Origin of the sequence: Acinetobacter sp. CIP 101966, assembly GCF_000369725.1 — a bacterium.
In the GTDB taxonomy this organism is placed as follows: domain Bacteria; phylum Pseudomonadota; class Gammaproteobacteria; order Pseudomonadales; family Moraxellaceae; genus Acinetobacter; species Acinetobacter lwoffii_Q.
The window spans coordinates 1,398,553-1,629,238 of record NZ_KB850160.1; the positions used below are offsets into that span (position 1 = coordinate 1,398,553).

The 230,686-nt window shown below is 44.1% G+C and carries 220 protein-coding genes, 11 tRNA genes, 1 rRNA gene, 8 pseudogenes and 1 riboswitch (1 of these 241 cut by a window edge); of the genes and pseudogenes, 94 read left to right on the forward strand and 146 right to left on the reverse strand.

Annotation, left to right across the window (positions count from 1 at the left end):
• From F891_RS12780 to F891_RS12795, 4 genes are all read right to left on the reverse strand, one after another.
• A 16S ribosomal RNA gene (locus F891_RS12780) occupies positions 1–1,445 on the reverse strand.
• A 441-nt stretch (positions 1,446–1,886) separates the two neighbouring features.
• Complete coding sequence (locus F891_RS12785) at positions 1,887–2,963, reverse strand: DUF6670 family protein (protein ID WP_005249954.1); 1,077 nt, start codon at positions 2,961–2,963, stop codon at positions 1,887–1,889.
• Between the two features lie 18 nt (positions 2,964–2,981).
• A complete protein-coding gene (gene pssA / locus F891_RS12790) occupies positions 2,982–3,803 on the reverse strand; it encodes a CDP-diacylglycerol--serine O-phosphatidyltransferase (protein WP_005108642.1) in 822 nt (273 codons plus the stop codon).
• Positions 3,804–3,841: 38 nt separating this feature from the next.
• Entirely contained in the window at positions 3,842–4,699 is an 858-nt protein-coding gene (locus F891_RS12795; protein WP_004281423.1) for a 23S rRNA (adenine(2030)-N(6))-methyltransferase RlmJ, read from the reverse strand.
• 117 nt (positions 4,700–4,816) lie between these two features.
• On the opposite strand from F891_RS12795, the gene F891_RS12800 reads away from it, so the two are divergent.
• On the forward strand, positions 4,817–5,419 hold the full coding sequence (locus tag F891_RS12800) for a 2OG-Fe(II) oxygenase (RefSeq protein WP_005249951.1): 603 nt from the start codon (positions 4,817–4,819) through the stop codon (positions 5,417–5,419).
• Between the two features lie 70 nt (positions 5,420–5,489).
• Complete coding sequence (locus F891_RS12805; protein WP_004281425.1) at positions 5,490–6,017, forward strand: hypothetical protein; 528 nt, start codon at positions 5,490–5,492, stop codon at positions 6,015–6,017.
• A gap of 90 nt (positions 6,018–6,107) precedes the next feature.
• Here the strand turns inward: F891_RS12805 and F891_RS12810 are convergent, their stop codons facing one another.
• The 6 genes from F891_RS12810 to F891_RS12835 all read right to left on the reverse strand — a co-directional run bounded on the left by F891_RS12810 (position 6,108) and on the right by F891_RS12835 (position 10,994).
• Positions 6,108–6,365: a DUF2789 family protein gene (locus F891_RS12810; RefSeq protein ID WP_004645106.1), complete on the reverse strand. Its 258-nt coding sequence runs from the start codon at positions 6,363–6,365 to the stop codon at positions 6,108–6,110.
• A gap of 115 nt (positions 6,366–6,480) precedes the next feature.
• A complete protein-coding gene (locus tag F891_RS12815; protein ID WP_004732206.1) occupies positions 6,481–6,735 on the reverse strand; it encodes a DUF2789 family protein in 255 nt (84 codons plus the stop codon).
• A 51-nt stretch (positions 6,736–6,786) separates the two neighbouring features.
• Positions 6,787–7,065 carry a DUF2789 family protein gene (locus tag F891_RS12820; protein ID WP_004645104.1) on the reverse strand — a complete coding sequence of 93 codons (279 nt, stop codon included), beginning with the start codon at positions 7,063–7,065 and terminating at the stop codon, positions 6,787–6,789.
• A 169-nt stretch (positions 7,066–7,234) separates the two neighbouring features.
• Positions 7,235–8,221: a malate dehydrogenase gene (locus tag F891_RS12825; RefSeq protein WP_004281429.1), complete on the reverse strand. Its 987-nt coding sequence runs from the start codon at positions 8,219–8,221 to the stop codon at positions 7,235–7,237.
• 167 nt (positions 8,222–8,388) lie between these two features.
• Complete coding sequence (locus F891_RS12830; protein WP_005263713.1) at positions 8,389–9,027, reverse strand: ribonuclease T2 family protein; 639 nt, start codon at positions 9,025–9,027, stop codon at positions 8,389–8,391.
• Between the two features lie 32 nt (positions 9,028–9,059).
• Positions 9,060–10,994, reverse strand: a complete 1,935-nt coding sequence (locus F891_RS12835; protein WP_171066358.1) for a lytic transglycosylase domain-containing protein — start codon at positions 10,992–10,994, stop codon at positions 9,060–9,062.
• Between the two features lie 334 nt (positions 10,995–11,328).
• Here F891_RS12835 and miaB point away from each other — a divergent pair, with 334 nt between their 5' ends.
• From miaB to F891_RS12855, 4 genes are all read left to right on the forward strand, one after another.
• Positions 11,329–12,786, forward strand: a complete 1,458-nt coding sequence (gene miaB, locus F891_RS12840) for a tRNA (N6-isopentenyl adenosine(37)-C2)-methylthiotransferase MiaB (protein ID WP_005108632.1) — start codon at positions 11,329–11,331, stop codon at positions 12,784–12,786.
• Between the two features lie 37 nt (positions 12,787–12,823).
• Positions 12,824–13,900, forward strand: a complete 1,077-nt coding sequence (locus F891_RS12845; RefSeq protein ID WP_004281434.1) for a PhoH family protein — start codon at positions 12,824–12,826, stop codon at positions 13,898–13,900.
• A 22-nt stretch (positions 13,901–13,922) separates the two neighbouring features.
• Positions 13,923–14,405 carry an rRNA maturation RNase YbeY gene (gene ybeY / locus F891_RS12850; protein ID WP_005263715.1) on the forward strand — a complete coding sequence of 161 codons (483 nt, stop codon included), beginning with the start codon at positions 13,923–13,925 and terminating at the stop codon, positions 14,403–14,405.
• 194 nt (positions 14,406–14,599) lie between these two features.
• The gene (locus tag F891_RS12855) at positions 14,600–15,832 is read left to right on the forward strand and encodes a transposase (protein WP_004730312.1); all 1,233 of its coding nucleotides are present in this window, start codon (positions 14,600–14,602) and stop codon (positions 15,830–15,832) included.
• 116 nt (positions 15,833–15,948) lie between these two features.
• On the opposite strand, the gene F891_RS12860 is transcribed toward F891_RS12855, so the two are convergent.
• A complete protein-coding gene (locus F891_RS12860; RefSeq protein WP_171066348.1) occupies positions 15,949–16,806 on the reverse strand; it encodes an energy transducer TonB in 858 nt (285 codons plus the stop codon).
• Positions 16,807–17,069: 263 nt separating this feature from the next.
• On the opposite strand from F891_RS12860, the gene F891_RS12865 reads away from it, so the two are divergent.
• The 3 genes from F891_RS12865 (at position 17,070) to F891_RS12875 (ending at position 19,293) form a co-directional block, all read left to right on the forward strand.
• Positions 17,070–17,756, forward strand: coding sequence for a hypothetical protein (locus tag F891_RS12865; RefSeq protein WP_005263717.1), 687 nt, complete (start codon positions 17,070–17,072; stop codon positions 17,754–17,756).
• Positions 17,757–17,915: 159 nt separating this feature from the next.
• Positions 17,916–18,629 (forward strand): DUF3108 domain-containing protein, encoded by a 714-nt coding sequence (locus F891_RS12870; protein WP_005263720.1) that lies wholly within the window; start codon positions 17,916–17,918, stop codon positions 18,627–18,629.
• An 88-nt stretch (positions 18,630–18,717) separates the two neighbouring features.
• Entirely contained in the window at positions 18,718–19,293 is a 576-nt protein-coding gene (locus F891_RS12875) for a xanthine phosphoribosyltransferase (protein WP_004732222.1), read from the forward strand.
• 301 nt (positions 19,294–19,594) lie between these two features.
• Here F891_RS12875 and F891_RS18330 read toward each other — a convergent pair.
• Positions 19,595–19,786, reverse strand: a pseudogene (locus tag F891_RS18330) (hypothetical protein); the annotation flags it as partial.
• A gap of 89 nt (positions 19,787–19,875) precedes the next feature.
• Between F891_RS18330 and istA the strand changes: the two are divergent.
• Positions 19,876–20,895: an IS21-like element ISAba8 family transposase gene (gene istA / locus F891_RS12880; protein ID WP_004733225.1), complete on the forward strand. Its 1,020-nt coding sequence runs from the start codon at positions 19,876–19,878 to the stop codon at positions 20,893–20,895.
• Positions 20,895–21,668: an IS21-like element ISAba8 family helper ATPase IstB gene (gene istB, locus F891_RS12885; protein WP_001053379.1), complete on the forward strand. Its 774-nt coding sequence runs from the start codon at positions 20,895–20,897 to the stop codon at positions 21,666–21,668. The genes istA and istB overlap by 1 nt, the downstream gene beginning before the upstream one ends.
• On the opposite strand, the gene F891_RS12890 is transcribed toward istB, so the two are convergent.
• Together F891_RS12890 and F891_RS12895 are read right to left on the reverse strand one after the other, a co-directional pair.
• A complete protein-coding gene (locus F891_RS12890; RefSeq protein ID WP_005263721.1) occupies positions 21,665–22,228 on the reverse strand; it encodes a hypothetical protein in 564 nt (187 codons plus the stop codon). The genes istB and F891_RS12890 overlap by 4 nt on opposite strands.
• Before the next feature lie 84 nt (positions 22,229–22,312).
• Complete coding sequence (locus tag F891_RS12895; protein ID WP_005263722.1) at positions 22,313–23,518, reverse strand: CsgG/HfaB family protein; 1,206 nt, start codon at positions 23,516–23,518, stop codon at positions 22,313–22,315.
• A 274-nt stretch (positions 23,519–23,792) separates the two neighbouring features.
• Between F891_RS12895 and F891_RS18565 the strand changes: the two genes are divergently transcribed.
• Complete coding sequence (locus tag F891_RS18565; protein ID WP_370940770.1) at positions 23,793–23,873, forward strand: hypothetical protein; 81 nt, start codon at positions 23,793–23,795, stop codon at positions 23,871–23,873.
• 862 nt (positions 23,874–24,735) lie between these two features.
• Entirely contained in the window at positions 24,736–25,134 is a 399-nt protein-coding gene (locus F891_RS12905) for a hypothetical protein (protein WP_171066349.1), read from the forward strand.
• Between the two features lie 47 nt (positions 25,135–25,181).
• Here F891_RS12905 and wrbA read toward each other — a convergent pair whose 3' ends face one another.
• Complete coding sequence (wrbA, locus tag F891_RS12910; protein ID WP_034438516.1) at positions 25,182–25,778, reverse strand: NAD(P)H:quinone oxidoreductase; 597 nt, start codon at positions 25,776–25,778, stop codon at positions 25,182–25,184.
• A gap of 113 nt (positions 25,779–25,891) precedes the next feature.
• Between wrbA and F891_RS12915 the strand changes: the two genes are divergently transcribed.
• Positions 25,892–27,139, forward strand: a complete 1,248-nt coding sequence (locus F891_RS12915) for a YihY family inner membrane protein (RefSeq protein ID WP_004281448.1) — start codon at positions 25,892–25,894, stop codon at positions 27,137–27,139.
• A 29-nt stretch (positions 27,140–27,168) separates the two neighbouring features.
• Here F891_RS12915 and yddG read toward each other — a convergent pair whose 3' ends face one another.
• On the reverse strand, positions 27,169–28,056 hold the full coding sequence (gene yddG, locus F891_RS12920) for an aromatic amino acid DMT transporter YddG (RefSeq protein ID WP_005263725.1): 888 nt from the start codon (positions 28,054–28,056) through the stop codon (positions 27,169–27,171).
• A complete protein-coding gene (locus F891_RS12925) occupies positions 28,053–28,991 on the reverse strand; it encodes a DMT family transporter (protein ID WP_005263732.1) in 939 nt (312 codons plus the stop codon). The genes yddG and F891_RS12925 overlap by 4 nt, the downstream gene beginning before the upstream one ends.
• Positions 28,992–29,095: 104 nt before the next feature.
• On the opposite strand from F891_RS12925, the gene F891_RS12930 reads away from it, so the two are divergent.
• Together F891_RS12930 and F891_RS12935 are read left to right on the forward strand one after the other, a co-directional pair.
• Positions 29,096–29,917, forward strand: a complete 822-nt coding sequence (locus F891_RS12930; RefSeq protein WP_005108619.1) for an AraC family transcriptional regulator — start codon at positions 29,096–29,098, stop codon at positions 29,915–29,917.
• A 128-nt stretch (positions 29,918–30,045) separates the two neighbouring features.
• Positions 30,046–31,179, forward strand: coding sequence for an IS4 family transposase (locus F891_RS12935; RefSeq protein WP_005263733.1), 1,134 nt, complete (start codon positions 30,046–30,048; stop codon positions 31,177–31,179).
• A 68-nt stretch (positions 31,180–31,247) separates the two neighbouring features.
• Here F891_RS12935 and F891_RS12940 read toward each other — a convergent pair whose 3' ends face one another.
• Together F891_RS12940 and F891_RS12945 are read right to left on the reverse strand one after the other, a co-directional pair.
• Positions 31,248–31,889: a fumarylacetoacetate hydrolase family protein gene (locus F891_RS12940; RefSeq protein WP_005263734.1), complete on the reverse strand. Its 642-nt coding sequence runs from the start codon at positions 31,887–31,889 to the stop codon at positions 31,248–31,250.
• A 37-nt stretch (positions 31,890–31,926) separates the two neighbouring features.
• Positions 31,927–32,424: a YcxB family protein gene (locus F891_RS12945; protein ID WP_005263735.1), complete on the reverse strand. Its 498-nt coding sequence runs from the start codon at positions 32,422–32,424 to the stop codon at positions 31,927–31,929.
• Positions 32,425–32,582: 158 nt separating this feature from the next.
• Between F891_RS12945 and F891_RS12950 the strand changes: the two are divergent.
• Positions 32,583–33,881 (forward strand): annotated as a pseudogene (locus F891_RS12950) (SRPBCC family protein).
• A 105-nt stretch (positions 33,882–33,986) separates the two neighbouring features.
• On the opposite strand, the gene F891_RS12955 reads toward F891_RS12950, so the two are convergent.
• From F891_RS12955 to F891_RS12975, 5 genes are all read right to left on the reverse strand, one after another.
• Positions 33,987–34,063: transfer RNA gene (locus F891_RS12955), tRNA-Arg, on the reverse strand.
• A gap of 287 nt (positions 34,064–34,350) precedes the next feature.
• On the reverse strand, positions 34,351–34,956 hold the full coding sequence (locus F891_RS12960) for a dihydrofolate reductase family protein (protein ID WP_005263738.1): 606 nt from the start codon (positions 34,954–34,956) through the stop codon (positions 34,351–34,353).
• Between the two features lie 118 nt (positions 34,957–35,074).
• A tRNA-Arg gene (locus F891_RS12965) sits at positions 35,075–35,151 on the reverse strand.
• A 48-nt stretch (positions 35,152–35,199) separates the two neighbouring features.
• Positions 35,200–35,276: transfer RNA gene (locus tag F891_RS12970), tRNA-Arg, on the reverse strand.
• Positions 35,277–35,292: 16 nt separating this feature from the next.
• A tRNA-Ser gene (locus F891_RS12975) sits at positions 35,293–35,382 on the reverse strand.
• Between the two features lie 263 nt (positions 35,383–35,645).
• Here F891_RS12975 and rnr point away from each other — a divergent pair.
• From rnr to F891_RS13010, 7 genes and pseudogenes are all read left to right on the forward strand, one after another.
• The gene (gene rnr / locus F891_RS12980) at positions 35,646–38,093 is read left to right on the forward strand and encodes a ribonuclease R (RefSeq protein ID WP_004281463.1); all 2,448 of its coding nucleotides are present in this window, start codon (positions 35,646–35,648) and stop codon (positions 38,091–38,093) included.
• Between the two features lie 456 nt (positions 38,094–38,549).
• Positions 38,550–40,604: a M3 family metallopeptidase gene (locus F891_RS12985; RefSeq protein ID WP_171066359.1), complete on the forward strand. Its 2,055-nt coding sequence runs from the start codon at positions 38,550–38,552 to the stop codon at positions 40,602–40,604.
• 40 nt (positions 40,605–40,644) lie between these two features.
• Complete coding sequence (locus tag F891_RS12990) at positions 40,645–40,854, forward strand: YheV family putative zinc ribbon protein (protein WP_171054337.1); 210 nt, start codon at positions 40,645–40,647, stop codon at positions 40,852–40,854.
• Positions 40,855–40,871: 17 nt separating this feature from the next.
• The gene (locus tag F891_RS12995; RefSeq protein ID WP_005101172.1) at positions 40,872–41,306 is read left to right on the forward strand and encodes a restriction endonuclease subunit S domain-containing protein; all 435 of its coding nucleotides are present in this window, start codon (positions 40,872–40,874) and stop codon (positions 41,304–41,306) included.
• A 55-nt stretch (positions 41,307–41,361) separates the two neighbouring features.
• Positions 41,362–41,820: pseudogene (locus F891_RS13000) on the forward strand (DMT family transporter); the annotation flags it as partial.
• Positions 41,821–41,903: 83 nt separating this feature from the next.
• Positions 41,904–42,767, forward strand: a complete 864-nt coding sequence (locus F891_RS13005) for an IS982 family transposase (RefSeq protein WP_004729973.1) — start codon at positions 41,904–41,906, stop codon at positions 42,765–42,767.
• Positions 42,768–42,787: 20 nt separating this feature from the next.
• A pseudogene (locus F891_RS13010) lies at positions 42,788–43,228 on the forward strand (DMT family transporter); the annotation flags it as partial.
• Positions 43,229–43,290: 62 nt separating this feature from the next.
• Here the strand turns inward: F891_RS13010 and F891_RS13015 are convergent.
• From F891_RS13015 to F891_RS13035, 5 genes are all read right to left on the reverse strand, one after another.
• Positions 43,291–45,573, reverse strand: a complete 2,283-nt coding sequence (locus F891_RS13015) for a TRAP transporter large permease subunit (RefSeq protein WP_005263743.1) — start codon at positions 45,571–45,573, stop codon at positions 43,291–43,293.
• 197 nt (positions 45,574–45,770) lie between these two features.
• A complete protein-coding gene (rrtA, locus tag F891_RS13020) occupies positions 45,771–46,343 on the reverse strand; it encodes a rhombosortase (RefSeq protein WP_005263745.1) in 573 nt (190 codons plus the stop codon).
• Between the two features lie 67 nt (positions 46,344–46,410).
• Complete coding sequence (locus tag F891_RS13025; protein WP_004732263.1) at positions 46,411–47,451, reverse strand: hypothetical protein; 1,041 nt, start codon at positions 47,449–47,451, stop codon at positions 46,411–46,413.
• Positions 47,452–47,985: 534 nt separating this feature from the next.
• Positions 47,986–48,372, reverse strand: coding sequence for a hypothetical protein (locus F891_RS13030; RefSeq protein ID WP_005263747.1), 387 nt, complete (start codon positions 48,370–48,372; stop codon positions 47,986–47,988).
• The gene (locus tag F891_RS13035; protein ID WP_005263749.1) at positions 48,365–48,622 is read right to left on the reverse strand and encodes an FAD assembly factor SdhE; all 258 of its coding nucleotides are present in this window, start codon (positions 48,620–48,622) and stop codon (positions 48,365–48,367) included. Before F891_RS13035 ends, F891_RS13030 begins: the two co-directional genes overlap by 8 nt.
• Before the next feature lie 183 nt (positions 48,623–48,805).
• On the opposite strand from F891_RS13035, the gene F891_RS13040 reads away from it, so the two are divergent.
• Positions 48,806–49,978 (forward strand): acyl-CoA dehydrogenase family protein, encoded by a 1,173-nt coding sequence (locus F891_RS13040; protein ID WP_005263751.1) that lies wholly within the window; start codon positions 48,806–48,808, stop codon positions 49,976–49,978.
• Between the two features lie 62 nt (positions 49,979–50,040).
• Here the strand turns inward: F891_RS13040 and F891_RS13045 are convergent, their stop codons facing one another.
• The 30 genes and pseudogenes from F891_RS13045 to F891_RS13185 form a co-directional block, all read right to left on the reverse strand.
• Positions 50,041–51,531 carry a flavin-containing monooxygenase gene (locus tag F891_RS13045; RefSeq protein ID WP_004281487.1) on the reverse strand — a complete coding sequence of 497 codons (1,491 nt, stop codon included), beginning with the start codon at positions 51,529–51,531 and terminating at the stop codon, positions 50,041–50,043.
• A gap of 220 nt (positions 51,532–51,751) precedes the next feature.
• Positions 51,752–52,117: a 50S ribosomal protein L17 gene (rplQ, locus tag F891_RS13050; RefSeq protein WP_004281488.1), complete on the reverse strand. Its 366-nt coding sequence runs from the start codon at positions 52,115–52,117 to the stop codon at positions 51,752–51,754.
• Between the two features lie 18 nt (positions 52,118–52,135).
• Positions 52,136–53,143, reverse strand: a complete 1,008-nt coding sequence (locus F891_RS13055; protein WP_004281489.1) for a DNA-directed RNA polymerase subunit alpha — start codon at positions 53,141–53,143, stop codon at positions 52,136–52,138.
• Between the two features lie 16 nt (positions 53,144–53,159).
• A complete protein-coding gene (gene rpsD, locus F891_RS13060) occupies positions 53,160–53,786 on the reverse strand; it encodes a 30S ribosomal protein S4 (RefSeq protein ID WP_004281490.1) in 627 nt (208 codons plus the stop codon).
• 12 nt (positions 53,787–53,798) lie between these two features.
• On the reverse strand, positions 53,799–54,185 hold the full coding sequence (rpsK, locus tag F891_RS13065; RefSeq protein WP_004281491.1) for a 30S ribosomal protein S11: 387 nt from the start codon (positions 54,183–54,185) through the stop codon (positions 53,799–53,801).
• Positions 54,186–54,204: 19 nt separating this feature from the next.
• The gene (rpsM, locus tag F891_RS13070; protein WP_004281492.1) at positions 54,205–54,561 is read right to left on the reverse strand and encodes a 30S ribosomal protein S13; all 357 of its coding nucleotides are present in this window, start codon (positions 54,559–54,561) and stop codon (positions 54,205–54,207) included.
• A gap of 105 nt (positions 54,562–54,666) precedes the next feature.
• Positions 54,667–54,783: a 50S ribosomal protein L36 gene (gene rpmJ, locus F891_RS17550; protein WP_000867907.1), complete on the reverse strand. Its 117-nt coding sequence runs from the start codon at positions 54,781–54,783 to the stop codon at positions 54,667–54,669.
• 19 nt (positions 54,784–54,802) lie between these two features.
• Positions 54,803–56,122 (reverse strand): preprotein translocase subunit SecY, encoded by a 1,320-nt coding sequence (gene secY / locus F891_RS13075; protein WP_171066361.1) that lies wholly within the window; start codon positions 56,120–56,122, stop codon positions 54,803–54,805.
• A gap of 45 nt (positions 56,123–56,167) precedes the next feature.
• Positions 56,168–56,608: a 50S ribosomal protein L15 gene (gene rplO, locus F891_RS13080; protein ID WP_005248206.1), complete on the reverse strand. Its 441-nt coding sequence runs from the start codon at positions 56,606–56,608 to the stop codon at positions 56,168–56,170.
• 3 nt (positions 56,609–56,611) lie between these two features.
• Positions 56,612–56,788, reverse strand: coding sequence for a 50S ribosomal protein L30 (rpmD, locus tag F891_RS13085; RefSeq protein WP_004281495.1), 177 nt, complete (start codon positions 56,786–56,788; stop codon positions 56,612–56,614).
• A 6-nt stretch (positions 56,789–56,794) separates the two neighbouring features.
• Positions 56,795–57,292: a 30S ribosomal protein S5 gene (gene rpsE / locus F891_RS13090; RefSeq protein WP_004281496.1), complete on the reverse strand. Its 498-nt coding sequence runs from the start codon at positions 57,290–57,292 to the stop codon at positions 56,795–56,797.
• A 2-nt stretch (positions 57,293–57,294) separates the two neighbouring features.
• Positions 57,295–57,645 carry a 50S ribosomal protein L18 gene (gene rplR, locus F891_RS13095; RefSeq protein WP_004281497.1) on the reverse strand — a complete coding sequence of 117 codons (351 nt, stop codon included), beginning with the start codon at positions 57,643–57,645 and terminating at the stop codon, positions 57,295–57,297.
• A gap of 14 nt (positions 57,646–57,659) precedes the next feature.
• Positions 57,660–58,193: a 50S ribosomal protein L6 gene (gene rplF, locus F891_RS13100; RefSeq protein ID WP_005249900.1), complete on the reverse strand. Its 534-nt coding sequence runs from the start codon at positions 58,191–58,193 to the stop codon at positions 57,660–57,662.
• A 13-nt stretch (positions 58,194–58,206) separates the two neighbouring features.
• The gene (gene rpsH, locus F891_RS13105; RefSeq protein ID WP_004281499.1) at positions 58,207–58,602 is read right to left on the reverse strand and encodes a 30S ribosomal protein S8; all 396 of its coding nucleotides are present in this window, start codon (positions 58,600–58,602) and stop codon (positions 58,207–58,209) included.
• Positions 58,603–58,614: 12 nt separating this feature from the next.
• Positions 58,615–58,920 carry a 30S ribosomal protein S14 gene (gene rpsN, locus F891_RS13110; protein ID WP_004732275.1) on the reverse strand — a complete coding sequence of 102 codons (306 nt, stop codon included), beginning with the start codon at positions 58,918–58,920 and terminating at the stop codon, positions 58,615–58,617.
• A gap of 9 nt (positions 58,921–58,929) precedes the next feature.
• Positions 58,930–59,466 carry a 50S ribosomal protein L5 gene (gene rplE / locus F891_RS13115; RefSeq protein ID WP_004645057.1) on the reverse strand — a complete coding sequence of 179 codons (537 nt, stop codon included), beginning with the start codon at positions 59,464–59,466 and terminating at the stop codon, positions 58,930–58,932.
• A 16-nt stretch (positions 59,467–59,482) separates the two neighbouring features.
• Entirely contained in the window at positions 59,483–59,800 is a 318-nt protein-coding gene (gene rplX / locus F891_RS13120) for a 50S ribosomal protein L24 (protein WP_004281502.1), read from the reverse strand.
• A gap of 9 nt (positions 59,801–59,809) precedes the next feature.
• On the reverse strand, positions 59,810–60,178 hold the full coding sequence (gene rplN / locus F891_RS13125; protein ID WP_004281503.1) for a 50S ribosomal protein L14: 369 nt from the start codon (positions 60,176–60,178) through the stop codon (positions 59,810–59,812).
• 91 nt (positions 60,179–60,269) lie between these two features.
• On the reverse strand, positions 60,270–60,527 hold the full coding sequence (rpsQ, locus tag F891_RS13130) for a 30S ribosomal protein S17 (RefSeq protein WP_004281504.1): 258 nt from the start codon (positions 60,525–60,527) through the stop codon (positions 60,270–60,272).
• The gene (rpmC, locus tag F891_RS13135) at positions 60,524–60,721 is read right to left on the reverse strand and encodes a 50S ribosomal protein L29 (protein ID WP_004281505.1); all 198 of its coding nucleotides are present in this window, start codon (positions 60,719–60,721) and stop codon (positions 60,524–60,526) included. The genes rpsQ and rpmC overlap by 4 nt, the downstream gene beginning before the upstream one ends.
• Positions 60,721–61,134 (reverse strand): 50S ribosomal protein L16, encoded by a 414-nt coding sequence (gene rplP, locus F891_RS13140; protein WP_004281506.1) that lies wholly within the window; start codon positions 61,132–61,134, stop codon positions 60,721–60,723. Before rplP ends, rpmC begins: the two co-directional genes overlap by 1 nt.
• A pseudogene (gene rpsC, locus F891_RS13145) lies at positions 61,074–61,890 on the reverse strand (30S ribosomal protein S3). The gene rplP and the pseudogene rpsC overlap by 61 nt, the downstream one beginning before the upstream one ends.
• 1 nt (position 61,891) lies before the next feature.
• Positions 61,892–62,221 carry a 50S ribosomal protein L22 gene (gene rplV, locus F891_RS13150; RefSeq protein WP_001982638.1) on the reverse strand — a complete coding sequence of 110 codons (330 nt, stop codon included), beginning with the start codon at positions 62,219–62,221 and terminating at the stop codon, positions 61,892–61,894.
• 11 nt (positions 62,222–62,232) lie between these two features.
• Complete coding sequence (gene rpsS / locus F891_RS13155) at positions 62,233–62,508, reverse strand: 30S ribosomal protein S19 (protein ID WP_004281508.1); 276 nt, start codon at positions 62,506–62,508, stop codon at positions 62,233–62,235.
• Positions 62,509–62,527: 19 nt separating this feature from the next.
• Positions 62,528–63,352, reverse strand: a complete 825-nt coding sequence (gene rplB / locus F891_RS13160; protein ID WP_004281509.1) for a 50S ribosomal protein L2 — start codon at positions 63,350–63,352, stop codon at positions 62,528–62,530.
• Between the two features lie 11 nt (positions 63,353–63,363).
• On the reverse strand, positions 63,364–63,684 hold the full coding sequence (gene rplW / locus F891_RS13165; RefSeq protein ID WP_004281510.1) for a 50S ribosomal protein L23: 321 nt from the start codon (positions 63,682–63,684) through the stop codon (positions 63,364–63,366).
• A complete protein-coding gene (gene rplD, locus F891_RS13170) occupies positions 63,681–64,283 on the reverse strand; it encodes a 50S ribosomal protein L4 (RefSeq protein WP_004281511.1) in 603 nt (200 codons plus the stop codon). The genes rplW and rplD overlap by 4 nt, the downstream gene beginning before the upstream one ends.
• An 11-nt stretch (positions 64,284–64,294) precedes the next feature.
• Positions 64,295–64,933 (reverse strand): 50S ribosomal protein L3, encoded by a 639-nt coding sequence (rplC, locus tag F891_RS13175; protein WP_004645054.1) that lies wholly within the window; start codon positions 64,931–64,933, stop codon positions 64,295–64,297.
• Between the two features lie 60 nt (positions 64,934–64,993).
• On the reverse strand, positions 64,994–65,305 hold the full coding sequence (rpsJ, locus tag F891_RS13180) for a 30S ribosomal protein S10 (RefSeq protein WP_000070912.1): 312 nt from the start codon (positions 65,303–65,305) through the stop codon (positions 64,994–64,996).
• A gap of 272 nt (positions 65,306–65,577) precedes the next feature.
• Positions 65,578–66,312 carry a type 1 glutamine amidotransferase gene (locus F891_RS13185; protein ID WP_005263759.1) on the reverse strand — a complete coding sequence of 245 codons (735 nt, stop codon included), beginning with the start codon at positions 66,310–66,312 and terminating at the stop codon, positions 65,578–65,580.
• Positions 66,313–66,475: 163 nt separating this feature from the next.
• On the opposite strand from F891_RS13185, the gene F891_RS13190 reads away from it, so the two are divergent.
• The 5 genes and pseudogenes from F891_RS13190 to yihA all read left to right on the forward strand — a co-directional run.
• Positions 66,476–67,678, forward strand: a complete 1,203-nt coding sequence (locus tag F891_RS13190) for a PLP-dependent transferase (RefSeq protein WP_005263765.1) — start codon at positions 66,476–66,478, stop codon at positions 67,676–67,678.
• 18 nt (positions 67,679–67,696) lie between these two features.
• Complete coding sequence (locus F891_RS13195; protein WP_005263766.1) at positions 67,697–69,247, forward strand: helicase HerA-like domain-containing protein; 1,551 nt, start codon at positions 67,697–67,699, stop codon at positions 69,245–69,247.
• Between the two features lie 153 nt (positions 69,248–69,400).
• On the forward strand, positions 69,401–70,162 hold the full coding sequence (locus F891_RS13200) for a globin domain-containing protein (RefSeq protein WP_005263767.1): 762 nt from the start codon (positions 69,401–69,403) through the stop codon (positions 70,160–70,162).
• Positions 70,163–70,259: 97 nt separating this feature from the next.
• On the forward strand, positions 70,260–70,700 hold the full coding sequence (locus F891_RS13205) for an RrF2 family transcriptional regulator (RefSeq protein ID WP_004732285.1): 441 nt from the start codon (positions 70,260–70,262) through the stop codon (positions 70,698–70,700).
• Positions 70,701–70,805: 105 nt separating this feature from the next.
• Positions 70,806–71,582: pseudogene (yihA, locus tag F891_RS13210) on the forward strand (ribosome biogenesis GTP-binding protein YihA/YsxC); the annotation flags it as partial.
• A 277-nt stretch (positions 71,583–71,859) separates the two neighbouring features.
• Here the strand turns inward: yihA and F891_RS13215 are convergent.
• Both F891_RS13215 and F891_RS13220 read right to left on the reverse strand, forming a co-directional pair.
• Positions 71,860–73,107 carry a dicarboxylate/amino acid:cation symporter gene (locus F891_RS13215; RefSeq protein WP_034439512.1) on the reverse strand — a complete coding sequence of 416 codons (1,248 nt, stop codon included), beginning with the start codon at positions 73,105–73,107 and terminating at the stop codon, positions 71,860–71,862.
• Positions 73,108–73,281: 174 nt separating this feature from the next.
• Positions 73,282–74,154 carry an acyl-CoA thioesterase gene (locus F891_RS13220; protein ID WP_004645045.1) on the reverse strand — a complete coding sequence of 291 codons (873 nt, stop codon included), beginning with the start codon at positions 74,152–74,154 and terminating at the stop codon, positions 73,282–73,284.
• Positions 74,155–74,437: 283 nt separating this feature from the next.
• Here F891_RS13220 and plsB point away from each other — a divergent pair, with 283 nt between their 5' ends.
• Positions 74,438–77,005, forward strand: coding sequence for a glycerol-3-phosphate 1-O-acyltransferase PlsB (gene plsB / locus F891_RS13225; RefSeq protein WP_005263769.1), 2,568 nt, complete (start codon positions 74,438–74,440; stop codon positions 77,003–77,005).
• A 107-nt stretch (positions 77,006–77,112) separates the two neighbouring features.
• Here plsB and F891_RS13230 read toward each other — a convergent pair whose 3' ends face one another.
• On the reverse strand, positions 77,113–77,916 hold the full coding sequence (locus F891_RS13230; protein ID WP_005263770.1) for an NAD(P)H-binding protein: 804 nt from the start codon (positions 77,914–77,916) through the stop codon (positions 77,113–77,115).
• Between the two features lie 33 nt (positions 77,917–77,949).
• On the opposite strand from F891_RS13230, the gene recG reads away from it, so the two are divergent.
• Positions 77,950–79,995, forward strand: coding sequence for an ATP-dependent DNA helicase RecG (gene recG, locus F891_RS13235; RefSeq protein WP_005101223.1), 2,046 nt, complete (start codon positions 77,950–77,952; stop codon positions 79,993–79,995).
• Positions 79,982–80,617 carry a ComF family protein gene (locus F891_RS13240; protein ID WP_005263771.1) on the forward strand — a complete coding sequence of 212 codons (636 nt, stop codon included), beginning with the start codon at positions 79,982–79,984 and terminating at the stop codon, positions 80,615–80,617. The genes recG and F891_RS13240 overlap by 14 nt, the downstream gene beginning before the upstream one ends.
• Before the next feature lie 4 nt (positions 80,618–80,621).
• Here the strand turns inward: F891_RS13240 and F891_RS13245 are convergent, their stop codons facing one another.
• Both F891_RS13245 and F891_RS13250 read right to left on the reverse strand, forming a co-directional pair.
• Complete coding sequence (locus F891_RS13245; RefSeq protein ID WP_005263772.1) at positions 80,622–81,023, reverse strand: NUDIX hydrolase; 402 nt, start codon at positions 81,021–81,023, stop codon at positions 80,622–80,624.
• A 30-nt stretch (positions 81,024–81,053) separates the two neighbouring features.
• Positions 81,054–81,644: an LOG family protein gene (locus F891_RS13250; protein WP_004732303.1), complete on the reverse strand. Its 591-nt coding sequence runs from the start codon at positions 81,642–81,644 to the stop codon at positions 81,054–81,056.
• A 152-nt stretch (positions 81,645–81,796) separates the two neighbouring features.
• Here F891_RS13250 and F891_RS13255 point away from each other — a divergent pair, with 152 nt between their 5' ends.
• On the forward strand, positions 81,797–82,810 hold the full coding sequence (locus F891_RS13255) for a CorA family divalent cation transporter (RefSeq protein WP_004732304.1): 1,014 nt from the start codon (positions 81,797–81,799) through the stop codon (positions 82,808–82,810).
• 252 nt (positions 82,811–83,062) lie between these two features.
• Here F891_RS13255 and F891_RS13260 read toward each other — a convergent pair whose 3' ends face one another.
• The 8 genes from F891_RS13260 to dxs all read right to left on the reverse strand — a co-directional run bounded on the left by F891_RS13260 (position 83,063) and on the right by dxs (position 91,888).
• A complete protein-coding gene (locus tag F891_RS13260) occupies positions 83,063–83,353 on the reverse strand; it encodes an STAS domain-containing protein (RefSeq protein WP_004281528.1) in 291 nt (96 codons plus the stop codon).
• A gap of 15 nt (positions 83,354–83,368) precedes the next feature.
• A complete protein-coding gene (locus tag F891_RS13265) occupies positions 83,369–84,007 on the reverse strand; it encodes an MlaC/ttg2D family ABC transporter substrate-binding protein (RefSeq protein WP_004281529.1) in 639 nt (212 codons plus the stop codon).
• Positions 84,008–84,025: 18 nt separating this feature from the next.
• The gene (locus F891_RS13270) at positions 84,026–84,703 is read right to left on the reverse strand and encodes an outer membrane lipid asymmetry maintenance protein MlaD (RefSeq protein ID WP_005263775.1); all 678 of its coding nucleotides are present in this window, start codon (positions 84,701–84,703) and stop codon (positions 84,026–84,028) included.
• On the reverse strand, positions 84,703–85,482 hold the full coding sequence (gene mlaE / locus F891_RS13275) for a lipid asymmetry maintenance ABC transporter permease subunit MlaE (RefSeq protein ID WP_004281531.1): 780 nt from the start codon (positions 85,480–85,482) through the stop codon (positions 84,703–84,705). The genes F891_RS13270 and mlaE overlap by 1 nt, the downstream gene beginning before the upstream one ends.
• Positions 85,479–86,297, reverse strand: a complete 819-nt coding sequence (locus tag F891_RS13280; protein WP_004645032.1) for an ABC transporter ATP-binding protein — start codon at positions 86,295–86,297, stop codon at positions 85,479–85,481. The genes mlaE and F891_RS13280 overlap by 4 nt, the downstream gene beginning before the upstream one ends.
• A 404-nt stretch (positions 86,298–86,701) precedes the next feature.
• Positions 86,702–88,480: a DEAD/DEAH box helicase gene (locus F891_RS13285; protein WP_005263782.1), complete on the reverse strand. Its 1,779-nt coding sequence runs from the start codon at positions 88,478–88,480 to the stop codon at positions 86,702–86,704.
• 552 nt (positions 88,481–89,032) lie between these two features.
• Complete coding sequence (locus F891_RS13290; RefSeq protein ID WP_004281534.1) at positions 89,033–89,863, reverse strand: inositol monophosphatase family protein; 831 nt, start codon at positions 89,861–89,863, stop codon at positions 89,033–89,035.
• Between the two features lie 114 nt (positions 89,864–89,977).
• Positions 89,978–91,888 (reverse strand): 1-deoxy-D-xylulose-5-phosphate synthase, encoded by a 1,911-nt coding sequence (gene dxs, locus F891_RS13295; RefSeq protein ID WP_005263785.1) that lies wholly within the window; start codon positions 91,886–91,888, stop codon positions 89,978–89,980.
• 309 nt (positions 91,889–92,197) lie between these two features.
• Here dxs and ribA point away from each other — a divergent pair, with 309 nt between their 5' ends.
• Positions 92,198–92,800 (forward strand): GTP cyclohydrolase II, encoded by a 603-nt coding sequence (gene ribA, locus F891_RS13300; protein WP_004281536.1) that lies wholly within the window; start codon positions 92,198–92,200, stop codon positions 92,798–92,800.
• Positions 92,801–92,939: 139 nt separating this feature from the next.
• On the opposite strand, the gene hemN is transcribed toward ribA, so the two are convergent.
• Positions 92,940–94,313 (reverse strand): oxygen-independent coproporphyrinogen III oxidase, encoded by a 1,374-nt coding sequence (gene hemN, locus F891_RS13305; RefSeq protein WP_005263789.1) that lies wholly within the window; start codon positions 94,311–94,313, stop codon positions 92,940–92,942.
• A 238-nt stretch (positions 94,314–94,551) separates the two neighbouring features.
• On the opposite strand from hemN, the gene hemF reads away from it, so the two are divergent.
• The 6 genes from hemF (at position 94,552) to F891_RS18120 (ending at position 99,736) form a co-directional block, all read left to right on the forward strand.
• Positions 94,552–95,508, forward strand: a complete 957-nt coding sequence (hemF, locus tag F891_RS13310; RefSeq protein WP_005263791.1) for an oxygen-dependent coproporphyrinogen oxidase — start codon at positions 94,552–94,554, stop codon at positions 95,506–95,508.
• Positions 95,509–95,642: 134 nt separating this feature from the next.
• Complete coding sequence (locus F891_RS13315) at positions 95,643–95,849, forward strand: hypothetical protein (protein WP_004281539.1); 207 nt, start codon at positions 95,643–95,645, stop codon at positions 95,847–95,849.
• A gap of 99 nt (positions 95,850–95,948) precedes the next feature.
• Entirely contained in the window at positions 95,949–96,737 is a 789-nt protein-coding gene (aroE, locus tag F891_RS13320) for a shikimate dehydrogenase (protein WP_005263792.1), read from the forward strand.
• A 398-nt stretch (positions 96,738–97,135) separates the two neighbouring features.
• Positions 97,136–98,959 (forward strand): acyl-CoA dehydrogenase C-terminal domain-containing protein, encoded by a 1,824-nt coding sequence (locus tag F891_RS13325; protein WP_005249863.1) that lies wholly within the window; start codon positions 97,136–97,138, stop codon positions 98,957–98,959.
• A 347-nt stretch (positions 98,960–99,306) separates the two neighbouring features.
• On the forward strand, positions 99,307–99,516 hold the full coding sequence (locus F891_RS13330) for a cold-shock protein (protein WP_004281542.1): 210 nt from the start codon (positions 99,307–99,309) through the stop codon (positions 99,514–99,516).
• Between the two features lie 46 nt (positions 99,517–99,562).
• Positions 99,563–99,736 carry a hypothetical protein gene (locus F891_RS18120; RefSeq protein ID WP_171066350.1) on the forward strand — a complete coding sequence of 58 codons (174 nt, stop codon included), beginning with the start codon at positions 99,563–99,565 and terminating at the stop codon, positions 99,734–99,736.
• Here the strand turns inward: F891_RS18120 and F891_RS13335 are convergent.
• From F891_RS13335 to hemW, 3 genes are all read right to left on the reverse strand, one after another.
• Complete coding sequence (locus F891_RS13335) at positions 99,733–100,434, reverse strand: IS1 family transposase (protein ID WP_005263793.1); 702 nt, start codon at positions 100,432–100,434, stop codon at positions 99,733–99,735. The two genes, F891_RS18120 and F891_RS13335, sit on opposite strands and share 4 nt — an antisense overlap.
• Complete coding sequence (locus tag F891_RS13340) at positions 100,431–101,333, reverse strand: HNH endonuclease (protein ID WP_005263794.1); 903 nt, start codon at positions 101,331–101,333, stop codon at positions 100,431–100,433. Before F891_RS13340 ends, F891_RS13335 begins: the two co-directional genes overlap by 4 nt.
• Before the next feature lie 172 nt (positions 101,334–101,505).
• Entirely contained in the window at positions 101,506–102,660 is a 1,155-nt protein-coding gene (gene hemW / locus F891_RS13345) for a radical SAM family heme chaperone HemW (protein ID WP_005263796.1), read from the reverse strand.
• A 126-nt stretch (positions 102,661–102,786) separates the two neighbouring features.
• Here hemW and F891_RS13350 point away from each other — a divergent pair, with 126 nt between their 5' ends.
• Both F891_RS13350 and F891_RS13355 read left to right on the forward strand, forming a co-directional pair.
• Positions 102,787–103,245: a DMT family transporter gene (locus tag F891_RS13350; protein ID WP_005263797.1), complete on the forward strand. Its 459-nt coding sequence runs from the start codon at positions 102,787–102,789 to the stop codon at positions 103,243–103,245.
• 39 nt (positions 103,246–103,284) lie between these two features.
• Entirely contained in the window at positions 103,285–104,643 is a 1,359-nt protein-coding gene (locus tag F891_RS13355) for an MATE family efflux transporter (protein WP_005263798.1), read from the forward strand.
• Positions 104,644–104,845: 202 nt separating this feature from the next.
• Here F891_RS13355 and F891_RS13360 read toward each other — a convergent pair whose 3' ends face one another.
• Positions 104,846–105,058: a DUF1737 domain-containing protein gene (locus tag F891_RS13360; protein ID WP_005108569.1), complete on the reverse strand. Its 213-nt coding sequence runs from the start codon at positions 105,056–105,058 to the stop codon at positions 104,846–104,848.
• Positions 105,059–105,345: 287 nt separating this feature from the next.
• Here F891_RS13360 and F891_RS13365 point away from each other — a divergent pair, with 287 nt between their 5' ends.
• Positions 105,346–106,644, forward strand: coding sequence for an ABC1 kinase family protein (locus F891_RS13365; RefSeq protein WP_005263799.1), 1,299 nt, complete (start codon positions 105,346–105,348; stop codon positions 106,642–106,644).
• Positions 106,645–106,740: 96 nt separating this feature from the next.
• Positions 106,741–106,992, forward strand: a complete 252-nt coding sequence (locus F891_RS13370; protein ID WP_004732342.1) for a type B 50S ribosomal protein L31 — start codon at positions 106,741–106,743, stop codon at positions 106,990–106,992.
• Positions 106,993–107,081: 89 nt separating this feature from the next.
• Here the strand turns inward: F891_RS13370 and crcB are convergent, their stop codons facing one another.
• Positions 107,082–107,462 (reverse strand): fluoride efflux transporter CrcB, encoded by a 381-nt coding sequence (gene crcB / locus F891_RS13375; RefSeq protein ID WP_005101255.1) that lies wholly within the window; start codon positions 107,460–107,462, stop codon positions 107,082–107,084.
• Between the two features lie 174 nt (positions 107,463–107,636).
• On the opposite strand from crcB, the gene F891_RS13380 reads away from it, so the two are divergent.
• Positions 107,637–107,969 carry a HopJ type III effector protein gene (locus F891_RS13380; RefSeq protein ID WP_005101257.1) on the forward strand — a complete coding sequence of 111 codons (333 nt, stop codon included), beginning with the start codon at positions 107,637–107,639 and terminating at the stop codon, positions 107,967–107,969.
• 74 nt (positions 107,970–108,043) lie between these two features.
• On the opposite strand, the gene F891_RS13385 is transcribed toward F891_RS13380, so the two are convergent.
• Positions 108,044–108,607 carry a hypothetical protein gene (locus F891_RS13385; RefSeq protein WP_005101258.1) on the reverse strand — a complete coding sequence of 188 codons (564 nt, stop codon included), beginning with the start codon at positions 108,605–108,607 and terminating at the stop codon, positions 108,044–108,046.
• Between the two features lie 191 nt (positions 108,608–108,798).
• Here F891_RS13385 and F891_RS13390 point away from each other — a divergent pair, with 191 nt between their 5' ends.
• Positions 108,799–109,428, forward strand: coding sequence for a class I SAM-dependent methyltransferase (locus F891_RS13390; RefSeq protein WP_004732352.1), 630 nt, complete (start codon positions 108,799–108,801; stop codon positions 109,426–109,428).
• Positions 109,429–109,446: 18 nt separating this feature from the next.
• On the opposite strand, the gene F891_RS13395 is transcribed toward F891_RS13390, so the two are convergent.
• Positions 109,447–110,025: a hypothetical protein gene (locus F891_RS13395; RefSeq protein WP_004732353.1), complete on the reverse strand. Its 579-nt coding sequence runs from the start codon at positions 110,023–110,025 to the stop codon at positions 109,447–109,449.
• Between the two features lie 27 nt (positions 110,026–110,052).
• Positions 110,053–110,520 carry a Holliday junction resolvase-like protein gene (locus tag F891_RS13400; RefSeq protein ID WP_004645008.1) on the reverse strand — a complete coding sequence of 156 codons (468 nt, stop codon included), beginning with the start codon at positions 110,518–110,520 and terminating at the stop codon, positions 110,053–110,055.
• A gap of 124 nt (positions 110,521–110,644) precedes the next feature.
• Between F891_RS13400 and F891_RS13405 the strand changes: the two genes are divergently transcribed.
• The 5 genes from F891_RS13405 (at position 110,645) to F891_RS13425 (ending at position 115,944) form a co-directional block, all read left to right on the forward strand.
• Complete coding sequence (locus F891_RS13405) at positions 110,645–111,289, forward strand: ParA family protein (RefSeq protein WP_004281566.1); 645 nt, start codon at positions 110,645–110,647, stop codon at positions 111,287–111,289.
• A gap of 128 nt (positions 111,290–111,417) precedes the next feature.
• Positions 111,418–112,548, forward strand: coding sequence for an AI-2E family transporter (locus F891_RS13410; protein ID WP_392390354.1), 1,131 nt, complete (start codon positions 111,418–111,420; stop codon positions 112,546–112,548).
• A 122-nt stretch (positions 112,549–112,670) separates the two neighbouring features.
• Positions 112,671–113,213: a superoxide dismutase family protein gene (sodC, locus tag F891_RS13415; protein ID WP_004732359.1), complete on the forward strand. Its 543-nt coding sequence runs from the start codon at positions 112,671–112,673 to the stop codon at positions 113,211–113,213.
• Positions 113,214–113,343: 130 nt separating this feature from the next.
• Complete coding sequence (gene yccS, locus F891_RS13420) at positions 113,344–115,527, forward strand: YccS family putative transporter (protein ID WP_005263804.1); 2,184 nt, start codon at positions 113,344–113,346, stop codon at positions 115,525–115,527.
• 120 nt (positions 115,528–115,647) lie between these two features.
• Positions 115,648–115,944 (forward strand): DUF3817 domain-containing protein, encoded by a 297-nt coding sequence (locus tag F891_RS13425; protein ID WP_004645001.1) that lies wholly within the window; start codon positions 115,648–115,650, stop codon positions 115,942–115,944.
• A 135-nt stretch (positions 115,945–116,079) separates the two neighbouring features.
• On the opposite strand, the gene F891_RS13430 is transcribed toward F891_RS13425, so the two are convergent.
• The 4 genes from F891_RS13430 to F891_RS13445 form a co-directional block, all read right to left on the reverse strand.
• Positions 116,080–117,312, reverse strand: coding sequence for a transposase (locus F891_RS13430; RefSeq protein ID WP_004730312.1), 1,233 nt, complete (start codon positions 117,310–117,312; stop codon positions 116,080–116,082).
• A 190-nt stretch (positions 117,313–117,502) separates the two neighbouring features.
• Entirely contained in the window at positions 117,503–118,732 is a 1,230-nt protein-coding gene (locus F891_RS13435; RefSeq protein ID WP_005263805.1) for a chloramphenicol efflux MFS transporter CraA, read from the reverse strand.
• 193 nt (positions 118,733–118,925) lie between these two features.
• Positions 118,926–119,303 carry a hypothetical protein gene (locus F891_RS13440; protein ID WP_034439517.1) on the reverse strand — a complete coding sequence of 126 codons (378 nt, stop codon included), beginning with the start codon at positions 119,301–119,303 and terminating at the stop codon, positions 118,926–118,928.
• Positions 119,304–119,444: 141 nt separating this feature from the next.
• Positions 119,445–120,854, reverse strand: coding sequence for an FAD-binding oxidoreductase (locus F891_RS13445; RefSeq protein ID WP_004732367.1), 1,410 nt, complete (start codon positions 120,852–120,854; stop codon positions 119,445–119,447).
• Positions 120,855–121,208: 354 nt separating this feature from the next.
• Between F891_RS13445 and serA the strand changes: the two genes are divergently transcribed.
• The gene (gene serA, locus F891_RS13450) at positions 121,209–122,441 is read left to right on the forward strand and encodes a phosphoglycerate dehydrogenase (RefSeq protein ID WP_005263808.1); all 1,233 of its coding nucleotides are present in this window, start codon (positions 121,209–121,211) and stop codon (positions 122,439–122,441) included.
• 124 nt (positions 122,442–122,565) lie between these two features.
• On the forward strand, positions 122,566–123,432 hold the full coding sequence (locus tag F891_RS13455; protein ID WP_005108550.1) for an EamA family transporter: 867 nt from the start codon (positions 122,566–122,568) through the stop codon (positions 123,430–123,432).
• Between the two features lie 55 nt (positions 123,433–123,487).
• Here F891_RS13455 and F891_RS13460 read toward each other — a convergent pair whose 3' ends face one another.
• The gene (locus F891_RS13460) at positions 123,488–124,621 is read right to left on the reverse strand and encodes a hypothetical protein (RefSeq protein WP_005263809.1); all 1,134 of its coding nucleotides are present in this window, start codon (positions 124,619–124,621) and stop codon (positions 123,488–123,490) included.
• A 364-nt stretch (positions 124,622–124,985) separates the two neighbouring features.
• Here F891_RS13460 and F891_RS13465 point away from each other — a divergent pair, with 364 nt between their 5' ends.
• Positions 124,986–125,864 (forward strand): EamA family transporter, encoded by an 879-nt coding sequence (locus F891_RS13465; RefSeq protein ID WP_005263810.1) that lies wholly within the window; start codon positions 124,986–124,988, stop codon positions 125,862–125,864.
• Between the two features lie 410 nt (positions 125,865–126,274).
• Here F891_RS13465 and F891_RS13470 read toward each other — a convergent pair whose 3' ends face one another.
• The 3 genes from F891_RS13470 to truB form a co-directional block, all read right to left on the reverse strand.
• The gene (locus F891_RS13470; protein WP_005263811.1) at positions 126,275–126,742 is read right to left on the reverse strand and encodes a hemerythrin domain-containing protein; all 468 of its coding nucleotides are present in this window, start codon (positions 126,740–126,742) and stop codon (positions 126,275–126,277) included.
• 134 nt (positions 126,743–126,876) lie between these two features.
• On the reverse strand, positions 126,877–127,641 hold the full coding sequence (locus F891_RS13475; RefSeq protein ID WP_004281582.1) for a sulfite exporter TauE/SafE family protein: 765 nt from the start codon (positions 127,639–127,641) through the stop codon (positions 126,877–126,879).
• A gap of 12 nt (positions 127,642–127,653) precedes the next feature.
• Positions 127,654–128,559 (reverse strand): tRNA pseudouridine(55) synthase TruB, encoded by a 906-nt coding sequence (truB, locus tag F891_RS13480; RefSeq protein ID WP_005263817.1) that lies wholly within the window; start codon positions 128,557–128,559, stop codon positions 127,654–127,656.
• 186 nt (positions 128,560–128,745) lie between these two features.
• Between truB and F891_RS13485 the strand changes: the two genes are divergently transcribed.
• From F891_RS13485 to F891_RS17875, 5 genes and pseudogenes are all read left to right on the forward strand, one after another.
• Positions 128,746–129,774 (forward strand): lipase secretion chaperone, encoded by a 1,029-nt coding sequence (locus F891_RS13485; RefSeq protein ID WP_005263819.1) that lies wholly within the window; start codon positions 128,746–128,748, stop codon positions 129,772–129,774.
• A 388-nt stretch (positions 129,775–130,162) separates the two neighbouring features.
• Positions 130,163–131,173 (forward strand): esterase/lipase family protein, encoded by a 1,011-nt coding sequence (locus F891_RS13490; protein ID WP_005248304.1) that lies wholly within the window; start codon positions 130,163–130,165, stop codon positions 131,171–131,173.
• A gap of 85 nt (positions 131,174–131,258) precedes the next feature.
• The gene (locus F891_RS13495; RefSeq protein WP_005263820.1) at positions 131,259–132,230 is read left to right on the forward strand and encodes an esterase/lipase family protein; all 972 of its coding nucleotides are present in this window, start codon (positions 131,259–131,261) and stop codon (positions 132,228–132,230) included.
• 134 nt (positions 132,231–132,364) lie between these two features.
• A complete protein-coding gene (locus tag F891_RS13500; protein WP_005263821.1) occupies positions 132,365–133,333 on the forward strand; it encodes an esterase/lipase family protein in 969 nt (322 codons plus the stop codon).
• A gap of 69 nt (positions 133,334–133,402) precedes the next feature.
• A pseudogene (locus tag F891_RS17875) lies at positions 133,403–134,383 on the forward strand (esterase/lipase family protein).
• Positions 134,384–134,454: 71 nt separating this feature from the next.
• Here the strand turns inward: F891_RS17875 and rplS are convergent.
• The 12 genes from rplS to ispH all read right to left on the reverse strand — a co-directional run bounded on the left by rplS (position 134,455) and on the right by ispH (position 145,272).
• Positions 134,455–134,829, reverse strand: coding sequence for a 50S ribosomal protein L19 (rplS, locus tag F891_RS13510; RefSeq protein ID WP_004281205.1), 375 nt, complete (start codon positions 134,827–134,829; stop codon positions 134,455–134,457).
• Between the two features lie 185 nt (positions 134,830–135,014).
• On the reverse strand, positions 135,015–135,749 hold the full coding sequence (gene trmD / locus F891_RS13515; RefSeq protein ID WP_005263829.1) for a tRNA (guanosine(37)-N1)-methyltransferase TrmD: 735 nt from the start codon (positions 135,747–135,749) through the stop codon (positions 135,015–135,017).
• Positions 135,750–135,777: 28 nt separating this feature from the next.
• Positions 135,778–136,326: a ribosome maturation factor RimM gene (gene rimM / locus F891_RS13520; protein ID WP_005263830.1), complete on the reverse strand. Its 549-nt coding sequence runs from the start codon at positions 136,324–136,326 to the stop codon at positions 135,778–135,780.
• Between the two features lie 30 nt (positions 136,327–136,356).
• On the reverse strand, positions 136,357–136,614 hold the full coding sequence (gene rpsP, locus F891_RS13525; RefSeq protein ID WP_004281198.1) for a 30S ribosomal protein S16: 258 nt from the start codon (positions 136,612–136,614) through the stop codon (positions 136,357–136,359).
• 138 nt (positions 136,615–136,752) lie between these two features.
• Positions 136,753–137,190, reverse strand: coding sequence for a type IV pilin protein (locus F891_RS13530; RefSeq protein WP_005263831.1), 438 nt, complete (start codon positions 137,188–137,190; stop codon positions 136,753–136,755).
• Positions 137,184–137,684: a type IV pilin protein gene (locus F891_RS13535; protein WP_005263832.1), complete on the reverse strand. Its 501-nt coding sequence runs from the start codon at positions 137,682–137,684 to the stop codon at positions 137,184–137,186. The genes F891_RS13530 and F891_RS13535 overlap by 7 nt, the downstream gene beginning before the upstream one ends.
• Positions 137,684–141,391 (reverse strand): pilus assembly protein, encoded by a 3,708-nt coding sequence (locus F891_RS13540; protein WP_005263834.1) that lies wholly within the window; start codon positions 141,389–141,391, stop codon positions 137,684–137,686. The genes F891_RS13535 and F891_RS13540 overlap by 1 nt, the downstream gene beginning before the upstream one ends.
• Positions 141,392–141,406: 15 nt before the next feature.
• Complete coding sequence (locus F891_RS13545) at positions 141,407–142,150, reverse strand: hypothetical protein (protein ID WP_005263837.1); 744 nt, start codon at positions 142,148–142,150, stop codon at positions 141,407–141,409.
• Between the two features lie 2 nt (positions 142,151–142,152).
• Positions 142,153–143,094: a PilW family protein gene (locus tag F891_RS13550; RefSeq protein WP_005263838.1), complete on the reverse strand. Its 942-nt coding sequence runs from the start codon at positions 143,092–143,094 to the stop codon at positions 142,153–142,155.
• Positions 143,091–143,609, reverse strand: a complete 519-nt coding sequence (pilV, locus tag F891_RS13555) for a type IV pilus modification protein PilV (protein WP_005263841.1) — start codon at positions 143,607–143,609, stop codon at positions 143,091–143,093. Before pilV ends, F891_RS13550 begins: the two co-directional genes overlap by 4 nt.
• Positions 143,609–144,160, reverse strand: a complete 552-nt coding sequence (locus F891_RS13560; protein ID WP_005263844.1) for a pilus assembly FimT family protein — start codon at positions 144,158–144,160, stop codon at positions 143,609–143,611. The genes pilV and F891_RS13560 overlap by 1 nt, the downstream gene beginning before the upstream one ends.
• A 161-nt stretch (positions 144,161–144,321) precedes the next feature.
• The gene (gene ispH / locus F891_RS13565; RefSeq protein ID WP_005263845.1) at positions 144,322–145,272 is read right to left on the reverse strand and encodes a 4-hydroxy-3-methylbut-2-enyl diphosphate reductase; all 951 of its coding nucleotides are present in this window, start codon (positions 145,270–145,272) and stop codon (positions 144,322–144,324) included.
• Between the two features lie 133 nt (positions 145,273–145,405).
• Between ispH and gmk the strand changes: the two genes are divergently transcribed.
• The 6 genes from gmk to bfr all read left to right on the forward strand — a co-directional run bounded on the left by gmk (position 145,406) and on the right by bfr (position 150,269).
• A complete protein-coding gene (gmk, locus tag F891_RS13570; protein ID WP_005263846.1) occupies positions 145,406–146,029 on the forward strand; it encodes a guanylate kinase in 624 nt (207 codons plus the stop codon).
• Between the two features lie 76 nt (positions 146,030–146,105).
• Complete coding sequence (gene rpoZ / locus F891_RS13575; protein WP_004281186.1) at positions 146,106–146,387, forward strand: DNA-directed RNA polymerase subunit omega; 282 nt, start codon at positions 146,106–146,108, stop codon at positions 146,385–146,387.
• 215 nt (positions 146,388–146,602) lie between these two features.
• Positions 146,603–148,708, forward strand: coding sequence for a RelA/SpoT family protein (locus F891_RS13580; RefSeq protein ID WP_005263847.1), 2,106 nt, complete (start codon positions 146,603–146,605; stop codon positions 148,706–148,708).
• Positions 148,709–148,783: 75 nt separating this feature from the next.
• Positions 148,784–149,167: a RidA family protein gene (locus F891_RS13585; protein ID WP_005263848.1), complete on the forward strand. Its 384-nt coding sequence runs from the start codon at positions 148,784–148,786 to the stop codon at positions 149,165–149,167.
• A gap of 218 nt (positions 149,168–149,385) precedes the next feature.
• Positions 149,386–149,580, forward strand: coding sequence for a bacterioferritin-associated ferredoxin (locus tag F891_RS13590; RefSeq protein WP_004644972.1), 195 nt, complete (start codon positions 149,386–149,388; stop codon positions 149,578–149,580).
• A 224-nt stretch (positions 149,581–149,804) separates the two neighbouring features.
• Positions 149,805–150,269, forward strand: coding sequence for a heteropolymeric bacterioferritin subunit Bfr (bfr, locus tag F891_RS13595; protein ID WP_005263858.1), 465 nt, complete (start codon positions 149,805–149,807; stop codon positions 150,267–150,269).
• Between the two features lie 47 nt (positions 150,270–150,316).
• On the opposite strand, the gene F891_RS13600 is transcribed toward bfr, so the two are convergent.
• From F891_RS13600 to F891_RS13680, 17 genes are all read right to left on the reverse strand, one after another.
• Positions 150,317–151,951 (reverse strand): PglL family O-oligosaccharyltransferase, encoded by a 1,635-nt coding sequence (locus tag F891_RS13600; protein ID WP_005263862.1) that lies wholly within the window; start codon positions 151,949–151,951, stop codon positions 150,317–150,319.
• Between the two features lie 83 nt (positions 151,952–152,034).
• The gene (tfpZ, locus tag F891_RS13605) at positions 152,035–152,763 is read right to left on the reverse strand and encodes a TfpX/TfpZ family type IV pilin accessory protein (protein WP_005263863.1); all 729 of its coding nucleotides are present in this window, start codon (positions 152,761–152,763) and stop codon (positions 152,035–152,037) included.
• Complete coding sequence (locus F891_RS13610; RefSeq protein WP_005263867.1) at positions 152,760–154,436, reverse strand: PglL family O-oligosaccharyltransferase; 1,677 nt, start codon at positions 154,434–154,436, stop codon at positions 152,760–152,762. Before F891_RS13610 ends, tfpZ begins: the two co-directional genes overlap by 4 nt.
• A gap of 63 nt (positions 154,437–154,499) precedes the next feature.
• Complete coding sequence (locus F891_RS13615) at positions 154,500–154,964, reverse strand: pilin (RefSeq protein ID WP_005263868.1); 465 nt, start codon at positions 154,962–154,964, stop codon at positions 154,500–154,502.
• 210 nt (positions 154,965–155,174) lie between these two features.
• The gene (locus tag F891_RS13620; protein WP_005263870.1) at positions 155,175–155,735 is read right to left on the reverse strand and encodes a TPM domain-containing protein; all 561 of its coding nucleotides are present in this window, start codon (positions 155,733–155,735) and stop codon (positions 155,175–155,177) included.
• Entirely contained in the window at positions 155,729–156,769 is a 1,041-nt protein-coding gene (locus tag F891_RS13625) for a TPM domain-containing protein (protein WP_005263874.1), read from the reverse strand. The genes F891_RS13620 and F891_RS13625 overlap by 7 nt, the downstream gene beginning before the upstream one ends.
• Before the next feature lie 30 nt (positions 156,770–156,799).
• Positions 156,800–157,390 (reverse strand): LemA family protein, encoded by a 591-nt coding sequence (locus F891_RS13630; protein WP_005263875.1) that lies wholly within the window; start codon positions 157,388–157,390, stop codon positions 156,800–156,802.
• Between the two features lie 183 nt (positions 157,391–157,573).
• Entirely contained in the window at positions 157,574–158,995 is a 1,422-nt protein-coding gene (locus tag F891_RS13635) for an FAD-dependent oxidoreductase (RefSeq protein WP_005263877.1), read from the reverse strand.
• Between the two features lie 76 nt (positions 158,996–159,071).
• A complete protein-coding gene (gene gltB / locus F891_RS13640) occupies positions 159,072–163,547 on the reverse strand; it encodes a glutamate synthase large subunit (RefSeq protein WP_171066351.1) in 4,476 nt (1,491 codons plus the stop codon).
• A 449-nt stretch (positions 163,548–163,996) separates the two neighbouring features.
• Positions 163,997–164,875: a hypothetical protein gene (locus tag F891_RS13645; protein WP_005263881.1), complete on the reverse strand. Its 879-nt coding sequence runs from the start codon at positions 164,873–164,875 to the stop codon at positions 163,997–163,999.
• 10 nt (positions 164,876–164,885) lie between these two features.
• Positions 164,886–165,965 carry a 3-dehydroquinate synthase gene (gene aroB, locus F891_RS13650; RefSeq protein ID WP_005263883.1) on the reverse strand — a complete coding sequence of 360 codons (1,080 nt, stop codon included), beginning with the start codon at positions 165,963–165,965 and terminating at the stop codon, positions 164,886–164,888.
• 28 nt (positions 165,966–165,993) lie between these two features.
• Complete coding sequence (aroK, locus tag F891_RS13655; protein WP_005263885.1) at positions 165,994–166,530, reverse strand: shikimate kinase AroK; 537 nt, start codon at positions 166,528–166,530, stop codon at positions 165,994–165,996.
• A 36-nt stretch (positions 166,531–166,566) separates the two neighbouring features.
• On the reverse strand, positions 166,567–168,732 hold the full coding sequence (gene pilQ / locus F891_RS13660; RefSeq protein ID WP_005263887.1) for a type IV pilus secretin PilQ: 2,166 nt from the start codon (positions 168,730–168,732) through the stop codon (positions 166,567–166,569).
• Between the two features lie 17 nt (positions 168,733–168,749).
• Entirely contained in the window at positions 168,750–169,277 is a 528-nt protein-coding gene (locus F891_RS13665) for a pilus assembly protein PilP (protein ID WP_004732447.1), read from the reverse strand.
• Entirely contained in the window at positions 169,277–169,999 is a 723-nt protein-coding gene (locus tag F891_RS13670) for a type IV pilus inner membrane component PilO (RefSeq protein WP_005263890.1), read from the reverse strand. Before F891_RS13670 ends, F891_RS13665 begins: the two co-directional genes overlap by 1 nt.
• Positions 169,996–170,634: a PilN domain-containing protein gene (locus F891_RS13675; RefSeq protein ID WP_004281141.1), complete on the reverse strand. Its 639-nt coding sequence runs from the start codon at positions 170,632–170,634 to the stop codon at positions 169,996–169,998. Before F891_RS13675 ends, F891_RS13670 begins: the two co-directional genes overlap by 4 nt.
• Positions 170,634–171,692 (reverse strand): pilus assembly protein PilM, encoded by a 1,059-nt coding sequence (locus tag F891_RS13680; RefSeq protein ID WP_005263891.1) that lies wholly within the window; start codon positions 171,690–171,692, stop codon positions 170,634–170,636. Before F891_RS13680 ends, F891_RS13675 begins: the two co-directional genes overlap by 1 nt.
• Positions 171,693–171,857: 165 nt before the next feature.
• On the opposite strand from F891_RS13680, the gene ponA reads away from it, so the two are divergent.
• Positions 171,858–174,383, forward strand: coding sequence for a penicillin-binding protein PBP1a (gene ponA / locus F891_RS13685; RefSeq protein ID WP_005263892.1), 2,526 nt, complete (start codon positions 171,858–171,860; stop codon positions 174,381–174,383).
• Between the two features lie 50 nt (positions 174,384–174,433).
• Here the strand turns inward: ponA and F891_RS13690 are convergent, their stop codons facing one another.
• The 10 genes from F891_RS13690 to F891_RS13740 form a co-directional block, all read right to left on the reverse strand.
• Entirely contained in the window at positions 174,434–175,237 is an 804-nt protein-coding gene (locus F891_RS13690; RefSeq protein ID WP_005263894.1) for a putative RNA methyltransferase, read from the reverse strand.
• 54 nt (positions 175,238–175,291) lie between these two features.
• On the reverse strand, positions 175,292–176,410 hold the full coding sequence (gene mraY, locus F891_RS13695; RefSeq protein ID WP_004644946.1) for a phospho-N-acetylmuramoyl-pentapeptide-transferase: 1,119 nt from the start codon (positions 176,408–176,410) through the stop codon (positions 175,292–175,294).
• A complete protein-coding gene (locus F891_RS13700) occupies positions 176,411–177,814 on the reverse strand; it encodes a UDP-N-acetylmuramoyl-tripeptide--D-alanyl-D-alanine ligase (RefSeq protein ID WP_005263896.1) in 1,404 nt (467 codons plus the stop codon).
• Positions 177,815–177,823: 9 nt separating this feature from the next.
• Entirely contained in the window at positions 177,824–179,320 is a 1,497-nt protein-coding gene (locus tag F891_RS13705; protein ID WP_005263897.1) for a UDP-N-acetylmuramoyl-L-alanyl-D-glutamate--2,6-diaminopimelate ligase, read from the reverse strand.
• 11 nt (positions 179,321–179,331) lie between these two features.
• The gene (gene ftsI, locus F891_RS13710; protein ID WP_005108506.1) at positions 179,332–181,155 is read right to left on the reverse strand and encodes a penicillin-binding protein PBP3; all 1,824 of its coding nucleotides are present in this window, start codon (positions 181,153–181,155) and stop codon (positions 179,332–179,334) included.
• Between the two features lie 15 nt (positions 181,156–181,170).
• Positions 181,171–181,437 (reverse strand): cell division protein FtsL, encoded by a 267-nt coding sequence (ftsL, locus tag F891_RS13715; RefSeq protein ID WP_370940785.1) that lies wholly within the window; start codon positions 181,435–181,437, stop codon positions 181,171–181,173.
• A gap of 76 nt (positions 181,438–181,513) precedes the next feature.
• Positions 181,514–182,425 (reverse strand): 16S rRNA (cytosine(1402)-N(4))-methyltransferase RsmH, encoded by a 912-nt coding sequence (rsmH, locus tag F891_RS13720; RefSeq protein ID WP_005263906.1) that lies wholly within the window; start codon positions 182,423–182,425, stop codon positions 181,514–181,516.
• A 165-nt stretch (positions 182,426–182,590) separates the two neighbouring features.
• Positions 182,591–183,813, reverse strand: a protein-coding gene (locus F891_RS17565) for an IS3 family transposase (RefSeq protein ID WP_148335412.1) whose coding sequence is annotated in 2 segments (ribosomal slippage) — positions 182,591–183,477 and positions 183,477–183,813 — 1,224 coding nt in all. Because the reading frame shifts where the segments join, the coding sequence is not laid out codon by codon here.
• Between the two features lie 110 nt (positions 183,814–183,923).
• The gene (locus F891_RS13735; protein WP_034439628.1) at positions 183,924–184,943 is read right to left on the reverse strand and encodes a sulfate ABC transporter substrate-binding protein; all 1,020 of its coding nucleotides are present in this window, start codon (positions 184,941–184,943) and stop codon (positions 183,924–183,926) included.
• Positions 184,944–185,188: 245 nt separating this feature from the next.
• A complete protein-coding gene (locus F891_RS13740) occupies positions 185,189–186,190 on the reverse strand; it encodes a sulfate ABC transporter substrate-binding protein (RefSeq protein ID WP_034439630.1) in 1,002 nt (333 codons plus the stop codon).
• 393 nt (positions 186,191–186,583) lie between these two features.
• Here F891_RS13740 and F891_RS13745 point away from each other — a divergent pair, with 393 nt between their 5' ends.
• The 5 genes from F891_RS13745 to F891_RS13765 all read left to right on the forward strand — a co-directional run bounded on the left by F891_RS13745 (position 186,584) and on the right by F891_RS13765 (position 189,268).
• Positions 186,584–186,886: a hypothetical protein gene (locus tag F891_RS13745; protein WP_005263912.1), complete on the forward strand. Its 303-nt coding sequence runs from the start codon at positions 186,584–186,586 to the stop codon at positions 186,884–186,886.
• Positions 186,887–187,013: 127 nt separating this feature from the next.
• Positions 187,014–188,522, forward strand: a complete 1,509-nt coding sequence (gene gltX, locus F891_RS13750) for a glutamate--tRNA ligase (RefSeq protein ID WP_005263913.1) — start codon at positions 187,014–187,016, stop codon at positions 188,520–188,522.
• Between the two features lie 57 nt (positions 188,523–188,579).
• A tRNA-Ala gene (locus tag F891_RS13755) sits at positions 188,580–188,655 on the forward strand.
• A 38-nt stretch (positions 188,656–188,693) separates the two neighbouring features.
• Positions 188,694–188,769, forward strand: a tRNA-Glu gene (locus F891_RS13760).
• Between the two features lie 157 nt (positions 188,770–188,926).
• Positions 188,927–189,268: a hypothetical protein gene (locus F891_RS13765; protein ID WP_005263914.1), complete on the forward strand. Its 342-nt coding sequence runs from the start codon at positions 188,927–188,929 to the stop codon at positions 189,266–189,268.
• A 77-nt stretch (positions 189,269–189,345) separates the two neighbouring features.
• Here the strand turns inward: F891_RS13765 and ettA are convergent, their stop codons facing one another.
• On the reverse strand, positions 189,346–191,007 hold the full coding sequence (gene ettA / locus F891_RS13770) for an energy-dependent translational throttle protein EttA (protein ID WP_005263915.1): 1,662 nt from the start codon (positions 191,005–191,007) through the stop codon (positions 189,346–189,348).
• 308 nt (positions 191,008–191,315) lie between these two features.
• On the opposite strand from ettA, the gene F891_RS13775 reads away from it, so the two are divergent.
• From F891_RS13775 to F891_RS13825, 11 genes and pseudogenes are all read left to right on the forward strand, one after another.
• Positions 191,316–192,593: an O-acetylhomoserine aminocarboxypropyltransferase/cysteine synthase family protein gene (locus tag F891_RS13775; RefSeq protein ID WP_005263916.1), complete on the forward strand. Its 1,278-nt coding sequence runs from the start codon at positions 191,316–191,318 to the stop codon at positions 192,591–192,593.
• Positions 192,594–192,887: 294 nt separating this feature from the next.
• A pseudogene (locus tag F891_RS13780) lies at positions 192,888–193,771 on the forward strand (SDR family NAD(P)-dependent oxidoreductase).
• Between the two features lie 226 nt (positions 193,772–193,997).
• Positions 193,998–194,780 (forward strand): bifunctional phosphoribosyl-AMP cyclohydrolase/phosphoribosyl-ATP diphosphatase HisIE, encoded by a 783-nt coding sequence (gene hisIE, locus F891_RS13785; protein WP_005263919.1) that lies wholly within the window; start codon positions 193,998–194,000, stop codon positions 194,778–194,780.
• A gap of 15 nt (positions 194,781–194,795) precedes the next feature.
• Positions 194,796–196,298 carry a UvrD-helicase domain-containing protein gene (locus tag F891_RS13790; protein WP_005248388.1) on the forward strand — a complete coding sequence of 501 codons (1,503 nt, stop codon included), beginning with the start codon at positions 194,796–194,798 and terminating at the stop codon, positions 196,296–196,298.
• 41 nt (positions 196,299–196,339) lie between these two features.
• Positions 196,340–197,722, forward strand: a complete 1,383-nt coding sequence (locus F891_RS13795) for an ATP-binding protein (RefSeq protein WP_005263922.1) — start codon at positions 196,340–196,342, stop codon at positions 197,720–197,722.
• A 436-nt stretch (positions 197,723–198,158) separates the two neighbouring features.
• On the forward strand, positions 198,159–200,996 hold the full coding sequence (locus F891_RS13800) for a monovalent cation/H+ antiporter subunit A (RefSeq protein WP_005101423.1): 2,838 nt from the start codon (positions 198,159–198,161) through the stop codon (positions 200,994–200,996).
• Between the two features lie 4 nt (positions 200,997–201,000).
• Positions 201,001–201,366, forward strand: coding sequence for a Na+/H+ antiporter subunit C (locus F891_RS13805; protein WP_004281114.1), 366 nt, complete (start codon positions 201,001–201,003; stop codon positions 201,364–201,366).
• Entirely contained in the window at positions 201,366–203,174 is a 1,809-nt protein-coding gene (locus F891_RS13810; RefSeq protein ID WP_004281113.1) for a monovalent cation/H+ antiporter subunit D, read from the forward strand. The genes F891_RS13805 and F891_RS13810 overlap by 1 nt, the downstream gene beginning before the upstream one ends.
• Positions 203,174–203,692, forward strand: coding sequence for a Na+/H+ antiporter subunit E (locus tag F891_RS13815; protein ID WP_004281112.1), 519 nt, complete (start codon positions 203,174–203,176; stop codon positions 203,690–203,692). The genes F891_RS13810 and F891_RS13815 overlap by 1 nt, the downstream gene beginning before the upstream one ends.
• Entirely contained in the window at positions 203,689–203,964 is a 276-nt protein-coding gene (locus F891_RS13820) for a monovalent cation/H+ antiporter subunit F (protein ID WP_004281111.1), read from the forward strand. Before F891_RS13815 ends, F891_RS13820 begins: the two co-directional genes overlap by 4 nt.
• A 10-nt stretch (positions 203,965–203,974) precedes the next feature.
• Positions 203,975–204,376: a Na+/H+ antiporter subunit G gene (locus tag F891_RS13825; RefSeq protein ID WP_004281110.1), complete on the forward strand. Its 402-nt coding sequence runs from the start codon at positions 203,975–203,977 to the stop codon at positions 204,374–204,376.
• A gap of 87 nt (positions 204,377–204,463) precedes the next feature.
• Here the strand turns inward: F891_RS13825 and F891_RS13830 are convergent, their stop codons facing one another.
• The 11 genes from F891_RS13830 to tpiA form a co-directional block, all read right to left on the reverse strand.
• The gene (locus F891_RS13830) at positions 204,464–204,868 is read right to left on the reverse strand and encodes a ribosome-binding factor A (RefSeq protein ID WP_004281108.1); all 405 of its coding nucleotides are present in this window, start codon (positions 204,866–204,868) and stop codon (positions 204,464–204,466) included.
• Positions 204,868–207,576, reverse strand: coding sequence for a translation initiation factor IF-2 (gene infB / locus F891_RS13835; RefSeq protein WP_004281106.1), 2,709 nt, complete (start codon positions 207,574–207,576; stop codon positions 204,868–204,870). The genes F891_RS13830 and infB overlap by 1 nt, the downstream gene beginning before the upstream one ends.
• 10 nt (positions 207,577–207,586) lie before the next feature.
• Entirely contained in the window at positions 207,587–209,071 is a 1,485-nt protein-coding gene (gene nusA / locus F891_RS13840) for a transcription termination factor NusA (protein WP_004281105.1), read from the reverse strand.
• Between the two features lie 34 nt (positions 209,072–209,105).
• Positions 209,106–209,630 (reverse strand): ribosome maturation factor RimP, encoded by a 525-nt coding sequence (gene rimP, locus F891_RS13845; protein ID WP_004281103.1) that lies wholly within the window; start codon positions 209,628–209,630, stop codon positions 209,106–209,108.
• Between the two features lie 223 nt (positions 209,631–209,853).
• Positions 209,854–209,930 (reverse strand) — tRNA-Met (locus F891_RS13850).
• An 88-nt stretch (positions 209,931–210,018) separates the two neighbouring features.
• Positions 210,019–210,095, reverse strand: a tRNA-Met gene (locus F891_RS13855).
• Between the two features lie 67 nt (positions 210,096–210,162).
• Positions 210,163–210,239, reverse strand: a tRNA-Met gene (locus tag F891_RS13860).
• An 80-nt stretch (positions 210,240–210,319) separates the two neighbouring features.
• A tRNA-Met gene (locus F891_RS13865) sits at positions 210,320–210,396 on the reverse strand.
• Between the two features lie 54 nt (positions 210,397–210,450).
• A tRNA-Leu gene (locus F891_RS13870) sits at positions 210,451–210,535 on the reverse strand.
• 53 nt (positions 210,536–210,588) lie between these two features.
• Entirely contained in the window at positions 210,589–210,918 is a 330-nt protein-coding gene (gene secG / locus F891_RS13875; RefSeq protein ID WP_004281101.1) for a preprotein translocase subunit SecG, read from the reverse strand.
• A 13-nt stretch (positions 210,919–210,931) separates the two neighbouring features.
• Entirely contained in the window at positions 210,932–211,723 is a 792-nt protein-coding gene (gene tpiA / locus F891_RS13880) for a triose-phosphate isomerase (protein WP_004281100.1), read from the reverse strand.
• A 277-nt stretch (positions 211,724–212,000) separates the two neighbouring features.
• Here tpiA and pilB point away from each other — a divergent pair, with 277 nt between their 5' ends.
• Genes pilB through coaE form a run of 4 tightly spaced genes read left to right on the forward strand, consistent with a single transcriptional unit; the run spans position 212,001 to position 216,432 of the window.
• The gene (gene pilB / locus F891_RS13885) at positions 212,001–213,710 is read left to right on the forward strand and encodes a type IV-A pilus assembly ATPase PilB (RefSeq protein WP_004281098.1); all 1,710 of its coding nucleotides are present in this window, start codon (positions 212,001–212,003) and stop codon (positions 213,708–213,710) included.
• 31 nt (positions 213,711–213,741) lie between these two features.
• A complete protein-coding gene (locus tag F891_RS13890) occupies positions 213,742–214,971 on the forward strand; it encodes a type II secretion system F family protein (protein WP_004281096.1) in 1,230 nt (409 codons plus the stop codon).
• On the forward strand, positions 214,971–215,831 hold the full coding sequence (locus F891_RS13895; RefSeq protein WP_004281094.1) for a prepilin peptidase: 861 nt from the start codon (positions 214,971–214,973) through the stop codon (positions 215,829–215,831). Before F891_RS13890 ends, F891_RS13895 begins: the two co-directional genes overlap by 1 nt.
• 1 nt (position 215,832) lies before the next feature.
• Positions 215,833–216,432 (forward strand): dephospho-CoA kinase, encoded by a 600-nt coding sequence (coaE, locus tag F891_RS13900; protein WP_004281093.1) that lies wholly within the window; start codon positions 215,833–215,835, stop codon positions 216,430–216,432.
• Positions 216,433–216,453: 21 nt separating this feature from the next.
• Here the strand turns inward: coaE and F891_RS13905 are convergent, their stop codons facing one another.
• The 3 genes from F891_RS13905 to F891_RS13915 all read right to left on the reverse strand — a co-directional run bounded on the left by F891_RS13905 (position 216,454) and on the right by F891_RS13915 (position 218,591).
• On the reverse strand, positions 216,454–217,377 hold the full coding sequence (locus F891_RS13905) for a DMT family transporter (protein WP_004644926.1): 924 nt from the start codon (positions 217,375–217,377) through the stop codon (positions 216,454–216,456).
• A 6-nt stretch (positions 217,378–217,383) separates the two neighbouring features.
• Positions 217,384–218,133 (reverse strand): 23S rRNA (guanosine(2251)-2'-O)-methyltransferase RlmB, encoded by a 750-nt coding sequence (gene rlmB, locus F891_RS13910; protein ID WP_004281091.1) that lies wholly within the window; start codon positions 218,131–218,133, stop codon positions 217,384–217,386.
• 134 nt (positions 218,134–218,267) lie between these two features.
• A complete protein-coding gene (locus F891_RS13915; RefSeq protein WP_004281089.1) occupies positions 218,268–218,591 on the reverse strand; it encodes a pyrimidine/purine nucleoside phosphorylase in 324 nt (107 codons plus the stop codon).
• 442 nt (positions 218,592–219,033) lie between these two features.
• Between F891_RS13915 and recN the strand changes: the two genes are divergently transcribed.
• The 3 genes from recN to ruvX all read left to right on the forward strand — a co-directional run bounded on the left by recN (position 219,034) and on the right by ruvX (position 221,800).
• Positions 219,034–220,695, forward strand: coding sequence for a DNA repair protein RecN (recN, locus tag F891_RS13920; protein WP_004281087.1), 1,662 nt, complete (start codon positions 219,034–219,036; stop codon positions 220,693–220,695).
• 114 nt (positions 220,696–220,809) lie between these two features.
• On the forward strand, positions 220,810–221,364 hold the full coding sequence (locus tag F891_RS13925) for a YqgE/AlgH family protein (RefSeq protein WP_004281085.1): 555 nt from the start codon (positions 220,810–220,812) through the stop codon (positions 221,362–221,364).
• Entirely contained in the window at positions 221,357–221,800 is a 444-nt protein-coding gene (gene ruvX / locus F891_RS13930) for a Holliday junction resolvase RuvX (RefSeq protein ID WP_004281083.1), read from the forward strand. Before F891_RS13925 ends, ruvX begins: the two co-directional genes overlap by 8 nt.
• A gap of 64 nt (positions 221,801–221,864) precedes the next feature.
• Here ruvX and F891_RS13935 read toward each other — a convergent pair whose 3' ends face one another.
• Entirely contained in the window at positions 221,865–222,485 is a 621-nt protein-coding gene (locus F891_RS13935; protein WP_004281082.1) for an alpha-ketoglutarate-dependent dioxygenase AlkB family protein, read from the reverse strand.
• Between the two features lie 151 nt (positions 222,486–222,636).
• On the opposite strand from F891_RS13935, the gene F891_RS13940 reads away from it, so the two are divergent.
• Positions 222,637–224,439: an ABC transporter ATP-binding protein gene (locus tag F891_RS13940; RefSeq protein ID WP_004281080.1), complete on the forward strand. Its 1,803-nt coding sequence runs from the start codon at positions 222,637–222,639 to the stop codon at positions 224,437–224,439.
• 62 nt (positions 224,440–224,501) lie between these two features.
• Here the strand turns inward: F891_RS13940 and phoU are convergent, their stop codons facing one another.
• Together phoU and F891_RS13950 are read right to left on the reverse strand one after the other, a co-directional pair.
• A complete protein-coding gene (gene phoU / locus F891_RS13945) occupies positions 224,502–225,221 on the reverse strand; it encodes a phosphate signaling complex protein PhoU (protein ID WP_004281079.1) in 720 nt (239 codons plus the stop codon).
• Between the two features lie 91 nt (positions 225,222–225,312).
• Complete coding sequence (locus F891_RS13950; RefSeq protein WP_004281078.1) at positions 225,313–226,674, reverse strand: multidrug efflux outer membrane protein AbuO; 1,362 nt, start codon at positions 226,672–226,674, stop codon at positions 225,313–225,315.
• Positions 226,675–226,966: 292 nt separating this feature from the next.
• Between F891_RS13950 and F891_RS13955 the strand changes: the two genes are divergently transcribed.
• From F891_RS13955 to F891_RS13965, 3 genes are all read left to right on the forward strand, one after another.
• Positions 226,967–227,998 carry a hypothetical protein gene (locus tag F891_RS13955; RefSeq protein ID WP_004644924.1) on the forward strand — a complete coding sequence of 344 codons (1,032 nt, stop codon included), beginning with the start codon at positions 226,967–226,969 and terminating at the stop codon, positions 227,996–227,998.
• A 108-nt stretch (positions 227,999–228,106) separates the two neighbouring features.
• Positions 228,107–228,239, forward strand: a riboswitch (TPP riboswitch).
• 87 nt (positions 228,240–228,326) lie between these two features.
• Positions 228,327–230,222: a phosphomethylpyrimidine synthase ThiC gene (gene thiC, locus F891_RS13960; RefSeq protein ID WP_004281076.1), complete on the forward strand. Its 1,896-nt coding sequence runs from the start codon at positions 228,327–228,329 to the stop codon at positions 230,220–230,222.
• A 76-nt stretch (positions 230,223–230,298) separates the two neighbouring features.
• Positions 230,299–230,686 carry the 5' portion of an NUDIX domain-containing protein gene (locus tag F891_RS13965; RefSeq protein WP_004281075.1) on the forward strand. It continues 248 nt past the right edge of the window, so 388 of the gene's 636 nt are visible here — the first part of the coding sequence; the start codon lies at positions 230,299–230,301; the stop codon falls past the right edge of the window.

Genomic DNA, 230,686 nt, shown 5'->3' on the forward strand with positions numbered 1-230,686 from the left:
GGTTAGACTACCTACTTCTGGTGCAACAAACTCCCATGGTGTGACGGGCGGTGTGTACAAGGCCCGGGAACGTATTCACCGCGGCATTCTGATCCGCGATTACTAGCGATTCCGACTTCATGGAGTCGAGTTGCAGACTCCAATCCGGACTACGATCGGCTTTTTGAGATTAGCATCCACTCGCGAGGTAGCAACCCTTTGTACCGACCATTGTAGCACGTGTGTAGCCCTGGTCGTAAGGGCCATGATGACTTGACGTCGTCCCCGCCTTCCTCCAGTTTGTCACTGGCAGTATCCTTAAAGTTCCCGGCTTAACCCGCTGGCAAATAAGGAAAAGGGTTGCGCTCGTTGCGGGACTTAACCCAACATCTCACGACACGAGCTGACGACAGCCATGCAGCACCTGTATGTAAGTTCCCGAAGGCACCAATCCATCTCTGGAAAGTTCTTACTATGTCAAGACCAGGTAAGGTTCTTCGCGTTGCATCGAATTAAACCACATGCTCCACCGCTTGTGCGGGCCCCCGTCAATTCATTTGAGTTTTAGTCTTGCGACCGTACTCCCCAGGCGGTCTACTTATCGCGTTAGCTGCGCCACTAAAGCCTCAAAGGCCCCAACGGCTAGTAGACATCGTTTACGGCATGGACTACCAGGGTATCTAATCCTGTTTGCTCCCCATGCTTTCGCACCTCAGTGTCAGTATTAGGCCAGATGGCTGCCTTCGCCATCGGTATTCCTCCAGATCTCTACGCATTTCACCGCTACACCTGGAATTCTACCATCCTCTCCCATACTCTAGCCAACCAGTATCGAATGCAATTCCCAAGTTAAGCTCGGGGATTTCACATTTGACTTAATTGGCCACCTACGCGCGCTTTACGCCCAGTAAATCCGATTAACGCTTGCACCCTCTGTATTACCGCGGCTGCTGGCACAGAGTTAGCCGGTGCTTATTCTGCGAGTAACGTCCACTATCCAAGAGTATTAATCTCGGTAGCCTCCTCCTCGCTTAAAGTGCTTTACAACCAAAAGGCCTTCTTCACACACGCGGCATGGCTGGATCAGGGTTCCCCCCATTGTCCAATATTCCCCACTGCTGCCTCCCGTAGGAGTCTGGGCCGTGTCTCAGTCCCAGTGTGGCGGATCATCCTCTCAGACCCGCTACAGATCGTCGCCTTGGTAGGCCTTTACCCCACCAACTAGCTAATCCGACTTAGGCTCATCTATTAGCGCAAGGCCCGAAGGTCCCCTGCTTTCTCCCGTAGGACGTATGCGGTATTAGCATCCCTTTCGAGATGTTGTCCCCCACTAATAGGCAGATTCCTAAGCATTACTCACCCGTCCGCCGCTAGGTAAAGTAGCAAGCTACCTTTCCCCGCTCGACTTGCATGTGTTAAGCCTGCCGCCAGCGTTCAATCTGAGCCATGATCAAACTCTTCAGTTTAATACTATGTAGTGCCTTAAAGGGCACCAATCTTGGCTCATCAATTTTCTGACAAATATTTCTCAAATAAACTTCGAGTAATTTCTACCATCAATCAATGAAAATAATTTCGATCGATCAACCAGTAAAAATCCACACAAGTTGTTCTTCATAATCTCTTAATGATCTTCTTGCTAATTCGTCACCAGCAAGCTAGGTCGGCTATATTACTCTCTATCTCTAGAAAGTCAACCAGTAATGAAAACTATTTTTAAACTTGTCAAATAAAACCCAACTCAATCAAACTTAACTAAGTCACTGTTTTATCAGAAGTATTAATCTTCATCACCGCCGATGGATGTGCATTCTACAGTATTCCCAACCCAATACAACCCCTATTTTTAAATAATTCAGCAAAATCATCACGATTGTTTATTTATTCTACAAAAATCGCAATTTTCTTCATTTCTTGAGCATTAAAGGGACTGAATTGGATAAATGACTTAATCTTTTTTCAGTTTTATTCTGTTCCTGAAAGCGTAAAGGCCGGCAATCTATATATTCACAATAACCCCCTTCCCCATTTTCAGTTTCTTCATTTATTTTCACTTGATAACTAAAACTTCCTACATAGCCCGCTGCCAGGCCAAATTTAAAATCTCCACGACTTTGACCTTGTACCCAGATACAAGTACCGTCTGCATTTTCATAACACCATTCAAATTCGCGCGGCAAATACATACTCTGCCCATTAGGTGTCGTGACACGCGGATAAACACGATGAACTTTAAAATAAACTTTGCGATCGAACATTTGGGTCCGCATGTTTTTTAAATCACGGAGATATATCCGCGACTGAACAATACGATTAAAACCATCCCGAATCTGCGCCAACAACAGTTGCCTGTTTTCACTGAGATTAATAATTTGATAAGTCAGGAAGGCCAAAGGTAGATAAGGAAAGTTAAAACTCCGCGCGTATTCAAAGCTTCCAAGACCATCGATCGTATATTGCTGCGCTTTATAGTTCACCGTTCCCTGACAATGACATAGCAAAGACCAGTGATCTGCCAAGGAAAACCGCATTTGGGTAAAATGAGAAATCAGTTGAGTGGTTTGAATATTTAAATCAAAACTGAGTTCCGAGTCAGAACGCTGCAAACGAAAATTTGGAAAACTTCCGCTCAATTGCTCACGATCCAGAAACTGAAACAGACCTGATCTAAAATGACAGTCCTGCTTGACCGAATAGTGATGCAATTGTCCCACCATATGTGGGCTCGAACTGCAAATCACGGTAGCGGTGTCTAAGGCTGTGGTTTCGATTGCACTCGGGTTTGCCAGCATGGGTGCATTGGGTTGCCCGATAATACTCAGAAAGTTTAAATAATAGAGGGGTGCCGGAAGCCCGGGGATCATCAAACCCTGATGAATAATTTTATATTTTGAGGTGGGGCCATGATAGGCGGGATGGCGCGAAACAGTAGGAGTCTGATTCAGCTGTTTCGAACGATCTAAAAAATCTTGAAGAAACCGCATCTCAGACTCCTTATCTTTTTATAATGTACTCGATCTTTTTGCCATAAAGGTGGTTACAAAACCAGACAAGGCATAGAGAATAGAAATGACCAGAATGCCGACAGGAATATTATAAGTCATCGCTGCAAAGACGAATACGGCAATTGGTAGGACAAAAAATGGAACCCGTTTACGTTCTACAGTTTTAAATGAATAGTATTTGATATTGGAAATCATCAACAAGCCTACCGCAATGATGACCACTGCATTAATGACCTGAAGAGAAGGTTCACGAATATCAAAGATTTCTGGAAAATCCAGACCGACCCAGACCAGTGACACAATCATGATGGCAGCCAGAGGACTTGCGACACCAATAAAATAACGTTTGTCGACCACACCAATCTGTACATTGAAGCGTGCCAGACGGAACGCAGCACATGCGGTATAAACAAAACAAGCTGCCAGACCAATACGGCCCAAATCACTCAAGCCCCAGCTATACATCAAAATAGCGGGAGCTACGCCAAAAGCCAGCATGTCAGAAAGCGAGTCAAATTGTTCACCGAACGGACTTTGTGCACCAATAGCACGTGCCACACGTCCATCCAGTCCATCCAGTAATGCCGCAATAAAAATCGCATAAATAGCTTGCTGAAAATCACCATTCATACTGGCAATAATCGAGTAGAAACCTGACAACAACGCTGCCGTTGTAATCAGGTTCGGCCATAGATAGATGCCTCGACGCTTAACTTTTTGCCCTTCCTGGGTATGCTCCTCTTCTTCTACCTCAAAGGTGATGCCATCGAAAGGCACTTCAGTTGAAGAGTCACGTTCCGGTTTGCTTATATTTGTCATTCTTGTCGATCCTAGCTATGACCTGATCTTTGAAAAAATTATTCGCCCACTAACCAACGAACTGCAGCGTGACCACCGTTTTCACTCATGCGAAGATGCGGGAATAACCACTGTAGTGCTTCATCAGCATCTTCAGAGAATTTCCAAGGTGGGTTAATCACCAGCAAACCACAACCGTTCAGGCCTACTGGGGTATCATCCGGCCATACACAGACTTCACACACCAGTTGACGGCGGATACCGGTCTTAAACATTTTCTTCTCAAAACGTTCAATCATGGCACGGTCTTTAATTGGATACCAAACGGCAAATACACCTGTCGGCCATTTCTTATACGCAGCAACCAGCAGTTCGACCAACTGCGGGAAATCTTTACGTTCCAGTTCATATGGCGGATCGATCATCACCAGACCACGTTTTTCTTTTGGCGGAATGACTGCCAACAGACCTTCGTATGCATCACGCTCATGCAAACCGGCACGCTTGTCAAAAATATTATGACGAAGTTGCTGGAATACATCACGCTGCATTTCAAAAATGGTCGCTTTATCAATTTCACGCATGCCTTCTAGCGCAAACCACGGCGAACCCGGATAAGCACCCTTACCAAAGTTTTCACGCATGTTTTCAACAATTTTCAAGTATTGTTGTACGCCTTCAGGTGCATTACGCTTGATCGAATCATCCAGCTTAATAAGACGATGAATACCGTTTAAAAACTCACCTGATTTTTGCGCTTCGGCAGTCGACAAATCATATTTACCTGCACCACCATGTGTATCTACATAGCGATAAGGTTTGTCTTTTGCATTCAGTCGAGTCAACAACTGAAGCAATAAAACGTGCTTCATGACATCGGCAAAGTTGCCTGCGTGGTAAGAGTGACGGTAATTCATGTTTCAATTATTCCTAAGATCAATTGCTATTTTAACATGAAAAACTATTTCGTTCAGAAACGATTATTGCACTAAAATAGCGGACCTTTTTTTACCACACTATCGAGAATTGAAAAAATGGAAGCAGTTATCATCCCAGGGGATTGGAATGTTGATCAAATCTTAGATGATTTAGATCAACATGGCTTTAGTATTGTTGACGATGCTTACTCTAGCGAATATCAACATGCAGTGAGTCAAGAATGCTTAAGCCACTTAAACGAATTTCGTAATGCAGCTATTCAAAATGGTGTCGTTAACAACATCCGTAGTGATCATATTCTTTGGTTACAACCTGAATTTCAAATTTCCCACCGACACATCCAAACACTTCAACAATTTTCCCAAATTTTAAACCGCGCGTTTTATTTAGGCATCAAAGATGTCGAAGCACATTTCGCTTGCTATCACGCGGGTGAGTTCTATACCCTGCACCGCGACAATCCTCAAGATAAAAATGGCCGGATGATTTCCAGTGTGTATTATTTACATGGACAATGGCAGACGGACTGGGGCGGTGAACTACGCCTGCAGGACAAACATGGCCAGTGGCATATTATCCAGCCAAAACCGAACCGAATGGCGCTGTTCCAGAGCGATTTATTACATGAAGTTTTAATCTCTAAACAGCAACGCCTATCCATTACCGCCTGGCTAAGAAGTGATACCTCACTACTCTAAGACACGCTGCCGCTTTAAATTTTAATTTTTAACCTCATATAGCCATTATTGAGAAATGAGGATTGCGTTGATGCGATTAACGACCAAACAGATTATTCAACGTCTGGGTGAAACTGACCAATTGTATTTAAAAGGCAATACGCCGGAATTAACGCTTGAACGTGCTGATCTTCGTTTACAGCTGGTGACTTTAAGTGAACTGCGTCAGGAACAGCGACATTTCCTGCAAGAAGCCGTAGTGTTGCTGGAACAAGGCCGGGTAGAATTTGAAGAAATGCCGCTGCGCATGTATATCAACCTATCTTTGCATCTGGCCAAGGCTTATATGATGTTTTTTGAATTGACCAAAGAGCACCATTTCGCCCTGATTACTCAGCAAATTTTAAAGCCAATGGCCAGTTATGAACATGGGGACATTTATTTCTTTCTGGCCTATGCCAGTGCCAGTAAAAATGAGCCGGCCCTGACCCGCCACTGGTTAGGTAAGTACACCACCACTGCCGAATTTGAGCTGGAATTATTACAGCAGCATCATGCATTTAATGATTATCGTCAGCACGAATGGTTTAACAAAATATTAAAAAGCAAAATGCATTAAGCCAAAGAACAAAAACGCCTCAGATGAGGCGTTTTTTAATGCAAGTTATATCGTCTTATTCTAAATATTAGAAAGGCTCAGGAAAAATGATCAGGCAGGCTGACGTCTATAAGCGTCCATGTGCAGTTGCTGATTCAGTTCATCAACCCAAATTGCCCAGTCATCATCTTGTACCAGATGGCTGATCAATAAAGAGCGCTGAGCTTTATTCCAGAACGGCGCATCGTGCAAGGACAGCCCTGCTGGCAGTTGATGAGTGCGTACATACAATTCAATAGCCGCAGGACTATTGGCGAGACCGAGCTGAGAAAACAAGAGCTCTAAGGATGGTTGGTTCTTTGCGAGCATCGCGCCCTCCTTATATCAGATAAATTGTAATTATTTATAGATCTAACTTATAAGATAAGGCAAAAAAAACCTAGTCATTTGACTAGGTTTGTTGTTTCTTTTTGTATGAATGCATTTAAGAGCTTTGCTTGTCGCTTTCCACATGTAAAAGCTGATTTAACTTGTCAATAATGACAATCCATTCATCATCTTGGTGCCAGTGTTCACGCAAGAAGGCACTTTGCCCCTCACTCCAGAATTCGGCATCTGGCAATGCGACTTCAGATGGTAATTGATGGGTATCGGTAAACTGAGTAATTGAGGCTTCATCAGAAGGCAAACCCAATTGTTCAAATAATAATTCTAAAGTTAACTGTTGTTCCGTAAGCATAAATAGACTCCATCGTAGCGTTAAATTATGAGCGTGTTGAGATTCGAATTCTTAGGTTGATTTATGGCTGGGTATGTCACAGGAGCCTGAACCCTCTGCCTCAATATGTAATTGTTCATTTAACACATCGACAAAAATGGCCCAGTCATCATCTTTCTTCCAGTGACTGATTAGAAAGTCATGCTGTGATTTACTCCAAAAAGGAGCTTTATGCAGTGGCACATCCATACCAATTTGATGCGTACTAATAAACTCGTCAATCGCTTCCGGACTCGAATCCAGACCCAATTGTTCAAAGAAAAGTTCGAAGGTGGCGCGTTGCTCTAACATCTGAACCTCCATCTTTTTATCTATAATCTTGTTTCTACCTTAGATGGCTCATAGCGAAAACTCAGTTGTCTCTCCTTCACAGCTTGTTATTTTTTGTTGATTAAAGTGAGTGATATAAAAAAAGCACCCCAAATGGAGTGCTTTTTCAACTTAATCTGAAAAGATCAAATTATTTAAGCATGTCAGCAATTGCTGCGCGCTCTTCTTCAAGTTCGTTCAACGTAACGTTGATACGTTCACGGCTGAATTCGTCGATTTCCAGACCTTGAACGATTTTGTATTCACCGTTTTCAGTCGTTACAGGGAAACCGAACATTACGCCTTCAGGAATACCATAAGACCCGTCAGAAGGAATACCCATCGTTACCCATTCGCCGTTCGTGCCAAGAGCCCAATCGCGCATATGGTCGATTGCAGCGTTAGCAGCAGAAGCAGCAGAAGACAAACCACGTGCTTCGATGATCGCAGCACCACGTTTACCAACAGTCGGAAGGAATGTATTTGCATTCCATTCTTGGTCGTTGATCATGTCTTTAACGCTTTCGCCGTTAATTGTTGCAAAACGGTAGTCAGCATACATGGTTGGAGAGTGGTTACCCCAAACTGTAAGATTTTTGATGTCTTTAACCGCTTTACCAGTTTTAGCAGCAATTTGAGATGCAGCACGGTTGTGGTCAAGACGTAACATTGCAGTGAAGTTTTTCGCTGGAAGATCTGGAGCAGATTTCATTGCGATGTAAGCATTCGTGTTTGCAGGGTTACCAACAACTAGAACTTTAACGTCACGGCTCGCCACTTCGTTCAATGCTTGACCTTGACCGATGAAGATTTCACCGTTCACTTTAAGCAGGTCAGCACGTTCCATACCTGGACCACGTGGACGTGAACCAACTAGAAGCGCGTAGTCAGCATCTTTGAATGCAACTTTAGGATCATCAGTACCGATCATGTCTTCTAGTAATGGGAATGCACAATCTTGAAGCTCCATCATTACGCCTTTAAGCGCTTGTTGAGCTTTCTCAAAAGGAACTTCGAGCAATTGCAAAATCACTGGTTGATCTTTACCTAGCATTTCGCCGCTTGCGATACGGAATAATAGGCTGTAACCAATTTGACCTGCAGCGCCAGTAACGGCAACACGAACTGCTTGCTTCATCTAATTATCTCCAATTGAGGATATTCAATGCGATTAAATAGTTAGTATTTAATCTAATAATCGTAAACGCGAAAGATTGTACTCCAATCCTTTGCCAGATGCATATAAAAGAGGACGGATTTCACCTAAAGTCTGATAGGAAATATAAATTAAATCGGCAAAAAAGCTCAGTATGTTCCTTTTATTGTGACAGTTTTTGGACATGTATTAATAATGTTGGCAGGACAGGATTTGTAATTGCCATTCGGGCGATAACAGACCTTGATTGAGGTAAGCACGCTGGCCGACTGGGTCTGCTGGCAGTTGAATCGCAAGGCATTGCCCGGTAATTGCGGATTAATTTTCAGGAATTTTGCCCGCAATGTATCGACAGAAATCGTAATATTTTCCTGTTCCGTCAGTTCTGCAGGCACTTTGAGACGATCTGCATAATTGATAATCGTCCGGAAATATTGACTGGCATTCATCGGCACGCAGCCACCGATATTGCGCCATAAAATTGTCCGGGTATTGTCATCCGGCATGATCCTGGCCACTACCTTGGACTGCAGTGGTGACAGTTTCGCGGAGCTATTGGTCGTACAATTTTGTGATGTAGTCTGAGGATATAAGCCGGAGATATTCAGCGAATAACCTTCCAGACATTTTCGCTTCTTGGTATATTCCGGGTACAAGCTACATAAGGCCGGGACCATTTGTACATCCATGACATAGTCTGTTGGTGCAGCAAATGCTGCCTGACTGCTGGTCAATACTACAAGCGCAACCGATCCAGCCCAGACTCGACGATCCTTCATTATTTTCATGAATAAGTCACCATTCCCCAATAATTTTAATTTTATTGTGTATTTCGTAATGGTATCAGTTGCATGCGTTTACCCACTGACTGTGCCCCCTGTCCTAATAAAATACCGTAATGCGTGGCATTGGTCATGACATGTTTCACATAATCTCGGGTTTCAAGTAAAGGAATACTTTCAGTATATTGATCTGCGGCCATTCCCTGAAATTCTGGCTGCCAGCGGCGGGCACGGTTTGGTCCGGCATTATAGCCTGCTGTTGCCAGAACTGGACTATTGCTGAGCTGACGCTGAATGGTAGATAAATAGAATGTTCCGTAGCGAATATTGGTATTCATATCGGTGAGTGCTGCCGGATTATAAGCCTCACCCATTTGACGCGCCACCAACTTGGCCGTATCCGGCATAATCTGCATTAGACCACCCGCCCCGACATGTGAACGTGCGACGGTATTGAAACGACTTTCTTGACGCATCAAACCATAGGCCCAGGCCGGATCTATACCGGCATTTCGACTATGGCTGACCACGTAATTCTGATGTGGCATTGGATAACGATAGTTATAATTATGTTTGTTCGCGGTACGGTCAGCGGCATAAATGGCACGATCATACCAGCCCATATCCATGGCACGTTTTGCCGCGGCCAGCAACAGGTCATCATCCTTCTTTAGATAAGCCTGACGCACTGCCCAGTTCCATTCCCGGTTAATATAGTTCTCCGGGGCGCTGATATTACGTAAGGTGAAAGCACGGCGGAAATGAATATCCTGATTCAAGCGCTGCATAGCCTGATTGGATGGCTGCGCTGGATTTGGTGTACTCGCAGTCACCTGCCCCAGCTTGTCGCGTGCCAGAAGATTGTGATAGTCATCTCCGGTCGCCAGCTTACGATAAATACTTTCTGCTGCCTGTTTGGAAGCACGATCAGTACGTTGTTCGCTGGCACGCGCCAGCCAATATTGCCAACGGTCTTCCTGCTTTTGGTTAACACTCATGCTATCAATGGCACGAATCAGGCTTTCCCAAGCACTAAAACGGATGGCCTGACGTGCATAAATTTCGGCTTCTTCCGGGCTAAATGGCAGGCCATAGCTGGCATCTAGCGCATTTAACACTTCACGGTTGAAGTTGTTTTTCATGACTGTGGTGCCACCGATATAACCGACAGCACGATATAAGGCGCGTTGTACCTGTACTGGTGTACCCTCGGCAGTCCGTTTGACAATAGACAAAGCTGAGTCCAAATCGCTATCGGCCAGACGTCCGAGTGCATAAATCAGATAGGCATGCTCTACCGCAGTACTTTTAGGCGCAGACCACAAATAATTGGTGGGATTGGCTTGAATCGAATTCAGTTGTGCCAGAGACAGATTTAGACCAATGCCTTGCGCTGTCGCAATGGCCTGACCTGACTGTCCGGCACGAAGTTGCCCCCAGAGTCGCTGCTGACGGTCTTCTGAGGTCATGAGTGGACTGGATAGCATCATCCGGCCTAGACCAGTACAAGAATCAGGCTGGCTATTGGTAGTTAACCAGACTTCTTTAAACTCGGCATAGACCAGTTCATCGCCAGCTTTGGCGCGCACTTGTGCCACTGCACAGGCTTCGGCAGGATCAGCATTGGTTACATAAGGCAATACCGGTTGAGCAGTGCTAAAGTCTGCCATTTTTACTTTTTCTTCAACATAGTCCGCTGCCAGCTTTTCAGCCATGGCGGATTGAGGGTAACGCTGGGCAAAGCTGATAATCTGGCTGACAGGCTGCATGGCAAGATTCTGGTTTAAAATCCAGTATTCCGGATAATAGCCCAAGGCATCATTCTGCATAGACAGACGATATTGCTGTAACAGTTCAGTATTACCTGCATTGGCTGCACGCAAGGCATCATTAAATTGTTCTTCTGCTGCCTGTGTACTCGCTGAACAGATACATGCCACACTTAAAGTAATTAATTTATAGTATTTATACATAGTTTTAGTGTGTTTCAACATCCCTTTGCCTTCTATCATCGGTTTTGTGCTTTGCCCGTGTTGCATATCATAAGAGCTAGTTTGAAGATTATAACCAACTCTATTGTTCAGTTATGTAACCTTATGATTAAGCAATATTAATCTACAGACAATTTTTGCCCATAAATCAATATTTTTCCACAGTTAATTTGGGCTATAAGTTTAAGCGACTTTCCTGCTAAAATATGCGCCTTTCCAAGATTTCAGTCCGTGAATTGAATTTTTATTCACCTGTTTGATGCATCAATCAGGCTGTTCGTTCACTCTTTCAACGTATTACCTTGTAGGAGCCTACATGACGGTTCAAACCTTCATTCCGAATGGTGCCCCAGCTGCCTCAGAAAACACTGTTACCCAGCCAGCGCACACCCCTGTTAGCGATGCTTCAGTCAAGAAACTGTACATCGAAACACAAGGGTGTCAGATGAATGAGTACGACAGTCACCGTATGGCAGACCTGTTAGGCGATTCTCATGGCTATGTGCTGACCACCGATCCTAAAGATGCCGATATTCTACTGATGAATACCTGCTCGATCCGTGAAAAAGCCCAAGAGAAAGTATTCTCCGAGCTAGGCCGCTGGCGTAAGCTTAAAGATAAAAATCCTGATCTGATTATTGGTGTTGGTGGTTGTGTGGCGTCTCAGGAAGGCGACAACATCCAGAAACGTGCCAATTATGTCGATATGATTTTTGGTCCACAAACCCTGCACCGTTTGCCGCAAATGCTGGATCAGCATTTTGAGCAGATCGAAAAGCCGAAAAAAGAAAAAATCAAACTGGTGGATATTTCCTTCCCCGATATCGAGAAATTCGACTTTCTTCCAGAACCGCGTGTTGAAGGCTATAAAGCTTTTGTCTCGATCATGGAAGGCTGTTCCAAATACTGTTCTTTCTGCGTGGTGCCGTATACGCGTGGTGAAGAAGTTTCTCGTCCACTAGATGATGTCCTGGCTGAAATTGCAGGTCTGGCAGAAAAAGGCGTGCGTGAAATTTCGCTGTTGGGTCAGAACGTAAATGGCTACCGGGGTGAAACCTTCGAAGGCAATATCTGTACTTTTGCCGATTTGCTGCGTTTGGTTGCAGACATTCCGGGTATTGGCCGTATTCGCTATACCACCTCGCATCCCCTGGAATTTAATGATGACCTGATCCAGTGCTATCGTGACCTGCCACAAATGGTTTCACATCTGCATCTGCCGGTACAAAGCGGTTCCAATGATGTGTTACAAGCGATGAAGCGTAACCACACCATTGATGTCTATATCGAAAAGATTAAAAAGTTACGTGCAGTTCGCCCTGACATGCACCTATCTTCAGATTTTATCATTGGCTTCCCGGGTGAAACAGATGAAAACTTTGAAGAGACTTATCAGTTTATTCAGGATCTGGATTTCGACCATTCTTATAGTTTCATCTATTCAAAACGTCCGGGTACGCCTGCGGCAGAACTGGAAGATACGATCTCTGAAGATATCAAAAAAGAACGTCTGGCCAAAGTTCAGCAATGGATTAAGCGTTCAAGCATTGACAAGACGGATGCCATGCTCGGGACCATCCAGCGTGTACTGATCGAAAAAGTTTCTGATAAAGATCCGAATATTCTGGTCGGTACGGCGGACAATACCCGTTATGTTAACTTTATTGGTGACCCTGCTTGGGTAGGCCGCTTTGCCGAGATTGAAATTACCGAAATTAAAACTTTGAATTTAGTTTACGGTGAGCTCTTGAATCTTGAGCCTGACGTGGCGTAATGTAGAGCATATAACGCACACTTCATAAGGAACACTCTTGACTGCAGCGATTCGACGTACAGTAGCTTTTCCTGGAATTTCGATGGACCGTATACAAGCCATGTTAGGTGCCTATAACGGCCATTTGAAGCAAATTGAACAACGTTTAGACGTCAAAATCTCCCATCGTGGAGAAAGTTTTATTATTGATGGTGGAATCGATGCCGTTGAGAGAGCCGAAATGCTCTTGCAACGTCTTCATGAAGAATCTGAACATAGTCAGCAGATTAGTGCAGATACTTTACATCTGATGATTCAGGGCAGCCAGACTGACCGTGAACTTCAGCAAGATCTGGATGATCAGGAACATACGGGGCTGGACAATGTCTGGCTGCAAACCCGTAAAGGCCGGATCAACCCGCGTGGTGCCAACCAGAAACGCTATGTACAGCGCATTCTGCAAAGTGATATTTCTTTTGGTATTGGCCCTGCCGGTACAGGTAAAACCTATCTTGCCGTTGCAGCTGCAGTGGATATGCTGGAGCGCAATGAAATCCAGCGTATCTTGCTGGTTCGTCCTGCGGTTGAAGCCGGCGAAAAACTCGGTTTCCTGCCGGGAGATTTAACCCAGAAAATCGATCCTTATTTACGTCCCTTGTATGACGCGCTGTATGAAATGCTTGGCTTTGAAAAAGTGGCCAAGCTGATCGAACGTCAGGTGATTGAAGTGGCTCCGCTTGCTTATATGCGTGGCCGTACCTTGAATCATTCTTTCGTGATTCTAGATGAAGCGCAGAACACCACCCCAGAACAGATGAAGATGTTCCTGACCCGTTTAGGTTTTGGCTCACGAGCGGTGATTACCGGTGACGTGACTCAGGTAGATTTACCACGTGGTCAGCAATCCGGTCTGTCACATGCCTTACGTGTGATTGACAAAATTCCTGAAATTCATATCACCCGTTTCCATTCGCGTGATGTGGTACGTCATCAGCTGGTACAGAAAATTGTTGAAGCCTACGAAGGCTGGGACAGTGAACAGCAGCGTTTAAGTGCTGAAGCACGTGCCGAACGAAAAGCACGTCAGGAAGCCTTGATCGCTGAAAATGATGCTGCGGCAGACGCACAGCATTAAGCTTTAAACTTAAGGATTTGTGTTGAAACTTAGTCTTTCTTTACAACAGGACTTTCAGTCGCCTGAACTGGTACTGAAACGTGCCTATATTAAAAAAGTTGTAGAAACCACTTTACGTCATATCGGCACTCAAAGTGATTGCGAAATCGGAATTGCCTGTGTCGACAATGACGAAAGTCATAAACTGAATCTGGAATACCGTGGCAAAGACAAACCGACCAATGTCCTGTCTTTTCCGAGTGAACTTCCAGATGAAATGGCACAGTTTCTGGATGCATTTCCCATTGGTGATCTGGTGATCTGTATTCCGGTGGTATTACGTGAAGCGAGTGAACAGGGCAAAGCGCCTTTGACTCACTTTACCCATATGCTGGTTCATGGCACCTTGCACTTAATGGGCTATGATCATGAAAATTCAGATGAAGATGCAGAAGAAATGGAAGGCATTGAGATCGAGATTCTGGCCAAGCTGGGTTTTGAAAATCCTTATCTGGAACAGAACTAAAATTTCTTCATAAAAAAGCGGGCTAAGGCCTGCTTTTTTATTGTTTACCCTCACCCCAACCCTCTCCCATAAGGCATAGGTATCTACACAATTCCTGAACTTTGCGTTAAATTGAAGAGCATGCTCTTCAATTTAACATCTCTGGCCTGGATCAGCGTCTTGTCAAGCGCTATAACAGCCTTGTAAAGCTCAATATGAACCCTCTTGCTTCACTTGCTCCGGCAATCAAAGACCTGGCTTCTGCCCAAAAGTCGAGTTTCGCAACCACACAAGCGGTCTGGCGATTCCTGAATAATGACAAAATCTCTTTTAGTCAGTTAAACCAGCCAATTGAACATCTTGCATGTGAACAGATCAAGGCATCACCGCATCAATATGCATTGATTGTTCATGACTGGTCTCAGCTACAGTATGTGAAACACCATCATAAAATTCAGCGCCTGCAAAGAACCCATCAATATGATTCAGGCTATGAATTGCAAAGCAGTCTGCTGGTTGATGCAGCCTCGGGACTACCTATTGCGCCACTGGCGCAGACACTATCAGATGCCTCAGGCTGCTATTCCACATTCAGTCAACACTCTGCTGGGCGCAAATCTCATCTAGATTCACTTACCGAACAAATCAAAGTGATTGAACAATATCCCATTGAGAAAACATGTGTTCATATCATTGATCGTGAAGGTGACTCCATTGCCCACCTAAGGGAAATGAGCAGCCAGGGTTTTAAATGGCTGATTCGGGCGAAAGAAGGCCATCGAATTGAGCATCAGGGCAAAACATGCAAAGTTGCAGAAGCCGCAGAACGAGTAGAAACGCAGCAGGTCCAGCCGATTGCCTATAAAGGAAACCGGCATATGTTGCATGTGGGAGAAACTGCTATCCGGATAACACGTGCAGCAAAACCGAAGAGAAATGACGATTCAGGCCAACGGGTTGCTCCCCAGCCAGGGAGTGCGATTGAAGCCAGATTAATTGTTGCCGTAGTGAAAGATGATCAGGATAAGACCGTCGCAAGATGGTCACTAATCAGCAATGTTCCATCAGAGATTACTACGGTAGAGATGACGACCTGGTATTACTGGCGCTGGACAATTGAATGCTATTTCAAGCTGCTCAAGCAGGCAGGTCATGATATTGAAGCATGGCTTCAGACCAGACCTGAAGCCATTTTAAGGCGGTTACTGATTAGCTGTATGGCTTGTGTTTTAACTTGGCGAATCCAGCGTTCTGAAGATGAACACCATCAGAAAATTCGTGTATTTCTCACCCGTCTTTCAGGTCGGCAGCAGAAAAGAGGTAGGTTGGAAAGTGCACCTGCCTTATTGGCAGGGCTTTCGATTTTACTGAACACTCTTCAACTGCTCTCGGAATATTCAATAGATGAACTCAATGAGATAGCCACAATGGCATTAGGTATCTCATAGATGTGTAGATACCTATGCCCATAAGGAGAGGGAGTTTTAATACCTATAGCTCAATGATAGTTCTCTCTCCCGTTGGGAGGGAGTTAAAGGGAGGGTTTACAAATGAATAAAATGGTCTAACGCACCTCAAATTCTGCTTCTGCCGGATCAAATCGCCAAGTACGAATCACCCGCAGTTCGGAAATTTCTTTCATTTTACTGTCGAAAGCACCAAATGGTGCTGCCTTGCGCACGGAAGATTTAGCTGCTTCATCCAGCATGGCATGTCCTGAACTGTCAATCAGCCGAATGGCACGAATCCCGCCATTCTGATTCAGGATCACCATCAGCCGCACTTCCCCTGCCAGATTCTGCTGCTTGGCTGCTTCCGGATAGTAGCGGTTACCATAAAATTCTACTTTTTCACGGAACTTTTCCAGATATGCGGCCGAAACATCCTGCTTGGACTGAATACCATCCACAGTCTTAATTTTTTGCTGACGACTGAAATTTTGCTGACGCTGTAAATATTGCGCTTCCAGACTGGCGACCATGGCCGCTTTGGCCTGAAACTGGCTCTGTAATTGCTCCTGCATTTTTTTACGCTGATTTTCTTCCGCCTGCTTTTGCCAACTCAAGGTGGTCATCAGGACTTTTTCTTCAAAACTGAGTTCCTGTTGCTGTTGCAGCATATCTAGACTTTCTTGCAGTTCTTCACCTGCATGTTGCTCCATTAACGGCGATGGCATATCACTCGACATGCGATGAGCTTCTCTAAACTGGCCGGAACCCTGCTGGTCCGTTTGGGCCAGAAAATCAGCATGCTCAATTTTTTCATCAGTCTGGCGCAAGCTGACCGCGATTTCTTTGGTACTGGTATCCCGATCTTGCGGCATACCAAATTCCAGTGTCAGCACGATCAAATGCAGAATGCCTGCGGCAAGCAACGCACTGCTAAACACTGGATCTTTCCACCAAGTTCTGACCAGAGGCATGAGTATCATCGTTTTTTCACATTCGCCTAAACTCAATAATGAGTTCAGCTCCCCAAAAAAGTATTTGAAAGATTAAAAATAAACGGATTCGTCATTTATCTTTTTAAAATGCCAAATCCATCAAATCTTCAACGTTACATAACTAAAACTATAAAAATGGTGCTATTTATTTTGCTAAACTTCAAGCATGAACGCTTGTATTTTTCATACAATTCGACAAGATACATCCCGAGTCAAAAATAAAGTTGCCAGGACGCTTCAGTATGCAAACGCTAATTTCCAATATCTCCAACCGAATCCGCCAAGTGTATCAGAGGGCGGAAGGATTTATTGAAGATGAGCGTGAATTTCCCCTATCGCAAGTTTTCCTGAATGCAACCTTTCAGCGCTTTGTCACAGACAATGTCGATGCACTAAAAGACTTACATGCAGATTTACATGAAGACTGGCTGCGTCTCTACGCAACACTGGATTATAAAGGCCTGATTGTCACTTTATCGGTTGATTTGAAACTGGTACAGATGGAACTGAATAAAACCACCCAGTTGATCGTGTTCGAGCAAATTAGTGATACTCAGCTGATTGAAGCCAAATATCCAAATATGCTGTATAAACTGGGCGTGCGTTTCGGCTTGTTCTTCTATCAACGTATCTTGAACAAAGATCCTTTGGGAATGATTCTGGAAAAACTGGGCGTGATTAAAGTCATCGATGACTTGCTCTATCTGGATTTAAATCGCTGGTTAGGTAAAAGCCGATCTGTCATTGATACCTTGGGCAAAGTTCATGTGAATCACGCAGTACTTCGTGAAGCCGAACTGGTGGTGATTGGCAACGTCAATCTAGCCGCCCTGTTTAGAAAACTCTCCCAAGATCAGGAAGAGAACTGGGATGAAGACGAGATGGATGACAACCGGGTCACCCCCATTAAACAGAAAGATCCTTCTTAAATTATGCCGAACATAGTCTTTGAACAAAAGTTCCATAAAACTACATGAAATATACATTTTTGGCAGAAATATCCCTTCAACTTCCATATTTTGCCCAAATAATAAAGGGTGCAATAAGTGATATGTTTTGCCAATTGAATCAATATAGGAAAATAACTGATGGCGAAGACTGTATTCAAAATTTTAGTGATGACCACGGGTCTGAGCAGCGCAATACTGTTCACTGGTATTTCTAGCCAGGCTTTTGCCATGACTCCTTTCCAGGCCAGTTATCAATTTAGCTATAATGGCAAGAATATGGGTTCTGCAACACGGACTCTAAGTAAATCCGGCAATAACTGGACTTATGTCTTTGCTGCAAAAGCCGGGGGGATTGCCTCTGCAACCGAAACCAGCCGCTTTACTTTTAATAATGGCAAGATCGGATCAAGCAGTTTCAGTCGCAGCAGTAAAGTACTGGTGCATAACAACACCATGAGTATTAATTTTAATCCTTCCAGCAAAACTATCAGTACCAAGAAAGACGATGAAAAACGTTCTTTTGCCTGGAGAGCAGATGTTCTGGATGAGTTGAATGCAGAATTGCAAATTCGTGAAGACTTAAAAAATTCAGGCCTGAAAACAAATTACTATATCGCTGATGCCAAAGAAATTGAAGGCCGTAAGTTTGTCAAACAGGGTTCAGAGACTATAAGTACCAAATACGGATCTTTTAATACCATTAAAGTGGTGATGAAGCATAACAAGCCAGGCCGTGAGACCATCTTCTGGTTGGCGCCAAAACTTGACTATCTTCCAGTCAAAGTTTCGCATGTCGACAAGAAAACCTCCTATGGTTTGCTATTAACTGACTATAAAGGTGCAAGCAACTAAGTTTTTGGCGAATTTCACTTGATTTTTTCCGGGTGCTTTTTACAATACGCTTTTGCTTGAAAAAGCACCTGCTCTTGAGGATTCTCCCGTGCATGCACTAGAACAGAAAATCTTGGCTGAAGGCATCGTCCTCTCTGAAGAAGTTTTGAAAGTAGACTCTTTCTTAAACCATCAGATTGATCCAGTCATGATGCAACTGATTGGTCAAGAATTTGCGCGTCTGTTTAAGGATGCTGGTATTACCAAAATTATTACGATTGAAGCATCAGGTATTGCACCTGCCGTAATGGCCGGACTAGAGCTTGGCGTACCTGTAATCTTTGCACGTAAATACCAGTCTCTTACCCTGAAAGATGATTTATATCGTTCTAAAGTCTTTTCATTTACCAAACAGACTGAAAGCACAATCGCGATTTCAAATAAACACATCAGCTCAACCGATAAAGTTTTAGTGATCGATGACTTCCTGGCCAATGGTCAAGCCGCTTTAGGTCTTGCAGACCTGATTCACCAGGCAAATGCAGAAGTAGTTGGTATTGGCATTGTGATTGAAAAATCATTCCAGCCAGGTCGTGACCTGCTGCTTGAAAAAGGCTACCGTGTGGAATCACTGGCACGCGTAAAGTCTTTGACAAATGGCACAGTTGAATTTGTTCGCGACTAAGCTCGCCAATGAATTTTAAAAGAGCGCTGATGCGCTCTTTTGTTATTGTGTTTTTCTGATGATATAAATTTAAAATATCCAGAGCTCAGCCTAAGTTCTTATTGATTCTTCCAGATTTGATCCTAGATAAATGGCTTAATCTTAAGCGCCAGGCTATTTAATTTCTGAAATAGAGAGTGTCAAACAAATAAGTACTTTTTTATCCGATGAATAAACAACAATTTATGTGGATGTTATTATAAAATAAAGAGGTCTAACTATCTGCCAATAGTTAGACCTGTGTTCACCTCGAAAAAAGAGTTTATTTAACAGTCACAGTGATACTACCGCTATTCACAGCACCGATAGCGGTAGTTGTGATGCTGTTGTTAATAGCAGTTTGAGTTCCTTCTGAAATAGCACTGACAGATGCATCAATAGCACCCGCATTATAGGCAATATTCGCTACACTATAATTGCTTAAAGTTTCATTGATTTCCTCACTATAGTCAGTATGTTAGCGGCAGTGTAAAAATGACCCCCTAATGGCATTTAAAAACTGACCCCCTTGGTTAATATAGCGGTCATTTTGGACTGCTCAATATGTTAACTTTGGAGCAAGCAGTGACAATCCAAATACTTCATCAACAAGGTAAATCTATTAAAGCCATTACTCGTGAACTGGGGGTGTCCAGAAATACTGTGCGTAAATATTTACGGCAAAACACCACACCTCAGTATCAGCGTATACAGCCTAGAATAAGTATCCTTGACCCATATAAACCCTATTTACTCCAACGTGTAAACGCAGCTCATCCTGAATGGATTCCTGCTGTTGTGCTCTACCAGGAAATTTTAAGGTTGGGATATCCAGGAAAGATCAGGATCTTGAGGGAATATCTTGCAACATTAAAACCAGTTGCTCAACCGGAACCGATCATTCGTTTTGAAACCCAACCTGGCCAACAAATGCAGGTGGATTTCACCACAATTCGACGCAACAACACGACTTTAAAAGCCTTTGTCGCAACATTAGGGTATTCCAGAGCGACTTTCGTGAAATTTTATGATCATGAACGTACGGATGCATGGATCGATGGTCTGGAAAATGCATTTCAGTTCTTTGCAGGAGTACCTCAAGAAATCCTGTTTGATAACGCTAAAACGATCATGATTGAACGGGATGCCTATCAGGAGGGGCAGCATAAATGGAACCCCAAACTGCTCGACTGCGCCAAGAAATACAGCTTTCGTCCTCGCGTATGTAAGCCCTACCGTGCACAGACCAAAGGCAAAGTTGAACGCTTTAATGGATACCTCAAATCAAGCTTTATTGTGCCATTAAAAGCAAGCCTGAAGACTTCGGGTTTACTGTTAGATGTTGATGTCGCCAATGCCCATATTGGCCGGTGGCTGCATGAAACCGCCAATCAGCGGATTCATGCCACCACGCAAGAAAAACCGGCTGTTCGACTGCAACAGGAGCAGCAAAAATTTACGCCATTACCGCAATCAGATACAGGTTCCAGCACTGTACCTGTTGCAGCAGCAGAGCATGTCATGCCCTACGAGAGTTTGCAGCATCCCTTATCGGTATATGACCAGTTGCTGGGAGTTTCCTGATGAATCTGCAATACGACCGTATAGAGCAGCTTTGCCAAAAGCTCAATCTGCCTGCCATCGCATCACAATGGTCACATCATGCACAACAAACATTAGGTCAGGATGGAAGTTATGCCGACTTTGTTGAAGCGATCTTGACGCATGAATATGCTGCCAGGCAACAGCGCAGCCAGCAGGTACTGATGAAACTCTCAGGCCTGCCTCAAGTCAAAACCCTGGAAGACTATGATTTTAATTATGCCCTAGGGGCCCCTAAATCACAGGTGATTGAACTGTTCAATCTGAGCTTTATTGCTAGAGCAGAAAATGTGGTGTTTCTCGGGGCTAGCGGAGTAGGAAAAACGCACTTATCTATGGCATTAGGCTATAAGGCCATCATGAACAACATTAAGATCAAGTTCATTACCGCCGCCGATCTCATGCTGCAACTAAGTACAGCCTACCAGCAAGGTAAACTGAAAACCTATATGCAACGTGCGGTACTGGGACCAAAGTTACTGATTATCGATGAAATTGGTTATTTACCGTTTGGACGTGAAGAAGCGAATCTGTTCTTTAACGTGATTGCCAAGCGTTATGAAAAAGGCAGTACGATATTGACGAGTAACTTACCCTTTAGCCAATGGTCTAAGTCATTTGCGGATGATGTTACGTTGACCGCTGCGATGTTAGATCGGCTATTACATCACTGTCATGTGGTACAGATATCGGGTGAGAGTTATCGTTTGAAGGATAAAAAAAGAATTGGGATTCAGCCGCAGGTTGAAACTTAATACGAGATCAAAGGGGTCAATTTTACTTCGCCATTTTTAAGGTAAAAGGGGTCAATTTTAAAATGCCGTTGACAAGTACTTAGTGTCGAACTCACAACTTCCGAGATATCTGAACTATCCGCAACCTCTGATAGCTCCTCTAGAGTTTCAGAATTATTAGTTGCACTCGTTACTTCACTGTAGTCGTAGTTATCCGTTGCATCTGATATGTCTGATACCACCTTATTGTAGCTACCCTGCTCAATACTGATACTACCTGTATTCGCGGCACCAATCGCAGTAGTTTCAATTGTACCTTCAATTGAACTAATGGCGTCTGGTGCTTCTCTTGTAGCTTCTGCAATTGCTTCTAAATCGACACTTGCATCAACATCACCTGTATTCACTGCAAGATTCAAAGCAGAACCATTTTCAACCTGCTGAGAAATAGAATCCAGGGTAGCTTGTAAGCCTGTATCTACGGTGACATCAGTAGGTGTTTCACCATCTTGGGCGTATGCCATACCTGCGCTAGACAGAAAGGCGACGGATAAAGCGATTGTTTTGATCGTGTTTTTCATCGTTGTTCTTCCTACTTTTGTTTTGAAGTACCTCTCGCTAAGTACTCCTTCTTATAATGGGAGCGAGCCCATTTTTAAATATTTTTAATCACGCTGGGTGCTAGACCAGTAATTTTCGACCACCTCAGGATTGGCCTCCCATAGCGTTGTGGTTTTTTCATCTTCTTGTTCTTTATCAGCCTTTTCTTGAGTATCTTTTTCTTCATTCTTTTCATTTGAAGAAGGTTGACGCTGCTTCTTGCTGATATATTTAATCAAGTCCTGTTTACTCATTTCAGGCTCTGCTTCAGGGTTTTGAATCACCTCGGACTCTTTCTGTTTAGGTGGTTTCGTATCTTTGCTTGGGGAGTTGGTTGACTTATTTTTTTCATTGGATGAGTCTGCCTGGCGTGATGCTGATTCCTGAACAGCGCTACTTGAAGCTGTATTATTTTGTTGCTGGTTTTTCTTGTACTTATGCAGTGCCACAGAACTTCGGGTTAAGTTCAATTGACCGAACTCTGGCGGTATCTGCGCACGACAGCTTTCAAATACGGCGGGCGGGACGACCTGACTCAGCAATTCAAAAGTGGCCAGATTCAACATTTGGCGCAAGGCAAAGTTAGTTGCCTCCCGTTCTCCTTTTCCAATCTGAATGTTCAAGAGTGTACGTCCAGCGAATCTACCTGCACTCAAGCCATAATCCTGTGCAGCAATTTGCTTCTGCAATGAAACATTGCCGACGACTTTACTGCTACGGGTATCGGTCAAAGATAAATCCAGACCGACCATAATCCGGGTTTGACTATAATTCGGACCGACACCAGCGATCTGCATGTCAAAACCACCACCCGGAATAAAATCCAGACTGTTAATACTGCCTGTCACATAATAATCAGAGGCCTGGATTTGTCTGGGATCACGAATGCCCCACTTGGCTTCGCTTTCGATAATCCGGGGATCACGCCGGTTCATTAAGCTTACCCCTGCCTGAAACAAGGCAGATTGCACCATATCTCCCGCACCTTGGGTCACCATTTTTCCGCTGCCACCATTGGTAACTACATCCTTACCGGTTTGATCCAAAATTGCCCCTACGGAGAAACTCACATCACTACGTAATTGTCCTTTTAGGCAGGATAAAGCCATATCAAAAGGGGTAAAAATATCGGTAATTGGGGGGCCTTGTACCAGGCTAACTGGCTTCTTGTTTGAAGGTGCCAAGCCTGTACAGCCCGTTAAAAAAGAGCTGAAAAGGACAGTGGCGCTCATGAAAGATATATGTCTTCTGGTCGAGGAGAAATTCAGCATTGTGATTCTCCTGGTCTGTTACTTAAATTAAGACAGCGCTGAGGATTTTGGTTGGTGTTTGAATTGACTGGTGCTTCATTCAGCAATTCACTCGTAATATCAATATTGTTGTCTGTACCCTCTACATTGATATTGTTGGTCGGGGTATTTACCGTGCCGATGGAAGTGGTCGAGGTGCTATGAACAGTGGTTTTACCTAATCCGGAATAATAGTCTGACTCCTTAAGTTCGATCAGATTGGCTTGAACTAGATTCTCATTGGAACGGGCACTGGATGATTTCCAACGCTGAGTCCACTCATCAGAGGTGGCATAAGCGTTACTCAGAAAACATAAACCTAATAAACCCAGATTGATAACTAATATTCTCATAATCTTAATATCCTCTGAATTAAGATATTTATTTAATTTTTCATTTAAGTAAGATTAAATTTATCTGAAAAATATTAAATCACATAAAATTATAAAATGTAAAACCTATCCCTATTCACTTATTTTTTTGTTTTATTTAAAAATATAAATTATTGTTTTTATTAAATTAATATATATTTGTTTATTATTTGTGATTTGTAAGAAATCATTATATAAATTTTTTTTGAATATAAAATTCATCCAAAAAACTTGACTAAAATAATATATTTTTTATATTATCAATAATCAAAAATTTATCTAATAAAGATTAGAATTATTATACTTTTTATATTTTAAAAGTCGTAAATTTTTATTTTATTAGAACTTCTATTTAATAAGGATAAATGTCACGATTTATTTAAAATATAATTAATCAATTACAATGAAGGTGACTTATAAAGAAACGCCAATATTCAGGTGTATTTTGGCTGAAAACTTGAATAGACCTGATAAGAACTCGTTTACATATTTTTCGACTTCCCTTCCTTTTTCATTTCGAATCCAGAAATGGCCTACCTAAGATCGCAATATTTAGACTGATGAGAGAAGAACATTTCTGATGATCTTGAGATTTGCCATTTCCTCAATGACAGGTTAAGAATTGCGTTAATCAACCAAGAAGGCATATATTTACAGCTGAAATACAATGTTTTAGCGTGAACTCAACTAGAATCAAGTGAGTATGCAATGTTTCTGATTTGCGAATTCAAAACTTATCTAGTGTGTTGTTGTATGTTATGAATAAGTGCTGATCAGGGCACACATCCTATTCCCGACAAACCTAAAACAAGCACATCTCAATCCTTGATGGAACAATCTATGCAATGTCCTAAATGTGGCTCAGCTGATATCGAACAGCGCGATCATGAACAGAATTTAAAGAAAATTGGCGGCATTCTCATGAGTTCAGCGGGTGCAACTGCAGGGACTGTAGGTGGCGCTGCTTCAGGTGCATCGATTGGCGCTGCAATTGGTACAGTAGCCGGACCTTTAGGTGTGATTGTCGGCGGAACCGTAGGCACTTTTGTCGGTGCAATCAGTGTCGGGATTACCGGCGGTGTGGTCGGTAATTTTCTGGGGAAAAAAGCCGGGGTTTCTGTCGACCGTAATCTGTTTCAGGATTATCAATGTCTGAAATGCAAATACAGATTTAGTCAAAAAGATCAAAAAGATCAAAAAGATCAAAAAGATCAAAAAGAAGCCTAATAAAATTCAGGAAATGAAGTTCATTCTTCATTTCCTGTGAGTGCTTGTCAGACTCGATTGAGTTTCAGTACCACTTCACCTAAACGCTTGCCTTGTACTTCACACAGAATTTTTTCATCCTGACTCAGGCCCTGATCATGCCGTGGGCCGCTGACATGACTAGCGCCATAAGGCGTACCACCAGTTTTGGTATTCGAGAGTGCCGGTGTTGAGTTACTAAGCCCCATGATCATCATGCCATGATGGAACAACGGCGGCAGCATGGTCAGCAAAGTACTTTCCTGTCCGCCATGCATGGAACCTGATGCCGTAAACACGCAAGCCGGTTTACCGTGTAGCGCTCCATTCAGCCACAGACTCGTGGTCTGATCCCAAAAATATTTCATTTCAGAGGCCATATTGCCAAAACGGGTCGGTGAACCAAGCGCCAGGCCGGCACATTGCGCCAGATCGTCCAGAGTACAGTAAATATCCCCTTCTGCCGGAATACTCGGTTCAGCGACTTTTACCATGCTGGATATATTTGGAACTGTCCTGATTTTTACTGCCACGCCTGCCGCTTCAATTCCATTGGCAATCAGATGCGCCATTTCTTTGGTTGAGCCATATTTGCTGTAATATAAAACAAGGACATAAGGTTGCATCATGGTTCTTATTCATTACTTAAAAAAATAAAACTATACGATACTTTGCAAGTTTTTTGGTTAAGCTGATGATGAAAATTCATGATGATTAAAAAAATTGAGATTGGATGCAGATGATTGTTAAGTATTTAAAGAAATTACCTTTCTATGAAAAACACTGGTTTCAATTTGTTTTATTTGTACTTCGACGCTTTGAAACAGACCGCTGTCGCGAACAGGCAGGTTCCCTGACCTATACCACCCTGTTCGCCGTAGTGCCGATGCTGACGGTTTTTCTGGTGATTATTTCTTCCATTAAAGCCCTAGAACCTGCGCGGCAGCAATTACAGCAGCTGATTTATAGTAATTTTTTACCCAAAACCACCATTGCCTTTGATAAAGCCCTGAATGCCTTTACCGATAAATCCAGCAATCTCACCATCATTGGTATTCTGTTCTTATTTGTGACCACAGTATTGATGCTCAGCAGTATCGAAACGGTGTTTAACCGCATTTGGCGCGTGACTGAAACACGGGGCGGAATTATGGGCTTTATGCGTTACTGGACCATTATTTCGCTGGGGCCGATTTTACTCGGCAGTGCGTTTGTGATTTCCTCGACCGTGGCATCCATGAGCATTCTCAGCAATAACTTTGCCGGTTATGAGCTGGATGGTGCCTTTGTCCTCTGGGCGATTTCATTTTCTTTGACTGTACTCGGATTTTTCATTTTGAACTGGACCATCCCGAATCGTAGTGTACCGCTTAAATCTGCCTTTATTGCCGGTCTGTTTAGTGCCGTGGTGTTTGAGCTGCTGAAAAATCTGTTTGGCTATATCATGTCAAACTTTACCAGCTATGAGATCGTCTATGGTGCCTTCGCCGCCGTGCCGATTTTCCTGCTCTGGATTTATCTGTCGTGGATTATTGTGTTATTGGGGGTTGAAATCAGCTATGCCCTGACGGCGTTTGAATCTGGGCAGGACAATAAACGCCATCCCATCGTCATGCTGCTGGATCTGTTAGAATTATTTTATAAAAAGCAGAAAACTGGTGAAAGCATCAGTGAAGCCCAAGCACTTGAGGTCTTAGGCCGGGATGAAATTGGACGCTGGCCGAGCTATGTCGCCATGTTTGAAAAGCAGAATTTGATCAAACGTACCGATGAAAATGAATATGTGCTGGTTCGTGATCTGGATCAGGTCAGCTTCTGGAATTTTTATCTGCAATTACCCTATCCACTGCCACGCAAAAACCATCTCACCAATGCCCAGACTGATGACATCTGGATGCAAAATTTCTCACCTAGATTACAGGAAACCGATCAATATCTGGAAGAAAAACTCAATTTTCCATTGTCCGAACTGTTCCGACATAAATAAAAAAATCCTCTCGCTTGAGAGGATTTTTTTTAACTGATAGCGGTAGATTTCCAGCAGACTATAGCGCCTGCAGTCACCAAACCCGTCCCGATCCAAAAACTGAGTTCGGGTCTGACATCCAGAATCAGCATTGACATGACCGAAGAAAGAATCGGCATAAAATAGGTGGCTAAAATCAGCACCTTGATATTGCCGAACTGCATACTCTGATTCCAGTTACTATAGGCGATGCCAATCAGACTACCCACCACTGCAATTCCTAACCATAGCTTGAATGTGGGCATGATAAAAGGTTCGTTTAATCCTAAATGTAAGAACCATAAGCTAATTACAGCGACCAAAAAGAAAATCGGTACACCATTTTGTCCGCGGCCATAGGTCCTAGTTAGAACGCAGTAGCAAGGCCATAACAAAGCGCCGAGAAAGGCAAAGCCATAGGCCCAAGGATTTTCAGCTAAAGCCTGCATAAACTTCGGCAGATTAGTGATTTCTGGATTGACCACCAGCATCAGTCCCATTACGGCGAGCAGAAAGCCGGGAATCACCCAGAGGCGGGCCTGCAACTGCCGGGCAAAAATCGAAAAAACAATCATCAAGGGTGGCCACAGATAATTGATCATGGCAATCAGCATCACTTGTTCACGATTATCCGACCATGCCACGGCAACCAGAAATAGAATCTCATAAGCCACAAATAAAGCGCCACAACCGAACAGATAGCGCTTGGACATTTGCTTGATTTTTGGGAAACCCGTGAATGCCAAAATCGCCAGACTGCTAAAACTATAAATTAAAGCAATCCCCTGCACTGCACTGGTGGATTCAGTAATCAGTTTCACTATAGCGACTAGACTGGCCCAGATCAGAATGGAAGACAGGCCAATCCAGGTCGCTAAATTTACAGACCAGTTTTTCATACTTGCTCTTGAATAGTTTTATTGATATTCGGTTTTTTCAGCCATCCCTGCAAACTCACCAGAATCACGCCCAACATCACCATACAGGTGCCGATAATAAAATTGATTTCGATATGTTCATCCAGAATCAGCACCCCGAACAGCATGCCGAATACAGGGGTCAAAAAGGAAAATACCCCCAACCGTGATGCCAGATAATGTTTCAGCATCCAGAACCAGATCAGATAACTGGCAAAGGAAATCAGTACGGTATGAAAAACCAGACTGGAAATAGACAACACCGTCCATTGAATGGCTGCTTGTCCAGTCAGAACAGCCAGAGGCAATAACAGCATTCCACCTATCAATAATTGATAGAACAAAGTCTGGGTTGCAGGTGCTTCAGCCAGCCGGCTCAGACGTACACTGAATGTGGTGGCTGCCCAGAATACGCCGCCAAGCAAAGCCAGAAAATCTCCCCACAAGGCATCAGTTTGTAAAGTTGATTCTGTCTGTGGACGTAACAGAAAGCTGACTACAATTCCGCTAAAGGCAAGAAATATTCCGCCCCATTGCACAGAAGACAAACGCTCTGCCGGCAATTTCCAGTGTAAACCCAAAGCCACAAAAATCGGCGCGGTATAAAGTAAAACAATCGTATGCGAGGCTGAGGTATAACGCAGTGCCTCACCAATCAGATAGAATTCGGTTGCAAACAACACACCGACCAGCAATCCTGCAGGTAAATAGCGTGCATTCCAGAGTTGACGGCGCACGCTCTGCTGAATCAGGGGATAAACCATCAGCGCAGACAAGGCTGAACGCAAGGCAATTTGCATCAGGGCTGAAATATCATTCGCGGCCCACTTCAGTACCACCTGTTGTAAACCCCACAACATACACAATACAAACATGATGGCAGATGCTTTGGCATCTAATGCCTGACGCTGGCTCACATACGGTCCTGTTGCTCATTTGGAAGGTACACTATAAAAGTGTCAGAAATAAAAGATATACTTCAAAACAGACAAATGATGGTGTTATTCAGGCAATTTCGGTGATGCATAAAAAAATCCAAGCAGATTCAGCTTCGCTCAAGCAACTTCCGACCCATGATCTGATTAAAGCACCTCTGTGGATCAGTTTCAGGGAAGATCCTGCGCAATCTGTTTATCCGCTGCATGGTCATGCCTGGGGAGAATTTGTCTATGCTTTTCATGGCGTGATGGAAGTGAATATTAATCATATAAATTATGTGACGCCTTCACCTCACGGCATCTGGCTCCCACCGAATTTAGAGCATCGTGGTCTGAACCGTACCGCAGTTTCTCATGGCACTCTGTATGTGCATGAATCACTGTGTAGCCAACTGCCCACTCAACCGGGCATCCTGCTCAGCGCCCCCTTGGTCACTGCTTTATTTACCCACCTGAAACAACTACATCAGCAAGATCATCCGGGATTCGAGAATTCAGCTGAATATCAGCGTCTGCTACAGGTGCTGCTTGATCAGCTCCAGCAAGCCCAACTGGTCAGCAGTTATCTACCGCATTCAGAACATGCATTGCTGAAACAGATTTTAGATTATTTACATCAGCATCCGGCAGATCAAAGCTCGCTGCAGCAACTGGCCGAACGCGTCAATTTAACCGAGCGGACGCTAGCCCGATACAGCCAGAAAGAATTGGGAATGTCACTACATGAATGGCGGCAACGCCTGAAAGTGATGCAGGCCATGTCTTTATTAAATGCAGCGCATAGTGTCGAGAGCATTGCCTTTGATCTGGGCTATGCCAATGCCTCGGCATTTATCAGCATGTTTAAACGCTGGATGGGAAGCACCCCAGATCAGTTTCGCAAGCGTTATACTGTTAATGAATAAAATGATGCATATGAAAAAGGAGCCCATTGGCCACTGCTGTCCCATAGTTTGCTTTAAATAAAAAAACCTGAGTCCTAACAGTTAAAATATGAGTGCAAACAAACACTTTAACGACCAGGATTCAGGTTTTGTCACATCAGAATACCGTATTTCATCAGCTAATTAAACCTGTTGTGCGACAGGATTTTGAACAACTTGCTAAAGTACACCATGTTGGACAGAAATTTAGAGCGGCTTCCCGGTGGGATCAGTTTATTGCCATATTGATGTCTCAATTCTCTTGTAGGCAAAGTCTGAGAGATATTCAATCCAATTTGGAGTGCCAACAGGAAAAGCTAAGTCATCTCGGAGCAAAGTCTATTCCCCGAAGCACGCTGGCACGAATCAATGAGCAGCAGCCTGCTGCCTTGTATCAACAGCTATTTTACAAGTTGCTTAAATACTATGAACACTCAAAAGTAGCTCATAAATTTCGCTTTAAGAATCCCTTGTATTCCTTGGATGCCAGTCATATTGACCTGTCGCTTTCCTTATGTGAATGGGCCAAAGTTCACGACTCAAAAGCCAGCATGAAACTCAGCATAGGATTGAATCACAGCAATGATATTCCTGAGTTTGTTGCAGTTGAAAATGGCAAAGAAAATGACATGGTACAAGGCCGCAAATTCCAGTTTCCTGCTGGCAGCATTGTAGTTTTTGATAAAGGCTATGTCGATTACCAATGGTATGCAAATCTGACTGCTCAAAACATTGGATTTGTCACACGTTTTAGGCCTAAATCTGTGTATCAGGTGATCCAGCAACATCCAGTGCTTGAATCCAAAGGTATTCTAAAAGATGAAACCATTCAGCTGAATAGCGCACATGCCCTAAAAAGAAAAGCCCCAGTGTTAAGAAGAATTGAATATAGAGATCAGCAAAGTGGCAAGCACTTTAGCTTTCTCAGCAATAACTTTCATCTAGCTGCCTCTACCATTGCAGCGATTTACAAAGACCGCTGGAAAGTTGAATTGTTCTTTAAAGCGATTAAACAGAACCTGAAATTAAAAGCCTTTTTAGGCCGAAGCAAGAACGCCATTCAGACGCAAATCTGGATTGCGATGATCGCCTATTTACTGGTAAGTTTCGCTCAACATTTAGGGAAAAAAGGCTGGACAGTTCAGCGCTTACTCAGAATAATTCAAGTGAATTTATTTGAAATAAAAACCTTAAAAGCGTTATTTTCACCCGATAAAGTCCCCATCAAACAAGAGGAAGCTTAAATGAGCTTCCTCTTGTAAAAATTGTGGGACAGCAGTGGCCCATTGGCTCCTTTAATTTAAAATCTTGGTTATTTCACAAAAGTCATCCAGACATAATCCTGAACCTGCCCCTTCAGCGTCATTTTCAGTTGATCGCCTGAATGCAATGCCGCAACGCCTGCCGGGGTACCGGTCATCACCACATCGCCTTCTTCCAAAGTAAAGACCTGACTGATGTCAGCCAGCAACGTCGCAATATCAAATATCAATAATGCAGTATCGCCTTTTTGACGCAGCTCATCATTGACTTCGAGTGTGTAATGTACATCTTTCCAGTCCGTGACTACATCGGCGACAGGCACCCAGTCCGACAACAAACAAGAACCATCAAAGGCTTTGGCACGTTCCCAAGACTGGCCTTTTTTCTTGAGATCATCCTGTAAATCACGCAAAGTTAAGTCCAGACCTAAAGTCACCGCACCCACAGCTTCAAGTGATTTCACAGGATCGCTTTCTTTGCTTAAAGTCCGGTCAATGCGCAAGCTGAGTTCACATTCATAATGACAATTGCCCCATTCCGGATTCCATTCAATGCCTGCTTCGAGCGAACTTAAGGCACTCGGTGGCTTGATAAACAATACCGGACGATCAGGGATCGCATTGCCGAGTTCTTTGGCATGATCGGCATAACTGCGACCCACGCAAACGATTTTGGATGGACGTGTGCTCATGATCAAAACTTCCCTTTTCCTTTTATAGATATCTGAATTATTTTTTAAATGTATGCTCGAACATACTCTGTTCAGTGCCGTCCTTAAATGCACGCTTCGGCACAATAACCACGGTACGGTTTTTTAATTCCAGCATATAAGTGAGTTTACCGACAGCAAAATTCTGCACTTCGCTATATGGCACCAACTTACTACGATCATTATTAAAAATTTCCGCATAGTCCTGATACAAATCAATACCCTGTTCGCTTTTACCAAACTGATATTTAACAAACTGACGTTTAAACATCATCGGCAGGAACCAGTAACGCATAATACCTTGCAGGAGCAGAAAGAATGCGCCCAAAGCCACGTAATAACGTCCGATGCCATCAAAACCCATCGAGAAACCCCAGATGATGATCCCGATACTGACCAGAGGCGTCAGAAAACGTGAAATCTGCTTTTTACCAAACGTCGCCAGGGCAAAACCATCCTGAGATTCTTCTAAAGTCAGAAAATAACGGGTCGATAAAGTCGGTGCTGACTCAGTCATAGCATCACATCAAAAATAAAATCTTGCCCAATACTATACCAAAATATCCATAGCGCTTATGGCCTGTCGCATCAATTACATAACTTTGCTTTGGAAATACGTGCATTTGGTTTTAAATAAACAGCAATTAAAACAAAAAATACGCAACAGGATGTTGAATGAAAGAATTAAAGCAATGCATGCTCATCGGTGTTTATTTGGCAGTTTCTGTCCCAGCACTGGCCAAGATTATTCCCTGGAATGCCGAAATACCAAGCAGTCTGAGTGCTTATCAGGGCAATGCCCAGCAACTGGCAGAATTAACCGGCGAGCGGATTCTGATTTATGCGCATCCAACCAGTAAAACTCAGCTTCCCACCTTAAACAGTAATGCAGCCAGCAAGACACAGTTTTATAGTGCGGCTGTAGTATTGCCTGTGGCTGAAGCTCAGGTTGAAAAATTGCTGCAACATTATCCGAATTATGTCGGTCTGTTTCCGACCTTAAAGTCGGCCAAGGTGCTGGAGCAGCAGGGTTAGATTCAGCAGGTTAAATATCAGGTTCATATCCCGACCCCGATTCCAGTCTTGAACTTTAAAGAAACCGTAGTGATGCAGCATCATCTGGGTGAAAACAGCATCAGCACCTTAATTATTGATGCGCCAATTCTCTATGGTGCAGGAAAACTGGAGTGGTTTGCACTGGGTCCGCATAGAACGCTGGTGACTGTCACCCAATGGGGCGACCTGAACCAGCCCAAAGGCTTTTTATTCAGTAAAATCCTGAATGCGCTACCTGAAGCCAAACTCGGCATTCCGCCGAGTACCAATGCATTTCTGCTGGAAGCACTACAACAACGCTTTAAAATCGAGCATACAGCAGCACTAGCAACTCCGATTCCGCAACTTAGATTCAACCCTCAACAGCTACAAAAAATTGCCCAGATCAGCCAAAAGTCTGGTCAACCGGTCAGTTTCATTTTTCCGAACTATCAGATTAAAGAAGGAAAAGCCTCAGAAAATTTAAGATTTAGCAGCACCTATCAATATTTTGCGCATCCAGTCGAAAAATTGCTGCCGTGTTTGGCTGCTGAAGCAACCCAGCAACTTTTCCCCCGGCAGATCAAGAAGGTCGAACTTAATCCAGTCAATACCCAAAGTGTGGATGCCAACTATAAGGTTTCGGTGGGTTTAGGGGTGATTCAGATTCCATTTAACTTCAAGATGCGTTTTTACCAGCTTGATTCCCTGCAAAACCAGTTCAATGCCAATGGCGGCGACTTGAAGTTTGTGAAAGGTGGCATGCGCTTATTACCGCAGTCACAAGGTACCTTATTTCAAATTACCAGCAGCATGAAGATTCACGATCAGGCGCCATTCTTATTAAGAGCTATGCGCAGCATGCCCTATCACGATGTTTTACCTGCGGTAGGTGGCAATACCGTTTATGCACTGAAAGTTCAGCAAAAATTAAGATAAGAAGGATGCAGAGAGTTATTGGTTTTTTATATGAAAAATTCACACACATTCCAGACACAAAAAAACCGCATCAATGTGCGGTTTTTTCAGATTTTTTATCAAGATTGGTGCGCTCAGAGAGATTCGAACTCCCGACCCCTTAGTTCGTAGCCAAGTGCTCTATCCAGCTGAGCTATGAGCGCGACGTCTTGATGGGGTGCATTATACGAGTTTTTTCAGTGTTGTTAAGTGTTTTTTAATAAAATCTCAACCGAACGTACAGTAATTAAACGATGCAGCAATATTCACAACTTTCTGCTGAAAACTTCTGCAAATTTAGAGCTAAAAGCACTTAATTAATTCAACCAAGAAGCTTCATTTTCCAAAAAATTTCAGCACCAAATAATGGGTCAACCTTAAGTATTCTCAACCAGGTATCCAGCCAGAATAGAATTCAAATATAAACCGACCATCACTCTTGTGCGCTTTATCACTCGCGTATTGTTCCCGTCTTTACTTCTCCTGCCCTTTGATAATGCGTAAACACAATACCATTTGAGCTGACCAGATGATCTATCAATTGAAAAGCGGCGGGTATTGATTCATGACTAAACAGGCGTTTGCCAACACCCAGTATAATTGGAAAAGTCAGCAGACAAAGTTCATCCACAAGCTCATATTTGAAAAGCGCCTGTACCACTGCAGCACTGCCATAAACTCGAATATCCCCCTCTCCTGATGCTTTAAGCTTGATGATCTCATCAATGCTTTTCAGAAAAAGGGTATTTTGCCAGTCGGAATGCTCCAGACTGGTAGAAAGGACATATTTATTGACGTCATTGATTCCCGGCCAGTCTTCAGTATGTGTGGGCCAGTAAGATTCAAAAATCTGAAAAGTATGTTTCCCTAAAAGAATATCGGAGGGCTGCATCCATTTTTGCATAATGACATCAAATGCCGGATCAGGTTCCGCATTAAAATACGGCGCCACCCAGCCACCATATTGAAAGCCACCAGATATATCTTCTTCTGGGCCGCCGGGCCCCTGCATCACGCCATCGAGGGTCAAAAACTCCTGGACAATGATTTTTCTCATCACGACTGCCTTTATTTTTATTCACTCGCCTGAGACTTATTTTTAGCATGTAATGTCTGGTGTTTCTGTAAATTTTAGACACAAAAAAACCGCAACATGTGCGGTTAATTGTTCAAGTTGGTGCGCTCAGAGAGATTCGAACTCCCGACCCCTTAGTTCGTAGCCAAGTGCTCTATCCAGCTGAGCTATGAGCGCGTAACTTGTGTGCCTAGGTTGGCAATACGTTTTTTTGCTTAACTTACTTGGTGCGCTCAGAGAGATTCGAACTCCCGACCCCTTAGTTCGTAGCCAAGTGCTCTATCCAGCTGAGCTATGAGCGCGCGACATAAGTAAGCGTGGCGGTGAGAGAGGGATTCGAACCCTCGATACAGTTACCCGTATGCGTCCTTAGCAGGGACGTGGTTTCAGCCACTCACCCATCTCACCGTAACGTGCGGCCATAATACAAATTTCGGCATGGCACTGCAAGCGCAGCATCAAAAAAAAGTGCATATTTTTGCTCGTTTAAATACTTTTTAAGCAATTCCTCGATTTTTCGTGCATTTTGATGGCAAAAAAACTGCATAAATTTCCAGTTATCGAAAATTAACAGAAAATTGAAAACTTAAATGGATTATTGCAATCATTTACGTGCAGTCTGCGCACACATGTTTTATGCTAAACCTATCTCCTAAGATAAATTTAAAGACATGATGAAAAACTGGGTCGATCCTGAAGCAAAAGCTGAAGCCGAACGTTATGACAACCCTATCCCTAGCCGCACGCTCATTTTAGAAACCATCGAAAAGAACAATGCCCAGTCCCATGCAGACCTGGTCGAACATTTTGAAATTGCAGATCAAAAAAGTATTGATGCCCTAAGCCATCGTTTAATTGCGATGGTGCGTGACGGGCAACTGATGAAAGACGGCTACAAGTTTCAGATTGCCGTCGAGCAACCTGAATCCGAAGCGACGGTTTATATCAATTCCCGGGGGATGGGAACTGCCAACATTTCCGGCCAGGACGACTTATTATTGGCTGAGCGTGAACTGCGCCTGGTCTTTAATGGTGACCGCGTTAAAGTGCGTCAGACTTCGGTAGACCGTAAAGGTAAAGCCTGGGGCTATATTACTGAAGTTGTGCAGCATCGTGTCAAACAGATCATTGGTAAAGTGTCAGAATATGATGGTGAATACTTTATCCAGCCAGCCAACCCAAATGCGCATCAGCCAATCACCCTTGAAAAAGAACTGATCGAACATGCCCAGGCTAATCTGGGTGACTCTATTCGTGTGGCGATTGATACCTATCCGACCCGTGAAGAATTCGCGACTGGACATATTGTGCAGTCCATGGCAGACAAGGCCGATACTGAAATCATTATTCCACAAACCATTTTAGAATATGGTTTGCCTTATGAATTCCCGGAAGAAGTGGTTAAAGAAGCCGAGAGCTTTAAAGAGCCAACGGCCAAAGACCGTGAAGGTCGTGTGGATCTACGTGATTTAGCCTTGGTCACCATTGATGGTGAAGATGCACGTGACTTCGATGATGCGGTTTATGCCGAAAAACGTCCGGGTGGTGGCTATCGTGTGGTCGTGGCCATTGCCGATGTCAGCCATTATGTGCGTCCAGGCAAACCACTGGATGACGAAGCGCAGGAACGTGGTACTTCGGTGTACTTCCCGCACTTTGTTTTACCGATGCTGCCTGAAGCATTGTCGAATGGCCTGTGTTCTTTAAATCCGAATGTTGACCGCCTATGTATGGTCTGTGATTTAAAATTGTCACGTGCTGGCCGAGTCACCGGTTTTGAGTTCTATCCATCTGTCATGCATTCCAAAGCACGTTTGACCTATGATCAGGTCGCACAGTATCTGGAAGGCGATAGTCAAGCCATTACTGAAGATCGCGAAGTCCGCAAGTCGATCAACACCCTGTTCCAGCTTTATCAAGTTCTTAAAAGTTTACGTGCTGAACGCCATGCCATGGAATTTGAAACTGTTGAAACTTACATGACCTTCGACGAACTGGGCGGAATTAAAGAAATTCTTCCACGCAGCCGTAATGATGCGCATAAGCTGATTGAAGAATGTATGTTGCTGGCCAACGTGGCAGCCGCAGAATATGCATTGAAAAATGAAATGCCAATGTTGTACCGCGTGCATGAGCCACCTGAGTTCTCACGTATCCAGAAAGTCCGTGACTTCGTCAAGCTGCTGGGTTTGAATTTCCCGGAACAGCCGACTCAGAAAGATTATCAGGCGGTGATTGAAGCGACCAAAGAACGGATTGATGCACCAAGTATTCATGCCGTGTTATTACGCTCCATGATGCAGGCTTACTATGGTGCGAGTAATGCAGGCCATTATGGTCTGGCTTATGAAGCCTATACACATTTCACTTCACCAATTCGCCGTTATCCGGATTTGTTATTGCATCGTGCAATCAAAGCACATTTAAATAACAAGCCATCTCCGCTTTCAGGCGGTGCTTTAGATGAAGCTGGTGACCATTTCTCTGCCACAGAACGTCGTGCAGATGAAGCGTCGCGCTCGGTGACGACCTGGTTGAAATGTCATTATATGCAGCAGCATCTGGGCGAAGAATTTGTCGGCATTATTAGTGCAACGGCAGAATTTGGCCTGTTTGTCACGTTAAAAGATCTGTATGTCGATGGTATGGTGCATGTCAGCCAGCTAGGTGATGACTTCTTTGTCTTTGATCAAAGCAGCCAGAATCTGATCGGCCAGAACCGTGGTCAGGTCTTTGGTCTGGGTGATGAAGTCAAAATCAAGGTTGCCGGTGTCAATCTGGAAGAACGTAAGATCGATTTTGAACTGGTGCAACAACTCAGTCATGCCGGCCGTGCAGTTCGTGCCCGTGCACCGCGCGTGAGTGAGAAAAAACCAGTATCACGTCCAGCAGCGACAGAAGAAGTGTTTGGCAATAATGAACGTGAATCTAAATCCAACTTGAGCGCCGATGGAGAACAACCCATACGACGCAAAAAAGGAAAAGGAAAACCCAGCTCTTACAGTAAAAAGTCTGCTAAACCATCTGCAGGAAAGTCTGAAGCAAAGGTTAAAGATAAAGTAAAGAAAAAGGCCAAGGTCAAAAAGAAAAAGTCGAATGCAAAAGCCAAGACTGAATAATTTTTGATGGTTTAAAAAGAGCGCTACGGCGCTCTTTTTTCTTTTAAACCTTATCCAGAATAAATACGATTAGAGTAAAAATACTTACCGCATCGAATCATCAACTTAGATCAGTCTGATCAGGTACCTTCCCTATTTCTAAACAAAACTGACAGGAAAACTGCCTCCTATTTTGATCTACACTCAAGCAGTGAAATTCAAAAATCTGCAAAGACATATTTCTTATTTCTTTGAAACAGACTATGGAATTCTGCCTATTCTTAAACTATCTGTTTCGGAGTTTCAGCGAGCAACACCAATCAGTTGAACTATAACTCAACATTAGTAAAAGTAGCTTGGACATCATTGTGAACGAGATTGAATAAATCTCGATACCTCCTGCTTCAGAATAAATCACCGGTCAAGCTTGATTTCTCGATCAAGAAGCCTTACTTCTAGAACTAACACTGAAAATTAATTTGGCAGACCGACATGACTTTAGAAAAGGCAACTTTGCCTGTTCCACAATTTGATCAGATTACGCTGGCTGAGCTAAAACAAAAAATTGAAAGCTGTATCGCTGAAGGGCAAAAGTTCCTGAATGACCTCACCGAAACGCCTACTACAGTACAGGAGCAGCTGACTACTCTGGAACATGTCGACACGCTTGAAAACAATATGAGTGAGTCTTGGGGCATCTTGTCACATTTAAATGCTGTGATGAACAATGCCGAAACCCGTGATGTCTACCAAGCACTTTTACCGGGTCTTAGCGAATATTATACGCAACTGGGTCAACATACGGCGCTCTATCAGACCTATCAGCATATTTATGATGCGTCGATTTATAATGAACTGCCGGCAGCGCAGCGAAGCGCCATTAAACTGGCCTTACGTGATTTCAAACTGTCTGGGGTGGCATTAGAGGGTGAAGCGAAAAAACGTTATGCGGAAATTTCTGCGCGTCTGTCCCAATTATCTTCCGACTTCTCCAACCATGTGCTGGATGCGACTCAAGCCTATTTCAGACCGCTAAATGAAGATGAGTTAGCGGGTCTATCTTCAAGTAATATTGAGCTGTTAAAACAATATGGTCAGCAACGCGAGCTGGATCAACCAGTGGCTACGCTGGATTTCCCCTCTTATCTGGCGATCATGACCCATTCAGAAAATCGTCCTCTGCGTGAAGAACTCTATAAAGCTTATACCACCCGCGCGTCAGATCAGGCTGAACAGAGCGAGTTTGACAATACTGCATTGATCGAAGAAATTCTCAGTCTGCGTCTGGAAATGGCAAAACTGCTCGGCTTTAATAATTATGCAGAATTGTCCTTAGCCAGCAAAATGGCACCAAGTGTAGAGGCAGTTGACGAATTCTTGCGTGATCTGGCAGAGCATGCCCGCGCGCCAGCAGAGAAAGAAATCGCTGAACTGAAAGCGATTGCTGCTGAAGATGGCATTAGTGATCTCCAACCGTGGGACAGCGGCTATTATTCTGAAAAGCTGAAAATGCAGCAATTTAACCTGTCACAGGAAGCGCTTAAACCTTACTTCCCAGCACCGAAAATCCTGCAAGGCCTGTTCAATATTGTCAATCGTCTGTATGGCATTCAAGTCATTGAACGTGAAGCCCCTGTATGGCATCCGGATGCACGTTATTTTGAACTGGAAGATCAAGGTCAGGTCATTGGCGGTTTCTATTTTGACCTGTATGCACGCCAAGGCAAGCGTGGCGGTGCATGGATGAGCGGTTTCCGTTCCCGTATGCAGACCAGTGATGGCCTGCAAAAACCGATTTGCTATATGGTCGGTAACTTTACCCCACCCGTCGGCAATCGCCCTGCACTCCTGACCCATGATGAAGTCATCACCTTGTTCCATGAATTTGGTCATGGCCTGCATCATATGCTGACAGAAGTGGACAATATTGCGGTAGCAGGTACCCATGGCGTGGCTTGGGATGCGGTCGAACTGCCAAGCCAGTTTATGGAATTCTGGGCCTGGGATCAGGAAAGTCTGGATCTGCTCAGCGAGCACATTGAAACTCAAGAATCCTTGCCGGCAGAGTTGCTGAAAGCCCTGCTCGATGCACGTTTCTTCCAGTCTGGCATGCAAACCCTGCGTCAGCTTGAATTTGCCCTGTTTGACCTGAGTATTCACCGAGCCAATCCGGCTTTAAATGCAACACAGGTTCAGGCTACTCTGAATGAGATCCGTGAAAAGTATGCGGTCCTACCGACCACCGACTATAACCGTTTCCAGCACAGCTTCAGTCACATTTTTGCCGGTGGTTATGCAGCAGGATATTATTCCTATAAATGGGCCGAAGTTTTGGCCAGTGATGCCTTCGACCGCTTTGAAGATGAAGGTATTTTTAATACCACTACCGGAAAGCAGTTTCGGGAAAATATCCTCGCAGTTGGCGGAAAAGACACAGCACTTGACGCATTTATCAATTTCCGCGGACGCGAGCCAAAAATAGATGCGTTGCTGCGTCATCAAGGTTGGACGAACCCCTCTAAAAACGCTTAAACTAGCTTTTTAAGTTGATCACAAGGTGAGTATGATGACCATTAAACGTCGTTTCATTGCAGGCGCAAAATGTCCAAAATGTCAGGCGTTAGATCGCGTCGTCATGCTGACCTCTGGTGAAGATGAATGGATCGAATGTATTGAATGTGGTTATGAAGAAAATCGTCCCACACATGTTGATCAACCAGAAACACCAGCTGTTCCAGATGAAGTTGGCGTGATTCAGTTTAAACCTCGTTCAGTAAAATAAAAATCAAGGTTCAAGCTATGTCAGTAGAACAAAGAAATAACCCCAAACTTTTAATGGGGATTATGGGGGCTTTAGTTACTGTCGTTGCATTGGTATTGCTATATCAGTGGTTGAATGCCTCTTCCGGTGAAGCGGAACGCATACATCAGGAAGATATCGCGGCTGTTCCGGCAGCAAAACCTGCGGCGAAAACTGAAGAAGATACGGCGGCAGCGAAAGCACCTGAGACGATCGAAGCTAAAGCACTGGTATCAAATCAGCTGTTAGATGCACCAGTGCCGGAGAATGCCAGTTTGGCCAAAGAAGAAGTGGCTAAATTAGATGACATCCAAGTTCAGCTCAATGAACAAAAAGCCACACTGGATGCGCAGCATAGCGATGCCGACCAGTTGATCCAACTGAAAGAGGAACAGATCAAGTTACTTGAAGCACAACTTGCTCAAAGCCAGTAAATCTCGACAGCATTTCAGCTAGAATATCGTCAGATCTTCTAGCTCAGTTGTTTCCATGTCTGCCCCAGCCGCTCCGCATCTGCTTAAAGCCATTCTGTTACTGACCTGCTCTGCTTTTCTCTTTTCAGTCATGGGCCTGTGTATCCGTTATGCCTCAGCAACGGTTGATAACGCCACCGTGGTCTTCTTTCGCAATTTTGTCGGGCTGTTTATCTTCCTGCCCTTCATTTTCAATAAAGGCATTGGTTTTTTCAAAACTGAAAAACTGTGGATGCACACCTGGCGCGCAGTGGTCGGCCTGACTGCCATGTACGGCTTTTTCTATGCCATCGCGCATTTAAAACTCTCCAATGCCATGGTATTCACCTACTCTTCCCCGATTTTTATTCCTTTGATTGCCTGGCTATTTCTCAAGGAAAAAATCACCACAAGCATGTTAGCCGCAGCTCTGATTGGTTTCATCGGCGTACTCTGTGTCGCCAAACCAGATTCGGGTCTAATTAACCTGAGTTCGACATAAAAAATAAATAAAAAAAAGCCTTAGCATCTGTAATATCTTGGTTACGAAGACAAAACATTTCAGAGCAAGGCTTTTTCATGGACTATATTACCGAATTATTTTGTATCTTGGATGATTTCTGCAAAAAGTTTAATGAATCTTTAGAGAAAGCTCTAATTTCTGATCAAAAAACAACAATGAAAAAGTCAGCTTTAAGCTTGTCTGAAGTCATGACCATTGTCATTTTATTTCATAAATCCGGGTTTAGATTTTTCAAATATTTTTATTGTCATATGATCATCCCATTTTGGAAATCAGCTTTTCCCAAGCTTCTTAGTTACAATCGTTTTATTGAAATTATGCCGCGTTGTTTGCAAGCTTTGAGTAGTTTCTTCCATCAAGTTAAAGGAGAAGATACCGGAATTTGTATTATTGATTCGACTAAATTGGTCGTTTGCCATAATCTTAGAATTAAAAGACATCGTGTATTTAAAGGCTTAGCTGGTCGTGGTAAAAGTAGCACAGGTTGGTTTTATGGATTTAAAGTCCATATTGTTATCAACAACTTGGGTGAAATTATTAATCTCAAGATTACATCGGGAAGTGTTCATGATGTTGCTGTACTTGAATCTTTAACCCAAGAGTTAAAAGGTATTTTACTGGGCGATAAAGGCTATCTGAGTAAAGCAAAAACTGAAGCTTTAGCAGCAAGGGGGCTCAGACTATTAACCCCGTCACGCAAGAATATGAAAAATAAACCCATCCAAACTGAAGAAGAAAAACAATTGCTTTGCAGAAGAGGATTGATCGAAACAGTGAATGATCAGTTAAAAAACTTACATCAAATTGACCATTCACGTCATCGTTCGGTGAATAACTTTATGGTGAATATTATGGCTGCTATAGTGGCTTATTGCTTAAATCCAAATAAGCCAACTTTCCAAAACTTGCTAAAAAGCTAAAATATTTCATCGAACTCAGGTTAATTAACCTGATGTCGGTCATTGGTTTGAGTGCGAGCTTTCTGGCGGCGATGGCCTTTGTCACGGTTCGGGCGCTGACCAAAACCGATTCTCCGGAAAAAATCGTGTTTTATTTCTGCTTTATTGGCACCCTGATTTCAGTGATTCCGATGTTCTGGCTATGGCGACCTTATACCCTGACAGAACTCAGCTATCTGATTACTGCCGGCATCCTGGCCAATTTCAGCCAACTGTTTATGTCAAATGCCTACAAGCTGGCTCCGGCAGGACAGATTGGACCGGTCAACTATGTGGCGATTTTCTTTGCCGGCATGTGGGGCTTTCTGTTCTGGCAGGAAGTTCCGGACCTCTATAGCGTGATTGGGCTGGGGCTGATTTTCTGTGCGATTCTATTGTGTAGCCCGATCCTACAAAAGCGCCTGAATTCATCCAAAATTTGATTAACGAATTTAAATCAAATAAATAAAAAAGCACCCGAAAGTGCTTTTTTATTGCTTTTCTTTTATTGATACCAGCCGAACAGCTTAAACATATAAGGCACATAGGCAATGATCAGCATCGCAGGCAGCAATACTATCATCGGCAAAATCCAGCGTTCATAACGGTAGTAGAAAGACAAGTGTCGTACTTCTGCATCCGCCTCGGCCACTTCGGCATCGCCAATCGACTGTCTGGCCAGCAGATGATTTAGCGCAACCGGTGGCGTCACATAACCCAGCTCAAAACCAATCAGGGTAATCATCCAGAAATGTACTGGATGAATGCCGTATTGATAGGCCACTGGAGCCACGGTCGCCGAGATCAGAATCACCGCACCAAATGGATCCATAATCATCCCGACAAAAATCATCAAGCCGACAATCAGTGAAATCACCAGAATGGTACTACTAATATCGGTCGGGAAGGCTTCCATAATTTCAATACGTTCCAGCAAGCCACCCACACTCACCGAGAGTGCCATCAGAATGACCAAGGCACCAATATGCCCCACGGTCTCACTGGTCGAAATATGCATGGACTTCCAGAAACCGACATTACGCAAAATTTCAGTCGCTTTTGAACGCTGCACAGCATGATCAACCACCAGTTCTTTGCCTGATTGTTCGCTATGTTCAGCCTCACGATATTCTGCATTGGCTGCGGCACCGGCTGTCGCCAGTTCAGGTGTCGATTTTGAGTTTAGAGTTGCGGTCAAGGTTTCATCCCAATGCCCCACTGCCGGCAACGGCGCAGGTTCATGGCGTAACTTGTCGAACAAGACAATCATCAGCAGAATGACTGGCATCATCACTGGTGCGGTAAATTCATTCAGGTCAGTCGACAAAGCATATTTATAGAATAACCAGATCAGAATAAAAATCACGATATATGGAATAATCGCAATGAAAGCACGACCAGATTGAGGAGCTGCTACAGTTGGCGCGGCAATGCGGAATTTGTTTTCTGCAAAGAACAGGGAAATTACCAGGAATAAAGTCGAGCTGAGTAGGAAGACATAAATCCCGTAGTGATACAGTAAGTCGGTGGTCACTTCTTTATTTAGTGATGCGACGACGACAATCAGCAAGCAAGGACGTAAAACCACACCCAGTGAACCGGACATTGCAGTGGCGGCCAGTGCAAACTGACGGCGTCCACCCGCATTCCAGACTTCCTTGTAAATAATCGCACCTGCGGCAATTACGAAAATCCCTGAAGCCCCAGTATAGGCGGTCGGTAATGCAGCTGCCAGCAAGATTAACCAGGTCAGGGTTTCAGGGGCCAGATTCCATGGACGCAGAATATTCAGAAACATGTCCACGACACGGGTCTGTTTCAGCAACATACCGGCCCAGATAAACAAGGCCAAGTTCAGAAAGATACTAGAAAACTCCACCAATTGACCGAGGTAAATCCCCTGTCCCATTGGATAGTCCATAAAGAAAGTGAAGTTTATCCCGGTAGTAATGGCCATATAGGCATATAGCGGTACACTCAGAAAGGCCAGACCAAAACTGCCACCCTCACGTGTTGGTTTTGGTTGTTTGATCACCTGATACAAGCTGATCAGGGTGAGTGCGCTGAACAGAATCATCCACAACCAGTAGATGTATTTCATCTCCCCCATCGGCACGCCCGAGTTCAATACGGACTGATATTGGCTATAGGATGAAAATGCCAGGAAAGCATTAGCGACCAGCATGGCGACCGAATAAACTTTAAAGTCGATACGCGTGCTCGGGCTACGCAAGCCAATATGATGGGTTTTTAGAGTGGCACTGATCGCAGCAAAGACCACCATGATGACCAGAAGCAAAGCCCGGTTTTCCGTACCAAACTTGAAGATGCCAAAGAAAGAAGTTTCAAAGGTCCGATAAGCCCGAATACTTGGATGTGCTTGCACATGTTGAATGGCTTTATCATAAAACAGGTAGGATTCTTCACAGACCTGCTGTGCCTGTAACACCGCAGCACGGACATCCGCTTCCGAACGCACCCCGAAGAAGTCGGCATATTCATCGGCTGCATCGGCTTTTATCTGCTGCTGAACGCGTTGATCGACATTAATATTGCGTTCACATTGTGGACGCGTCGGCTCAGCCCTTAAAAATGAATATTGCATTCCTGTTGCCGGATCGCCGTAAATACGCTCCCCCATACGCAGCAACTGGCCGTGAATCATTTCCCCGGTGCCAATAATCAAAGTGAGCAAAAGTAAAACCAGCACGACGAAGGTCGAGATCCACTCTGTCCATATATAACGCAACAGACCTAATCCTGATCTGTTTTGATCATTATTTTGCATGTGTATTCCTATTTTTATTTTAGCGGCCTGATGCTTGGTCTAGGACGCTGATCTTCCCTTCTGCCTAGAAAATTCCTTTTCAAAGGTCAGGATCTTTATTCTATGTTTTGACTTTGCATGAAAATTGGCACAATAAAAATGACAATTTATATTTTCTTTTTGTATTTTCTGCCAAGTAAATTATTTATCTCTGCACTTTAATTATCCCGAAAATAATTGCTCACAATATAGATCAGCGCCAGAATCACGCCCCAAATCACCCCAAGTAAATGTGCCTCAACCAAAACCGGACTACCGATCAGCTGCGCCATTCCGACATTGCCAATGGTGTTTTCCCAGACCAGTTTGGCAAAAATCAAAAATAATACCAGCGCCGCAAAGCCGCGTTCCCGCTTATACAGCAAATGTACACAGGCTACGGCGACATAGGCACCATGCAGCACGCCCGACAGGCCAGCATAGGCTTCAATATTGGGTAAGAAAAAATAAAAGCTTAAACTGATCAACGGTGGCAAGATCAGCAAAATGGCACAGAAATGCCAGACGGTAGCGCGTGGAAAAATGAAAGGTAAACAGATAAAGGCGAGAATGTTTAGAAAGTAATGAATCCAGCTCACATGTACCCAGTGCGCTGTCCAGAGTCGCCAGAATTCACCCAGCAGACTCTCTTGCCAGTAGATAAAATGATCCTGAAAAATTTGCAGACATGCAGAGAGAGAGACAAAAGCCGCTAGGAAAATAATTTTTCGTCGAAAATGTTGATCTAGCATCGGCCTGTTGTCCTCCCTGACCATCTAATTTGACTTCATCCCTGAAGCTTCATGCATAGTATCTGCATTACAGATCCGCACTGAACAGATCATCGAGCTCGGAAGAACTGTCGGATTCATCCCAGAAACGTTGCATGCCATCATCGCCACTACGTATACCAGTATTTTCTGTCCAGTAACGATCTGATATGCCACTGACCATAATCGCGGCCATGCTGTCAATCAGCTTGAATTGCGGATTTACCGGTTTTTCCTCCGTACGGGCCTGAGCAAAGGTTTTCAAGGCATCCCGAACTTTGGCATCATCGCCACTGGCCTGAGCCGCTACGGCATACAAGGCATGAGATAAACGTACACCTTTTTGCTCACCAATTTGTGTAGATTGTTTTAATGTTTGGTAAGGGTCAGGCTTGCCTTCCCCTGCGCCTGGCAACAAAGTCCAGATCACCGCACGGGTGGCATTCGGCGCACCCCAGAATTTCGCGTTATCCAGACACACCATGCCACGCTCGACCACGGCAGCAATATCTTTCGGTACATGCACTGCACCACCCGAGTTAATATCATTGGTCATGGCCTGCAAGCCACTGAGCATGCCCAACAGATAAACCGTTTGCTCGATATCACTGTTCATGCGCGGGCATTCTTCACCCAAGGCTTTTTGGTATTTCTTTTCATAACGGCTCTGAAACAGTTGATAACCGGTATATTGACGCTGTGCTGCCAGTGCCGCCCAGCGCTTCTGCTCGATTCGGGCATCTTGGGCTTCTGCCACCTGATTGGTTTTTGAAGCACGTAAATAGCGTAACTCGGCTTCCAGCGCTTTTTGCTCGGCACAAATACCGGCAGCCGAATACATCAGCACGGCCACCCGCGTTGGATCTGCACCCATTTCTTTGGTCGCCATAATGGCCGGCGTTAAAGAATTCCCTGAATTACACACCATTTCAGCATCATCCATCGCTAAAATCGGCGGTACAATATGGTTTTCGGTGAAACCCAGTGCAACATTGGCACCGGTTTTAATGACCTGAGAACACCCCGTCAAAACTGTTGTTGTTATTGCAATGGTCGCCATACCTTGGCATATTTTACGGACGCCTGACATTTTCCTGTCCTCTATAATTGTGATTATGTCCATCTTTCTGCTAAAGATATCAGAAGCATTTTGTGAATAAAAGAGTATTTACTCTAATTTAGACGAGACACTTTGCCATTAAATAGCCGCGCTGCAATTGACTGTATTTAGAAGAATACCAAATTTTGGGCAAAAAAAAGTAGCATTGCGACGGTTCAGCACATGCTACTTATTAACTGTACAAGCAGAAAAATAATAAACCCTGCTTGATTAAGATGAAAATTTATCCTTCAACACTGTCCCGAGTCGTCCGATCACCAGCGTTAAAACAATCGCTACGATCAGAAACATCCATACTGGAAATTCCATTAAGGTCTCCCGTAGTTGCTGTTGGTGAGTTAAATGTACAGGCTAAAAGTAAAACATAGGGAATAAATTGTCAGACAATTCCTCTAAGTCATGGATTAACCTTGATTTCTGTCTGACAATAAAAATAGGAAGTTGATCTAAATATTTGTTTTATGTGCATTTTAATCAAATCATTAAAATGTATTTGTCTTACAACTAAATTAATTTAGTCAATAATTTTAAGGACTTCCATTGTTTGAAGGGCAATTGATCACACCAGATCAGCAGAGGTCGCGCCTTGGCATGCTGGAAATACACCACAATATACGCCTGATGATCAATCACGTGACTAATACATACCCGACGGGTCGGTCGTGCTTTAGTAGTCAATGACCATTCACGTCCATCCAGATATTCAAACTGCTCAATCTGTGGTGTCTTGCGGTAAAACAGCTGATAAATCACCAAGCCTATGACAGCGCACATTGCCCAAAGTGCAATCGGTAATAACTGATACAACAGATACATCAGCAGTGCAAAAATAAAAAGCTGAAACGCCAATGCACACAGACTGCGTTTCAGCTTGAAGCAACGATTATCCATGAACGTAAAATTTAAGCTTCTTGATAAAATCTTTCAGTTCAGGACGCGGTGGCTCAGACACTTCCATAAACCAGTCCAGTAAATCCGGGTCTTCCTGCTCAACCAGCTCTGCAAACATCTGTTTTTCGAAAGGCTCAGCACTCAGGTAATGGTTTTTTACGTAGGGATCAAAATATACATCCAGTTCTTTTAAACCACGACGCGCACGATAAATCACTTTGCGCTCTTCTAAGCTGATGTCATCAGTCATCGAATTTCCCCAACTCGTTATAAACCCGAATAGTTTACCTGAAGCGCTGGCTGAATTTCGAGGGATTTCATAGAAATGACCAAAAGCATCAGCAGATTTAAGTCATTTGAACATTCCGCTCATTGCTGCTGATCTTGGCATGACCTAAGTTAAACCAAACAAATCAAAATAAGGAATAACAAGATGCAATCTGCAGCCATTCGCCCACTTGCCCCGATGCTGCCGTGCCAACTCTTTAGTACCGAACATGATGCTTTTCGCGAGACGGTACGTAAATTTTATGAGAAAGAAGTCATTCCACATACCGAGCGTTATGAAAGTCAACAGCATGTAGATCGAGAGCTGTGGAATAAAGCCGGTGAGCTTGGATTGCTCTGCGCTACCATGCCCGAAGAATATGGCGGCTCTGGCGTAGACCGGCTGTATAGCATGATTTTGATTGAGGAACAGGCCTATGCCGGAGATTCAGCGACTGGATTTTCATTGCATTCAGATATTGTTGCCAATTATCTGCTGAATTTTGGTAATAAAGCTCAAAAACAACAATGGTTACCGAAAATGGCGTCTGGAGAGGTCGTCACCGCGATTGCCATGACCGAACCGGGAACTGGCTCTGACCTGCAAGCAGTGCGTACCTCGGCAGTACTCGATGGCGATGACTATGTGATTAATGGTTCCAAAATCTTTATTACCAATGGCTATCTCTGTGACATGGCGATTGTGGTCTGTAAAACCGGCAATAATGACAAAGGTTCAGCCAATCTTTCATTGATTATGGTTGAAGCAGAGCGTGCCGGATTTAGTAAAGGCAAGCCGCTGAATAAAATTGGCATGAAAGGTCAGGATACCTGCGAACTGTTCTTTGACAATGTTCGGGTACCCACAGAAAACCTGCTCGGTCTGGAAGGCATGGGCTTTATGATGCTGATGAAAGAACTGGCTTGGGAACGCCTGATTGTGGCGATTATCTGTCAGGCAGGCGCTGAAGCCGCTTTTGCCCATACAGTGAAATATACCAAGGAACGTCAGGCATTTGGCAAGAGCATCAGCCATTTTCAAAATACCCGTTTTAAACTGGCAGAACTACGTACCGAGATCGATGTGTGCCGCACTTATCTGGATCGCTGTATGCAGCTGCAACTCAATCACGAACTAGGCGTAGATGCCGCTGCTGCGGCCAAATACAAGATTTCAGAAATGTACAGCAAAGTCGTTGATGAATGTCTGCAATTGCATGGCGGCTATGGTTATATGCTGGAATATCCGATTGCCCGTGCCTATATCGACAACCGTGCCAATCGGATTTATGCGGGTACCAATGAAATCATGAAAGAACTCATCGCTCGTTCGCTTTAAACTGAATAAAGAAAAAAAAGAGTCGCTAGGGACTCTTTTTTTCTTTATTCAAAAATCTAAGCTTAAGAAACCAGACGCGGTTTATACTTTAGAGCATTGCTGTTTTTTTTAAATTTTAGCACGGTATCTTCAAACGAAGCCTGCTTGAGTTCCTTGCGATCTGCCAGATAATTATTGCTAACTTTCCAAGGTGCATGTTTACCCTGCTTTGGCATTACGTCCGCAGCACGGGCGATATAACCGGAACTGAGACTTCCCATGACGGTATCCTGAAGTAATTCACTCTGATCTCCCTGAGGAATCACCTGCGCATAACCTTGCTGATCCATATAGTTCAACAGACGGCAAATATATTCTGCTGCAATGTCGACTTTAAGCGTCCAGGAGGCATTAATATAGCCAATAATCAGCGCCATATTCGGTATATCACTGACCATGATGCCTCTATACAGCATATGCTGTGAGGTATCGACAGGCTGACCATCCATCGTCGCCTGAATCCCACCGAGAATCTGGATATTCAGACCGGTGGCAGAGACAATAATATCAGCATCCAGATGTTGACCTGATTTCAGCTGAATTCCCGTTTCGGTAAAGGTTTCTATCTGATCCGTTGCAACCGATGCCTGGCCTTCACGTAAAATTTTAAACAGATCTCCATCCGGTACCACACAGAGACGTTGATCCCAAGGTTCATAATTCGGAGTAAAGTGCTTCATGTCCACTTTACCTTTCAACTGAAGTTGCACCGATTTAAGCAGAAACGATTTTAATAATTTGGGCTGTTTCTGTGCCAAAGCATAAATCCCGCGCTGCATGCCGATATTACGCGCACGCGTCAGCTTATAAGCGACCTCCTCAGGCAGATATTTACGCATTTTTGAATATATAAAATCGACAGAAGGCACAGAGGTAATATAGGTCGGTGAACGCTGCAACATGGTCACATGACCTGCTCCACCTTTAGCCATGGCAGGCACCAAGGTAATCGCGGTCGCACCACTGCCAATAATCACCACTTTTTTGCCTTTATAGTTTAAATTTTCCGGCCAATGTTGCGGATGAATAAATTCACCTTTGAATGCCTCCTGATTGGGAAACTCTGGCTGGAAACCTTGGTCATAGTTGTAATAACCAGTACAGCCCAGTACGAAGTTGGCGATCCAGATCTGCGTCTTACCCTGTGCGTCCTCAATCTCTACCGACCATTTGCAGGTGGCAGAATCATAATTGGCACTTAAGACCCGATGCTGAAAATGGATTTTCGGCTGAAGCCTGAATTCCTCTACCACTTCAGTCAGATAATTTTTGATGGATGCGCCATCGGCAAGCACGCTTTCTTTTTTCCAAGGCTTAAAATTAAAGCCAAAAGTCGACATATCCGAATCGGAACGAATTCCCGGATATTTAAACAGATCCCAAGTTCCGCCAATACTTTCACGACGTTCGATGATGTCAAAAGAGCGTTGTGGACAATGTTTAGAAAGATGCGCTGCCAGACCAATCCCCGAGATCCCCGCACCCACAATTAAAATATCTACCTGCTTTTCCATGTTGTTTTTTTACCTAAGCGATGCTATCTGTTTTTATTAAATCACAAAACTGACAATACACAATGTCAAGTTTATTAAAAAGACGTTATTTTTTTATCTTTTGAGGCCAGATCCAGTTATACGAGATTAAAAGTCAGACTAAATTAAAATATACAGACAATAAAAAAGGCCGGTTTATTCAACCGACCTTTTCGAACAACTTGCGTTATTCTTCACAAAATTAGTTAACTTCGCGATCTACTAGCTCAACGTAAGCCATCGGTGCAGCATCACCTGCACGAAAGCCCGCTTTAAGAACACGTAGATAACCGCCGTTACGCTCTTTGTAACGAGGGCCAAGAACGGTAAATAATTTACCAACAGTTGCTGCTGAACGAGTACGAGCAAACGCCAAACGACGGTTTGCTACTGTATCGTTTTTAGCTAAAGTGATTAAAGGCTCAGCTACACGACGTAACTCTTTAGCTTTAGGCACAGTTGTTTTGATCAACTCGTGCTCGAACAAAGAGTTAGCCATGTTTTGGAACATCGCTTTACGATGACTGCTTGTACGGCCTAATTTCACACCACTATTACGATGACGCATGGTGATAGTCCTACTTAATTAACGGCTACGATAGGCGAAACGATCGTCCATACGGAGACTAGCCGGTGGCCAGTTCTCTAAACGCATGCCGAGTTGTAAGCCTTTAGAAGCCAGAACATCTTTGATCTCAGTAAGCGATTTTTTACCCAAGTTAGGAGTTTTAAGCAACTCAACTTCGGTACGCTGTACAAGATCACCAATGTAGTAAATGTTTTCTGCTTTCAAACAGTTAGCAGAACGAACAGTTAGCTCTAGATCATCTACTGGGCGAAGCAAGATTGGGTCAACTTCTTCACGAGGCTCTTGAGCAACAGGTGCTTGATCTTTCTGAAGGTCAACGAAGATCGCAATTTGTTGCTGCAAAATAGTTGCAGCTTTGCGGATCGCTTCTTCAGGATCTACAGTACCGTTAGTTTCAAGATCAATGATCAGTTTATCAAGGTCAGTACGTTGTTCTACACGCGCGTTTTCCACGGTGTATGAAACACGTTTGATTGGGCTGTAAGACGCATCTAACTGCAAGCGACCCACTGGGCGAGTTTCGCCTTCAGGGAAGCGTGAATCAGAAGTCTCGTAGCCACGACCTTGAGCCACTTTCAGACGCATTTTCAATGAGCCTGAGGCACTTAAAGTACCGATCAAATGTTCAGGGTTAACCACTTCAACATTATGAGGTAAACGAAGGTCAGCCGCAGTTACGTCGCCTGCACCTTGTTTCTCTAATGTTAAATAAGCTTCATTTTGATCGAACAGCTTAATCGACAATCCTTTTAGGTTCAGCAAGAGCTCGACGATGTCCTGCTGCAAGCCTTCCAAAGTACTGTACTCGTGCTCGACCCCTTCAATCTCAACTTCTACCACAGCTGCGCCAGGTAGAGAAGAAAGAAGGATGCGACGTAAAGCATTACCAAGAGTATGACCAAAGCCACGCTCTAATGGTTCTAGAATAACTTTTGCCGAGGTCCCGCTTGCCGCTTCGACCTTGATCGCTTGCGGAGTTAGAAACTCATTTGCAGTACGCGTCATATTGCTTCCTCAAGGATTATTTAGAATACAATTCTACAATCAAGCTTTCGTTGATTTCAGCAGGTAAATCAGAACGATCCGGTGCAGCTTTGAACGTACCTTCTAATTTAGAATGGTCGATTTCCATCCAAGAAGGCATGCCACGTTGAGTAGCTAATTCAATTGCGTTTTTGATACGTAATTGTTGCTTAGCGCCTTCGTGAACTGCGATCACATCACCCGCTTTAACTTGGATAGACGCAATGTTAACACGACGGCCATTCAAAGTGATGCTACGGTGAGATACTAACTGACGAGCTTCTGCGCGAGTAGAACCGAAACCCATACGATAAACAACGTTATCAAGACGGCTTTCAAGTAGCTTCAACAGGTTTTCACCAGTTGCGCCTTTAACACGAGCAGCTTCTTTATAGTAGTTACTAAATTGACGCTCTAAAACACCGTACATGCGACGTACTTTTTGTTTTTCACGTAATTGTAGTGAGTACTCAGATTGTTTACCACCACGAGCCCCGCCGTGTTGGCCAGGAACTTTCGCATGTTTTTTTGTCTTAACATCAAACGGTTTAACGCCTGATTTAAGTTGCAGGTCTGTCCCTTCGCGACGAGAGAGTTTGCATTTTGGACCAATATAACGAGCCATGAATGTTTCTCCTTACACGCGACGTTTTTTAGGTGGACGGCAACCGTTGTGCGGGATTGGCGTCACATCGGTAATGCTGTTAATTTTATAACCCACTGCACCTAAAGCACGAACCGCAGATTCACGACCAGGACCAGGACCTTTTACAAGGACATCCAAGTTTTTCAAACCGTAGTCTAAAGCAGCTTTACCAGCAACTTCAGCAGCTACCTGAGCAGCGAACGGAGTTGATTTACGTGATCCACGGAAGCCTTGTCCACCTGAAGTGGCCCAAGCCAGTGCATTACCTTGACGATCGGTAATAGTCACAATGGTGTTATTAAAAGAAGCGTGAATGTGTGCGACACCTTCAGAGACGGTACGAGTGACCTTCTTGCGTGCGCGAGTATCTTTAGCCATCTTTTAGCTTCCAGAAATCTTATTTCTTAATAGGTTTGCGCGGACCTTTACGGGTACGAGCGTTAGTTTTGGTGCGTTGACCACGGACAGGCAAGCTGCGACGATGACGAAGACCGCGGTAGCAGCCTAAATCCATTAAACGTTTAATGTTCATGGAAATTTCGCGACGTAAATCACCTTCGGTCGGAACCTTAGCAACTTCTGCACGAATCGCATCAAGCTGAGCGTCATCTAATTCACGGATCTTAGTAGTTGGAGCAATACCAGCAGCAGCTAAGATAGCTTTTGAAGTATGGCGACCAATACCAAAGATATACGTTAGAGAGATAACAGCGTGCTTGTTATCCGGAATGTTTACACCGGCAATACGAGCCATTCAATTTTCTCCAAAAAGGCAGTAGATAATCAACCGCCCCACAAAAATCTTGAGGGGCGGATAATAACCTAATTCGCCTACAGAAATCAACAGGTCTTAATCAGATTAACCTTGACGCTGCTTATGACGAGGTTCTGCGCTACAAATTACGCGGATAACCCCATTACGACGGATAACTTTACAGCTACCACAAATTTTCTTAACAGAAGCTTGTACTTTCATGATGAAACCTCAAGTGCGCTTATCCCTTAGGATGAGCAGTCGTTTTTCTCATTAACGTTTGATTATCGTATTGGTGCGAAGTAAGGTGTGATTGCAGCTGAGCCATAAAGTCCATCACCACTACCACAACAATCAGCAAAGAGGTACCACCCAAATAGAATGGAATACCAAATGAACTTTGCAATACCATCGGCATCAAACAAATGACGGTGATGTAAATCGCGCCAATAAACGTCAAACGATTGAGAATATGATCTAAGTAACGAGCAGTTTGCTCACCTGGACGTATACCAGGCACGTAAGCTCCGCTGCGTTTCAAGTTCTCTGACACTTCTTTAGGACTAAATACCAGTGCTGTATAGAAGTAACAGAAAAAGATAATTAACGCACCAAAGAGCACCAAATACAACGGCTGACCAGGCGACAATACCAATGCTACATCTTGCAGGCTACGCTTAATAAATCCAGCATTTGGATCTGCACTACCCACCCACTGACCTAAGCTCGCAGGGAACAAAAGCAATGAGCTGGCAAAAATTGCCGGAATCACACCCGCCATATTAATTTTTAATGGCAAATGTGTCTGCTGTGCAGTAAATACACGACGACCTTGTTGTTTTTGAGCATAGTTTACCGGAATACGACGCTGCGCTTTCTCGATAAATACGATCGCTGCCAAAACACCCAGAGACAACAAACCAAAAATTACCAAGCCAATCAGGCTGGTCTGGCCATTATCTACAGATGAGAAAGATTGCATAATCAGATTAGGCAATCCGGCAACAATACCCGCGAAGATGATCATGGAAATACCATTCCCCACCCCACGCTCGGTAATCTGTTCACCCAACCACATCAAGAACATGGTCCCCGCAACCAGTGAGGTTACTGCAGGAACATAAAAAGCCAAACCAGTATTCAGGGTAATCCCCTGACTGATCAGGCCTGCACACATACCTACCGCCTGTACCAGCGCCAAGAATAATGTACCTTGTCGTGTGTATTGATTAATTTTACGTTTGCCTTGCTCGCCTTCTTTCTTTAAAGCTTCCAGCGAAGGAACCACAGTTGACATCAACTGCACGATAATCGATGCAGAGATATATGGCATGATCCCGAGGGCAAGAATAGACATTCGTTCTAATGCCCCACCAGAGAACATGTTAAACAAACCAAGGATGGTACCTTGGTTTGCATTAAACAAGTTTTCTAACGCAGCATTATTGATGCCTGGTACTGGAATATGCGCTCCTAGTCGAAACACCAACAACGCACCAATGAGAAACATCATTCGACGAATAATTTCACGGTATTTCACATGAAATGGTTGGCCTTTCATCATGTTGACATGACCTGAAGAACTAGGAGTCATAGACACTGGGGATTACTCCTCGACTTTGCCGCCAGCAGCTTCAACAGCAGCTTTAGCGCCTTTAGTCAATGCAACACCTTTAACAGTGAATGCACGAGTAATTTCACCAGAAAGTACGATACGAGCACGGATCATGTCTTTACGTACAACGTTCGCAGCTTTTAAAGTTTCAAGAGACACGATGTCGCCTTCAACTTTAGCAAGCTCAGATAAACGTACTTCAGCAGTTTTCAAAGCCAATTGGCTAGTGAAGCCGAATTTAGGCAAACGACGATAAAGTGCTGTTTGACCGCCTTCGAAACCTGGACGAGTACCACCGCTCTTACGTGAGTTTTGACCTTTGACACCACGGCCACCGGTCTTACCAACGCCAGAACCGATACCACGGCCTAAACGAAGGTTGTCACGTTTAGCACCTTCTGCAGGTGCAATTGTATTTAAACGCAGAGTCATGGCTTATTCCTCTACACTAACCATATAGTAGACTTGGTTGATCATACCACGGTTAGAAGGTGTGTCTAACACTTCTACAGTATGACCAATACGACGCAGACCTAAACCTTGCAGGCTAAGCTTGTGATTTTTCAAGCGGTGCGATGCAGATTTAGTCTGGGTAACTTTAATCGTTTTCATGATTGATTACCCTTGAATTTGTTCTACTGAAAGACCACGTTTCGCAGCAACCTTTTCAGGAGTAGTCATATCACGCAAACCATTGAAAGTTGCGTTTACTACGTTAGCAGCGTTAGTAGAACCACGGCATTTAGTCAACACGTTACGTACGCCTACAGCTTCTAGAACTGCACGCATAGCGCCACCAGCAATTACACCTGTACCTTCAGAGGCAGGCTGCATGAATACGCGGCTAGCGCCGTGACGTGCATGAATTGGGTGCTGTAACGTACCATCAACAAGGTCAACAGTAATCATATTGCGACGAGCAGCTTCAAGTGCTTTAGAGATAGCAGCTGGAACTTCACGTGCTTTACCACGACCAAAACCTACGCGACCATTACCATCACCCACAACAGTTAATGCTGTAAAAGAGAAGATACGACCACCCTTAACAACTTTGGCTACACGATCAACGGCAACCAGCTTTTCAACAAGACCTTCGTTTTGTTCAACTTTAGCCATGATTAGAACTCCAAGCCGTTTTCACGAGCAGCATCAGCCAAGGCTTTGATACGACCATGATATTTAAAACCAGAACGGTCAAACGCAACTTTAGTAACACCAGCTGCTTTAGCGCGTTCTGCGATTAAAGCACCTACTTTTTGAGCTGCTTCAACGTTACCAGTTGTACCCGCACGTAGAGTAGCGTCTAAAGTAGAAGCTTGCGCTAATACTTTGCCACCATCTGCAGAGATAACTTGAGCATAGATGTGACGCGGAGTGCGGTTTACACACAAACGAGTCGCACCCAATGCACGGATGTGCAAGCGTGTGCTTTTCGCACGACGCAAACGGGATTGTTTCTTTTCGTTCATAAGAACCTCGCGCCTTATTTCTTCTTAGCTTCTTTACGAAGTACAACTTCGTCAGAATAACGAACACCTTTGCCTTTATATGGCTCTGGTGGACGGTAACCACGGATATCTGCAGCAACCTGTCCTAAAGCTGCTTTATCAGCAGATTTAAGAATGATTTCAGTTGCAGTTGGAGTTTCAGCAGTTACACCTGCAGGAAGTGCATAATCGATCGGATGAGAGAAACCAAGGTTAAGATGAACAACGTCACCTTTAACCGCAGCTTTATAACCAACACCGATAAGCTGTAACTTACGTTCGAAACCTTCGCTAACACCTTTTACAAGGTTGTTAAGCACAGCGCGAGCAGTACCAGCTTGCATCCAAGCGTCTTTCGACTCTTGTACTGGAGCAATAGCTAGAATACCGCCTTCCTGTTTAAGCTCGACCAGCGCATGCAGGTTGAAAGACAATGTACCTTTAGTGCCTTTCACTTCGACCTGCCGGCCGTTCTGAGTAACTGTTACACCGTTAGGTACAGTTACTGGGGCTTTAGCCACACGAGACATGAGGAATCACCTATTAAGAAACAAAAGCAATAACTTCACCACCAACGCCTGCAGCACGTGCAGCGCGATCAGTCATGATGCCTTTGCTTGTAGAAACAATTGCAATACCTAAACCTTGCTTAACGCTAGGAAGTGCATCTTTACCGCGATACTGACGTAGACCTGGACGGCTTACGCGCTTCACAGTTTCGATAACTGGTTTGCCTTCGAAATACTTTAAAGTCAAAGTAAGAGTTGGTTTGCCTTCAGCATCCGCAACTTCTACGTTTGAAATATAACCTTCTTGTTGAAGTAAGTTAGCAATTGCTACTTTCAACTTAGAATTAGGCATAGAAACAGTTTGTTTCTTTGCCATTTGTGCGTTACGAACACGTGTTAGCATGTCGGCAACGGTATCTTGCATACTCATCTATAGTGCTCCTTACCAGCTTGCCTTAACAACGCCAGGTACATCACCTTGCATTACTGTTTCACGTAATTTGTTACGGCTTAAACCGAACTTACGGAAGTAACCATGAGGACGACCAGTTAAACCACAACGGTTACGTAGACGTACTGGAGATGCATTACGTGGTAATGCTTGTAATTTCATCATCGCTTCGAAACGTTCTTCGTCTGATGCATTTACGTTTGCAATAACAGCTTTTAATTCAGCACGTTTTGCAGCGTATTTAGCAACAGTAGCTTCGCGTTTCAATTCGCGATTAATCATACCTTTCTTAGCCATATCGACCTCTTATTTGAACGGGAAGCCGAATGCACGCATAAGCGCACGGCCTTCGTCATCGGTGCGAGCAGTCGTAGTAATGGTAATATCCATACCACGAATACGATCAATCTTGTCAAAATCGATTTCAGGGAACATGATTTGTTCCTTAAGACCCATTGAGTAGTTACCACGACCGTCGAATGATTTCGCAGAGAAACCACGGAAGTCACGGATACGAGGGATCGCAATCGAAATCAAACGGTCTAAGAATTCGTACATACGTTCGCCGCGTAAAGTAACTTTACAACCGATCGGCCAACCATCACGGATTTTAAAACCAGCGATTGATTTACGAGCTAACGTAAGTACTGGTTTTTGACCAGCGATAGCTTGCATATCTGAAAGAGCACCATCAAGGAGTTTTTTGTCGGCAGCAGCTGCGCCAACACCCATGTTGATCGTGATTTTAGTGATGCGAGGAATCTCCATCACATTCTTAACGCCCAATACTTCTTGTAATTGAGCTTTAAGTTCGTCGTTGTAACGTGTTTTAAGTCTGGCCATGGCCTATATCAACCTATTACTTCGCTACCGCCACTGATTCACCATTTGATTTGAATACGCGAGTTTTCACGCCATCAATCACTTGGTAACCAACACGGTCAGCCTTTTGGGTTGTAGCATTAAAAACTGCCACGTTTGAAATATGAAGCGAAGCTTCCTGAGTTACAACGCTACCTTCAGCGCCTGTAGCACGGTTCGGCTTCTGATGCTTCTTCACCAAGTTAAGGCCTTCAACCTTAACACGGTCATTAGAAACAGACAGAACAGTACCCTGTTTGCCTTTTTCTTTACCTGCGATCACAATTACTTGATCGCCTTTTTTAATCTTAGCCATGATCGCCTCTTATAGAACTTCAGGAGCCAATGAAATAATTTTCATGAACTGTTCAGTACGAAGTTCACGAGTCACTGGTCCGAAAATACGAGTTGCAATCGGCGCTTTGTTGTTGTTCAAAATAACAGCAGCGTTATCGTCGAAACGAATCACTGAACCGTCTGCACGACGGATACCGAATTTTGTACGAACCACAACCGCATTCATCACGTCACCTTTTTTAACACGTGCGCGTGGAATTGCTTCTTTTACAGTAACTTTAATAATGTCGCCAACAGAAGCATAACGACGATGCGAGCCACCAAGTACTTTAATACATTGTACGCGGCGTGCACCACTGTTGTCTGCTACGTCGAGCATAGTTTCGGTCTGAATCATTGCCCTACTCCAAAACCGAGCAACACCGGTCGAAATTTCGAAAGGCTCAAAGAGTACTCGAAATTGACCGATGATGCAACAAGAACGTTAATTACTCAGCAGCTGCTTCAACAACTTCAACTAGAGTCCAAGACTTAGTTTTAGAAATTGGGCGGCTTTCTTTAATGGTTACAACATCACCAGCTTTCGCTGTGTTGTTCTCATCATGAGCATGTAATTTTGTTGAACGGCGGATTAATTTGCCATACAACGGGTGTTGAACTTGGCGTTCAATAAGAACAACGATAGATTTATCCATCTTGTCGCTTACAACTTTGCCAGTTAACGTGCGGACTGTTTTATCACTCATTGTCCGTTCCCCTGTTTTTCGGTAAGGAGGGTCTTAATACGAGCAATAGTCTGACGAGTAAGTGCAACTTCATGCGATTTACCCAATTGACCAGTTGCTTTCGCCATACGAAGACGGAATTGGTTAAGCTGTTGCTCATCAAGCAAAGCTGTCAACTCTTCTACCGACTTTTCACGTAGATCTTTAGTTTTCATTACATTACCGTCCGAGTCACGATAGCGGTTTTAAACGGAAGCTTAGCTGCTGCAAGCGTAAACGCTTCGCGAGCCAATTCTTCGTTAACACCATCAATTTCGTACAAGACTTTACCTGGTTTGATTTGGCAAACCCAATATTCCACAGAACCTTTACCTTTACCCATACGCACTTCAAGAGGCTTAGAAGTAATCGGCTTGTCCGGGAATACACGGATAAAGATCTTACCACCACGCTTAATACGACGGCTAATTGTACGACGCGCTGCTTCAATTTGACGCGCAGTCATTTGACCACGTTCAACTGATTTAAGTGCAATAGTACCGAAAGATACTGTGCTACCGCGGTGTGCTAGACCAGTGTTACGGCCTTTCTGCACTTTACGGAATTTAGTACGCTTAGGTTGCAACATGGATTATTCTCCTTTTTCAGCAGAACGATCATTGCGACGACCACGACGCTCTTGACCTTCACCACGACCACGACCGCGTTTAGCTGGACGCTCTTCTGCTGGAGCTGGGTTCATGACTTGTTTCATGCCGCCCAAGATCTCACCACGGAAGATCCAAACTTTAACACCGATCGTACCGTAAGTAGTCTCAGCACGCATAGTCGCATAGTCGATATCTGCACGAAGCGTATGTAGAGGTACACGACCTTCACGATACCACTCAGTACGAGCAATCTCAGCACCACCTAAACGGCCTGAAACTTCTACTTTGATACCTTTAGCACCAGCACGCATTGTGTTTTGTACCGCACGCTTCATAGCACGACGGAACATTACACGTTTTTCTAATTGAGAAGCGATAGCTTCAGCAACTAGACGCGCGTCTAAGTCTGGACGATCAATTTCATTGATACTTACTTGCGCAGGAACACCCATGATAGATGTCAATTCGCGTTGTAGTTTCTCAATATCTTCGCCTTTTTTACCGATTACGATACCTGGACGAGCAGTGCTAATAGTTACTTTAGCAGCGCCTGTAGGGCGTTCGATAAGAATGTTGCTGATCATCGCGTTTTTAAGTTTTTTGATCAAAAACTCACGAACTTGAAGATCTTTAAGCAAGTATTCAGCGTATTGTTTCGGATTCGCATACCAGTTAGCGTTATGACGTTTCACAACACCTAGGCGGATACCGATTGGATGAACCTTCTGACCCATATCAAACCCCTACCTTAACGGTGATGTGACAAGTACGCTTAGTAATACGATCTGCACGGCCTTTAGCACGTGGCATAATACGTTTCAGGCTCATGCCTTCATCAACGTAGATCGTAGAAACTTTAAGGTCGTCTACATCTAAACTGTTATTGTGTTCAGCGTTTGCAATCGCAGATTCCAACGCTTTCTTAACTAGAACTGCAGCTTTTTTGTTGCTGAAGTTAAGGATGTTAAGAGCGTGCGCAACAGATTTGCCGCGGATAAGATCTGCAACCAAACGAGCTTTTTGTGCCGAGATAGCGGCACCGCGTAATTTAGCAGTTACTTCCATCATAGCACCCATTAACGTTTAGATTTCTTGTCAACACCGTGACCGCGATAGGTACGAGTTGGTGCAAATTCACCAAGCTTGTGACCAACCATGTGCTCAGAAACGATCACAGGAACGTGGTTACGGCCATTGTGTACAGAAATTGTTAAACCAACAAAATCCGGGAGGATCATCGAACGACGCGACCAAGTTTTGATCGGCTTACGGTTATTAGCCGCGATAGCCGCTTCAACCTTAGCGAACAAGTGCGCATCGACGAATGGGCCTTTTTTCAGAGAACGAGGCATTGTCAGATTCCTTTACTTGTTACTTAACGCGACGGTCGCGAATAATCATCTTAGTCGTACGCTTATTGGTACGTGTCTTGTACCCTTTAGCTTTTTGACCCCATGGGCTTACAGGTTGAATACCTTTGTTACGCCCTTCACCACCACCATGTGGATGGTCAACTGGGTTCATCGCCATACCACGAACGGTAGGACGAACACCACGCCAGCGTGATGCACCAGCTTTACCTAGTGAACGAAGGTTGCTTTCTGAGTTAGATACTTCACCTAACACAGCACGGCATTCAACGTGAATTTTACGCATCTCGCCTGAACGCAGACGAACGATAGCGTAAGAACCGTCACGACCCAACAGCTGAACTGAAGTACCAGCTGAACGAGCTAACTGCGCGCCTTTACCGATTTTAAGTTCGATGTTGTGAAGAGTAGAACCGATAGGCATGTTGCGAAGCGGCAAGCAGTTACCTGGACGAATTGGAGCATCGTTACCAGACTGTACTTTATCGCCAGCGCGAAGGCCTTTAGGAGCGATGATATAACGACGCTCACCGTCAGCATACAATACAAGTGCAATGTGTGCAGTACGGTTAGGATCGTATTCGATACGCTCTACAGTTGCAGGAATACCATCTTTGTTACGTTTAAAGTCAACTAGACGGTAGTGCTGCTTGTGACCGCCACCAACGTGACGAGTCGTGATGTGACCGTTGTTATTACGGCCGCCAGTACGTTTTTTAGCTTCAACCAACGGAGAGTATGGTGCGCCTTTGTGAAGGTGATCGTGAACCACTTTCTCTACAAAGCGACGTCCTGGAGACGTTGGCTTACATTTTTGAATAGGCATAATTCTCGTCCTTATTCCGCTGTGCTTTCAGCGGTATCGCCCAAGTCAGCCATTTCAACATCTTGGCCAGCTTTCAGGGTGACGTATGCTTTTTTAACATCAGAACGACGTCCTAATGTTTTACCAAAGCGTTTAGACTTACCTTTAGTGATAGTCGTGTTAACTTTAACAACTTCCACACCAAAGAGTTGTTCCACTGCTTTTTTGATTTCAAGCTTGTTTGCATTTAATGCAACTTTAAACACTTGAACACCAGCAGTTTCACCTAAAACTTGTGCTTTTTCTGAGAATACAGGTCCTTGCAGGACTTGATAGATACGTTCGTTGTTCATCCGAGTTCTACCTCAATTTTCTTAGCAGCAGCTACAGACATAACAACTTTGTCGAACGCAATCAAGCTAACCGGATCGATTGCAGCAGCATCAACCACATCAACGTGTGGAATGTTGCGCGCAGCAAGATACAGGTTCTCATCAACAGCATCAGTAACGATCAATGCGCGAGTCGCATTCAAGTCGTTAAGTTTTGCAAGCAATTCTTTAGTTTTTGGAGCTGCAACAGCAAACTCTTCAACTAAAACTAGGCGATCTTGACGAACAAGTTCAGCTAGGATGCATTGCATAGCACCGCGGTACATTTTACGGTTTACTTTTTGAGACCAGTCTTGTGGACGAGCAGCAAAAGTTTTACCACCGCCAACCCAGATTGGGCTACGAATAGAACCAGCACGAGCGCGGCCAGTACCTTTTTGACGGAATGGCTTGCGACCACCACCAGAAACGTCTGCACGTGATTTCTGAGCTTTTGAACCTTGACGGCCACCAGCTAAATAAGCTGTAACCACTTGGTGAACAAGAGCTTCATTAAATTCACGACCGAACGCAACTTCTGATAATTCAACAGCAGAGCCGGAAACAGTATTTAAATTCACGTTATTTCCCCTCAGGCCTTGATCGTAGGACGAACGATTACGTCGCCACCAGTAGCACCAGGAACCGCGCCTTTAACAACTAGAACTGAACGTTCTGTGTCGATAGCAACGATCTCAAGACCCTGTGTAGTTACGCGTTCAGCACCTAAATGGCCAGCCATTTTTTTGCCTTTGAATACGCGACCAGGAGTCTGGTTTTGACCAGTAGAACCTAAAACACGGTGAGAAACTGAGTTACCGTGAGTTGCATCTTGCGTACGGAAGTTCCAACGCTTAACACCACCTTGGAAACCTTTACCTTTAGATTGACCAGTTACGTCAACAACTTGACCAACCTGGAACAATTCAACGGTAAGCGTACCACCAACTTCACGACCTTCAAGATCAGCTTCTGTAGCACGGAATTCTTGAACTAGACGACCAGCTGCAACACCCGCTTTCGCGAAGTGGCCTTTCTGAGCGTTAGTTACGCGAGATTCGCGACGTTCACCAGTAGTGATTTGAATCGCTTGATAACCATCAGTTTCAAGCGTTTTGATTTGAGTGATGCGGTTAGGATCAACCTCAATCACTGTAACAGGCACAGAAACACCAGCATCTGTAAAGATACGTGTCATACCGCACTTGCGACCGACTAAACCAATAGCCATGTGCATAAACCTCTAAAAAAGCGGCCTAATTAACTTAGAGTGTTAATTAACCCGAAAGCCTTAACCCAATGCGATCTGAACATCAACACCAGCTGCAAGATCTAACTTCATCAATGCATCTACAGTTTTGTCTGTAGGTTGAACGATGTCGATCAAACGCTTGTAAGTACGGATTTCGTACTGGTCACGCGCGTCTTTGTTTACGTGTGGTGATGTTAAAACGTTAAAACGTTCAATGCGTGTTGGCATTGGAATTGGACCACACACTTGTGCGCCAGTACGTTTTGCGGTTTCTACGATTTCTTGAGCTGATTGATCAATCAGGCGATGATCAAAAGACTTAAGACGGATACGAATTCTCTGGTTAGACATACCAGTAAACTCCAAGCCAAATATATAAAGAATCACTCTTGACGCATCTCACCCCACTTTATATGGGCAAGTGTCAAGAGCAGTGAAATATCACTAAGGTCATGATCGATGCCACGACTGTAACGATAGTTAACTACTTTATTCGCAGTTAACCCCCTTCCTATTGAAGGGTCGCTTATTATAGCCATTGTTTAATGCATAAGCAAATCTCTTTTATGGTTTTATCCAAGTTTTCAATTTATGACTTAAAACAATAGTTTATTGTTTAAATATTAGGCAGTTTTTGCCAAAACATATTCTATAGCACGATTTAACATCTGATTTCCTTCAATAAATTTTTGCTTCGTGGTTTTTTTTAATTCAAATAAATTTTGCACATATTTTCCTGAAAATTGCGCAAGCTCTTCTTCATTTTCCAAAAACAATGCCAGGGTTTCCGGCGTGATTTCAGGATGAAACTGGAAGCCCAATACATTTCTGCCCAACTGGTACATCTGATTACGACAGGCTTCACTTTCTGCCAGATGGACTGCACCTTTGGGCAATTCAAATGTTTCATTGTGCCATTGCAGAATATTAAACTGCTCCGGCAAGCTAAAACACGTCTCTGGTAGATTCGCCACTCTGTGCACCGTGGTCCACCCCAATTCTTGTTCTGGATTGCGACTAACACCTGCACCCAAAGCATTTGCAATCAACTGCCCACCCAGACACAGACCAATTGCCGGTTTACCATGCGAAAGATAGCGACGCAACCAGCGTTTTTCTATTTTTAACCAAGGGAAATTCGCTTCATCATTCACACTCATGGTACCACCCATAATGATCAGCAAATCCACCTCTTCCACTGCAGGCAGCGCCTCGATCTCCAAAGGTCGATCGACGGGTAAAGCAAAAAATTCAGTCGCTGTAATGTGCGCCTGATGCTGCTTTAAAAATTCATAACAACTACCAAAACCTTCACCAGCAATATGCTGAAAATAATGCACTTTTAAATGCGGCTTCATGCTCCTCAACCTATTTTTTTAGCTATATAGATTTAGGTTTTGCAAAAATGAAGCCAACTTTTTATAAGACTTGTTGTTTTTAAACAATTCACAACGTAACTGGCAGTGAGTCACAGATTCTCTTAAGCTAGAGTAATATTTGATTACATTTGAGCGCATTCACGTGAAACAAGACCCTCAAACTCGCCTGATTCATGCACCACGAAAGGCTCCTCAAGCGATTTCCACCATTCAGCCTCCCCTCTATCGTGCATCGACGGTTATCTTTAACAATACCGATGCCCTGTTTAATCGCCATTGGACCGATGACTATGACTATAGTTATGGCACGCATGGCACGCCTACGACCTTTACGCTGGGCGATAACATCGCACAGCTCGAAGGTGGTTTATATCACCTGCTCGCACCGAGTGGTTTATCCGCGATTAATCTCGTGAATTCTTGCTTTTTAAGCCAAGGAGATGAGGTTTGGGTGGCTGACAATATCTATGGTCCAAACATGGAACATTTACGCAATCTGGAAAAGCGTTATGGAATTACGGTTAAGGTCTACAATCCCATAGAGCTTGATACATTTCAGCCTACAGATAAAGCCAAACTGATCTGGCTCGAGGCTGCTGGCTCAGTCACCTTGGAATTTCCGGATCTGGCTGGTTTAGTGAAAAAAGCTCAGGCACACAATATTCTTACTGCGCTGGATAATACCTGGGGCGCAGGTCTGGCTTTTGATGCCTTTGATTTTAGTGAAGAGCATTTAAGTGTAGATATGACGGTACATGCACTGACCAAATATCCAAGCGGCGGTGGTGATATCCTGATGGGCTCAGTGGTTACGCGAGATAAGACCCTGCATCACAAACTGTTCCGTGCGCATGCCATTCAGGGCATTAGTGTTTCTGGTGATGATGTGGCACAGATACAACGTAGTCTGGCTTCGATGCAACTGCGATATCAACATCAATCCAACAGTGCGCTTACATTAATGACATGGCTTAAACAGCAAACCGAGTTTGTGCAAGTACTTCATCCTTCAGATCCGGACAGTGCAGGCCATCAGTACTGGAAAGAAATTTGCAAGCAAGGTGATAGTGCCGGCCTGGTCAGCGTGATCTTTGACAGCACATACGTAATGCAGGATATCCGGAATTTCTGTGATAGCTTAAAACTGTTTAAGCTTGGCTTTAGTTGGGGTGGCCCTGTCAGTCTGGTCATGCTATATAACTTAAAAGACATGCGTGTGCTGGAACATTCACACTTAAAAGACGGCTTGCTGGTTCGTTTCTGTATTGGACTGGAATATCCGGAAGATTTGATTCAAGATATTCAGCATGCACTAGAACAAATGAAAAAACTTAAAAACGAATAATAAATAACAGGAAAAGCTATGGGTAGACCAATTGTTATTGCTAAAAAAACTGCGGATACCACACAGGATATTGTGCTGCATTCCCAACTTGCCAATCGACATGGCTTGATTGCAGGTGCCACTGGTACCGGAAAGACTGTGACTTTAAAAGTATTGGCGGAGAGCTTTTCTCGAATTGGTGTACCTGTATTCCTCGCCGATGCCAAAGGCGATGTGTCCAGCCTGGCCAAAGCAGGTGAAAGCAGCCCCAAGTTTGATGAACGGATTAAAAGTCTCAATATCGAGTCCATTCCTTTTGCAGCCTCACCAGTGGTGTTTTGGGATTTATTTGGCGAACAGGGTCATCCGATTCGCACTACCATTTCTGAAATTGGCCCGCTGCTGCTGGCGCAAATACTGAATCTGAATGACACCCAGGAAGGCGTTTTATCTGCCGTGTTTCGGATTGCCGATGATCAGGGTTTATTGCTGATCGACTTTAAAGATCTGAAAGCGATGCTGAGTTATGTCTCTGAGCATGCGGCTGACTTTAAAGCTGAATATGGCAATCTTTCACCCGCCAGTCTCGGTGCGATTCAACGTAATTTGTTAGCACTGGCTGACCAAGGCGGTGACCAGTTTTTTGGCGAGCCGGCGCTGGATCTGATGGACTTTTTGCAGACGGATAGTCAAGGACGTGGCAATATCAATTTGTTGGCGGCTGACAAGCTGATGAATACGCCTAAGCTATATGCCACGTTCTTACTCTGGATGCTCTCTGAGCTGTTTGAACAGCTTCCCGAAGTCGGCGATCTGGACAAACCTAAACTGGTGTTTTTCTTTGATGAAGCCCATCTCTTGTTTGATAATGCCAGCCCTGCCCTGAAAGAAAAAATTGAGCAGGTGGTGCGTCTAATTCGCTCGAAAGGTGTAGGGATTTATTTTGTCACGCAAAATCCTTTGGACTTGCCTGAAAGTGTCTTAGGCCAGCTCGGCAATCGGGTTCAACATGCTTTGCGGGCTTTCACTCCCAAAGATCAAAAAGCAGTGAAAACCGCAGCAGAGACTTTCCGAGCCAATCCTGAATTTAAAGTCGATCAGGTGATTACCGAGTTAGCAGTAGGTGAGGCTCTAATTAGCTGCCTGGATGAAAAGGGCATTCCACAAATTGTAGAGCGTGGCTGGGTCATGCCGCCGCATTCATCCTTTACACCGATCTCGCTTGAAGAACGCAAGGCTCTCATGCAGCAAAGTATTGTCGCCGGTATTTATGAGCAGCCAGTCGATCGGGACAGCGCCCACGAAATGCTGCAAAACAAGGTCGCAGAACGCCAGCAACAGGCTCAGGCCGCCGAATTTGCCAAACAACAAAGCAAGGAACAAGCAGCTCTTGCCAAGCAGCAAATTAAAGAACAGGAACGTCTGGCACGAGAACAGCAAAAAGAAGCTGAACGCGCAGCCAAGCAACGAGAAAAACTGACTCAGGATATTGTCGGCACCTTTGCCAAAAGTGCTGCCCGCAGCCTGGGCGGGAGTACTGGGCAGAAAATTGTGCGCAGCTTACTGGGTTCGCTGTTTGGCCGCAAATAATTCCTCTCCTTTTCCGATCATCATCATACTTTTTATGGGATATTCTTATATCCCATAATTTTTTTATGGTTTTATGACTATGCGCTATTGTAAAGCCATTTTAAAAGATGTAATTTAAATACATCTTTTAAAAAACACCTGTAGACGGCTCTCATGACTCCACAACATATTGAACTTGTACAAGCGACTGTTCCTGTTTTACGTGAAAACGGCGTAGCACTTACCACGTATTTCTATAACCGCATGCTGAAAAACCATCCAGAGTTGAAAAACACCTTCAACATGGATCATCAAAGTACTGGCCGTCAACCACGTGCCTTGGCTGCCGCAGTACTTGCCTATGCCGAAAACATTACCAATCCGGGCGTTTTGGCCAAAGCCATCGAACGCATTACCACTAAACATGTCAGCCTGGATATTCAACCGGATCAATATGCGATTGTCGGTGAGAATCTGTTGCACTCGATCAGCGAAGTTTTAGATGTACCCATGGACTCAGACCTGATTGCAGCCTGGAAAGAAGCGTATATGCAACTGGCAGATATTTTGATTGGTGTGGAAAAATCTAAATATGCCACCCTAGCTTCTGAAAATGGTGGCTGGGCGGGCTGGCGCGAATTTGAAGTAGCAGCAGTCAATGATACCGACGCAGGTAAAATCTTTACACTTAAAGCTAAAGATGGTGCAGCGATTGCAAGTGCTGAAGCCGGTGAACATATTTCAGTACGTATACAGGTGCCTGAACAGCACATTCGTCAACCACAACAGTTTAGCTTTGATCAGGCGCAAAACGAGCAATATCAAATTACTGTGAAAGCGGAAGAAAATCCAACCGCATTCTCGGTTGCACAGACACTGATCGACCACTACAAAGTTGGTGATGTAGTTGAAGTGTCTGCCCCGCTCAAGCTTTAATTGCAAAAACGGTTTAGACTAGCATCAGATTCTGATTAAAAGCTCCATTCGTGGAGCTTTTAACATTCAATTCTTTCATTTTCTAGCTGTTGACGTTATGCAACTCAATAAATTCACTGACTATGCGCTTCGGATTCTGATGTATGTCGCACAGCCACGTGATCTCCCCTATACCATTGCAGAACTTGCCGAGCGATTACAGGTTTCACAAAATCATGCCATGAAAATCGTGCATTTTATGGCGAAACAGGAGTGGCTGATTACCACACGTGGTAAAGGTGGCGGCATACGTTTAAATCCGGCCAGCCTGAACCTCCAGCTGGGACAGATTGTGCGGATCCTGCAACGCGACAGCAATGTAGTGGAATGCAATAGCCCACCCTGCGTATTACGTCCGACCTGTGGTTTAAAAGGTATTTTAGATGATGCGGTGGAACAGTTTTATAGCAGTCTGGACCAATATGTGCTTAAAGATGTGATTAGGCCACGAAATGCGCGTTTCAGTACAAATTCTCCGATCGGCCTGATTAATCTTTAAAGTCTTCCGGGTCAGGTCTTGTGACTTATTCTTGCGGCAAAGTTCGCTTGCCTGTGCGACTTCCTTTATAATGTTTCATTGTAGATCATTTATTGAAGTTGAGTTATGCACCACAGCAGAGGAAAATCCAAAAACAGTAAGACAGCCCATGCGCCTAAGCAAAAGATCAGCTACGAGAAAAAAGTTGATTCTGCCATTACTGAATATTCTGTGCGCGCACTCAACTGGCTACGCAAAGCCGAATTTTTAATGAGTGCACCCAAACTCAGTCTTTGTGTAGAAGATACAGGCTATGAAATTGCTTTTGCCGGCCGCTCGAATGCGGGTAAGTCTAGTGCGATTAATGCCCTGACCAACCAGAAACAGTTGGCACGTGCATCGAAAAAACCTGGCCGTACCCAGATGATCAACTTTTTCAGCCTGGGTAATCCGGATCAGCGTCTGGTCGACTTACCCGGTTATGGTTATGCGGCTGTGCCTGAAAAAATGAAACTGGTCTGGCAAAAAGAACTGGAAAATTACCTGATTCACCGTCAAAGCTTGCAAGGCCTGGTATTGTTGATGGATATCCGTCATCCCCTGCAACACTTTGATGTAATGATGCTGGAATGGGCTTATTCCCGCCAGTTGTTCGTGCATGTGTTATTGACCAAATCTGACAAACTAAACCGTGGTCCTGCATCCAAAGCCTTGCAGGAAGTCAAAGCGGCATTGAAAAAGATGAAGCTGGATTTCTCGATTCAACTGTTTTCCTCCATGAACAAACAAGGTTTAGAAGAACTGGCCAGCGTCATGGGTGGCCGTTTGAACTTTACCTTAGATCAAGCATCTGAATATGATCTGGACAGCATTCCGGAAGCATCAGCGCATGATTTGAATGAATCTGATGAACCGCTTGAAGAGCTCGAGCTTAGTGAAGCTGATTCTGAGCATGCTGAAGTATCGACTCATGATTTAAATGAAGCTGAAGAACCGCTGGAATTGCTTGAGCAGGATCAATCCGAGCTTAAAGCGGCAGATGAGCTAAATCAGAATAAGCGTTCAGCGGATTAAGACCATATCACCTAAATGATCTGTGATCATTCTTGATTTATTAAAACTCAACGTACAAATAAAAAAGCAGGTCAAATACCTGCTTTTTTTTATTTTTTTAAATGTTTTAGCTATCTGTAGCTTGAAGATCGGGTTCACGCGTATGCCGGTCCACCACCACGCTGATCATCATATCTCCCTGAACATTCACCACTGTACGTACGGTATCCAGTAAACGGTCGATCGGCAACAGAATGGCAATTGCCTCGGCAGGCAAACCTACCGATTGCAAGACCATAATCATAGTCACCATACCGGCACTCGGAATCCCCGGTGCACCTAAGGATGCAATCATCGCAGTTGCACAGACCACCAGTTGCTGCCCCAGACTCAGATCCAGCCCCATTAAATTGGCAATAAACAGAGCTGCAGCTGCTTCATACAGCGCCGTACCATCCATATTCAACTGTGTACCAAGTGGAATCACAAAGCCTGCAGTATGTGGACGTACCCCTAAATTTTCCTGCGCGCATTTCATCGACAAGGGCATGGTGGCCGAACTGGAACTGGTGGCAAAGGCAGTAATCAAGGCAGCACGTGTGCCTTTAAAGAACGTGACCGGATCCATCTTGCCGAAAATCCACAGCAATAAAGGCAAAACCACGATGCCATGAAAAATCGTCGTACCGGTGACTACCGCAGCGAATTCAGCCAGACGACTGAGAACTGAAACATCTTCAGTGGCAATTAATTTGGCCAATAAGGCAAAAATACCGAGCGGTGCCAGTTTCATCACCCAGCCAATCATCAACATCATGATTTCAAAAAACTGGTGACTCAGCTTGCGCACGGTACGGAATTTATCTCCACCTCCGACTAGTGCTACACCCACAAATAAGGCAAAGACTACCACCGCCAAGACATTCCCATCGGCAAAGGCTTTAAATGGATTGATCAGGGTATTTTGAATAAAATTGGTAAAGAAAGAAGATGGCGTGAGCGTATCCGGCGTTTGATGTTGCGCCATAGCATCCTGGAACATCAGCACATTAACACCCTTACCGACATCAAACAGATGTGCACATGCCAGACCTAAAATGAGCGCCAAGGTGGTGGTGGTCACACAACACATCAGGGTGATTTTCCAGGTTCGGCTCAGTTGCCCACCCGCCTGCAGATTGGATACGCCGACCACGATTGAGCTAAAAATCAGCGGCACTAACAGCATTTTTAACAAGCCAATAAAAATACTGCTGACGATGCCGATGCCATATAAGCTGATATCAAAAAATGAGGTCTGCGGAAATATCGTCAATAGAAATCCAAACAGCACCCCCAATACGGCGGCAATTAAAATTTGCGTATTTAAGCTCATCTTTTCATGCATTTTTAATATTGATCTTAAGCCGCACTATGCCATGCAGTGTCTATAGAATCGAGTAATATTTTATAAACGCATGGTTGAAGCATGGCATCAAATGGCCTTTTTCATCCGGCTTAAAAACAAAAAGCCGAATCAGGGATTCGACTTTTTGAGCAGGAAGAAAAATTACTGTGTTTCGATTTCACGTAAACGGATCAAGCCTTCCTGAGAGGTACTGCAGACCAGCTCACCGTTCTGCCACATCCGGCCAAAATTCAGGCCACGCGAACTGGCGCTTTGGGTGGCATCCATATCGTAAAGCATCCACTCATCCGCACGGAACGGTTTATGGAAGTACATGGCATGGTCAATACTGGCACATTGCAAACTTGGCGAGATATAGCTCAGACCATGTGGACGAAGCGCTGTGGTCATCAAGGTAAAATCAGAATAGAAAGCAGCAATAGCCTGATGCAAGGAGATCTGATCGACTTCTGCAGCAATACGGTCATGCGTACGGATATAGTGCGCATAAGACGGTGCTTCAGGTTGAGGCTGGAATGGATTTTGCGGATTGACCGGACGAATTTCCACATGACGATCACGAGTGAAAGATGCACGGACATTTTCCGGAATAAACTCAATAATCTGTTTGATCAGTTCCGCTTCATTTTTCAGGCTTTCTGCCGGTGGATATTCAGGCTCTGAAATCTGGTAATTTAGCCCTTCTTCCTGATGCGCGAAAGACACCATACACATGAAAATGGTACGGCCATGCTGAATAGCGCGCACCTGACGGCTGACAAAGCTCTTGCCGTCACGGATACGATCCACTTCATAAATAATCGGTGCATTGACATCCCCGCCAAACAGAAAATAGGCATGTAATGAATGTGCTGGACGGTCTGTGGTATAAGACGCGGCGCGTAGTGCCTGCCCTAAAACCTGCCCACCGAACACGCGCTTGCCCACCAGATTCCGGCTGATTCCCCGGAAAATGTTTTCTTCTAACTTTTCTAAGCTGAGCAGCTCGACCAGTTCCTGTGTTAAGGCATTCATAAGCAACCTATCTAATATTGGAGATATCCCAAAATGGAAAAACGGATCTAAATAATTGATCTGGAATATTCTGCCACAAAATCAGACCGAAACTCTAAAGTTTGCATGACTGTTCTGTCATACTGATGTCATAAGTGACTAGGAAAAGCACCTGCTTTCACGCTAAAATTGAAGCACTTCTGTTGAAGTTGTTAAAAAAAGATATATTGTTTCATCTTAAAAACCCGCAAAATAAATCCCCTCAGAAGTCCTGTGGTTTTGGTCAGTAAAATTAGGAGCAGCTATGTCCAAGAATGGCTTTGGTCAAATGTATCGCAAGCTTTCAAGTAAGTTACTTGATCTTATGGTTACCCCTCATGTTCTTGGGGAAGTACCAAGTGAAGTGACAGCGCCTGAATCTGATCAGACTGCAGCAGAATCGCAGAAACTGGTCTGCTACGTTTTACAGAACCATTCACGTAGTAATGCACTGGTTGTCGATGCAGAAACGCGCCGTTTAAAATTACCAGCTGCACTTGATCCAATGCATCTAGGTAACCACAAGGAAAAAGCATCGTTGCTGTTTTTACAGCATCATGATGAAAATAATCTGCTCAGCTCACCACCGCATGCTTTCCCGCCGCGCTTGTTACGCCTGATTGAAATTCTGGAGCAGCATCCTGAACTGGATGTCGAACTAGTACCGGTAACGGTACTTTGGGGACGTGAACCTGAGAAAGAAGATTCCTGGTTTAAGCTATTATTTACCGATACCTGGTCTACGCCAAGCCGGGTCAAGCAACTGGTCAATATCGGCCTGCATGGTCGCCAGTCTTATTTAGAGTTCCATGAACCACAGTCTTTACGCACCTTGATTAACTTTGCCAAAGAGACGCATCCAAATTCAGCGCCGGCCACCTATATTGTCAGCACTTTAAATGATTACCTGGATGGTCAGCGTGAAGTCATTCTCGGGCCAGATCTGTCCGACCGCCGTAATGTCATGCATGGCCTGATCAAGTCACCCGATGTACAGGCGGCGATTCGCAATGACAGCATTCGCAGCAAAATCTCGATGCTGGAATCTGAACGTCGTGCGATTGGTTATCTGAACGAAATCGTTTCCGATTATTCTCATTCTACCGTACGTTTTGCCGACAAGGCCCTGACCCGCTTATGGACCCAGCTTTATGACGGCGTGGAAGTGCATAATTTCAGTACCGTGCGTGAACTGGCCAAGGATTATGAAATTGTCTATACCCCATGTCACCGTAGTCACATCGACTATTTGTTATTGTCTTATGTGATCTATCGTCGTGGCTTGATGGTGCCGTATATCGCTGCGGGCGATAACCTGAATATGCCTTTTGTCGGTCAGATTTTACGTGGTGGTGGCGCCTTCTTTATTCGCCGTACTTTCCGCGGCAATGCTCTGTATACCACGGTGTTTAAAGAATATCTGTATAGCGTCCTGTCACGTAATACACCGTTAGAATACTTTATTGAAGGGGGCCGTTCACGTACCGGTCGTTTGCTTCCGCCAAAAACTGGGATGCTGGCGATGACCGTACATGGTCATTTACGTGGCAAATCTAAGCCGATCGTATTTTTGCCGACTTATATCGGCTATGAACGCCTGATGGAAGGTGGCACTTATGTCGGTGAAATGAGTGGCAAGCCAAAAGAAGCCGAATCTATTTTTGGAATTTTGAAAACCCTGCGCAAGATTGAACGTATTTTTGGCAAGGTGCACTTGAACTTTGGTAACCCGGTGTTTCTGGATGATATTCTGAAACAGCATGGTGCAGAACACATCAAGATCGAAAAGAATGATGATCCGATTCCACAAGCCGTTTCTGATGCAGTGAATAGCTCGGCACAGGCCATTCTGGAAAATATCAACAGTGCGGTCGTGATCAATCCAGTATCGTTATTGTCTTTAATCTTGCTGGCTACGCCGAAACATACGCTGGATGAAGAGATCTGTATCAAGCAGCTAGATACCTATCGCACCTTGCTAGCTGCCTTGCCTTATGATGAGCGCATGCAGGTGACGCCACTTTCTGGCAAGGAAATTATTGCCTATGCGATGAAGCTGAAACTGATCAAGCGGGTCAAGCATGTACTGGGCGATATCATTGCCATTGAAGATAATCAGGCAGTTCTGCTGACGTATTTCCGTAATAATATTGTGCACACTTTTGTGCTGCCATCTTTGATTGCAGCCCTAGTTGAACATAACGGTACCATTCGCCGTCATGATGTCGTGAATATCAGCAGTACCCTGTACCCATTCCTCAAAGCTGAACTGTTTTTAAAATGGCATGAAGATGAGATTCAGGGTCAGGTGAATGCGCATATTGACAGCTTAATTGCCTCAAAACTGATTACACAAGATGGTGAAAACCTGATTGCACCGGCACCGAATACGGAAGCGCATCATCAGCTTGAAATTCTGGCTGCGCCCGTAACTCAAAGTCTGGAACGTTATTACATGACTTTGGCACTGATTACCCAACGTGGTTCTGGCAATATCTCGACCCGTCAGGTCGAAGAGCTCAGTTACCTGGTTGGTCAACGCCTGTCTGTGCTATATGAGTTCAACTCACCTGAGTTCTTCGACAAAGCCCTGTTCCAGAGCTTTATTAAAGTCTTAACCCAAAAAGGTTATCTGTGTACCAATGAAGACAATGCGATTGTCTTTGATGAACAGCTGACGAATGTGGCGCAATATGCAGATTTGGTATTGGATGAAGTGAAGTTGCAGATGTTGCATCACATCACCGACTTTACGGATGAAGAACTGAAAGAAGCTTTGGATGCAGTTGCGGCTGAACAAGCCAAGAAACGTGCGAAGCGGAAAAAGAAGTAAGGCTTTTTATTCCCTCTCCTTTCAGGAGAGGGTTAGGGAGAGGTAATTTCAAAAAGCCCTCCTCCTAACCTCCTCCCAGAGGGAGGAAGAACTTCAATCTACTGGATTTATTTTTTCATTAACTCCAAATAATCCTGATAACAGTCTGGATGCTCTAACTCAAATCCCATTTTTTGCATTCGAGTCGCATAAAGTTTCTTACCTGTCACCTGCCCACTTTCCACCTTAAGCAAAGGAATCCCTAGCTGCTGTTGGAACCATTGCAATATTTCATGCAATAATTTTGGCTGGTTGTTGGTCGCAATATAAGACTTTTCAGGATGTTCCACGTGAATCATCTGTGACAAGAAACGTGATAAATCTTCAATATGAATACGGTTGGACCAATGCAGATTCGGATATCTCAACATCGAGGCGGCCATTTTTTGCAGACGTGCAACTGAAGTACCGTAAATGCCGCTCGGACGAATGATGGTACATTGCTCAGGATAAGCAGCGAAATAAGCCTGCTCCATCTGCTGCAAGATTTTGCCCTGAGCATCAATTGGGTGAATTTCAGTTTCGTCGTCTACGATTTCACCGGAATTTTGCCCATACACTCGTGTCGATGACACCACCACAATCCGCTTCACCGGATGCTGTTTCAAGGCAGCCACAATAGGTTGAACCGAATCCAGATAAGTCTGCTGATAGCCTTCAACCGTACTTTGTTTTGGACTAAGTAATACATAGACCCAGTCAATCGGTGCAACTGCAGTTAAATCCAGTTGATGCACATCCTGAATCAGATGAGTTGCGAATGAATCTGTTTTGGGACTCTGGCTAATTGTGCTAATTTGATGACCTTGCTCAAATAGTTGTTTAGACACACGTCGAGATGTTTTACCATAACCGATAAATAAAATATGCATTGAGCACCGAATCACAAATCTGGTTGAGGGGACATGGCTGCAGTCCATCAGTTACAAGGCGTTGGCAATGCCGCCGCTGCATTACTCGAAAAACTAAATATCTTCAATACTGATGATTTGCTTTTTCATCTACCACGTGACTATGAAGACCGTAGCACGATCATTCCTATGAATCAATTGAGCGTGGGACGCAGTTATCTGCTGGAAGGGATCGTTAAAGGTGTAGATTTTCCACCCGGTAAACGCAAATCTATGGCTGTGCTGCTGGATGATGATTTTGGCAAAGTCACTTTACGTTTTTATCATATTTATAAAGGCATTACCGACCGCTGCAAACTAGGTAACCGTTTAAGAATTTTTGGTGAAGTGCGGGTCGGTGCGCGCGGTCTGGAAATGTATCATCCCGAACTGCAAGTCATTACTGAGGACACACCTTTACCTCAAACCCAGCTCACCGCGATTTACCCTGCGACTGAAGGCCTGACCCAGCCAAAAATACGGGCCTATATTCAGCAGGCCTTGGCTCAATACAGCGATCATCTGCCTGAATTGCTACCAGCAAAATTTAGTAACGGTTATGCGCTGAAACAGGCGCTGGAATATATCCATCACCCGCCTGTCAACGCCAATATGCTGCAGCTGGCACAAGGCTCACATCCTGCACAGCAGCGTCTGATCTTTGAAGAGCTGGTAGCGCATCAGATCAGTTTATTGACACGTCGGGCTTTTATTCAGCAGGTCGAAGCGCCTTCATTTGCGCCCAGTCAGACCTATGCCAAACAGTTACTAGCCAGTCTGACTTTTGAAATGACCGGTGCGCAAAAACGTGTATCCAGAGAAATCGTGCAGGATTTAAAAAGCAATAAACCAATGTTGCGTCTGGTGCAAGGCGATGTTGGTGCAGGTAAAACCCTAGTGGCCGGTGTCGCAGCCTGCCATGCCTTAGAGGAAGGCTGGCAAGTGGCCTTGATGGCACCGACCGAGATTCTGGCCGAGCAGCATTATCTAAACTTTAAACGCTGGTTTGAGCCTTTGGGCTTAAATGTGGCCTGGCTTTCCGGCAAGCAGAAAGGCAAAGCCCGCGCCGCCGCAGAACAGGTGATTCGGGACGGGAGCGCCCATCTGGTGATCGGTACCCATGCCCTGTTTCAGGAAAATGTCGAGTTTGCCAAACTGGGTCTGGTGATTATTGATGAACAGCATCGCTTTGGTGTGGATCAGCGCCTTGCTCTCAGAAATAAAGGTCTGGATGGTATGTCACCGCATCAACTGGTGATGACCGCGACTCCGATTCCGCGCACCTTGGCCATGTCTGCCTATGGTGATCTGGATACCTCAGTGATTGACGAGCTGCCGCCGGGCCGTACCCCGATTCAGACCGTGACCATTCCATTAGACCGGCGCGAAGAAGTCTTGCAACGGATTGCCAGCAACTGTGCCGAAGGCAAGCAGGCATACTGGGTCTGCACCCTGGTCGAACAGTCCGAAACTTTAGATGCCCAAGCTGCAGAAGCTACCTTTGCTGAAATTCGCGAGCGCTTTCCTGCGCTGAATATCGGACTGGTACATGGCAAGATGAAAGCCGATGAAAAACAGGCGGTAATGCAGCAATTTAAAAATAATGAATTACAGCTCCTGATTGCCACCACCGTGATCGAAGTCGGCGTCGATGTACCCAATGCCTCCATTATGGTGATTGAAAATGCCGAGCGTCTGGGTCTATCTCAATTGCATCAGCTACGTGGCCGGGTCGGTCGTGGCGCCAAAGCCAGCTTCTGTGCCCTGCTGTATAAGCATCCACTTTCGCAAAATGGTCAGGAACGTTTAAGAATCATGCGCGAAACCAATGATGGTTTTATGATTGCCGAGAAAGATCTGGAGTTACGTGGCCCGGGTGAGCTGCTCGGGACCAAACAGACCGGGGACATGAATTTCCGTGTGGCCAAACTTGAACGTGATGATCACCTGCTCAATCAGGCACATTATGTGGCTCAGCAGATGCTCAAGGATTATCCCGATCAGGCCGAAGCATTATTGCAACGCTGGCTACCGGAAGCACCGCGCTATGCCTATGTTTAAATTACTGCAACATGGAAAATCCTGGCTGACCCGCTTACAGCCCTGCCAGCTCTGTCTGACCGATCATCAGTCCATTCATTCAGTCTGTGAAGATTGCTGGCGACAATTACCCTGGGCACATCAAACCATTCAACGGCAGGAAATGCAGTTCCAGATTGCCTGCGACTATGCTTACCCGATGGACCGGCTGATTCAACTGTTTAAATATGAACAGAAGCTGCATTTGCAAAATTTACTGGCAGGTGTGCTGTTAAGTTTAGACCTACCTAAAGTCAGTGCGATAATACCGATGCCGATCTCGAATGAGCGTCTGGCTGAGCGCGGTTATAATCAATCTCTAGTGCTGGCCAAACATGTGGCAAAACAGTTGAATGTACCCATCTGGCAACCTGTTCGACGAATGAAACAACACTCGCAAAAGGGCCTAAGCCGGCTGGAGCGGATTGAAGACATCCAATCACAATTCCAGATCAGTACCATTTCCAAGCTGCGTTACCGTCGGGTGCTGATTATTGATGATGTGGTGACGACCGGCAGCTCGATTCGAGCACTGAGCCAAACACTTGAACAACTGGGCTGTCAAAAAGTTTATGCAGCCTGTCTGGCAGGTGCTCAAATCTGAAAATTTAAGCTTGGGCGAGTAACTGCGACTTCACCCAAGGAATCACAATTGCAGTGGTCAAGGGTGCGAGTCGTAGCTCTTTTTCATCCAGATCGACCCATTTCATTTCGGCAATTTCCGCTTCAATTTTTGGTGCTTGATCCAGACTTACCCAATAGACATAACTCACCAGTTGATGATCTGGTTCATTCGCCGTCTGGGTTTCAAAACGCCCAATGAATTGCTGAATCTGTGCCTGTGTGCCAATTTCTTCCTGAATTTCACGCAACATCGTTGCTTCTGGTGCTTCATTTGGCTCCAGCTTGCCACCAACCTGCATAAAGCAGGACGTCCCTTTTTTACGAACCACCAGCAGTTGCTGCGCTTCATTTAAAATAATGGCTGCAGCCACCGTAATCACTTTCATTTATTTTCTACAAATCATGCTGTGGACAGCTTATTTTACAAGATCGGTCTGATCGACCATACCCCATTTCGCTTCAGGCGGCTGATAACTTTCAAACTGGCGCAAAATATCATCCAGATTATCACTCACAATTAAAGCATCGCTAAAGCGCGCTTTGGTAAAACCTTTCTCAGTCGTCATATGGATAAATTTGAGTAAATCATCGTAAAAACCATCTACATTTAAAAAAGCACAAGGCTTTTTATGAATTCCCAACTGTGCCCAGGTCCATTGTTCAAAAATTTCTTCCAGGGTTCCAGCACCACCCGGAATGGCAATAAATCCCTGTGCCAGTTCCGACATGCGGGTTTTACGTTCATGCATATTATCGACCACAAATAGCTCGGTAATATGCGGATGCGCCAGCTCACGATTGACCAGCTGTCTTGGAATTACGCCAATCACCTTGCCACCAGCAGCCAAAGCACTATCAGCGATAATTCCCATCAAGCCAGAACGACCACCGCCATAGACCAGCGTCTGATGCCTTGCTGCCAAGGTTTGGCCAACCTTTTCGGCAATCTGGGCATAGAGAGGATCCGAGCCCAGTGCTGAACCACAAAAAATTGCAATAGAATTCATCATTTCACTCTCCAATTGACGCTATATTGTACGAAATCGCTGCAAGCGCGCTTTTTCCAAAAATAACTGCTTAATATCAGTGTTTTTATTCAATTCCTTGTCTAAAATACACCCATTCCAATTCACATACTGCGCCAGGGAGAAAAGACAGCATGCTTGAAGCCTTTTACGCCACAGAGCGCGGTAGCTTAGAAGATATCACGATTAATGGTGATTTCGACCTGCATCCAGATTTAGTATGGCTTGATCTGATTGCACCTTCACAAGAAGAGCAGCAATGGATTCTAGATGCCTATGCGCAAAACTTACCGACCTTAAAATCGCTGGAAGATATCTCCTCTAGTGCCCGATTTTACCGTGATGATGACGGTATTTTGCATATCAGCACCTATTTTTTAACCAAAAATAAAAACTATCAGGTCGAGAATGAAAACGAAGATGAATCCAGCATGCTGGCGACGGTACAAACCGTAGCATTCATTCTGCATAAGGACCGTCTTTTTACCTTGCGTGGCGAAAAGCTGGTGGCCTTTCGTGCCTTCCGTGCCCGTGCGCGCCGCAATGATTATGAAATCGATTATAAAGATCCGACCTGGATTTTATTGGGCCTGCTCGAAGCCAAACTGGATGAGCTGGCCGACATTCTGGAAGATGTACATAAAGATTTAGAGAAATATTCAACTGAAGTGTTGAATAACCGCCATCGCGAGCAGATTCTCGATCTGGATGACATGATTACCCGGCTAGCTCAACTGGAAGATATGCTTGGTAAAGCGCAGCTCTGTCTGATCGATTTACGTCGTGTTCTGACTTTCCTGTCTCGTCCACGCGCCTTGGGCAGTCATATTTATGATGCGGATATCCGAGAACTCAGTGAAGATGTGCGCTCGCTGGTGGAGCATGATGCCTTCCTGTTCCAGAAAGTGCGCTTCCTGCTCGATACCACGTCCGGATTCATTAACACGGAACAGAACGATACGATTCGTCGATTCTCGATCCTGCCAAGTATGCTTGCACCGCCGATGCTCATTGCCAGTATTTATGGCATGAATACCGAAGTTCTGCCTTTTGCACAAGGCTCCATGAGCTTCATTATGGTCAGTATTATTTTGATCGGCTTTTTGATCGGGCCATTGATTTACTTTAGATGGAAGAAGTGGATTTAATTTCTTCACCCTCTCTCTAACTCTCTCCCATAGGGAGAGAGGACTTCCAATATTTATTGAGATAGTAGTTTTTAAAAATATCATTTCTATCCATAAATTTAGAGAGGAAGTTCCCTCTCCTTTTAGGAGAGGGTTAGGGTGAGGTCATATTTTAATCCTTCCTAACGTCCTTTTGATAAAGGAAGGAATTTACTTTTAAAATGTATCAACAATAAAAAAAAGCACCTTTCGGTGCTTTTTTATTTTTTTTATTTACTGAATGATCTGTAAATCATCCTGTAAATGACAGGCCTGAATGATATTCATCATTTTAGCAGGGACAGCTTTAAACTGTAGTCCTTGCGCTTGAGGCGTCTGGCGCAACCAGCGCACCAATACTGCCAAAGCCAAAGTACTACCACTTTCAAGCCCAGCTAGATTAACCACAAGCGGAAACTTGCTCTGTGACTGAACCACACGCAGACCATTTAGGTAATAGTCCTGCGCATTGGCATAGTCAATCTTGCCTGAAACCTGCAATTCCTGATCCTTGAATACAATCACGGCTCACCTATCTGATTATTTCTTGTTCTTGTCGATTGCAGCTTCTGCATCCGGTTTGAAGTTAGCAATAGCTTTATCTATATTACCGCCATTACGTTTTACTGTCGCAGCAAACTGGTTACGGAATTGCAAACCTAGATCGATACCCGATACGTTGATGTTGCGGATTTTCCATTGTGAGCCTTTGTCCACCAGCTGAAACGCTACCGGAATTTTCTCGCCTTTATTATTAAAGTCGATGGTTACAACAGGGTTTTTGCTGTTGCTGGCCTTGTATGGACGCACGCTATAGGTCTGATTACTAAACTTGGAAAATGCAGAACCATAATTTTCAATGAGCGTTTCACGGAAATTCTTTTCAAACTGCGCGCGCTGTGCAGCAGTACTATACTGGTTCGTCGCATAAGTCCCCATCACAATACGCGTGAAAGACTGTGAATCAATGTATGGATCCAGATTCTGGCGGACAATCGCTTTTACCAGCGCCGGATTGTTCTGCAATTTTGCATTATCAGCTTTGAGGCGCTCAATCAAACCATCTGCCACTTTTTTAATAAAAGCAGGTGGTGCTTCAGACGGTGCAGCAAACACTGTACCAGCAACCATTGTGGAAAGAATGCTTGCTGCAAGCGTTTGTTTTACTAAAGTTTTCACTGAAATCTCCTCAATCTATTATTCAACAAATGCAGGTTCTGCATCAGTCGATTCTGAAACTGTCGCCTGTTCTGGGGTAGTTTCTTGACTATCCGACGATTTACCGGCACCGCCAGTAATGAACTTCGTCACTAAATCTTCAATTTCCATGGTGCCTTGGGTATTGGCAATCTGATCACCACGTTTCAAATAGTTCAGACCACCACCTGGAATAATTTTCAGGTATTTTTCACCCAATAACCCATTGGTCGCTACCATAATATAAGCATCCTCATCAATATTGGTGATGGATTTCATGTTAGCTAACAGTTGTTTTTCCATGTCTTTTTGTTGCGCAGGTGCAGCCGCAGTATAGTCAGAACTATAACGTAACTCTTCCAGCGCTTCCTGCTGAACCTGCTTTAACTGTTCAGTATTAAAAGAGGTCAATGAGCCATCCAGGGTCATATGCACGGTTGCCAGACGCGTTACAGGATCTAAGGTAATGTCATCGACCTGTCCTACTTTCACGCCACTTAAAGCGACTTTGGCACGTGGCTTGATGCCATTTACATTTTCAAACGTTGCCGTCATTTTATAGCTGTCGGAAATATTGCTTCCCACCAGTCCACTGACACGCATCGCCAAAAAGAACAGGGCAATCCCGAACAAAATAACAAAAACACCAACGGCCAGCTCACTAGTACGTGATTTCATTAAACACCTCCGAACATGACCGCAGTCAACACAAAATCAAAGCCTAAAACGCACAGTGAAGAATATACGACTGTACGGGTTGTAGAAGTTGCAATACCTTCCGATGTTGGTACACAGGCATAGCCTTGATATACCGCAATCCAGGTACAAATTAATGCGAATACAAAACTTTTAATAATAGTGCCATTCAAGACATCTTTATAAAATTGCACACTGCTTTCCATGCCGCTCCAATACGCACCCTCATCGGCACCCAGAAAATCGACACCGACCATTTTACCGCCCATAATACCGACTGCGGCGAAGATGACCGAGAGCATGGGCAAGCTGAAAATCCCCGCCCAAAGACGCGGCGAAATCACCCGCTTCAATGGATCGACACCGATCATTTCCATACTGGACAATTGTTCAGTAGCTTTCATCAGGCCAATTTCCGCAGTCAAGGCTGAACCGGCACGTCCTGCAAATAGCAAAGCAGCGACCACAGGTGCCAGTTCACGCAGCAAGGTCAACGCGACCGCTGTTCCTAGCATCGACTCACTACCAAAGGTCGATAAGATGCTGAACATCTGCAAACCAAGCACGGCACCAATAAACAGGCCAGAAACCACAATAATCAGCAGGGACAATACCCCAACCCGATACATCTGATAAATAAACAGCTTTACGCCAAGCCAGGTCGGCATGGAAAATAAAATCTGCAACAGCATCAGGGTCGCGACCCCAATCCCCTGTACACGTTCAATAACGCGTCTACCTAATGCGGCAATTGCATTCATGAACGAACCTCATCACTTAAATAAGCTTGATGACTAAACTGATAATCCACTGGACCTTCTACCGAACCGGTCAGAAATTGCTGTACAAAAGCAGACGGATGCGCTTTCAGCTCTGCCGGTGTGCCCTCGCCCTGAATTTTGCCTTCTGCCACCACATAGATGTAGTCTGCAATTGATAAAGTTTCTGCAACATCATGCGAGACAATAATTGTGGTTAAGTCCAGTGCTTCACGTAATGAACGGATCAGACGAGTCAAAACGCCCATCACAATCGGATCCTGTCCGGCAAACGGTTCATCGTACATGATCAGCTCAGGATCCAACGCAATCGCACGGGCCAAAGCCACGCGTCGGTTCATACCGCCAGACAGTTCGGACGGCATCATCTGTTCTGCACCACGTAAACCGACTGATTCCAGTTTCAGTGCCACGATTTCCTTAATCAGATGTTCCGGCAATTTGGTATGTGCCCGAATCGGAAATGCGACATTTTCATACACGCTCATATCAGTAAACAAAGCACCGCTCTGAAACAACATACCCATCCGTGCACGTGCTGAAAAAAGTTCGGAACGTGACATCGTGGCAATATCCTTGCCGTCCAATAAAACCTGACCGTGCTCAGGAACCAGCTGCCCACCAATCAGTCTTAATAAGGTGGTTTTACCAGTACCAGATGGTCCCATAATGGCGGTAATCTGCCCACGACGAATATTTAAACTCACGTCGTCATAAATCACGCGCTCACCCCGCTTGAAGCTCAGATTCTTGACTTCAATCAGAGATTGAGTATCTCGCGCTGTTTGATTTTTCATAGCTGAGTTTATTCCTGCATTTTTTCAGCATGCATACTATAAAGGAACGAAGTTCAAAATGTTAGCAGTTGAAAAAGGTGGTTTAATATCATAAAAAATGACAACAATGGATTATTTCGTATTTTTTATAATAAAAATATGTACTTAAGCTTGAAGCAGGTACATTGATTAATTAAAAAGACTGTATAAATAATAGATAATATTACATAAAATCAAAGTCAATGCGATATATGGCATATACACCTCTATCAATTGAGATCGAACAGCTAAGCTTTTCATATTAATAATTATCATAACCCGGACAAAATATGATTTAGTAGACATTTTACGTTAAAAAGCAAAAAACTCAATGCATAAAAAAACCGGTATTTCTACCGGTTTTTTATCTTCATCTAGCGACTGAATTAGTCGTTAAATTTACGACGTGGACGATCTTCACCACCGAACGAACGTTCACCACGTGGCTTGTCATCAAAGTTGCGACGTACTGGACGATCACCGAAGTCACGCTTTGGACGATCATCAAACGAACGTTGTGGACGATCACCAAAACCGCCTTCACGACGTGGAGCTGGACGATCACCAAAATCACGTTTTGGACGATCACCATAACCACCTTCACGAGCTGGTTTGTAGTCTACACGGTTGCCATCATTAGAGCGAGGACGGTCACCAAAACCACCTTCACGACGTGGAGCTGGACGATCACCGAAGTCACGCTTTGGACGGTCATCAAACGAACGTTGTGGACGATCACCGAAACCGCTTTCACGACGTGGAGCTGGACGATCACCGAAGTCACGACGTGGACGATCTTCGCCAAATGCTGGACGTTCGCCACGAGGTTTGTCATCGAAGCTACGACGTGGACGATCATCACCGCCTTCACGACGTTTGAAGTTGCTTTCGCCTTCAAAACGACGACCACCACCGAAACCACCACGACCGCCATCACGACGACCGCCATCACGGCCACGACCGCGACCAGCGCCATCACGGCTACCACGTGCAGGAGGTGGAGATGGCTCAAGACCTTCAATTTCAGATACGTTTAGACGCGCATCAAGGAAGTCTTCTAAAGCACGGATTTTACCGCGTTCACGGTAAGTCGCCAAAGTAATGGCTTTACCAGTACGACCCGCACGACCTGTACGACCGATACGGTGTACATAGTCTTCATTCTTCATTGGAAGACCGAAGTTAATTACGTGTGAAATAGTTGGTACGTCAAGACCACGCGCTGCAACGTCAGTTGCAACCAAGATCTTCGCACGACCTTCACGGATGCTGCGTAAACGACGGTTACGAACAGTTTGTGGCATAGCACCGTGAAGTGCTACAACTGATAGACCTGCTTCAGCAAGTTCTTCAGCCAACATATCTGTGTCTTCTTGAGTTGACGCAAATACTACTGCTTGATCAACGTCTTCTTCGTTTAACCAGTGAGTAAGAAGTTTTTTCTTGTGCTCGAAACCGTCAGTCCAATGCAAAGTCTGAGTAATATCAGTATTTGTAGAGTGACCAGTTTCGATCGAAATACGCATTGGGTCATTCATCATGCGTTCTGCAAGTGTAATGATACGTGGTGCAAAAGTCGCAGAGAACATAAGAGTTTGTTTGCGGTTTGCAGCCAACTCACCAATTGCTTCTAAGTCTTCAGAGAAACCCAGGTCAAGCATACGGTCAGCTTCATCGACGATTAATGCGTCAACTTTATCCAATTTGATTTGACGACGATTCACCAAGTCAAGTAAACGACCTGGAGTTGCAACAACAACTTGCGCGCCTTTTAACTGTTGAATTTGCTTACCAAAAGGCATACCGCCCATGATTGCGGCAATACGCACGCCTTTCATGTGACGTACAAATGCAATCGCGTCTTGACATACCTGTTGTGCCAATTCACGAGTCGGTGAAATCACCAAAATATTCGGTTGAGTAACCGCTTTCATGCGGTCTTTAAACGGTACTAATGTATCTTGGTTTGCCAACGCATTTAACGTAGGAAGTAAGAATGCAGCAGTTTTACCAGAACCTGTTTGGCTTGACACAAGAAGGTCTTTGCCTTCAAGCGCAGCTGGAATCGCTTGTTCTTGTACAGGAGTAGGAGTAGTAAAGCCTAAAGCGTCGAGAGCCTGGGTTAGAGATTCGTCGAGGGAAAAATCAGCAAAAGTTTTGCTCATAGAGAGTATTCACCCTGAAGTGGGTGCTCCATTTAATAAATAACAATTATGGACATCGGCAAAAAGCGGCACAGCAAATAATGCTGAAAATATTAGGATTCAGCAGCGATCCGAGTAACGACGATGTGGATATAACGCACGCATGATTACGGCCGCAAACCTGAAGGAATCGCTTAAGCGATTGGGGCGCGAAGGATATGTCCTCTCTATGGACAGCACGCGCATACAATGATTAGAAGATAGTGTTCAGGTAAAGAACAGAAATTAAGTGCGTGGCAGAATTATAGCAGAATATTCCACAATGTCATTAAGTTTTAAAACTAATTTTCCTTATTCATAATTTATCTATATATTTCTGATACTTAAAATATAATAAAAAATGTAACAGGCGGTATAAAAAGTCACTTTTCGCCAATTCACCTGATATTTCCAGTATTCAAGCATAGACAAACAATCTTGCATCAGTCTCTCGCGACTTAAATTTCCATGCATAAAAAAGGCATCCCGAAGGACGCCTTTTCTCAATATTAGATCTGATTCATCTAAACCCGATTATTTTGCTGCTTCGCCCCAAGCAGGAACAACTGCTTGCATTAAAGGCTTAAGCATTTTCATTGAACAAGCCAAAACTTGACCATTTTCCATAGAGTCGCTACCACCACGTGCATCAACTACAGTACCGCCTGCTTCTTTCACGATCAATTCGCCAGCTGCGATATCCCAAGGCTTTAAACCAAGTTCGAAATAACCATCGAAACGACCTGCAGCAACATAGGCTAAATCCAATGCTGCAGAACCTGAACGACGATATTGCGCGCCAGCTTCAGTTACGTTTAACAGGGTTTGAAAATGGTTCTTGGCATAAGACACAACTTCGCCATTACGCTTGGCACGATAAGCGTGACCAACAGCCATAAAGGTATTTTCCAGGCTGTCTTTAACATTCACACGAATACGGCGCTGGTTCATCATGGCACCACGACCACGACTGGCAGAGAATAGCTCATCTTTCACCGGGTCATAAATCACCCCGTGTTGAGTAATGCCTTTGTGCTGAACTGCGATAGAGATACAGAAATGCGGGAAACCGTTAATGAAGTTTAAAGTACCATCTAGCGGATCGATCACCCAACACCAATCGGCGTCATGACCTTTACCTTCCTGATAGCCAAACTCTTCACCAAGGAAACTGTGATTTTTATAGCTTTTACGTAGGGTATCGATGGTCAACTGTTCCAAATAACGATCTACACGCGTTACCGGACCATCAATTCCTTTTTCTTCGACTTGTAGATCGAGTTTATGACGATTCTGATGCGCTTTTAAAAGCTCTTGACCAACTAACTGAGCCGCACGCGCAGCCATCACCACCATAGGTTCCATTGAACACCCACTACAAATTTGAAGACACTGATAAAGAATAATGCATAAAAGCCCCGATATATTAGCAAATATCAGGGCTTTTTTGGGAAAAATGTGTCTAAAATTTTTAAGATATTATGACAAGACGCTTTGCCCTAGGTTGGACCAAGCCTGATTGATTGATTTTTCAATACCTTGCGCATCCAGCCCCGCCTGCTGTAACATCTGTGCATGAGTCGCTTGTGCCATAAATGTATCATCCAGACCCAAATTCAGTATCGGTTTGACAATCTGCGCTTCTGCCAGATATTCATTCACGGCACTACCCGCACCGCCCATCACTGCATGTTCTTCCACCGTGACAAACAGACTGGTGCTTAAAGCGAGATCATCGAGCATTTGAGTATCCAGTGGTTTGACAAAACGCATGTTAACCACACGCACGCCAATCTCATGTTTCACGGCAAATGCTTCAGCAGCGTCGACTGCAGCCTGTACCCGGCTACCAAATGCCAGTACAGAAATATATTCATCATACTGCCCATTAAAGCTGGCCACAATTTCCGCCTGACCGATCGGAATCTCGATCATCTTTTGCTGGATATCGACGCCCAGTCCATTGCCACGCGGATAACGTACCGCTGCCGGCCCTGGATACAAATACGCTGTATGCAGCATTTGACGGCATTCATTTTCGTCTTTCGGCGCCATGATCACGATATTCGGGATAGTACGCATATAGGCATAGTCATAAGCACCGGCATGGGTCGGGCCATCTTCACCAACCAGACCGGCACGATCAATACCGAAAGTAACATCCAGATTCTGCAAAGCCACGTCATGTACCAGTTGATCATAACCGCGTTGCAGGAAAGTCGAGTAAATTGCAACCACCGGCTTCAAGCCTTCACAAGCCATACCGGCAGCCAAGGTAACCGCATGCTGTTCGGCAATCGCGACATCAAAGAAACGTTCTGGATATTCTTTGGCAAACTTCACCATGCCTGAGCCTTCGCACATGGCGGGAGTAATCGCGAGCAAACGTGTGTCTTGTGCCGCTTCATCGCAAAGCCATTGCCCAAATACATCCGAATATTTCGGTGCAGTATTGCTGGCGGCAACGGCGTTGATTTTGCTAATCGCGTGATATTTGATTTGATCGGATTCTGCCGGAGCAAAGCCTTTGCCTTTTTTAGTATAGACATGAATCAGGCGTGGGCCTTTACGCTTTTTCAGCGCATTAAAGACATGCACCAGCTGTTTGACATCATGACCATCGTACGGGCCAAAATAGTCAAAGCCGATGGCTTGGAATAAGTTATCTGCAGCATCGGTTGCTGCACTGTGCAAACGCGAGTTATACAACCATTCTGGATGTGGCTGTACATATGCCTCACCCTGCTCGGTAACATTAACGAACTCACCGCGCTCCCAAATGGCAGCCAGATGTTTGGCAAAACCACCGGTACTGCAAGAAATCGACATATCATTGTCGTTCAGCACCACCATCAGATCAGCACTGTGTGCCACGGCATCATTCAAAGCTTCAAAAGCCATACCTGCCGTCATGGCGCCATCGCCAATAATCGATACCACTTCACACGGCTTGTTCTGATAACGACGTGCCAGCGCCATACCTAGGCCAGCAGAAATCGCCGTCGAAGAATGCCCTACCCCAAAGGTATCAAATTCAGATTCTTCACGAGCCGGAAACGCAGCCAGACCATCTTTGGCACGAATCGTGGTGAGCTGTTCACGACGACCAGTCAACACTTTATGCGGATAGGCCTGATGACCTACATCCCAGATCAGGCGGTCATGCGGTGTATTAAAGCAATAATGTAAAGCCACGGTGAGTTCAATCACACCGAGATTGGCACCAAAATGTCCGCCACTTTGCCCGGCAGCATACAAAATGAATTGACGTAACTCATCCGCCACTTGTTCTAGCTGGCTTTGCTCGAGTGCACGCAGTTGCTCAGGATGATTGATCGCATCAAGCAACGGTGTTACAGGGCGTTGAGTTGGGATTTCTGTATACAGCATATTATGGCAAAGCCTTCTAAAGCCTGGCAAATCTAAAGCTAGGTCAATGGGGAGTACCCGATCATATAGCTGAATTGTAGCAGCTTCAATTCAGCTACGCTTCTAGCGATGCAATATTAAACAATGATCTCGTCGGGGTGAAAAAATTGCAGCCTACGATTATCCTGAATAATCTTACTATTTATCAACTATTATCGTTCGCTTTCTACAAAAAAGAAAATCTATTGCAGAATTTCGACTTTGCAATTCTACCAATGTTCAATCATTACGCTATACTTTAGCCAATTTCAGGATTTAACGGGTTCAGCTGTGCCAATCGAATTTGTCGCAACGTCAAGATTACCTACCGCTCACGGTGAATTTAAAATTACTGTATTTCAAGACCCTGAGACTGGCGAAGAACATGTCGCACTTTCCAAAGGACTTGAAGAAATATCAGATGAGCCTGTAGTGGTGCGTGTGCATTCTGAATGTTTAACCGGTGATGCCTTTGCTTCGCTCAAATGCGACTGTGGCCCGCAATTGCAAGCGACTTTAAAACTGATCAATGAATTGGGCCGCGGAGTCATTCTGTATTTGCGTCAGGAAGGTCGTGGCATTGGCCTGACCAATAAAATTCGCGCTTATGCTCTGCAAGATCAGGGACATGACACCGTAGATGCCAATTTAATGCTGAACCTGCCCGCAGATGCACGCCAGTATGATATGTGTAGCATCATGCTGGATCATTTACAGGTGAAAGCAGTACGCCTGGTGACCAATAACCCTTCTAAAATTGAGGCTTTAAAAGCCCAGGGAATTAACGTGATCGATCGTGTGCCTTTGACTGTGGGTTTAAACCCTTTTAATGAACAATATCTCAAGACCAAGCACGAACGCATGGCACATCTTTATAAAAAAGATGATTTTTAATATTTTTAAAACCCTGTCCTACCTTATTTTAACTTAACCACTCCAAACCTCCCTTTCTTGCGCTTCGACTTAAAGCAATGCTTAAGTCTTGCTCGGGGAGGTTTTCCCTATCTTTCTTAAAAATGGGGTTAGGGGAAGATTAAATCGTCATCGAGAAAATCCGGTTCTCCGGTATGCGTCGCTTTAAACGTAAATCAAAAGCCATACAAATATTGCGTACAAATGGTTTCCCTTTCTCCAGAATCGTGACTGACGAGTCTGAAAATTGAATCAAACCATCCTGTGCCATTTCCTCAAGCTGTTCCAAAACCTCATCAATTTCAGGGAAAAGCATCTCGGAATTTTCCCATGAGGTGCTAAAGCTGCACATCAAATTTAGAATATGTTGCCGGATGATCAAATCTTCCTGATTTAAGACATGTCCTTTAAATACCGGAATTTCATTGCGCGCCAGGCATTCATAATATTCTTCAATGGTTTTCACATTCTGCGCAAAGCTGTACCAGCTATCACTGATTGAAGAAATGCCTAGCCCAATCATCACCTGGGTTTTAGAGGCTGTGTATCCCATAAAGTTGCGGTGCAATGTTCCCGCTTGAAAGGACTGGTACATCGCATCTTTCTCTAAGGCAAAATGATCCATACCGATTTCATGATAGCCATGTGCCAGAAGTTTCTTTTTACCCGCTTCATAGCATTCCCGTTTGATCGCATCTTTGGGCACATCGGCATCTTTAAAACCGCGCTGACCATTACCTTTAATCCAGGGCACATGTGCATAGCTATATAAAGCCAGACGGTCCGGCAAGAGCGAATTGGTTTGTTCAATAGTATTTAAAACATCATCCAGACTCTGAAATGGCAGACCAAAGACCAGATCATGGGAAATCGATTCATAGCCAATTTCTCGCGCCCATTCGGTCACCTGTTTAACATTTTCATAAGGCTGAATCCGGTGAATCGCCTTTTGCACGGTTTCGTTATAATCCTGCACACCATAACTGACCCGACGAAAACCCAGGTCATACAATCCCTGCAAATGTTCACGCGTAGTATTATTGGGATGACCTTCGAAACTGAATTCATACTCAGGCGCTACGTCTGCTTTGGCCAGAATGCCTTGAATTAGTTGAGCCAGATGTGCCATTGAAAAAAAGGTCGGCGTTCCTCCACCAAAATGAATCTCTTTAATGATGGGCTTTTCCTGTAATAACTCGCAATATAGACCCCATTCTTTCAGCAGTGCCTGAATATAAGGTTGTTCGACTTCATGGCGTTTGGTCACGCGCTTATGACACCCGCAGAAGGTACACAGGCTTTCGCAAAATGGCAGGTGGATATACAAGCTAATGCCTTCGCTTTGATTGGATTCATCAAAAGACTTTTTTAGCGTTTGCTTCCATTGTTCAAGCGAAAAATTCTGCTCTTCCCAATACGGAACAGTGGGATAACTGGTATAGCGTGGCCCGGGAACATTGTATTTTTGAATCAGGGAATTGACCTGTACCGACATGAGACCCACCTATTACCGTCGAGAAATGCTCAAGCCAATGAGCGCTTGTGAGTTATTGTGCTGAGCTTGAAAAAAGAATTCAACCTAGCCATTTAGTCGGATTTAATGATGCATTCTGCTTATGAATAGTGGAATGTAATGTCTGGGCTGATGAATTGCATCACCAAATTAGACCTTAATCTTTGACTGATTTTATGCTTTGATGTCGTTAGTTTTTTATTTCCCTACGAGGGCTCTGATGCAGCATCCTACATCTACGGATATTCAACACGTTCGTGAATTTCTCCTCGACTTGCAGGCACGGATTTGTGCAGCATTAGAACAGCAGGAACGTGCTGGCGGCGGTACGGCCGAATTTATCATCGATGACTGGGAGCGTCCAGAAGGTGGTGGTGGCCGTTCACGTGTTTTGCAAAATGGTACGGTGATTGAAAAAGGTGGGGTAATGTTCTCCCACATCAACATTTCCAAGCTACCTGCTTCTGCGACCGAACGCCATCCCAATATTGCCGGTGCCAAAGCGCAAGCGATGGGGGTATCACTGGTCATCCATCCAAAAAACCCGAATATACCGACTTCGCATGCCAACGTGCGTTTATTTGTGGCTGAAAAAGAAGGCCAAGATCCGATTTGGTGGTTTGGTGGCGGTTTTGACCTGACCCCGTTTTATCCGAATGATGAAGATGTACTGTCTTGGCATCAAACGGCGCATGATCTATGTGCGCCATTCGGCGAAGAGGTTTATCCTGAACATAAACAATGGTGTGATGATTATTTTTATCTGAAACATCGTGATGAACAGCGTGGCGTTGGCGGCTTGTTTTTTGACGACCTGAATCAATGGGATTTTGAAACCTGTTTCCAGTATATGCAGGCTGTAGGCAATGGATATCTAGAAGCCATTCTGCCGATTTTCCAGCGCAATCAGGATAAGCCTTATACCGAAGCACAACGCGAGTTTCAGTTATACCGTCGCGGCCGTTATGTGGAATACAATCTGGTTTATGACCGCGGCACCCTGTTTGGCTTGCAGACTGGTGGCCGGATTGAATCGATTCTGGTCAGCCTGCCCCCGCTTACCGGATGGTCATATCGCCCTGAATGGGATGAGGGCTCACCGGAAAAACGTTTAACAGATTACTACCTGAAACCACATAACTGGTTAACAGAATTAAAATCCAACGCAATGAAATGATACAAACGGCCCTCAAATAGAGGGCTGTTTTAATAGATATATCCTCTATACTGCTGCATAGAAATACCTGATTTGATCGCGGCACCCTATCGCTACATCGATCATATTCCATTTGATGTCTAGTGAGAATAACAATGCATAATCTTCAATTAAATCTACCTGTGTTGGCCTTTTGGCTTTTTCTGGCTCTCGCCATCAGCGCGATGAGTACCGCAATTTTGAGTCACAACCTGATTCTGGATGGCGCCGCTATTCTGGTGAGTATCCTGACTGGGTTTGGGGTTGTTCTCAGTATGGCGCTGATGTTTGCGGAACATATTATGGATATTTGCAGTTCCTAAAACCCGGATCACTTAACAGCAATTTAAAATCGCGCAGGCTTTAGTCTCTGCGCTTTTTCACGTATATTGATGGCCATTTCCGCACATGGACATTGTGAAATGAGCAAACAATTTTCCGTGATTGGTAACCCGATTGAACAATCACGTTCTCCAGAATTGCATCACGCCTTTGCTGCTAAAACTGGTGTCGACCTGAGTTACACCAAGCGTCTGGCGCCACTGGATGGCTTCGTAGCCAACATTCAGGAATTCTTTAGCAATGGCGGTAGTGGCATGAATGTCACCGTACCCTTTAAAGAACAGGCTTTTGCCCACTGTCAGGTGCTGAGTGAACGGGCCAAAATTGCCAAAGCCGTGAATACGCTATGGATGGAAAATGGTGTGCTGCATGGCGACAATACCGATGGTCAGGGACTGGTTGAAGCAATTCGAGCACTAGATTGGCCACTGGAAAATACAGATATTTTAATTATTGGTGCAGGCGGTGCCACGCGTGGTGTAATCTATCCCCTAGCCCAGGCAGGTGCGAAAAAAATCGTGATCGCCAATCGTACCTTGGCACGGGCGGAACAACTGGTCGCTGATCTTCAGAATGCCGTACCGCAAGTCGAATTACAGGCGATTTCACTAGATACTTTAGCCGGTGAATTTGATTTGATGATTAATGCCACTTCTGCCAGTCTCAGCGGTGATGCCCTGGTTTTACCGGAAACGCTACAGTTTAAACGGGCCTATGAAATGGCCTATGGCAAACCTTCTTCCTTTCTGGATCAAGCCAAGGCACGCGGTGTACCGACATCTGAAGGTTTTGGCATGCTGGTCGGTCAAGCAATTGAATCTTTTTACATCTGGAATGGTATCAAACCGGATTTAAAAGAGTTTCTTTAAAACCCCTATCTCTCTAATGAGTTCAGTTCGGGTTGCAACTGCAACCCTTTACTTCCCTCCTACTACTTTTTATAAGCTGAAAAACCATGGATTGGTTTTAATGACATTTTAAAATGAGTTATTTTGCCACCTGAATCCAAGCACAATTCATACAAAAATATATTGGACAAATCACCTTTTAACTCATTAAATTCCATTGATATAACAAGTTTTTAATCTTCCTGTAATGTAAACACCTAATGATGAAATTCGATGATTTCATTCATTAGCCTTAAAAATCGATTAGCTTTTCTGACATTTTTATTCACTGAATTCATCAATGTTTTTTTATCCCGAATGTGAATAATCAAAGAATCGATACAGATAATCCAAAACTAATTTCAATCAGGATTAAACGCATGCCAGCATATAAAGCCCCTTTACACGACATTCGCTTCCTTATGAATGAAGTGCTTGACTACCCTGCGCACTACCAGAATTTGTCGAATGGTGAATATGCCGATGCCGACACGGTAGATATGATCTTAGAAGGCGCTGCAGATTTCTGTGAAAATGTACTGTCGCCGTTGAATCAAAGCGGTGATGAAGAAGGCTGTCATTTTGAAAATGGCGAAGTAAAAACACCGAAAGGCTTTAAAGAAGCTTACGACCAGTTCGTACAAGGTGGCTGGCAAGGTCTGTCTTATCCTGAAGAATTTGGTGGCCAAAACCTGCCAATGTCTTTAAACCTGATCAAATCGGAAATGATGGGGACTGCAAACTGGTCATTCCAGATGTATCCGGGTTTAAGTGTGGGTTGTATCAACACTATCATGCAATATGGTACCGATGAGCAGAAAAACACGTATCTGCCTCACTTAGTTGCAGGAACTTGGGCGGGCACCATGTGTCTGACTGAGCCGCAATGTGGTACTGACTTGGGTCAAGTTAAGACCAAAGCAGAGCCGAAAGAAGATGGCAGCTATGCCATTTCAGGCACCAAAATCTTTATTTCCGCAGGTGAGCACGACCTGACTGAAAATATCGTACATATCGTACTGGCACGCCTTCCAGATGCGCCGCAAGGTACCAAAGGGATTTCTCTGTTTATCGTACCGAAATTTATTGCTGCTGCAGATGGCGGGATCGGCGAGCGTAATCCAGTGAACTGCGGTTCGATTGAACACAAAATGGGGATTCGCGCTTCAGCAACGGCTGTACTGAATTTTGACAATGCGACTGGCTACCTGATTGGCGAACCGAATAAAGGCTTGCACGCTATGTTCACCTTTATGAACACGGCGCGTATTGGTACTGCGATTCAGGGTATTTGTCATGCTGAATTGTCATTCCAGGGTGCTTTACCGTATGCCAAAGAGCGTATGTCAATGCGCGCCCTGTCTGGCAAAAAAGATCCGGAAAAAGTAGCGGATGCGATCATTCACCATGCTGATGTCCGCCGTATGCTATTGACGCAAAAAGCCATTGCTGAAGGTGGCCGTGCCATGATTTATCATGCAGCAAAAATTGCCGACAACATGAATGATGCTTTGCTGCGTGGCGATACTGCAGCATTTGAACAGCATGATGACCATCTTGGGTTCTATACTCCAATCCTGAAAGGCTTCCTGACCGAAATGGGTTATGAGGCATCAAATCACGGTATGCAAGTCTTCGGTGGACATGGCTATATCAAAGAATGGGGCATGGAACAGATCGTACGTGACTCACGTATCTCTACCCTGTATGAAGGCACAACAGGTGTTCAGGCACTGGATCTGATTGGCCGTAAAGTGCTGTTGACATCAAAAGGTAAAGTTATTCGTGATTACACTGCTGAAATCCTGAAATTCTGCGGTCAGCATGCACGTAATAAATATATGCGCCGCTTTGCCTGGGATTTAACCAAGCTCTGTGCACAGTGGAATGCACTAACTGTGCGTATCATGCTGGCTGCACGTAAGGACCGCGACATCGTTTCTTCTGCATCAGTCGATTTCCTGATGTTCTCCGGTTATGTGATGATGGCCTACTTCTGGGCACAGCAAGCAGCAGTCGCTTCAGCCAAACTAGCTTCTAATGACGGTACGGAAGTTCCAGAATTCTATAAAGCGAAAATCAAAACTGCTGATTTCTACTTTGAACGTATTCTGCCACGTACTCAAGGTCACGCAGAAGCGATGGTGAATCCCTCTAAAACCATGACGGCACTGGCACCAGAACACTTTAGCTTTGACTACTAAGCTGTAAATTGAGTTAAAAAGGGCGCTTCGGCGCTCTTTTTATTGATGTAGATACCCTTGTTTAACTTAAAAAACCTTTCTGGATAGAAAATATACAAATTTAATTTTATATTTTTCAACATCCTAATAAATTAGCCAAATAAAACGCTTGTATATCTCAAAATAAGCGGTATGATAATCCCAACTAGAAAAATTCTTGTTTTGGTTAGTCTTCTTTTAAGTATCGCAGTTTTAGTCATAAACCTTCGTATTACAGATCAAAAAGCTCCATCCTTTTTATTTTTCAAAGTTACAGTTAGTCATCTGAAATTTTGGCTATAAATTCATACGATTCAATAGGTTATATTATGTCTAATACAGTTAACGGTACAGTAAAATGGTTCAACGAAACTAAAGGTTTTGGTTTCATTCAACAAGAATCAGGTCCAGATGTTTTCGCTCATTTCAGCGAAATCACTGGTTCAGGTTTCAAAACTTTAGTTGAAGGCCAAAAGGTTTCTTTCAGCGTAGCTCAAGGTCAAAAAGGCCCGACAGCTGTAAATATCGTTGCTCTATAATTTAGAAGCAAGATATTGAAAAAAGCACTCTTAGAGTGCTTTTTTTGTGCCTATCATTTCTCTCATGCCGCTCGCTTTTAAAGATCATTGGGTTGTTCTAAAAACCGGTGTGCTCTATGCCAGGCTAAAAATACCGGATCAGGGGCAAAACGTTTTGGTACGTCGATTCGTTTACCGTGATAAAGTTTTGGTGGTGTTTCAAAAAGTATGCTGGCGTTAAACAAATCCGTTATTAAGGTAAAAGAAAGTCAAATCAAAGGCTTTAAAATGATTTTCGAGCTTTTTAGAAAAGTTGCAACTTCTCCTAAATCCACGCCTGATTCGATGACGAATTCTACAGTTGTTACCTTCAATACCGACGGTAAAAAACTTACCGATCACTTGCTTGCAACATTGAAATGCTGTGATAAAACTATCCCAGTGATCACTCGCAATTCCAGCATATTGAACCCCAAGCTTTTTAAGTCTAGCTTTAAGACGTTGAACCGTTGCTAAATCCCGCTTACCCCAAACATAAGCAACAACTTCTCCAGATTCTCGATGGTAGGCATAAATAAGCCATTGTTTATTTTTCTTATTCCCTACAAAAGTCCAAAGTTCATCGACTTCAAGACATTCGTAGTGGCTTTGTTTAGGCTGAATCTGATAGATCGATTCACTTAAGGTTCGTAATACCTTGCCAATGCTGATACGCTCGACTTCAGCAATATCTCTTACACCGCTTCCTCTGACCATTAAATGTAATATCTTGCCGGTAATACCTGAGTTACATCCTTGATAGCTTAATGCATGATCACCAATAAACTGACGTTTGCAATCTTTGCATTGATGGTTTTGTTTCCCATCTACTTTGATGCCATTTCTCTTTATATTGTTACTTAGACAGGTAGGACATTTGATTTGTAGCGTTATTTTCATACCTCTATTTTATCAAAAGCCATATTGTTTTTTTCAGCATACTTTTTGAAACACCACCAAAGTTTTAAATAGGCGTATAAACTCGCATCTTGCTTGGCTTGATTCGCAAGACACACTTTAAGCCCTTTATCTAGCGTGATAAATCCCTGATCGAAAGCTTGATCCAATAAAGAAGATAAACAAATTCCATTACGCGGATTTCTTCTATGTACCTGATTTTCAGACCAAGGTACGATATGAGAAGCCACTAAAAAGGCTTTGGTCTTAATACCAGAGATCGCACATTGATATTGATAATTAAGTTTAACTTGTAAAGCAAATTCCTGGTGTGGCGAACCGCGAACTTTTACATTGGCATATTGATCTTCAACACTATAATCGAGGATTTCTTGACGTAAATGCGTATCTAACAAAGCATCCTGTTTTTCGCCTATTCCTGCTAATTTAAGTAATCGCCAAAAATCATCTGCCGTGATCTCATTCATGCCATATTGTTGAAAAAAATATTCCCAAGTATTTCCGCGTGGTTTAAAAGTCCATTGAAAATCTTCCAAATCGGACTGCAGAATAGGATCTATAAAACGTATACCATCGATCACTTTCGCAAAGACCGGTTTGGTTCGGCGTTTTTGATGATTTTGAGGAATGGCAGTAGGTGCAATAATCTTGGCTATACGGCCTGCACCATAAAGATAGAATTGATTTTTAATTTCAGAGGCTTTTTGCGGTCGTCGATATAAAAAGAAATCCCCTTCCCTGACTCGATTATATTTAGACTGATCCCAATGATATTCTTTAAAGTCCCGATCTTCATAAACCAGATGATCACTTTTACTATCAAAAATAAAGAATCGGGTATTAGTTAAATCCAGCTGTTGAAAATCCCATAATATATCCACCTGCCCACCCTCTAGAAATTATAATATTCATTTAATTTAATCTTTGAATATTCTCAGAAAACTTCTCTCTAAGAAAGCGTCAATCAGAATTTAGGCATTTTATTTAAGACAATAAAAAAACCCAATAGAATCCTATTAGGGTTTCTTTTAGAACAATGGGGAAATTAAATAATTAAAGAAATTCTTCCAGTACCGAATTTAAAAAGATATGCCCCTGCTCGGTACATGAAAGACGATCTTGATCATCGACCATTAACTTTCTGTCACGCAAAGAACTCAGCAACTCATTCAAGCGATCCAGACTCAGGCCAGTACGTTCTGCATAGAGCTTGGCTTCCACGCCGTGATTTAAACGTAACGCATTCATCATAAATTCAAATGGCATGTCGGCATCTTCAATCCGCTTAAACTGCAGATGTTCAGCAGGTACTTTGGCTAAGTAGTCTTTAGGTAAACGGGTTTTCTGGAACCGATACACGCCATCCGGCTGAGTGACTTTGCCATGTGCTCCGGCACCAATCGCCAGATAATCACCAAACTGCCAGTAATTCAGATTATGTGCTGAAGGCAGTTCTTTACACCAAGCCGAAACTTCATAGTTGATAAAACCCTGCGCTTTTAAGTAGAGCTCACCCTGCTCTTGAATATCTTCCAATACTTCATCGACAGGCAAAATCGGTTGAGTCCGGAAAAATACCGTATTGGGTTCAATCGTCAGTTGATACCAAGAAATATGCGTAGCACCCTGTTCCACGGCCAATTTTAAATCATGCAAAGCCTGATCCAAGGTCTGTTCAGGCAAACCATGCATCAAGTCGACATTAATCCGCTGAAACCCAGCTTCACGTGCCAGCCCAATGGCAGAAATCGCATCTTCATTGCTGTGAATCCGTCCCAAACGCTTGAGATGCTCGGTATTAAAACTCTGTACCCCAATCGACAGACGGTTAATTCCGGCCTGCAAATAACCGGCAAACGGATCATGTTCGACTGTGCCGGGATTGGCTTCCAGCGTAATCTCACAGCCTTCGGCAAAGGGAATAACGGCTTTGAGCTGATCAAATAACCATTGATAGCCTAGGGCAGAAATCAGTGACGGCGTCCCCCCACCAATAAAGACACTGTGAATCTGCCGGCCTTGGGCAAAATCGACCTGAGTTTTAAAGTCTTCCACCAGTGCTCGTAAATATTCCTGTTCCAATTCCAGTGATAATTGACCATCCGGAACCGCATGCGAATTGAAGTCACAATAAGGACATTTGCGCACACACCAAGGCATATGAATATATAAGGACAAAGGGACAGCAGCAGGATTCAATTCAGCCAAAGAACTACTCAAAAACGATTACAAGATATAGCGGAATTTTAACATGACTCGGCGGCAACACTGCTAAAATTAAATTTGATCGTGTGATATGCCTAAAAATTTAAATAGAATTAGTCAGTTAAAATTATGAAAATATCTTCTCAATTTATTATTTTACTTCCTTTGGTTTTTGCAATCGGTGTTTTATTGACACTCCAGACCGCAATTAATACACAACTAAAAGAATATTTATATTCTCCTATTCAAGCTGCATTTTTTTCCTTTTTGATTGGTACAATAGTGCTCGCCGTAATCGTACTTTTTCAGTCCAATCCCAAACCCGGTTTACAGGAACTGATGAGTGTTCCCTGGTATTTATGGCTCGGGGGCATCGTGGGTGTATACGCGATTAGCATGAGCATTTATGCAGCGCCCAAACTTGGCTTTCTGGTTCTTAGCGGTCTCATTATTTTTGGTCAGATGGTGATGTCGATGCTGGTCGATCATCTGGGATTATTGGGTAATGAAAAAATGCCGATTAATTGGCAACGTCTTTTAGGCGGCGTGGTAATTTTTATTGGTGTGCTTCTCACTTTACAACGCTAAACCTTCTATTTAAGCACATGATCACGATGAGTAATTTTTGTGTCGAATGTTTCACCAGTCACAACCTTTGGTTTTGAATTAAAAAAACTGTTTCATCTGATGCTGCCTATTCTGGTAACCCAATTTTCTCAGGCTGGTCTGGGCCTGATTGATACCATTATGGCCGGTCATCTGTCTGCTACCGATCTTGCCGCGATTGCCGTCGGAGTAGGACTCTGGATTCCGGTGATGCTGCTGTTTAGTGGCATTATGATTGCCACGACGCCTTTGGTTGCCGAAGCTAACGGCGCACGCACACCTGAAAAAATTGCCACCATTGCACGTCAATCACTTTGGGTCGCCCTGATTCTTGGGGTAATTGCCGGCTTGATTTTGCAACTCCTGCCCGCCACTTTGCCACTCTTGGGTGTACCGGAAAGCTTACAGCCTAAAGCCAGTTTATTCCTGCATGCCATTGGTTTTGGTATGCCTGCGGTAACCATGTATGCAGCCTTACGCGGCTACTCAGAAGCGATTGGAAATCCTCGCCCGGTCACCGTGATTAGTTTATTGGCGCTGGTTTTGCTGGTTCCGCTGAACTATATCTTTATGTATGGTATTGGCCCTGTTCCGGCCCTGGGCAGTGCAGGCTGTGGGTTTGCCACAGCGATTTTGCAGTGGTTAATGCTCATGACTCTGGCATTGTATATCTTTAAGAATAAGGCCTATCAACGTACCCAGCCTTTTACTCATTGGGAAAAAATCAACCCGGAATGGGTGAAGCGTATTCTGCAACTGGGTTTTCCGATTGGATTGGCGATCTTCTTTGAGGTCAGTATTTTCAGTACAGCAGCAATTGTGCTGAGTCCCTTGGGAGAGACCATTGTCGCTGCCCATCAGATTGCTATTTCTGTCACTTCACAACTGTTCATGATTCCCATGTCACTGGCAATTGCCCTGACCATTCGGGTCGGCACTTACTATGGTGAACAGAACTGGCAAGCCATGCGTAAAGTGCAATATCTCGGCCTGATTACTGCCACTATTCTGGCGATCCTGACCATGATTCTGCTTTGGGTTTTCCGCAATGAAATCGTGGCGCTCTACACCTCAGATATGATCGTGACCCAAATTGCGGTGTATCTGATTCTGTTTGCCATTGCCTATCAGCTGATGGATGCCTGGCAGATCAGTGCGGCAGGTTGTCTGCGCGGCATGCAGGATACCAAGGGGCCGATGTGGATTACCATGCTGGCTTACTGGATCATCGCCTTCCCGGTTGGAGTATATTTATCCCGCTTTACCGAGATGGGCGCTGCCGGTGTTTGGGTTGGCCTGATCGTGGGTTTAAGTGTTGCCTGTGTTTTATTGCTGGCACGACTCTATAGCAATAACAGACGTTTAAGCTTAAAGGTGTAAAAACTTAGCGACTTTCAAGCAATCTTAAATATTGGGTAGGTGACATGGATGTCACCGTTGAGCTGTGATACAGGGAAGTAGCATCAGATCAACGAAACTGTTCTGTTACTTTTGCCATGACAAAAGTAAAAATTGCCGATGCGACAGCATAAAAATAAAAGATGAGAGCATAGCCTTGAGCATTCTAATTTCGATGTAGAAGTTAAGAATTAGCTCCCAAAGCCTCCTTCAATCCTTGTGGAATCTCCGATTCATCCGCCACATCTTTGGTCACCACCTGCCCCACAATTACATCCGTACCATTAAAAGCCATGGTGGGTGAACCATATAGCTCATAACCCTCATTTAAGGCACGGGTCACCCGCGCACAAAAATGCACATCATCCTTCCCAGTAAAATATCGATAGACTTTCATTGAATTTTCTTCATTACAGCAATCTGTTTATTTTAAGCTTTTAGCTATAAAACAACATTCAGAATTAGTACTCGGTCTTATCTAAAACGATGATGGATTCCGGCATATTCTTATAGTTTAAACGCAAGCAATAAAGATAAATCTTTTAACAAATCAAAGATGATGCATTAAACATGGAGAAGCTGAAGGAAATCACAACACAACCTCTACAATTAAATCTAGGCAATTGAACCTTTGTCACCTATGATCAAATACATCCATTCATAGTTGGTTTCAAGGAATCTCGCATGGCAAAAACGGCTAGCACACCCGGTCGTCGCTTTATGAAACTTGCCGGAATGACCGCAAGTATTGCAGGTAAAACCCTCTCCAATTCCATTAAAAATTTAACTGCCGATGACGAGCAGAAAAACACTGCGCGCAGTAAATTATTTCAGGATATTGGTGTGCAGATTGCGGATACCTTGGGGGAAATGAAAGGCGCAGTCATGAAAGTTGGCCAGATCGCCTCTCAATATAAAGACGTTTTCCCGCCCGAAGTCGCTAAAGCCATTGCTAAATTACAGCGTCAGGCGCCACCCATGCCGTTTAAAGAAATTCAGGCACAAGTAGAAAAAGAATTGGGTAAACCTTTACAGCAGCTGTTCCAGCAGTTTGATGAACAGCCATTTGCCGCGGCCTCGATTGGTCAGGTGCATAAAGCCACTCTACCGAATGGCCAGCAAGTTGTAGTCAAGGTGCAATATCCTGGTGTGGATGAAGCCTGCGAAAGCGACCTGAAGCAAGTTCGTCTGGCACTGCGCATGATGGGCGTATTAAAGATTGATCGTAAACTTCAAGATCAATTATTTAAAGAAATTCAGCACAGTCTGGACAATGAGTTGAACTATGAAATTGAAGCCCAGAATCTGGAAATCGCCCGTGCCTTCCATGAATCTCTGGATAGTAAAATTATAATTCCGAAAGTGTTTCATGAGTACTCTTCACGTCATATTCTGACTTTGAGCCAGGAGCTTGGTGAAAGTATTGAAACTGCCAGCACTTGGCCACTCGAAACCCGAAATGCTTTAGGCCGCCGCCTCTTCCGCGCCATTGGTCAGGAAATTTTTTATCTGAAACGCTTTCACTGTGACCCACATCCGGGTAACTTTGCATTTCGTGAAGATGGCTCTGTGATTGTTTATGATTATGGTGGCGTTAAAACCTTATCGACTGAAGTGATTGGACATTTTAGGGAACTAATCCATGCGGCACGCGAGAAGAATATTCCCGTGATCGAGCAACAGCTGGATGCGCTGCATTCCTTGACTGAAACTGGAAAATTCCCGAAAGAATTGTATGAACAATGGCTGGAAGTGCTCATGCGTCCTCTGGTCACTCACTATGATTTTGCCGAAAACTCAGCGCATCATGATGGGATGGAGTTACTGAAACCTTCGTTGAAATATTGGGATGTATTTAAGCCTTCTCCTGATACCTTGATGGTGAACCGGACAATTTCAGGACAATACTGGAACCTGATTCATCTCAAAGTACACGATGATTTAAGTGATGTATTTGAAGAACTGGTGCCGAGTCGAAGCTAAGTTGAGACGATAGGCTTACACGCTGTAACCCTAGATTACTTGAAATATCAAATGTTACATTATAACATTTAATCAAGAGTCATGAGGAAATTAGATATGCGTTCAGATATCCATCCTGAGTATCGTGAAGTATTATTCCATGATACCAATGCCGATGCCTATTTCGTAATTGGCAGCACGATGAACTCGAGCCAAACTAAAGAATATCAAGGTAAAACATATCCTTATGTAACACTAGATATTTCGAGTGCATCACATCCTTTCTATACGGGTGAGCAACGTCAGACCAGCAATGAAGGACGTGTGGCGAGCTTTAACAAACGTTTTGGCCGCTTTAAACGTGGTTAAAACCGAAAACCCTCGATTATCTTAAGATTTAAATCGTGGTTTATGTCAGGAAATGACCTCCAATTTCCTGACTTTTTTATGCGCTTATTTTAACTCTGTGCCAATACGATTGAAGTTAAATAAAAGCCCAGCGCCAGAACAATAATGCCGACAATTAAGCTGGATAATGCATATAACAGCGCTAGGCCCATAGCACCTTGCTTGAATAACAAAAAGCTTTCCAGACCGAAACTGGAAAATGTGGTAAAACCACCGAGAATTCCCACCATTAAAAACAGACGAGCTTCTTGTTGGAGTACTGGATATTTTTGGCTACAGGCAAAAAAAATCCCGGCACATAAACAGCCTAAAATATTGATCCACCAGGTGGGCCAAGGAAATTGCATTTGTGGTTTGAACAGCCAAAGTCCTGCTGCATAACGCAGACTGGCACCGATTGCCCCACCCATTGCCACCCAAAGCCAGCCCATATTTTTTCCTGTTCTATTTATTGATCAAGTTTATTTTATCCAAAGTTTCATATTCAGCATGGATAAATTTCACTGTTATCTTGAACCGAAAATCAATGAAATACCATGGAACTTCGCAAGAAAATTGCTATATTTATTGCATCCAATTTTCATGAATGGCACAGGAAAAACAGCATGGCACAGGATTTATTGGCCCAGTTGGCAGCAGGCGAAGCAAAATTTGCAGATGTGATTACTTATATCGAATCGCGTTATACGCATACACCGACTGCATTTAAAAATGGCCAGCAGAATAATGCGGCCACAGAAAACCAGGGCAGCGCCAAAGTCTTTTCTTTTGCACAATTAAATGGTCTGGATCAGGCACAGACCTTAAGCCTGTTTGCTGAGCATTATGCTTCTGTACTGGCGACGCCAGAGGCGACTGATCATCAGAATATCCGCCAGTTTATGCTCAATGGCTGGGATGGAATTGCCTTTGAAGGTCAGGCTTTAACTGCGAAGTAAGTACTAAGCAGATAAAAAAAACCGCTCAAAGGAGCGGTTTTTTATACAACTCAGAAGTGTATAGGATGTCTGTTTTAGCTCTTACCGACTTTTTCAATCCACTTAATGGAACTGACGCGGAAAACTTCACAGGCACCATCACCCGTATCGGTCGGCGTTAAAGACGATTTCCAGACCAGATCTTTGTCACGCACTTCAACCAGTTCCCCTTGCATACGCACCAGATCGCCACGCTTTACTTTTTTAATTGCCTTGGCAATTTCAGGATTGGCAGGAATGATATGCATATTGGACACCATCTGCTTGGCTTGTTCTACCGGCACTGGCACCCGATCCATTTTCCAGTTTAAATAACGGTCATATTGATTCACTGTGATATGTCGGGCAATTTCAGGTTCAGCAAACAGCCCCCAACTGACGGCATAATCAATCGGAGAGAATTTGGCTTGCGGGTCAGAACTATAAACCTTGGAACCCAGAATACGGAAATCACCTTTAAAGGGCTGCAAGACCGAAATTGACTGGCCTTTAACGACAGGAGGCAAACCTTTGGCAATATTGTGGTCGACCGAGCTATAGCCCGAAATAGGCAGCAACAGGCTGGCCAGCAAAGCATAATGTTTAAAGTATTTGAGCATAATTTTTAATCTAATCCTAATCAAGTTGATCAAACGTTTTAAGGATATCTTCCTTGATCTTACGGATTTTTTAATGAATAAACAGTTGAACTTGGTAACAAACTGCACGTATTTAGTCAGCTCGAGATATGCCTGTCATTTTATTTTTCAGTTAAGCTAGAACGTATTTCCATCAAATTAAAATAACTCAAATGCTGTATAAACTTTATCAACAACATATCTTTCCGCATCTGCTGAATCAAGTGATGCAAACGCCATCCTTGATGGACTTGCGTCGTGAACTACTTTTGGATATTTCCGGTGAAGTACTGGAAATTGGTTTTGGTACCGGCCTGAATCTGCCTTTTTATCAATCGGTTGATAAGGTCTATGCACTAGAACCAAACCCGACGATCTTCAAACTGGCAGAATCACGAATTCAACAGGCCGCTTTTCAGGTCGAACATATTCAGGCCAGTGCAGAAGCTTTACCTTTTGCCGAAAATAGTCTGGAAAATATTGTATCTACCTGGACGCTTTGTAGTATTGCAGAGCTGGAACAGAGCCTGCAGGAAATTTATCGTGTGCTACAACCGGGTGGGACTTTACATGTGGTCGAACATGTTCTGAATCGACAAAATTTAAATATTCAGCGTCTACAACATTTACTCACTCCCATTCAAAAGAAAGTCGCAGATGGCTGTCATCTGAATCGGGATATTGAGACCGCCTTGCTGGAAACCGGTTTTGAAATAGAAACTTTAAATTATGTAGATGCGGAAGGTATACCCAAGATTGGCCAACGTATGTTGTTAGCACGTGTTCGTAAACTAGGAAGCTAATTTACGACCATCTTATATTTAGTGTGGCTGAAGGTGGGTTACTTGCAGCAACTGACAATGAGCACGATATTCAGAGCCCGTCCCGACCCGGAATTCTTGTCCAGTCGTGCCTGAATGAACTGTCACCAGATCACCAGTGAGCGTGATTTTCTGCCCCGATTTTAGCCGGCGAATCTGATCGGCAATTTTTTCAGTGGCAGCAATCAGACTAAAATACTGTACATGCGTATTGACGAAGTCACGCTCCGCTTTATTGGTTTGTCCTTCGAGCTGATAGCAGCGTTTTGCTTCATCAAACTCCAGTTTTGCCTGTATAGCGGGCAGCGGTTGAGTCAGCAACAGCACATCAATATTACTCAGATAGGCCAGATCATTAAAATGCCCCACCACAGGGCTGGCCTGATGCAGCACCCGACGATCAGGTTTTACGAAACGGTGATCATGCACAATATAAGTCGCGGAAATGCGCTTAACGGGTTCTACTTTAAAGTTTTTAAGTACGCCCTTTTCTTGCAGATGCGGAATGGCACGAAAAAATTCATTCCACACCCAGAGTCCTAGCATAAACAGCAGCGCAGTGATCAGTAATTTTTGCATAATTTTTTATTCTTCACTGGATTTTGGTCAATCCTGAAAATCAATCCGAATGGTTTCAAAACGTACCCGCCCTTCCTGAACCGCACGGGCAATGGCTTGCTGGCCTTTGGTCAGACGTGCTCCGCCACTTTTAATGTCAATCAAAACCACTTCAATATCTTCAGCGTCGCCTTCGCCATCACGAAAATCGGTATAACCATCAAAGACCACATAATCCACCGGATCACCCAGAAACTTGGCATCACTCGGCAGATATTGAAATTCCGGCATGATCGGCGCGAGCTGTTCCGCCATTTTTCCTTTGAGAACTGCACGGCTGGTATTCACGCTGCGTTTTTGCGCGGCAATGAGGGACTGCTGATGCTCTAGTTCCAGCTCGGCAATATACTGCTCATATTCGGCCTTGATCCGTCCATTGCGCGTCTGACTTAAAATAATAGTGGTCAATACCACCCCGATACATGCGCCAATCAACATGGCCATCCATATGGACATTCAATCTTCCTAATTTGCCTGATTTTTATAGCATCGCATTCGACTGAAGTTGAGGACTTCGGCCATTTGCATACTTGAAAAGAATGATATGCTAGGCCGGAACAGAATAAAATCACCTTGAGTCATGAAAACAATTTTAGTTGCGAATCAGAAAGGCGGTTGTGGCAAAACCATGACAGCCATTAGTTTGGCGTCAGCACTCGCACAAAAGGGTTATAAGGTGGCATTGGCCGATGCCGACAACCAGAAATCAACATTGCAATGGCTCAAGCATCGTCCGGCACAGGCAGCGCAGATCCAGAGTCTGGACTGGCGCAATAGCAAGTCCATTGGTGATGCGCCGAAACAGATCGAATACCTGATTATTGATGCACCAGGTGCTTTGACCGATGATCATGCCGAACAGCTGATCAGTGAAGCACATGCGATTATCATCCCGATCCAGCCTTCTTTTTTTGATATCGATTCGACCCGCCGTTTTCTCAAGCATTTGCAGGATATTAAACGCATCCGTAAGGGCAAGGTTGAAATTTTACTTTTGGCCAATCGCACCAAAGCAAATGCAGCCAGCAATCAGGACATACAGCAGTTTTTTGACAAGATCGACCAGCAGCCAGTGGCCTGGATTTCGGAACGTGCCCCTTATAGCCGACTGGCTATGGAAGGCCTGTCCGTCTTTGATAAACCTCAGAAAATCTACCGGGAACTGCAGGCTCAATGGCAACCGGTACTGAATGCCATTATTGATGATCCGAGTCAGTGGTTTTGAGTCAATCATCTGAATCGTGGTATAGCTTTGGGAAAATAATCTCGCTACTTGGCTAGCTATCATTTTCGATCGCTTTTTTTTCAGTTAATATGCCTGAACACGACCTAAAAAATGAGTCATTAAATTCAGTGCAACAGTACGCGCCTACATTACAAAAAGTCTTATTATTTGGATTGTTCTTTATCCTGATTTTTTTGAGTTTTCATATACTCAAGTATTTCATCATTCCTGTAGTTTGGGCAGCAATTATTGCCTATATGACTTGGCCGCTGTATCAGTCGGTGTTACGCTTGTGCGGCAATCGACCGACATTGAGTGCAACCGTAATGATCTTGGCCGTGATTCTGGTCTTTGGTCTGCCGTTTATTTTCGCCATTTTCATGCTGCAGCACGAAGGTCGTAACCTGTATTTTGAATTGCAGCGACAGGTCTTTTCCGGTCACCTGAATGTCCCTGATTTTATTCGCGGGCTTCCGATTGTGGGCAAGGAAATTACCCGAACCTTAAATGAAATCAACACTGATCCACAGAGTATTGCACTGTCGGTATCGACCTGGATTCAAGGTCATCTGAATTACGGCAAAGTGGTGTTGAATGAAGTCAGCAAAAACATCTTTAAATTATGTTTTGCGGTACTTTCGCTGTTTTTCTTCTACCGTGATGGTCAGACCATTTTAAATCAGGTGCGTAAAGCCTTTGAAATGGTGGTCGGTCCACGTGTACATCATTATTTTTCCACCATCTCTGCGACTACACGTGCCGTAGTCTATGGGGTTGGTTTGACTGCGATTGCACAGTCCTTATTGGCAGGTCTGAGCTATTTTGTTGCAGGTGTGCCGAATCCGATGGTTTTAACCATTGTGACCTTTATTTTTGCCCTGATTCCCTTTGGCCCACCCCTCGCCTATAGTGCGGTGGCGTTATGGCTGTTTTCACAAGGACAAACCATTGAGGCTATCGGGGTCATGGTGTGGGGTGTCTGTATTGTCAGTACTGCCGATAACGTGATTCGTCCACTGGTAATTTCTGGTGCAACCCAGATTCCATTCCTGCTGATCATGTTTGGAGTCTTGGGTGGTATTGCCAGTTTTGGTCTGGTCGGAGTGTTTATTGGCCCGGTGATTCTGGCTGTGCTGCTTGCAATCTGGCGTGAATGGTTACATGAAAGTAATCTGAATGAACCTTTGATGATGCCTAAAGCCACCATGGCACATGAGATTGATCCAGAAACCAAGAACACACCGCCCAAAGCGCCTTAAAGCATAGAGAGAATTGACTTAAACAAAACAAAACATTTAAGTACTGATTCTATATAGAGCTTCTGATCTTGCTCTGTTTAAATGAACTCACAAAACAGAATAAAGATCAGGATGCCAAAATCATGTCTTCATTGTTTAAAATTACGACACTTTGCGCGTTAAGCGCCGCACTTTTTACCGGTTGTGCATCAACCTCTCCATCAAATGAAGTGGTCAGAGCAGTAACTGTGAATGCTGTAACTGCTCAAGGTGTGGGCCAAGAGATTGGTACCGTATTACTCAGTGACAGCCCAGCCGGTCTGGTTATTCGTACCAACCTGAAACAACTTCCTGCGGGTGAACGTGGTTTCCATATTCATGAAAATGGTTCATGCGCACCTGCCATGAAAGACGGCAAGATGGGCGCAGCACTGGCTGCAGGTAGCCATTACAATCCAAATCAGGCTCCACATCACGGTACACCAGTGACCGGTCACTTAGGTGATTTACCAGCATTGAAAGTCAATACAGATGGAACTGCACGTGTCACCCTGCTTGCACCACGTCTGAAACTGGCTGATGTTCAGGGTCGTGCAATTATGGTCCATGCCGGTGGCGACAATTATTCCGATAACCCATTACCATTGGGTGGCGGCGGTGAACGTATTGCCTGTGGTGTGATCTAAACACCTTCATACCAATGACTAAATAGAAAAAAACGGGCAGCATGCTCGTTTTTTTCATGGATTTTTCTTTTATTTTGGCGTCTAAATTGCATTCAGAACTTTGCGTTTTTACTTTCCGGATCCTATCTTTGTGAATGCTGCCCAACCTGCGATTGCTACTTTTATTAAAATTATAAAACCTGTCCTGCTGCCCTTTCAGTCCAGTGCGCTGATGACCTATTGCCTGCAGATCCTGCTGGTGTTTTTGGGTACTACTTTCGGTCTGAAATTTCTGGGTTATGAGTTCTTGATCGTTCCAGTAACGTTAGGGGCAATTGCCACGGCACTGACTGATTTTGATGACCGGCTAAGCCTACGTTTGCGCAACCTGTTACTGGTCATCATTCTGTTTTTTAGTATCAGCAGCATTCTGGAATTTCTTGCTCCGCATAAATTCTGGTTTGCATTGTGGCTGTCACTGTCAAGTGCGCTGTTTATTCTAATGGGTGCCTTAGGCCAGCGTTATGCCACGATTTCATTTGGCACCATTTTACTGTCAATCTATACCATGTTCGGCCTGGGCGAATATCAGCACTGGTATGAACAGCCACTTTATTTTGTCATTGGGGCTCTATGGTACGGCCTGACGTCTATTCTATTTTTTCTGCTGCGTCCTACTTTGCAGGTTCAGGAAAATCTCGCACAAAGCTTGCAGCACATGTCGGATTTACTGCTGAGTAAAGCCAAACTGTTTGATCCGGACCAGCACCCGAATGTTGAAAACCTACTCTATGAGTTGTCACTTAAAAATACTTTAGTCATTCAGAGTTTTAACCGCAGCAAAGATTCACTATTGACTCGACTCAAAGCTTCGCGTGCCAATCGCAATACCATTTACTGGCTGAATCTGTATTTTCTGATACAGGATATTCATGAACAGGCCACAGCCAATTATCTGCATTATGAACAGATCGAACAGCATTTTAGTCGCACTGACCTGATTTTCCGGATTCAGAAAAATATCCGTCTGCAAGCCCTTGCCTGTCAGCATCTGGCAGAATGTGTGCTGCGCAATGAAAAATTTTATCTGTCTGCAGATGATGAACTGGCATTGAAACATTTACAGGAATCGATGCAGGACTGGATTGCCCAGCACCCACAGAATATTGAAGTTAAAAATTTACAGCTTATTCTGGCCAATCTGCTGAGTGTACATGAGCAGTTACAACACCTGCATGATCAACAGGCACTGTATAAGCCACGCTATCAGCAGCATTTTGATGACCTGAGCCTGTTTGATGATGATATTCGCGATAGCACAGATCTCTGGCTGAAACTCAAACCGCACTTGAGTCCGCAATCGGCACTCTTTCGGCATGCGGTGCGGATTGCCATTGTGTTTCTAGTCGGCTATGCCATTTCATTATTGCCCTTTGCGAAAAATGGCTACTGGATTTTACTGACCAGCCTGTTTGTCTGTCAGATCAGTTATTTTGCCACCAAAAGCCGGCTCAAATTGCGGACCCTAGGAACATTATTAGGGGTCATGCTGGGCGTTCCCATTCTGTATTTTGTGCCAAGTGTCGAAGGTCAGTTATTGCTAACAGTAATTTTTGGTGTCGGTTTTTTCTATCTACGTTCCAAAAAATATGCCATGGCCACTCTCATGGCGACCTTGATGGTACTCCTGATTTTTAACCTGAAAGGTGCCGGTTATGCCATTATTTTACCGCGTATTATTGATACCCTTATAGGCTGTCTGATTGCATGGATGGCAGTAAGCTGGATCTGGCCTGACTGGAATTTTCGTAATATTTCCAGCAATATTAAAAAATCATCGCTTGCTACGCTGGACTATTTTGCTGCAGTGGTCGAACAATATCGAAACGGTAAAGATAACAGTATTGCTTACCGGACTGCACGGCGTCTGGCCCACAATGCACAGATTGATTTATCCAGCATGATTTCAAGCCTGAGTACCGAACCGAATCCAGATCCGCAACTGGTCAAAAGTGCCTTTCGCTATCTGGTCTATAGTCATAGCCAACTCAGTTATATTGCAGCATTGGGGAGTCACCGTGAGCAGGTTACTGATACACAAATTCTGGATTTAATGCACTGGTGCCAGCAAACCTTAACTGGGGTATTGCTGCAACAACAGCCTTTAGATACCTACGACATCGATCATAAACTGGCAGAAATTCAACGCTTAAGTACCCAGGAAAACCAGTCAGCACATCTGCTTTTGGTGTTGAAACAGATCAGTTTATTGTTGGAAACCTTACCGGAATTACTAAAATTACGTCATGAATTATTAGGTGCCGAGATTAAATAACCAACTACCTTACTTGGTTATAACTTATTAAAAATATTGAATATATCTTTATTATTAAGATTCAATATTCAGGTGATATTCGGTACACTCAGAACTAATTCGGTTAAATCAATATGTATTATGAACATCAAAACTTTGCGTCTGGTCGGTTTGCTTGAAGGGATTTCATTCCTGCTGCTGTTATTTATCGCGATGCCAGTGAAATATATGATGGATAATCCTATTCTGGTGAAATATGTCGGCATGGGTCATGGCGTACTGTTTGTGCTATTTCTGGTGGTGTTATTTGCGGTATGTGAAAAACAGAAATGGTCTCTCAGTATGTTTGTGATGGGTTTAATCGCTTCGATTCTACCTTTCGGTCCATTCCTGTTTGATATGAAACTGAAGAAGCTGGAACAGCCCGCTGAAGCTTAATTGTAGAATCCTAATATAATTAGATCAGTCAAAAGAAAATTCTCTCTCCCTTTGGGAGAGAGTTAGAGAGAGGGAACTTATTAAATACTTAACCTCACCCTAGCCCTCTCCTAAAAGGCATAGGTATCTACACATCTATGAGATACCTAATGCCATTGTGGCTATCTCATTGAGTTCATCTATTGAATATTCCGAGAGCAGTTGAAGAGTGTTCAGTAAAATCGAAAGCCCTGCCAATAAGGCAGGTGCACTTTCCAACCTACCTCTTTTCTGCTGCCGACCTGAAAGACGGGTGAGAAATACACGAATTTTCTGATGGTGTTCATCTTCAGAACGCTGGATTCGCCAAGTTAAAACACAAGCCATACAGCTAATCAGTAACCGCCTTAAAATGGCTTCAGGTCTGGTCTGAAGCCATGCTTCAATATCATGACCTGCCTGCTTGAGCAGCTTGAAATAGCATTCAATTGTCCAGCGCCAGTAATACCAGGTCGTCATCTCTACCGTAGTAATCTCTGATGGAACATTGCTGATTAGTGACCATCTTGCGACGGTCTTATCCTGATCATCTTTCACTACGGCAACAATTAATCTGGCTTCAATCGCACTCCCTGGCTGGGGAGCAACCCGTTGGCCTGAATCGTCATTTCTCTTCGGTTTTGCTGCACGTGTTATCCGGATAGCAGTTTCTCCCACATGCAACATATGCCGGTTTCCTTTATAGGCAATCGGCTGGACCTGCTGCGTTTCTACTCGTTCTGCGGCTTCTGCAACTTTGCATGTTTTGCCCTGATGCTCAATTCGATGGCCTTCTTTCGCCCGAATCAGCCATTTAAAACCCTGGCTGCTCATTTCCCTTAGGTGGGCAATGGAGTCACCTTCACGATCAATGATATGAACACATGTTTTCTCAATGGGATATTGTTCAATCACTTTGATTTGTTCGGTAAGTGAATCTAGATGAGATTTGCGCCCAGCAGAGTGTTGACTGAATGTGGAATAGCAGCCTGAGGCATCTGATAGTGTCTGCGCCAGTGGCGCAATAGGTAGTCCCGAGGCTGCATCAACCAGCAGACTGCTTTGCAATTCATAGCCTGAATCATATTGATGGGTTCTTTGCAGGCGCTGAATTTTATGATGGTGTTTCACATACTGTAGCTGAGACCAGTCATGAACAATCAATGCATATTGATGCGGTGATGCCTTGATCTGTTCACATGCAAGATGTTCAATTGGCTGGTTTAACTGACTAAAAGAGATTTTGTCATTATTCAGGAATCGCCAGACCGCTTGTGTGGTTGCGAAACTCGACTTTTGGGCAGAAGCCAGGTCTTTGATTGCCGGAGCAAGTGAAGCAAGAGGGTTCATATTGAGCTTTACAAGGCTGTTATAGCGCTTGACAAGACGCTGATCCAGGCCAGAGATGTTAAATTGAAGAGCATGCTCTTCAATTTAACGCAAAGTTCAGGAATTGTGTAGATACCTATGCCTAAAAGGAGAGGGAAATTCAATACTGAACATATGATTTCAATAATTTATAATTTTCCTTAATAAGGAATCAAAACTCCCCACGCTCCTGTCTTTCCAGCATTAACTGTTTGAGTTGCATGCGTGGCAAAGTAAACCACAGTGCAATCAGAATCAAAGAGGCAACACAATAGGCCCAAATATCATAGGCTTCATATGCCATTCGTACTGCTTCAATCACTACAAAAAAGCTGAGCATCAGGATAATAGAAACCGTCGCGGCCACCGTGCCTTTGGACACTTCAGAAGACATCAGTGCAAAACGGTACAGTACCGAAAAACTTACACCCTCACCGAGACTGATACAGGTGGTACCGATAATCAGGCAATGGACAAAATACTCTGGAATCAATAAGCCCAACATCAATAAACCTGCACCTAACAGCATCAATGGCAGACCCAATAATATGGTTTTGCCCAGCGGTATTTTATCGATAATTTTCAGCAGAATCAGATTACCTGCAATCAGACCGCCCAAGACCGGAAACTGCGCCAGACCATATTGCACACTACTGAATCCAAATTGCTCGACCAGAATCACGGGTGACAAGGCAATCCATAACATCAAAGGCAGACTCACCAAAGGCAAGGCTACAGTCATAATCACAAAGCGCTTATTTTTTACAACCTGTTTAAAGTCATCCAGAATATAGCTGACCGGCTGTCTGGGAATACTGACTTTCAGGTTTGGCATTTTGGCTTTTAGGCCGAACCAGCTCAGAAATGACAGAAATGCAATGCCGATAAAACCCCAATGCCAGGAGATATGATCAATCATAAAGGCACCCAGCACTGGTCCTAGCAAGGGTGCCAGCAAAGACACATTGGCCATCAGTGCCATGACTTTGATGGCATCACGTTCTTCAAAGCTTTCCTGAATGGCGGCATAACCTACAGCAGTAATAAAGGACAGGCCAAAGCCCTGTAAAAAGCGCAGGAATAAGAAACTTTCGATATTGGGTGTCAATAAAATGGCCAGACAACTGAGGGTAAAAAATGCCACACCGCCGAGCAGTACCGTTTTACGTCCGAGACGATCGGACAAAGGTCCCAAAATCGCTGCAACAAATGCCCCGCCCAACAGGAAAAAGGACATGGAGGATGGTGCCCATGAGCTGCTCACGCCAAAGTCACGGGTAATCGTCAGCATGGCCGGCTGAATCAGGTCATTACAGATATAGACTGAGAATTCAAACAGGACCAGTGCCAGCGGGAACATGAGTGTGGCACGGGTCAGTTTTTGGGTCTGGATATTTTGCATGGGAGTTTTTATTGTCAGTCTGCCCAGTGAAAGCAAACTAAACTTTATCTAAAAGAGAAAGAAGAAATTTTAACAGATGAGATATTCAAACGCTCTGAATAAATATAATAGATCGTAGAGATAATCTTCCAAACAAAAAAGCGCATCCTCTAGATACGCTTTTAACCAAAATCTGCCTAAAGATCAAACACTATTATGGACAGACCGCTTTCTGGAAAGTCTTGGTATTTGAACCTCGTGCACAACGATACAACTTCTCGGTATTTTGCAGCCTCCAGCTGTTATCTTCCCGTTTAAAATAATAAATGGTCTGTACCGAATGTACCGAATCATCCATTAAACCGGTTTCAGTGACTTTGACCTGTCCAATCGTGGGCGACTCTACCTTGTCAAAGAACTGGCGCAACTCAACTGTTGCCAGTTCCTTACGCAAGTCCGGTCTTAATTGTGAAACCTGTTCCAAAGGCGTATCCGAAGATGACTGTACCTTTGCAATGACCTGTTGAGCAGTTGCACAGCCTGAACCCAATATACCAAAAGCGAGAGTTGCGACTGCCAATATCCGGAACATATTATTTAACCCTTTATCGTCATTCTTATTCCAACCTATCATGCCGAGCTTCTTAGTACAAAACCATTTAGACTCTGTAACTGTCTTTACACAGCAATAAAAAAGCGCACCTTTCGATGCGCTTTTTTCAATTCCGACCGATTAAAGATCGAAAAGTTTACCCGGATTCATGATGCCATTTGGATCAAACACTTTTTTCAGAGCTTTCATATATTCAATTTCTTCCGCCGAACGCGAATATTCAAGATATGGCTTCTTGGTCATGCCCACACCATGTTCCGCAGAAATTGAACCGTCATATTTTTTCACGGTATCAAAGACATACTTGTTCACCACCTGACATTTGGCAAAGAATTCATCTTTAGACAAATCAGCAGGTTTTAAGATATTTAAGTGCAAGTTACCGTCACCGATATGACCGAACCAGCAGATTTCAAAGTCTGGGTAATTCGTCGATACAATCGCATCAATTTCTTTAATGAATGCAGGAACGTGCGTGATCAGAACGGAAATGTCATTTTTGTATGGAATAAATGGCGCGATAGATTCAGAAATATCTTCACGTAAACGCCATAAACTTTCTACCTGATCCAGGCTTTGGCTCATTACGCCGTCCAGTACCCAACCTTGTTCCATGCAATGCTCGAAGATTTCCATCGCCTTGTCCATAATCGGCTCAAACGGCGCTTCAAACTCAAGCAATACATAGAATGGGCATTCAGTTTCAAATGGACGTTGCACGTGACCATGGGCCAAGACTTTCTGCATCGCCAGTTCACCAAAGAACTCAAATGCAGTCAGGTCAATTTTCGCCTGGAAGGCATGCAATAACGGCATGATCGCATCAAAGTCAGGTACACCCAGTACCATCACTTGCAGGTCTTGCGGTTGACGTTCAAGCTTGATTTCCGCTTCCGTCACCAGACCCAGCGTGCCTTCACCACCAATAAATAAATGTTGTAGCGCATAACCGGTTGCATTCTTGATCATACCTTTGTTCAGACGCAATACATCGCCCTTACCCGTCACAACGGTCAGGCCAAGTACCCAGTTACGGGTCATGCCGTATTTAATCACTTTGATGCCGCCAGCATTGGTGCCGATGTTACCGCCAATTTGCGATGAACCTGCCGAAGCAAAGTCAACTGGGTAATACATGCCCTGCTCTTCAGCATAGTTCTGTAACTGTTCAGTCACCACACCTGCCTGTACGCGCACCATACGATCTGCCGGGAAAAACTCCAGAATCTGGTTCATCTTGTCCATGCTGACCACGATCTCGCCATTGGCTGCGACTGCACCTGCAGAAAGACCGGTACGACCACCCGATGGAGTCACTGCAACATTAAATTGGTTCGCCAGTTTTACGATGTCTTGAACTTGCTCAGTTGACGACGGAAAAACGACGACTGACGGGTTTGGATCAAAGTGCTTCGTATGATCGCGACCCCAATTCTGGAGGCTGTCCGTATCGGTTTTAATACGGTTTTCACCCACAATTGCAGTCAATTGGTTCAATAACTCAGGGGTTAAAGCGACTGGAGCATTCATCGTTTGCAGACCTAGCATGATTTAAACAAGAGAGACTTCGCTGGTTCATTTGCACATTTTTTATGCATAAAAACATGGATACAAATCAGGCGAAACATGATTATTAAAGCACCGGATCACGCTGCTTTAAAAGCATGGCGCAATATTATAAGCTATTTTTTGGTGTTTCCTGCGAAAAATGACAATTTTGATAATATACCTTTGAAAATGCAGATTTAAATCAACCATCATGATCATTATTATCAATATATCTTGCCAGAATAGCTGATGTGAGGGTCATCAAGGAAATGTATAAGTGCGCTTTTCCTGTGCTATTATACCGCGACTAAATTTGGCCTTTGTAGCGGAGCCGTAATGAGCCAACATCTATCTCTACCTAAAGATAAAATCCGTTTCTTGTTGTTAGAAGGCGTTCACCAGAATGCAATCGACACTTTAAATGCTGCTGGATATACCAACATCGACTATCGTAAAACTGCGCTTGAGGGTGAAGCGTTGAAAGAAGCGATTAAAGATGCGCACTTCGTCGGTATTCGTTCCCGTACTCAATTGACTGAAGAAGTCTTTGAAGCTGCGAACAAACTGATTGCTGTCGGTTGTTTCTGTATCGGTACCAACCAGGTGAACCTGGACGCTGCAATGCGTCGCGGTATTCCAGTCTTTAACGCACCTTACTCAAATACGCGTTCAGTGGCTGAACTGGTATTGGCAGAAACTATTCTTCTTCTGCGCCGTGTACCTGAAAAATCAACAGATACACATGCAGGTGGCTGGAACAAATCGGCTGTCGGTTCATTCGAAACACGTGGTAAAACTTTAGGTATCGTAGGTTACGGTTCAATCGGTTCACAACTTTCTGTACTGGCTGAAAGCCTGGGCATGAAAGTAACCTACTATGATGCAGTCACAAAACTACCTTTAGGTAATGCACGTCAAGTCGGCTCTATGGGCGAATTACTTGCCAATGCAGATGTGGTTACTCTACACGTTCCGGATCTGCCATCTACTCGTAATTTCTTTGGCAAAGAACAGTTTGCGCAAATGAAAGAAGGTTCAATCTTCCTGAATGCGGCACGTGGTACCTGTGTCGTGATCGAAGACCTGGCAGATGCGATCAAATCTGGTCATATTGCTGGTGCTGCGGTTGACGTATTCCCGAAAGAACCTAAAGCGAACGGTGAAGAATTTGTTTCTCCACTGCGTAACCTGCCAAACGTGATCCTGACTCCGCACGTGGGTGGTTCTACGATGGAAGCGCAAGCCAACATCGGTCTGGAAGTAGCTGAGAAATTTGTAGCTTATTCTGACAAAGGTATGACTTTATCTGCGGTGAACTTCCCAGAAATCGCATTGCCATTGACTGAAGGCAAACACCGTTTACTGCACATTCATAAAAACATGCCGGGTGTTCTTTCTAAGATCAACAACCTGTTTGCTGAACAAGGCATCAACATCTCTGGTCAATCACTGATGACTAAAGGTGATGTCGGTTACCTAGTGATGGATGTCGATGCTGCTGCATCTCATGAAGCACTCGATATGCTCTCTAATGTTGAAGGTACAATCCGCGCACGCGTATTGTTCTAATTCAATATTGCAAAAAAACCACAGCTTTCGGGCTGTGGTTTTTTGTTTTTTAAGGTTTTTATTTTAAAACTTTTTTAGCTTATGCTGCTCTTCCGCTATTCGAGCAATCGAAACCTATTTAGTCATGCTGAATTTTAAAATTGCACCAATGGTGCAAGCGCCGCTGATTCTGTTGATCGCCATGATCAGTATGCAAAGCAGTGGCTCCTTTGCCAAATATCTGTTCGGTCAATTTCCCATTCTGACTGTTTCCGCAATGCGTCTGCTGTTAGGCGCTATGATTTTGGCACTGATTTTTAAAATTTGGAAAATCCATTTCAGACAGATCAAGTGGCCGGCCATTATCAGTTATGGCCTTGCCCTGGCTGGCATGAATCTACTGTTTTACCTGTCGATTGATTGCCTGCCGCTGGGGATTGCCGTCTCTTTTGAATTTATTGGCCCCTTAAGTGTTGCACTGTTTTATGCGCGGCAAAAATTCGACTTTGTCTGGGTCGGACTGGCGATTCTGGGCCTGATTCTGCTATTCCCTTTTGATCAGGCTGCCCAGCCGCTTGACCCGATCGGGATTGCATTCGCCTTGGGTGCCGGTGCCTGCTGGGCCTTATATATCGTTGCCGGCCAAAGACCTTCGGGCGTTTCTGGCAATCATACTGTATGCTTGGGCATGTTTGTCGGCATGCTGGTGCTGATGCCGATTGCGCTCTTGGCAGGCATGCCGGCACATACTTTTGAACCGATGAGTTTGTTGTATTTTGTGGCTTTGGCAGTACTGGCTAGTGCCCTGCCTTTTAGCCTAGAAATGATTGCACTAAGAAATTTAAGCGCACTTAGTTTCGGCACCTTGATGAGTCTGGAACCCGCCATTGCCGCACTCTCGGGGCTGGTCTTTCTAGGCGAGACTTTATTGTGGACACAGTGGCTGGCATTGGCCACGATTATCAGTGCCTCGGTAGGCTGTACGGTGACGACCCAAAGACAGAAATCTTGAATAAAAATAAAGGCGCTAGAGCGCCTTTATTTAAGATCAGTTATTTTCACAAATTTTAACGTGGTGTTGCGTCTTTAATTGCCGTATTTAATGCAGTCGCTGCTGTCGCATTATAGCCATCACATCCAGAGGCAAGCTGATCATACATATATTCCGTCCATTTGATCATTAAAGAAGTTACACCTTCTTGTTTATTCAAGTCATCCAAGGCAGCCTGTCTTGATTGAGCAATATAGTCGTCGTGATCAATATGTTCCCCATGTTCCGAAAAATCAACTGAATAAATTCCGCCTTGATATTCGATCGCACCGAAATATTTGTAATATTGCATAGCAGCATCTTTATATTCGGCCTTTTTATATTTTAAGCCAGCCATGGTACCATCTATAATAGCTTCTGCCATTTCCTGGACAGAGCTTTGTGCCTGCCATTCAGCCAGTGTGGTATACCGAGTTTTTTCTCCCGGATTAAATTCAATATATTCTTCTTCAGGATGTTCCGCCAGAAGACGGAAACATTTAGATCCATTCGGGAATTTGCGCGCCTTCTGCAAATCGACAAAACTGGTTGCAAACTCATTATAGTATTTACGCTCAGCTGTCGTATTATCACTGTTAAAGAACACTCTGGTTGCAGGATCATCATACATTTTCACCACAGCAATATTGGTACGTTCAGTTAATGCTTTACCAGACAGGTCATACCACGCTATGTGTCGATGATTGCTAATATTGTTCTCAGGTATCGTCACAGGGCGACTTTTAAATTGAGTCGTCGTATTTTCTAATATTTTTTCTAGCTTATAACCTAATGCTGTACGGGTGCGATCTGCAGGGAATACCCCTTTTGTTGTGACATAAGTTGAGAAGACCATATCTTCTTCAAGATCGTATTCAGTATCAACAGCGCTGTTATCATCCGCATATAATATGCCGTCAGTAATTTTATTTTTATGACTGGCTAATAGAAGTTTTTGCGATTCCATCTCTGATCCATCAATATTCGGTAAGTTGAATTGATAGTTATAGAATTCAGAAATGGTGTCTGATGCTCCATCACCCGGGGTTCCAGGATTGGTCGGTGCAGGTTGACTAGTGACTGGTTCATTATTATCAGAACTGTCGGAGCCACCACCACATGCTGCCAGCATGCAGCTCAAAATGGCGCAAGAGAGTATTCTTAATTTCATTATTATCTACCTTAATTATTTGATATTGTTATTTTAATACTGTCCCGAAACACGGGATCTAAGATGTTTTCATTGTTATTTTAAAGCTAACCCGAATCACGAGGTCTAAGATATTTTAATAAATATAAAAACAAGATCAATTTAAAAATTGATTAATTTGTAACCACAATTACATAGAAGATTAACTTTGAATTTAAAATGTTTAGATATTTGATCCGGCTAAAATTTAACTTGATTGAATCAAAATTTAAGTTCGCCTCGGCAAAATATTTCCTTGCCCTACTCATTAAAAATTAACCAGTTTGCTATAATTTCACTTTGCCCTATTTCTCATTTTCACCCGCTCTGGGTAGAAGCTGCTTCCATGCCAAATGCCCAACTCCTTGCCGTATTGTTCATGGTCTTATCCATGACCTCCTACCAGATCAGTGCATCTTTTGCCAAACAGCTGTTTAGTGTGCTGGATCCGGTCACTGTGACCATTTTAAGGCTGTGCTTTGCAGCAATTATTGTTGGAGTAATGTTCCGTTCCTGGAAAATTATTTCCCGTTTGCCTTTTTTGAAATGGCGGGATTTGCTCTGCTATAGCACTGCTTTAGGGGTCATGAATATTTTATTCTATCTGTCTCTGGGCAAACTCCCTCAAGGGATTGCAGTTGGTTTGGAGTTTATTGGTCCTTTGGGTCTGGCCCTCATTTCGATTAAACATCGCAGTGACTATATTTGGGTATTGATGGCCATTTTAGGCATTGCTTTAATGGTGCCATGGGGACAGGCCAATAGCAGTAATTTCGACCTGTTAGGTGCCACCTGTGCTTTAGGTGCGGGTTTATGTTGGGCACTGTATATTTTCTTTGGTCAACGTGTGGTGCAGCAGAATATTGGCATGCATGCACTGACTATTGCGATCAGTATTTCAGCTCTGTGTTTGCTTCCAATTGGGCTCTACAACAATGCTGCTGCCTTGATAGACACCCAACATTGGGGCAAGGCGATTATCATTGCAGTGCTGGCCACAGCGATTCCCTATGCGCTGGACTTAAAAGCTTTGCAGCATTTAAACAAGACCAGCTATGGGACATTGTCCAGCCTGTCTCCCGCCTTGGCTGCACTGACCGGTTTTATGCTATTGGGGGAGAAAATTACACTTCTTCAGACCGTGGCACTGATCTGTATCATGCTGGCATCAGTCGGCGTGACTGTACGTGCCGCACGTCAAGGCTCGGCAGAGCGGAATGCTTAAAAGTCTTATTGAAATTTGAACAACTAAAAAGACTTCATCATTAATCTCTTCACTTTCTTCCTTTGAGACAAATACAAAAAAAGAGATGAATGGATAAAAATCCCGTATCACCACATAAAAAGATGATCAGATGCCATAGTTGCAATGAAGAGATTTTTGATACGCGAGTGTGGCAAGGATGCCACATATTACCCAGTACGACAGGACGTCGTATATGAATAACAAAAGACTTTTGCCTACTTTGGGTCTTTCCAAAGTAGGGAGATTGCCTACACAAAAGCATTTAATTTTTTAAGAAAATGAGGCTGTACAAGCTTCTGAAGCTAGACATGCATAATGATTAACTCAAACATCTAATTTGAATTATAAATTATGGGAAAGTAGCTAATCAAATGTCATCTTTTCGATGTTTAGCTTTGTACCAGCATATCTTTTTTCATGTCTTTATAACGCTGGTATTCATTTTGGTACTGCACGGCCAAAGCGGTTTTCTGCTTTTCATCCAGAATTTTACCGGCCTGCTGGAAGAAACCATGTTCCTCTTCTTTTAAGTGATGCTGCACCTTTTCGGAAAGTTTTTTTGCCATCGCAATCCAGCCCGGATTACTCAATTCAGTTGCGGTCAGTTCCTCGATCAATTCGTCCATTTCATGATGTTCAGCCAAGGCATGGCGGGTAATATTCAGGCCCGAATCGGTCATCATCAAGGGAATATAAAAATAACGGTCTTCCGCAGCTTCATGCGCAAATAATTCATTTTTGAGTTGCTTGAACAGCTCGCGGCGTTCTGGTGTATCCCCGGAAGTCTGTAATAGTTTTTCTGCAAGATCACGCTGAATCTCATGACTCTCTCTTAATGCTTCAAAAATAGTCGTCATTCCGATATTTCTCCGATTGTTTTATTTTCCATATCATTGATTCTAGAAAATTTTCAGAACAGGTTCAGACGCAGTTTATACAGTGATTTGTTAAGAAATTTTAATATCGAGAATGATTTACATCGGGTTTATATCTAAAAAAACATCTGGTATGCCATCCGGCAAATCAGCAGACTGACCAGAATCAGGAATAAAATCCGGATAAAGCCACTGCCATATTTAAATGCCAAACGCACCCCGACCAAGGAACCACAAATATTGGCCACCGCCATCATCGCCCCGACCATAAACAGCACATTGCCACTGGGAATAAAAAAGCTTAAGGCGGCCAGGTTGGTGGTGAAATTGGCAATTTTCGATAAAGCCGATGCATGCAGGAAGTCGACGCTTAAATAGCGAATAAAAAAGAAAATAAAGAAACTGCCGGTGCCCGGACCAAAGATACCATCATAAAAGCCTATCGCCAGACTGCCCAAAGCGGCCAGAATCAGCATTTTCCGATTCAGTTTTTGTTCGGTATGCACCTGGCCAAACTGTTTTTTCATTAAGGTATAGATTGCGATCACGATCAACATGACCAGCACAAAAGGCTTAAGGATCTCGACTGGAATTAGCGTAACGCTGGCTGCACCCATAAAAGAACTGACAAAACTACACAGTGCAATCACGCCCAAGAGCAGCCACGGCAGTTTTACCTGACGCAGATAGGAAAATGCCGCAGAAGCGGTGCCACAAATGGACGCGAGTTTATTGGTGCCAAAGACCGTAGCAGGCTGTAAATGCGGTAAACTCCCCATAATTGCCGGGATCTGGATCAGACCACCACCGCCTACGGCAGCATCAATCGCCCCTGCAAAAAATGCAAAGACAACCAGACTGATGATGATCTCTATTTCCATATCTTGACTCGATTAGAGGTTCAGGACGCGTTTGGGTACCAGACGTTTTTTGTCGGTAATTTCTGCCAGCCCCAGACATTTCTCGCCATCAAAAACCAGCACCTGTTCAGCTGCTTCATGTTCGATATTGCTTTCCATGCCGCGGCTAAAATATTCTGCGCGACCTTCGGGTACCTGCACTTTTGGAAAATGATCAACCGGTGCATAGGCCGGCAACAACAGTGCATCACGCTCTGCTTCGCTCAGGCTTTCCAGATATTCAATGGTATAACTCGGGATCAAATCAAAATGACCGGTTTTGATGCGGTGCAGATAAGTCAGATGGCCATAAGTTCCCAGTGCTTTGGCAATATCTTCACCCAATACCCGGATATAAGTCCCTTTAGAACAGGTAATATCCAGCGTGATACTGTTCTCCGTAAAGGATAAAAGCTCAATCGCTAAAATGGTAATCGGACGTGCTTCACGTTCAATCTCGATACCTTTGCGCGCCAGTTCGTATAAAGGACGGCCTTCTTTTTTCAAGGCAGAATACATTGGCGGCACTTGCTGGATATCCCCGATAAACTGTGCCAATTTGTTCTGAATCAAGGTTTCCGAGAGTTCAGGAACTGCTTTTTCCAGAAGCACCTCGCCTTCCACATCTCCCGTGGTGGTACTATGTCCCAAAAATACGGTCGTCTGATAACGCTTGACCGAATCTAATAAATAATGCGAAAACTTGGTCGCCTCTCCCAAACATACAGGCAATAAACCAGATGCCAGCGGATCCAGCGCACCAGTATGGCCGGCTTTGTGTGCACGGTACAACCAGCGGACTCTTTGTAATGCGGCATTAGAGCTGATACCCAAAGGCTTGTTGAGCAGGAAGACACCACTGAGATGACGGCGCTGAATTTTAGGAGATGATGCTTTCATGGCAAAAAATCAGACATTTTATAAATTGGCGCCATGGTAAAACCCTGCGAGATGATTTACAACTTTTCTATAGTCTCTAATGATTTTTATGGCATATTGAGCCGGCTTGAACATCTAAAAGCTTTAATATCTAAAAGCTTGAATATCTAAAAATAATGAAATAACGAGAAAATAGGTGCATAGGATATGCAGAAATATAAAATATGGATCATTCTGGCGTTGCTGGTGCTGTGTATTCTCACATTGATCTTATGGCTGTCTCCAAAAGAAAATACCCAGGCGGATACCGGGACAAAAATGCCTTTAACTGAAACTCAGGCAGAACAAACCGCACTCTTGGTCAATGGCCCTGCCAATGCAGCTTTCCCCAGTGCCAGCCAGCAAGATACCGAAATTAATTGTCAGATGCAGCTAGACGCCAGCAACCGTCTGATTGTGAATGAACAGACCCGCAACTGTTTTGAATATTTTATTACCCAGTTCGGTGAAAAAAATCTGCAGCAGATCCAACAGGATTTTAAAGCCTATATTCGCCAGAATCATAAAGAGCCTGCACTCTCGCAAATTCTGGATTTATGGGATCGTTATCTCCAGTACCGTCACGGCTTGGGCCAGCTCACTGCACCGGCCGGGCTAAATCAGGAAGATCCTGCCTATTATCGCAGTATCTATAACAGTACCCAGAATTTGCGCCAACAATACTTTTCCAAGTATGAAATTGAGGGCTTGTTCGGCACAGAAGATGCCTATCATGAATATACCCTGGACCGGATGAGCGTACTGGCAGACAAAAGCTTAACGGAGACTGAAAAAGCGCAAAAGCTCAAAGCACTGTTTCAGCAGCTCCCGCAGGACTGGCAGGAAAATCTGGAACAACTGAATAAACTGGAAGATTTGCGCAAACTTACCGCAGATATTAAAGCTCGTGGCGGTTCCCGTGATGAAATCCGGCAGATGCGGATGAATCTGGTCGGTGCTGAAGCGACACAACGTCTGGAACAACTGGATGTACAACGCAGCGACTGGAAAAACCGGGTGACTGGCTATTTAGATGAACGGGATCAGATTACCCAGTCCGGCATGTCCCATACTGCCAAACAGCAAGCCATTGCCCAGCTTCGCAGCAAACATTTTAATACACCGCAAGAACAGCTGCGGGTTGAAACATTTGAACAGGTTCATGATCAGGGAGCCAAACTACCCTTTGCTGACTAAGCCTAAAAGCCATCACCTGTTGATGGCTTTTTTATAAATGCCCTTTTGATAACTTTATATTTTCTCAAAATGATCTTTTATAGTTGTTTCCAAATATTTCGTATTTACACAAAATAACTTAGAAAAATTATAATGATTTCAAAGACTTTTTATTTAAATACATCTGCAAATAAAACGCATACTTACAATGTAAATTCCTCCTGTCCTGCATGTCCCCAAATGACATGGTTTTAGACCTCTGAAATGAAAAAATACCGCTTCTTCAAAAGAAAAATTGCTCAGCCACTGAAGGCCTAAACTGTATTTTCATAGTCTGATTTGTGGCTTGCGACACTATACAAAAAGCAATGATTGCTTGAATAACGATAAAATTTAAAAAGGGACAGCTATGTATACTTTCAGCAAGACAGCCCAGTTACTGACTGTGGCTTTAGCGACCACTCTGGGATTCAGTTTTTCTGCACAGACTCAGGCTGCAGCGAGTGCAACACAAGTCATCGAAAAGAGCCGGTCTGACTATGCCAAGACCAAATATCCGATCCTGATGGTACATGGCTGGTTAGGCTGGTCACGTATTGGCACCGATAGTATCGGGCTGGATTACTGGTATCAGATTCTGCCAGATATGGCACGTAATGGTTCAACCGTGTTTGCTGCACAATTATCGCCGGCAAATACAACGATGCATCGCGGAGAACAACTAATCCATCAGGTTGAAGAGGTTCTGGCAATTACCGGAAAGCAAAAACTGAACTTGATTGGCCATTCCCATGGTGGACCAACAGTGCTGTATGTTGCAGCGACCCAGCCGCAGTATATCGCCTCTATTACCGGCGTTGCAGGAACCTACCATGGCTCCAAAGTGGCAGATGATATTCAGAACAATAGCCTGACGCGTACCGCCTTTAACATTTTAGGTGATTATATTATTGGTCCATTGATTGCACTGGGTCAGTTTAAGCCTGAACTGGAAATTGATTTTGATGCTTCCATGAAATCCCTAAGCCAGACCGGTTCAAATACTTTTAATGCCACAGTGGCACAGCAGGTGGTCAAAGATGGCGTATTGGCTTCTACAGAAAACTGCAATAAAAATTTAAAACAGAAAGATAGTAAAGGCATTCATTATTATTCATGGACGGGTGTGGCCCAAGCCACCAATGCCCTGGATATTGATACGATCCTGATGCAGCTCGGCCCTTTATCTTATGGCAGTAAAGACAATGATGGCATGGTTTCACGTTGTAGTGCGTTCATGGGCAAGGTGATTCATGACCAGTACAAACTCAATCATACGGACCTGGCCAATATGATGTTTGGTCTGAAAGGCGTGTTTGCACCAGATCCGGTCGCCCTCTACCGCCAGCATGCCAACCGACTCAAATTAGAAGGTTTATAACCCCAGAGTGCCTGTATTTTCAGCTGAAATATAGGCTTTTTTTCTGGTTCTTTTTATTTGACCTATCCGCGATCGGGAAGCTGCAATGAAAAAAATAATATCTTACTTAAGCTTTTTGCTACTGGTTTCCCTATTAACTGGCCCTGTGCAAGCCTCGGCATTACAGGAATATAAAAGCAATTTTGTCCTCTCGAGTTATGCCAAGACAAAATACCCGATGGTCTTTGTTCATGGTTTTGGTCTAGGTTTTAACCGGATTGGAACAGATCACATCGGTTTAGATTATTGGTATCAGATTCCCCAAGACCTGAGCCGGCATGGTGCACGGGTGTTTTCTGCCGAATTGTCTGCTGTTGCGTCCAATGAACTGCGCGGTGAACAGCTCTTGATGCAAATTGATGAAATACTGGCACTGACGGGCCAGAAGAAAGTCAATCTGATTGGGCATAGCCAAGGTGGCCCAACAATTCAATATATCGAGGGCGTTGCACCGCATAAAGCCGCCTCTTTAACCGCCATTGCCGGGGCGATGCAAGGCACCCCGGTTTTTGTCAATGCCAGCCAGACGCCACTGCTTGAACCCTTTATCCATGCCATTGGTACAATTTTGGGCCATAGCATGAATCTGGTTACAGCTAACCAGTATCCGGTCAGTATTATCGAGGCACTGCAAGCCATGAATCCAGAGGCGATTCAGGCCTTCAATGTGAAATATGGCTCCTCTGCCATTCCCAAAGACTGTCAGTCTAAGGGCAGCAAACTCACGCCAAATGGAATTTATCACTATTCCTGGATGGGCAATCGGCAGGCGACCAATCCGCTGGATGCGATTGAATCTATAGTCGTGACTTTAGGTAACAGTTTCCTGAAAGGAGAAGCCAATGATGGTGCTCTACCGCTGTGTAGCGGACGCTATGGCCAAATCATTCGTCAGGACTATGCCCATAACCATTTTGATGAAGTAAACCAGTTTTTCGGTATTTTGGGCCCTTTTGCGCAGGATCCGATCGCCCTGTATCGCCAACATGCCAACCGGCTCAAACTGCAAGGCTTATAAATCACTTATTTTTATGAATAGATCATCTCTATTAATTAAAAAAACTTAGGAAACTGAGTCCCTGCTGCAGAGGGGGACTTTAGACAACCGGATGAGGATCATCCCGTTAAAACAACAAAAGTGAGGAAAATATAATGAAATTCGGAGCATTCATCACCGGCCTGCTGCTGGCGGGTACATGCCTCAGCACTCAGGCATCCACCCAAGCCAGTCAGGTCACAGCAAAAGCCAGTTCACAATATGCCAAGACCCAATATCCAATTGTCTTCGCACATGGTATGGCAGGCTTTATCCGGGTCGGTACCGACCAGTTTGGACTGGATTACTGGTATCAGATTTTACCGGATTTGGCGCGTAATGGCGGCAATGTCTGGGCAACACGTGTCTCACCTTTTAACTCATCAGGAATTCGGGGTGAACAACTTTTAGAGCAAGTCAAAGAAATTCAGGCCATTACCGGTGCAGACAAAGTCAATCTGATTGGTCATTCGCATGGCGGCCCGACCATTCGTTATGTTGCAGGTGTAAGACCTGATCTGGTTGCTTCCCTGACATCTGTCGGTGCTCCGCATAAAGGCTCTCCAGTTGCAGACCTGATTCTTCAGGCAGAAGGTACACCGATACAAGGGCCTTTAGTCGGTGGCATCAACCTGGTGTCTAAGGCCATCACTTGGGCGCAAGGTCTGGATCCGAATAGTTTCCCGCATGACTCCCTGGCCGGTGGTCGCAGCCTGACCCTGGCAGGATCCGCTCAATTCAACCAGAAATATCCGCTCGGTATGCCGACCACCGCCTGCGGTGAAGGTAAGGAAAAAGACGGTGATATTCGTCATTATTCATTCACCGGTATAGGCCAAGTCACCAACCCGCTCGACCCTGATTCAGCATTGAAAGTTACAGCTTTACTCATTGATGGCGGCAAGGAAAATGATGGTCTGGCCTCCCGCTGTAGTGCCAAATTCGGTAAAACGATTCGGGATAACTACAACTGGAACCATCTGGATGAAGTGAACCAATTGCTCGGATTAAAGAATATCTTTGCTCCAGACCCAGTCGATGTTTATCGCCAGCATGCCAACCGGCTCAAATTGCAAGGCCTGTAATTCAATCTCATCCCTGTCATCACAATGTGCAGGGATTTTTTAATTTTTAAACCGCCAAAATGGAACTTTATGAAAATTAGAACGCATTTTATAACCTTATGCTGCGTATTATTTACGGGCCAATATGTGCAGGCTTCCAATTTGCAGCAAGCAGAATCCAGATTTGTCGTGTCCAATTATGCCAAAACACACTACCCGATTGTATTTGCACATGGCATGGTCGGCTTTAATCGCATTGGTTTTGATGCCTTAGGCATGGATTATTGGTATCAAATTTTGCCAGATTTAGCCCGTAATGGTTCAACTGCCTTTGCCACCCGCATCTCACCTTTCAATTCCAGCGAAATCAGAGGTGAACAATATGTGGAGCAACTGAAAGAAGTCATGGCGATCACTGGCGCCAAAAAACTGAATCTCATTGGTCATAGTCATGGTGCGCATAGCGTGCGTTATGCTGCGGGGGTTATGCCGCAACATGTAGCCTCAGTGATGACTGTGGGCGGTGCCAATCAAGGCACTATTGTTGCCTCTGATGTCATGTGACTTGCCAATCAAACCGGAACATCTGAACTGCTGAATACCCTGATCAGCAGTTTTGGCAACGTCATCATGTGGGCACAAGGTTTAGACGGTCAAGCTTTCCCACACAACGCCCTTGCAGCAGGACACAGCACCTCAATTGAAGGCACAGCCGAATTTAACCAGCGTTTTAAACTCGGGCTTTCGCTGAGTCCATGCGGTGAAGGCAAATATAAAGACAATGGCATTGCACTGTATTCAATGACGGGCAATCAACCCGTGACTAATTCCCTAGATGTAAGTGATGCCGCCATGAAAGCCTTGGATTTGCTTTCTGCGAGTAAGGCTGGCGCGAACGATGGAATTGTGTCGGTATGTAGTGCCAAATTTGGTAAAACGGTTCGTGATGATTATCCATAGAATCATCTGGATGAAATCAACTTATTGTTCGGCATTAAAGGTACCTTTGCACCTGATCCAGTTGCTGCCTATCGTCAGCATGCCAACCGCTTAAAACTGCAAGGTTTATAATTTTTATAAAAATAGCCAGATATAAAAAATGCGCCCAAAGGCGCATTTTTTCACTCGTATAAAGCTTAAAATTAAGCTTTAGTTTTACGAGCTGGTAATTTTTCACGAATACGTGCAGCTTTACCAGACAATTCACGTAGGTAGTAAAGTTTAGCACGACGAACGTCACCACGACGTTTCACTTCGATACCAGCAACGATTGGAGAGTGAGTTTGGAATACACGCTCAACGCCAACACCGCTAGAAATTTTACGTACTGTGAACGCAGAGTTCAAACCACGGTTTTTCTTAGCAATTACAACGCCTTCGAACGCCTGTAAACGCTCACGGTCGCCTTCTTTTACTTTAACTTGAACAATAACTGTATCACCTGGTGCAAAAGCAGGGATGTTTTGTTTCAATTGTGCGTTTTCAATTACTTGAACTAAAGGATGCTTACCGCTCATGGGGTATCTCCAATATGTGCGAGTCAGAAGAGGTCTGATCATCGCTGGGTATAGAGGCTAAAGCGCATACACCCGATTATCTTTCCCTTTATGGTTGACCATCTCAACCATAAAGAGCCTATTAAAGAATACTTAAATCATTTTAAGTACTTGCTTGAAGACAGAAATGATTACTCATCAATATCTTACAAATCTTTTAGCCATTTTTTCTGCTGCTTGGTCAGCTCGACTTTTTTCACCAACTCTGGGCGGCGTTCAAGTGTACGCTGATATCGCTGCAGAAACCGCCATTTTTCAATATTGGCATGATGCCCGGACTTTAACACCTCAGGCACATCCAAACCTTCAAAATGATCTGGCTTGGTATATTGTGGGCAGTCTAGAAGACCATCCACAAATGAGTCTTGCACGTGTGACTGTTCATCAGACATGGCACCCGGAATTCTCCGGATAATACTGTCCAATAAAACCATCGCAGGCAGTTCACCACCCGACAACACGTAATCTCCAATTGACCATTCCTGATCAACATATTGCTGGATCAAACGTTCATCGACGCCTTCATAGCGTCCACACAGTACAATGATTCCATCATATTTGACAAAATCCTGTACCGCAGTTTCGCTTAAGGTCTTTCCTTGCGGTGACATATACACCACAGGAACCTGAACTGCACCCGCTTGCGTTGCAAGCTCTTTTGCATGCTGGATTGCTTTTGCCAGAGGCTCAGCCATCATCACCATACCCGGACCACCACCGAATGGACGTTCATCCACGCGTTTATAGTTGCCCGTCGCATAATCGCGAGGATTGATGCAATGAATTTGCATCAACTCACGTTTTGCTGCGCGCCCGCTAATACCATAGGCTGTAATCGCTTCAAACATTTCAGGAAAAAGCGTAATGACTGCAAAAAACATCGCAGACTCCCGTATTTCCGAAAAATTCTTAGTAGTCTACGCCCCAATTGACGTAGATACGACCAGCTTCAAGATCAACGCGTTGCACCACATCTTTATGCCATGGGATCATTCGCTCTTCGCCGTCGATGCTGTCGGCAGTTGCGCGAACCACCATCACATCGTTAGCACCTGTTTCAAACAGCTCAAAAATTTGACCGAGATTGACTTCTTGTTCCTGATCGTCCAGACCTAACACATTTAGACCTTTTAAATCAGACCAATAGTACTCATCTACGCCTGCTTGAGGCAGTTGCGATTTAGAGATCCAGACATTGGAGCCAACCACTTCGTCTGCACCAGTGCGATCACTCACACCTTTCAGCGAAACAACCAGGCCTTTACCATGTGGTTTCCAACGTTTTACATCGACAATGTGCCAACCTGCTTTGGTTTCAATGTACCAAGGCAGATAGTCAAATATGTTGCTCATAGGTTCTGTATTGGAATAGACCCAGAGCCACCCATTTAATCCATATGCTGAACGCAACTGTCCAATCTGAATACGATCTTCGGGAACATTCTGTGTTGGTGTCATGGGCAAGCTACTACCTAATTTATATAAAAATTATGCAGCAACTGCAGCTTTTTTAGCTTGAGCAGCTAAAGAAGCAACACGATCAGAAGGTTGAGCACCTTGAGAAACCCAGTGAGCAAAACGGTCAGCATCTAAACGAAGTTTTTCTGCTTTACCTTGAGCTGTAGGGTTGAAGAAACCGATACGTTCGATGAAACGACCGTCACGTGCATTACGGCTATCAGTCACGATGATTTGATAGAACGGACGTTTTTTAGCACCACCGCGTGCAAGACGAATAACAACCATGATAGAACCTTATAGTTTTTACGGATTATTCATGCACCGACCACCGGAACACTTCAAACCCCTTTCATAGAGGGCAGTATTTTACTTGAACTTTGCCCTGAATGAAAGATCAAATTTTAGGTTATCAACAGTTAGAATTTATTTATCAGACCAAGCGGAACAAGTATCTGTTGTTACAGGTGAATCCTTACCTTTAAACCAGCATTGGCGCCCTGTAGAATCTATCGTCATAGCGCCAGTCTTAGCTTGGGAACCAATAGGTTTAGCAGTCAATACCCAGTTATGGGTGGGATCTATTTCTGTACTTGATAATTCTAAGCTGTATGTTGCAGAACCAGATTTAGAAATACTACTACTGCCATACACCTTTGTTAAATTCGCTCCATAAAAAGAACCATTCGCTAATTTATAACTAGCCAATTTGTTCGCAATTTCCATTAGTTCAACTTGTGCCTCGACCCTCTTCGTTCTTTGCACATATTCCTGATATGAAGGGTAAGCAATAGCAGCTAAGATTGCAATAATTGCAACCACAATCATTAATTCAATTAAAGTAAAACCTTGTTTTTTTACCATTGTTCTACTCCACTTCCAGTACAAGCACTATAAGACACATTTGAACTCGCCGTAGTTTTACAACGAACTCCCGTACTTGTTAACAATAATGTATATAGCTTTCCGTCCGATAAATCTAATGGAGTCGCTTTCATTGACCAAACCATTCCATTGTCTGTGGTCAGTAAGTTTTCAGTAGTCGCGCGGCTAATATCTTTTAACTCAATTTTATATTTGGATGTAGCTACATTAAATATCCCACCTGGTACAAATACTTCAGGCATAGCAACAGTCCCCGCATATAAATATTTAGGATCAAATTTTTTATAAGAGAAATTTTTAGCTTTATGTCTCTCTAATTGATCAGCTAATTTCAACATTTCCTGCTGAACTTGAGCCGTTAGATTTTTGCGAATAAAGCTTTGATAGCTTGGTATTGCTATCGCAGCTAAAATCGCAATAATCACCACTACGACCATTAACTCAATTAGAGTGAATCCAGATAATTTACGCATTACCCTCCCCCTTGCGCATATTGCTCATACCAACGGTTCGGAATAAGTTTCAAAGCACCACCATAATTTTTGATTTGTCCTGATCCACTACCAGTGACACCGTCTTTTTTATCTTCATTTAACACAAATATAGAGCGTTTATTTGGATCGCCATCACGACCACCACCAATAATAGGCTCACCAATACCCGCACCTAATGGAATATAAATATTGGTTTTACAAATACCGTATGGCAAACAAAAGCGCTGTAATGCTGTTTCTCCTGCTACACCTGCACTACAACTTCCCGTTGTACCAGGTTTAGAAGAATCAAAAACAGGAACATATAAATCACTTTCCATTGCAACTAATGAGCCCAAACTTTTTAAAATTTGCTTATTCTTAGTTGTTGCTCCAGTAGTACTAAGTGCCTCTTCCTTATTAAATAAATAGTACCAACCACCATTTCCTGATGAAGAGTCTATTTTCGGACGTTTGCTATTAGTTGGCGAATCATCACTATCTACACGATTATTCAATAATTTTAACTGACTTATGGCTGTTGCGTTGTTTGTACCTAAGGTACGAGTAACAAAAGCTGACGTAGGGTACTTACTTGAATAGACATCGTAGTCATAAATTGCAAACACGCCATCAAAATCATCAACTCCAGACACAGATGTTGCATGCCCATGTAATGGTTGACTCTTATTACCAGAAGCAAAACTAACTACAGCAACCCCCTCCTTCGAATGAACCGTAAAAGTAGGAGCGTTATAAAAACGCTTACGAGTCGAACTTAGATCCAATATTCGGTTAACTTGTGATTTAAATCCATTTGTAGAGGGTGAAAAATCGACGCGGAATGCTTGGCCTCTTAAATCACCAAAATATAGATGATCAATTAAGCCATCATTATTACGGTCTACAGTTTTTATTTCACTAACGATACTGTAATTCATATTTACAGTATTACCATTACCAGCTAATTTCAGATTGTTTGTACCGCTTGTAGTAGTAGCTGTATTATTACCACTTACCGACCAAAGTAAATCACCATTATCGGCATCAAACATATAGACCCCAGCACCAATTTTGTTGGTTTGGTCATAGTCCGCAGCTTCATAGCCACCATAACCATCACGCTTCTCTTTGACTAATTTACCACCAACTGTTTTTTTTGTATAAATTCCATCTCCATCAGCGTCTAAACCTGTTGTACTACCTGCATCATAACCACCTCCAACAAGCATGACTAATTTTCGTGTACCAAACCAATTCACATACGCAAGCGTAGGCTTAGACCAGCTCTGGCCCATATATTTCAGCTCATCAACCGTTTTCGATTTAGTTACACTACCATCCAAATAATGTACCTGTTTATTATTTGGATCAATGTGAAATTTAACTTTAGGTGAACTCATGTCTGTTAGGTCTAATGAGTAATAACTTCTCCCACCCATTCGCAAACCACCATAAACCCATTGTTTTCCTTTTAAATTAATGGTTACATCTTTACCAGCATCATTCTGAATTATGCGTGAACCACCATCTACTGTAAGCTTCCCATTTGAGTCAGAAACATATACTGTATGTGCAGTCCATTCTCCATCTATACCGTAATACAGTTTATTTTTACCACCAATATCAGCACCGCCATTAAGTAAAAAACCTTGATTCTGTAACTCAATCATTTCTTTAGGGATGAAAGCAAATACTTCATTACCTTTACCATTTTTTGCATCCAACACATGCAATACACCTTGGGTGCTCCCAAACAAGATATAGTCATCTCGATTTGTTGTATCAATAGTTGCTGATGTACTCGTTCCAGTAACTGTCGGTAAGCCAGATTGGGTTAAAAGTATAGGTTTTGAATGTAATATCGCACCAATCTGCGGCAACTTACCTGTGATAGATTTAGTTGTTAAATCTTCACCTGCAACCGCACTCTCATAACCAAGAAGTCCCATCAATGCAGCACGATATGGCGCAGAACTATTCAAATTGTAAGCTGTTGTGATTGCATTAAACTTAGTTTTATTCTCAGAATCATCATACCAACTTAAATTTAAATTTTGAGAGACTATTCCATTTTTATAACTAAAATCTGTAAGTAGGAGTCTTTCTTTTGGCGAACGGTCAGCAACATAGCCTTGGACTAAATTACTTAATGCCCCTCCTTGAAAAGCAGTTTCATTTGAAGTTGGTACATATGCCGAGTTCTTCCACAAGTCTGCTACATTCTTAATTTCTTTGTTTTGCATTACAGGATTTGAACCTGTAATCGTACCTGGATAAGATCCAGAGCGATTCCCATATAGTGACCCAAGAACAGCATGATATTTTTTTAAGTTGCCATACCAAGTCCGTTGTAATTCAGTTGTCGCAACTTTAGGTACAAATTGTGGAAAATAACCGTATGGTTGGATCGCATTACTATTCAGTGCATCGATAGGCAAGGTAGCATTACCAGTACTAATACCTGGAATATCTGTTTTGACAAAAGTTAAAAATTTTTCGAAACTCTTAACAATGGCTTTACTATCTAAACCTGAGTAGGACCCACCTTCTCCAAGCTCTCCCCACGACTTAGCATCCTTAACATCATTACTCGGATCAGTTGCTTCTGTATCAAAATCACGACCAAATCCTACAACAGCTGTTCTAATTTTAATGCCTACGGGGTTTTTTTCAGGATCTAACAAGGCCTGATTAAATTTACCAGTACAATTCCAAGCATGCTGATCACTATGATATGAAGAAAGACGACCCAATACACTAGTTGCTGTTGCTTTACAGTCAAATAAACTCCCCTTTGTATCCAAAGCAGATTTCATTACAGTATACGCATCTCCACTTTTTCCATCATCCCCTGGTGCCGTACCACCAGGCTCTGGTCTACCATCCGTTAAAAAATAAATTCCTTGAGCACTACACTGTTTAGCAGTATCAGTCGTTTGAGCTGAGATAGATACTGGTTTTGAGTAATTAGTACTAGAATTACTGTAATCTCCTCCACCAGTTTTCGTACCCATTAATATTGCTGCAGCCTCTGCATATGCATATGGTGTGGGTGTACCTCCTGTAGCTGTTAAATCTAAGATTGTTTGTACTAAGTTTTCTCTATGGGTCTTATCTAACTTTTTTACATCTTGAATTTTCTGACCTTTACTTCCTGAAAAAACTGCTAAACCTATATAAAGATCTGGACTTAATGGTTGGACAATATTATTTGGATCTGATTTATCACCCAATAATAACTGTAATAAACCTATTTTTAATTGTACTAATCGTGTACTTTGACGATCAATTTCACTTTCAAATGAACTTACCCAGCCAAAGAGCCCTAGTCTCCATTTTGTAGTGCCTCGTATACACTCTCTGTAACTAAGCGTTTTAGTCCCATACCAATCGCTATCGCCAAATGTGTGAGTTACGTCAGAATCAGCTTTCTTATACGAAAATCCACCTGCATCATTACTTTTTGAAGGACAGTTTTGCTCATCATAAGTAACAGTATTGCCATAGTCAGTAAAATTCATACTCCCCGATTTATCAAGCATGAATAAAACAGTTGTAGCTCCAGCACCCGATGCCGGCGCCTTATAAATATCAATATCACTTGCGTAGACACTGCTACAAATCAGTGCTGTAATAGATGCCGACAATATTGATAATTTTGCCTTAGTTAAGGCAGTATGATTTAAAATTTGACTCATATTCATTTTATTTCTCCTACCTTAATTCACTTGGCGCAACTGATATTCCATTTCTTGACTACTATATGGAACATTCAATTTTGATAGACAATCAGCAACACTATCTTTGGTTACACCATCTACAACAACATTAAAACTTGGGTAATTCATCACACACTTATTAATTTCATCTGCAGACGCTGTAGATAAATTTGGAATAAAAGAAGTAGCATTTATAATAATGGTTCCGATATCTTTACCACCATAGGTCTCTGAGTCACTTCCTTCATACATATGACCCCAATCCTTACGTCCGTCGAGGATAGAACGCGCCCCGATACGAGTCACCACAGCACCACGATCTGAGGTAAAATCAGTAGCCTTATTCACTTTACAGTAACCATCCTGCCCCATCTCATTTTTTGAAATACTAGCCCCTTGCCAATAAACAAGACTGGCTTTACCTAAATTATATTTATCGTCTTTTTCACTTTTTCTTAAACAATAAACCAACTCTTTGCCCTTATTTTCAGGCTTATTCACATATCCGATCATTCCGTTATCTAATTGAAGCTTTGCAATTTTAACTGCATCATCAGCATAAGATTCGAGCTGAAAGAATACAGCGTCCGAATTTTGTACCAATAAAGCTTGAGCCTGCGCATTCGTTGTAATATTAAGTGATGTTATTGCTCCACGAATAGCCCAAGTACCTATGATTGTGATGAGCAAAAGTATGATCAAAACAAAAATTAATGTATTTCCTGCTTGTTTATTTTTCATCATGTTCACTCCGCCCGATTTTCCACACCAAACCCATTGCGTAAAGCGACTGTTTGGGTAATAACTTGACGTAAATATTTACTTTTATCTGGATCAGTTAATAACTCTTTATTTTCCAAATCTAACACCGTAAATTTAGTCAATTCTGTGCCATTTGCCACGGATTCAGGTGAGCGAACCAAAATACCCAATTGAATAGACACAATTTGTGGTTTATCAATTAGCTTTATATATTCAGATGGAGAAACATAAAGAAAATCATCCATCACACCATCTTTCTTTTTGGTAACCACTCCAGCTGCATTTTTAATTTCATTATCCCTTGCGATACCCAATAGCACTCGAAAATGATCGACATTTGGGATCAACATTTCACCATCACCAGATAAATCTAAACTCATAGCAGAATCACCTGTATATACCGTCGCTTTGCAACGCAATGAAAGTGGTCTATATTGATCAGCAGTTGCCGCTGCCTTTTCTTCCTTTAAAAAATAGCGTTGTACAACGAATTGATTTGGTAAAACTTTCACACCTTCACAATTAAATTGACTACCAATTGTATTTTTATATTGAATTACAATTTGATCACTCTTAAGGTTATTTAAATTACTAGGACCAATGGAAGATTTAGTTAACAAAGCATTTATGGTTTCAGCATCTGTCATTGTCGCCTTGCTTATATTTTTATTATTAAAAACAATACCACCATGCAATGTATCTATTGTCATTGCTGCACTATTTGAATCTATGTTCGCACGACGTAAATCTCTAACAATGTAATCTATCCCAAACAAACCGCTATTTTGAATATTCGCACTGCTTTGTTGAAAGGCTAGACTTTGATTTGCATTAATAAAGACTTGTATTGATGCCGCAACGATAAGTGATCCTAAAATCAAGGCGATCATTAATTCTATTAATGTGAATCCTCGTTGAATATTCATGACCCATATGCCTCCATCACTAAGCATTTAGCACCTGCAACATATACACCCGACACCATACAATTTGCCTGACTGGTCGCAGTAATCGCTGTGTCTCCCCATGCAACATACACACATTGACGATCCCCTCCTTGGCAATCGCTAATTATGATTGTCATATTCTTTTGCTTTGCCACGCCTAAAATTTTACTAGCATCAAAAGTCGCCAGTTCTATTCGTGTACACATAGATGTAATCGGATCAGCAGGTTTATCGCTATCCGCTCGAACGCAACTTTTAGCAGTGGTTTCTCCAGAGGCATTAATTTCAGATTTATATTTACTGAGCTGTGTTCTATTTACGCGAATTTTTTCCGCAAGATCTCGTGCGAGTGTCATTGCTGCTGTCCTATCATTTGCTTCTTGTATCGCGTCGAGTGCTCTAAACTGTAAAGCAGCAAAACCTAGAACAGCTATAGCTAAAATAACCAGGGAGACAAGAACTTCCATTAACCCAACGCCACGTTGACTTTTCATCACTCACACTTCCCAATTAGTGGTTTATTTTGAATACGATCAATCACTCCACTCTTAAAGATTTTTATAGATTTAATTTCTGTTAATTTTTCATGACAAATCTCGAATACCAGTTCTTCAGTATTATCCCATTCGATAATTGTTTTCGGGTTAGTCAATGGATCTTCGGGAATTTTCTCGTTAAAATGCGGGTTTGGTTTTTCTAATTTGCGAATCGATGTTGTGCGTTTTTTCGCCAAACCTGTTGGTGTAAAAGTAATCCCTTCTGGCAATCCTTTAGCAAGCACATGTACAGTTGACCTTGTCGTATTCCAATAGAACTTATCACCAGTATTTTCTTGATTCTTAAATTCTAAAGAAATATCTTTGCGAAGTGAAACGGCTGTTCCTCGAACATTTGACAATGTCATCGCCAAATCTCTTGCCTCTGTCTCTAACTGTTTCTTATATACCAATTGCATCATATTGGGCGCTGTCATCATGGCAACAATCACCAATACCGCAATAGTGACCATCAGCTCAATTAACGTAAAACCTTTATTCTTTTGCACACTCTTCCCCCAGCTCCAAAACTTTCCCCTATTAAAAATAATATCTATAAATTTTACAAAACCTACACAGAGCAGATAAAGGGCATAAAAAAACAGATAACCGCAAAAAGCAGTTATCTGTTTTAAAAAAATTATAAATCAGGTGATAAGTGCGTCACATCTTAAGCTTGAGTGACTGGAATACGCAATTCTTTCGGTAAGCTAAAAGTAATATTCTCTTCTCTTCCATCTAATTCGTGCGGTGCCTGCGCACCCCAGTCCTGTAACCGCTGAATCACCTGTTTAATTAGAATCTCCGGTGCGGAAGCTCCAGCAGTTACCCCAATTTTAGAAATATCGGTGAACCATTCATGCTTGAGCTCATCTGCATTATCGACCAAATAGGCTGCTTTACCCATACGTTCCGCGAGTTCGCGCAAGCGATTTGAATTCGATGAATTCGGTGATCCTACAACCAGCACGACATCACAACGTGCAGCTAAATCACGTACTGCATCCTGACGGTTTTGTGTCGCATAGCAAATATCATCTTTGCGTGGGCCTTGAATCAGCGGAAATTTCTGGCGAAGAGCATCAATCACTTTCGCCGTATCGTCAATTGATAAAGTGGTTTGCGTGACAAAAGCGACTTTTTCAGGATTGCGTACCATTAAAGCGGCGACATCTTCTTCATCTTCAACCAGATAAATCTCACCACCATTTTTTTTGTCATATTGCCCCATGGTGCCTTCAACTTCCGGATGTCCTTCATGGCCAATCAGGATCGCTTCAATGCCTTCACGAGCATATTTGGTCACTTCAATATGCACCTTGGTTACCAAGGGGCAAGTGGCATCAAAAACTTTCAGACCACGGCGTTCAGCCTCTTGCTGGACTGCTTTAGAAACACCATGTGCGCTAAAAATCACGATATTATCGTCAGGAACTTCATCGAGTTCATCGACAAAAATCGCACCGCGCTGACGCAAGTCATCGACCACAAATTTGTTATGCACCACTTCATGCCGCACATAAATTGGTGGGTTAAAGCATTCTAGGGCACGGTTCACGATCGCAATGGCACGATCTACACCAGCACAAAAACCACGCGGATTGGCTAAAACAATTTCCATAGAATCCTCAATACTCACACCATTTTTAGCGGTTCAATTGAAATAAATGTAAACAATCGACTGACAACTATTTAGTTTAAAGCCGCTCTACTCTAAAATAGAGAAGATATTTTATCATATCAGGAAAAATATCATGTCGGGTCTATTGTTTGTCGTTTCTGCAGCGTCTGGAACAGGCAAAACATCCCTTGTTAAAGCCCTACTTGAGCGTGTCAACAATCTTCACGTTTCTGTGTCACACACTACACGCGGTCAACGACCTGGCGAACTCGATGGCGTACACTATCATTTCTCCAACAAAGAAGATTTTTTAAGTCTGGTCAATGAAGGTGGTTTTATCGAATACGCCGAAGTATTTGGTAATTACTACGGTACTGCGCAAGCCACAGTCAAAGAGCAACTGGCTAAAGGCCATGATGTGCTACTGGAAATTGACTGGCAAGGTGCGCAACAGGTTCGTCGACTTTTTCCTGAATCTAAACAAATTTTTATCTTACCACCAAGCCAGTTTGATTTGCGTGAACGCCTGTCTAACCGTGGTACTGACGCAGTTGATGTGATTGAGCATCGTCTGAGCTGCGCGGTAGAAGATATGCAGCAATATGTCAATTTTGACTATCTGATTATTAATGATGACTTTAATAAGGCACTGCATGACTTAGAAGCGGTCATTATTGCTAATCGATTGGTTTTGGCACAACAAGCCAACCGCCATCAAGAGTTGATTCAGAAATTAATTAGCCCACCAACGGCGTGATTAAAACTTGAGTCTATAGACAAAGCACCTTATACTGCACAGTCTGTTTAAATTTATTATTCGAACGAGAATTCTTATGGCACGCGTTACCGTTGAAGATTGTTTAGACCATGTAGACAACCGCTTTGAGCTTGTACTAGTGGCAAGCAAGCGCGCGCGTCAATTGGCACGTCAAGGCATTGAACCAACTGTAGAATGGGACAATGACAAACCGACTGTTGTTGCTTTACGTGAAATCGCTTCAGGTCATGTATCAAAAGACATTTTGAAACAACGTGATCAAGACTATCAAACATCAAGCTTGGATCTTGCACTTTCTGCAAATAATCTAAACTTAGACGGTTTTTCTTTCCAATAAGAGATCGTCACTCAAAAAGCCTAGTTCTAAACTAGGCTTTTTTTGTTATGTGACTTTTATATTTATGCCAGAACGGTTATAACATAAGGGTTAGCTATCAAGTTTGTATTGGTTTTCTGCTCTATAGTAGCCAAAAACCATCAAGCCAGGAAATTCACATTTCTAGAATGCTTTCACGTTTTATTTGTAAAAAATTCAGTTGAAAAAGGTGTTTTATGCCAGGCCCACAGGTCAGTCAAGCCAAGCAGCAGTTAGAGATCATTATCGATGCGTACTTAAGTGAAAGCGATGTCGAACGTGTGCTTGCGGCCTGTGATTATGCAGATATGGCGCATGACGGGATTGTGCGTAAAAGTGGTGAACCCTATATTCTGCATCCGATTGCGGTCAGCTGTATTCTGGCGCATATGCGTCTTGACCCTGAAACGCTGATGGCTGCCTTGCTGCATGATGTGATTGAAGACACCGACTTTAACAAAGATGATATTACTGAGACTTTTGGTTTTACTGTGGCCGAGCTGGTCGATGGCGTGACCAAACTGAGTCATTCTAGCGATAAAGAATATAATAAAGCCGCTTCATTTCGGAAAATTCTGCAAGCGACTCTACAAGATCCACGTGTCATTATTGTGAAACTGGCCGACCGCTATCACAACATGACCACTTTGGATGCACTACGTCCGGACAAACGTGCGCGTATTGCCCGCGAAACCTTTGAAATTTTTGTGCCAATGGCACGTATTGTCGGCATGAATGAAATGGCCGACAATCTGGAACATTTGTGCTATCAGAATCTTGATCTGGATATGTACAATAACGTTCAGACCGCACTACAGGAAACCAAGCCGAAACGCTGTGAATATCAGGCCAAATGGGAAAAGAACTTGACTGAACTGCTGCAACAGCATGCCATTCAAGGCCGGATCAAAAAGAAAAACAACAATATTGAGCTACTGCGCCACTTCGTCAAAAATGATATCGACCTGCAAGAGCTGACGCATAGCCATGCTTTTGAGATTATTTTACAGAGCATCGCGGACTGTGACCGACTGGCAGAAATTCTGACCCAAAGCTTTAAAATCCAGAGTTATGAAGATCATATCCGCCGTCCATTACCGGGAGGCAACCAGTCCTTGATGATGCGCTTGAAAGGCGAAGAGACGACCCTGTCGCTCACCATTCAAACCGAACTGATGCGTAAAGCAGCACGTTTTGGCGTCGTACTCGGTGAAAGTGCCCCGCAGGCCTGCCGCTCTGCGATTCAGGCCTCGATGCAGAATCTGAATGTCCTGGTCGATGGTGAATGTGCCAAAACCACTTTTAGTGAATTACTGGACTATCTGCACCAAGAAAAAATCTGGGTCTATACCCCGCACGGCCATTTACATGAATTGCCACAAGGCGCCACGGCGGTTGACTTTGCTTATGCCGCGAGTTTATTCCTAGGCAATCATGCGGTGGGTGCAAAAATTAATAATGAAACCAAGCCCCTTTCAACACCTCTAGTCAGTGGTCAGGTGGTAGAAATTATTACTGATGTCCTTGCGACGCCTAACCCAGATTGGCTCAGTTTTATTAATACCCAGAAAGCCCGTCGCGCTATTCAGAATATTCTGCGTGATCAAGATCCAGATGAGCAACGTCTGGTCGGACAACAGGCACTCAATCGTGCACTGAAACTGTTCCATCGTTCTATTCGTGATCTGACGGAAGCAGACTGGAAAAACCTGTTGGAATGGCGCCATGTTTCCAGCAAAGAACAGCTGTTTGAACAGATTGCAGTCGGTGATTTATTACCACAACTGGTGGCCAACCATTTATTTGCCCAAGATCAGCATCAGAATATCGCCAGTTCAGACCGTCTGATTCAGGGAACAGAAGGTGTCGATGTCAAATATGCACATTGCTGCAATCCTGTGCTGGGTGATCCGATTCAGGGTCATTTGACCCGTCGCGGTCTGATTGTGCATCGTGCGCGCTGTCATAACCTGCTGCATGAACAGCATCAGCATCCAGAAAATATCATGTTATTGCAGTGGACCTCTGATGATCTGGAAGATATCAGCTTTACTGCCTATCTCAGCATTGATCTGGACATGAATGACGAGCAGATTTCCGACCTGATTTACCAATGCCGTAAAGCGCATTCCGGGGTGGAAATGGTGCGTACTCAGGATGACAAAACCTATGTGAATATCGTGGTGCATAACCGTAAACAGATTGCAAAGATTATCCGTGATTTACGCATGTATTTCGGTTTCCCGCGAATTATCCGTCTGGCTCAGCCCGTCGTTTTCAGTGAAGCCTCTAAAGCGAGTTAATCATTTAAAACGATAATGCTTTGATCGGCCGAATTGATCGAATATGATGTATGTCGATGATAAAAGGAGAAATTAATGTCCCGCCAAGTAATCCATACTGAAAATGCCCCTGCTGCGATTGGCACCTATTCGCAAGCCATTTTAGTCGGTGATACCTTATATCTATCTGGTCAAATTGGCTTAGATCCTTATAGTATGGAATTGGTTGAAGGCATCGAGGCACAGATTCGCCGTGTATTCGATAATTTAAAAGCCGTCTGCGAAGCGGCCGGTGGCTCTCTGGCAGACATCGCCAAACTGAATATTTATCTGACTGATTTATCGCACTTCCAGCTGGTGAACCAGATTATGGGTGAATATTTTGCCCAGCCTTATCCAGCACGTGCAGCACTCGGTGTTGCCAGCCTGCCGAAAGATGCTCTGGTCGAGATGGATGGCGTTGTCATCATTCAGCAATAATTTTTAAAATTTATGTAACACCTAAGCTTCTATATTTCGTTTACAATCATGAATCACTCAAGCAAAAACCCGAGCAATAATCGGATTTTTGCTTGAGTGATATTTTTTTATCTAAATCATCAATCGTAATAAAAGCTATTTCAAATGATTTTTATTGACAAACGATAACAATTATCAATAATATTACTTATCTTATTTAATCACTGTGGTTGTGTCCTATGTACGTTTGTCTATGCCGTGGCATTACAGATCAAGACATTAAAGATGCTATTGCAAATGGCGCTGAAAGTTATCGTGATGTTCGCGATATGTTGGACTTGGGAACTTGCTGTGGCCGCTGTGCACCAGAAGCCCGTATGATCATCAGTGATGAAGTTTCGCAAATTGCGGCCCGTCTGGCTGTGGCCGCCTAAACCGAATAAAGATAATGATAACACCAATGATCTAAGATCATTCTTCCTCCCCCGCCTCTGACTCTGGCGGGTTTTTATTGCCACTCATCTGAGTCTGGATCGATTCGATGTCGATTTTCATTTGCTGTTCCATAAATTACTCGCCATTTGCCCCTGACTTGCTTTACTATCAGCATTAGAGCGCTTTCTTAGAAAGATAAAACAGGTCCAAATGGAGTGATGCGATGAAAGGCAATCGTGATGTGATTAATCAGCTCAATCAGGTGTTGTATCACCACTTAACTGCCATTAACCAGTATTTCCTGCATTCGCGCATGTTTAATGACTGGGGCATTGAGAAACTGGGCTCGGCAGAATATAAAGAATCCATTGTTCAGATGAAACATGCCGATAAAATTATTGAACGTATTTTATTTTTGGAAGGTCTGCCGAATTTACAAAATCTGGGCAAACTGTATATCGGTCAGCATACTCAAGAAGTGCTGCATTGTGATGTGCGCAAAGTTAAAGAAAATATTGAAGCCATCCAGAAAGCAGTCGCGCTGGCTGAAACCCAAATGGATTATGTAACGCGTGATCTGGTACAGGAAATCCTAGAGAAAGAAGAAAACTATCTGGATTGGACCACGACACAAATCGATCTGATCGAGAATATTGGCATCGAAAACTATATTCAAAGTCAGCTCTAAACTTAAAATTAAGCCCAAAAAGCCAGCATCTGCTGGCTTTTTTGTATTTAGCGCGGTATATCCTGCGTTAAATCTTCATAACTCATTTCAGTTTTCTGGATCACTTTTAAGCGCTGCAACTGATGCTTAGCCTTATTCTCGTAACCATTAAATGCTAAGAGTTTGGCATATTTGATCAGGTTATATTTAGTCGGATAACTCAAGACCATTTGTTCACCTTCCAGAATCTGATCAGCAGATGCTTTGCTATAAGGATTCAGACGAATCCAGGCAATGCGATGATTAAATTCGGTCAGCAGATAAATCGGTTTTTTATTGGTAATTTTTTCCGGGTGGTTTTCATAACGAATACTTTGTCCAAGTTTTGGCACCGCAACATCATAGTCGCGATAAATCACAATCAATAAAAGTAACCCAACAGCAAAAATGAATTTCATGCCGATTGATGGCATAACTATTATTTTAATTTTTGGATTTTGTGCCAAAATTGTACCTAGGATAAAACCGACTGGTAGCAGAAAATAGGCATAATGCTGTGGAAACTCAAACATCGCATGGGTGACAAAAGTCCCGATCATGAGAATACCGATCACTGATTCTGGTGTCTTGACCCAGCGCTGTAACTGATAGCCTAGATAACCAAAATAAGCCAAGAACGGCAGACCAAGCACCAATCCATTCCAGAGCAAAAAGTCCAGAATAAAATTATGTGCGCTACGGATCCACACCGGGCCTTGTACGGTATCGCTGATTGAAACGAACGCTGCGCTAGTTTGATACCAACCGTAGCCAAACCATGGCTGAGCCTGAATCGCGGCAATCATTTGCTGCCAGATTGCGAGACGTGACATATCTCCGGTAGCACGAGATACCACATCCCTGCTTTGTACGACGTCCGTATCCATTACTTGTGCAGCGAGCTGACTGAGTAATGGAAAAGCCACAATACAGGAAATAAAGAAAATGAACCAAGCTGTGCTGTAATACCATTTCAGGCGAATAATACCTTTATATTGATAAAAAGCCAGATAAAGCATAATTACGGTCGCAGCAACCCAAGCAGTACGCGACTGACTTAAAGCAACTCCCATAATAATTACTGCAGCGCAGGCAAAGAGCCACTTGGTCTGAATTTTTTTCTTTTCATAGAGGTACAGGCAGCTCATCAATGCCATGACTAAAAAAGTTGACATATTATTGGGCTGAGCGAAATTAGCATAGGGCCGCTGATTGCCACTGATATTCACCATACCCGGCAAAGTCGCGTCCAAGTTAGTCCATTGGCAAAGTGCGATAATACCTGTGACTGTACCTGAAGCCAAAAATACATAACTCAGATTGGCGAAAGTTTCTTCTCGGTTATAGTTTCCTGTTGAAAGGTTATAGCCTAAAACACTGGCCAGCCAAAAGCTAAAGACAAAGATAAAGCCCATCATGGCGGTGCTAAAGAAAAACACTTGTCCTGTTAGAAAATGGATCAGCGGTACACCAGCAAGTAGCAATAATGGCAAACTCACTACTGGAATTCTTAATTTTTCTTTTAAGCAAATTGCAGCCAAGGCAAATAGCGCAAAAAAGGCATATAGCTCACCAGTATAGGTGACCCAAGGCCGATAATGAATAGGCATGAGCCAAGCAAGGGAGATGAGGATTGCTGCGATGAGGACAAGCGTGAATTTCATGGAAATATCAAGCGGTAGAAGTTTGGCACATGATAAACAAAAAGCAGATTAACGGGTAATGTGCTTGTGTCATTTTATTTTGTTTAGTTCCAAGGTCGCAGGTCGACGATTTTGACTACTTGCGCATTTTGATCAACCAATACAGACATATCTAAATGATTAGCTTTTAGCGGGACAAAACCAAATGCCTTTGGATAGTTGGTTAATACTTTTCCAACTTGAGAAGAGTCGTTAAAGTCAGTTAGTTTTTGGAGTGGTTGAATCTTATTCTTGATTTGATGCCGTACATTAATCAGTTCTTGATAATACTCAGGTCTTTGGCTCAAGGATACACCACCAAATACTTCATCGAACATCACTTTATTTTTTAGAGAGATATCTTCAGGATATTTCAGTGCAACATAACTTGGAGATATCCCAATAGAATCTACTTTCGACTCATCATTGTTTATAATTTCATTTTTTCGAATGAGATCAAAACGATCAATATTATATACAATATAGGCAGGTTTTCCTTTTTCAATACTGTACAATCCGTAGATTAAGGCTACTATCTGAATCAGGATAATAATGGTTAAATCCATTTTCAGGGTTTTCTTACCCTCTTTATAGACAATAAAACCCAGTATTGGCCCAACGATGACATCAATAGCTAACATCATTAAAAATAAATGTGTTACCCCAACGGCTTTTGATAAAGGAAATGGATACCAAAAAATAAATACAAGTAATAAAGCCATAGTTGCTATAAAAAGCGAAATAGCTAAATGACTCAAAAAAAACTTCATTCTCTTAGAGAATTTTGGGCTCATGGCTGAGATACCTTTGGCTGTTTCCATCTATAACTTAATGAATCATTTACACTATATAGCGATTCAAAATTTATATTTTCCTGATGCATACTATTCAAAGTTTTTAGATAATATTGTGCTGCTTTTTCCTGATTATTAATTACTAAAGTTTGTGAATATTTATATAAATTTATGCCTTCAGCATATCTATAAGTAACTTTTCTCATCCAATCAAGTTGTTCTTGAGTCATATTTTTCTGAGGTTGGGTACGCAAGAACCTTATACGCTCTCTTAACTGTGTAAGTAGTATGATATTAGGTACTTCTTGTTTAGCATGTATTTCCCCAATATTTTTAAGCTCAAACTGAAGTAATCTTGTATCTTTTTCCACACGACTATATTCAATAAATATCCAAGTTAATAAGATAGCACTACTAACAAAAACAACCATGCCAATATTTTTACTTAAAAATTTAACTCTTTTATCGTATAAATCAAAGGAAAGTGTACCCAAAATTAATCCCATGGGCAGTAAAAAAAAAGCATATTCTAAAGGGTACTCAAACATGCCATGTACTATTAATACCCCAATCATTGCAAGCCCTATAAACACTTCAATTGATGTAGTTAATTTGCTTAATCTCCACAACCATAGAGCAAAAAAACCAATAATCAATATACCTATAGGTACGCCATTCCAAATCAGAAGATCTAAAATGATATTATGACTATGTTCAGTCCAAGGCCCTATCGGGTAATCTTCAAACACAGATAACTGAGCAACGCTAACTTGATTCCAACCATATCCCCATATTGGTTCTTGCGAAACTGCATATAATAATTGCTTCCACATCAAAATTCTATGATGGCCTGATGTTGCTCTTTCTACCACATCCCTCACTAAAGTAATATCAATAAGATCTGATAGATATGGTGCTGTAATTGCTGATAATACAAAAATTATCGCAAAATAAAAAATAGCATACTTTCCTAAGCGTGCAGAAAAACAGCTAGATTTCCAAAGCCACCAAATTAAAAAGCAGATAATAAATATCCAAACTGTGCGTGATTGCGTCAAAGTAAGGCAAAAAAGCAATAAACAAGCAAGCCCTATTCCCGTTAGATGATGAATAATTTTTTTTTCATAAAGATATAATGTAGCTAAAACACTTAATAATAAAAAACTTGCTGCATTATTCGGTTGTGCAAAATTTGCAAATGGTCTCCCCCCCGGAGGTACATCAACTGTCCAAATTCCACCATTGGTGAGAAGCAGCCACTGTTTTAAAATAATAAAAGCCGAAACTAAACCCACAAATATACAAAAAGTAGAAACAAAAATGAGAATTTGATTAAGTTTATAATTTTGTCTTAAATTCAAACCAATCATTATAGCTAAACCGAAGGAGAATATATAAATAGATGTAATAAGCGCATCACCTAAAAAGTAAATTTTCCCGAATATATTTTGTATCAAGGGAATAAGAGCAACACTAAAAATAAAAATAATTCTTTTATTTATTATAATATCATTATTTTCTAATAATATTTTCGCTAATAGGCATAAAAAAACCCCATACATAGCAAAGTCATGGTATACCGTACGCCAAGGGTCATAATAATTTGGCAACAGATATGCAATACTTGCAAGGCAAAAAATTAAAGCACCCCAATACACATTATTTTTTTTCACGAATATTATCACTCATATAAAAAGGGATGCTTACGCATCCCTTTTCGAATTACATTATCTTAATTAATCTCGGCAAGAAGCAGGTAAGTATTTAGTAAGATCTGTTGCTTTTGGACCACATTTCCAAGCACCCACACCTGTACCAATTGTTGGTGCTGTTTTACCATCTGCTTGCAAAGGTGTCATAACAATCACACCACTTTTAGCACCTTTTAAGCTATCATCAGCAGTTAACGTAACTTCAATGACACCACCGGCCAAAGTAGCAACTTGTTGTACATATTTAGAAACTTTAGATGCACCACCGGCTTCACAACCAAAGTTACCCGCAGTAGGAATACTTGATGCCGCTTGGAAAGCTTCAGTTACAGCAGTACGACAAGTAGAGCCCGCCAATACAGCTTCAGACACTTTTGCACGCACTGTATAATCTTGATAAGCAGGAAGTGCAACAGCAGCCAAAATACCGATAATTGCTACAACAATCATTAATTCAATAAGGGTAAAACCCTTTTGTACTGTATTCATAACATTCTCCACAAATGTTTTTGTTTATTTATAAGCTTAAAAGAAAAAGCTCATTTAGCTTATTTTATATTTAGCACTAAATGTACCAAGTTCTATTATAATAAAATTAAGAGAAAAAACAGCACTTTAAAAAAAAATTTTTATTTTTGTAACTACTGTGTTTTATTTTGTGTAACTAACTGACAAAAACTGTCAGTTAGTTGACTAAAATCACCCCAGAATAATCGGTTTATTCCCCAATTCATTTTCTAAATCATCTATTTTACGATCATAGTACTGATCTAGCACTTGTCCAATCTGCTTTACCCCTTCAATTACCCCCTCTTTAAACTTCTGCTGGACTAGATGCTGAATAATATTTTGGCAGATTTCATCCCAGACTTGCTGGGTCGTTGCATCTTTAATTCCTCGATCAATCACAATCTCAACCTTATGTTCACACAGATTCAAATACAGGAGTACTCCACTGTTATATTCGGTATCCCAAACACCAATTTCCGCAAATAACTGCCGGGCACGACATAAGGTATCTTGATAATAGGCAGATCGTGAAGGCAAACAACCTTCAATCACGACCTGAATCTCCCCCACATGCCCATGCTCGGCTTCTTCCACCACGACGGCAATCGCATGCTGATCCTGCTTGGAAAAAAAGCGCTTGGTTGCCGGCATATAAAAGAAATGCTTTAGCCAGCGCTTAAAACTCGGCTGTGCATGTTCTTCCAGCTTAGGTTGCGTGACAATCTCTGTCGTATCTGTCGTTGTTACCATGAGCCTGATGCTCCTCCCCCACCAAATCCACCACCGCCACCGCCGAAGCCGCCGCCCCCAAAACCACCACGACCACTACCGCCGCGGCCACCACCTGCCATAAAGGCATGTAAAATCAGCTGCGCAAGCGAGGTGACCAGTAAGAAGAATACCCCGGCACCAATCATTAAGCTGGCGATTAAACCCATGCCATTGACCAGACCGGCAGCCGTGCCTGCAACCGCGGCAGTTGCAGCGCTGAGTTTTCTGCCAAAAATCATGGAACCGACGACCCCAGCAACAACAATAAACAGCACGCTACTGAACGTCGCCTTACTGGCTTTTTGTGCCTGATAAGCCTGTTCCTGACGTTCTTTTAATTCATCGGCTGCCTGTGCTGCAATTTCAGGATCTAAATTTAAAATTCGTTCAATTTCGGTTAGTCCGGAATCAATGCCCTGCGCATACTGACCTTGCTTAAAAAATGGCGTAATTTTGTCATGAATAATTCGACCTGCCACTATGTCTGGTAGTACACCCTCCAGACTATAACCGGTCAAAATTTGAATACGGCGGTCATTAATGGCAATGGTCATCAACAAACCATTGTCGCGTTTAGCTGAACCCAGCTGCCAGGCTTCAGCAACACGCATGGAATAATCAAAAATATCTTCTTGCCCTGTGGTCGGAACAATGACTACACCTATCTGCCCTTTGCCTTCATTATAAAGTTTCAAAATACGCTGGCTGAATTGCTGTTTTTCAGCGGGACTAAGTATATTGGCCTGATCAATGACCGGTTCATTCAGACTGGGTAAATCGCGCTGAAACTGCCCTTCCGCCATGTCATTGGCAATTTGTGGCTGTGATGCTGCTGCAGTTTCTGTATTTTGAGCTGGAGTATTTTGATTATTTTTAGGCTGCAAGATTTCACGGGCTACAATGACGTCTTCAGCATCTGTAGCCGTGGCTGTTTCTGCTGAAACAAGCATTGTCGTTCCCATGCCCAACATGAGAATCAAACCAGCACAATATTTCAGCAGTATTTCAGGCATCTGATCTCTCACTTATTTACAGGTCAGTACTTATTCAAAGGAAACCGTTGGAGCTTTCTGTGCGCTTTGCTCGGCACTAAAGTTCGGTTTGGTATCCATACCAATCACTTTTGCCGTCATCACTTGCGGGAACTGACGGGCATAAGAGTTAAAGTCCTGCACCGTGGTGATATAACGGTTACGTGCCACAGCGATTCTATTTTCAGTGCCTTCCAGCTGCACCTGCAAATCACGGAACTGCTGATTGGCTTTCAGATCGGGATAATTTTCAGTTACTGCCAATAAACGCGACAAAGCACTGGTCATTTGCGACTGCGCTTCCTGATAACGCTGAAACAGTTCTGGATCTTCCAGTACTTCACGGTCTACTTTTAGCCCTGCCACATTGGCGCGTGCTTGAGTCACTTCGGTCAACACCTGTTCTTCATGCGCAGCATAGCCTTTGACCACATTGACCAGATTCGGTACCAGATCGGCACGGCGCTGATACTGGTTTTGCACTTCAGACCATGAAGCAGTCACCGCCTCATCCTTGACTTGTAAGGTGTTATAGCCGCAACCACTCAGGGTCAAGGTACTGGCCAGCATCAAGGCAATAAGAGATTGTTTGAATACACGCATGATATCTTGTCCTCAATTCTTTATTAATATTTATATAATTAATTTGATTTTAAACAGTATTTTCTAAAGTTTTGTTACTTTTTATAATCTTTTTTAATGGTCTCTCTTTCAGTTAGACAATATTCAAAAATAAAAAACCCGCCATAGCGGGTTATTTAAATGGCTTCAGTGAATTTTCAACGGTTAAACCTCTAGATAATCTAGAATCCCTTCAGCTGCCTGACGGCCTTCCCAGATCGCAGTCACTACAAGATCCGAACCGCGCACCATATCACCGCCAGCGAAGATTTTTGGATTTGAGGTCTGGAATTTGTATTGCTGCTGCTCAGCGGCAACGACACGACCTGAACCATCCAGATTGATTTCCACATCGGTGAACCAGTCTGCTGGACTGGTACGGAAACCGAAAGCAAGCAAAACCGCATCGGCTGGCAGAATTTCTTCTGAACCCGGAATGGGTTCTGGGCTACGGCGACCACGACTGTCCGGCTCACCGAGCTGAGTAGTAATAAATTTTACACCGGTTACTTTACCATTTTCACCAACAACTTCGATCGGCTGACGGTTAAACTGGAAGTTCACCCCTTCTTCACGCGCATTTTGCACTTCACGGCGTGAACCTGGCATATTTTCTTCATCACGACGATAAGCACAAGTTACTGTCTCAGCACCTTGACGGATCGAAGTACGGTTACAGTCCATGGCAGTATCACCACCGCCTAAAACAATGACTTTCTTGCCTTCCACGCTGATGTATTCAGCTGGGTCTTTTTCCCAGCCCTGACAACGATTGACATTGGCAATCAGGAAATCCAGTGCATCATACACACCATCCAGATCTTCGCCGGCGAAACCACCTTTCATATAGGTATAGGTGCCCATGCCCATAAATACTGCATCATAATCAGTAAGCAAATGATCAATGCTGATATCGGTGCCAATTTCAGTATTGAGACGAAATTCCACGCCCATGCCCGTGAAAATTTCACGGCGGCGCTTCATTACGTCTTTTTCCATTTTGAATTCTGGAATACCGAAAGTCAGCAAACCACCAATTTCCGGACGTTTATCAAAGACCACAGGTTTTACCCCATTACGTACCAGAATATCCGCACAGCCAAGTCCTGCAGGACCTGCCCCGATAATCGCGACTTTCTTATTGGTCCATTGCACATTGGACATATCTGGACGCCAGCCCAATGCAAAGGCGGTATCATTGATATATTTTTCTGCATTCCCGATCGTCACCGCACCGAAACCGTCGTTCAGGGTACATGCCCCTTCACACAGACGGTCTTGCGGACAAACACGGCCACAGACCTCCGGCAAGGTATTGGTCTGGTGACACAATTCAGCGGCTTGGAACAGACGTCCTTCAGACACCAGTTTTAACCAGTTTGGAATGTAGTTATGTACCGGACATTTCCACTCACAATACGGGTTACCACAGCCTAGGCAGCGATGCGTCTGATTGGCTGCAATTTCCGCTGTGTAAGGCTTATAAATTTCCACAAATTCTGCTTTGCGGACATCAATCTCTTTTTTCTCTGGATCTTGGCGTGCGACATCCAGGAATTGAAAGTCATTATTCAGGCGTTCTGCCATGTCTCTCTCCGTGGGGAGATGTAAGGCGGTTCACAGTTGCCGCCTTACATCTGCCTATGTTTCTGCAGTAGTGGAATTATTGTGGATCAGCTTGAGTTGTTTTTAACAGCGTTTGCAAGTTGGCTGCTTTTGGTTTTACCAACCAGAACTTGCGGCTGTAGAAGTCAAACTCATGGCGGATCTTGTACGCCCAAGCACTACCCGTTTCTTTAATATGTTCATCGAGAATACGACCCAGGAAGGCTTTGTGCTCTTCCATCGCTTCGGTTGAAATACGGTTCAGCTCAATCAGCTCGTGGTTATAATAATCAACGAAGTCATTATCCAGATCAAGCACATAAGCAAAACCACCAGTCATACCCGCACCAAAGTTATGTCCGACTTTACCCAGCACTGTCACAATCCCACCGGTCATATATTCACAGCAGTGATCACCTGCACCTTCAATTACGGCAAATGCACCCGAGTTACGTACTGCGAAACGTTCGCCTGCCGTACCGGCAGCAAATAATTTACCGCCAGTCGCACCATACAGACAGGTATTCCCAATAATCGCGGTATTTTGCGTCTGGAATGGCGAACCTTTTGGCGGGAAAATCGAGATGCGACCACCTGCCATGCCTTTACCGACATAGTCATTGGCATCACCTTCAAGGCTGATATGCAGACCACCGGCATTCCAGACACCCAGTGACTGGCCCGCCGTACCATTTAGGTGAACTTTCACCGGATGGGCTTCCATGCTGAGGTTGCCATAGCGTTTCGCAATTTCACCAGACAGACGGGCACCAATCGAACGGTCACAGTTACCGATCGTGAAGCTATATTCACCGCCAGTTCCCGCTTCGATGGCAGGCAGAATCTCATCCACCATTTTTTCAGCCAGAATCCCTTTATCAAATGGTGCATTGCCCTGTACTTCGCAGTACTGTGCTTTACCTTCTGCAGCAGGATGTGATTCCAGTAATTTACTTAAATCAAGATGTGCATGCTTTGCAGTTTCACCTGGCAAGACTTCCAGCAGATCCGTACGGCCAATCAGGTCTTTCAGACTTGATACACCGAGTGCTGCCAGCCATTCACGGGTTTCTTCAGCAATAAAGGTGAAGAAGTTGATCAGCATTTGTGGCTCGCCAATATAATGCTCTTGACGTAAATGATCTTGTTGAGTCGCAACACCGGTTGCACAGTTATTCAAGTGGCAGATACGCAAGTATTTACAACCTAAGGCAATCATTGGGGTTGAACCAAAGCCGAAGCTTTCAGCACCGAGAATTGCTGCTTTTACGACATCCAGACCGGTTTTTAAACCGCCATCTGTCTGTACGCGAACTTTACCACGCAGGTCATTGACACGAAGGGCCTGATGCGCTTCAGAAAGACCCAGTTCCCACGGTGAACCTGCATGATGAATTGAAGAAAGTGGAGAAGCCGCTGTACCGCCATCATAACCAGAAATGGTAATGAAATCGGCATACGCTTTCGCTACACCCGCCGCAATCGTACCGACACCCGGTTCAGAAACCAGCTTAACTGACACCATCGCCTGTGGGTTAACCTGTTTTAAATCAAAGATCAACTGTGATAAATCTTCAATTGAATAGATGTCATGATGCGGAGGTGGCGAAATCAGGGTAACGCCCGGCACAGAGTAACGTAAACGTGCAATGAGACCATTCACTTTACCACCCGGCAACTGACCACCTTCACCTGGTTTTGCACCTTGCGCGACTTTAATCTGGAGAACTTCTGCTGATGTTAAATAAGCAGGCGTCACACCAAAACGGCCCGATGCAATTTGTTTGATTTTCGAGTTACGGATAGTACCGTAACGCGCTGGATCTTCACCGCCCTCACCCGAGTTTGAACGACCACCAATCGTATTCATGGCAATCGCAATCGCTTCGTGCGCTTCAGGTGACAGTGCACCCAAAGACATACCGGCAGAGTCAAAGCGAGGCAGGATCTCTTCCACAGATTCCACTTGTTCGACTGGAATCGAGTTGTCTGTTTTGAGTTTGAACAAGTCACGGATCGTTGCGATCGGACGGTTGTTCACCAATTCTGCATATTCTTTAAAATCTGCGTAGTTCCCAGAACGTACTGCTTTATGCAGTGAGTTGATCACATCCGGGTTAAAGGCATGATATTCCTTGCCAAAGACAAATTTCAGCAGGCCTCCCTGATCGATTGGCTTACGGTTTTTCCAGGCAATATCCGCCAACTGTTTCTGGTCATTTTCAAGATCGACAAAAGTAGCACCCTGAATACGGCTTGGTACACCGATGAAGCATTTATCCACCACTTCATTAGATAAACCCACTGCTTCAAACAACTGACCACCACGATAAGAAGCAACCGTAGAAATCCCCATTTTCGAAAGAACTTTCAATAAGCCTTTCTCAATCCCCTTACGGAAATTGTTTTGTGCATAGATTGGGTCACCCAATAACTCGCCTTTGGCGACCAGATCATTGATCACGTCATAAGCCAGATATGGGTAGATGGCTGTTGCACCAAAGCCAAGGAGTACCGCAAATTGGTGTGGATCACGAGCAAAACCGGTTTCAATAATCAGGTTGGCATCAGTACGCAAACCTGTATTAATCAGGTGATGATGCACTGCACCAGTAATCATGAAAGCATTGGCAGGCAAGTAACCTTCACGGATTTTCTTGTCTGAAAGCACCAGTAAGGTTTTACCATCACGAATGGCTTGTGCAGATTCTTCACAAATACGCGCAATCGCTGCTTCCAGACCTTCGGTTTCAGCATAGTTCAAGTCAATATCTGCAATTTCATAACCGGCACGACCCAGCGTACGGATCTGATGCATTTTCGAATTAGAAAGTACAGGACTGGAAATGATCAGGCGGTCTGCATGTTCAGGCCCTTGTTCAAAGACGTTTTGTTCACGCCCCAAACAGGTTTCCAGTGACATCACAATCGATTCACGTAGCGGGTCAATCGGTGGGTTGGTCACCTGTGCAAACTGCTGGCGGAAATAATCCGACACATGGCGTACCTGACGAGACAATACCGCCATCGGGGTATCATCACCCATTGAACCTACAGCTTCCTGACCACTTTCAGCAATCGGACGCAACAACTGGTCACGCTCTTCAAAGGTCACCATGAACATTTTTTGTGCCGCTTTCAGGCCATCGCCTTTTAAGCCTTGATCACATAAATATTCTTCCAGCTCTGGACTACCTTGCAAACGCACAGAATTTTCACGTAACCATTCACGGTATGGACGCATACGTTTCAGATGATTATTGACATCTTGAGTATCCAGCACCTTACCGGTTTGCGTATCAATGACCAGCATTTGGCCAGGACCGACACGGCCTTTAGAAATCACATCTTCAGGTTGATAACCCCAGACACCAATTTCAGAAGCCAGCGTGATATAACCATTCTTGGTGATGACCCAACGCGCAGGACGCAGACCGTTACGATCCAGCATACAGATCGCATGTCGGCCATCCTGAATCACCAGACCAGCCGGGCCATCCCAAGCTTCCATATGTTTTGAGTTGAATTCATAGAAAGCACGCAGATCAGCATCTAAGGTTTCCACATTTTGCCAAGCAGGCGGAACCAGCATACGGAGTGCACGGAACAGATCCATGCCGCCACCCACCAGAATCTCCAGCATGTTGTCCAGGCTTGAAGAATCTGAACCGGTACGGTTCACAATTGGATTCAGTTCAGTTAAACCTGGCAATAATGGATTTTCAAATTTCGGCACACGCGCCATGGCCCAGTTACGATTCGCAGTAATGGTATTGATTTCACCATTGTGCGCCAGGTAACGGAACGGTTGTGCCAAAGGCCAGCGAGGCAAGGTATTGGTCGAGAAGCGCTGATGGAAGACCACGATATGCGATTCCAAACGTGGATCAGCCAGATCTGTATAAAAATCTGCAATCGCTTCCGGCATCATCAAGCCTTTATAGCTGATCACCGTTGAGCACAAAGTAGTGACATAGAAAGACGTATCATTCAACAACAGTTGTTCTGCACGACGGCGTGCCAGGAATAACTTACGGTTAAATTCAACCTCAGTCACACCCATTGGACAGTTAACAATAATCTGTTCAAATGCCGGCATCGATTGCAATGCAATTTCACCCAATGCATCGACATTGGTCGGAATCACGCGCCAAGCCAAAACGATTAAACCTTCAGCTTCAATCTCTTTGTTTAAAACCTGTTTGGCATGTGCAGCAAGTGCCGGATCAAGATTTAGAAACACCAACCCCACAGCAAACACTTCACTTAAAGTGGTATCACTTAAGCGTTTTGCTTCTTCACGGAAAAATTTCTTCGGCATCGCCAAGAGCAGACCACAACCATCCCCGGTTTTGCCATCCGCGGCAATACCACCACGATGGGTCATACAACTCAAACTATGAATCGCGGTCTTGACGAGATCATGGCTAGCATCACCCTGCATATGGGCGATCAAACCGAAACCACAGTTATCTTTAAACTCATCCGGTTGGTATAAACCTTGAGCGGGAGCTACATTATTAGGCGATGGCATGTGCATAGCGTACCCTTCTTTCACTAAGCCTCAACAGGCTATTAAACAATCTAAACTTTTCTCTGCGCTAGCGTCTAATGGACTTTCGAAGACTGTATTGGTAGAGCAAAAGCATTTTTCTTTATTTCTTCAGACTAGTCCTTTTTTAGACTAAATGCATAACAAATAAAGTTTATTCTGCTCATGAATAACATAAAAATCTGGAATAAATATGACATTCATACGGTGTCATCGAATCATTTTTCGCGCCAAAACAGGGAGATTAATTCAATTCATGCACCAATAAAGCAAATTCCATGCCAACAAACAGCGCATAAATTAAAACAATACAGATGACAAAGATTTAGCGCAGAACAGCACTCTAAGGGTTAATTTTAATGTGCATTTTTTGCACCAAAAGCGCTCATTTTTAATTCTGTAATTTTTTGGATGCGCTATTTTAGACCGGACTAATTAAATGGATCACTAATCTCATTATTTTGAGGACGAGGATTACTGCCCTGAGCAGGTCGATTATTGTTATTTTGCGGTTGAGGCGTGCCTTCTACAGCACTTTCAGATTTCTGTACATCGACCACATTTCCCGATGAATCACGGCGCACAATGGTGGTACTGGTAGTCGCAGCATCAGAGCTACGCGGCTTGGACTCAGTCTGGGTTTGCTGCTGTCTAAGTCGCACCGATTCATCTACTTTCGGCAAAGGCACATTTTTCAAACGAATTTCGTAAAGCTTTTGATTACTGGCCAATTCCTCTGAACCCAGATTATTGACCAGACTGACATATTGCTGCATTGCTACAACTTCAGGCTTGACTGAGGCCGGTAAATTTAACTTCAGTGTAGATAAAGCCTGATTGGCTTGCGCCGCCGTCTTATATTGACCATATAACAATACATATTGTTCTGGCTGATTTTCACCCGAGATTCTTAAATAAATAAAAGGTTTACGATCGGACTGTTTTTTAAGAAAACTTTTTAAAATGGCTTCATTGGTCACACGAAATAATTCAATGGCGTGCTGGTTTTTCGCTTCATTGACAAATTTGGTACCACGGAATTCCGGCTCATGACTGGCATTCACGACGGTACGCGTATTTAGGTCCAGTGGTTTCACTTCCTGAAAAAGTGCACCAAGATGGATCATTGTGGCGACTTTTTCTGGTTGAATCTGCAACTGAACTTCAGTTTCAGGCTTTTTTTCAATTTCGACGACATCATCTGAATCAGTCACCGCCCAAAAAACTAAGGCAGCAAATAGGCAGCATACACCACAGACCAGCCAGAAATAATGCTGAATCTTTTGCCAAGGAGTATGTAATGCTGCCATAAAACTAAACCTATGCCTGACTGGCTAAAATTGCCTGTTTCATTAACTCGAGATCAAAGTCTCGGGTAATCACTGCTTCGCCTAATTGCTTTAATAACACCAGACGCAATTGTCCATTTAAGACTTTTTTGTCATGGGCCATATAGGCCAGAAAATCATCCAGAGGGATTTTAGGACAAACCACAGGAAGTTTGGCACGAGAAATGATTTTTTTTGTACGTTCTAAATCCTCTTGAGAAATCCAGCCCATACGCTGTGACAGATCCGCAGCCATCACCATACCGGTGGCAACAGCCTCGCCATGTAGCCAGACACCATACCCCATGTAGGATTCAATCGCATGACCAAAGGTATGACCTAAATTGAGTAAAGCACGTTCCCCTTGCTCTTTCTCATCATTGGCTACGATCCGCGCCTTATGCGCACAGGAACGGTAAACGGCTTCAGCCAATAATTTCTCATCACGAGCGGCCAGAGCATCCATATTCTCTTCCAGCCAGACCAGAAATGCTTCATCACCGAGCAGCGCATATTTAATCACTTCAGCCAAACCTGCTGAAAGCTCTCGATCAGGCAAAGTAGAAAGCTGCGACATATCCGCCAGTACCACTTGAGGTTGCTGGAAAGCACCAATCATGTTTTTACCCAGTGGGTGATTAATCCCGGTTTTTCCACCAACACTTGAATCTACTTGCGACAGCAAAGTCGTCGGTACTTGGATAAAGTATACACCGCGCTGGAAACAGGCAGAAGCAAACCCGGCCATATCTCCAATGACACCACCACCCAGCGCAAGCACAGTACAGTCCCTGTTAAAACCGGCTTCAAGCAGTGCATCAAAAATCAGATTCAGATGCGGACTATCCTTATATTTTTCACCATCAGGCAAAATACAGGTCGCAACACGTTTGTTCAGAGCTTCAATTGCAGTTTGATAACGCTGCAAATAAAGTGGTGCAACTGTGGTATTACTCACAATCATCACTTGCTTGCCCTGAATATAGGGAGCCAATAAGGCCTGTGGATCCAGATCGCTCCCGATAAAAATAGGGTAACGACGTTCTCCGAGTTCTACATATAAGGTTTGCATGCTTGATTAACCACTTTATTCAATGAACTTAGTTTTTAGAAGTAATGAGATTGAGAATCCGCTGCGCCAGATCTCGTGCAGCACCCTGATTGGTCTCAATAATATGATGCGCCACTTCCCGATACAAGGGATCACGGACTGCCAATAAATCCCGTAACTTTTGTTCCGGATTTTCGACTTGAAGGAGGGGACGGTTTTTATCGCGATAGGTACGTTGCAGTTGAATTTCAACCGGGGTATAGAGATAAACGACGATTCCGCGCTGTTTCAGATAGTCCCGGTTTAAAACCTGAGTAATTGCACCACCACCAGTGGCTAAAACCAGATGGGGACGTGAGGTAAGTTCATTAATCACAGCCGTTTCACGGTCACGGAAACCCTGCTCCCCTTCTTTTTCAAAAATCCAGGGAATGGTCGCACCTGTTTTACGTTCAATTTCATGATCACTGTCTAGAAATTCGCGTCCTAACAATTCTGCGAGATGTCGTCCTACTGTTGTTTTACCGGCCCCCATCGGCCCTACCAAATAAATATTTGGTAGGGTTTCAAACTCTTTGCTTGGCAAGGAGTCACCTATTCGTTTTGTTAAATTCAAAATATATTAATGATTTCTTGAAACACTGTCATTAACAATTCGAGGTGTAACGAAAATCAGTAGCTCACGTTTATTATCCGACTTTAAATCTTTACGGAATAAACGTCCTACATAAGGAATATCCCCCAAGAATGGCACCTTGGTTTGTGCATTACGGGTTTCCTGCTCAAAAATACCACCTAGAACTACTGTTTCACCATTATCAACCAAGACATTGGTATTGATCTGGTTTTTGTTAATAGTAAGCTGTCCAGTCGGTGTCGGATTACCCGGCGAATCACTGGTAATATTGAGTTCCATCTGCACTTTACCATCTGGCGTAATACTTGGCGTCACATCCAGACTTAAGGTGGCATCAATAAACTCAGTAGTGGACACAGCATTAGCACCTCCACCTTCAGCAGATTGATACGGAATTTGTGAACCAGAGGCAACAGTTGCTTTCTGCTTATCCGCAGTCAGTACTTTAGGGGTAGAAATCACCTCACCATAGCCATCTGCCTGAAGTGCAGAAAGCTCAAGATCCAACATAAAATCCGATAGACTGATTAGACCAAAAGCAATACGACTTGCACCCGGACTGGTTACACCCAAGTCTACATTAAGGTTTTGTGGACGTTGAATCTCATAAGTATATCCACCTAAATCACTTTCTTGGGGATCTCTGAGATCCCATAACGTCGTGTCACTACCACCGACCAGAAGGCTATCATTGTTGGTAATCCCTTGAGATAGAATCCCCCACTTCACTCCCATTTCTTTGGTGAAGTCAGTGGTAGCTCGCACAATACGTGCTTCGACCATCACCTGCTTGACCTGTACATCGAGCAGATCTACCATATTACGGATTTTATCAATAAAAGGCTGGGTATCATTCACAATAATAGTATTGGTTCGTGCATCAATAGACACAGAGCCACGTGAACTCAATAAGCTTTCTCTCTCATCATTATTTGTAGTGTTACTCGAACTACCTGAACTAGATGCGCCTTTATTCTGCGTAATCAGTTTCTCAATATCAGCGGCTTTGGCATAACTGAGCTGCATATATTCCGTTTGGATAGGCGCAAGTGCAACACTCTGCTTAATCGCCTTAGCTTCTTCCTCTTCAGCCTTTATCAGCTCTGTAACTGGTGCGATCCAGATCACATTGCCATTGCGCCGTTTATCCAGATTTTTGGTTTTCAGCACAATATCCAGCGCCTGATCCCAAGGTACCTCTTTCAAGCGCAAGGTAATATTGCCTTGCACACTATCCGCAGCCACCATATTGATATCGGTAAAATCCGCTAAGAGCTGTAGCACGCGGCGCACTTCAATATCCTGGAAATCTAGCGAAATTTTCTTACCGCTATAAGCAACGGTTTTAGGACGCAATGGACTCTTGGCTTCTGGTCGTTTCAAGCTGATGGTCAGCTTGTTATCAGTCTGATAAGCCATATATTCATAACTTTCCGCAGACTGAATCGTAATGACCCCTGAACCATTTTGATTCACAGCATCCACACTCGATACCGGAGTCGCGAAATCAGTCACATTAAGACGGCGGGTCAAATGAGCCGGAATCTTGGAACCTAAAGTGCGTACAATAACTTTGGTACCCTGCTGTTGTACATCAACCGGGGTATTATTACCTGCTAGATCAATAACGACTTGGCCCTCACCTTGCGCACCGCGCTGGAAACCAATGTTGCTAATACCCTGAGCTGACTGTTGCTGCACAGGTTGAGTTATGGCTACAGGAGTTGCCGAGTTAATTTTAAGAATAAAGGTATTGCCTTCCACGCGAGTCGTAAAGGCTCCAGCCTCGGTCAGATTTACCGTTAGACGTGCCCGCTGAGCATCCGAAGTGACATCCACTGAACTGGCTTCACGTGTTGCCACCGGAATACTGCTTTGTTTTAAATTCTGTTGTGCTTTGTCAAAGTCCAGAATCAAACGTGACGGCGATTCTAATTGATAGGCTTGTGGTTGTGGTGGCAAACCATTGAACATCACCCGAATCTCAGTTCCTTGTCCAGGAAGCTGCATGGGTACTACATTGGTCATTGAAACCTGCGCACTGGCCGCTTGCATCACCGCAATCGCAACAGCACCCATTGAAAACTGACGAAACACACGATTCATTGTATTAACATCCCCAAAAATAAATTCTTTAATACTCTTATTCATTGTTATTCCTTTAAAACTTATGGCGCCGGCCCGATAAGAACCAGACTTCGCGGACGTTCCACATATCCCTCACGGCCATCTGGAATAATCTCAATCAAATCGATCTGTGTTGGTGTAATTCCAACCACACGACCATGATTAAGTCCCATATAGCTACCACGTTGAATCCGCTCAACCTCACCATCAGGTGTCTGGATTAAAGCCAGAATCTGTCCTGCCTGATTGCGCATGCTGCCTTTCATGGTCAACGTTTCGAGCGGATAACTTTCTAGCGGTTGCAATTGACGTGATAGGTTTGGATAAACCCGTTTCCCCGCCATAATTTTCAGTTCGGCAGCCAGAGAGCTTGGTAAAAAAGGACTTTTGATCTGATGTGCTGCATAGTTGAAGGTTTCAACTGGCATAAAATCAGGCGCAGGTTCAATCGGTAAAGGCGGCTGATTACGAATATTGGCCATTTCCTGATTGACTGCATCAATGCGTGAATCACATCCCAATAATAAAAACCCAAGCGTTAAAGCTGAAGTAATTTTAATGTTCTTCATTACTGCGCCCCCTGAGTAGTACTATTAGCTGCAGGCTGCACTGCAGCGCCTTCCGCATTACCAACATAACGATAAGTTTTGGCTTTCACCACATAATCAATGACCGGAATTTCAGATTTTTTCTCTTTGTTTTCAGTACCGGTAATGGTGAAATCATGCAGCGTGACAATACGCGATAAGCCGGCAATACTGCTTACAAAAGAACCAAAAGCGTGATAATCTCCAGTGGCTTCAATCGCAATTGGCTGCTCAATAAAGAACTCTTGTTTAATTTCAGGTTCCAGACGGATATTTTTAAACTTCAAGCCTGAATTCACACCGCTCAGATTAATATCTTCAACTAGACCTGGAATTTCAGTTTCTTTTGGCAACTGTTCTAACTGCTGGTTAAAACGGGCTTCCATTTCCTGAAGCTGAATTTGATATTGTTGTAAATTGCGTAATTTGGATTCTTTTTCACGGAATTCATTCAGCAGGTTTTGCTCCTGAGCACTGGCTTGTGAAATTGACTCAATCGTGCTTCTGATCATGACAAAGTAAATCACCGCAAATGCCAGCGCAGCAATAAAAATCCAACAGGTAATTTTGACCGACAAAGGCCAGCTACCATAGTTATTTGGATCCAATGTATTGAATTGCTGAAAAAACTTTTCAACAGTCATTTTATTTTTGGGTACAGCGACGACATCCTGGCTGAACTCATCGAATTCTTCATTACTCATGATGATGCCCCCGTAGTTGTAGCGACTGCTTGTTGTTCTTCATTCAGTACTGGCTGAGCGATCTGATCCAGATCTACAGTTACAGTAAAACTGCCATAAGATTCTTCCACACGTGGAATAATCGAGCTCGGCGCCTTTTCTTTTGCTTCTTCAGCCACCAGGAAAGCGTTCATAAAGGCATTTCGATACCAAGATGAAGCTTCCAGATTACGGAGCAGTTCTGCTACCGTATTTGGACTTTCAGCCCGACCTTCAATGGTGAACTTGTCGCCGATACGCTGGAATTTGGTGATATACATATTGCTTGGGGTCACCCGCACAATTTCATCAATCAGATGCACTGCAATCGGACGTTGGGTTTGTAGGCCCTGAATCAGTTTCATCCGTTCAACAATTGCATTACGCTGTTCTTGTAAACCTTCAAGCGCCTTTAACTGCACATCCAGATTCTGGTTGGTACTTTGAATCAGCTGATTGGCCTGCTCCTGATCTTGAAGCTTGTGATCATAATAAAACCAGGTTGAACCCGCTGCCGCTAATCCCAAGAAAAGCGCCCCCACGCAGATTGCCACGAATTCATTATTTCTTTTAATTCTTAGCTCATCACGCCAAGGAAGTAAGTTAATTCTTGCCATTAATCAAAACTCCTTAATGCCAAACCGCATGCAACCATGAGTGATGACGCGTCATTTTCAATTTTTTTAATATCAATTTGAGGAGAAAAGCCCATTTGCAAAAATGGATTCGCGATCGTGACACGGTAACCGAGTTTTTGTTGTAATAATTTTGCCAGACCTGGAATATTGGCATTCCCGCCGGCCAGTAAAATATGGTCAATCTCATTAAACTGAGAAGATGAAAAGAAGAATTGTAATGAACGGGCTGCCTGTTGTACGACGGCATCCAGAAATGGTTCTAGCACTTCAATATCATAATCATCCGGCAAGGCACGGGTTTTTTTAGCACGCCCAGCTTCTTCAAAGGACAATCCATAACGATTCTGAATTTCCTGAGTCAATTGCTTGCCGCCAAAGACCTGCTCACGGGTATAAATAATCTTGTTGTTCTGCATCACCGACAAGGTCGTCATACTATGACCAATATCTAAGATACCAACCGTATTGACCCCCATCGGCAAAGTGTCAGAAAATACCTTAAAGGCATTTTCCAGCGCAAAACTTTCTACATCTGCAATCTTAGGCGTTAGACTGCTAATCTCTAAAACTTCAGAACGCGCTTCGACATTTTCAATTCGGGTAGCGACCAGCAGCACATTGACCCGGTTCGGATTGGCAAGACGGTCTGGCAGAACTTCAAAATCCAGACTCGCTTCATCGAGTGGAAAAGGAATGTATTGTTCCGCATCTTCACGAATCTGGACTTCACGTTCATCATCCGACATGTCTGCATCCATCTCAATGATTTTGGTGATGACCATTGAAGTTGGAATCGCAAAAGCGGCCTGATTCGACTGGGTATTACCCAAATTAATTGCACGCCCAAGGGCATCAGCGACTGCTTCTGGGTTTAAAATGTTTTTTTCAACAACACTGTTTTCCGATAATGGGATCAAAGCATAGCTCTCTACCCAGTAACGGCCACTTTTTACAGAAAGTTCTAAAACCTTAACAGAAGTCGAACTAATATCGACTCCTATTAACCCCTTATTTGGTTTACGATATAACCTGCGCACAATACACTTCCTATTATTTTTTTGTCCCCAATTCAATCTAACTTACCAATTGGTCCAGTCTATAATTTTATATAGATACAATAACTCATCTAACAATATGGATATCGACAGGATATACTGACCGGTAATTAGTTCGCCATTAGCTCTTATTAAAACTTACTTGTTATGAAAAAGCTATCTTGTTCAGGCCTTGTTCATCCATTTTTTTTGATCATTATCATTATACTGATCTCAATTCCGATGGGTTTCTATGGCATGTATCTCTATATTGCCCCATCTTTGCCTGAAATGTCTACGCTTAAAAAGGCCCCTTTATTAAAGCCTTTACAAGTTTTTAGTTCAGATAATGAATTAATTGCCGAATATGGAGGCAAGCTTTCTGTTCCCGTGAAATATGAACAAATTCCGCCCGAGTTTATTCATGCTTTCCTCGCCGCTGAAGATTCCAGCTTTTTTGAGCATAGCGGGATCAGCTTTAAAAGCTTGGGACGCGCACTCAGTGAGACGGTGACCGGCTCGGATGTACAGACCGGTGGTTCGACCATTACCATGCAAGTGGCAAAAAACTATTACCTTAGCCCTGAACGGACGCTGAAGCGTAAACTGACAGAAATTTTTCTGGCCCGTAAAATTGAGCAAAACTTAACTAAAGAAGAAATTCTGACCTTGTATGTCAATAAAATTTTCTTGGGAAAAAATGCTTACGGCATCGCAGCAGCAGCTAAAATTTACTATAACAAGAGCTTAGAAGAGCTTTCAATTGCACAAATGGCCATGATCTCTGGCCTACCTAAAGCACCTTCTCGATATAATCCGGTCGCCAATCCCAAGCGCGCCCTGGAACGTCGTAACTGGATTCTGGGCCGTATGCTGCAACTGGGCTATTTAAATCAGAGCCAGTATCAGCAAGCCATTGCTGAACCGGTAAATTTAGATATGCCTGATCGGAGTACCCGTAATAAATTCCCGTATGTCGGCGAAATGGTACGTTCTGAACTGGTACAAAACTTTGGTGAACAGGCGGTAGATTCTGGTTATAAAGTCTATACCACCATCCATAGTGAACGTCAGGCCTATGCGGAGCAAGCCGTACAGGAAGGTTTAGAAGCCTATGACCGTCGACATGGCTGGCGTGGTGCTGAAGCACATGATCAACCCCTCGATAAGTTCCGTGCCTATGCCAACACCTATCCTGCGCAAGTAACTCAGGTGAGTAATTCCAGTTTTGAAGCACTCATGCAGGACGGAAGCAGCGTGACCGTGCCCTGGTCAGGTATGTCCTGGGCACGTCGCTTTCGTAACGTCAATAGTGTAGGTGGTGCACCGAGCAAAGCGTCCGAGATTGTCAAAGTCAAAGACATTGTTCGTTTAAGACCTAATGAAAATAAAACCTCTTGGTCATTGGTGCAGATTCCCAATGTGCAAGGACAATTGATTGCCATCAACCCAAATAATGGTGCGATTGAAGCCATTGTCGGGGGATATAATTTTTATCAGTCGAAATTTAACCGTGCAACCCAAGGCTGGCGTCAGCCGGGCTCAACCATTAAACCTTTTGTTTATGCCCTGGCTTTAGAACGTGGCATGACACCGCATACCATGGTCAATGATGCACCCATTACCATTGGCAAATGGACCCCACGTAATTCGGATGGCCGTTATCTGGGCATGATCCCGCTACGTCGTGCACTTTATCTGTCACGTAATACAGTTTCAGTGCGCTTATTACAGGCCGTCGGGATTGAACGTACACGTCAGTTATTCATGGATTTTGGTTTACAGGACAGTCAGATTCCACGTAACTATACCATTGCCTTAGGCACCCCACAGGTCCTCCCGATCCAGATGGCGACTGGCTATGCCACCTTTGCCAATGGCGGTTACCGAATTCAGCCGCATTTTATTACCCGCATTGAAGATGCCTATGGCAATACCATCTTTGAAGCCAAGCCTGAATATGCCTGCATTTCATGTATTAATGAAAAAGAAGAAACAGTTCAAGCCACTGACCCTATTACCGCAGATGATGAAGCAATTGCAATCAACAATACAACTTTAGAGCAAAAACAGGCTGCACCTAAAGTCTCTGCCGAAGACAGTAATTATCGTCAGGCACAGCGTATTTTAAAATCCAGCTCTGCCTATGACATGGCTAACATTTTGCGTGATGTGATTCAGCATGGTACTGGCCGTGCTGCATTAAGAATTGGTCGTAGTGATATCGGCGGGAAGACCGGTACCACTAACGATGCCAAAGACGCCTGGTTTGCTGGCTTCAATGGCAAGTTAGTCACCGTGACCTGGGTAGGCTTCGACCAGCCAACCACGTTAGGTCGCCGTGAATATGGTGGTGTGGCAGCTCTACCGATCTGGACCGATTTTATGGGCAAGGCATTAAAAGGCCAGCCGGAAGCATGGGTCCGTTTAGACCGCAATGCCAAGGCACCGGTAAATCGTAATAAGGTGGTTCAGGCTGATGAGCAGCAGAATGATCCGTCTTCTCCACCTATGGCGACAGCACTTTACCGTCCTGCACCTGTGGTCGTCCCGAAACGCACAGAAACTGACTTTGAGGATTTACCAGATCAACCGATTCGTTTACCAGATGATGAAGGTTCTGCACCTCAAGAACAGCCTCTTCAGCCGAACCGGGTAGACTCACTGGAAAATCTGATCGAAGAAGTTCAGTAATCTGACGATATAAAAAAGCCCTCAGTTGAGGGCTTTTTTATATGCATTTTTTATTTCTTCTGGAACAGGTAAATCTGATATTGCGCCATCAATTTAAACTGATCCTGCTGTTCGAGTGCTAAACGGTGTTCCGGCTTGGCCTTATAAGCATATGGCGTCATCGCAATCAGGTTTTTTAAATCTGCCTGTGGTAAAACCATTGGGGCGTCAATCACCTGCTCACTAATCAAGTTAAACTCATCTTGCAACTGCTCCACAAACTTCTGCGGCTCGTGTGGTTTCACTTCCTCAAATAAAGCCTCACGCATGGCATATAAATGTTGTGGTGCCGGCGTCACTACCATCAAATAAGATTTTGGTTTTAGGACTCGTAGGATTTCCTGTTTGGGAATCGGACTAAACAAGCTGGTGCAGAGATCAATTGATTCATTCAGTACTGGCAAGGTTGCCCCGGTTCCCACGACCCAAGTAATATCTTTATTCAGTTTGGCAGCCACCTGAACTGCATTTTTGGCAATATCGACCCCCACACATTGCAGCACTTCGGCCTGCATGGCATTGGTGTAATAGCCTTCGCCACAACCAATATCTAAAAGATTCTCAATCCGCAACTCGCGAATCTTTTCCACGACAGCCTGTTGCAAAGGCGCATAATAACCTGCGCTGAGAAATGCACGACGTGCCTGCACAGACTCAGGCGTATCTCCCGGGTTTTTGCTGTGCTTATGCTGAACCACATGCAGGTTCACATAGCCCTGTTTGGCGACATCGTAACTATGATGATTCTCACATCGCCATGTTCTTTCATTTAAGCTCAACTGCTGGCGACAGACTGGGCACATGAGTAAATTCATCATTTTCTCCAAAATAAAAAAGCCGGCATGCGCCGACTTTTTCCAATGCATTTCTTAGCGCAATTTTAAGGTCATTAGACCCAAAACTACCAGCATAATCGTAATAATCCAGAAACGGATCACCACCTGGGTTTCACGCCAGCCTTTCTTTTCATAATGATGATGTAGCGGTGCCATCAGGAATACACGTTTATTGCGCATTCTTAATGAACCAATCTGCAAGAACACTGAAACCGCTTCCACCACAAAGACACCGGCCATAATCGCAAATACGATTTCCTGACGAACCATGACGGCAATCGTACCGAGCATTGCACCGAGAGATAAAGCACCGACATCCCCCATAAATACTTGGGCTGGATGGGCGTTATACCAAAGGAAAGCCAGACCCGCCCCGATCATGGCAGCACAGACCACCACCAGCTCAGACGAATATTTCACATAAGGAATATGCAGATAATTGGCAAAGCGCACATCACCGGCCAGATAGGCAAATACGCCCAGACCTGTAGCCACCAGCACGATGGGCATAATCGCCAGACCATCCAGACCATCAGTCAAGTTCACGGCATTGGATGCGCCATTAATCACGAAGTAAGTGAAAATAATGAAGCCAATACCCAACGGGATCATCGATAATGGAATACTTAAGTCTTTAAAGAATGGAATCAGCAGATCCAGCATATTCGCAGTATGCACCGGATTAGTCTGTTGCTGTGCAATCACATACAAGGCAATACCCGCACCTAGAGAACCGACTGAAGTCCAGAAGAATTTTTTCTTCGCAGGCAAACCCGCATTGTCTTTATAACGGATTTTAATCCAGTCATCAGCCCAGCCTACTGCACCGAAAATCACCATCACACCCAGCACAATCCAGACATAAGGATTGGAAAGATCCGCCCAGAGTAAAGTTGAGATACCAATCGAAAGCAGGATCAGTACCCCGCCCATGGTCGGTGTACCCATTTTCTTGGCATGGTTTTCAGGAGCATATGAGCTGACTGCCTGACCATATTTCAGCGCCTGCAGCTTGCGAATCATCACAGGACCAAGCACCAGACCGATGGTCAATGCCGTCAAGACACTGAGCAAAGCACGTAAAGTTAAATAACGAACCACCTGAAACGTGCTGTCAAAGCCCGCCAAATGTTCAAAGAGCCATAACAGCATTTAGAGTTTCTCCATCAATGCAGCCATCAATGTTTCCATATGGGTAAAACGCGACCCTTTAAATAGAAATGACATCGGCTGAGGTTGATGTGTTTTAATCAAATCAATTAAAAACGGTAAGGCCTGCTCCTGATTCAGGAAAGCCTGCATTTTTTTACCATATTGTGTACTACGAGCACCTTCTTGTGCGGCAGGTGCAAATTCACCTACAGCCACCACAAAATTAATGCCTTTCACCGAGACCAGATCCCGACCGAGCTTGTAATGCTCGATTGCGGCAGATGAACCGAGTTCACCAATATCGCCGGTGACCATGACCCGGATGCCTTGCTGCTGCGCCAGAACTTCAGCCGCTGCACGCATCGAACCCGGATTGGCATTGTAGGTGTCGTCAATAAATAAATAGTCTTTGTGCGGAATAAAGTTCAGACGACCTTTAGCACCGACTGCCTGTTCCAGACCAGCCACGATATCATCAAGACCAATACCGATCGCCAAGGCGAAAGCTGCTGCTGCGGTCGCATTTTCGACATTATGCTCACCGGCAAACGGCAACTGAACTGTTTTCGAGCCTTGCGCTGTATTCAGGGTAAAGGTTGATGATTGCGCATCCAATACCACGTCGCTGGCATACACATCCCCACCAGCACCAAAACTCAAGCTTTTTTCAGTTGTTACTGCGGCATGAATGGTTTCAGCAAAATCATCTGCAGCAGGAATAATTGAGGTTTCAGAGATATGCGCATAAATCTCAGATTTTGCACGGCAAATTCCGTCACGACCGCCAAATTCACCTAAATGTGCCGTCCCAATATTAATGATCCCAGCCACATGCGGCTGCACCATTTTCGAGGTGTAATCAATTTCACCCTGATGACTTGCACCGAGTTCCATCACTGCATATTGATGTTCAGGACGTAGCTCCAGCAACATTACCGGCACGCCAAGGTCATTATTCAAATTACCACGCGTCACCAAGGTCGGTGCCAGACGCGACAGAATGCTTCCCAGCATTTCTTTAGTCGTGGTCTTGCCACTACTGCCGGTCAAGGCAATAACTTTGAGTTGAGGATTCTGCTGACGGCGATAAGCACCTAACTGTCCCAATGCCAGACGAGTATCTTCTACCACCAGTTGGCAAATATCGGCATCCACCGGACGGCTGACAATGGCAATTTCACAACCTTGAGCCGCGACTTGCGCAATAAAGTCATGCGCGTCAAAACGCTCGCCTTTCAGCGCAAGAAAAGCATCACCTGCTTCTGCATCACGTGAATCAGTCAAAATCCGCTTGATCTGGTCTACAGGCTTTTTATCATTCAGCCAATAGCCTTGGGTGGCCTGCTGTAATTGTTCTATGCTCCACGGCTCCAGCGCCGCAGTACTTGTTGTTGAGGTATGCATATCTGAATCCTAATGCGCTGAATAGGCTGAATCTGTGTTGCAATGCTGGGCATCAATCGCAGCTTGCACTTCGATCACGTCATCAAACCAGTGACGTACGCCATCAATTTCCTGATAATTTTCGTGCCCCTTCCCTGCAATCACGACAATATCACCCGCCTGTGCATGTTTAACCGCAAACTTGATCGCTTCACGACGGTCATGAATTTCATGATAAATTTTGCCGGAAAAGTCGATATCATTTTTCATATCAGCAAAAATTTGTGCAGGATCTTCGGTCCGCGGGTTATCAGAAGTGAGTACCGCGATATCTGAACCCTCCAATGCTGCCTGAGTCATGAGTGGACGTTTACCACGGTCACGATCACCGCCACAGCCGAAAACAGCCCAGAGATTTTGTGAAACATGACGTTTCAAGGTCACCAGAACCTGAGTCAAGGCATCCGGGGTATGGGCATAATCCACCACAAACAGGCGCTCGCCATCACGCAGCACCTGCATCCGGCCCGGTGCACCTTTGAGCTGTGGTACAGACGCAATCAAGTTGTTCAGGTCAAATCCAGCCTGCTCCGCCATGATCAGACTGGCGATCAGATTTTCAATATTGAAATGTCCCAGCAATGGACTGTTAACACTATATTCAGCAGAAGCAGTTTTTAGTTTAAAGGTCGCACCTGAAATGCTGTACTGAATATCCTGAACCTGATAATCCGCTTTTTGCTGGGTGGAATAAGTCAAAATTTTAGGCTGTGCCGGATTGTTTTTCGCAGCATCTAGCATGATCTGTGCATGTTCATCATCGATATTGATGACAGCCACTTTTAAAGATTTAAATCGGAATAAACCAGACTTTGCTTCTGCATAAGCTTGTAGCGTTCCATGATAATCCAGATGGTCACGACTCAAATTGCTGTAGCCCGCAATCTCGATATCACAACCATTCAAGCGGCCTTGTTCCAGACCATGCGAACTGGCTTCAATCGAGGCAAATTCCGCACCGGCCTGCGCATAGCCATGCAGGGCATTTTGCAGTTGCAAGGCATCCAGGGTGGTATGCGAAGACGCTTCCAGATTTGGCAAAATCCCATTACCTGTGGTACCCATCACTGCACAGGCTTTACCTTGCAGCATGATGAATTCAGCCACCAAGCGAGAAATCGTGGTTTTACCATTGGTGCCGGTAACTGCCAGAATTCGAGCAGCTTGAACAGGTTGAGTCGCTTGCAAATACTGCTTTTGCCACTGCCCCATCAGATGACGTACATCTGCCACTACCAGATTTGGAGATACCCCCAGCTCAGTTTCTGAAATCACGGCCAATGCACCCTGCTCTAAGGCTTTCTGGGCAAATTGAGCAGTTTTTTCCGGTTGAGACAGACTGGTCAGGGCAATAAAAATCTCTCCCGGTTTAACTTTACGACTATCCAGCTCGAAGCCCTGAAAGGATTGCTTCATCCAGTCAGCGACATCGTGAGGGGTGTAGAGATCTTGAAATGTAATAGACATTGATCACCTATTTACTGGACTTTGGGAGGTTCTAAAGGTTTGTCCAGAGGGACATTCAGCAGACGCAAGGATTCCTGCATCACGCGGGCAAAGACCGGTGCGGATACCGTACCGCCATAGTAGGTGCCTTGTGGGTTTTCCACCACCACCACCATGGCAATCCGTGGATCACTGACTGGTGCCACACCGGCAAACAATGCACGGTATTCACTGGTTGAATAACCTTTACGGTCGGCACGCAATTTATGTGCAGTACCAGTTTTACCCGCCACGCGATAACCGGGAATGGTGGCACGAGTCGCCGTACCCCCCGGCAAGGTTGCAGTTTCCATCATCAGCAGGACCTGATCGGCAATCTTGGCATCGATCATCTGTTCACCCTGCGGCTGCTCTTCCAGCTTGTACAGGCTCAGCGGCATTTTTACACCTTTATTGGCCAACATGGCATAGGCATCGGCCAGTTGTAACACGGTGGCGTTCAGACCATAGCCATAAGACATAGTCGCCACTTCTGATACATTCCATTTGCTTGGTGGAAGAATCAAACCGGCACTTTCACCCGGGAATTTCACCGCTGAACGCTGACCAAAACCCAGACGTTTATAGAAGGTTGGTAAGGTTTCATACGGCAACGATAAGGCCAGTTTTGCCACACCAACGTTAGAGGATTTCTGGATAATGCCACCCAAGGTCAACTGACCATAGTTATGCGTATCACGAATGGTATGATTACCGACCCGCATACTGCCCGGTGTGGTATTCACCACTGAATTCGCCGTATATTTGCCACTTTCCAGCGCCATTGCCACGGTCAGCGGCTTCATGGTCGAACCCGGCTCGAAAGAATCGACTGCACCGCGATTACGCATGGCATCCTTGTTGAGCAGGCTGTTTTTATCATTCGGGTTATACGATGGCCATGAAGATAGCGCCAGAATTTCACCGGTTTTGACATCTACCGCAATCGCAGTCGCCGAACGGGCATTGTTGGCAACTCCGGCCGCAGTCAGCTCACGGTACATGATATATTGCAGACGCGAGTCGATACTTAAGGTAATATTTTCGCCCGGTTCAACTTCTTTAATCACTTCAGGTTCTTTGACCCGGTTGCCTTTTTTATCGCGAATGATCTGCTGCTCGCCATCCTTTCCGGAAAGACGGCTATTCAGCTGCATTTCCAGACCTTCAATGCCGCTGCCTTCGCTATTGGTCAAGCCAATAATCTGAGAGTTTGGCTGCGGCTGCGGATAATAACGTTTATAGTTTTTCTCGGTATATACGCCCTGAAAATTACGTTTCATGATCAGTTCGGCCTGTTGTGGCGGAACTTCTTTTTTCAGGATCAGATAACGTGAACGCGGACGTTCTTCCATTTTTTTGCGCAGTTCTGCCCGATCCATACCGACTGCATCAGCCAGCTCATCCAGATTCAGGTTTTTATCAGGTAGCTGACGTTTGAGCTTGCGGCTATTCGGTTCTTTTTCCAGCGCCAGCATGGTCTCATCATAGAGTTTTTTATTGTCAAAATAATCACGTGGATCAATCACAATTTTCATGATTGGGGTACTAATCGCCAATGGAATGCCATTACGATCATAAATTACGCCACGCATCGCCTTGATAGTATTGGTTCTTAAAATATTGGCATTGGCTTTATTTTGCAAAAAATCTTTATTAATAATCTGTACATAGAAAGCACGGCAAATCAGTGTCACAAAACACAGCAGCACCACCGCCCACATGATGTAAAAACGATTGATATAAACATTTGAGGCATTTTTGTCGGTGACCGATTGTTTTTTACGTACCGGTTGCTTCTTTCTCTTGTCTACCATGTCGGAACGCTAGCCTTATTTTTTCTCATCTGAAGTTTGTGGTAAGGAAATCACGACACTTTGTGAAACCGGAGGTGAATACATACGCAGCTGTGTCACTGCACGCGTACCGATCTGTGCCGTCGCGCCAAAAGTTTGCTGTTCAATCAGCAAACGCCCCCACTCTGCATTCAGGTCATCCCTTTCACGCAGATAGGTACTCAGCTTTCTGTTGTCCTGACGGTATTCAAATACCTGAAATACCACAAATACTGCACTGATGAAGACCATCAGTATCAGCATGAGATAGATTGTAACTTTTTTCAGCCACAATTTTTCTGTTTTTTTATCAACCACTTCCGTTTTCATGATCTGCCTATTAAGCTAAACGTTCTGCTACCCGGAGCCATGCGCTACGTGAACGAGGATTGGCTTTGACCTCCTCATCACTGGCTTTAACACGAGAAACTTTCTTTAAACGTCGCGTATCTTTCTGTTGTTGTGGCATTCCCCAGCCTGAATCCTCTTCAAGCGTTGACTCTTTTTGAATAAATTGTTTAATCAAACGGTCTTCCAGTGAATGGAAGCTAATCACCGCCAAACGTGCTTCAGGTTTCAAGATTTCAACGGCCTGAGGCAAGAAGATTTCAATATCTTCTAATTCCTTATTAATAGCAATACGAATCGCCTGGAAAGTACGGGTCGCAGCATGCTTATTTTTTTCCCATTTCGGGTGCGCGACTTTAACAATTTCCGCAAGTTGAGCCGTGGTATCAATCTGCCCAGCTGCCTTGATGGCTTTGGCAATACGGCGGCTATAACGCTCTTCACCATATTTAAAAATGATATTGGCCAGCGCTTCTTCTTCAATTTTAAGCAGCCATTCTGCTGCGGTCGGACCTTGCGAGTTATCCATGCGCATATCCAGCGGGCCATCTTTCATAAAACTGAAACCACGTTCAGCCTGATCCAGCTGCGGTGAAGAAACACCAAGATCCGCCATCACCCCATCGACGTGTTCAATGCCCAGCTCAGCCAATGCCTCTTTCAGATCAGCAAAGCTGGCATGAATAATTTTAAAACGTGAATCTTCTTGTTCGAGTTCGGCTGCTACCGCCAGTGCCTGTGGATCTTTATCAAAGGCATAGACGCGTGCATTTTCATCTAATTTGGACAGCAATAAACGCGTATGTCCACCACGGCCAAAGGTCCCATCCACATAAGTTCCCGTATTGCGACCCGCCAACAAGGCATCAATCGTTTCGTGAAGTAATACAGAAATATGTGACATAAAAACTCAATCAATAGGGGGAAAAATTTAACTGCACATTATCACCCTGTTTGAGCAAAGCTCCAAACGACTTTTTGTAGATAAATATTACTTTCCATAGAGAAAACCGTTTTAGCATTTTGTCTTGTCCTGAAATAGATTGACAGTATTCCACTTCAAACCGAGTTAAGCAATTAGCTCGGTTTTTGTTTGCTCATACATCTGATTCGGGGTGTTCATATTTAAACTTAAATGCGGTCTATAACAATTGTAAATCATGATAGATTCCGCAATTAAGTGATCTAACTCCTTCATGGTTTGACATCGCGTGGTTAAAAACTCCTGCTTTAATATTCCATTAATTCGCTCTGCTAATGCATTCTGATAACAGTCCTTGCCATCTGTCATGGAAGGACATATCCCATAATGGCGCAATGCCGATTGATATAGCTCAGAGCAATACTGAGAGCCTCTGTCTGAATGGTGAATCATCCTGGCTGCCCGATCTGTCACATGCTGCATCGCCATATGTAGTGCCTGCACAACATTCTCTGCACGCATATCATTCGATAACTTATAACCTTTAATCTGTCGGGTATAAGCATCTGTCACCAAGGATAAATAATGCACACCTTCAGCACTCTCAACATAGGTAATATCACTAACAAAGACTTCATTGGCTTGCACCGCTGAATAATCCTTTAATAAATTTGGATGCTTCTTCATCCAATGCTTGCTATCCGTAGTTTTTGTATAGCGACGCTTAGGGCGAATCAATAAGTTATTTTCTTTCAATATTTTAAATAACTGATCCCGTCCACACTTTAAACCACGTTGCAACAATTTGCCTTTAATAAGCCAATACAGCTTACGTGTTCCGATACTTGGCATGAGACAGCGATATTCCATAACCAACTCAAGTATTTGTTCAGTTGCTTGTGCAGTCATTTGAGCACGTTTTTCTGCTTGATAATAAGCTTGTCGGGTGATTCCCAACCACTGACAATAACGTGAAACGCTTAGTCTTCTTTGGCTTTGCCAATCTTTGAAACGTGCTCGGTATACTTTTTTCCAAGATCAGTCCCACATTCTTTATCAATGTGATAAATCACATCCTGAATAAATTCAGTTTTAAGCTTTTCTGCGGCTAACTGCTTTTCTAATTGGCGGATTCGTTGTTGGGGTGTCAATTGGCGTTTAGAAGAAGTCGGCATATTCGAAGTCCAGTCCTGTTGTCCGTGCTTGCGTAACCATACCAGCACAGTTGATCTTCCTTGAATACCATATTTTGCCTGAGCTTGCTTATAAGTAATTTGCCCTTTTTCTACTTCATGTACCACCATCATTTTAAAGGCAAAGCTATAGTCACGTTGTGTACGTTTAACTCGTTGTTCTCGTTTATGTTCCATAAAATAAGTCTCTTAAGGTGTAAACTTATTTCAGGACGGGACATTTTTCTAATACAAAAAAGCCTCCAGTTTTGGAGGCTTTTTTCAATCAAGATGACTTCGCAGATCAATTAACGTTTGCTGTTATAAATCTGGTCGAAAATTGCACCATTCACAAAATGGGTTTTCTGTGCATTGGCCCAACCACCAAAGACTTCATCAATGGTAAAGGTTTTGATTTTCGGGAACTGTGCCGAATATTTGGCTAATACTTTTTCATTACGTGGACGATAGAAATGTTTAGCTGCCATTTCCTGACCCAATGGTGAATACAGGTAATTGATATAACCTGTTGCCAACCATTTATTGCCATTTTTCTCTACCGTACGATCCACAATCGCCACTGACGGTTCAGTCAAAATCGTAATTGATGGATAGACGATATCAAACTTGTTTTTACCCAAGGTTTTTTGCGTAACCAAGGCTTCATTTTCCCAAGTCAGTAATACATCGCCAATTCCACGCTCGGCAAAGGTAGTCATTGAAGCACGTGCAGCAGAATCCATCACTTTCACGTTCTTATAAAGCTTGCCCACAAATTCCTGTGCTTTGGCTTTATTACCACCTGGCTGTTTCTCGGCATAACCCCATGCAGACAGATACACCCAACGCGGTAACCCCCCGGTTTTCGGGTTCGGGGTAATAATTTGCACGCCTGGTTTGGTTAAGTCATTCCAGTCCTTGATGCCTTTCGGGTTGCCCTTGCGGACCATGAATACGATCGTCGAGGTATAAGGTGCCGAGTTGTGAGGGAATTCCTTTTGCCAGCCTGGCTGAATCTGACCAGATTTCACAATTTCTTCAATGTCATTGGCCAGCGCCAAAGTCACCACATCACCTTTCAGGCCATCGACCACAGAACGCGCCTGTTTGCCCGAACCTCCATGAGACTGCTTGAAATTCACATCCAGACCGGTGCGGTTTTTCCAGTAAGCCCCAAATGATTTGTTAAATTCATCATAGAACTCACGCGTGGCATCATAGGATACATTCAGAAACTGACGGTCTGCTGCTTGTGAAGCAGTCGCGGTCATGCCTAAACCAGTCGCCAATAAGGCAGCACTAAATAACGATTTTAATTGAGTTTTCATGGCAGCACGGAGTTTATCTTCATTAGATATAACTATATGAAATAAAATCATTTATCGCAATTCACTCTACAACATCACAACACGATAAAATGAAAGGTTTTTCTAACTTAATATTTTGTTTTTAAAAGGAAAATACAGTTTATTATTCTACTTATATCTAATATATAGAATTTTATGCATTAGATATAAAGAAAATGGATAACAACCTGACCATTTTCTTTATCTCATTCTAAACCGCTGTTTAGCTATCTTTTTTCATTATAAATCTGATCATAAATCGCCCCATTGATAAAATGCGTTTTTTGCGCTTTGGCCCAACCACCAAAGACTTTATCAATGGTGAAGGTCTGGATGTTCGGGAATTGGGCTGAGTATTTAGCAGCGACTTTAGCATCCCGCGGACGGAAGAAATATTTCGCAGCCAGCTCCTGCCCTTTCGGTGAATACAAATAGTTTAAATAGCCTTTTGCCAGATGGATCGTGCCATTTTTATTCACGTTTTTATCGACAATTGCCACCGATGGCTCGGCCAGAATTGAAATCGATGGATAGACGATATCGTACTTGTCTTTACCCAAGCCTTGTGTCGCCAGCAAGGCTTCATTTTCCCAGGATAAAAGCACATCCCCGATACTGCGCTCGGCAAAAGTGGTCAGCGAACCACGCGCACCAGAGTCGAGTACTTTGACATTGCTATAGAGCTTTTTCACCAGCTCTTTGGCTTTCGCATCATTACCGCCAGGCTGTTTCAGCGCATAACCCCAAGCAGACAGGTAGATCCAACGCGGCGCACCACCGGTTTTCGGGTTTGGGGTAATAATGTCCACACCCGCTTTGGTCAGATCATTCCAGTCTTTGATTTGCTTTGGATTCCCTTTACGCACCAAGAATACAATTGTAGACGTATAAGGTGCCGAATTACTCGGAAACTCTTTTTGCCAACCTTTCTCGATTAAACCTGCATTGACGATTTCTTCGATATCATTGGCTAAGGCCAGGGTCACGACATCAGCCTGCAAACCATCGACCACTGAACGCGCCTGCTTGCCTGAACCACCATGCGACTGTTTAAAATTAACCGTTTGTCCGGTTTTCTGCTTCCAGAACTTGCCAAATTCTTCATTATATTCCTGATAAAATTCACGGGTCGGGTTATAAGAGACATTCAGGAAATCTTTGGCAATAGAATTCTGTACTGCTGTTCCCACTAAAATTGTCAAGATTGTAGATGCTATTATTTTTTTCATCTTATGTAACTCATTGTTTATATGACCTGCACTATACAAATCAAAAATAAACATAACAATCATATATTTATAACAATATCTACAATCTATTTCTGATTTTGAGATATCTTCTAACAATTAAATCCGGATACATATTCTGCTAGAAAAGTAATCTTCTGCTACAATATAAGACAGTTCTTCACGTTCTCTTCACAGTTGTCTGTTAAAAATAGGCCACCAAAACAGGAAATTACGATTTTTGGTAATTTTCCACAGAGTTATATTATTTCTTTTGTAAAAAATGTGACTTGGTTCTACTTCTTTATGATCAACTGTGATTAAATTGTAGACAGAGTATTAAAAAAACATTTTTAACAAAATAAAACCAACCAGAAGTAAGGAGGAAGTTTGGATATGAAATTTACATTATTCACAGCCAGCATCCTAAGCCTGATTATGTTGTTCTCGATTCAACTCGGTCATGCCGTCGTTGTGAAGACAGATTTGCCGAAGCCTACAGTAAGCACTGTTGAAAGCAAGACTTCGCCGATTGAAAAAGCGATTCAGCAACAAAAAACTGAAAAAACACTTCAAACAGAAGATAATCTAAAAGTCTTAACTGCATTTAAAATCACACCTTCGCAAAATTTCTTTGCAGAACAGAATTACCGCTTTACCCGCTTTGTCCAAAGTATTTTTTCGAGCGCTCATTCTTAATCAGCCTCAACAGCGCTGAATATTCCCGGATTTAAAAGCCACATCATTCAATGTTGAATAAAGCATTAAGTGATGTGGCTTTTTCGCTATAATAGCTGCAATTTTATATCTAAGATTAGATCCGGCTATGACTGTTCGTACTCGTATTGCACCTTCTCCTACTGGTTTTCCGCATGTAGGTACTGCCTATATCGCATTGTTTAACTTATGTTTTGCTAAAAAGCATGGTGGTGAATTCATTCTTCGTATTGAAGATACTGACCAACTGCGCTCAACGCCTGAATCTGAAAAAATGATCTTGGATTCATTGCGTTGGCTGGGTCTAAACTGGTCTGAAGGTCCTGATGTCGGTGGCCCACATGCGCCGTACCGCCAGTCAGAACGTATGGATATCTATAAAAATTATGCCTTGGAACTGGTAGAGAAAGGCCATGCCTTCTACTGTTTCGCAACTGCAGAAGAACTGGATCAAATGCGTGCAGAACAGCAGGCACGTGGTGAGTCGCCACGTTATGACGGTCGCGGTCTAAATCTTTCTCAAGAAGAAGTGGAGCGTCATTTGGCTGCTGGTGAACCACACGTCATCCGTATGAAAGTACCAACTGAAGGCGTATGTAAATTCAATGACATGCTGCGTGGCGAAGTGGAAATTCCATGGGCGCAAGTAGACATGCAAATCCTGCTAAAAACTGATGGCCTCCCAACCTACCATTTAGCAAACGTGGTGGATGATCATTTGATGCAAATTACCCACGTGATTCGTGGTGAAGAATGGATTCCATCTGCACCGAAACATCAGCTGCTTTACCAGTATTTCGGTTGGGAAATGCCGGTATTGTGCCACATGCCACTGCTACGCAACCCGGATAAATCCAAGCTGTCTAAACGTAAGAATCCAACCTCAATCAACTACTACAAAGACATCGGTGTATTGCCTGAAGCCTTGTTGAACTACTTGGGTCGTATGGGCTGGTCAATGCCAGATGAAAGTGAAAAATTCACTTTGGCTGAAATGATTGAGCATTTTGATATCAAACGTGTATCACTCGGTGGTCCGATCTTTGATGTCGAGAAATTGAACTGGTTAAACGGTCAATGGATCAAGGCACTCAGCCCGGCTGAACTTCTAGACACTTTATTGGCCTGGAAAGCAGATCGTGCCAAGTTAGAAGAAATTGCCGCTGCGATTCAACCGCGTATTAACCTGCTGTCTGAAGCAGTGAACTGGTCTGCACATTATTTCAACCACTTCCCGACCCTGTCTAAAGAACAGTTTGAAAGCAAGAAACTGTCAGATGAACAGGTACGTCAAAGTCTTCAATTCGCAATTTGGCGTTTAGAAAGCCTGTTTACTTGGAATAACGACACGGTGAGCCAGACCTTGATGGACTTGGCGACGCAAATGGAAATCAAGCTACGTGATTTCATGCCTGCGTTCTTTATTGCCATTGCCGGTTCGACTGCGTCTACACCAGTAATGCAGACGATGGTGACCATTGGTCCGGATTTAACCTTTGCACGTTTACGTCATGCGCTGGAAATTGTCGGTGGTCCAAGCAAAAAAGAGCTGAAAGTCTGGGAAAAACTCAATGAAAGCTTAAAGTTGCCGAAAAATAAAGCAGTTGATCAAGCTTAATTAATTTTTGTGTTGACGTGTGAGCGCGATATCCCTAATATAGCGCTCACACAGACTGGGGTCATAGCTCAGTTGGTAGAGCGCTACAATGGCATTGTAGAGGTCAGGAGTTCGATCCTCCTTGACTCCACCAAATCAAGTCTTGCTTTAGCTGTGTTATTTGCCTCAATTGTCCCTATCGTCTAGAGGCCTAGGACATCGCCCTTTCACGGCGGTAACCGGGGTTCGAATCCCCGTAGGGACGCCATATTCAAGATTACAATAATATATTATGGTAATCTTATAAAAAACCCAAGCATTGCGACTTGGGTTTTTTATTGCCTGTATATTTTATGTTGGGCAATATTTCGGTTTCTTCGCATCTTCCGATAAAATAATCAGTAATTTAGAATTTTGGAGTTGTAATGCAATATCGTTGCCCTAAGTGTCAAAGCCCGAAAATCATGCCAGTGGCCCAGCCAGGTCAAGCAGCTCCACGTCCAGTGGTTCCTAAAAGCTTAATGTTTCTGGTCCCTGCCCTGTTCCTGTTATTATTAATGGTCATTATTAGCATCGCGATGTGGATTTTTGGCGATGGTGCAGGTACCACTTTACAGACTGCGACTGTGATCGTCTTTATTCTTTCTTTGATCGCAGGTTTTATGTTCTATAAAGATCTACCTGATTTTAAAATTTCAATGCAGGCATTCATGCAAACACAAAAGAAATGGAAATGCCGTGAATGTAATCATGAGTGGGAAATCTAATTTACCCTCCACCATATAATAAACATAAAAAAACCAGCCCTGAGGCTGGTTTTTTTATTTACAAAAGTCGGAGATGATTAAACACCGATTTTGCGATATTTTTGACGCTTCGCTACAAGATCATCACCATCACGCTTACGGCGATATTCTTCAAACTCAGCATAGTTACCAGTGAAGAATTCAGGGGTTTCACCTTCAAATGACAAGATGTGCGTTGCAATACGATCCAGGAACCAACGGTCATGCGAGATCACCATCACAGTACCCGGGAATACCAGAATGGCATCCTCAAGTGCACGCAAGGTTTCGATGTCCAAGTCGTTCGATGGTTCATCCAGCAAGATCACGTTTGCACCCATTTGCAGGATTTTCGCAAGTTGTAAACGGTTACGCTCACCACCTGACAATTGACCTACGCGCTTTTGCTGATCTTGGCCTTTAAAGTTAAAGCGACCGATATACGCACGAGATGCGATTTCGTAATCACCAATCTTCAAGATATCTAAACCACCAGACACTTCTTCCCAGACAGTTTTGTTGTTGTCTAGCGTGTCACGGATCTGACCGACATAAGCCACTTTAACCGATTCACCCAGCGTTACCGTACCGGTATCTGGTTGCTGTTCGCCAGTCATCATACGGAATAGCGTGGTTTTACCTGCACCGTTCTCACCCACGATACCCACAATGGCAGCAGGTGGTACTGTGAACGTTAAATCTTTGTACAGTAAGCGATCACCAAACGATTTGCTGATGCCTTCAACTTCTACAACCTTGTTGCCCAGACGTGGACCAGGTGGAATGTAGATTTCAGAGGTTTCGTTACGCTGCTGGAATTCGCGTGAGTTAAGCTCTTCAAAACGCTCCATACGCGCTTTGTTTTTCTTTTGCTGACCTTTGGCATTTGAACGAACCCATTCAAGTTCTTTTTTCAATGCTTTAGCAAAAGATTCTTCCTGCTTGTTCTCTTGCTCTAAACGGGCATTTTTCTGCTCAAGCCAAGAAGAATAGTTACCTTGATACGGAATACCCATACCACGGTCAAGCTCAAGAATCCATTCAGCTACGTTATCCAGGAAGTAACGGTCATGCGTAATCGCGACGATGGTACCTGGGAAGTCTTTCAAGAAACGTTCCAACCAAGATACAGATGAAGCATCTAAATGGTTCGTCGGTTCGTCTAGAAGTAACATATCTGGTTTAGACAGAAGTAATCGGCAAAGTGCAACACGACGACGTTCACCACCTGAAAGCTTAGATACATCTGCATCCCAAGCAGGCAGGTTCAATGCTGCAGCCGCTTGATCCATCTGGTTGGCAAGGTTATGCGCATCCCAAGTCTGGATAATCGCTTCAAGCTTCTCTTGCTCTTTCGCAAGTGCATCAAAATCCGCATCTTCTGCTGCATATTCAGCAAAGACTTCATCCAGACGTGCCAAGGCATCAAGCGGTTCACGTAAACCATCTTCGACGTTACCACGAACGTCTTTAGTTTCATCTAAAGGTGGTTCTTGCTCAAGATAACCGATTTTTATACCCGGTTGCGCACGTGCTTCACCAGAGAAATCTTTATCTACGCCCGCCATAATACGAAGCAAGGTAGATTTACCTGCACCGTTTAAACCAAGCACACCAATTTTAGCACCTGGGAAAAATGATAAGGAGATGTCTTTCAGGATTTCGCGCTTAGGCGGAACCATCTTCGACACTCGGTTCATCGTGTAAATATATTGGGCCACGTAGGACTCCTCAACTGAAAAACCAAATGGGGTTAAAACAACCACCCCAGCTCAAAAATGAGCGAAAAAATAATCGGCTATTATACGCAGAAAGCTGCGAAAACATAAGCCATTGCCATGAACTTCAATGCATTGTTACAAGTTTATTGATGATGTTTTTTTAAACAACTGTTTTCAGTAAAATAAATGACTCAAATCCAAGTCGATATATGAATATTTCATATATTTATTTCAATAAAATTGCACTTTTACTCATATGTGAAAATGCTACACTCAAGCCATAAACTTAAACAAGAAGATCAAACAGAATGAGTTATAAAGCAGAAACCCTTGCGATTCATGCAGGTTATACCCCTGAAGCAACCACCAAAGCTGTGGCAGTACCGATTTACCAAACTACGTCTTATGCCTTTGACAATACTCAACATGGGGCCGATCTCTTTGATTTAAAGGTTCAGGGCAATATCTATACCCGAATTATGAACCCGACCACTGCGGTTCTGGAACAACGTGTTGCAGCACTGGAAGGTGGAATTGGCGCGCTGGCTTTGGCCTCTGGCATGGCCGCGATTACCTATGCCATTCAGACCATTGCTGAAGCCGGTGACAACATTGCTTCTGTGTCAACACTGTATGGGGGTACCTATAACCTGTTTGCCCATACCCTGCCAAAACAGGGCATTGAAGTCCGTTTCTTTGATTACGAAAAGCCGGAAAGTCTGCGCCAGCTGATTGACGAAAAAACCAAACTGGTTTTTGTCGAATCGATTGGTAATCCATTGGGTAATATTATTGATCTGGAAGCCATTGCTAAAATTGCACATGAATATGGCGTACCGGTGATTGTCGACAATACCGTTGCCACCCCAGTACTACAAAAATCTTTCGACTTTGGTGCGGATATTGTGGTGCATTCCCTGACCAAATATATCGGTGGTCATGGCAATTCAATTGGCGGCATTATTGTGGATAGCGGCAAATTCCCGTGGGGTAAATACCCTGAGCGTTTCCCTGCGCTCAATACACCAGATCCAAGCTACCACGGCGTAAACTATGTCGAAGTTTTGGGAGAAGCCGCTTATATCGCTCGTGCCCGTGTGGTGCCACTACGCAATACCGGCGCTGCGATTAGTCCGCAGAATGTGTTCCTGATTCTGCAAGGTCTGGAAACTTTAAGCTTGCGTATGGAACGTCATACCGAAAATGCCCTAAAAGTGGCGGAATATCTGCAAAAACATCCTAAAGTGAAATGGGTCAATTACGCTGGCCTGAAAGATCACCCACAGCATGCCTTGGCACAGAAATATGTGAAAGGTAAACCGTCTGCCATTCTGACCTTTGGGGTAGAACATGGTCTCGAAGGCGGCACACGTTTTATTGATGCCCTGCAACTGTTTACACGTCTGGTTAATATCGGCGATGCTAAAAGTCTGGCCTGCCATCCGGCGACCACTACGCATCGTCAGCTCAATGCCGAAGAGTTAAAATCGGCAGGCGTCAGTGAGGATATGGTGCGTTTATCCATTGGGATTGAACATAGTGATGACCTGATTGCCGATCTGGAACAGGCGCTGGCGGCCGTTTAAAAAGGTGCCCGAGCCGCTTCGAAACCTCATCATTTTGGTGAGGTTTTTTATTTATTTTCTAAAACAGCCACTTGCTTTACTTTTTATTTTCATGTTAAAAGTTAAATGAAAGAGTGAACACAAATAGAGCAATTACTCTAATTTTTATTTTAATTTCAATACTTTAATTTATAGATTTTCCTGAAGAATTGGTTATCATATCTGGACTCACCTTCGCTCTCATCTTCTGTTAGAGCGCCATAGACCTTTAATAAAAATAATTTGAACGCTGACTTCAAATTAGGGATAACAAACGTGAAAACTAGACTACACAAACAACTGGAAAAACGTGTTGCAGGTAAAACCGTCCTGATTACCGGTGCATCCAGCGGTATTGGTTTAACGACAGCACATCAACTGGCTGATGCAGGTGCCCATGTTTTACTGGTGGCCCGTACTCAGGAAACCCTAGAACAAGTAAAATCAGAAATTGAAGCCAAAGGCGGCAAAGCCTCAATCTTTCCATGTGATTTAAACAATATGGAAGCGATTGATGAAGTTTCCAAACAGATTATTGCCTCAGTCGATCATATTGATATTCTGATCAATAATGCAGGACGTTCGATTCGCCGTGCCGTACATGAGTCGGTAGATCGTTTTCATGATTTTGAACGTACCATGCGAACTATTTCGGCGCGGTGCGTCTGGTGATGAATATCCTGCCGCAAATGATGATTCGTCGCGCGGGTCATATCATTAACATCAGTTCGATTGGCGTACTGGCCAATGCCACCCGTTTTTCGGCCTATGTTGCTTCAAAAGCTGCGCTGGATGCCTTTAGTCGCTGTCTGTCTGCAGAAGTACATTCGCATAAAATCGCCATCACCTCGATCTATATGCCTTTGGTACGCACTCCGATGATTGCACCAACCAAAATTTATAAATACGTCCCGACACTTTCTCCGGAACAGGCAGCTGACCTGATTGCCTATGCCATCGTGAAACGTCCGAAGAAAGTTGCGACCGGTTTGGGTCGTCTGGCCTCGATTACTTATTCGATTGCTCCGGATATCAACAATGTTCTGATGTCGATTGGTTATAACCTGTTCCCAAGTTCAAGTGCCTCTGTGGGTCAACCACAAAAATTAAATTTGGTGCAAAAAGCATATGCACGGCTGTTCCCGGGCGAACACTGGTAATTTTTACTGGGATAATTTCCTGAAAATACGAGCCGCCGATCGGGCGGCTTTTTTGATGTCTCAGTTTTAAATCTCTAGGTGAAAGCAAGCTCATCTGGATCACACACGACATAGCCTGTCTTTATCGACACAGATTTTTGCCGCAAATGCTGCGAGATCACGTACACTATCTGCGGATATTTCCTATCCGTATTTTTATATTTTGATTGAAATGATGGAAACCCTTATGAACAACGCGCAATGGCTCGATGAAGTAAAATTTAACGAACAAGGATTAGTCCCTGCCATTGCCCAGCATCATCAAACTGGTCGTGTCTTGATGGTGGCTTGGATGAATCGTGAAGCGCTGGCACTGACGGCTGAGAAAAACCAAGCCGTGTATTTCTCCCGTTCACGTAGCAAGTTATGGCATAAGGGCGAAGAATCAGGACATTTTCAAACGGTACATGAAATCCGTCTGGACTGTGATGCCGATGTAATTGTGCTGCAAATTGAACAGCATGGCGGCATTGCCTGCCATACCGGTCGCGAATCCTGTTTCTATCGCAAACTCACGCCAAATGGCTGGGAAATTGTCGATGCACAGTTGAAAGATCCCTCTGCGATTTATGGCGAAAAATCCACGAATCCGCATACGCTGGCGATGGAAGCGTCAACCGCCCAATCTGAACAGGTCGAAGTCTTGTCCTATCTGGGTCAGATGATGGCAGAACGCAAACAGGCCGATCCAGATTCATCTTATGTGGCCAAGTTGTACCATAAAGGCCTGAACAAGATTCTGGAAAAAGTCGGTGAAGAAAGCTTTGAGACCGTGCTGGCTGCCAAAGATTTCAACGCTCAGGTCTCTGAAGACAATAAAAATGATCTGATTTATGAGGTGGCAGATCTGTGGTTCCATACTATCGTCATGCTCGGCTATTTCGACCTGGATGTGCAATTGGTATTAAATGAACTGGCACGTCGCCAAGGCTTATCCGGCCTGGTTGAAAAAGCCAACCGTCAGCATTAAGCCTTGAATTCATCTGTGTCTGATTTAAAAAAACCGACCGCGACCTATGAGCAGGCCACTGCCATTGATAACGCACGTCTGGGTAAATCCTTTAAGGTGATTGCCTATGCGGGCACAGGTAAAACCACTACCCTGCAAATGATCAGTGATGCCATGCCACAAAGACGTGGCATGTATCTGGCTTTTAACAAGGCCATTGCCAGTGAAGCGCAGGCCAAGTTTCACCGAGGTGTCGATTGCCGCACTTTTCACTCGCTGGCGTTTCGCAGTGTTCCACGTGGAGTCACTGACAAACTGCGCTTGCCACGCTTGAGTCCAAGTTTTATTGCCAAAGAATACCGGCTTGAACCGATGACCATGCGCCGTATGATGGGTGGGCGTTATGAAAAATATGTATTGATGCCTTCTCGTCTGGCAAGTTTGGTTGCCAATGCGGTCGGCTATTTCTGCTCGACCAGTTCGCAGTATCCTGCCCCGCGGCATATTCAGGCGCCAAGCTGGCTGCATTCGGATGATATCGAGACTTTACAGAAGAAACTTTATCCGGCAGTCGAGCGACGCTGGTTAGAGTCGATTGATCCAAATCATCAGGCCGGCATCGGTCATGACATTTACCTGAAACTCTGGGCGCTGTCTGAACCGAATATCCCGGCCGATTATGTGCTATTTGATGAGGCACAGGATGCCGATCCCTTAATGCTGGGGATTTTGCTGAAACAGCGCAGCACCCAGGTGATTTATGTCGGAGACGCGCATCAGCAGATTTATGCCTGGCGTGGTGCAGTCAATGCCATGCAGCAACTGCCCTTACCAGAATCACGTCTGACCACCTCATTTCGTTTCGGTCCTGAAATTGCCCTGAATGCCAATGCCATTTTAGGTGCCTTAAATGAAACTGTGCCTTTACTCGGCAATCCGCAATTAGACTCTAAAGTCGTGAATAAACCGCATACCAAAATGCGCGATGCAATTTTATGCCGGACCAATGCCCGCGCCATGGAATTGTTATTAGCGGGTTTAGTTCGTGGTGATAAAGTCAGCCTGCAAGCCGACCATGTCAAACTGAATCGTTTTGTCGATGCGGCTGCCATGCTGAAACAGGGCAAACGTGTGGTTGATGTGCCGGAACTAGCCTGGTTCAACTCCTGGCATGATGTCCATGAATATTGTGAAACCAATGAAGGTAGTGACATCAAGCCACTGGTCAAACTGGTGGACGAACATGGGACTGATCCACTAAAGAAAGCCCTGGCTAAAATCACCCCAATTGCCCAAGCCGATTATATTATTTCCACGGCACACAAGGCCAAAGGTCTGGAATGGGATCGGGTTCATATTGAAGATGACTATCAATTTAAGCTGAATGAAAAAGACCATAAAATTAGTGATGAAGAATTAAGATTACTTTACGTGGCCTGTACACGTGCTAAAGTGAGTTTAAATATTCATCACATTTATGACCTGATTCAGCAACTGAAGATCAAAATGCCACAGTCGCTTCGGCAGGCAGTCGGTTAAAGTGCATGGCATGGATGTAAACCTCATAGGACAGGTGATCTATGCACATCCAAGCGTTTCAACTGAAACATACCCTGCATTTTTCCGACATTCAGCTTCAGTTTAATTATCCGCAATGCCCGGTCACCTTGATTCTGGGCAATCAGGGAACTGGCAAAACTACGCTTTTACGTTTTAGCTATCAGGCACTGACCTGGTTTGCAGCCCGTTATCGCGACAGCCGTGCTGCCGGTCTTGTGATGCAAGATCAGGACATCATGCAAAACCGGCTGCAATCCAAAATTGACATCCGGATTGGTTTTCCTGAAGAGATGGGCAGCTTGCCAGAATCCAGTCAGTCTGAGCCTGCGAACCTACAAAGCTGTTCATGGCAAATCTACAAGACCCTAAACAGTCAGGGTCTGGGTTTTAGCAAAGCAGAAACCTCACAGCTTGAAAGCATGCTCAGCCTGTATCACAAAGCCCGCTTGCACGATCCCCTGCTCGGTTTGCCGCTAATTGCCTATTATCCTGCTGAACGCTTTACCAATGAAGTCAATCTGCTCAGCAAAAATAACCCGGCCATTCTCCAGTCCGCACATGCTTATGAAATCGCTGCGATTCCTTTCACCACCTTTGCTCGTTTTTTTGAATGGTTTCGTGAAATCAGTGATATTGAAAATGCGCAAAGTGCCAAGATTATGGACCAGATTTTGGCGCGTGCCTTGCAGCAGCCTGAAAACAGTCGCGGAGATGAACTGGCTCGGCAGATCGAGAAAGCCCAGGCACATCTGCATGCACCAAATCTCACCGCTTTAAAACAGGCCCTGTCGCTGATCATGCCAGAAGTCAGCCAGATATATTTAAAATACCAGCCCAAGCTGCAACTGATGGTAACCTATCAGCAACAGACCTTTAGCTTCCAGCAACTGCCCAACAGTATCCGCAACTGGATTGCGCTGGTGGGTGATATTGTGCGGCGTCTTTGTCTATTGAATCCCAATAGTTTATTTCCATGTCAGGAAGGTACAGGTGTTTTACTGATTGATGCGATTGATCATCAACTGGATCAGGAGATGGCAGCAGTAATCCTGTCACGCCTGCATCAGGCTTTTCCTAACTTGCAGATTATTGCGACCGGCAACCGGCCTGAATTACTGGAACAGGCACACGCCTTTCAATGTCTGAAACTGGAAAATAAACAGCTGCACCCCATTCATCTTGAAAGTATGAAAACCCAGTTTGATCAGATCTACGCAGAGCTGGAACTGCAGCGAAATAAAGATATCTCGCCCGAAGATACTTTATTGGAAACGGTCACCGAACCCATCACACCGCTTGCTGTATTGCAAATGATTCAACAACAGTTAAATCCGGAACAGCAACAAGAATTGCTCGCTTTACTTGCTCAGGAGCATCATCCGACGCTACCTCAGTCGCTCTAAACAGATTCAAAAAAATAAGAGCGACTGTTTGAGTAAACAAGGAAGCCTTTTCAGCATTCTCTTTTTGCCCTGATTAAACTATTTTGAGTCAAATTTACAATCAATGCCTGCAATTTAATCTTAATTTTCGGTCACTTCTGGATGATCTGTTTAAGCATGCAGCGCCTGTTAAAACCGAGCCGGCGTATAATTTATAAGTTCTACATAAAAACGTTGATGTTGTTGTTATCCTGTAATATGATCGGTTTTATTTGCGAATTTCATTGTAAAATCGGAATTTGCTATCGTTTATAAGTTGCGCAATACAACTGTTTTATATTCTTTTTGAATATTCTTTTGGCTTTCAAGATTGAGAAGTTTGGGTCGCTCCTTGTGGTTCTGTAGTCCTTGAAAGATAAAGATTCACCTTAGGTTGGTCAAAACCTAAATCATGACAATGGATACGAGTGTGCTGCCGATTATTATATTGTTACCGTTAGTATTAGGCACAACCCTTGTCTCGTGGCTGAAGCAATTTTCGCGCGGGGTAACGGCTTTAGGGGCAATTGGTGTCAGCCTCAGCAGTTTCTTATTATTATTGAGTCAGGCGCCTGCCATATTTGACGGCGCAGTGATGACCCAGACCTGGTCCTGGCTGCCCCAGCTCGGCATCGATTTCAGTTTTCGCCTGGATTCTCTGGGACTGCTGTTTGCCTTGCTGATCAGCGGAATTGGTACCCTGATTTATATTTATGCCTATTATTACCTTAATCCAAAAAATTCACTGAGCAAACTGTATCTCCTGCTGATGCTGTTTATGGCGGCGATGCTCGGAATTTCATTGTCGAATAACCTGATTATCTTATTGGTTTTCTGGGAACTAACCAGTATTTCCTCCTTCTTGCTGGTAGGTTACTGGAGCAATTACGAAGCGGCACAACGTGGCTCACGTATGGCCCTGACCATTACCGGAATGGGTGGTCTGGCGATGCTGGGCGGTTTTGTCCTGCTCGGTCAAATTACCGGCACCTATCAGCTTGATCAAATCCTGATGATGACTGAACAGATTCAGTCCCATCATTTATTTGTTCCAACCTTGTTGCTGATTTTACTCGGCGCCTTTACCAAAAGTGCGCAGTTCCCGTTTCACTTCTGGTTGCCCAATGCCATGGCTGCACCGACACCGGTCTCTGCCTATTTGCACTCGGCCACCATGGTCAAAGCCGGTTTATTCCTGGTAGCACGTTTGCTCCCGATCTTTGCCGGTGCTGCACTGTTTCATAATATTGTGACCTTTGTTGGTCTGTTTACCCTGTGCATGGCCGCCTTCTTTGCCATTTTTAAGGAAGACCTGAAAGGCTTGCTCGCCTATTCCACCATCAGCCATTTAGGTCTGATCATGTGTCTGCTCGGGATTGGTTCACCATTGGCTGTTGCAGCAGCGATTTTCCATATTATTAACCATGCCACCTTTAAAGCGGCACTGTTTATGATTGCCGGCATCATCGATCATGAATCCGGGACTCGTGACTTACGTAAACTGTCTGGCCTATGGCAATTACTGCCATTTACCGCCACGCTGACCATGATCACGGCAGCATCCATGGCGGGTGTACCGTTGACCAATGGTTTCCTGTCTAAGGAAATGTTCTTTACCGAACTGGTCGCCAGTTTAAGTGGTCCACTTATGGTCGGCTCTGCTATTGTCGCGACACTGGCCGGGATTTTTGCGGTGGCTTATTCCATTCGACTGGTGCATGGAGTCTTTTTCGATGGTCCGCTAGGCAAGCAGGTCCCGAATAAAGATGCACATGAACCTGCCTTTGGTATGCGCGCACCGGCCACTTTGTTAGCAATTTTATGTATTTTAGTCGGTCTATTACCGGCTCTTCTGGTGGAAAAAATTGTCAACAGCACTACTCAAGCCACCACCCAGAATTTTGCCTTTGAAGGCACTCATCTGGCGCTTTGGCATGGTTTCAACCTGCCCCTTCTGATGAGTGTGATTTCTCTGCTCGGCGGAATAATCTTTTACTTTTCTCTCGCCAAAGGTGGCGCCTTACGTGAAATCGACCTGGATCCAAAACTGGGCCGCTTACAGGGCCGAGTGCTGTTCGACCTGTTTTTGAAAAATTTGCTGCTGAATTCACGCCGTTTCCGCCGTGCCACTGAAAATGGCAAATTGCAAAGCTATTTATTGTGGATTGTAATTTTTACCGTCGGGCTGGTGGGGTTCCCATTACTCAGCAATGCAGTGGGTACGGGTACACGCGAGCTGACCCATGCCCCTGCCCTGGCGATTATCTTGTGGTTACTGCTGTTCTCTGCCTGCTGGATGCTGCTGTGGTTCCATCATGAGCGGATTAAAGCGGTACTGATTAGCGGTGCAGTCGGCCTGGTCGTCACCATGGTCTTTATCGGCTTCTCGGCGCCCGATCTGGCATTGACCCAGATTACGGTCGATGTGGTCACCACGGTTCTACTACTGATGAGTTTATCTTTACTGCCTCAGTTAACACCGTATGAATCGAGTCCGACCCGTCGCTGGCGTGATGCCATTATTGCCTTGGGCGGCGGTCTCGGGATTGCGGCAATTGCCTGGCTGATCATGACCCGTGATCACAATTCCATTTCATGGTTCTTCCTGCAACAGTCGATTCCACTGGGCGGCGGAACCAATGTCGTGAATGTAATTCTGGTCGATTTCCGTGGTTTCGATACCTTCGGCGAAATTACTGTACTCGGCATTGCAGCGATTGGTGTACTCAGCCTGATGGATGGCATGCGTGCGCATGGCACCACCATGACCCAGGGCCTGACCTATCGTTTTAACCCATCCCCGCTGATGTTGCGTATTACCGCATCCTGGATTTTGCCGGTCGCGCTGGTAGTCAGCCTGTATATCTTTATGCGTGGCCATAACCTGCCGGGCGGTGGTTTTATTGCCGGACTAGTGACTTCACTGGCACTTATTATTCAATATATCGCAGTGGGACAGGACAAAACCGAACAGTTGCTTGGCGCCAAATCCGGTCGCCTGTATGAAATCTGGATCGGGATCGGCTTAACGATTGCAGGATTGACTGGAATCGCAGCCTGGTTCTGGTCACGTCCATTCCTGACCAGTGCACATATTTATGTCTCTCCGCCAATGATTGGAGAAATGCATTTGGCTTCGGCTGCGCTGTTTGATGTTGGCGTCTATGTCACTGTTGTGGGTGCAACGATGCTGATGATTTCAGTCTTGGGCGATTCACGTCACTCAAGCATGACTGGCCCTGTACCAAGAGGATAATAGAATGATCAGTTTAGAATTTTTATTAGCCTCTGCGATTGGCCTGCTGACGGCCACAGGCATTTATCTGATCCTACGTGCCCGTACCTTCCCGGTAGTGTTGGGTCTCGCCATGATTGGTTATGCAGTCAACCTGTTTTTATTTGCCATGGGCCGAATTCAGATGAATTCGCCTGCAGTATTGACTGAAGCCTCGAAAGTGACCGATCCCCTTCCTCAGGCACTGGTGCTGACAGCCATCGTGATTGGCTTTGCCACCACTGCCTTTATTGTCCAACTGGCATTGCGTAGCCGCTACGAATCAGGAACAGACCACGTTGACTCCAAAGAAGAAATACCAAATCTTGACCCGCGCGAGGATGAGCCTTAATGACTGATCTTCTCAATTTCTGGAATCAACATACCCCTATTTTCAGTATTCTTTTACCGGCCTTTACCGCTTTTGTCCTGGTTCTTTTAGGCAACCCGGGTTCAGGCTCTCTGGCGACGGACTGGCGTCAGCCCTGGCGTCGGGGTATCAGCTATGTCTCAAGTATCTTGGGCCTGATCATTGCTGTCAGCTATTTAGTAGACAGTAGTCAGGGTCAGATCAATGTTTATACGCTGGGCGAATGGGTCGCACCTTTTGGTATTGTACTGGTTCTCGATCAGCTCTCTGCGATGATGCTGGTTTTGACCTATGCCCTTGCAGTGCCGGTGCTCTGGTATGCCAGTAAAGAATGGGATATGCGTGGGCGTTATTTCCATGCCATGGTGCATTTCCTGCTCATGGGTTTGACCGGTGCCTTCCTGACCGGTGACCTGTTTAACCTGTTCGTGTTTTTTGAAATATTGTTGATGGCATCCTATGTACTACTGCTACATGGACAAGGCAAGGCCCGTTTCCAGCTGGGAATCCATTACGTCACCATCAACCTGTTTGCTTCTGCCCTGTTCCTGATTGGACTCGGGATGATTTATGGCAGTGTCGGCAGTCTGAATATGGCAGATGTGGCCCGCTTGATGCCTACCCTCGCTGAAGATCAGCACAAGCTGGCGGTTGCTGGTGGATTAATGCTGTTTGTCGTGTTTGGAATTAAAGCAGCGATGTTACCGCTCGGCTTCTGGTTACCCAAAACCTATGCCGTAGCCACCACACCTGTGGCAGCACTCTTTACCATTATGACCAAAGTCGGGGTGTATGCAATTTTACGGATTAATGGAACTGTTTTTGATGATGAATACAGCCACCAGATTCTGATGAATTGCCTGCTGGTGATTGGTCTGATTACGTCGGTTTATGGCGTGATTTGTGCAATCGGCACAGAACGTCTGCGCCGTTTTATCGGCTTTATGGTGCTGTCTTCAGTCGGAACAATTCTGGTAGCAATCGGTATGAATACGACTGCAGCCTGGGCCGGTGCATTGTATTATATGGTGCACAGTACCCTGATTGGCGCAGCCTTTTATATCCTGTCAGGCTGGATTACCTCACAGCGCGGCGAATTTAAGGATCATTTTAAAATCGCGCCACTGATGAAACAGAACAAGCTGGTTTCGATTGTCTATTTCATCATTGCCTTGATGATGGCAGGCCTGCCACCGTTTAGTGGTTTCTTCGGTAAAGTCTTTATTTTGCAGGCTTCTGCCAATTCAGACTATCAGATGATTATTATCCTGACCATTTTATTGGTAAGCTTCCTCAGTATTCTGGCCTTTACCAGGGTTGGTTTCGTGCTGTTCTGGCGTTCGACCAGACCTGAGGATGACCTTAATTCTGAAGATTTTCACAAATATGAAGCTTTACCAAGTAAGGCACCGGCACGTAATGATCGTGTAATCTATCTATTGCTTGCTGGCCTGACTGCCTATGTGGTGTTTGCCGGACCGATCTATCAATATAATTATCAGACTGCGGAACAGATTAAAAATAATCCGGTTTATGAAGCTGCCTTGTTAAAACGCGATGCAGAAGGCCAGTTTATTAGTGTGCAACCTTTTGATCCAAGCTATTTACCTGAAACCAAGTACGGTGGTGAGACAGTCGATCCGAATGCACATCTGGTTCCTTATACGATTTCGGAAGCCACTCTGGAAGGTGAAAATATTTCTGAATTCAAGCAACGCCAGATTGATCAGCAGTATGTTGAACAAAACAGATATGATGATAATCAACTTAAACCGGTGGAGGGACCTTAATGGCTGTATCATTCCTGCAACGTTGGTTCCCGCATCCGCTAGTTTCTGTGATCGTTGGGCTAAGCTGGATTCTACTGGCACATAATCTGGAAGCTGGAACATTGCTTTTCGCGCTGGTTCTGGCGATTGTCATTCCGAAAATGGTTGCACCTTTTATTGACTATACCCCGAATATCCAGTGGGCTCCTGCCGTGCGCCTTTTCTTTGTCGTGGTTTGGGATATTGTAGTAGCCAATATTAAAGTCGCAAAACTGGTACTTGGTCCAACCAAGAACCTGCATCCAAAATGGTTTCGCGTGCCTTTGGAAACCGAGCATGAGGAAGTCAATGCCTTGCTGGCAATGATCATTACCACAACGCCCGGTACAGTATCTGCAGGCATTGATCAGGATCGTGGTGATATTCTGGTTCATGCCTTAAGCACAGAGGATGAAGCAGCAGAAATCGAAACAATCAAACAGCGCTACGAACAGCCTCTGATTGAAATTTTCAGCGCACAGACAGGAGAAAAAGCATGACTATTCTGCCTTATGCATTAATGATTTGCCTAGGTGCTATCACTGTCTCGATGTTACTCTGCCTGATCCGACTCATCACTGGCCCTTCTATCGTGGATCGTCTGTTGGCACTCGACACCCTGTTCCTGAATGCCACCTGTCTGATTGTCATTTTAGGGATTTACTGGAGTAGCAGCTTCCTGTTTGAAGGGGCCTTACTGGTTGCGATGCTTGGCTTTGTTTCGACTACAGCCTTGGCACGTTATTTCACCACTGGCCATGTGATCGACTAGGAGTTTTTAAATGTCCTTAATTTTAGAAATACTGGTGTCGATTTTTTTATTGATTGGTGCTTTCTTTATGTTGGTCGGCGGGATCGGTATGGTCCGTCTGCCCGATCTGTTTATGCGTCTGCACGCCCCGACCAAATCCAGTACTTTGGGCCTGGGCAGCTTTTTGATGGCCTCAATTCTGTTCTCGGCCATATATGGCCGTTTCGGTTTTGCTGAAGTGCTCATCACCCTGTTCGCCTTCATTACCGCACCGGTATCTGCCAATCTGATGGCACAGGCTGCATTACATTTGCGTTTACGCTCTTTGAGTGGCGAGGTTCCGGAAACGCTGGAACGCCCTCTGCCTTGGCAGCGCTCACGCCGTCGTACCTTTTATGAAAAGAAAATCAATCGTAATGATGATTTCGATTAATTGAGCAAGCAATTCAAGTTCTTTTAAATCTAAAAAAATCTAGAGATAAAAAAAGCCACCCGAAGGTAGCTTTTTTAGTCCTAAGACTTATTCATCATCTTTTTTTGCTTCAGCTTCAGGTAAGTCCTTCACTGCTTCAGCGATCAGACCAAACATATAGTTACCATATGCATTGGTCTTATCATAATGGAAACGTAGACGAGGCGTAATACGGGTTTTGATACGACGACTCAGCTCATGGCGCAAGAAACCAGATGCTTTGTTCAACACATCCAAAGTTTCTTTATTGGCTTCTTGGCTTTGCTCATCGCCAAGTTCACGTCCCATCACAGTGACATAAACTTCCGCATATCCCAGGTCTGGGCTCACCTTCACCGCAGAGATGGTCACGAGACCACCTAAGCGTGGATCTTTCAGCTCCTGACGGATCAGTTCTGACAACTCGCGTTGTACTGTATCCGCCATACGCTTCAGACGTTGACTACCCGCCATTAAAGACTCCGTTTAATCAGTTGAACATCGTACACTTCGATCTTATCAAGTGCTTTGATGTCTTTATAGCCTTTCACCGCAAGACCACATTCCATACCGGCACGAACTTCTTCAACCACTTCTTTGTAGCGACGAAGAGATTCAAGCTCGCCCTGGAACACAACCACATCATCACGTAATACGCGAATCGGTTTGTTACGATGCAATACGCCTTCAAGTACCATACAGCCCGCAGCCGCACCAAACTTACTTGAGTGGAATACTTCACGTACTTGTGCAACACCCAGAATCGTTTCACGATGTTCTGGTGCAAGCTTACCGCTCATTGCTGCTTTCACATCATCAATCAATTGATAGATGATTGAGTAGTAACGAATGTCGATACTGTCTGCATCTGCTTTTTGACGCGCAGCGTTGTCCGCACGTACGTTAAAGCCGAGTAGAACTGCTTCTGAAGATTCAGCCAGTGTCACGTCAGACTCAGTGATCGCACCTACACCAGAACCGATGATACGTACTTTAACTTCATCAGTCGCAAGCTCAGCAAGTGCTACATGCAAGGCTTCCAAGGTACCGCGTACGTCAGTTTTCAACACAACATTTACGATAGGCACATCTTTCTTGCCCATAGACGCCATGATGTTTTCAAGACGCATTGCAGATTGACGCTCAAGACGTTTTTGACGTTCACGATCCATACGCGCATCGGCAACTTCACGTGCTTTCTTCTCATCGCTGACCACAAGAACTTCGTCACCTGCCATTGGCGCTTCTGGAAGACCCAGAATTTCCACTGGAATCGAAGGACCTGCAGATTTGATACGCTGACCATTTTCATCCGTCATCGCACGAACGCGACCATAAGATGAACCGGCAAGAACAAGATCACCTACTTTCAATGTACCGTTTTGAACCAGAATAGATGTTACTGCACCACGGCTGTTATCTACGCGTGCTTCAATTACGACACCTTGTGCAGCACCTTCTTCAGATGCCTTAAGCTCTAGAAGTTCAGCTTGAATCGAAATAATATCAAGAAGTTCATCAATGCCTTGACCAGTATGTGCAGAAACCATTGCCACTGGAACGTCACCACCCCATTGTTCTGGCACGATTTCTTTCACAGTCAATTCATTCAATACGCGATCTGGATCAGCAGATTCTTTATCCATCTTGTTGATTGCAACAATGATTGGTGTACCTGCAGCACGTGCATGGTCAATTGCTTCTGCAGTTTGTGGCATTACACCATCATCTGCTGCAACAACCAGAACCACGATATCTGTTGCTTTCGCACCACGTGAACGCATTGCAGTAAATGCTGCGTGTCCCGGAGTATCAAGGAATGTAATCATACCTTTATCAGTAGTTACATGGTAAGCACCGATATGCTGTGTGATACCGCCCGCTTCGCCAGCAGCCACTTTTGCACGACGAATACGGTCAAGCAGCGATGTTTTACCATGGTCAACGTGACCCATAATGGTAACAACAGGCGCACGCGTAGATTGCGCACCACGTGCTTCTTCAGCTGCTTCAAGCAAGTTATCTTCAGCTTGTGTATCAGAAACCAGTACCGGATTATGGCCCATTTCTTCCACAACAAGTGCAGCAATTTCTTGATCAATCGCCTGGTTCTGAGTAACCAATTCACCCATTTTCATGAGTGATTTAATCACTTCACGAACCTTAACTGCCATTTTCGCAGCTAAGTCAGCAACGACAATCGTTTCACCGATTTCAACATCGTAAACCTGTTTTTTCACAGGTTTTTCGAAGCCGTGCTTGTTGCCTTGACTGGTTTTTAAACCGCGCTTAGGCTGTTTGCTGAAGCTTTGCTCTTCCTGACCACGACGACCACCTTTTTTCGGTGCACGCGCGCTCGGCGTATTCGTACCACGTTTGATTTCGCGGTCTTCTTTCGCAAATGAGTCTTCATATGCCTGACCAACAAGACCGGCAGCCAGAGGAGAATCATCAACAACACGAATCGTTGCAGCAGTATCTTCCGCGGTGTACTTAGACGCCATTTGACGCATTTGTTCAAGCGTACGTTGCTGCGCTTCTTCAGCCGCTTTACGACGTGCTGCTTCTTCAACAGCTTTTAATTTTGCTGCTTCTGCTTCACGTGCCTTTTTCTGTTCAGCGGTTTCAGTTGGTTTAACAACTTGCTTCACAATCGGCTTGTTGGTTGATTTGCGTTTTACCACAACTGCAGCTTTAGAAACTTCTTGCTTGTCGCTGGTTTGCTTTGCAGCAGCACGCATCGCTTCTAGAGCTTTATTCGCGTTATTTACGCCAGTTTTTGGAGCTTCAGCAGAAGCAGCTTGTGCTGTATTCTGCTCAGGCGCAGCTTTGGCCTGTTGCTCAGCCTTGGCTTTCGCCAATGCTTCTGCTTTGATCTGCTCTGGATCCGGCTTAACAAATGTATGCTTCTTGCGAACTTCTACATTAATCGTTTTCGCCTTACCTGAAGTACTGGCTACTTTAGCCGTACTAGTCGTTTTACGTTTCAACGTGATTTGCCCTGCTTGGCTTTCTGAACCCTGTGACTTTTTCACATGGCTCATCAAGCTATCTTGTTGTTCGGTGGTAATAATATCGTCAGCTTTACGCTGTGGTAAACCTGCCTCACGAACCTGCTCTAGGAGCTTCTCAACTGGACTACCCACATTGAGGGCTAACTCTTTAATCGACTTGTCCGTCATATACTACCTCCTAGTTAAACCATGATTCGCGCGCTTTCATAATGAGTTGACCTGCTTTCTCAGCACCCAAACCTTCAATATCTTCGATATCGTCAGTCGCCTGATCTGCTAAATCATCCACTGTTACCACACCACGAGCTGCTAGCGCTTGCGCGATCTCTACTGTCATGCCTTCCATTGCAACAAGTTCTTCACTTGGCGCTTGTATGTTCTCTTGCTGTTGTAATGCATCAGCAAGTGCAATTTCTTTCGCACGGCTTTGCAGTAGTTCAACCAGTTCCGCATCCAGTTCGATTTCATCAAACGTTTCTGCAGGAACATAAGCAATTTCTTCAAGCGAGGTGAAGCCCATTTCTACCAATGCCATCGCCAAATCTTCCGCGATATCCAGACGGGTAACAAACATGTCTAAATATTGTTGCGCTTCGTTTTGTTGACGGGCGTAGTATTCCTCTTCCAGCATCATGTCCAGCTTGTAGCCAGTCAATTCAGATGCCAGACGAACGTTCTGACCTTGTGAACCAATCGCACGTGCCAACTGATCGCTGGTTGCGAAAATGATATCTGCAGTACGTGCATCTTCATCGATGACAATACTCGATACATCTGCTGGTTCCAATGCACTTGCGATATATTGCGCAGGATCATCCGACCAAACTACCACATCAATACGCTCGCCATTGAGCTCTTGCTGTACAGCTTGAATACGGGTACCACGCATACCAATACAAGCACCCACCGGGTCAATACGGTGGTCATTGGTTTTCACTGCAATTTTAGCACGAACGCCTGGTTGGCGAGCCGCCGCTTTAATTTCAATAATTTCTTCAGAAATCTCAGGGATTTCTTTCTTCATCAATGCAATCAGCATATCCGGTTTAGCACGTGACAGTTGTAACTGCGCACCACGACCTTCACGGTTGACATTGAATAGAATCGCATTCACGCGTTGCTTCGGACGAAGGATTTCTTTCGGAATCATTTCTTCGCGAGCAAGATACGCTTCAGCATTGTCACCTAGGTCAATGATAAAGCCGTCTTTGGTTTGTTTTTTCACTTCACCGTAGATCAGCTCGCCGACTTTAGATTCGTAAGCATCGGCTACGAGTGCACGTTCTGCTTCACGGATCTTCTGTACGATCACTTGCTTGGCAATTTGCGCTGCAATACGACCGAAGTCAATCGATTCAACTTCAAGCTCACGAATGTCGCCAATCGACCATTTTGCCGGATCAACATCAGAGATGGCATCCTGACAAGCTGGCATTTCATGGTCTTCGTCTGCAACCACTTCCCACTGACGGAAAGTACGATAGTCACCTGTTTTACGATCGATTTCCACACGTAAACGTGCTTCTTCCGAATGTGTTCCTTCGTAGAATTTTTTCTTTGTCGCAGCAACTAAAGCTTGCTCAAGCGCTTCAAAGATCGCTTCACGAGGTACACCTTTTTCGTTACTAACCGTTTCAACGACGGTCAGAATTTCACGTGCCATACGTCACCTATTCGTTAAATTTTTATTTATTAAATTAATCTTGGAAGACCAAATTTGCTTTATCGATATTGTGACTGTCGATCTCCAATACCTGTTGCTTTTCTACTTCAACCTGAATCATTTCATTTTCAAGATCGACAGCAACCAGTTTGGCCTGGAATTTACGACGGTTATCTACCGCACTGATCAAACGTAGTGCTACGGTATGACCGATATAGCCTGACATCTGCTCGAGCTGGAAGAATGGACGGTCCCAGCCTGGCGAAGATACTTCAAGTGAATATTCACCCGAGATCGGATCATGAACATCCAGCATTGCACCCACTTGCTGCGTGACACGCACACAATCCTGAACGCCAATACCACGCCCCTGCTCTTCTTCACCATCTTCATTGATTGCTGGTGCAACGCTCTCATCGACTGGCTTGTCGATGTAGATACGTAATAACGAACATTTACCCTGTGGCAGGAATTCAATCCCCCAAAGGTTTACATTACAGGCTTCAACTGCTGGTGCAATCAAGTCCTGAAGTGCTTGAGTTTTATTTGATAGCTTCATTTACTCTCGTCATCTGGTGCGATTTTATGATCTATTTGACCACTACAAACCAATACAAACTATAGTAGTAGTGAAACATGGAGATTTGACCAAATAATGTCGACACTACACGATAGCCAATAAAAAAGGGCGTAAATCGCCCCAATTAATGCACAATTTAAGATTTTTTCAAATCCCACTGTGCAAAAAGGCCCACCTTGTTGTGAGCCTCTTTTTAGAAACTTGGTAGCGGGAGCTGGATTTGAACCAACGACCTTCGGGTTATGAGCCCGACGAGCTACCAGACTGCTCCATCCCGCATCAACGTGCAAAAATTATATACAAAAGATGAGAACTTTTCAATCAAAACCACATCATTCTGCATATTTGTCATCTGTCGCTGAAAAAGTGGTAGCGGGAGCTGGATTTGAACCAACGACCTTCGGGTTATGAGCCCGACGAGCTACCAGACTGCTCCATCCCGCATCAGCGTACAAATAACATTCAGTTTAAAAAACTTAAACTGCTTTTAAAGTTTGCATCTTTAAAAGATTGGTAGCGGGAGCTGGATTTGAACCAACGACCTTCGGGTTATGAGCCCGACGAGCTACCAGACTGCTCCATCCCGCAACAACATGCAAATTAATTTTCTCAACTTAAAACCTGTTTAAGCTGCCTCTTGAAAGTTTGCGCCTTTAAAAAGGATTGATTGGTAGCGGGAGCTGGATTTGAACCAACGACCTTCGGGTTATGAGCCCGACGAGCTACCAGACTGCTCCATCCCGCATCAACAGAAGTTTTTTCAGCTGCATACACCAACTTAAATTTCTGGATTATAAGTTGGTGCGGAAGGGGGGACTTGAACCCCCACGCCCGAAAGCACTACCACCTCAAGGTAGCGTGTCTACCAATTCCACCACCACCGCAGCTGTGACGCATTCTAGTCGTATCACTGAAAAAAAGAAAGGATTAATTAAAACTATTCGGTCGTTTCTGGTGCAGTTGGTGAAGTTTCATTCGATTGTACAGGTGTGGTCGGCGCAGACTGAACCGATCCCAAACTATAGGCATTCGAGGTTTGTTGCTTGGCTAAAATCGCCAAAGTCAGACTGGTTACGAAAAACAGTGCAGTAAAAATTGCAGTCAAACGGGTCATGAAATTACCCGAACCCGATGCTCCGAATACTGTCGCTGCACCACCGCCACCGAAAGAGGCACCAGCATCTGCACCTTTACCATGCTGAACCAAAATCAAGACAATCATCAAAACAGCTAAGATAATATGTACTACCAGCACAAAAGTTTGCATGCTGAACTCCTAATTATTGTGTATTTGCAAATGCATGAGCAATTTTATGGAACGACTCAGCATTGAGTGATGCACCACCGACCAATGCCCCGTTGATATCTGGGCAGGCTGCTAACTCTACTGCATTTTCCGGCTTGACACTACCACCATATAAAATCGCCATCGTCGCGCCATAACCAGTGATCTGGCTTAAACCTTGACGGATTTGTGCATGCATGGCCTGTGCATCTTCAGGAGAAGCAGTTTTACCAGTTCCAATTGCCCAGATCGGTTCATAGGCAATCACGATATTTTTCCATTGCTCAGCTTCAACCACAGCAGCAATATCACAAATCTGTTGTAGCACTACAGCTTCTGCCTGCCCTGCTTCACGTTGTTCCAGGCTTTCACCAACGCAATAAATCACGGTCAAACCGGCACTTAAGGCATTCTTGATTTTCGCATTTAAAATATCAGCATTTTCCGCAAATATTTCACGGCGTTCAGAATGACCCACTAGTACATAGTGAATTTGACTATCGGCCAACAATTCAGCACTGACTTCACCAGTGTAGGGACCTGTTCCAGAAATACGTGAAACATCTTGTGCTACGGTATAAATCGGACGAACCGCAGATGACAGCTCTGCCTGAATCTGGCTTAAGGCAATGGCAATCGGTGCCACACCTAAATGACATTGATCTTCGGCAATTGGCGCAGTTTCCAGCAAATTCTTAATACCACGCACCAAGCTCAATGCATCTGCCTGCACCGGATTCATTTTCCAGTTACCTATCACCCAAGGGGTAATCGTCGAAACCGACATAATTAACCTATTTCATTTACATATTTTGAATTGGGCACATTCTACACGGAATTGGAAAATTAAAAGAATAGTTTTCTTATCACTCCTTCTCAGTTTAGACTATCCAAAATGGTTATTTTTTGTTATCACTTAAAAAAATGGGGACTTCTTCCAACCAGTTCATGCTTTTACTGGAGATGAGGAAGCTAGCAGCACTCTTGGCTATGGTATTTTTACGTAACAAACGTATAATTTTAGTATAGCAATTAAAAGAATTTGATGAGTAGGCATTTATAGCATGACAGCATTACAGGGGTCGCCAAGATTTACCGGATTTATTCGTCGTTTGGTCGAGGAAGGCGTCATCTCGGCTGAAGATATGCGCAGTGCATTAGCGCATGCCAAACAAGAAAAAATCGATATTGTGGCTGAGTTAATTAACCAGCAGCAACTTTCTCCAACCGTCATTGCTGAAACGATTTCAGTCGAATTTGGCGAACCGCTGTTTGATATCAGTGCCTATGATCCTGCTCAAATTCTTCGGGATGCGATTGATGAAAAGCTGATTACCAAGCATCGCATTCTGCCGATTTTTAGAAATTCCAGTATTTTATATGTTGCGACCAGTAACCCGACCAATATCGAAGCGATTGATGCAGTCCGCTTTTCCACCAAACTCAATATTGAAACCATTATTGTTGAACACAATAAACTTGAAAAACTGATCGAGCAGAATTTTACCGAAGAAAGTACCTTTGAATTCGATGAAGACTTTGATCTGGATGTTGATGTCGAATCTGCTGATCCGAATAAAGAAGAGGATGACAGTAACAAGGGTGAAGAAGCACCGATTGTCAAATATATTAATAAATTACTAATTGATGCGATCCGTATGGGGGCTTCAGACTTACATTTTGAACCTTATGAAAAAATCTATCGGGTACGTTACCGGGTAGATGGGGTATTACGCCAGATTGCAACACCACCACTACAGCTGGCAAATCGCTTGTCTTCGCGTCTTAAAGTCATGTCGCAAATGGACATTTCTGAAAAACGGGTACCGCAAGATGGTCGTATTAAATTAAAACTTTCTAAAAATAAAGCCATTGATTTCCGTGTCAACTCTCTCCCTACCCTGTTTGGTGAGAAGCTGGTACTGCGAATTCTGGATCCCTCCAGCGCGATGTTGGGAATTGATGCACTAGGTTATGAACCGGAACAAAAAGACCTTTTTATGCAAGCGCTGGACAAACCGCAAGGCATGCTCCTGATCACTGGTCCAACAGGTTCCGGTAAAACCGTTTCACTGTATACCGGTCTGAATATCCTCAATCGTGAAGATACCAATATTTCGACAGCGGAAGATCCGGTCGAGATTAACTTACAAGGCATTAATCAAGTCAACGTCAACAATAAAGTTGGTCTTACCTTCTCTGCCGCACTGAAGTCCTTCTTACGTCAAGACCCGGACATCGTAATGGTCGGTGAGATCCGGGATCTGGAAACTGCCGAGATTGCGATTAAAGCGGCGCAGACCGGTCATATGGTGATGTCGACCTTGCATACCAATAGTGCGCCTGAGACCTTGACCCGTTTACGAAACATGGGGGTGCCCTCTTTCAATATTGCCACTTCAGTAAACCTGGTCATTGCACAACGGTTGGCGCGTCGTTTGTGTTCACAATGCAAGAAACCTGCAGATATTCCGCAACAAAGCTTACTGGAGATGGGCTTTACCGAAACCGACTTGCAGCAACCTGAGTTCCAAATTTATGAACCGGTGGGCTGCAATGAATGTCGTGAAGGCTATAAGGGTCGTGTAGGTATTTATGAAGTTATGAAAGTAACACCCGAAATTTCCAGAATTATTATGGAGGACGGCAATGCACTTGAAATTGCAGATGCTTCCGCACGTGCAGGTTTTAACAATTTACGCCGGTCAGGTTTAATCAAGGTGATGCAGGGGGTGACTTCTTTACAGGAAGTCAATCGTGTCACCAGCGAATGATCGGGCGCTGATCTAAAATAAGGATAAAGGTATGGCAGCAGTAAAGAAAGGCCAGATGATGCCGATCTTCAGCTATGAAGGAATTGATCGTAAAGGGGCAAAGATCAAGGGGGAATTGCCAGCAAAAAATATGGCTCTGGCCAAGGTCACCCTTCGGAAACAAGGCATCAGCATCAAGACCATTCGGGAAAAGAAAAAAAATATCCTTGAAGGCTTGATGAAGAAAAAAGTCTCAACACTGGATATTACAATTTTTACCCGACAGTTGGCGACCATGATGAAAGCCGGGGTACCACTGGTACAAGGCTTTGAAATTGTCGCAGAAGGTCTGGAAAATCCGGCGATGCGTGAAGTTGTACTAGGAATTAAAGGTGAGGTTGAAGGCGGTAATACTTTTGCCGGAGCACTGCGCAAATATCCACAATATTTCGACAACCTATTCTGTTCACTGGTCGAATCTGGTGAACAATCTGGTGCTTTAGAAACCATGCTAGATCGCGTTGCGATTTACAAAGAAAAAAGCGAACTACTCAAGCAAAAAATCAAAAAAGCCATGAAATATCCTGCTGCGGTGGTTGTAGTCGCCCTAATTGTTACCATCATTCTGATGGTCAAAGTGGTCCCGGTTTTCCAGGATTTATTCTCTTCATTTGGTGCGGACTTACCGGCTTTTACCAAAATGGTGGTCAATATGTCGGAATGGATGCAAAAGTATTGGTTCCTGCTGATTATCGCCATTGGGGCCGTGATTACCGCTTTTCTTGAAGCGAAAAAACGCAGCAAGAAATTCCGCGATTTTCTGGATAAGGCCGCACTCAAAGCCCCGATTTTTGGTGACCTGGTGTATAAAGCGATTATTGCACGTTATAGCCGCACTTTGGCCACGACTTTCGCAGCTGGTGTTCCCTTGATTGATGCACTGGAATCCACTGCCGGCGCTACCAATAACGTCGTGTATGAAGATGCCGTGATGAAAATCCGTGAAGATGTCGCCACAGGTCAACAACTACAGTTTGCCATGCGCGTGACCAACAAATTCCCATCCATGGCAGTACAAATGGTCGCGATTGGTGAAGAATCTGGTGCACTAGATGCCATGCTAGACAAAGTAGCCACACATTATGAAAATGAAGTCGACAATGCAGTTGACGGCTTAACCTCGATGATGGAACCGCTCATTATGGCTGTTCTCGGTGTGCTTGTCGGTGGTCTGGTGATTGCCATGTACCTTCCAATTTTCCAAATGGGTTCTGTGGTTTAATGCACGATTTTCTTCAATATTTTATTCAAAACCCAACGGCGTTGTATATCGCAGTTGGGCTTTTTAGTTTATGTATCGGCAGCTTTCTGAATGTCGTGATTTACCGCACTCCCAAGATGATGGAACAGGAATGGCGTACTGATTGCCAGATGTTCCTGCATCCGGAACAGCCGGTGATTGATGAAACTAAGTTAAGTTTAAGCAAACCCGCTTCAGCTTGCCCCAAGTGTCATCAGCCAATCCGCTGGTACCAGAATATTCCCGTCATTAGCTGGCTGGTCCTGCGCGGAAAATGTAGCAACTGCCAGAATCCGATCAGCATCCGTTATCCTTTGGTTGAAATTCTGACGGCAGTTTGTGCACTCCTTGTCGTAGCAGTATTTGGCCCTACCCTACAAATGCTGTTTGGCCTGATCCTGACTTATGTGCTGATCGCACTCACTTTTATTGATTTTGACACCCAGTTATTGCCTGACCGTTATACTTTACCCTTGGCCGCGCTAGGTTTGGGGGTAAATAGTTATGCACTTTATACCTTACCCGGTGCTGCCATCTGGGGCTATATTATTGGTTTCCTGTGTCTGTGGGTGGTGTATTATGCATTTAAAATCGTTACCGGCAAGGAAGGTATGGGCTATGGCGATTTTAAATTGCTTGCCGCCCTGGGTGCCTGGATGGGGCCTTTATTACTGCCTTTAATTGTGCTGCTGTCTTCTCTGGTTGGTGCGATTATCGGGATTATCCTACTGAAAGTCCGCAAGGAAAATCAGCCTTTTGCCTTTGGTCCCTATATCGCGATTGCCGGCTGGATTGCTTTTTTGTGGGGCGAGCAGATTATGAAAGTGTATTTAGGTCAATAAAGTGAAATTTATACTCGGATTAACCGGCGGGATTGGCAGTGGCAAGTCTGCTGCCAGTCAGTGGTTTGAAGCACAAGGGATCACGGTAGTCGATGCCGATGTGGTAGCGCGTGAAGTGGTCGAAATTGGGCAGCCTGCACTTACCCAGATCCAGCAGGCTTTTGGCGATTGGGTACTGCTTGCCGATGGCTCACTGAATCGTCGTGCCTTGCGTGAATATATCTTCCAGTCTCCTGAAGCACGCAAGACCCTGGAAAGTATTACCCATCCGGCAATTCGCACTTCCATTATCCAGCAACTACATGCTGCGCAAAGTCCCTATGCCATTCTGGTTTCACCACTTTTATTTGAAACCAATCAGCACGAACTCACTCAGCATACCTTACTGATTGATGCCACCATCGAACTGCAAATTGAGCGGGCCTCACAACGTGATGGCCAGAATATCGAACAAATTCGCAATATCATTGCCGCCCAAATGTCCCGCGAACAAAAGCAGACCATGGCCGATGATATTGTCCTAAATGATGGTCATCTGGATCATCTCTATGCTCATCTCAGACCATTACATCAAAAATATTTAAACATGGCAGCCAGCTGAAGCATAAAAAAAGCAGTCTGATTAAGACTGCTTTTTTTGTTCTGCTAATTTTCGGCTCAGACTGTCCTGATGCTGTAACCAGCGCCACGGCTGTAAGGCCCCGACGGCCATACCCATCAGGCCACACACCATGGCCAGACTTAAAGTTTCATTTAATAAAGGTACAGCCAGAATTGCCGCAATAAAAGGTGCAAGATTGGTAATACTGCCTGCCTTAAATGCACCAAGACGCTTGATGGCTTCTACATAGCTTAAAGTAGCAATAATCACCACAAATATGCCGTGAAAAATGGTCTGAAACAGTAAATGCTTGGGTTCAGGCACACTCAAATTTTTCGGTAAAAATAGCAGATAAATCGGCACATATATCACTGCCGACCAGATCGCGACACCACACATTGCCTGCCATGCAGTTAGCTGATATTTACGCAATAAAACAGTAAAAATCGCCCAAAGTATGGCACTGATAAAAAACAGCCCGTCCCCTGCCCCAAAGGCTACACCAGTTTCCCGATACATCAGCATACTCATGAGACATAGTACGACGATCATAATGATCAGGCTGGCCCAGGTATGTTTATCAAAAGCCTGCCCCATCAGAAAAAAAGCCATGATCGCGGTACAGATCGGAATACAGCCATTCAAGAAAATTGCAGCATGGGCGGTAGGTGCGTAGTGAAAAGCACTATAGGCAAACAGGCAATAAATCACCCCGCCAATCATAGCTAAAATAAAAGGCTCTTTTTTCAGTAAAAAAGCGGCCTCTTTACGATAAAGCAAGATCGGCATCAGAATCAGGAAGGCCAAAGAAAAACGCAAGGCCACAATATCCCAAGCACTGATCTGCCACAGCGCATTCAGGCGGGCTGTTAAAGTAAAACCGCCCCAGATGCACATGGTAACAACTAAAAAAACATAGCCTTGGGTACGGTCTGACAATGCCATCATCAATTAAAGGTTACGTTGACGGCAGGCTTCATACAGCGCCATGCCTGTAGCCACACTGACATTCAGACTTTGCAGATTACCTGCCATCGGAATATACACGGTCTGATCACATTGGCTTTGCGTAATTGGACGTAGGCCAGTATCTTCCGCACCCATCACGATACAGACGCCAGTACCGGTAAAATCAAAATTTTGAATCGGCAGCGCTTTTTCATCCAGCATAGTTCCGACAACACGAACATTAAAATCTTCTTTGATTTGACCCAAAGTACGCGCCAGATTGGTGACCTGAATGAATTTGACTTTGTCCGCACCACCTGCAGCCACTTTACGTGCAGTCGGGGTTAACGTTGCAGAACGATCACGTGGCGCAATCACTGCCTCAACGCCCATTGCAGCGGCTGTACGGATACAGGCACCGAGATTATGCGGATCGGTAATATGATCGAGGGCCAATAACAACGCTTGAGGATTCGCACTCAACAAGGATTCAAGATCTTTTTCATTCAGGGTTGGATGAGCACGAACTGCGGCTACGACCCCCTGATGAAACGGTTGCCCGGCCAGTTTCTCCAGTTTGTCACGGCTGGCTTGCTGCACACTGATCCCAAACGGTTCAGCCAGTTCCAGTACACGCTTTAAACGCTGATCATCGCGTCCTTTGAGAGTGAATAATGTCAAGACACGTTCAGGCTCAAGCTCTAACAATGACTCCACTGAATGTACGCCATAAAAATATTCAGGTTTTGCCATGAACGACCTCTAGATTAGTTATATACAAAAGAAAAATCCCGTAAAGCTGACTTCACAGGATTTCTATAGCTGATTAGTTTAACCGATTCGCACTGAAATTTCTTGCCCGGTTTACACTGATCTTGAATCTGGACTTAACCTTCAAAATGGCAGACATAGTCCAGCACATCATCGGTTTCGATTTTAAAACGGCTATTGCCCGGCACATAGAAAGACTGCCCCGCACGGAACAGCTCACTTTCTTCGCTATCGCCAATCTGAACACGGCATTCACCTGAAACAATTTCCATACGCTCAGGAACATGTGTTTCAAAGGTCAAGGCATTTTCTGATGGCAGAATGACACCCAAAGTTTTTTTGGTCCCGTCTTCAAATTGTACAATGTGGCTAATACACAACCCGCCGAAATATACATTAGATTTTTTAAGTACAGATACATGATCAAACTGAGCTGACATGCGATTTCTCCAGATAAAGCATTTTGTAATATTTTGATTGCTGTAGTTTAAATGTGCACCCTCAACTAATCAATCGAAGTTTGTCGGCGTCGATCAAATATTCTGTATCACCTGAACCCCTTCTATTTACAGCATGTTTTGGCCTGTATTTTGCTGATAGATAAACTTAAGTTTCGATCTGCACGCGCTCTTTTAAAAACAGGCTCAATTGAATCTTTAATTTAAAGATTGGGGATGTCAAAAATATGAAAATCAGCAGTGCATTAACGGACTTCTGAGTCAGCTTCTTGCGAAAATACAGTGAAATAAGCATATATAAATCGCTAAAATTTAAGATAGAATGAAATTGATTCGTCCTGATTTATAATAATCACAGCCATGTTGCGACCCCAATCCGACATCAGGCTATTTCAATCAAACTTTTCGCAGCCCGGATGCGTTTATGCTGACACATTTAACTCTGATCAATTTTGCTTTAGCTGAACATCTTGCTATTGATATTGATAAAGGTTTTAACGTTTTAACCGGTGAAACCGGTGCAGGTAAATCCCTCTTACTGGATGCATTGTCTGCCTGTTTGGGTGAGCGAACCGATACCAATTATGTACGTTATGGCTCAGAAAAAGCCGATGTCACTGCCAGTTTCAGCTATCAGGAACACAGTCCTGAAGCCGCATGGTTAAAAGAACATGAGCTGGATGACGAATCAGGTGAAATTCATTTACGCCGGGTGATTTTTGCTACCGGCCGCAGCAAGGCCTGGATCAATGGACGTCCGAGCAGCCTGTCTGAACTGAAAGAAATTGGGCGTTTACTGGTACAACTCTATAGCCAGCATAGTCAGCAGCAACTTCTGGAACCGCCTTATCCGAAGCACTGGCTGGATCGTTATTATCATTTTTATGCGCCGGCTCAAGCAGTACGTGATGCGTATAGCACTTGGCAAAAAAATATTCGCCAGCATCAGGCAGCTTTGGATGCACAAGCGACACGCAAGCAGCGTCTGGAAACCCTTGAGCTGCAACTCGAAGAACTGGAAGAAATTGTTCAGACGGATTATCCTGAAATTGAACAGGAATTTGATCGGCTCTCGCATCATGAAGCCATTATGCAGGACTGTGTCTATAGCCTGAATGTGCTGGATGAAGCTGAACAGAATATCACTCAGGAACTGGCATCAATTATGCGTCGGGTTGAGTCGCATGCCGGACGCAGTGAACAGCTTTCCGGGATTTATACTTCCCTACTGAATGCTCAAAGCGAACTTGAAGATGCAGCAGCGAATTTACGCCAGTTTATGGATCGGCAGAGTTTTGATCCTGAACGCATGGAAGTACTGAATTCAACTTTAGAAATCTTCCATCGTCTGGCACGTAAATATCGTACCCAGCCAGAATTACTGAAAGAAGAATATGAAGCCTGGCAAAGTGAACTGGAACAGTTACATCAACTGGAAGATCCGGAAACACTGGCTGAACAGGTAGCAGTGTCTTATCAGGAATTTCTGGATAAAGCCCAACATCTGGATCAGATTCGCCGTGAAGCCGCAGCACCTTTGGCCAAGCAGCTCACTGAGCAGGTCAAACAGCTGGCACTGCCTGAAGCACATTTTGAGTTTAAGTTTGAGCCTCTGGAACATCCATCTAGCGAAGGCCTGAGCTTTATCCAGCTACTTTTTACTGCCAATAAAGGCATTCCGGCACAGCCTTTGGCCCGGGTTGCATCAGGTGGTGAGCTTTCGCGTATTGCGTTGGTGATGCAAGTCATGAATGCGGAAAAAACCGAAGCGGAAGTGCTGGTCTTTGATGAAATTGATGTCGGGATCAGTGGTGGTACCGCAGAGATTGTCGGGCGTTTACTGGCCGATCTGGCCCAACATGTACAAATTCTGTGTATTACCCATCAGGCGCAGGTTGCAGCACAATCTGATCAGCACCTACTGGTGAAAAAACAGCAGACTGATCCTGCCAGCAGCACGATTATCAATCTTGAAGAAAATGAAATAATTCAGGAGCTTGCAAGAATGACAGGTGGTGTAGAGATTAGTGAAACCACCTTGCAACATGCCCGTCAGTTACGTCAGCTGAAATTTCAGCAGGCTTAAATATTTACAATCTGGACAAATAAAATTTGGTGAATCCAAGAAGCTCTAGTAACGTAGCTATTAGGATCATAGGATTTCTCTGCGAAGAAATTAATTTTAAGGAGAACTGCTCAGGTGACCAAACAGTTTCTGACACATCGTTGTCTGATTGCACCGCCGCATGCGAATGATGATTTTTTTGCCCAGACGGTCATTTATCTCGCACGGCATGATGAAGATGGTGCGCAAGGCATCATTATCAATCGACCTGCCGGCATTCAAATTAAAGAATTGCTGAATGATCTTGATATTGAAGCAGACAATGTCAATCCGCATGAAGTATTGCAAGGTGGTCCATTACGCCCTGAGGCCGGCTTTGTCCTGCATACCGGTCAGCCGACCTGGCATTCGTCTATTGCCGTAGGCGAGAATGTCTGTATTACCACATCGAAAGATATTCTGGATGCCATTGCGCATAATGAAGGCGTTGGTCGCTATCAGATTGCACTTGGCTATGCCAGCTGGGGCAAACACCAGCTGGAACAGGAAATTGCTCGTGGTGACTGGCTGATTTGTGATTCCGATATGGATCTGATTTTTAATTTACCTTATAACGACCGTTGGGACGCTGCCTATAAAAAAATGGGGGTAGACCGCAACTGGTTATCTTCCGAGATTGGACATGCCTGATGTAAACGCGCCACAAACCATTATGGCGTTTGATTTTGGTACACAAAAAATGGGAATGTCGGTCGGACAATCCCTGATTGCTAGTGCCAATCCCCTACCCTTATTTCCCATGAAAGATGGTATTCCCAACTGGGATGAACTACTCAAAATCGTGAAAAGCCATCAACCCAATTTATTTCTGGTCGGCTTACCATTGAATATGGATGATAGTGAATCGGAGCTGTCGACACGGGCGCGAAAATTTGCCCGCCGTTTACGTCATCAGACCAATATTGAAACCTGGATGGTGGATGAACGTTTGACCACCCGTGAAGCACGCGATGAACTGGATCATTACCAAGCTCAAGGTCGAGGCAAGAAACTCTCTGCGGACAGTATTGCGGCTGCCTTGTTGATTGAAAGCTGGTATCGCCATCCTGCCGGAATCACGCCTTAATCTGTTTTTAAATTTTTTTAAATCAGCATCCTTTAGGGTGCTTTTTTACACTCCAAAATGCTTCTTAAGGATAAAAATAACGAAAAGTCAGATTAATTCTCGGTGTTAAAACTTTGCTGGTTTTGCTGATACTGTGCTTCCAGTGCTGCTGCGTCGCGCCACGCATCACAATCAGTTGTCCACTGTGTAACAGCACATCGACTTTATCGCTGTGAATTTTATGCTTAAAGCTCATTTTACGGGTAGCTCCCAGACTTAGAGAAGCGATGACATTTTCCCGAGAGGTACCTGTATATAACGCCGGCTCATCATCACTATGCCAGCCCAAGCCTTGGGAACCATCTTCATACAAATTGGCCAGACAGGAATTAAAGGGATGACCGACCAGAATTTCAATATGCTGCTTTAAACGGAATAATCCGGGTGTCCATACCTGAGCTTGTTTGAGCGTACCAGAATAACGATACTGATAATGTTCATCGCCATACCAGACCACCTGGCGACCTGTGACATGGTGCTTGCCAAATAAATGCACTTCATCATGTTGCCAGGCCAGCTGACTGAGAAAATGCTGTAGATACTGCTGGCTTTGTTCCTGATCCAAAATCAGGCCATAATCCTCCACTACCCCATCAAAAGGTAATACATTGGCTTGCGGCTGGGGTGCAAATAAATCGAGAGTCATATCAATTCAATCCAGTATCCACATGAAAATACTGACATTCGACCTAAAGGATTACAACTGCTCTTCACAAATGACTACAACATTTATGCTTGTGGCTAGCCTAATTCCTGCCTAGACTGAATTCAACTTTCACAATAAAAATAATCCTTTTATGAACTTATGGCAGCTGTTTCAGAAACTTCGTCCCTTTGTTCAGCCTTACCGGTTGCTGGTGATTGCCACGCTGATTCTGACCCTGATTGGCTCATTCACCGCACAGGTCAATGCCATTACCTTGCAATATGCGGTCGACAGCATCAATTCGCTACTCGAAACCGGTCAAGGACTGGAACAAGGCTGGCATATTCTGATCACGATTTCGGCGATTTTGCTCGGCAAAGAAATTATCAATGCCTTTGTCCAGTTCGGGCAGAAGTTCTATGGAGAGAAACTGCGGATTTTTGTCTCTCAGGATCTGGCCCAAGGGATTATTGAAAAATTTTTAAAATATCGGCTGGAATTTTTTAATCAGGAAAATAACCAGGCCGGTAAATTACAGACCCGGATTGACCGTGGCATTGGCTCACTGACCCGTCTGGTGCAAATTTTCTTTATTGATATTTTACCGTTATTTACCAGTGCCATTGTGGCTTTGGGGCTAATGTACTATGCCAATGTGTATGTCGGTCTGGTCGCGACTGCTATTGTTCCTATCTATTTCTGGCTGACCTATAAGCAGGCACAAAAACTCGGGGGCTGGCGCCGCAGTCTTCGCGATGGTCGGGAGAGAAAAAGTCAGGGCATTCTCAGTATCATCAACTCGATTACCGTGATTAAGTCTTTTAACCGCGAATCGATTGAATCGGAAAAGCAGCTCGGTTTACAGCGTGAACTGACCGACAATCAGATGAAAACCCGCCAGACCAGTTTCCTGTTTGATGGCCTGAAAACTTTTCTGGAACAGATCGGGATTGTACTGATCATTATTTTAACCTCCTACTTTGTGCTGGATGGCCAGATGAGTATCGGTATGATCATGTTTCATGTGCTGCTATTTAATAATGTCTCTGCCCCAATTCGATCCCTGCACCGGATTTATGATGAAGTGAATGATGCCATGATCTATTCAGAAAGCTTTTTCAAAATTCTGGAGGCCGATGATGAAATTGAACAAAGCGGTCAGCAGAAACCGATTGTCCAAGGCAAATTTGAACTGAGTGGCGTGAATTTTTATTATCCAAACGGCCACCATGCCCTGAAAGATATTGATATGGAAATTCGCCCCAATAAAATTACCGCCTTGGTGGGCTTATCGGGTGCCGGAAAATCTACCCTCATCAGTTTGCTGGATAAATTTTATGAACCACAGCAAGGTCAGATCAAACTGGATGGCATTGACCTGAAAGATTATGACACCCAATATCTACGCGATCATATTGGTCTGGTCTTACAAAAAAATCATATTTTTCAGGGCACCATCTTTGACAATATCCGTTATGGTAAAACTACTGCCTCAATGGAGGATGTAATTGAGGCAGCAGAAAAAGCCTCGATTCATGAGCAGATTTTACAGTTACCGGATGGTTATGATAACGATGCCTTGATGCTGTCTGGCGGCCAGCAGCAACGGATTGCCTTGGCACGGATGTTCCTGAAAAATCCACCGATTATTTTTCTAGATGAACCGACGGCGAGTCTAGATGCAATTGCCACGGAACAGATTAAACACAGTCTGGACCAGATCAAGCAAGGCCGTACCGTGATCATCATTTCGCATAGCCTGTCGCAGATTATTGATGCGGATTATACTTACGTGATGAAAGAAGGAACGATTGCTGAGCATGGCGAGCACGACCAGCTTTATCATCAGCAAGGCGTGTATAAGGAAATCTTTGATGCGATGGCCAAAAGCCTGAATATTGAAAAAATTGCCAAAACTTTTGAAGATGATGCCGAGGAAGAAACTCATAGTTAGCTTCTCTATCTCAATAAAGAAACCTCCGGTACGGAGGTTTTTTTATTTTAATTTTTTAAGATTTAACGCTGAACTTTCTGTTCAATTTCTTCAACACTGGTATGACGCACATCAAAACCTTTGACCATATAGATCACCTGTTCCGAAATATTCCGGGCATGATCGCCAATTCTTTCGAGTGAACGCAGCACCCACAATACATTGATGACACGACTGATATGCCGTGGGTCTTCAATCATATAAGTCATAAGCGTACGTGTGGCTGACTGATATTCACGGTCAATATCCGCATCCGCCAACATGACCTTCAAAGCTTGATCTACATCCAGACGCGCAAAAGCATCCAGTGCATCATGAATCATCACCCGCACCTGGTTGCCAATATGCCGGGTTTCCATATAACCGCGTGGTGAGCTACCCTCTTCACACAAGCTTTGTGCAATTCGGCCTATTTTCGAGGCTTCATCGCCAATCCGTTCCAGATCGGTATTGGCCTTGGACATGGCAAGCACCATACGTAAATCAATCGCGGCAGGATGACGGCGCGCCAGAATCAGGGTCAGCGCTTCATCAATATCTCGTTCCATCTGATTGACGACATTATCTTGAAACTGCACATCTACTGCCATTGAGACATCTGTGTCCAATAGGGCATGAATGGCATTAGCTACCTGCTGTTCTACCAGTCCGCCCATCGTCATGAATTTGGTATTTACGTCCTGCAGTTCTTCATTAAATTGCGAAGAAATGTGATGACTTAATACAGGATTATTTGGACACAAGGAAAGCTACTCCTGAACGATAGAGGACAATGATCAATAATAAATCATATTAAAGCATATCCATGATGAAAGTTTGATGACAATAGTAGCCTCATAGAGGCTGAGGCGAATCATATTCAATCAGCCAGGCATTCAGCTCTGCCAGTTCCTTTTCGGTTAACTGCCCGACCGAGGCCTGCAATTGCAGCACATGCAACAGATAATCATATTTGGCATTCAAATAATCGGTCTTGGCAGAAAAGGCATTACGCTGTGCCAGCAACACATCGACCATGGTTTTTAAGCCTTCCTGATATTGGGCTCTGGACGCTTGTGAGACAATTTCCGAAGAGTCCATCGCGGCTTTACGTGCATTCAGTTTGGCCTGATCGGTTTCTACCTGCATAAAGGACTGTTTCACATCGGTATTGGCTTTACGGATAGCCGCATCCAGTTGCGCTTCACTTTTTTGCACATTAACGCCGGCCTGACGGATACTTTTTTGCGTGCGTCCACCGCTAAATACATTCCAGTTCACCTCCACCCCAATCTGGTCGAAATCTCCATTGCTGGACATGATCGTAGCCGGACTTTGCTTTAAATAGCCATAGGTTCCGACCACTTCGACCTGCGGATAGAGCGCAGCCTGTTCGACCCGTTTGGCATCTTCAGAATAGCGCTTTTGCAGACGCGCTTGCAGAATATTCAGATTTTGGCTTTGTGCTAATTCGGTCCAGGACTGCATATCACTTGGAACCGGTTTCTGGAACTGGAAATCGTTGCGTAATACCGCCAGATTTTCCTGATAAGGGCCGATTAACTGTGCCAGCTGTTCTTGGGCCAGTACCAGCTGAACTTGAGTCGAAATCCGGTTGGCTTGGGCACTTTGATACTGGGCATTGGCTTCACTGACCTCACTACGCGCCACCAAACCTTCTTTCAGCTTAGCATTCATCATGCGTAACTGTTCAGACAGCGCCTGCTCTTCCTGTAAATAAGCCGTAGTCAAAGACTGCTGCCGCAAGACATTAAAATAGGCTTCGGCCACCTGTAAAATATGCTGCTGTTTTTGCAGACGCAGATTGACTTCACTGAGTTCGACCGAGGTCTTGACCTGCTTATAACCTTGCCAGGCATCCCAGCGAAATAAAGGTTGGCGTGCGGTTAAGGCCACCTGACGGCTGGTTGTACTGGAACTTTGCAACTCACCAAATTCAGCAGGCAAACCTTCAGACTCTGAGTTGTTGACGGACTGGTTTTTACGGGTCACATTTCCAGATAAAGTCACGGTCGGCAGCAAATTTCCGCTGGCAATCCCCAGATTGAGCTGATCAGATTGGTACTGCAACACATTCGCCTGCCAATTTGGATCATTTTGCTGGGCGCGTGCATACGCTTCTTGTAAATCCAGGGCAAAAATCGCCGGACTAATTAATAGCAATAAACAGGCCATGACACTGCGTTTTAATTTCATTTTATAGTGTTAACCCCTAACAGCCATTCAGATCAAAAAATTCTGGCGCTTTAAGCTAAGCCATACTAAAGAGATCTCTTGAATTTTTACGTATGATTTTTATTAATTTTTTAATATAAAGATCAATTTTTATCCATCATTAATTCAATTTTCTGGCTCCCATACCGGCAATGTAACAAAGCAATTCACAATACTAAACATAGTATTTTAGTTTGATCTATACAATATCTCCCAGTAAGGCCGTTATTTTCTGAATTCACCTATATATACAGAGTCCTGAAGCATAGTGTTAATGCCATTCCCGTCGATATTCAAAGCCTGTGTGCTTGCTGGTAGCGTGCTGCTTCTTGGGGGCTGCCAACAGCCCTCAGATCCACAGATCCAGGTCGAACAGACTGAGGCGAAGCAAACGCAAAGTCCAGTCAGTGACTTTAGCCTCATGTGCCAGAATATTGAAAAAAATATGTCCCAGATTAATGACCAGCGCACGACGTTTGCGCTGGAGCAGATTAATCAGGATCTTAAAGTGTGCCTGCCGTTGATGGACTTGGCGGAGCAGAAGCAACTGATGCAGCGCTCTACCGAAATGTATCAGCGCTTTTTAAAGGTGGATCGCACCGAATTTCAGCAACGCGCCTTTGAGCAGTATGCACTGGAAATGGCGCAGCATCCCACCATTCAGCATGCGCATTTTCAACAGCTCACCTCACGTGACCAGTATCTGTTAAAACACAAGGGGCAGGCTTATGTAGAACTGCTGGATCTGGGGGATGGCACTTTACATTATCGCCGCAGTCCGGAATATCTGGCGCGTATTTTTGCCCCTTATTTACCGGCCGCTGAAAAAGCCTTTATTGAAAATCTGGCGGAACAGAATATGGAACCGGTGCTGGTGGAAAAACGCCTGCAGATTGAAGCCACTGATATTGCAGCCCGCAGTCTGCTTTGGGAAGACTATCTCAAGACTTATCCGAATAGCAGTTATAAACGCGATGCTGAATATCTGCTGAAGCAATATACCTATTTCCTGTTTAGAGGTACCGAGCAATCCCCGGTGTCGGAAGATTATCGCGATCGTTATGCTGTGGATACCAGTCATCTGGAAACTATTATTGGACTATCAAACGGCCAGAAATCAACGCTGTCCACACAGGCACGCCTGTTTCTGGAATTTCTGGACATGACTCCGGAACAGCGCCAACAAGTCTTGCCTGCCGATTATAGAAACCGCTCGGAAGCAGAACAGATTCTGTACTATGCCCAGATCAGCCCGCCCTCACAAAAATATGATAAAGACTGCTTTACCGATGCCATCTGTATCTAGTTGGGATCAGTTTCACCTTCAATCAATATCGCCATGTCTAAATCAATCCTCGTTTAAAGTTGAGCGATTTAGACCTGTTTATTCTGCCTAAACTGAGCTAAGCTTTAGCCTCGCTTGACGGAGCGCGAGTAATGCCTCGCTGAGATCATGTGATTCCTTTTATCGTTATCAGGAATTGAGCATGAGTACCGTTGAACCTGATCAGGTTAATACCTGCGTAGGAATCAAGCCAGCTAAAAACCCAGCCCTTGCTTTATCTGTTCAGGATAAATCTGCCTACGTTTTTGGTCGTGCTTGATTCGTTGATGTCATCATAAGGATCATAGCCATGAACCAGTTAACGAATCTTTCTTCTGAAACCACTCTCTCCGCTCATGAACAGGAAGCACGCGATTTAACGCGAATTCTGCCTGCCTCACGTAAAGTCTATCTGCAAGGCTCCCGTCCTGATATTCAGGTACCGATGCGGGAGATTTCCTTAAGTGAAACCCCGACCAGTCTGGGCGGTGAACATAATCCGCCATTAATGGTCTATGACACGTCTGGTGTTTATACTGACCCCGATGTGACGATTGACCTGAACAAAGGTCTGCCGAATATTCGTGAAAGCTGGATTGAGCAGCGCAACGATAGTGAAATTCTGGATCAGCTCAGTTCTGAATTTGGCCGCCAGCGTTTACGCGATATCCGTACCGCTGCGATCCGTTTCGCGCATATTCAAAAACCACGCAAAGCCAAATGCGGCCGCAACATCACCCAGATGCATTATGCCAAGCAAGGCATTATCACACCGGAAATGGAATACATTGCCATTCGTGAAAACCTACGTCAACTCGATGGTGTCGATATGCGCCAGCATCCGGGCCAGAATTTTGGTGCAAAAAACCTGACTGAAATTACGCCAGAATTTGTGCGTCAGGAAGTCGCCGCCGGCCGCGCGATTATTCCGGCCAATATCAATCATCCGGAACTGGAACCGATGATCATCGGGCGTAATTTTTTGGTCAAAATCAATGCCAATATTGGTAATTCTGCACTCGGTTCAAGTATCGAAGAAGAAGTCTCGAAAATGACCTGGGCGACGCGCTGGGGTGCAGACACAATCATGGACCTCTCGACCGGCCAGAATATTCATGAAACCCGTGAATGGATTATCCGCAACTCTCCTGTACCAATTGGAACCGTACCGATCTATCAGGCACTGGAAAAAGTCAATGGTGTGGCCGAAGACCTGACCTGGGAGATCTTTAAAGACACCCTGATTGAACAGGCTGAACAAGGTGTGGACTATTTCACCATTCATGCCGGCGTGCTTTTAAGATATGTACCGCTGACTGCCAACCGTTTGACCGGTATCGTATCGCGTGGCGGTTCGATCATGGCGCAGTGGTGTCTGGCACATCATCAGGAAAACTTCTTGTATACCCATTTCGATGAAATCTGCGAGATCATGAAAGCTTATGACGTATCGTTTAGTCTCGGCGATGGCCTACGTCCGGGCTGTGTGCAGGATGCCAATGACGAAGCGCAATTTGCCGAACTTCGAACTTTGGGCGAACTGACCCACCGTGCCTGGGAGCATGATGTTCAGGTGATGATTGAAGGCCCGGGCCATGTCCCGATGCATATGATCAAGGAAAATATGGATCTGCAACTGGAAGTCTGTAAAGAAGCACCCTTTTATACCTTGGGGCCACTCACCACCGATATCGCACCGGGTTATGACCATATTACTTCGGCAATAGGAGCCGCGATGATTGGCTGGTACGGCACCGCAATGCTGTGTTATGTGACGCCTAAAGAGCATCTCGGTTTACCCAATAAAAAGGATGTCAAAGACGGCATTATTACCTACAAGATTGCCGCACATGCAGCCGATCTGGCCAAAGGTCATCCGGGTGCGCAAGCCCGGGATAATGCCCTGTCCAAGGCGCGTTTTGAGTTCCGCTGGGAAGACCAGTTTAACTTGAGTCTGGATCCGGACACGGCGCGCAGCATGCATGATGAAACCATGCCGAAAGCCGCGCATAAATCCGCGCACTTTTGTTCCATGTGCGGACCAAAGTTCTGTTCAATGAAGATTAGCCAGAATGTTCGTGATTATGCCAGTCAACAGGCCAATCCTGATCAGCCGGCAAGCTCTCAGGCCGAAATTGAAGCCGGCATGAATCAGATGAAAGCCAGCTTCCACAACTCTGGTCAAAATTTATACCACAAACTATAAAACTGTAAAAAAAACAGTTGTCTTCAAAAAAAACTCAGATAGGATGAAAATAAATCAATTCATTCTATCTGAGCATATGAATATTATTAAACAGGCCTCTTATAATAAAAAAGACTTTAGCGTAGAGGCACGTGAGTTCTTGTACCAGGGATTTATTCAGGTAGAAAAAGTCAGCCTGAAACACCGTTTATTTAATCAGGAAAGCTCAACCCCTATTTTGCAACGTGAGCTGATTCATCGGCCAGAAGCAGCGGGTGTGCTGATGTACAATCATCAACAGCAGAAATTCGGCCTGATCGAACAGTTCCGGATTGGCGGACTGGATGATATCGACTCTCCTTGGCAACTCGAAGTAATTGCTGGCGTTCTGGATGGCGATGAAGCGCCTGAAACATGCATCCGTCGCGAAGCACTCGAAGAATCAGGCTGTACCCTGGATGAGCTGCAGCACATTTTCAGCTTCT

Bases quoted from the DNA above. Each gene is read 5' to 3' on its own strand.
- F891_RS13195 (WP_005263766.1), top strand. From the start codon at position 67,697: ATGGGTAGACCAATTGTTATTGCTAAAAAAACTGCGGATACCACACAG.
- ispH (WP_005263845.1), bottom strand. From the start codon at position 145,272: ATGGAAATTGTTTTAGCCAATCCGCGTGGTTTTTGTGCTGGTGTAGAT.
- ftsI (WP_005108506.1), bottom strand. From the start codon at position 181,155: ATGGTAGACAAGAGAAAGAAGCAACCGGTACGTAAAAAACAATCGGTC.
- F891_RS13905 (WP_004644926.1), bottom strand. From the start codon at position 217,377: ATGGCATTGTCAGACCGTACCCAAGGCTATGTTTTTTTAGTTGTTACC.
- trmD (WP_005263829.1), bottom strand. From the start codon at position 135,749: ATGTTTTTTGCAGTCATTACGCTTTTTCCTGAAATGTTTGAAGCGATT.
- F891_RS13540 (WP_005263834.1), bottom strand. From the start codon at position 141,391: ATGAATATGAGTCAAATTTTAAATCATACTGCCTTAACTAAGGCAAAA.
- F891_RS13205 (WP_004732285.1), top strand. From the start codon at position 70,260: ATGCAACTCAATAAATTCACTGACTATGCGCTTCGGATTCTGATGTAT.
- F891_RS13585 (WP_005263848.1), top strand. From the start codon at position 148,784: ATGTCCCGCCAAGTAATCCATACTGAAAATGCCCCTGCTGCGATTGGC.
- F891_RS13955 (WP_004644924.1), top strand. From the start codon at position 226,967: ATGCCATTCCCGTCGATATTCAAAGCCTGTGTGCTTGCTGGTAGCGTG.
- F891_RS13630 (WP_005263875.1), bottom strand. From the start codon at position 157,390: ATGCGTGTATTCAAACAATCTCTTATTGCCTTGATGCTGGCCAGTACC.
- rpsD (WP_004281490.1), bottom strand. From the start codon at position 53,786: ATGGCTCGTTATATTGGTCCAAAATGCAAACTCTCTCGTCGCGAAGGG.
- F891_RS13290 (WP_004281534.1), bottom strand. From the start codon at position 89,863: ATGGAACCTATGGTGGTGATGGCTGCGCGTGCGGCTCAGTTAGTTGGT.
- F891_RS13380 (WP_005101257.1), top strand. From the start codon at position 107,637: ATGGCACAGGATTTATTGGCCCAGTTGGCAGCAGGCGAAGCAAAATTT.
- bfr (WP_005263858.1), top strand. From the start codon at position 149,805: ATGAAAGGCAATCGTGATGTGATTAATCAGCTCAATCAGGTGTTGTAT.
- F891_RS13765 (WP_005263914.1), top strand. From the start codon at position 188,927: ATGCAATATCGTTGCCCTAAGTGTCAAAGCCCGAAAATCATGCCAGTG.
- F891_RS13365 (WP_005263799.1), top strand. From the start codon at position 105,346: ATGGCAAAAACGGCTAGCACACCCGGTCGTCGCTTTATGAAACTTGCC.
- rpsS (WP_004281508.1), bottom strand. From the start codon at position 62,508: ATGCCTCGTTCTCTGAAAAAAGGCCCATTCGTCGATGCGCACTTGTTC.
- rplE (WP_004645057.1), bottom strand. From the start codon at position 59,466: ATGGCCAGACTTAAAACACGTTACAACGACGAACTTAAAGCTCAATTA.
- rplP (WP_004281506.1), bottom strand. From the start codon at position 61,134: ATGTTGCAACCTAAGCGTACTAAATTCCGTAAAGTGCAGAAAGGCCGT.
- thiC (WP_004281076.1), top strand. From the start codon at position 228,327: ATGAACCAGTTAACGAATCTTTCTTCTGAAACCACTCTCTCCGCTCAT.
- gmk (WP_005263846.1), top strand. From the start codon at position 145,406: ATGTCGGGTCTATTGTTTGTCGTTTCTGCAGCGTCTGGAACAGGCAAA.
- F891_RS13670 (WP_005263890.1), bottom strand. From the start codon at position 169,999: ATGAGTAATGAAGAATTCGATGAGTTCAGCCAGGATGTCGTCGCTGTA.
- F891_RS12785 (WP_005249954.1), bottom strand. From the start codon at position 2,963: ATGCGGTTTCTTCAAGATTTTTTAGATCGTTCGAAACAGCTGAATCAG.
- F891_RS13250 (WP_004732303.1), bottom strand. From the start codon at position 81,644: ATGAATTCTATTGCAATTTTTTGTGGTTCAGCACTGGGCTCGGATCCT.
- F891_RS13935 (WP_004281082.1), bottom strand. From the start codon at position 222,485: ATGACTCTCGATTTATTTGCACCCCAGCCGCAAGCCAATGTATTACCT.
- rplF (WP_005249900.1), bottom strand. From the start codon at position 58,193: ATGTCTCGTGTGGCTAAAGCCCCAGTAACTGTACCTAACGGTGTAACA.
- F891_RS13200 (WP_005263767.1), top strand. From the start codon at position 69,401: ATGACTCCACAACATATTGAACTTGTACAAGCGACTGTTCCTGTTTTA.
- F891_RS13645 (WP_005263881.1), bottom strand. From the start codon at position 164,875: ATGGCAGCATTACATACTCCTTGGCAAAAGATTCAGCATTATTTCTGG.
- rplR (WP_004281497.1), bottom strand. From the start codon at position 57,645: ATGAACGAAAAGAAACAATCCCGTTTGCGTCGTGCGAAAAGCACACGC.
- pssA (WP_005108642.1), bottom strand. From the start codon at position 3,803: ATGACAAATATAAGCAAACCGGAACGTGACTCTTCAACTGAAGTGCCT.
- gltB (WP_171066351.1), bottom strand. From the start codon at position 163,547: ATGCCATCGCCTAATAATGTAGCTCCCGCTCAAGGTTTATACCAACCG.
- F891_RS13215 (WP_034439512.1), bottom strand. From the start codon at position 73,107: ATGAGCTTAAATACGCAAATTTTAATTGCCGCCGTATTGGGGGTGCTG.
- mlaE (WP_004281531.1), bottom strand. From the start codon at position 85,482: ATGAATGCAATTGCCGCATTAGGTAGACGCGTTATTGAACGTGTACAG.
- ponA (WP_005263892.1), top strand. From the start codon at position 171,858: ATGAAAAAGCTATCTTGTTCAGGCCTTGTTCATCCATTTTTTTTGATC.
- F891_RS13185 (WP_005263759.1), bottom strand. From the start codon at position 66,312: ATGAAGCCGCATTTAAAAGTGCATTATTTTCAGCATATTGCTGGTGAA.
- F891_RS13545 (WP_005263837.1), bottom strand. From the start codon at position 142,150: ATGATGAAAAATAAACAAGCAGGAAATACATTAATTTTTGTTTTGATC.
- F891_RS13455 (WP_005108550.1), top strand. From the start codon at position 122,566: ATGCTGAATTTTAAAATTGCACCAATGGTGCAAGCGCCGCTGATTCTG.
- F891_RS13055 (WP_004281489.1), bottom strand. From the start codon at position 53,143: ATGACGCGTACTGCAAATGAGTTTCTAACTCCGCAAGCGATCAAGGTC.
- F891_RS13620 (WP_005263870.1), bottom strand. From the start codon at position 155,735: ATGGTAACAACGACAGATACGACAGAGATTGTCACGCAACCTAAGCTG.
- rplB (WP_004281509.1), bottom strand. From the start codon at position 63,352: ATGCCTATTCAAAAATGTAAGCCAACGTCTCCAGGACGTCGCTTTGTA.
- aroE (WP_005263792.1), top strand. From the start codon at position 95,949: ATGAGCAAACAATTTTCCGTGATTGGTAACCCGATTGAACAATCACGT.
- F891_RS12995 (WP_005101172.1), top strand. From the start codon at position 40,872: ATGTCAGTAGAACAAAGAAATAACCCCAAACTTTTAATGGGGATTATG.
- dxs (WP_005263785.1), bottom strand. From the start codon at position 91,888: ATGCTGTATACAGAAATCCCAACTCAACGCCCTGTAACACCGTTGCTT.
- hemN (WP_005263789.1), bottom strand. From the start codon at position 94,313: ATGTCGGTACAGGTCAATTCCCTGATTCAAAAATACAATGTTCCCGGG.
- rpmC (WP_004281505.1), bottom strand. From the start codon at position 60,721: ATGAAAACTAAAGATCTACGTGAAAAGTCGGTAGAAGAGTTGACAGCT.
- F891_RS13220 (WP_004645045.1), bottom strand. From the start codon at position 74,154: ATGAATGCCTTAACACAGGAACTGGTCGAGCTGCTCAGCTTAGAAAAG.
- rsmH (WP_005263906.1), bottom strand. From the start codon at position 182,425: ATGTCACATATTTCTGTATTACTTCACGAAACGATTGATGCCTTGTTG.
- rplV (WP_001982638.1), bottom strand. From the start codon at position 62,221: ATGGAAGTAACTGCTAAATTACGCGGTGCCGCTATCTCGGCACAAAAA.
- rpsE (WP_004281496.1), bottom strand. From the start codon at position 57,292: ATGGCTAAAGTTGAACAAAACGAAGGTCTTGTTGAAAAGCTGGTTGCC.
- F891_RS13350 (WP_005263797.1), top strand. From the start codon at position 102,787: ATGAAAATATCTTCTCAATTTATTATTTTACTTCCTTTGGTTTTTGCA.
- F891_RS13465 (WP_005263810.1), top strand. From the start codon at position 124,986: ATGCCAAATGCCCAACTCCTTGCCGTATTGTTCATGGTCTTATCCATG.
- F891_RS12890 (WP_005263721.1), bottom strand. From the start codon at position 22,228: ATGAAAAACACGATCAAAACAATCGCTTTATCCGTCGCCTTTCTGTCT.
- ruvX (WP_004281083.1), top strand. From the start codon at position 221,357: ATGCCTGATGTAAACGCGCCACAAACCATTATGGCGTTTGATTTTGGT.
- F891_RS13530 (WP_005263831.1), bottom strand. From the start codon at position 137,190: ATGGTAAAAAAACAAGGTTTTACTTTAATTGAATTAATGATTGTGGTT.
- tpiA (WP_004281100.1), bottom strand. From the start codon at position 211,723: ATGTCGGTTTCGACGATTACCCCTTGGGTGATAGGTAACTGGAAAATG.
- F891_RS13615 (WP_005263868.1), bottom strand. From the start codon at position 154,964: ATGAATACAGTACAAAAGGGTTTTACCCTTATTGAATTAATGATTGTT.
- F891_RS12860 (WP_171066348.1), bottom strand. From the start codon at position 16,806: ATGCCTCTGGTCAGAACTTGGTGGAAAGATCCAGTGTTTAGCAGTGCG.
- rplX (WP_004281502.1), bottom strand. From the start codon at position 59,800: ATGGCTAAGATTAAAAAAGGCGATCAAGTAATTGTGATCGCAGGTAAA.
- F891_RS13425 (WP_004645001.1), top strand. From the start codon at position 115,648: ATGAACATCAAAACTTTGCGTCTGGTCGGTTTGCTTGAAGGGATTTCA.
- F891_RS12825 (WP_004281429.1), bottom strand. From the start codon at position 8,221: ATGAAGCAAGCAGTTCGTGTTGCCGTTACTGGCGCTGCAGGTCAAATT.
- rpmJ (WP_000867907.1), bottom strand. From the start codon at position 54,783: ATGAAAGTACAAGCTTCTGTTAAGAAAATTTGTGGTAGCTGTAAAGTT.
- F891_RS13890 (WP_004281096.1), top strand. From the start codon at position 213,742: ATGGCAGCAGTAAAGAAAGGCCAGATGATGCCGATCTTCAGCTATGAA.
- wrbA (WP_034438516.1), bottom strand. From the start codon at position 25,778: ATGCAACCTTATGTCCTTGTTTTATATTACAGCAAATATGGCTCAACC.
- F891_RS12930 (WP_005108619.1), top strand. From the start codon at position 29,096: ATGCATAAAAAAATCCAAGCAGATTCAGCTTCGCTCAAGCAACTTCCG.
- rpsP (WP_004281198.1), bottom strand. From the start codon at position 136,614: ATGGTTGTTATTCGTCTTGCACGCGGTGGTGCTAAAAAACGTCCGTTC.
- F891_RS13950 (WP_004281078.1), bottom strand. From the start codon at position 226,674: ATGAAATTAAAACGCAGTGTCATGGCCTGTTTATTGCTATTAATTAGT.
- F891_RS13285 (WP_005263782.1), bottom strand. From the start codon at position 88,480: ATGAGCAAAACTTTTGCTGATTTTTCCCTCGACGAATCTCTAACCCAG.
- miaB (WP_005108632.1), top strand. From the start codon at position 11,329: ATGACGGTTCAAACCTTCATTCCGAATGGTGCCCCAGCTGCCTCAGAA.
- F891_RS12940 (WP_005263734.1), bottom strand. From the start codon at position 31,889: ATGAGCACACGTCCATCCAAAATCGTTTGCGTGGGTCGCAGTTATGCC.
- rplQ (WP_004281488.1), bottom strand. From the start codon at position 52,117: ATGCGTCATCGTAATAGTGGTGTGAAATTAGGCCGTACAAGCAGTCAT.
- F891_RS13690 (WP_005263894.1), bottom strand. From the start codon at position 175,237: ATGAATTTACTCATGTGCCCAGTCTGTCGCCAGCAGTTGAGCTTAAAT.
- F891_RS12905 (WP_171066349.1), top strand. From the start codon at position 24,736: ATGGAACAATCTATGCAATGTCCTAAATGTGGCTCAGCTGATATCGAA.
- F891_RS13700 (WP_005263896.1), bottom strand. From the start codon at position 177,814: ATGCATACCTCAACAACAAGTACTGCGGCGCTGGAGCCGTGGAGCATA.
- mraY (WP_004644946.1), bottom strand. From the start codon at position 176,410: ATGCTGTTATGGCTCTTTGAACATTTGGCGGGCTTTGACAGCACGTTT.
- rimP (WP_004281103.1), bottom strand. From the start codon at position 209,630: ATGAAGCTATCAAATAAAACTCAAGCACTTCAGGACTTGATTGCACCA.
- rimM (WP_005263830.1), bottom strand. From the start codon at position 136,326: ATGACACCAACACAGAATGTTCCCGAAGATCGTATTCAGATTGGACAG.
- F891_RS12795 (WP_004281423.1), bottom strand. From the start codon at position 4,699: ATGAATTACCGTCACTCTTACCACGCAGGCAACTTTGCCGATGTCATG.
- rpsQ (WP_004281504.1), bottom strand. From the start codon at position 60,527: ATGAGTGATAAAACAGTCCGCACGTTAACTGGCAAAGTTGTAAGCGAC.
- recN (WP_004281087.1), top strand. From the start codon at position 219,034: ATGCTGACACATTTAACTCTGATCAATTTTGCTTTAGCTGAACATCTT.
- rplS (WP_004281205.1), bottom strand. From the start codon at position 134,829: ATGAGCGGTAAGCATCCTTTAGTTCAAGTAATTGAAAACGCACAATTG.
- F891_RS13360 (WP_005108569.1), bottom strand. From the start codon at position 105,058: ATGAAAGTCTATCGATATTTTACTGGGAAGGATGATGTGCATTTTTGT.
- rplN (WP_004281503.1), bottom strand. From the start codon at position 60,178: ATGATTCAGACCGAAACTATGCTCGACGTAGCAGACAACAGTGGTGCA.
- F891_RS13460 (WP_005263809.1), bottom strand. From the start codon at position 124,621: ATGAAATTAAGAATACTCTCTTGCGCCATTTTGAGCTGCATGCTGGCA.
- F891_RS13825 (WP_004281110.1), top strand. From the start codon at position 203,975: ATGTCCTTAATTTTAGAAATACTGGTGTCGATTTTTTTATTGATTGGT.
- F891_RS13625 (WP_005263874.1), bottom strand. From the start codon at position 156,769: ATGCCTGAAATACTGCTGAAATATTGTGCTGGTTTGATTCTCATGTTG.
- F891_RS13390 (WP_004732352.1), top strand. From the start codon at position 108,799: ATGCTGTATAAACTTTATCAACAACATATCTTTCCGCATCTGCTGAAT.
- F891_RS13035 (WP_005263749.1), bottom strand. From the start codon at position 48,622: ATGACTGATGACATCAGCTTAGAAGAGCGCAAAGTGATTTATCGTGCG.
- F891_RS13940 (WP_004281080.1), top strand. From the start codon at position 222,637: ATGAACTTATGGCAGCTGTTTCAGAAACTTCGTCCCTTTGTTCAGCCT.
- F891_RS13240 (WP_005263771.1), top strand. From the start codon at position 79,982: ATGCCTATGTTTAAATTACTGCAACATGGAAAATCCTGGCTGACCCGC.
- F891_RS13280 (WP_004645032.1), bottom strand. From the start codon at position 86,297: ATGAAAAATCAAACAGCGCGAGATACTCAATCTCTGATTGAAGTCAAG.
- recG (WP_005101223.1), top strand. From the start codon at position 77,950: ATGGCTGCAGTCCATCAGTTACAAGGCGTTGGCAATGCCGCCGCTGCA.
- F891_RS13230 (WP_005263770.1), bottom strand. From the start codon at position 77,916: ATGCATATTTTATTTATCGGTTATGGTAAAACATCTCGACGTGTGTCT.
- crcB (WP_005101255.1), bottom strand. From the start codon at position 107,462: ATGGGCTGGCTTTGGGTGGCAATGGGTGGGGCAATCGGTGCCAGTCTG.
- rplW (WP_004281510.1), bottom strand. From the start codon at position 63,684: ATGAACAACGAACGTATCTATCAAGTCCTGCAAGGACCTGTATTCTCA.
- F891_RS13675 (WP_004281141.1), bottom strand. From the start codon at position 170,634: ATGGCAAGAATTAACTTACTTCCTTGGCGTGATGAGCTAAGAATTAAA.
- F891_RS13735 (WP_034439628.1), bottom strand. From the start codon at position 184,943: ATGAAAACTCAATTAAAATCGTTATTTAGTGCTGCCTTATTGGCGACT.
- F891_RS13330 (WP_004281542.1), top strand. From the start codon at position 99,307: ATGTCTAATACAGTTAACGGTACAGTAAAATGGTTCAACGAAACTAAA.
- F891_RS13820 (WP_004281111.1), top strand. From the start codon at position 203,689: ATGACTATTCTGCCTTATGCATTAATGATTTGCCTAGGTGCTATCACT.
- F891_RS13740 (WP_034439630.1), bottom strand. From the start codon at position 186,190: ATGAAAAAAATAATAGCATCTACAATCTTGACAATTTTAGTGGGAACA.
- F891_RS13805 (WP_004281114.1), top strand. From the start codon at position 201,001: ATGATCAGTTTAGAATTTTTATTAGCCTCTGCGATTGGCCTGCTGACG.
- rpmD (WP_004281495.1), bottom strand. From the start codon at position 56,788: ATGAAAACGATTAAAGTTACCCAGACTAAATCTGCATCGCACCGCTTG.
- F891_RS13445 (WP_004732367.1), bottom strand. From the start codon at position 120,854: ATGAATGCTCCAGTCGCTTTAACCCCTGAGTTATTGAACCAATTGACT.
- F891_RS12865 (WP_005263717.1), top strand. From the start codon at position 17,070: ATGCAAACGCTAATTTCCAATATCTCCAACCGAATCCGCCAAGTGTAT.
- sodC (WP_004732359.1), top strand. From the start codon at position 112,671: ATGTCTTCATTGTTTAAAATTACGACACTTTGCGCGTTAAGCGCCGCA.
- F891_RS13045 (WP_004281487.1), bottom strand. From the start codon at position 51,531: ATGGAAAAGCAGGTAGATATTTTAATTGTGGGTGCGGGGATCTCGGGG.
- rpsH (WP_004281499.1), bottom strand. From the start codon at position 58,602: ATGAGTATGCAAGATACCGTTGCCGACATGCTAACACGTGTTCGTAAC.
- pilQ (WP_005263887.1), bottom strand. From the start codon at position 168,732: ATGAATAAGAGTATTAAAGAATTTATTTTTGGGGATGTTAATACAATG.
- F891_RS13580 (WP_005263847.1), top strand. From the start codon at position 146,603: ATGCCAGGCCCACAGGTCAGTCAAGCCAAGCAGCAGTTAGAGATCATT.
- F891_RS13810 (WP_004281113.1), top strand. From the start codon at position 201,366: ATGACTGATCTTCTCAATTTCTGGAATCAACATACCCCTATTTTCAGT.
- F891_RS12960 (WP_005263738.1), bottom strand. From the start codon at position 34,956: ATGAGAAAAATCATTGTCCAGGAGTTTTTGACCCTCGATGGCGTGATG.
- F891_RS13475 (WP_004281582.1), bottom strand. From the start codon at position 127,641: ATGGAAATAGAGATCATCATCAGTCTGGTTGTCTTTGCATTTTTTGCA.
- F891_RS13270 (WP_005263775.1), bottom strand. From the start codon at position 84,703: ATGAAATCACGTACTAGTGAGCTGGCCGTTGGTGTTTTTGTTATTTTG.
- F891_RS12810 (WP_004645106.1), bottom strand. From the start codon at position 6,365: ATGCTCGCAAAGAACCAACCATCCTTAGAGCTCTTGTTTTCTCAGCTC.
- pilB (WP_004281098.1), top strand. From the start codon at position 212,001: ATGACAGCATTACAGGGGTCGCCAAGATTTACCGGATTTATTCGTCGT.
- F891_RS13590 (WP_004644972.1), top strand. From the start codon at position 149,386: ATGTACGTTTGTCTATGCCGTGGCATTACAGATCAAGACATTAAAGAT.
- rpsM (WP_004281492.1), bottom strand. From the start codon at position 54,561: ATGGCTCGTATTGCCGGTGTAAACATTCCGGATAACAAGCACGCTGTT.
- F891_RS13775 (WP_005263916.1), top strand. From the start codon at position 191,316: ATGAGTTATAAAGCAGAAACCCTTGCGATTCATGCAGGTTATACCCCT.
- F891_RS13405 (WP_004281566.1), top strand. From the start codon at position 110,645: ATGAAAACAATTTTAGTTGCGAATCAGAAAGGCGGTTGTGGCAAAACC.
- F891_RS13430 (WP_004730312.1), bottom strand. From the start codon at position 117,312: ATGAACCCTCTTGCTTCACTTGCTCCGGCAATCAAAGACCTGGCTTCT.
- F891_RS13470 (WP_005263811.1), bottom strand. From the start codon at position 126,742: ATGACGACTATTTTTGAAGCATTAAGAGAGAGTCATGAGATTCAGCGT.
- hemF (WP_005263791.1), top strand. From the start codon at position 94,552: ATGCAGCATCCTACATCTACGGATATTCAACACGTTCGTGAATTTCTC.
- F891_RS12815 (WP_004732206.1), bottom strand. From the start codon at position 6,735: ATGCTTACGGAACAACAGTTAACTTTAGAATTATTATTTGAACAATTG.
- pilV (WP_005263841.1), bottom strand. From the start codon at position 143,609: ATGAAAAGTCAACGTGGCGTTGGGTTAATGGAAGTTCTTGTCTCCCTG.
- istB (WP_001053379.1), top strand. From the start codon at position 20,895: ATGAATCTGCAATACGACCGTATAGAGCAGCTTTGCCAAAAGCTCAAT.
- F891_RS12915 (WP_004281448.1), top strand. From the start codon at position 25,892: ATGATTGTTAAGTATTTAAAGAAATTACCTTTCTATGAAAAACACTGG.
- F891_RS13705 (WP_005263897.1), bottom strand. From the start codon at position 179,320: ATGTCTATTACATTTCAAGATCTCTACACCCCTCACGATGTCGCTGAC.
- F891_RS13535 (WP_005263832.1), bottom strand. From the start codon at position 137,684: ATGCGTAAATTATCTGGATTCACTCTAATTGAGTTAATGGTCGTAGTG.
- F891_RS13830 (WP_004281108.1), bottom strand. From the start codon at position 204,868: ATGGCGGGTAGTCAACGTCTGAAGCGTATGGCGGATACAGTACAACGC.
- rpsN (WP_004732275.1), bottom strand. From the start codon at position 58,920: ATGGCTAAGAAAGGTATGATTAATCGCGAATTGAAACGCGAAGCTACT.
- F891_RS12870 (WP_005263720.1), top strand. From the start codon at position 17,916: ATGGCGAAGACTGTATTCAAAATTTTAGTGATGACCACGGGTCTGAGC.
- F891_RS13395 (WP_004732353.1), bottom strand. From the start codon at position 110,025: ATGCAAAAATTACTGATCACTGCGCTGCTGTTTATGCTAGGACTCTGG.
- rplO (WP_005248206.1), bottom strand. From the start codon at position 56,608: ATGACTCTGCGTTTAAATACAATTGCACCTGCAGAAGGTGCTAAACGT.
- rlmB (WP_004281091.1), bottom strand. From the start codon at position 218,133: ATGGCAAAACCTGAATATTTTTATGGCGTACATTCAGTGGAGTCATTG.
- F891_RS13040 (WP_005263751.1), top strand. From the start codon at position 48,806: ATGCAATCTGCAGCCATTCGCCCACTTGCCCCGATGCTGCCGTGCCAA.
- F891_RS13600 (WP_005263862.1), bottom strand. From the start codon at position 151,951: ATGAAATTCACGCTTGTCCTCATCGCAGCAATCCTCATCTCCCTTGCT.
- secY (WP_171066361.1), bottom strand. From the start codon at position 56,122: ATGAAAGGCCAACCATTTCATGTGAAATACCGTGAAATTATTCGTCGA.
- rplC (WP_004645054.1), bottom strand. From the start codon at position 64,933: ATGGCTATTGGTTTAGTCGGTCGCAAGTGCGGTATGACACGTATCTTT.
- F891_RS12945 (WP_005263735.1), bottom strand. From the start codon at position 32,424: ATGACTGAGTCAGCACCGACTTTATCGACCCGTTATTTTCTGACTTTA.
- F891_RS13315 (WP_004281539.1), top strand. From the start codon at position 95,643: ATGCATAATCTTCAATTAAATCTACCTGTGTTGGCCTTTTGGCTTTTT.
- F891_RS13245 (WP_005263772.1), bottom strand. From the start codon at position 81,023: ATGAAAGTGATTACGGTGGCTGCAGCCATTATTTTAAATGAAGCGCAG.
- F891_RS18565 (WP_370940770.1), top strand. From the start codon at position 23,793: ATGATTTCCAACGCTGAGTCCACTCATCAGAGGTGGCATAAGCGTTAC.
- F891_RS13495 (WP_005263820.1), top strand. From the start codon at position 131,259: ATGAAAAAAATAATATCTTACTTAAGCTTTTTGCTACTGGTTTCCCTA.
- rpoZ (WP_004281186.1), top strand. From the start codon at position 146,106: ATGGCACGCGTTACCGTTGAAGATTGTTTAGACCATGTAGACAACCGC.
- F891_RS13500 (WP_005263821.1), top strand. From the start codon at position 132,365: ATGAAATTCGGAGCATTCATCACCGGCCTGCTGCTGGCGGGTACATGC.
- F891_RS13800 (WP_005101423.1), top strand. From the start codon at position 198,159: ATGGATACGAGTGTGCTGCCGATTATTATATTGTTACCGTTAGTATTA.
- F891_RS13435 (WP_005263805.1), bottom strand. From the start codon at position 118,732: ATGCAAAATATCCAGACCCAAAAACTGACCCGTGCCACACTCATGTTC.
- tfpZ (WP_005263863.1), bottom strand. From the start codon at position 152,763: ATGAGCCCAAAATTCTCTAAGAGAATGAAGTTTTTTTTGAGTCATTTA.
- F891_RS12830 (WP_005263713.1), bottom strand. From the start codon at position 9,027: ATGAAAATAATGAAGGATCGTCGAGTCTGGGCTGGATCGGTTGCGCTT.
- F891_RS13325 (WP_005249863.1), top strand. From the start codon at position 97,136: ATGCCAGCATATAAAGCCCCTTTACACGACATTCGCTTCCTTATGAAT.
- hisIE (WP_005263919.1), top strand. From the start codon at position 193,998: ATGAACAACGCGCAATGGCTCGATGAAGTAAAATTTAACGAACAAGGA.
- F891_RS12855 (WP_004730312.1), top strand. From the start codon at position 14,600: ATGAACCCTCTTGCTTCACTTGCTCCGGCAATCAAAGACCTGGCTTCT.
- F891_RS12820 (WP_004645104.1), bottom strand. From the start codon at position 7,065: ATGTTAGAGCAACGCGCCACCTTCGAACTTTTCTTTGAACAATTGGGT.
- gltX (WP_005263913.1), top strand. From the start codon at position 187,014: ATGACTGTTCGTACTCGTATTGCACCTTCTCCTACTGGTTTTCCGCAT.
- serA (WP_005263808.1), top strand. From the start codon at position 121,209: ATGAGCCAACATCTATCTCTACCTAAAGATAAAATCCGTTTCTTGTTG.
- F891_RS12800 (WP_005249951.1), top strand. From the start codon at position 4,817: ATGGAAGCAGTTATCATCCCAGGGGATTGGAATGTTGATCAAATCTTA.
- F891_RS13030 (WP_005263747.1), bottom strand. From the start codon at position 48,372: ATGGATAATCGTTGCTTCAAGCTGAAACGCAGTCTGTGTGCATTGGCG.
- nusA (WP_004281105.1), bottom strand. From the start codon at position 209,071: ATGGCACGTGAAATTCTGACCGTCGTTGAAACGGTTAGTAACGAAAAA.
- rpsK (WP_004281491.1), bottom strand. From the start codon at position 54,185: ATGGCTAAAGATACTCGCGCACGCAAGAAGGTCACTCGTACCGTCTCT.
- F891_RS13370 (WP_004732342.1), top strand. From the start codon at position 106,741: ATGCGTTCAGATATCCATCCTGAGTATCGTGAAGTATTATTCCATGAT.
- F891_RS13815 (WP_004281112.1), top strand. From the start codon at position 203,174: ATGGCTGTATCATTCCTGCAACGTTGGTTCCCGCATCCGCTAGTTTCT.
- rnr (WP_004281463.1), top strand. From the start codon at position 35,646: ATGATGAAAAACTGGGTCGATCCTGAAGCAAAAGCTGAAGCCGAACGT.
- secG (WP_004281101.1), bottom strand. From the start codon at position 210,918: ATGCAAACTTTTGTGCTGGTAGTACATATTATCTTAGCTGTTTTGATG.
- F891_RS13025 (WP_004732263.1), bottom strand. From the start codon at position 47,451: ATGTCAGGCGTCCGTAAAATATGCCAAGGTATGGCGACCATTGCAATA.
- infB (WP_004281106.1), bottom strand. From the start codon at position 207,576: ATGACGGACAAGTCGATTAAAGAGTTAGCCCTCAATGTGGGTAGTCCA.
- rpsJ (WP_000070912.1), bottom strand. From the start codon at position 65,305: ATGTCTAACCAGAGAATTCGTATCCGTCTTAAGTCTTTTGATCATCGC.
- F891_RS13795 (WP_005263922.1), top strand. From the start codon at position 196,340: ATGCACATCCAAGCGTTTCAACTGAAACATACCCTGCATTTTTCCGAC.
- F891_RS12895 (WP_005263722.1), bottom strand. From the start codon at position 23,518: ATGCTGAATTTCTCCTCGACCAGAAGACATATATCTTTCATGAGCGCC.
- aroB (WP_005263883.1), bottom strand. From the start codon at position 165,965: ATGCAAACCTTATATGTAGAACTCGGAGAACGTCGTTACCCTATTTTT.
- F891_RS12835 (WP_171066358.1), bottom strand. From the start codon at position 10,994: ATGTATAAATACTATAAATTAATTACTTTAAGTGTGGCATGTATCTGT.
- F891_RS12805 (WP_004281425.1), top strand. From the start codon at position 5,490: ATGCGATTAACGACCAAACAGATTATTCAACGTCTGGGTGAAACTGAC.
- F891_RS13005 (WP_004729973.1), top strand. From the start codon at position 41,904: ATGGACTATATTACCGAATTATTTTGTATCTTGGATGATTTCTGCAAA.
- yddG (WP_005263725.1), bottom strand. From the start codon at position 28,056: ATGAAAAACTGGTCTGTAAATTTAGCGACCTGGATTGGCCTGTCTTCC.
- F891_RS13485 (WP_005263819.1), top strand. From the start codon at position 128,746: ATGCAGAAATATAAAATATGGATCATTCTGGCGTTGCTGGTGCTGTGT.
- F891_RS13745 (WP_005263912.1), top strand. From the start codon at position 186,584: ATGAAATTTACATTATTCACAGCCAGCATCCTAAGCCTGATTATGTTG.
- F891_RS13635 (WP_005263877.1), bottom strand. From the start codon at position 158,995: ATGGCAGAACGCCTGAATAATGACTTTCAATTCCTGGATGTCGCACGC.
- F891_RS13400 (WP_004645008.1), bottom strand. From the start codon at position 110,520: ATGTCCATATGGATGGCCATGTTGATTGGCGCATGTATCGGGGTGGTA.
- F891_RS13255 (WP_004732304.1), top strand. From the start codon at position 81,797: ATGCTTGAAGCCTTTTACGCCACAGAGCGCGGTAGCTTAGAAGATATC.
- F891_RS13550 (WP_005263838.1), bottom strand. From the start codon at position 143,094: ATGAATATTCAACGAGGATTCACATTAATAGAATTAATGATCGCCTTG.
- F891_RS13335 (WP_005263793.1), bottom strand. From the start codon at position 100,434: ATGAAAATAACGCTACAAATCAAATGTCCTACCTGTCTAAGTAACAAT.
- F891_RS13015 (WP_005263743.1), bottom strand. From the start codon at position 45,573: ATGCAAAATAATGATCAAAACAGATCAGGATTAGGTCTGTTGCGTTAT.
- F891_RS13895 (WP_004281094.1), top strand. From the start codon at position 214,971: ATGCACGATTTTCTTCAATATTTTATTCAAAACCCAACGGCGTTGTAT.
- istA (WP_004733225.1), top strand. From the start codon at position 19,876: ATGTTAACTTTGGAGCAAGCAGTGACAATCCAAATACTTCATCAACAA.
- plsB (WP_005263769.1), top strand. From the start codon at position 74,438: ATGTCCAAGAATGGCTTTGGTCAAATGTATCGCAAGCTTTCAAGTAAG.
- F891_RS13385 (WP_005101258.1), bottom strand. From the start codon at position 108,607: ATGCTCAAATACTTTAAACATTATGCTTTGCTGGCCAGCCTGTTGCTG.
- ftsL (WP_370940785.1), bottom strand. From the start codon at position 181,437: ATGCTGATACTGATGGTCTTCATCAGTGCAGTATTTGTGGTATTTCAG.
- F891_RS13665 (WP_004732447.1), bottom strand. From the start codon at position 169,277: ATGAAGAACATTAAAATTACTTCAGCTTTAACGCTTGGGTTTTTATTA.
- rrtA (WP_005263745.1), bottom strand. From the start codon at position 46,343: ATGCTAGATCAACATTTTCGACGAAAAATTATTTTCCTAGCGGCTTTT.
- F891_RS13915 (WP_004281089.1), bottom strand. From the start codon at position 218,591: ATGTCAGCTCAGTTTGATCATGTATCTGTACTTAAAAAATCTAATGTA.
- truB (WP_005263817.1), bottom strand. From the start codon at position 128,559: ATGAAAGCATCATCTCCTAAAATTCAGCGCCGTCATCTCAGTGGTGTC.
- F891_RS13440 (WP_034439517.1), bottom strand. From the start codon at position 119,303: ATGTTCCGGATATTGGCAGTCGCAACTCTCGCTTTTGGTATATTGGGT.
- F891_RS13490 (WP_005248304.1), top strand. From the start codon at position 130,163: ATGTATACTTTCAGCAAGACAGCCCAGTTACTGACTGTGGCTTTAGCG.